We start from the raw sequence: 230,686 nt of genomic DNA, 5'->3' as shown, positions 1-230,686 counted from the left end.
TCCCCATCCCTTGTTTTGACCATAATCATCGGTAAAATTAAGGGTTCACCGTAGATATCCCGCAGATCTGTGGCTCGTTTAGAATAAAGCAGGGAAATGGGGACGGTGTAAATTAGATGACAGTCTAAGGCTTGGAGTTGTTCGCTACGGTCTAAAAAAACTTCATCGTAATTGGTGCGTTCTTCGTTTTTAACTAACACCATGCGGTCTAAATTATCGACAATTACCGCCAATTTAGTGTAGCCGTTGGGAAGTTTATTTCTGGCTTCTGTGAGAAATTCATTTAAGGCTTGAATTAAAGTGACGGTGTGGGGGTTAATTTTTTGGCGAATTTGTTGACGTACTTGGGGAACGGCTTTGACATTTGTGGTGAGTTTGGCAAATTGCGAAAGCTGCAGTTCTATAGCCATGCTTTCAAAGTTTATCTCAGTTTGTACTAAGTCTTTAACATCTTGCCAGCGTTCTTGTAACCAGTTTAATATTGGACGAGGATTAGCAATTGAGCGTAAATCTTTAATTAAGCGGCGAGTACAAGCGAGGAGTATATCTGTATATTGAGCGTCTTCGGAATCAATATCCTCTTCATCAGCCGCAAAATAGACTACATAAAATTGGCGATTTTCTAAATATTTTTTTAACCTGAGTAATTCTGTAGATTTCCCCCCGCCCCGATGACCAGAGTACAATTGGCAAGTATTTGTATTGGTCAGTTGCATTTTATTTCCCAACTCTGTCAAAATATCCGCGTCTCCCCGCACATCCTGACAGTCTACATACCTGATATCGCCTGCGGGTAAGGGTTCAAAGGGGTTAAAGGCGTTGTATAGCTGGCTGAGTAATTCAATACTGGTACGCATAGGTAAAAATATATCGGCATGTTACGTATATAGTGTAATTGATTGAGATTGGGAGTAGGGGGGAGAGAAGTAGAATTTAACAGGGGAAGGTGGATGTTTGTCGCGTTGACCTAATTTTGAGGCTGACGGAGTTCTGATACTCGTTAACGGAGCAAAAAGCCTCGTCGTCGGAGCAAAAAGCCTCGTCGTCGGAGTTCAAAGCTGCGTTCACGGAGCAAAAAGCTGCGTTCACGGAGCAAAAAGCTGCGTTCACGGAGCAAAAAGCTGCGTTCACGGAGCAAAAAGCTGCGTCGTCGGAGCAAAAAGCTGCGTCGTCGGAGAAAAAAGCTGCGTTCACGGAGCAAAAAGCTGCGTTGACGGAGTTCAAAGCTGCGTTAATGGAGAAAAAAGCTGCGTTGACGGAGTTCAAAGCTGCGTTGACGGAGCAAAAAGCTGCGTCGTTTCAGAAAAAAGCTGCGTTAATGGAGCAAAAAGCTGCGTTATAGCGGTTCCCATTCAGATGAGGTAAAACATTATATCGCAAGGTGTAAGGGCACGGCAGTGCCGTGCCCCTACGGGTATACCTTACTAGGTTGGGAAACGCTATAGTGGACCTTGGTGTTATACCGTTTCACTTTAACTATGATACAAATACGTTGGTAGGGAACAATGCCGTGCCCCTATTCGCTTCTATATGTATCCGAGTTTATGATACAAATACCTTGGTAGGGGCACGGCATTGCCGTGCCCTCTTGTGTCCCCAGGGTGTGTAGGATTTCAAAAAAATACTTATCTGTCCACAGAACCCATAATCACGTCAATGCTTCCCAGAATGACCACAACATCTGCCACTTTCATTCCCCGCAATAAATGGGGGAGAATTTGTAGGTTGTTGAAATCTGCAGCGCGAATCTTCCAACGCGCAGGGAAAACATTATCATCGCCAACCAAATAAATTCCTAGTTCACCTTTACCGCTTTCGACACGGGCGTAAATTTCACCTTTGGGAATTTTAAAGGTAGGCGCAACTTTCTTACCAATGTATTGGTAATCAAAAGCATCCCATTCTGATTTTTTCCCAGCAGCTAAACGCTTGGCTTCGAGGTTTTCATAAGGTCCGCCAGGAAGTCCTTTAATTGCTTGGCGAATAATTTTCACAGATTCGCGCATTTCCCGCATCCGCACCACGTAACGGGCGAAGCAATCACCGGCGGTTTCCCACTGCACTTCCCAGTCGAAATCGTCGTAACATTCGTAATGGTCTACTTTCCGTAAATCCCACTTCACCCCAGACGCGCGTAACATCGGACCGGAAAGTCCCCAGTTAATGGCTTCGTCGCGACTAATTGTACCAATACCTTCAATACGACGCCGGAAAATGGGGTTATTGGTAACTAACTTTTCGTACTCGTCAATTTTGGGGAGTAAGTAGTCGCAGAATTCTGAGCATTTATCTACCCAACCGTAGGGTAAATCAGCAGCTACACCACCGACGCGGAAGTAGTTATTATTGACCATGCGATAACCAGTCGCTGCTTCCCACAAATCATAAATCATCTCCCGTTCGCGGAACTGGTAGAAGAAGGGAGTTTGAGCGCCCACGTCAGCAAGGAATGGCCCAAACCATAGCAAGTGGTTGGCGATGCGGTTTAATTCCAGCATGATGACGCGAATGTAGCTGGCGCGTTTGGGGACAGCAATACCTGCGAGTTTTTCTGGCGCGTTAACGGTGACTGCTTCGTTAAACATCCCCGCTGCGTAGTCCCACCGACTCACGTAGGGGACGTACATCACAGTGGTACGGTTTTCGGCGATTTTTTCCATTCCCCGGTGCAGGTAGCCAATTACTGGTTCACAATCAATGACATCCTCGCCATCCAGGGTGACAATTAGCCGCAGAACTCCGTGCATTGAGGGATGGTGCGGTCCCATATTTAGCACCATCGGTTCGGTGCGGGTTTCTATTCTTGCCATAGATTCAGTGTTCTCCCGTTCATGAAAAATGTGAATTGGACCGCGTAGATGCCAACCAGACCCGATTTCTTTTGTCTGCCACATACTGATTGTAGGGGCAATATTAAGAGTTATCCGCTTCAGGGGTATCTTGGAGAGAAGACCGTAGCAGAGGGGTTTTGGTTGATGTTTAATTGTGTTGCACTTATTCAATTATTATATGGAGGTGGAGTGCAAGGCGTTGAAGTGCAGGAATTTTTTCACAAGAGTCGAGACTCAAGGGTCAAGGGGAAAACTCAAAGCCCCTCAAAAGCAGGACTATGGACTTTTGACCCTAGACTTGGTTCAAACTTTACCGCCATAGCGTTTTAGCAGTTGAATTATCCTACTATCGCCTTTTGCTAAAGCTAGCTTTAATGGAGTTTTGCCTTCTTGATCTCGGACATTGACATTAGCTTTTTTCATCAGCAAAAATTCGATAAAATCCAGGCGAGAGTAGGCGATGACGGCGGTATGCAAAGGAGTTTTACCAGAATTGTCTCTAGCGTTAATATTTGCACCTTTAGCTAGCAAAAGGGTTCCTGATTTTCTGATTGCGTAGTGTAGGGGTGTTCTCCCTAAGTTATCCTTGGCGTTGATATTTGCCCCTTTAGCGATGAGGATTTTCATCAACTCTGGATTGGCAATATAGTAGTGCAGTGGTGTTTTCCCATCGGCGCTTTTAAAATTCACATTTACGCCCTTAGCCAGGAGTAATTGTAATGTTTCTTGACTCAAATTTGGGTTATGGATTACCCCTAGACCTCTATCGTTAAGAATATCTAACTTAGCACCACGGTCAATTAGTAATTTAGCCAAATCTGGGCGAGCGATCGCATAATGTAGCGCTGTAAAATTTTGATTGGTTCTGGCGTTAATATCTGCACCCTTATCGAGCAAAAGTTGCGCTAAGTCTAACTTACCGGCAGCCTCAATTAAAGGTGTAGAGTTTTCATTGGTTCTAGCATTAACATCTGCACCTTTAGCAATTAATAATTCTGCAACTTCCTTGGTCAATCTACCATAGTAACCGTGCAAAGGCGTCATATTATAATTATTCTTAGCATTAACATCCAAACCCAGATCAATAAATAGCTTGGCTAATTCTAATGAACCACCCGCAAAGTGTAATGCTGTGTTCCCCCTCGAGTCTTTGGCTTTAATGTCAGCACCTTTAGCAATCAATGACTTTACTAAACTGACATCACCTTGTTCAATCACAGAATGCAGCACAAAAAATACATAATCTCCCACATCACACGATTCATTAGGATTAGTGCTAGTTTCTAGAAGTTTTTTAACGTCAGCCCACTGTCCGAACGCCAATGCTTGACATATAGGTGAGACATTTGATTGAGATAAAGCAATTTTAGGTGTAGATAAAATTGCCAAAGCTGAGAGAGATGACAAAAGACCAACCGAGAAAATTTTCATCATAAAATTCAACATATAATTTTAAGTACTAGGGACTGTGAAAAATTATCAGATGTTCCATCCACATTTAAATTGCATAACTAGGGTTCCCACAAGAGTTTGATTAAATTTAAATATGTAAACTAGATACGGAACAGCTTACCCAATCCCCAATCCCCAATTAACGATGAAATCAGATTCGCAAACACCGCTGGATTTAGAAGAACTCACGTTTTCCCATATTCCTGTGCTGAGTCGGGAGGTAATTGAGGGTTTGGCGGTGCGTCCTGGCGGCCATTATTTGGATACGACGGTAGGCGGTGGTGGTCACAGTCGCCTGATTTTAGACGCTGCTTTTGATGTGCGCTTAACAGCCATTGACCAAGATGAGGATGCTTTGATGGCGGCGCGGAAGTCTTTAGCTGATTATGGCGATCGCATACAATTTATCCACACCAATTTTGCCAGCTACGAGTTTCCACGGAATACTTTTGACGGAATTTTGGCTGATTTAGGGGTGAGTTCTTACCATCTGGATAGGCCAGAACGGGGTTTTAGCTTTCGCCATGAAGCTCTGCTGGATATGCGAATGAACCAGCAACAAGCGCTGACGGCGGCTGATGTGATTAATGAGTGGGAGGAAGCGGAATTAGCCGATATTTTCTTTAAATACGGTGAGGAACGACTTTCACGGCGGATTGCTAGGCGGATTGTCGAAAGACGCCCGCTACATACAACTGTGGAATTAGCACAGGCGATCGCCTCTTCTGTTCCTCCTAAATACCGTTATGGTAGAATCCACCCGGCTACCCGTGTGTTTCAAGCTTTGCGAATTGTCGTCAATGACGAATTAAAATCCCTAGAAACCTTTATAGATAAAGCCCCGAATGCGCTTGTCCCTGGTGGAAAAATTGCGATTATCAGTTTTCATAGTCTAGAAGACCGCATAGCAAAACACGGGTTAAGAAATTCGCCTTTGTTGCGGGTATTGACCAAAAAGCCAATTACTGCACAAGAAGAGGAAATTATCAATAACCCGCGATCGCGCTCCGCCAAATTGAGGATAGCAGAGCGGAAGGATTGAATCAATTTTAGATTTTGGATTTCGGATTTTGGATTTTGGATTTTGGATTTTTCTTTTGATACCTTACAGACCCCTTGTGGGTGAAACAAATCTAATACCAATAGGACCTACTCTCCGGGCACATTAATAATCGTAGGGTGCGTGACGCAGCGATAAATATTGTACGTAGTTACAAGACTTGTGGCGTCACGCACCATTCTTTAAATGTGACACTAGTACTGTGTGAAGATAAAAATGATGGACTGTAGTGCGGGCATCTTGCCCGCGTGAGCGAGACGCTCTACTGTGTCAAGATAAAAATGATGGACTGTAGTGCGGGCATCTTGCCCGCGTGAGCGAGACGCTCTACTGTGTCAAGATAAAAATGATGGACTGTAGTGCGGGCATCTTGCCCGCGTGAGCGAGACGCTCTACTGTGTCAAGATAAAAATGATCGACTGTAGTGCGGGCATCTTGCCCGCGTGAGCGAGACGCTCTACTGTGTCAAGATAAAAATGATCGACTGTAGTGCGGGCATCTTGCCCGCGTGAGCGAGACGCTCACACTACCAAAAATCCCTCAAAACAAAATTGACAGACTACTAGCGTAAGTCCTGACCAATTCAAAAAATCTTTGCAACACATCGATAAGCTGTAGGGGCGCAAGGCCTTGCGCCCCTACCCTATCTGTCCCATTCTGTTTTCAAATTGGTATAAAAGGATGTTTGAAACAACCTCTAAAAAACGCTCTCTTAGATTTTCAATTTTGAATCTTCAATTCCATTCCATTAAATCTTTGCAACACATCGATAAGCTGTAGGGGCGCAAGGCCTTGCGCCCCTACCCTATCTGTAAAATCCTTAAGATTGTTCTAATAATTTTATCTGCTGCCACCAACGATTTAGGGGATAATAAACCACAGGTGCCCACAGACTACTGAGAATAGCAGAAGCCAGAGCCACACGCTGATAATATGTCCAGATATCTTCAAATTTGCGTATGCTTTGCCCGCCGTAGCCATCGCCAGTGAAAGTCAATTGCAACCCAAAAATAGTTTCTGATAAAATTGCCATCACAAAGACAATTAAGGCAATAGAAATAAAATCTTCTTGGATAAACCGCTGCTTCTGAATCACACTAGTTAACATTCCCACTATCCCTAGACTCACGGCATGAGTAGGGTCAGGTGAAGTCATGGCATCTTGAAGTAGCCCCAGAACTATACCAGCAAATGCGCCGGCAAAGACGCTACGTTTCACACTCCAAGAAACCACCCAAATTAACAGCCAGTTGGGTCCAATTCCCAATAATTCCATACCTGGCAAGCGCGATGGTAACAACAGCAAACATAACAATACAGACCCAACTGTTATTGTCCAATTTAGCAGCTGACGTGTGCGCGGATGCCAACGAGCCAAAGGCTTAATTGGAAGTTGGGATTTGCGCCCTGGCGATTTTGGCTTTTTTTGCCTTTTGCCACCAAATGCCGGAATTTTCATCGTTTTCAGCAATTTTCTGGAATCTAACTAATTCAATTTTTTAGGCTCTTGTTTTGCTGGCTGTGGATTTGCCGGCGTTGGAATTTCTGTCTCTGGGTTTTCTGGTTTGGGGTATACACTTACCCAATCTAGGGACCGAATCGGCGGGAATAGTTCAACTTTGGCTACAGATGCTGGGAGTTTCTTTAAATCCAAAGATTTGATTCTTCCTACCGCCAAACCTGAAGGAAACTTCATACTGTAAGTGGATGTGGAAACTAAATCTCCCACCTTCACATTAGGAACTTTTTCATAAAACTCCAGTACAGCTTCGGCTGAAGAATCTCCCCGCAAAACACCCTTTGCAGCTGTGCGACTAATTGTTACACCCACCTGACTCTTGAGGTCACTAATGAGTAACACACGACTAGTATTAGGAGTTACACTTTGTACCAGACCCACCAAACCGCCTTCAGCTTTGACTATGTAGCCTTCCTGAATACCTGAGTTTGCACCACGATTGAGGGTAATTTGCTGCCACCAATTGTCAGCGCTGCGTCCCACCACCCGCGATTGAATTGGGCGTGATGCGATTGGTTCTTTTTCTATGTAGCCTAATAAATTTTGTAACTTTTTATTTTGACTTTCTAGATCTTGGATGCGCGTTTGCAATTCTAATAATCGGGCATCCCGGAGACGCTCTTCGGGACTTGTTCCAGTTTGCAACATTTGCAATGGACGGGTTATCGCTTGATATGCCTCCAGCAGCAGCGCCCCTTGAGTCTGTCTCAATATCCAGGTACTACCTATGACTAGCGCTAGTAACCCAATTTGTAAGCCTCTGCGATCCCACCTGCGACGTGTGGTAAACATTTACACCTCTTCCCTCTGGCTAAAACTTCAGTAAATATGAGGTTGAAAATCCTAGGAAATATTGGGTTTGATAGAGTATATAAACCAATATTTCCTAAAATATTTTGGTTACATATGACGAGAACGTCCGCTAAATACCCGTTCCAATTGTTTGAAGTTTTCTAACACACGACCAGTTCCCAATACCACACAGCTTAAAGGATCAGCCGCAATGTGTGTGACAATGCCCGTTTCATGGCTAATTAAGGTATCTATACCTTTGAGTAAAGCCCCACCACCAGCCAGCATAATGCCCCTGTCAATAATATCTGCTGCCAATTCCGGAGGTGTGCGTTCCAGTGTCCGCTTCACTGCTTCGATAATTACTGATAGCGGTTCCAACATACTTTCACGAATTTCAGGTCCTTTGATGGTGACAGTCCGTGGTAAACCAGAAAGCAAATGTAAGCCTCTGACTTCCATCATGGCATCACTATCCTCATTAGTCGGATAGGCAGAGCCAATCTTGATCTTGATGTCCTCAGCAGTCCTTTCCCCAATCACCAAGTTATGAACCTTCTTCATATACTGGATGATCGCTTCAGTCAGTTCATCGCCGGCAATACGTACCGACTCACTGATAACCGTACCTTGGAGACTCAATACAGCCACTTCAGTTGTACCGCCACCAATATCAATAATCATGTTACCAGTCGGTTCAGCCACTGGTAGACCCGCACCAATTGCCGCCGCGACTGGTTCATCAATCAAGAAAACTTCTCTAGCCCCTGCTTGAGAAGCCGCATCCATCACAGCCCGTCTTTCTACTCCTGTGACACCACTGGGAATCCCAATAACAATTCGCGGTGAAATTACAGTTCTGCCTTCGTTGACACGCTGGATAAAGTGTTTCAGCATGAGTTCGGCGGTATCAAAATCAGCGATTACACCATCGCGCAAGGGGCGGAGGGCAACAACATTGCCTGGTGTGCGTCCGAGCATTTTTTTGGCATCTTCTCCTACTGCCAAAGCAATTTTTTCATTTTGATCTATGGCAACTACCGAAGGTTCTTGGAGTACAATACCTTTACCAGATACGTAAACGAGAGTGTTAGCGGTACCAAGGTCGATACCCATATCCCACGATGAGCGAAAATTCCATTTACTGAAAAGACCCACGCTTCTCTACCCCCCCTATTTGCGACACTTTCTGAATACAACACTAAAAGTCAATCGTGCTGGATTCTATTACGTTTTTTATCCTGAGTCCAGTAAAGCACGCTATTTTTTAGATAACTTTTCGCAATCTTTACTACAATTCAGGACTCTCGTTTTTGTTATTCTTTGAGTATCCCAGTACATCCGTAGAGTTTTGTCAGGATGTCCTGAGTAATTTGTATCATTATTTCAATAAAATATATTGTTAAAGATTTAACATATTTTCAGAAGTTTCACAATTGGCTATGATATAAGTCGGAAATAAATGAGTACGCCTGTACTGGAAGGTAGCGCAGATGAGTATCAATGTTGTCACCCTCGTTGGTCGTGTAGGCAGCGACCCTGATATTAAATATTTTGAATCTGGTAGTGTGAAATGTCGGTTAACATTAGCAGTCAACCGCCGATCGCGTAATCGAGATGAACCTGATTGGTTCACTTTGGAACTATGGGACAAAACAGCGGAGGTAGCAGGTAATTATGTCCGTAAAGGAAGCTTAATTGGCATCAAAGGTTCTTTAAAGTTTGACACATGGAGCGATCGCACCACTGGCGCAAACCGTTCTACACCCATTATCCGTGTAGACCAACTAGAATTATTAGGTTCCAAACGCGATGGTGATGGCGCAGGAGCAGATTATTCCTCAGAACATTTCTAATTTCAAAGGTCAAGGGTCAACCAATTTTGGATTTTGGATTTTGGATTTTGGATTGACCCTTGACTTTGAACTCTTGACTAATAACTAATTTGCAGCGTCACCGATGCTTCTACCTGCTGTTCACCGCCTATTACAGGGGTGGTAGCATTATCGCTTCTTACCTTGGCTACTTCAGCACGCAACAACATTGGTGGTGGTGGGGGAGCAGTAGCACCATTAACTTGAATACTCACCACTTCTTTGGGCTTGAGACTTAAGGCGCCGAACACAGCATCAGCTTGCTGTTGGGCTTCTTGGGTAGCTTTTTTTAATGCTTGTTTTTGGGCGCTGGCGATCGCCTCATCACTAGCGACAAAACTAATACCGTTAATTTGTGATGCACCAGCTTTCACAGCATCATCTAACAATGTACCGGCTTTATCTGTGGTAATCCGAAAGTTCACCGTATTACTTGCAGCATATCCAGTAATTCTTTGTACATTATTGGTGTAGCTATAAATCGGATTGAGACTAATACCACTGGTTTGTAATTTTTCCACATTTCGGCTCTTGAGTAGAGCCACCACAGCCGATGACCTGCGAGCGGCTTCTTGCTGTACTTCCTGCGCTGTTTTACCCTGAACCTCCACCCCTAAGTTTACCACAGATAGGGTTGTGGGAATTGTTTCCACACCGCGACCACTAACAGTCAGAGTTCGCCAAAATTTTTCTTTTTCTTCTGCTAATCCAGGTTGGATTAAGGTAACACATACTAGCAGAGCTAAAGGCAGTGTTTTCCAGAAATTAACAACACCAAATCGAGAAGGGGATAAAGCAGTTCTAAGCATACCATTTACACTCCTCTGAAAATTATTTACAGTTACTGGTAAGCTGTTACGCAAATAAACCTGTATATTTCGCGCCGTGGTTGTCCAAAGTCAACAGTCGAGGCTCAAAGAATAGCGTGGACTTTTGACTCGTAAAGAAAGGACAGCCTAATCGCGAGAATATTTAATCTAGGCGTGCATCAGCTTAATACAAATATCTAATCAATCCGTTGCAAATCAAAAATATTCAATCGCAACAGTCAACAGTTAATAGTTAACCGTCAAAAACGTTACCAAAGGTACCTCGCTTAAGATTGATTAGATAAAATTTGTATATTCCTACTTTGACACTGCTAAAGTCAAAATCTACAGTGGTTACATTTTTTGAAACTTAAGTCAGTAGTCATGATTGGGGGTGACATAATCCACACAGTCCTATCGAGGGTGAGTATGGGGCTTCTTTTTGTTCCAGCCATTTTATCGGCTATGTGAGGAGGATTGTTGGTTCTCTTCGCAAGGCCTTGCGCCCCTACAGATTATGCAACGACGCCAAAAACTCTTATTTTTCCGTGCAGTGAGGGGTTAAACCTACTATTCGCCATTGGTATCATAAAAGGATGGGGGTAGGGGGATGAGGTTTCTGAGGTTTTGGTGTTAGCAATAATACTTTTCAAACACCCTCTTAGGGCAATGCTTACCTAGTCATCAGTTTGCCTTGATTTGTAGCTGCGGTGATCGCTCCTGGATTAGCAGTAAATACCTGAATTCCTGGCACTGTCACATAATCGCCATCATCAGTAATAATCTTGTTGACTGACTCCTGTTTCATAGATTCCAAAATGAACAGGTCATAGCCATCCAAACACTGAGTACTGAACTGAGTTAGAGCATTATCTATAGTGTCTTCATCAAGTTGAACACTAATTTGAAGAGCAAAGGTGTTCTTGACTTGATTCCAAGCAGCTTTTACTTGAGAAACAACTTTAGCTCTTTCTGAAGGGTAGTTATGGCGGTATTCTTTATTGTTAATTCTGCTATAACTGTAAGATGATAACTTTTTTTCTTCTCTTTCAATAATATGAGCTAATTCAGCCAGCGATAAACCAGAGCAGCAAAGAGTAGCACCTTCTGTAAAAGTATCTGTAATGTAGTTTGAATAGGTGCTTTGATCCGTAGTTAAAGACAAACTTGCTGGAGGATATGTCAGCCAGTACCAGACATTTGTATCTACTAAAAAAATATCCCCTTTTTGGGGGGAATCTGTTGTGATGTCAATGACATCTGCTTTTACGGTGTAGTTAACTGACATGACTAACAGGCAGATTGTTCAAGAACCATTTCATCTACGGCTCCACGATACTGCTCATCTGAGTAATAACGCTTTGCATTTTCAATCACATTATCGTAGGTTTGTTGTCCAAGAGGGCTAAGGTTAGATACAACTAGCAGCCGATCTAGGTCTTCAGCTTTGATATCGCGTAATAACTGACCAATGGCAATGTTGAAAAACACAGACAAGAATCTTCTTACACCACTAAAATCTAGCTCTACTGCCTTTCCTGCTTGCAGTTGAGGATAAATTAAATCATAGATTTGCTGCCCATACTTTTGGCTTATGGAGTTTTCGCCAATCAGTTCGTAGACTTTGTATTTCATGGCTCTAAAACCTCTATTAGAACCTTTGTAATAAGTTCAATCTCCCCTGTCTAAAGGCCTTCGCGCACCTTGTCCCACACAGCGGATTCTTAAGAAAGAATTACACTCGGCGTTGAACACTTTCTACATTAGAGCAGAGCGTGGGGATTTGATATTGTGGTTAAAAATGCGGATGAAAGGACTTGAACCTTCACTCCTTTCGGAACTAGAACCTAAATCTAGCGCGTCTGCCAATTCCGCCACATCCGCATCAGTTATTTATAATAACACAACAAATGATTTATGGCAATAGATAGAGAATTGATTTGGGGATTGGAGATTCAAACCCAGCCAAAGAGTGAAAAAATCGTCCTAATCCCCCATACATCAACTCCAGTTCTAGCACCAGGCTACATCACAGCGACACGAGGGAGGCGATGTTTGAAGCCACAGAGAATTTCCCAAGAGATAGTATTTAATTGTTCTGCCCAATCGTCGGCAGAAATTTCTTCTTGTCCTTGGGAGCCAAGTAAAGTGACTACTTCCCCTGCTTGTAAATCAGGTATAGCACTCACATCCAGCATCAACTGGTCCATTGTAATTGACCCAATTTGGGGCACGCGCTGACCGCGTATTAATACGTGCATTTTGTGAGTAAGATTGCGGGGTACACCATCGGCATAGCCAATACCCACGACAGCAAGGCGCATTTCCTGGGGGGCAATAAATTTATGACCGTAGCTGACGCCAGTACCTGCGGCGATTGTTTTGACCTGGGTGACTCGCGCCTTCAATTGTAACACGGGTTTGAGGTCAATGGTATTTTGTAGATGAGGAGATGGATAGAGTCCGTAAACAGCTAAACCCACTCGCACAATGTCGTAGTGTAATGCTGAATCAGCCAGGGTGCCCGCTGAGTTTGCTAAGTGTAAGCAAGGTGGTTCGATTCCCACTGCTTTAATTTGAGCGATCGCCTCCTCAAATCGTCTATGCTGTTCTTTCATCACCGTGGGGTCAGGACTATCTGCTGTTGCCAAGTGGGAATAGACACTCGCTATCGAAAGATTTGGCAAACGCTCAACTAACTGCACAAACTCACTTGCTTCTTGCCAGTTAGTACCCAACCTGGACATTCCTGTGTCTAATTTAATGTGTACGGGTATGGGAGTAGTAGACTTAATGAGTTCTAGGGTATTGGAAAATACTAGAGCTTGTTTGGGGTTACACAGTGTTGGTTGCAGTTTCCATTGGGCGATCGCCTGAATTTGCTCTTGTGTATGGGTAGCCCCTAAAATCAAAATGGGAGCCTGAATCCCCGCTTCTCGCAATTGTATTCCCTCTGGAACTGTTGCCACTCCCAGCCAACTCGCTCCCGATTCTACTGCTGTTTGGGCGACTGTAACCGCACCATGTCCATAGGCATCAGCTTTCACCACTGCCATCAGCGCAGTCCTAGGCGATAATAACCTCACCAGGTTCCGTACATTGTGCGACAACGCTGCTAAATCAATTTCCACCCAAGCACGTTGGGAGAACCAGGCATAAGTGTCGCATTCTTCACCAGACGCCACACCAGAAATTTGCTTACTACTCAACATATTTACTTAGTGCTATTACACCAATACTAGGCTTGCGGATTATATATATTATTCATACTCTTAGAAGCTAGTTGAAAGTAATCTGTAAAATTACTGCTTCATTTTAATACACTATTGACTTCCGACTGCCAACTTTTCCGGCGGTATTTTTGGGATGGTCAGGGATATTATCCCTGTTTCGAGACTCTGCACCCTCCGCCCAGAAGTATAATTTATTGTCATATTCCAAGGAGGGCAGATATGTGTTAGTATATGTAAAACTAATACCTTGAGCGCTAATCAATGGGGAAGGTTTTAGTCCTAAATGCCTCTTACGAACCGCTCAATATCACGAGCTGGCGTCGCGCTGCGGTTTTGTTAATCAAAGGCAAGGCAGAACGAGTTGAACACAACGGTAAATTTCTTTACTCCGATTTTCCGCTGCCAACCGTAATTAGGTTGCGGCACTATGTTCGCGTTCCCTATAAAGAAATTCCTCTCACTCGTCGAAATATCTTGCACCGTGACGGACACACTTGTCAATACTGCGGTTACACCGGCGATGAATTGACGTTAGATCACGTTATGCCGCGATCGCGTGGGGGTGGCGACACCTGGGAGAACATTGTTACGGCTTGCGTCCGCTGCAATGTCAAAAAAGGTAGTCGTACACCCCACGAAGCTCATATGGTTCTGCGTCAACCTCCCCGCCAACCTTATAGCAGCCTCTATTTTGAGGTCGGTAAACATCTCAAGAATGGACTCCATCAAGAGTGGCAAAAATATGTTATAGGACTTTGACATGATCACAAATCTTAATGGTTGACGGTTGACTCATGGCGGTTGACAGTTTCGTGTTGGCTATTTTATTTTTTTGGGAGTTGGCTTTCCTAGTAGAAGAATAAAGCACAAACCAACATTATACATCATGAACTAAAACCAGACAAGGTAATTGTGGAAAAATGCTTGTAGTTGCGCTTTAACGTTTTAGATGTGGACAGCCATCGGACCACGAGTCACCCCCAACTGATTTTGCAGCTTCAACTCGCGCCAGAGTTGAGAACCTGTAATCTCGCCTTGGAGTAATTGACTGTAGCGATGTATCGTTTTAGTCACTTGTTCTGGTGTCTCATTGACAAACTCAATACGGAAGTGCCGCAATCCCAAATCTAGGAGGTGTTGTACGTACTCGGCTCCGGTTTGGGCTGTGCCGTTAAATACCGTATTGCGGCAGCCTACATCAGCCTTGAGGACATGTTCACTACCAACACGGTCACGCAATTTCACTTCCTGCTGTTCACAAGGTCGTCCGCAGTTGGTGTAGTCTGTTCCTTGAGAAAGAAACGCACAAAAAACACAATGTTCCATGTGGAACATCGGCATATGTTGATGGATAGTCACCTCAAACCACTGGGGGGGACAACTAGTCAGCAGGTCTTGCAGTTGGGTAATATTTAAGTCGTAGGATGCTGTCACCCGTTCCCAACCAAAACGCTGCTGAAAGTATTCTGCTGTTAAGGGGTTAGCAACATTCAGCGAAAAATCGCCAATACAACGCTCTTCGGCAAAAAATTGCAGTTGATCATAGTTCCGCACCAAATAACCATCCGCCTCACTGGCGCGTACTTGCTGTAGAATCCAGTTTTCTCCCGGCTTGGTAATTCGGGGAGGGGCGACGTAGATGGTCGGAACTGGGGAATTGGGCTTGTCGCGTCCCCACTGGTGGACGATTTGTACAGCTTGGCGATAGGCGCGGGGGTCTTCTAATTCACAGTAAAGGGTGTGGATACCTGCTTGGAGTGCGGCTGGGATTTGCTTGAGGTTGCGGACTAGGACGATGAGGGAGGGAGAGAGGGAGACAGAATCAGAGGGGAGGGAGGGGAGTAGGTTTTGTAATGAGGCTGTAGAATTAAGTTGCCAGCGTTTGGGTTGAGTGCGTAATTCTTCTAACTCGGTGACAATTTGTCGCCGCATTCGGTTTAACTCACTCACAGGTAGCATGATAGCACCACTGATGTGATTGGTTAACTTACCCAAAGAGAAGGGGGTATTACCAAGACGCCCCAACTGTTCTTGCAAACGTTCTGGAGTGAGGGGTTTGGTGTGGGCTTCTACCAGTAAGATCTCAGATTCTACTTGGACAATATTACCAACTTCATCACGGGCGATCGCCACCAGTGGCTGATTAATTTCTCCATATACCTCTAGGTCTATAGGTCGCTGAAATTGGGGATTCTCACCCGCAAAGCTTTGGCGTAATTGCTTATCCAGTTCGGGGTCGCTGGTTTTCCACACTTTATCACCCACATGTAACCGCCGGAGGTTGAGGTCATCTCGACCAAAGGTCAGCAGAGTTTCCTTACCTTTGGGTATCACCGCATAAACTCGACCCCCTTGTTCTTTCGCTTCTGGATGACCGCAATCAAAAACCACACCATCCCCCGGCTTAACAGGCGCTTCTAGGATGACTGTTACCTGTTCATTACGAATGCGGATGACTTCCCCCAGGTAAACCCCGCGCTTTTTCCCGAAATGGGCGTGAACCAGTTCTTGATTGTTAATTCCACCAAACCAACCCGTGTAAATACCGCGAGAAAATGCCATTTCCAGGTTGTAGCGTTCTTGGGGAGAGGGGGAATTTTGTTTGTCTTTTGGTAATTCCCCCATTACCCGGTCTAGGGCTTGGCGATAAACGCGGGTGACATTAGCAACATACTCTGGGGTTTTCAGGCGACCTTCAATTTTGAGAGAAGTTACCCCAACTTTCACCAAATCTGGCAGAACTTCCAATCCTGCAAGGTCTTGGGGACTGAGTAAATATTTGCGGTTCCCTAAATTTACCACTTCCCCATCTGCGATTAACTCGTAGGGCATTCGGCAAGCTTGGGCACATTCCCCCCGGTTCGCAGACCGCCCGCCTAAAGCTTCACTAGTCAAACATTGACCGGAATAAGCGACGCACAAAGCACCGTGTACAAAGACTTCCAAGGGTAGGGACGTATTTTGCTGTGCTATTTGCTGCTGAATTTTATTGATTTCCTTGAGGGAACATTCCCGCGCCAGCACCACCAACTGACAACCGAGAGATTTCGCAAATTCTACCCCAGCTGCACTGGTGATAGTCATCTGAGTGGAAGCATGGATAGGGAAATCGGGGGAAATGTGACGAATCAGACGACAGATACCCACATCCTGGACAATCACCGCATCCACACCAGCCGCAATAATTGACCGTAGATATTGCTCTGCTTCTCTTAGTTCCTGGGGAAATATTAATGTATTGAGAGTGACATAACCTTTCACACCGCGACGGTGAAGGAACGCCATTAATTGCGGTAAATCAGCCTCAGTAAAATTTTCTGCCCGCATTCTGGCATTAAAGCGCTCCAAGCCGAAGTATATCGCATCTGCCCCGTTTTCTACCGCCGCTTTGGCACAGTCCCAGTGACCGGCGGGAGCGAGGAGTTCAGGACGTTGGAAGGTGGTTTGAGCAGAGATATCGCTTTTCATCAGGCTGGGAGGTTAACTAGCACCATTGTGATTTTATCGAAGTTGGTGAGGGATGGGGGGCGATTTGCTCAACACCAAACTTCAATTAAGATAATTTTATTTGACCTAAATTTTACTGAGGGACTTTCAAATAAAAAAAACATACAATCTGTAGGGTGCGTCAGAGCGAGAAACTTTTGACATAGCTAGAAATTATTTGTACTGACGCACCCTACTGTGGATAATTTAATTTCTGGAAGTACCTGACTTTACATTGCTACCAAAAATCAAGTAAATTTTCGGAAAAATTCTAGAAACCCTTCAGGTTTAACTTCCTCAACGTTTGCTCCAATGCGTTGATAATATCTGTTGTCATACATAACAGGGCTTTGTCCTGCTTTTATACAGAAGACAACTACATCTTTGCCATAATAATTAACAATTTTTATATTTCTGCCAATATTATCTTTGACAGATTGATCAATAGGTTGAGACTGAACTTTCTGTATCAGTAATCTAAAGAAACTATCTAGATTTCCTGTAAGTCTCGTAGCTTCATGACCTATTCCCGTAATGTGGAAGCTTTGATAGTTTTTGGTGCTAATTTTATACAAATTTTCTATTCTATTTGCATCTACTTCATTATCAGCAACTCCAATACATACATATCCTATTGCAGAAGGAGAATGATTTGCCATAGCAGTAAGAGTCTTTATTATCTTGTTAAAGTTATTTTCATCCAACTCACCTCTTCCATCTAATCTTGTAAAACCTTGCTTAAAATCAAAAAGGGTTTGCTCTGTTCTAGACTGCGTAAGTAAAGTTTCAAACTCGGTCAACCAACTATCTGTAGCCGGGTCTACTTGTTCTTTAATTTTAAAATTATATCTAATAATACCCTTCACTGCATTTATATTAGTGCTTTTATTTTTTATACTCCAATTTCCCCCTGTAGTTATTTTAATATGTTCCCCAATGTTCTTTAATTTATCAGCTAACTCTTGATGATTTTTTATTTCCATATTTTCTTTAAACATTAGGTCATAAATACTTAGAAAAATTATTTGAAAGTAACGAGGTATAATTTGAAGAGGCTCTGAAAATATTAATTCACTAAACGTACATTGAGATATTTCTAATACTTGACGTATTTGGTCGTAAACTTTTAAAAATCTCTTTCTAAGAATATCAGGATTAACTTTTTGAAGGGCTGTTTCTATTTCCTTCTGTCTTGGGCTTTCTTTTAATCCATAAAATTGATCTAGTACGTCTGAACTACTCCTTGGGACTTCTGGTAATGCCATGTAGGCCACCAGATCTGCAACTATTTCTTCATCTTTTGACTCTCTCACCATTTCCTTAGTTAAAACACCGTTTTTCACCCAAAAAATATCATCAACTTTAATTCCGTAATCGAGATTTTTATTGGTTATACTTATCAATTTCATATCATTTAAAAGTAAAATATCTGAAGCGGAAGTATCAGTTCTAATTTCACTAGAGATTTTTCGTATGAGGTCAGGAAAGAATTCTGTTGCTCCAGATGCTCTTATCTCTTGTCTAGATAAATATTTACCATTAGAATTAATTCTTCAAAAAATTTCATCTATTCTTTCTTCATCATTGAATGAGTAAATCGAGAGAGGCATGACATAACTTGCTATTACTTCACATAAACTTCTTTCTAATATGGGGTTTTTCTGATGCACTAAATCCTGATCAAGACGAGATTTTGATTCTACCATTGTAGCTAAATCAAAAAATTTACCGTGAACATCAAATTCACCTTCAATAAAAGAATTGATCGCATTTAGCCTTTGCATTCCATCGATTATTTCATAAGTAGATATATTTTCTTTAACTTGAGCCAATAATATTATAGGTACTGGAAACCCGGTTAAAATTGAATCTATAAATGCTCTTTTTTCTTCAATCGTCCAAACAAGTTTTCTCTGATATTTCCGATTTACATAAAACTGATTATTGATATAAAAATTATATATCCTTTGGATAGGTTCGCTTCTGATAGCAAGTTCCTTTTGTAGCGGAGATACTGGAGGTTTATTTGGTAAATTAGACATAATACAGGTTTTATGGATGTTTTTTATATATAGGCCTAGTATTTGATTTTTGAAAAAAATTAGGTATCGTAGGGTGCGTTAGGATGAAATCCGTAACGCACCATCATCAAGGATTTGGTGCGTTACGCTGTCGCTAACGCACCCTACGTATCTACGTATCTTGTCAAAAATCCAGCCGGATTGCCATAGTATATCTTAGCTAAAGAAAACACCTTGTTGTGATAAAAATTAATTCATATTTTTTGTATAGGCTATACCTTGCTCAATCAAATCAGGTGATTGCCTTTTGTGGTAGATTTATCATTAGGCAAGTTTTATTGACATAACTAGACCTATCTTTTCTTATCATAAATCGCTATACTCTTGGATAAGTAAGCTTTGTTGGCTGTTTTCTCGCCCCACCAGGAAAATTGCTCTAAACTGCGGAATGTGGATCGTATCAAAAAGGCTCAAGCAAGAATGCTTGAGCCACTACTAAATAAAATTAATACCCTAGATTAATTGATTGATTCACTCAAAGAGCTAAATCTTTGGAGCTTAGTAACGGTTACGTCCGCCGTAATTTCCCCGATTACCACCACCACCACCACCAAAGGAACCTCTATCTTCCTTCGGTTTAGCTTTATTCACTTTGAGGTCACGGCCCATCCACTCGGCACCATCAAGAGCTTCAATAGCAGCAGTTTCTTCTGCATCTGTACCCATTTCCACGAAACCAAAGCCGCGTAAACGACCTGTTTCACGATCTGTAGGTAGCTGAACCCGCTTTACAGTACCATATTCTGCAAAAACCTGATTCAGGCTCTCTTCTGTAACCTCGTAAGAAAGATTTCCTACATAAACTGACATAGATTTTCTCCGAAACCATAGATGTGTAGAGATTTAAATTTCGGAGAAAAGTCTGTAAATACCAAAAACAAAAAACCTGTCAAGACTAAAAACAAACGAAGCCACCGAATTAACTCTCACTTACGATGATAACACAGCAAATAATATTTTGAGGGGGAAGTTAGAAAAATTTTTTTTACCGAAAAACTGGGTTTAGAGTCGGCGTCCTTCTGGGACGGCTTTATGGTAGACTGGATATCGGGGCGCGAGATATAAAAATCCGGTTTCGACAAAAAAAATCTAGTTGGGGCATCAACTATTGTTGCTTGGTGATATAAGACGGGTTATGCCTGGGATGGAAGACTTGATTACTACCCATTGTGTGACAGGCGCCATTGCTTTCCACCCTAAAAATTTACCAATCGGTTCGGCACGTTGAATGGCTATGCGGGTGAAGTGACCACCTAGTTGTTCATACCATTTAAATAATGTTTGTTCTCCCTCTAGAGTGACGACATTTGCAACTAAACGTCCCCCGATTTTCAGTGCTGTCCAACATGTATCAAATAATCCTTCTGCTGTGACTCCTCCGCCAATGAATATTGCATCAGGTGTGGGTAAATCTTTCAAGGCATTTGGCGCCTTTCCTTCGATGATTTGTAAGTTTGGCGTTCCTAATGCGGCGGCGTTGTCAGCAATGTAACGTAGTCTAGTGGGGTTTTGTTCAATGGCGATCGCCTGACATCTCGGATGTGTCCGCAGCCATTCTATCGATATTGAACCACAACCGGCGCCGATATCCCACAACAATTCTCCTGGTATTGGCGCTAGGGTCGCGAGTGTTATCGCCCTGACTTCGCGTTTGGTTAGCTGTCCATCATGGTGGTAGGCGTTGTCTGGTAGTCCCGGTAATCGGGGTAATGGCATAACTCCAGCATCGGCTGTACAATGAACGGCAATTGTATTTAATGCGGCGAGTTCTGTTTCTTTCCAAGATTTGGCGGTACCTATGATAATTCTTTCCTGAATACCGCCCATCCGTTCCAAAACGGTTATTTGACTATCACCATAACCACGATTTGTCAAGATTTCGGCGACGATTGCTGGTGTTTCTTTACCTGCGCTCAAAATCAGTAGTTTAGCTCCCGGATAAATGTAAGATTGGAGTAGGGAAGCTGGACGACCGCATAAACTCAAGGTTTCTACTTCAGTCAAAGACCATCCCAGTCGGGAACAAGCGAGGCTGAAGGCTGAAGGTGCGGGGATAATCGTCATTTCGGCGATGGAGATTAACCCCATGAGGGTGACACCAATTCCGTAACACATGGGATCACCGCTAGCGAGGATGCAGATAGGTTCGCCGCGACGCTGGATAATTGCTGCTACTGAGGCGCTAAAGGGGGATTTCCAGGGGATTTTCTCCCGGTGGTCATCCCTGGGGAGCATTGCCAAATGGCGATCGCCTCCCACTATAATAGCAGCTTGCTCCACTAGGGAACGGGCGATCGCGCTTAACCCCTGTAACCCGTCTTCACCAATTCCGATAATAGAGAGCCATTTTTTTGTCATAAGGCTTGGTGTTAACGGATGTTAAGCAAAGCTGGAAAAATCTAGATTGGGTGGAATATCCTGAATACGTCCAGGACCGATCGCACGCACTGCTTCTGTGAGGAGAATATCGCCAGTATACAGAGCGCGACCCACGATTACACCTGTGACGCCTTGTGGTTCCAAGGCTAAAAGACTTAACAAATCTGTGATAGAACTTACGCCACCAGATGCAATTATTGGTATAGAAATTGCAGCGGCGAGTTCTCGTAAAGCTTCTAAATTCGGACCCGATAGAGTACCATCACGGTGGATATCAGTGTAAATTATGGCTACTGCTCCCAGTTCTTGCATTTGTATCGCTAGTTGGGTTGCTAAAACTTCGGAGGTTTCTAGCCAACCGCGAGTTGCTACTAGTCCATTACGAGCATCAATGCCGATAATAATCTGTTGGGGAAATTCTTGGCAGAGTTCTTGTACTAACTGGGGTTGTTCTACGGCGATAGTGCCGAGAATTGCTCGCTTTACCCCTAAATTAAACAATTGTTGTATGCTGGTGCGATCGCGCAATCCGCCACCAACTTGAATTGGTACTGATACTGTTTGGGCGATCGCTTCAATTGCTGCGAGATTGACAATTTTACCCTTTTTCGCACCATCTAGATCAACTACGTGTAACTTAGCGGCACCTTGATCAACCCACTGTTTGGCAACATCAGCAGGGTTTTCGCTAAAAACTTGCGATTGATCGTAGTCTCCCTGATATAGTCGCACACAGCGACCTTCTAGTAAATCAATTGCTGGAATTACATCCATTACTCGAACCTCAATGTAGATACAACACTGGTGGACTGTAGAGTGCGTCAATATCTATGACTGACGCACCCTACGAACTACGAACTTTTTACTGTTTACTGTTGACGGAATTTAATTGCTTGATCGCTTGCCAGAAACCCAGCACAACCAATATATTAGAAAGTGTCAAAAACACTTCAGCACCGCCGTGTAGCCAATCTACATTTGCCAAGGACTGTCCATAATGCAATTTGGCATAGATACCGGCGGGAATAGTGACGGCGACAAATACCAGCGTGCCGTAAAATCCATACAGCGCTAGACGCGGGATTTGCTGACTGCGGCTGATAAACCACAAGAAACCCAAATAGGGAAACAAGGAAAGCGCAAACAGGGTTTCTTTAGACATCATCGCTCTGATTTAATAGATTTTGGTTCAAGAGAATTAGTTACGGTTTTCACAGTCTTGGTAGAACGCCAAATCCACACCGCAGCTGCCAACATCGTACAATTGCCAACTAAGGTCATGGTAGCTTGAAGCGTGACCAACCATTCGAGGGATTCGGGATTGTCGAAATAGTGCCAAGTGCAAGCACACATGGCGCTAACTAAAGCTGGTAACATACCAAAGGACAATCCCCACCAACTACGGTTGTCAGTGAGTTCGCCGTAAGTCCAGATTAACCAAATGGCGACTATCCACTCAATGACGCTAGAAACGTGAATTATCCAGGTGGGAATTGAAAGTACATGCATAAGTTGTCAAAAGTCAAGGATCAAAAGTCAAAAGTCAAAAGTCAAGTTAATTCTTCCACTGCTACATAAAATCTGGACAAATCCAGACATTACTTGACGTTTCAACGGGAGCATGGGAGCGACTATCCCTTAACGTCCAGACACGCTTTAGCCTGACGTGCATATTTTTCGAGATTTTTAGACGCATTTAAATCTCGGTCTGAAGTATGCTGACATTTTTTACACTCGTAAACGCGCTGTGATAGACTAATTTCTTGAATTTCTCCACAATTTGCACAAGTTTTACTAGATGGGTAAAATCTATCCACAAATACGACAGTTCCACCATATCTAATTACTTTATATTCTATTTGTCTGCGGAATTCATAAAAATTGGCATCGCTGACAGCACCGGCTAACTTATGATTTTTCAACATCCCCGAAGTATTCAAATCTTCTAAAGCAACAACTGCGTGGTTTTTGCAGATAAATGTAGTTGCTTTATGAGTCGCATCTTTGCGTATATTAGTAATACGTCGATGCAGTTTAGATATTCTCAATTTTTGTTTTTTATAACGATTACTCCCTTTGATTTTCCTTGTGAGTTGACGTTGTAATCTTGTTAATTTCCTCCGGGCACTTTTTAAAGCTTTCGGATTGACAAAAATTACTCCTGTTGATAAGGTAGCTAAATTTTTTATCCCTAAATCAACCCCGACATAATCATGTTCTTTTTTGGTAATTTCGGGGGAGATTTCATAAGCACAAGAAATGTACCAATCTCCCGCAGATTGAGATATAGTAAACTTTGTGGTCGTGGTGTGAGGTAAAGATTCATAAGTTGCAACCCAGCCAATCGTTGGTAATTTAATCCGTTTACCACCGATATTTATTGGTTTACCACCCGCATTAATTGTAAAACTCTCATTTCTCCCTTTTCTTTTAAACTTGGGATAGTCTGCACGTTTACAAAAGAAGTTCTTAAAAGCTTTCCCTAAATTATCAAAAGCAAATTCTGTGATTTTTTGACAAATACCTGGTTCTTTAATCCAAGTCAAAACTGGCTTCACTTCATTATTAAAGAACTTTTTCAAAATCAAGTGATTGGGTTGATATCCAGATTGATACAATGCTTGCCATGTGGCGAGTCCCCAATTGTATGTAAATCGGGATATGCCGGCATGTTTTGACATCAGAATTTTCTGGTCGGCAGTCAATTTTAACTTGGTTTTGATAGAAGTCAGTAACACAAATTTACTTGTAAGGCAAGCTTTTCAAATCATCACATAAATAGTACAGGTGGGTCTAGAAGGTTTATGTAAATTTTCTTGAAATATTTGCTGACAGAAGCCCCCAGAGCGCGTAGGGTCTGCACCATACGCGAGCAAGGTTTTTGGTGCGGTTTGTTAATAAATGTCCATGTAAGTCTGGCAAATAGTTGACTAGGACATTACTCTCCTACTCCCTCATCTTCCCACAAGGGAATTATGATTTTTTGGGCATTATGACAGCGATTTCACTTGATATCTGTATCAGTGGTAGATATTCAGTTGTCAAAAAACTTGTTAATCTGAAATAGGACTTACGCACTGTACAAATTTGGCATGGTATGCTTTTACCAAAATACGTTGTTTCAGGCTTTGATTAATTATTACTTTGATGGTAAACAGACCCGCGTTTTCGGGGTTTAGCAATGCTAAACCCCTACGAAATCTCCGGTTTTTTGCAGCCCATATTTTGTGTTTTTTGTCAATGGGTAAGTCCTATGAAATTTAAAATTCAACATGAAACCAATGCGGGCGTTATTGTCTGGGTATTACGGTAAGGGTAATGGTGGTGATGAAGCTTTGTTGGCAACGCTTTTGCAGATGCTACCACCTTATGTGACGCCGGTGGTTCTTTCGGGTAATCCAGAGCAAACGAGCGATCGCTATGGTGTGGAATCCTACAATCGTATGGCTTTTTTACCTGTCCTGCAAGCAATGCGATCAAGTGATGCTTTCATCTGGGGTGGTGGGAGTTTAATTCAAGATGTTACTAGCACCATCAGCCCTTTTTATTATGGGGGACTGATGACACTGGCTCAGAAAATGGGTTTGAAAACTGTTGCTTGGGCGCAGGGTATTGGTCCTGTGAAGCATTCTGTGACTCGTTGGTTAGCGCGGCAAAATTTTGCTGGTTGTACTAAAGTTAGTGTACGCGATCGCGCTAGTGCTGGTTTGTTATCCGATTGGCAAATTCCTTGTATTCTTGCGCCTGACCCGGTTTGGGCTTTAGCATCTAGTCCAGTACCGCAACTTGAGGATTTACCTACGCCTAGAGTGGCTGTGACTTTGCGATCGCATCCCCAATTAACGGAAACTCGTTTAGCAAATCTCACCCGTGCTTTGGTAGATTTTCAAGCAAGCACCCAATCTTTCATTATACTATTACCTTTTCAAAAAAGCGAAGATTTAAATATTGCCCAAGCAATTCAACCACATTTAGCCGGTGTCAGTCAAATTATTTGTTTGGAAGATCCGCAAGTTTTAAAAGGTGTGTATCGTGGCGTTACAATGGCAATTGGGATGCGGTTACACAGCTTGATTATGGCAGCGGCTGAAGGTTGTCGTTGTTTTGCTCTCAGTTATGATCCCAAGGTAAATCGCCTGATGGAAGATTTGCAAATACCTGGGTGGGATTTAGCGAGTTTACCAGATGACCCTAATTTAATTAGTCAAGCTTGGATTGAGTATTATGTCAATGGTGCCCCGCTGGCGTCTGAGAAAATACAATCTTTGGTGAATGGTGCCCTGATGCATCGTGAAGTTTTGTATGCAGCGTTAACTGAGTAGTAATTATAGGCGAAAACTTGTCGCTCTTCTAAAATTTGTTGATAATGAATATCTTCGACAACTAAAATGAGGTCAAGGTCAGAATATTTTAGGACTTATACCGTTTCACTTTAAGTATGATACAAATACGTTGGTAGGGGCACGGCAATGCCCTGCCCCTACTGGCTTCTATATGTATCAGAGTTTTGGTGAAATGGTATTACGCATTGACAAAAACACAACATATGGGCTGCAAAAAACCGGAGATGTCGTAGGGGTTTAGCAATGCTAAACCCCTACAACAGAAACTCTTGTTGGGGTTCAGGAATGGACATACGCAAATAGGGGGTAGGGGCTAGGGCGTGTTTTCTCTCATTACCGAACCTGAATTTGGGCGGGGCGCAACGGTTCTGAGAGGATATTAGTATCTAGAAGGAAGCGCATAAAATCAAAAAATCACCTCACGGCCGGATGATTTATCCCGCACAAGAGCAAAAATTTCATCAGGGTTAATCTCTGCGGACTCGACATTATATTCTTGGCGAAATCGTTCTATACATTCCCAAAAACTCATGTTTTGATTCAATAATTTTTCATATTCAGCGCTGGAAATAATTACGGCAATCTGTCTACCTTGCTGGGTAATTTCGATTTGTTCACCTTGTGCAATTTTCTGAATAATTTTGTTTAAGTTGACAGGAATTTGTTCGATAGAGTATTGCTCAGACATAACTCTTTCCCTAATTCTATAATTCTATTTTCAGCTAAAACTTACAAGCTATAATTAGGGGGCATCAGATTTGAAAAGTTGGAGATGAACAACAAATTTTTGACATCTGACGCACCCTACAAAATGATTGCTGTCCCCAGTCCCTAATCCCTACTGACAATTCCAGACCATTGGACTTTTTTCTCTTGCTCGCGACGGTAAGAAAAGAAATGCTCAGGGGTTTGGTAGGTACAATAAGGAGCGATCGCCACTTGTTCGGCGTGAATACCGAGACTTTCTATCTGTAAAGCATTTACCCGCCTAACATCCACCCGCACTTTTTCGGGGTTGGGGTCTTGATGCAATGGGGAATTGGGTAAATCATGCAATGTGGCTACTATCTTTTGTGGGTCTTCATGTGATATAATACTAGACCCGATTTCGGCTGCCACTTCGACAGAAACTTGGTAAACAACACCTGCGATCGCCGGACCCATTGCAATTCGCAAATCTTCTAGTTTGCTCCCTTGTGCTTGCAGTCGGGCGATCGCCAAGGGGACAATCTTTTTGGCAGTACCGCGCCACCCTGCATGAATTGCTGATACCTGTCCGGTTTTGACATCTCCAATCAGTACAGGTGTACAATCAGCACTGGCGACCCACACAGCTTGCAATGGTTGCTCGGTAATTAAACCATCTGCTGATGCTAGCTCAACCTCATCCCCAAGATTGCTTAACTGTGTGTCAATTTCTTGTGGGGTGAGAACAGTATTGCCATGAACCTGTTTCAAGCGATAAACTAATGCGTCTGGTTGCAGCACTTTTGTTAAGTCTGTCGGTAAACGCGGCCAAAACTGCTGGGTAAAGAAACCATGTTCCCAGCCGTCGAGGATACTACAAGTCAGATAAGGCAGTTCTTCCCAATTGCGCCAGTTCCAGGTGTGCATCTTGAACCAAACCTAAACAGAAAATCAAAATCAGCCAATTAATGCTAACTTGAACAACGGGATTTTAGGTTAACTGCGTGGGATTTGATCAGCAAAAATTAGCAGTAGCCCTGAACCCAGGGCGAGAGTATACATATTTACCATTTTCTCTACACATTTTTGACAGTGTAGCCTCTACTAGCCAAACCCTGTGGAGCTTGCTAGACCAAGGGGCAGAAACAGGAAGTGTAGTCATCGCTACTCAGCAGACTGCTGGGCGGGGACAATGGGGACGACAATGGATTTCGGCTACTGGCGGATTATATCTTTCTGTAGCAATTGCACCCAAACTAGAGGCTAACAACAGTTATCAGCTAACATTCGCCAGTGCTTGGGGAATTGCTGCCCAATTGCAAAAATGTGGCGTAAGTGTTGGAATTAAATGGCCGAATGATTTAGTCTTGAATGGTCGCAAGCTTGGCGGCATTTTGACGGAAACTAAAGTCCACAAAGGACAAATCACCCAAGCAGTAATTGGAGTTGGGATTAACTGGGCTAACCCAGTCCCCGAAACCGGAATCAATCTGGAATCTTGGCAAGCTTCCCAGGATACAAGACCGATTTCTTGCCTGGAAATGCTAACCTCCGCCGTTTTACTGGGGATAGAATCCGGTATTGAGTGCCTTTTTCAAACAGGAGTCAGCACACTCTTGTCCCGATATGCAAATTTACTGACGAACATGGGTGATACAGTAGAGGTCAATAATCTTTCAGGGACGATAGTTGGCGTCACTTCTGAAGGTAATTTACGAGTTAGTAGCAAACATTATGATGCAACAGCACTAAAAACACAAGAATTTTACGTAGAACCCGGTACAATCAGTTTGGGATATCGTCGATCTTCTGTTGAACTTTGAGGTTTATATAAGTAGGCATCATTCCCAGCTTACACCAGGAAGGATGAAAAAGGGACTGAGGACTGGAGACTGAGGACTGGAGACTTTGACTCAGCACTCAGGATTCAGCACTCAGCACTCACAACTTGTTTAACGTTTAATAATTACACAAAACTGAGAGAACAATGACGCAGCCGAATAACTCTGCCCATAATCCTTTGCCAAGAATGAAGACAAAACGCTTTGCGCGATCGCTCCCAGCACAGAGTATCTGTTGGTTGAGTAGCTTGAGCCTCCTCGGTAGTGGCTTCGTGGTTGCTCAAACGGAAACATCTATAGACAACATTGTTCCTACTATTGAAAATTCTCAGCCAACCCAGCCAGCAGTTATTACAAATCCAGTTAAAAAAGAGACTGCAGAACCGGAAGTAACTAGAATAGAACCAGAATTTATCGAACGGCGCGTCAGACTCAGAAAGAGACTACGCCCAGAAGCTGTAGCTGAATCAACAGAGCCGGTGAGACAGTCTAGACGCAAAACCCAGGATTCTGAGCTAATTAGGTCTATCAGACGCTCAAGACCCCAGGTAGAAGTAGAAACGGCTAGAGAGGAAAAACCCAAACCAGAAGTTTCCCAGCCTAGAGCCAGCCGCAGAGAGGAAAAAGCCGAACCAGAAGTAACCACATCTACTCCTGTTCGCGCTTTACCAGAAAAATTACCAGAAGTTGCCCAACCTGCAAACAACTCGAACACTGCGAACAGCGCCACGGAAGAAAAAACCAAGGATTACAATAACGCCTATATTGACCCTACAGATTACAATGCTGCTGCCACAGGTAGCTATCAAGCACCAAATTCTGTGGTAGTCACAGAACGCTCTAGTGGTTGTCGTACCATTTTAGGGGCTGGACAAGGTGTATCAACCGGTTTTTGTGCCAAAACACCCGAAACCCCCTCTCGCAATCAGCGTGTAGCTGATGGCGACAATAAACCAGCACCTAATTGGCTCAGAAGAAGTCAAAATGCTGATTTAGCAATCGTTCCACGAGTCCGACACCAAGCAAGTGGTGAAAACAACAGACACTGGCGTAATCCCCTACCTGTTGCTAGTAGTGACACCCCAACTAGTCAAAACAATAGACACTGGCGTAGACCCCTAGCGGCTGCTAGCAATAACACCAACCAGAGATGGCGTCCCAGTCGCGTTGCTTCTAGTGATGTCCCCAGCAGCGGATTTCGCTCGAATCGGTTTATCCCTCACCCCAGCGAATTCTCCCCCACGAGAATTAGTGCCACACCAATTCCGTCTATTGGTGGTACTTTACCCGCACCAATGGCTGATGGTAACGTCGCACCCCGCCCCAGCACAGTAGCTTACGACTTCCCACTGGCGTCAACATTGCCGCAAATCCCCTATAGTGGGACGGTGGCTTATGCTGGCAACGGAATGATGTTCCCCTTGTCAATCCCCGCACCAATTACTTCCTTATTCGGTTGGCGGATTCATCCCATCACAGGCGATCGCCGCTTCCACTCCGGTACAGATTTGGGTGCGCCGATGGGGACACCAGTTTTAGCCGCCGCTAAAGGTCAAGTAGAAATTGCTGATTGGGTAGGAGGCTATGGTTTAACTGTCATCATCAACCACACCGGAGCGCAACAAACTCTCTACGGTCACATGTCAGAACTGTTTGTGCAACCCGGTCAGTGGGTAAATCCAGGAACTGTCATCGGGCGAGTTGGTAGCACCGGTAATTCCACAGGACCACACCTGCACTTTGAAGTCCGCAACCTGACACAAAATGGATGGGTGGCTACTGACCCAGGTACCCAATTACAGGCGTCCATGAGTCAGTTGGTTCAAGTCTTACGCACCGCCCAAGTCCCCCAACAACCAGGTAGCTAAGATTGGGGATTGGGGCATGGGGCATGGGGCATGGGGCATGGGGCATGGGGCATGGTAATATTACTTCCTCATCCCCCTTATGCCCCTTATCCCCCTCATCCCCAATACCCAATACCCAATACCCAATCCCCAATCCCCATTCACAAAAACATCACGGGTCGTGTGGAAGCCACTTGGCTTTAGACAGTGGAGGAAACACGCCACGGGTGGTTAAAACCACCCGTGGAAAATGATATAATCAAATTGTGAGTAGGAATAACCATCTACGTGTTGAAGTGTTTTGTAAGGAGAGACCCCTAATTTACCTCGCAAGAGCACAAGTTGCGACTCTGGGTAAACAAGTAATGGGAAAACATGGAGCGTACCTAACTGGCGTTGTGATGGACTCGGAAAACAAAAAAAAGAAAATTTTGCGCAATTGCAATACCTGTGTTATTGGTAATTGTTTTGAGCGTCTAGGGGGATATTTGACTATCCCTTTTAAGCAAGTCTTAAAGAATCTGCGTGTCTTCTCACTCGGGGAGACGCCAAGGGCGAACAGACCGCAGAGTGTCAAAAATACCCGTGTTCTATTAAGAAAGTGGGTGTAATATCATCAGAATAGATGTCATCGCCATTTTTGTGGTTGCGGTTGCCAGGAGAGAGGAATTTTTCGACATATTTGCCGAGAATATCTCCTTCTAGATTTACCCAGTTACCAGAGACTAAATAGTTGAGATTTGTCTCGGCATAGGTGAGGGGAATTACCGCTACGGTAAACTGGCAGTTATCAGGCTGATATGCAGCCACTGTGAGACTTATGCCGTTGACGGCAATGCTACCTTTAGGGACAATGTACCGGGCGATCGCTTCAGATGCTGTAAAGGTCATTTCCCAAGAAGTAGCCGTTTGTTCTGCACTTAGCATTCGCCCAAGGCCGTCTACATGTCCCATGACAAAATGACCGCCTACTTTGCCACCCACCCGCAATGACGTTTCTAGGTTGACATATTTTTGTTGGTTTTCCTCTCTTGAGAGGGTGGTACGGCGCAGGGTTTCTGGTGATGCAGTGGCAATAAATCCGTCTTTTAAAATTTCTTCCACTGTGAGGCAAACGCCATCTACTGCAACACTATCGCCATAAGCCAGATCGTGCATAATTGCCTCTGGTGACTGACCTACACAAGTAATTTGCCAAGAATCTCCCCCTAGGGGTCTGATTGTTCCTAAGCCTTGGATTAGTCCTGTAAACACAGCTTTTTTGCCAAAGTAACTCTATTTATTATCTCATTTTGCCTAAAATCCACTCAGATGATCACAAGAATCTAACAAAATATGAGTATAATTCCCGATTGATTTTAGTATAAGGTTATCAACACATTTACATCCTTCACAAGGCATACTTGGGTAAGAAGGTTGTTGTCGAACTAGACCAATTTGACGTACTCTGGTGTTCACATCAAGTTCGGAGTTTAATAGAAGCAATTATAGAGAACAAATGCCTATGTTTATTCTTTTCCCCTACCTTACCGCCAAGAGTATTATTTGTTACTTCACACCCAATTGCCCACAGGATTATAGAGGCTTCGCCAATGATTGAAATGAGAGTCGCTGGCATAGCATTAGATGCCATAACCCGCAGTCCGATTGTACTTTTAAAAGATGCTTCAGATCGTCGCGCTTTGCCAATTTATATCGGTCAAGAACAGGCCAGGGCAATTGCGGGAGCATTGGAAAATCAGAAGCCGCCCAGACCCTTAACTCACGACCTGATTGTGAATATTCTGGAGACTTGGAACTTAACTCTGGAGAAAGTTGTGATTCATTCCTTGCAAAAAGATACATTTTATGCAGCTTTGATTGTCCAGCAGGGTGAAGTGAAAAAAGAAATTGACGCACGTCCTAGCGATGCGATCGCTGTGGCACTACGTACAAATACCCCTATTTGGGTAATGGAAGAAGTAATTGCTGATGCTTCGATCCCCGTTGATCGCGACGCTGATGAAGCAGAACAGGAAGCCTTCCGCGAATTTCTTTCTAATATCCGTCCCGAGGATTTAATCAAGCGCTTTGGTAATGGCGAAAGTTAGAAAAGTTATAAATTATGAGTTATGAGTTAGGAGTTATTTGTTTTAACTTATAACTCCTAACTATTGACTTTTAACTCTGTTGAAGATGCAATACCGACGTTTTGGGAAAACTAATTTACGCCTTTCTGTTTTTTCTTTGGGAACAATGCGTTACTTAGCCGATGCAAAAAATGCTTCCAAAACTATCGAAACAGCTTTGGCGCTAGGAATTAATCACATAGAAACTGCGCGAGGTTACGGTAAAAGTGAGGAGTATTTTGGTGAAGCGCTAAAAGCTGGTTTATCAGTACCTCGAACCAGGCTTCACATTACTACAAAAATCCCTCCCACGCAGGATGCTGACACCATGCGCCGCTACATTGATGAATCCCTGGTAAGATTAAAGCTAGATTATTTAGATTGCTTGGGAATTCATGGCTTGAACACGTGGGAACACCTCGACTGGGTACAAGCTCAAGGTGGTTGTATGCAAGCTGTGCAAGAAGCTGTTACTGATGGCCGGGTGCGACATGTAGGTTTTTCCACCCACGGCTCATTAGAACTAATTCAGGCGGCTATCAATACAGATTTATTTGAATTTGTCAATCTGCATTATTACTATTTTTTCCAACGCCATGCACCAGCGATTCAGCTAGCAGTCGAGAAAGATATGGGCGTTTTCATCATTTCTCCTGCTGATAAGGGAGGAAAGCTGTACACCCCACCCGAAACATTAAAAGAGTTGTGTGAGCCATTTTCACCTTTAGAGTTAAATTATCGATTTTTGCTGAGTGATAGCCGCATTACTACCTTAAGTGTTGGACCTGCAAAGCCAGATGAATTAATCGCACCTCTGCGGGTTGCTGATAGTGATGGTGAATTAACTTTAGAGGAGATTGCGGCTTTTCAACGTTTAGAAAATCAGCAAAAAATAGCGTTAAAAACTGATAAATGTAGCCAGTGTTATGCTTGTTTACCTTGTCCAGAAAACATCAATATTCCAGAGGTATTGCGGTTACGTAATCTGGCAATAGCTTATGATATGACTGATTATGGACAATATCGTTACGGCATGTTTGAAAATGCTGGTCATTGGTTTGGTGGTATGAAGGGTAATCGGTGTACAGAATGCGGCGAATGTTTACCCAGGTGTCCAGAGAAATTAGAAATTCCCGCTTTATTGCAAGATACCCATGAGAGATTGAATGGGAAAGCTGGGAGGAGATTGTGGGGGTAATTTGTAAGTAGTGATTTCCCAAAAATAAATTAGGACAACGGTGAGGGCTTCAAGCAGGTTTATCTATTCATATAGGAATCCGGCTTGATTTTTGACAGATACGTAGGGTGCGTGATCGCCGAGAGTACGGCACCATATCCTTGATGATGGTGCGTTACGGATTTCATCCTAACGCACCCTACGATACTAAACAGTGGACATTCAGGCGTTGCTTAATCAGTATAAGTACCCCGGATTTCTCACAAGACTATTAAGGTTTTTAGAAGGTCGGATTGATTTGTACGAGAAAAAAGAGAGAATCGAGAATAGCTCCAATAAGCATTCGCGTAGAAAATTCGCGAATTAGCTGTTTTAACTGTCACTTCCCTATCCGGTACATCTAAATCCTTCAAACTCTTGTGTCATAAATGTTTTGGCTTATCTTAGTGCAATTCACTCCAGAGATAATCTCCTAACTAAATTCTTTCTTGATATTATCAATAGCTTCATTTAAATTTTTGTTATGAATCCAACCTACATAGCCTCCAAATATCATTTTGTTGTTAGAATCTGCTAAAAATATGTGTTTTACTTGTGCTGGATTTATAAAAATTTTAACTACTGTACCATCTTTCAGTTGTAAAAAAGGTGTCGCTCTTTTGAAATCTCTACTATGAGCCATAGTCATACCAGGTACATTGACCAATATTTCAACAACTTGTTGTGTTGTTTGAGAAATACTAGAAGCAATTTCAGCTTCAGTATTCCATTCTACTAAATAATCAATTGCTTTTTGAGATAATCGGAAACCCTCTTCAAAAGCTCCTAATGGATTTAACATTTTATCTCCTTATTATATGAAGGTATTTAACAATTCCATCTTGCTCATCACTAAAATAGGTTCTTTGGTAGCCAAGTATCCTTGGCAGCAAAATTTAGTCCCTCACTCCTTAATTTATTCGCCTTATCATATTGACCTCTCAATTCGTAAAACATCACTAAATTATTTAAACTTTTCACCAAAGAATGATGATGTGGATCAAGTTCTTTTTGTTTTATTCGTAGAACTTCTTTATAGCACATCTCTGCTAAATCATAATGTTCCATTATAACCAAAATGTTTGCTAAATTACCAGCAACTATTGCAACTTCTAAACTGTCATTTCCTAACCAACTACTATTGATTATTAATGCTTCCCAATGCATTTGTGCTGCTCTTTTATAAATAGGCTCCATATTGAAAATATGTCCATATTTTGCTGCATTATTGGAGAAAAAGACCGCTGAATTATAATTTATTGTTGCTAAATTACTCAACGAGTTTGACACTAACAGTGGTTCACCAATCAATCTGGCTAATTCTAGTGCAGATTCTGCAATTGGTCTAGCCTGATCTTCATATCCAGATTGTTTCATAAATTCAACGACTTGCTCATTTAATTTTGTCCACAACTGTCTCCTTTCTTGCGTGCTGAAAAGTTTCCTAAGAGTCTTAACTAGCAAAGATTTAACTGAAAATGTTTTATTCCGAACAAAAGCCCCTTTTAGTAATGAAAGCAATAGTTTCTTTAGGTATTTTCTGATTTTAATCATTACTCAATACTCCTTGTAAAATAATTAATTATTTTAAGTTATCAATTTCTTTTTTTTGGCAATTTGGAGAGCAGGTTTAAAGTTTAAATGAGTATCTCTTCTGTTTAAAGAACTATATATTAATTTTATTTTTTCAAATTGAAAATTTTCAATATTAACCCTGGATATTTTTTTAATGTATTTATTACATCATCTATTGATTTATTTAATGATGTCTGCTCTCTAAATCCTATATCTGTCCGCTGGAATTCCTCTACGCTATTAATTTCTGCTTTTATTGGCGCACCATTACTATTAGCCCACTGGGTAGTATAAATCCAGGGTAGCGATGGAACTCTTCCTGAAAAATCTTCAACTACAGCTTTGGCGTAGTTGGCATATTTTATAATGCTATTAGGATGCCAAACAACTTGATCTGGTTGTTCCTCAGGGTAATTTTTTTCCAGTATGTTCATAGCTACTTTTGAGCCATACTTATGTAATAAAGCCAGTTTATACATTTTAAACAATTCCCATTTGCATAAAATTATGATATCTTCTTTGTCATTATTTATATTGTATTTACAATACAAACTCTTGAGTTTTTCATATCTGGCTTGAGCATAATGTTCATTGTCATAATTTAGCCAGTAAGTATTTCCTTGAGGATTACCAAAAATATCAATTAGATACGGAAAAATTGCTGTATTTGTAAACATTGCGACTTGATGACAACAATTATTGTAAACCAAATGATAGGGTTTTCCACCCATCCCTCTGTATGAAAATCGGCCAGTAATTGTGTTTGACGGATTATATTGATCGAGAATATAAGGATGAAAAATTTTATCTACATCTATTTCTATAATGTGATCTGCCGATCTTTTGTGAGATTTTTCATCTTCATACAGAGTGTTCCATTTGTTGAATGAATTATTAGCATAATTTATGCTAAAACTAAAGTATTGATTTCCTATAGAAATGGCTGCATGTCCTGGATCTAAAGATAATGGACGAGGAGTCCATATGTAAACTTTCATGACTAGATATAATATTCTTGTAAAGAGTATATTGATCAGTATGTTACCAATGACGCTCATAATTATGCCCACAGTTCTCGCAAGTATTATCCCTGCCTTCATAAGCTCGACAATTACAGCCGCTAACAGAACAAGCACCATAACCACATCGTGTTTTTTTCTGAGTTTTATTTTGGTTGAAAACTAATTTAGCAATCTTAGTTTCTAGTAATAAAGACTTAATCTTCATGGTGATATCTACCAGTTAAAAAATAGTGATTTTCAGCAGACTACTCAACACAATTTTTCTTAAGCGCAGCTTCCAACTCCGCCACCCTTTCTTCAACCTCAAGCATCTTGCAACTTAATGACATATTCTTAACACACCCCAGAACTATACTAATGTATTTTATATTACACTAAATTTTTCCTTTTGTGTGCTTAAAATTTTGTCATTTACTTACGTACTAGTCATAATTCAACGATAGAAACTCATCCTGGCTCAGGCAGATCACCTTAGCTCAGGAAAGTGAGCTACGATTGATATTGACAAAAAATCGGCTTAAGTATACATGGATTTGCGTAAGGCTTCTCAGGATAGCAAGCTCATAATTGAAGTAGCCGTAAGTAAAATTGCTGGGAGCAAGGGTTGGAAACTAGATAGCCCTAGATGGCTTGAGCAAGCTAGTAAGGCTATAGATCCAGACTGGGAAAAAGAACCTTATCCTCAAGGGATCTCAAAAGCAACCTGGAAACGGTTTAGATCTGCAAGGGAGTCCATTTCCGCTCATGCTTTTAATGCTTTCTGCCAGATTTTAGAACTCAACCCAGAGGAAATTGTCGTACCCACACCAAACCCTTACGGTTTAACTCGGCCAGCACAAGAAAGATTTGTATTTAATGATTATTCAGGTGACAGGATTATTGATGAATTATGGGCAGATCCTTTAGCCATTAAGCATGGGGGAACTACCGATAGTTATATAAAGGCAAGTGTTATATCTAATGAGCAAACATTTATAAAAATATCTTTTGTCAGACAAGGATGGGGAACTAATGTAACAATCCGTCCCATGAATGATGCACCAGTTAATGCATTAAATTTTCAACATCTTAAATTCAAAATAAGAACACCTAAAAATGAAGAAGTAGGTCTGAGAGTAAGGATAACTGATGCTAATCAAGTTTGTTGGGCATACGGAAGTGATGATTTAGTTTATGAGTCGAAAAACCTTTCAACTTCATCTAGTATTTGGTCAAAAGATATTTTAATATCTCTAGACTTAAGTAAATGGTTTCATTTTCGTTATGATGGCTGTCAAATTAACTTAGGACAAAGACCAAATTTATCTAAAATATATTTGATTGCCTTTGAAGTCGGTTTTGAGCCTAAAATTAATGAACCAAAATGCGGCTTAACATTATTTTCTGCAACCAGGAAGGAAGAAGGAGAAATTCATATCAGCCCAATCATCTTTGAATAGCCTTCTTGTTTCATTGTCGCTCTCTTGAAAAAATGCATCGCAGTATGTATAGCACTTCCCATTCAATGATGGTACTTAATTGTATCACGCGGTGTAGGGGCACGGCACTGCCGTGCCCCTACGGGTGTACCTCACGCTTGGCGAGAAACGCTATAGCATTTTCATTTAAAATAAAATAGCCCTAATTAATAGACATTGCGTCCATACAAAAACTATGCAAGTAACAGAACAGCGATACTACACCCCAGAGGAATATCTGGAACTAGAGGAGGCTGCTGACTACAAAAGCGAATATATTGACGGACAAATAATTCCTATGGCGCATGAGTCTGCTAATCACAATTTGATTGGTGGGAATTTTGCTACTGCGCTAAATTTTGCGTTTAAAAAACTCAACTATGAAGTCTTTCTTTTTCAGTTACGTTTATGGATACCCCAAAAGCGTACCTACACATATCCAGATGTGATGATTCTGGCAGATAAACCAGAATTTTTCAACAACCGTCAAGATATAATTCTGAATCCACAGGTCATTATTGAGGTTTTATCTAAATCAACTAAAGGCTATGACCGCGAAGATAAATTTGCAAATTACCGGACAATTCCCAGCTTTCAAGAATATTTATTAATTGACCAAAATCGGATTCATGTAGAGCAATTTTCTAAGACTGGTAAGAAGCAATGGACGCTGCAGGAGTATGACGAAGAAGATGAGAAAATCTCTTTAGTTACAGTTCCATTTGAAATGAATTTTTTGGATTTATATAACAAGGTGACGTTTGAGCCTGTGGAGTCAGAAGGCGAAGGTGCTGGTGTTGAGGAGTTGGGGTAAGGAGTGCGTAGGCGTAGCCCATCGGAGATATCGCCTTTTTTGCTAGAGTAAAAGGTATCAGCATTGCTTATACTAATACCAGTCATCACTTCTGTATTGTCTCCGGCTAGCAAAATTATGTTGAAGACGATAAAAATCAATAATTTCCGTAGTTTCCAATCTTTCGAGCTTCAACAGCTTGGTAGAGTAAATCTTTTAGTGGGTAAAAACAATACCGGTAAAACATCAATACTAGAAGCTATTCAACTTTTATGCTCACGAAATAATCTTGAGCCACTACGTCAGATGATGACTAACCGAAGTGAATATTTTTTTGATGAGCGGAAGAGAGATCAAGAGCTTGATGTTCGTCACCTTTTCTACGGCCATGAGATTGAATTAGGGAGCCAATTTTTAATCACAGGTGATGATGGCAGTAATCACGATGAACTTATTGTATCAATACAATTACGTAAAAATTCTTCAAAAGCACAACTTAACCTGTGGAATGAGTTTCCAGTTGATGAAGTACCAGATGCATTAAGAGAACGTGATTTTAGTGTAAAGTGGACTTCTGTAAGGGAAGAAGAGTCTTGGAAACTACCCCTATCTCCTAATGGAGGACTTCCTATAGATTATGTTCGGCGATTTCGTAGAGATGTTAAAAATCCAATAACAAAAACACAATTTGTCACATCATCTTCTCTAGAAACTGAGAAAATGATTGAGTTATTTGACCAGATAGTATTAACACCTGAAGAAAAACTTGTAGAGCAGGCACTTCATAGAATAGACTCGAAAATTCAACGAATTGCTCCAGTTAGTTCTCAAAAATTAAGGTATTCCTTAGATTCGCGGGGCGGTTTTTTTGTGCTGCTTTCTGATAGTAACCAGCGTGTACCAATTGGCAGTATGGGTGATGGTATTTGGCGGATATTAGGACTTGCACTAGCTACAGTTTGTGCTAAAGACGGATATTTATTTGTTGATGAGATTGATACCGGACTCCATTTTACAGCTATGTCTGATATGTGGAAACTGATTTGGGATACGGCAAAAAGGCTAAATGTGCAAGTTTTTGCCACTACCCACAATAGTGATTGTTGGACTAGTTTAGCCAGTATAGCCCAGCAGGAAGATGCCACTGAAGATGGTATTAGAATTCACAGAATTGAAAGAGGTAAAGACAAAAGTATAGTTTTTAACGAATCTCAAATTGTCATCGCTGCTGAAAGAGAAATTGAGGTGCGTTAGCAATGGTAAAAGGTTATATCCCCAAGAAGCTTTTGGTGGAAGGACAGGATGATAAGCGCGTAATACCAGAATTAATTGAAAAGAACGGAATTCGTTTTACAGCAGTTTTCAGGTATTTAGACCACACCCCGACATCTGTATTTCTTTCTTCCTTTGCGCCTTCTCTGCGAGACGCTCCGCGAATGCGCCTTCTCTGCGAGACGCTACGCGAATGCGTGAGATATAAAAATGTGGTTCATTTACCTGAAAATCGCTGTAACCTAACCGTATTGTCATAGCCCCCTCCTCGCTTGCGGGGAGGGGGTTGGGGGAGGGGTTCTTATACCTAATTCAACTGATAACTAACCCAGGTTATTTATTTTTTACCTGACTTTTTGCTTGTTCTAAAGCTATTTCCTTGATAGCCTGATATGAATTTACATTAGCAGTACCTTCAATCGCTTTCACAGCCAAATCTTGAACTTGTTTTAGCGCCGATTCAAGTTGTTTAGAAAGATTTTGAATTCGCGTTTCTTGATTGGTAATCGTCTGTTCTAGAGACTGTAATCTTTGTTCGTAGAAACGCTTTTGACCTTCCACTTCTTTACCATACAAATCAGATTTGATTTTAGCTTGATAGTGGGCGATACCTTTTCCTTCTTCTGTGGCTTTTTTGATAGCGGCTTCTTTATCTTTAGGAAATGTCTCTACTTTTGTTTTATATTCCTCAAATTGTTTTTCTCGTTCAGCAATTATTTTTTCTCTTTCACTCCACTGTTTTTCGGTTTCTTGCTGAAATTCTTCCAGTTGTTTATTTAAAGCTTTTTGTTGTTGTTCATATTCATCTCTTTGCAGTTTCCGCTGGAGTTCTAAATTATATTTATATTCAGCCTCATCCCGTTGTCTATTTTTATTAATATTTGCATCTCGTTCTTTGATTTCTCGATTCTTTTCTTCTTGCTCTTTCGCCCAAGTTTTCCTTTGCTCATCTATTTCTTGCAATAATATTTCCTGACGCTGGCTAAACTCTTCTTGATAAGCTTTAGAATTATCCTCATAGGATTTAATTAGCGTATCCAAAATATCCTCGGATATTTCTAAGTTATGTAATCGCGCTAATTGATCAACTTCATTTTCTACAGCTTCTCGGATTTGTTCTAACTTAGAAGCTTGTGTAGTTAACTGTTCCGACAATTCATTAGCAGCACTACCAAAGCCTAACTGAATTTTAGCCAAACTTTCTATGGTTGAATTCATCTTTTGCTGAATAGTAGATGGCTTATTCATAGTTGGTTTTAATTCTTCTTTAGGTTTATCTTGCGTTACAGTCGTTACAGATTGATTCTCTTTCAGCGCTTGGTTAAGTTGCGATTTTACTGCTGTTGCTTCTTTGGCTAACTCCTCATACGCCTGCAAAATTTCGGCTTTCGTACTTTTATCTGTTAGCTTTTTTGTTCCCATAATCACCCTCAATTTCAGAAATTAAAATTCAACTCTTCCCCAAGTCCAGATATCAACTCTTCACCCTTAACCCTTGACAAATAACTAATGACTACTATCAAATGCTCTCATAGCCAAATCTTGTGCTTGTTTCAACGCAGTTTGTAATTGAGCAGAAATTCCTTCTATCTGCTGATTTTGTTTATTAATAGTCTCTTCTAAAGACTGAATTCTTAATTCATAATTCTGTTTACCAGATTCCCATTCTTTTTCAAATAGGTCAGATTCCACTTTAGCCTTTTGACTGGTTTCTTTAATTGCTTCCTCTCTCGCTTTCTTAATTGCTTCTTCTAATTCAGTAGGAAACGCTGCTATTTTTTGTTGATATTCTGTAAATAACGGTTGACGTTCGGTTAAAATTTTCTCGCGTTCACCCCAGTCTTTATCTTTTTGTTGACTGGCTTCTGTGATATCTCTTTCTAAGTTACGCTTTTTGGCTTCGTAAGCATCCGTAGTTAATTTCCGCGTAGTTTCTAACTTATATTGATATTCTTCTGTTTCTAAGGTGCGTTGTTTAGCTAATAAATCGTTGTAAGCTTGTACTGCTTCTTCAAACTCCGCTTGCTCTTTTTGCCATTCTTTACGCCTGATTGTAATTTCTTTCTCCAATGCTTCGCGCTTGTCGGTAATATCTTGTTCTAGATTTTTTAACTTTTCTTGGTGTTCTTGAGTTAAGATATCCAAAATATCGGCGACAATTCTGATTTGCTGAAGCTCTTGTAGACGCTGAGTTTCTATTTCTATGGCTCGGTTAAGTTCATCTAACTTGGCATTTTCTTGAGCTAATTTTTCTGATAGCGCATTGACAATGCTCCCAAATTCCAATTGCAAATCAGCTAAACCTTTGACAATGCTATCCACAGTGTATGTAGAAGCAATAGCCAAAAGTTCTTGGTTTTTTGCTTTTTCTGCTTCCTCCTGTTTAGTTGCAATTTTAGATTCTAGTTTTTTTCTATCTGTAATTATTTGTTGAAATGCTTGCATTAGTTGTGGTTTACTGTCCTTGGTTGCAACTGTAGTCATATTTCAACTCCGTAAAAGACGCAAGAATTTATTGAGTAGGAAGCCATGCAAAAGCTGACCTATGCAGACATCACATTAGCCTTGAAATCAAGGTTATTAGCGCAGTGTAATTACTGAAACTTGAAAGCAGACAAACCTAGGTTGTGGACAGAATTTTCCACAGCAATACCCTCTAGTTTGCGAGGTCAGTTTTCCTTTGTCGGGCTTATTAGTATATTTGTACTAAATAAATATACTCAACTTCATCTGCTCTTGTCAACCTACTACAGGTCAGCACAAATAAACCCCTGTTCTCACCTATTTGAGGACGGTAGGGGCGCAAGGCCTTGCGCCCCATCATCCTTCGTCGCCAAAAACCTTGATTTTCCCCTACGGTGAGCAGTCCGACCTACCATTGACGACTCTGCATCCCACCAAAATATGTAACAAAATGTAAATCTACCTAAAACCGTCAATTCTTGTAAAGTAGCCTAAAAACTATTACCGTGTTGTGGACTCAGTGATTTATAATATTCTGGGTGCTGTTAAATATATTACATTTAACGAAAATCGACACCAGAGTAAAAGCGTGGATGCACTGAGACTAAATATTATATCTAGACTCAATCATCATCTTAGTATCAGCACTGAACCCAAAACCTATGATATCCATGTATACCAGTGAAGCTCCTAAGTATTCTGCCAGAGCGGATATCGGACAAACCAACCGCGTTCTAGTAGTAGAAGATGAAGAACTCATCCGAGAAATGCTAGTTGTAGCATTAGAGGAGGAAGGTTATGAGGTGATAACTAACTCTGATGGGCGCTCGGCTGTAGAATCACTCAAGAATGGTGAAGCCAACTCACTAGAAATGTCCTTTGACTTGGTGATTCTTGATTTGATGTTGCCACAAATCAATGGGCTTGATATTTGCCGTTTGCTGCGTCATCAAGGCAACCCAGTACCGATTTTGATGATTAGTGCTAAGGGTAGTGAAACTGACCGCGTACTGGGCTTAGAAGTGGGAGCTGATGACTATTTAACCAAACCTTTCAGTATGCGAGAATTAGTCGCTCGCTGTCGCGCTTTACTCCGTCGCCAACGTTTACTGACTTTACCTCAACTACCAGTATTAAAATATAAAGATGTCACATTGAATGCCCAAGAGTGTAGGGTGCTGGTGCGTGGTCAAGAGGTGAATCTGTCGCCGAAAGAATTCCGCCTTTTGGAACTGTTTATGAGTTATGCCCGTCGGGTATGGTCACGGGAGCAATTACTAGATCAGGTTTGGGGTCCCGATTTTGTTGGGGATAGTAAAACTGTAGACGTTCACATCCGCTGGCTACGAGAAAAATTAGAACAAGACCCTAGTCGTCCAGAATATATTGTGACTGTCAGAGGTTTTGGCTATCGATTTGGATAATTCGTGGCGATAGTTGTTAGTTTTTAGTAGTCATGAAGCAACTAACAACTATAATGCTCTTATTGGGATTTTGTCTGGGTTTAGCGGTAGGTATTGGGTTTTGGATTTGGCAACAAGTCCAACTCAACCGCTATTTAGGGCGAGTACTTAAACCTTTAAATTCCCACTCTTCCCAGGTCGCTTTACCCCTAATTCCGCGCTTGCGCCAAGAGATTATCATGGTAACGCGACATCGGCAAGATTTGCAGCAATCCCTGGAAACTTACGAAGAACTACTGGATTTTGCACCAGTGGGATATTTACAGGTAGACGAAGAAAATCAATTACTCTGGTGTAATCAACAGGCTAGAGAAATATTGCAACTGGAACGCTGGCAACCAGGACAGGTCCGCTTACTGCTAGAGTTGGTACGGTCTTATGAACTTGACCAGTTAATAGAACAAACTCGTGACCGACAAACACGACAAATCAAGGAGTGGGTGTTTCACCCCTCTTGTGATAATGCCGCTGCAATGTTAGAAGTTAAGTCTCTGGCTTTGCGGGCGTCCAGCTTGCCATTACCCAATGGACAAGTGGGAGTATTTCTCGAAAATCGCCAACCGCTGCTGGATATGAATCAAGCACGCGATCGCTCTTTTTCCGATTTGGCTCATGAACTCAGAACGCCCCTGACTTCAATTCGTCTGGTTGTGGAAACCTTGCAAAACCGCTTGGAACCACCGTTAGATCGTTGGGTCAACCGCCTAATGCAGGAAGTTGACCGACTGATTAATTTGGTGCAAAGTTGGTTGGAATTAACCCAAATGGAAACAAATCCAACCATGCAATTGCAATTAGAATCGGTGGAAGTGCGATCGCTAATTGCATCTGTATGGGAAACTTTGGAACCTTTGGCAGTGCGACAGCGTCTGACTATTAAATATTCTGGCGCAGAAACTCTCTGGATTAAGGCAGACCGCTCTCGGATTTACCAGGTGTTTCTCAATCTGTTGGATAACAGCATCAAATACAGCCCACCTTGTACAACCATTAACGTCGAAGCTAAAATAATATTAGCATCGGCAAAAGATGCTCCAAAGGGCAATCCTGCTTCCCAGCACCTGGAAATCAATATCATTGACTCCGGCGTTGGTTTTGAGCCAAGCGATTTACCCCATGTTTTTGAGCGCTTTTACCGAGGAGATAAAGCACGATATCGTTACCCAGTACAAGAGAATAATTCGACAACAGGAATTATTGGTAGTGGCTTGGGTTTGGCTATAGTCCGTCAAATTGTTCTCGCTCATGGTGGTGCAATCAAAGCAATGAATCATCCAGAAACTGGTGGTGCTTGGTTACAAATCCAACTCCCCGAAATTATGGCAAACACCCCAAGTTAAGACTATAGTTAAAACAATATCTTCACGTTTGAGACTACAAGTGTGAAAGCTGTCCTTTATAGTCCCAATCCTGACGGAATCGATGTGGCCCGTGCCATTATGCGCCTAGAGCGGGATGTCTTACGTATGGGAGCTTTGGTGGAACAATCATTTCGCCTGAGTCACCAAGCGTTATTTACCCGTAATTTAACTGCTGCTGCGGATATTCCTATATTAGATAAAAAAATTGATCGTTTTTATAGACAAATTGAGTCAGATTGTACTTCCATCATGACGCTGCAAGCACCCACGGCTCAAGATTTGCGCTGCTTGAGTGCTTTTATGCAGTTAGTGCGAGATTTAGAACGAATTGGGGATTATGCTAAGGATATAGCTGAAATTGCCGTGAAAATCTTTCCTTATCCACCTCACGCTTCTTTGCCAGAAATTGCCATCATGTCCCACCATGCTCAGGCCATGCTCGCAACTAGCTTAGTCGCTTTGGCTGATTTGGATGCTGTCGGTGGACGTGGGTTACAGCACTTAGATGACGCTGTGGACAACGCCTACGAACGCGTTTATCAGACTTTGGCTTTCCAACGGGATGTTAAAGGCGTAGTCGAGCCAATTGTCCTGCTAGCTTTAGCAATTCGTTGTTTGGAACGCATGGCAGATCATGCCACTAATATCGGTCAAAGGGTAGCATATATTGTCACCGGTCAACGCTCTTAGTACAGTGTTTGATAAATTCGTGGCGTTTTGGTTCGTAGTAGCGCTACTACAAACAAATCAATTCGCCTAAATCAGACTTTAGATAGATGCGTGGCTATGTCATTTAATATATCACGAACGAGAAAATTCTCACCTATTCGCTGCAAAGTATATTTCTACGCTTAGTTTTAAATCAGGGTATTATTCTTTAGTAAAAAGTATTACTTGATTAATGCCTGGTAATCTAGTAGTCTGTCAATTTTGTTTTGAGGGATTTTTGGTAGTGTGAGCGTCTCGCTCACGCGGGCAAGATGCCCGCACTACAGTCCATCATTTTTATCTTGACAGAGTACTAGGGAGATTAGATCAGGATCAGCAATTACTCCCTTCCCGCTGGAAGATTACCGAAATAATTTTTATCTCACGCAAAGGCGCAAAGGCGCAAAGAAGGAAAATTATAGGTAATCTTAGACCGAGAAGGGAGTAGTTGTGCTTGTTAAGTCACAGCCCTTATTTTTTCAAATCTATTTACAGCAATTTTCACGCAATAACCACAGATCTTCGTAGGGGCGCAAGGCCTTGCGCCCCAAAAGCGTGGTCTATTTACCTGAAAATGGCTGTAAGGCAAAGATTTTCTCCCGAAATATTAAATTCAAAATCCCCAATTAGCACATGATTGACATGTAGACTTTGTATACTTTGACTAAAGAATTTTCTCTATACAAAGTATACAATAATATTAATTGTTAAGTATAGTTGACAAAAGTGGCAATGTTGTTTCTAATACCGTATTATTAAAAATAAGTTAACTAACATACATTTCACTAAATGCTTACCTGTTCTTAAACTTCTAGGATTACAGTAACCAAAGACAACCTAAAAAGTGTTTTGTATCTAGCTCAGTGATAAGGTCAATGTAATCAAACAAACAGATGAGTAGGCACAAGTCGGTATCGCTGACTGTTTATGGAAAGTATTCCGGGTGCATAGGCACTGAATTGTGTGGCAGGGTGCAGTAGAAATGTTACAACTAGTGGGGTAACTTTTTTATCAGTCGTGAAGGCATTATTCTCGTTTCAACCCACCTCAGTGCTGACTTCCAAAGAAACAGTAGTACTCTGTCAAGATAAAAATGATGGACTGTAGTGCGGGCATCTTGCCCGCGTGGGCGAGACGCTCTCTGTCAAGATAAAAATGATGGACTGTAGTGCGGGCATCTTGCCCGCGTGAGCGAGACGCTCACACTACCAAAAATCCCTCAAAACAAAATTGACAGACTAGTAGGCTGAAAACCAGAACAGCAAAATGAACAATCGACCATCTACACGGTAGTAGACCCCTTGACAATTGCAAAAGATTGTCGATATAGTCTATACAAATTAATTGCCACTTGTAGTGATTTTCACCTTAATTACAATCGCGCAACTTACCTAGATCGTCCAGAAGACATATAACTTGCCTTGAATAACGATCTGTAAATTGCCTTTACATCAGCCTCATTTACACTTAAAGGTGTCTATGTTATCATGGTAGTAAATTCGCTGAGGGGTTAAACCCCCTACAACGACTTCCCGGTGATGTATTTGACAAAATATGTCAACATTCATCAGGCGGCTAATTGCCCCGGACAAGGCTAATCCGAGAATATGAGGTAACAAGATCTATGATAAATTTTGCCTACTTAGATAAAGTAATACACTTATATTTATTACTATTTAGGCAAAAAAATGTATGGATGACGACAGACTTTTCACCTATAAAGGACAAGAATACTGTAAAAAGTCGCACCAATAAATAGGACAAATTACTGAGGCTATCGACTACCAATGCTGCCTACAAACCTGCAGTGATTGGGCTTAACAAATATTGTAACTTGGGTGCTAATTTCTCCTCTCGATAAGTAAAATACCAGCCAAATCCAACCATAGAGAAAATCTGATACATGGCTCGTAAAAATCATGATGGAGCTATATATCGAAATTTGCGGACAATAACGGCTATAGTATTGACATGCTCGAATTTTCTCTTAGGGCTAATTTTTCCTTTACTCTTGCACTTTTATCCAGATAACCAAACGAAAACGCTCATCTCGTGCATCTGCGTTTAAACCACGAGATAAAATATCCTGACGCCTTCACCTCGGAAGCGCCAAATAGTCAACTTACTTAAAAACTATCAGCGGCAACTTTGTTCTAGCATCTATCTTTTGGGTTAATTTGTGCAGCTTAAAAGCGCCACTATTACATAATCCTGAGCAATTCGGGTAAGAGATGGCACCTCAAACACGAATTGCCGGGAGCATTTGACCACTTTTAAATCAAGCAAACATTTCTACTCTAACAAACCCTCCCATGATGTATTCCACAAGTCGTACCCCCAATTCTTCTGCTGGCTCAAACAATTCCGCTGTAAGTGGACAGTTACCCCAACGGCTATTTACCCGCAGAGAAGTCATTCCACCACGCAATGACGTTCTGTGGCGGATTGAGCGCGGAGCAGTGCGTACCTTAACCTGGAGTGAAGACGGAACATTCATCACCCTGGGCTATTGGGGAGCAGGAGATATTATTGGTTATCCCTTGTCCAGAGTCAAGCCTTACCAAATTGAATGCTTAACAAGCGTAGAAGTGAGCATCGTACCACCTCATCTTTGGCATCAGGATATCAACGGCTTGTTATCCCACATTCAACAAGCAGAGGAGCTTTTAAGTATAGTACATCGGAAACCAATTTCGCTACGTTTATGGCAATTTTTGGTGTGGTTAAGTGAAAAATTTGGTCGTGACGTAGAACAAGGTCAACTAATTGACCTGAACGTTACCCATCAGGAAATGGCAGAAGTGTTAAATACAACTAGAGTAACCGTAACACGACTGCTACAGCAATTTGAAGAGGAAGGAACACTCATCCGCCTCAAGCGGCGGATTATTCTATGTTCACCAAATAAATTCACCAAAAAATAGTTGACAAAAGAGGTGGTTAATTAGTAAAAACCACCTCTTCTTTTAGCTTTCCCGACAGAAGCCCCACGCTCACTCGAATGAGCGTGGGATGAATGGCGCGTGAGTGACGAATTGACCAACGAGCGAAATTGAGCATAGCGAAATCAGCAATGTTGGTCGGTGAGGAATGAACACTTTCTTGTTTTTTTTTCAAAATATTTGATATAATTTTAACCAGTAGGTGTAATCCAATTAAATGCTGAAAAGCAGCCTATTAAAATAAAAGCTAATTGTTTGGCTTAACCAAAGAACCGTGGTTAGCACAGTCTTAAAGCTCAGTCAATGTCTTCATGGAAGAGTCGCTGAGAAGCCCACACTCACCTGAAAGGGAGTGTGTGGAGTACGTCACTATGATGAGTCAAGAGGTCATGAGTAAAATTTCCCAGTTTCAAAAAAAATCGGGAAATTTTATAATTGAGAATAGGTGTGAGTGAGAGTAAAATGATGACAAAAGCATTCTGGAATCTTGTAAAGGTCAGTCCACTTGTTGTAGCTGCGACATTTGTAGCTGCTAACAGCGCTTTGGCTGGTGAAGTTAACGAAAAAACAACAACTGTTGCCCAACTGTCTCAAGAGTCTAACAGCATGGCTCAAATTACATCCGTTTCCCAGTTTTCGGATGTACAGCCTACAGATTGGGCATTCCAAGCTTTGCAATCCTTAGTTGAGCGCTATGGCTGTATTGCAGGTTATCCCAACGCCACTTTCCGTGGGAATCGTGCCTTAACCCGTTATGAATTTGCCGCCGGTTTGAATGCGTGTTTAGATCGGGTTAATGAACTAATTGCCACAGCTAGCGCTGATTTGGTTAACAAACAAGACCTAACCACTTTACAGCGTTTACAAGAAGAATTTGCTGCGGAGTTGGGAACCCTGCGCGGTCAAGTTGATGCTCTAGAAGCCCGCACCGCCCAACTGGAAGCGAATCAGTTCTCCACTACAACCAAGTTGTCTGGGGAAGCAATTTTTAGCGTATCTCAGGCTTTTGGCGATAAACAAGCGGTTCGTTCTGGTACTCCAACTAATAACTTGGATTCTAACCTCACTTTCTCTAACCGCGTTCGTTTGAGCTTCAACACCAGCTTCACTGGTAAAGACCAGTTGCAAACTCGTTTGCAAGCTCGGAATATCGTCAGCAACAATGGTACAACTGGTACTAACATGACCCGTTTGGGTTATGACGGTGGTAGTAGTAACAGCGTTGAAGTTGACAAACTCAACTACGCTTTCAACCTGAGCGACTCAATACGTGTCAAGATTGACGCCACTGGTGCTGAGTTGAATGAGAACGTTAACGTTTTCAACCCTGACTTTAGAAGCAGCGGTTCAGGCGCTCTCTCCCGCTACGGACGCTTTAGCCCCATTTATCGCCAAGCAGGTGACGGTGCCGGTATAACCGTTAACTTTACTCCTCAAGGGCCGTTGACATTTAGCGCTGCTTATATGGCTCCCGCAACAAACAACGGTGCTAATGGTGCTAATAATCCTGCAATTGATAATGGCCTTTTCAACGGTGATAGCACCATCTTCGGTCAGGTAGCTTTCAAACCAAACCAAGCTTTAAGCGTTGCTTTTAGCTATGCACGCACTTATCTAATTGACCCAAGTAGAAGTGGTTCTGGCTTGTTTAAAAGCACAGGTAGTAGCTTTGCCAATAATCCCTTTATAACAGGTGGTGTTTCTCCTACAACTGAAGCCAACAACTACGGTCTGGAAGCTAGCTTCCAAGCTAGTGAGAAGTTGACTGTTAGCGGTTGGGCTGGATACACGACTGCTAATGCTTTGAACGGTACCAATAAGGGTAAGGATGCAGATATTTGGTACTGGGCTGCTTCCGTTGGTTTGAAAGATTTTGGTAGAGAAGGTAACGTGTTGGGCTTGGTATTCGGTCAACCACCCAAAGTTACTGGTGGTAGCATAGATAAAGCAGGTAGAGATGGTAGCACTTCTTATCACCTAGAAGGTCTGTATAAGGTGAAGTTATCCGACAATATCCTGGTTACTCCTGGTGTGTTGGTAATCTTCAATCCTGAGAACAACGATAAGAACGACACAGTTTACGTTGGTACTTTGCGTACAACCTTTACTTTCTAACACTGAGTAGACTGTAATTGGTCGCGACCCCAGCCCTAACCCCTCCTCGCTTGCGAGGAGGGGAACTGGAAGTTAACGGCGGTAATCTTGATCTGCGGGGTCGCCGTAGGGGTCTTCGCTCGCTGGGCGGACGTTACGGAAATTTTGATCTGCGGGGTCGCCGTAGGGGTCTTCGCTGGCTGGACGAACATCGCCGTAGGAAGCTGGATCTGCGGGGTCGCCGTAGGGGTCTTCGCTGGCTGGGCGAACATCGCCGTAGGAAGCTGGATCTGCGGGGTCGCCGTAGGGGTCTTCGCTGGCTGGACGTACTTGGCGATCGCGATATTCGGGTTCTCGCTGATCTTGAGTGTCATTTGAGCCTAAGAGAAAATCCTTCGCCTTTTGCAAAAAGTCATTTACCATGATATAATTGGCTGTGATTTAATTTGGTGTGTCCGACCTGTGCTGATCTAAAAAGCTGGTGCTGAGGTGGAAGTTATCCCACTTAGATCCCGACCTGTAGAACGCCCGTTATAGCCTTGGAAGTCTCGGTACTTTTGCGCTTCAGATTCAGGTACTCGGATTCCTTCTGATGGTGGCGTTACCCAGTGGGCGCGATGTTCGGCATCGCGGTAATATACACGTCCGTTCTTGGAAAGGTAGTACTTACCTTGAACACCTTCTTGTTGAGCATTTTTATGCTGATTGTAGAGGTAGTAAAGTCCCGCGGCGCCTGCCAAAATTGCTACTTTCTGTCCTGTACTCAATCCCTTGTTAGCTTGGGGTTGATTTTCTAAATTACGTTCACTGACTGTTCTGCCAACGGTGTCATCAACAGGTGGCGGTGTCGAAGCAGTTCGGGAACCACCGCCACAGCTTGTCAACAATGGCACTGTTAGCAATGTCGAAAGCACCACTGCTAGCAAACGCGAAAGGATTTTACGCTCTCCGTATATTATGTTCATTGTATTTTGTTATGTCCTACATTTGTTAAAAGCTCAAGCTGCCTCTTGTTCAAAAGCACTACAGCCGTTAATTAACCCTTCAAGTCATAGTGTCATAGTGAGCCAATTTCTCAGGTATTCCATCTAGCCTTTGAGAGAAACGGCTTTCATCCGCTGGAAATATATATAGCAATACAGTTCAGTTAAGGAAAATTGTCGTAGGGGCACGGCACGAATAAAATTGTCATTAGAAGAAAAAATTTTGGATGCCGTGCCCCTACAGTGTATATCATTCGAGCCTAACTGAACTGTATTGATATATATAGGACTTACGCATGAGTAACGAAAAATCAAGGGTTTGGGTTGGGCATAGATCTCCACGAATAGCCTAGTGCGTAAGTCCTGCCCTACTTGACGATGATTATTCGCTTGAAAATTGTATCATGGATAACACACATTTAGGGTATAAGCGAGTTACAGTGATTTTATATACCTATTTTTTAATAAGTAGCAAGGAGGGAATAAACAAAAAATCTGTCAGCCAAGGTAAATTTAGTTCAAGCCTTTACCAATGAAGCCACTTGCTTTGAGCCGCCTAACCCTATTCGAGCAGGGCTGCATAAATGAGTAATGAGGATAAGATCCTCATCAGTTAACGTTATTGACCAAGCCAATTTTAGATTTTAGATTGTTTCGGCACCTTGCAGGCTCCGCAGAATTTTAGATTTTAGATTTAATCCAAAATTCAAAATCCAAAATCTAAAATTGTTGGACCCTTGTGGTCGGGGTCAATCCAAAATCCAAAACTTGTACTGAGCGTTCGCGCAGCGTCCCGCAGGGAAGTCGTTGGCGTAGCCTCTGTCTACGACACGCTACGCGAACGTAGAGAAGTATCCAAAATCCTTTGACCCCAACATATTTCCTAAATTCAAGTGCAAGCTGTAGCGCAGAATTTCTCACAGCAGCAGTGATTGGATATTGATTTTTTTTTCAGCAGCATTTACAGAAGTTAGAAAAGCATTAGGAAAAGCATTAGATAACAGATGTCGTCGATACTTTTTCTGAATTCGTAAACATCATCCAGAAAAGGATTACATCTGAGACAAATGAAGGGTTAGTGACGCGCTTACCAAATCAACAAACAGCAGCTACTAAGACAAATACTCACATCAAAAAGTCCTTGACGTTTCACTGTTGAGGGTTGACTGTTGCAATTGAATATTTTTTGGTTGGGAATTGACTGAGAGTTATAGCCCACAGTTTGCAATGACTGAAATTCGTTACCCCACATAAGGAAGCCTACATTTCATGAGTAATATCCTCAATCCGATCTACAACCAACTCAGCGATTTTTCTGGTTTAGAAAACTTTTGGAATCTGTTCGAGACTGCTTTTGGTACGCAATACAATCATACCGTCGCCGCTAATCTCCGTTCTCAATGGCAAGCGGGGGATTTTAGTCAATTTCCCAAAGTTGAAGTTATTCTCAGTGACAGTCTTGACAATGCTAATGGTACTTATGACAGTAGCACTAACAAGATTTATCTATCTGCTAGTTTTGTCACAACTGCAAAACCAGAAACAGTTAATGCGTTTCTGTTAAAGGAAATTGGCAATTTTGTTGATGCTCAGGTTAATCAGAGCAACACGTCTGGGAATAAAGGGGCGAATTTTGCTGGCGTTGTTCTAGGAAATAGTTTAACGGAAGAAGTCCAATCTGTACAGCCTTCAAGCGATATACACAATACAGGGTGTAGTTGCTCATCCTGTGCGCTTCCTCCAGTCGATCCAAAGTTATTCAATAATCAACAGGAACAGTTAGTAGAGGCTGTATCAGCTACTTTAGATTTATCTCAAACTTTCTTCCTCAACAGTTTAGCAGGAGCTAACCACACAATTTATTTAGATTTCAACGGACATACCACCACTGGTACTAGCTGGAACACAAGCAAAGGTCTGACTAACATCTTCACTCCTGCTTACGACTTCGACGGGAATACAGCTTCTTTTAGCTCAGCTGAACTTGAACGAATCCAGTATATCTGGCAGCGCGTTGTTGAGGATTTCAGCCCGTTTAATGTTAATGTCACAACTCAGGCGCCAACAGATATTAATGATTTGATTAAGAGTGGGACTGGTGATACTCGCTGGGGTGTGCGAGTCGCTATCGGCGGTAGCAGTTCCGATTGGTATGGTTCTGGAGCTGGAGGAGTCGCTTATCTTAATTCTTTCAACTGGAATAGTGATACTCCCACCTACGTCTTTAGTGACAGCTTGTATGACGGCGAAAAATCTACGGCTGAAGCTATCTCTCATGAAGTAGGACATACTCTGGGACTCAGACATGACGGACTCCCTACACAGGGATATTACGGAGGACATGGTAGTGGGGATACTGGCTGGGCACCGATTATGGGAGTAGGGTACTCCCAGAACCTATCCCAGTGGAGTAAAGGCCAGTATAGTTCCGCTAACAATACTGAAGATGATTTGCAAATTATTACGACCCAAAATGGGTTTGGCTACCGAGTCGATGATACTGGTAATACAATTGCCACAGCAAAATCACTGACTCTTTCTGGTACGTCTTGGAGTGGTAGTGGCATTATCGAGCGCAATACAGATATTGATTTCTATAGCTTTTCGACGGGTGCTGGTGCGCTTAACTTGACAGTGAATCCCTTCAGTCGCGGACCAAATCTAGACATTTTGGCACAGCTATATAATTCTGCTGGTACCTTAATTGCATCGTCTAATCCCACAGATTTACTCTCTGCAAGTATCACAACAAATGTCGTTGCTGGAACGTATTATTTAGCTATTGATGGGGTGGGAAAAGGAGATCCTCTTTCTACTGGCTACACAGATTACGGCAGTTTGGGGCAGTACTTTATCAATGGTAAAATTGATGCACTTACTTACGCCAGTTTTAGTAACTCCGGTGCTATCTCTATCCCGATTTCCGGAGCCAGCAATCCCTACCCCTCAACCATCAATGTCTCTGGTGTGAGTGGGAATATTGCCAACCTCAAAGTCACCCTCACCAACCTCAACCATACTTGGGCGGATGACATTGATATTCTACTCGTAGGACCGACTGGAGCCAAAATCATCTTAATGTCAGATGTAGGTGGCTCAAGCGACCTCAACAATGTTACTTTCACCTTCGATGCATCAGCAACTGCAGCCTTGTCAGATGAAGGACAACTAACGAGTGGCACCTATCTCCCAACAGATTTTGAATCTGGAGATACTTTTAACTCTCCAGCGCCGGGAGGTACTTACGGGACAGATTTATCCGTATTCAACAATACCAATCCCAATGGTGTTTGGAGTCTCTACGTCGTCGATGATGACGGTGGTGGTGATAGTGGGACAATTACCGGAGGTTGGTCACTTAGCATTGGCACCGACTCAAGTTTACCCTTCATCACGCTGGCCTTATCTCCAGCCAGTGTCCTAGAAAATGGCACAACCAACCTAGTTTACACCTTCACCCGCTCAGGCGCGACAACCAACGCCCTCACCGTCAACTATGGCATCACTGGGACTGCCGATAGTAGCGATTATACAGGTGCAACACCCGGAACAGGCAAAACCATTACCTTTGCTGCAGGTAGTAGCACTGCAACTCTCACCATTGACCCGACAGCAGATACCACCATTGAAAGTGATGAAACCGTTGCTTTAACTTTAGCAACCGGCACTGGTTACACCATTGGGACGACAACCGCTGTCACTGGAACCATTCTCAATGATGATACGAGCGTTACTTTAGCAGTCGCGCCTAGCAGTGTAGCTGAAGACGGCACAACCAACCTAGTTTACACCTTCACCAGAAGCGGTTTCATCGCCAATGCCCTCACCGTAAACTATAATGTAGGCGGAACTGCGACCTTCAACAACGACTACACCCAAATTGGTGCTGCCAGTTTCACAGCCACAACTGGTACAATTACCTTTGCTGCAGGTTCTAGCACTGCAACGCTCACCATTGACCCGACAGCAGACACCACAGTTGAAACTGATGAAACCGTTGCTTTAACTTTAGCAACCGGAACAGGTTACAACATTGGGACGACAACCGCTGTCACTGGAACCATTCTCAATGATGATACGAGCGTTACTTTAGCAGTCACGCCCAGTAGTGTAAATGAAGATGGCACAACCAATCTAGTTTACACCTTCACCCGGACTGGTTTCATCGCCAATGCCCTCACCGTCAACTATAATGTCGGCGGAACTGCGACCTTCAACAACGACTACACCCAAATTGGTGCTGCAAGTTTCACAGCCACAACTGGTACAATTACCTTTGCTGCAGGTGCAACTACAGCCACTTTAACTATTGACCCGACAGCAGACACCACAGTTGAAACTGATGAAACCGTTGCTTTAACTTTAGCAACCGGAACAGGTTACAACATTGGGACGACAACCGCTGTCACTGGAACCATTCTCAATGATGATACGAGCGTTACTTTAGCAGTCACGCCCAGTAGTGTAGCTGAAGACGGCACAACCAACCTAGTTTACACCTTCACCAGAAGCGGTTTCATCGCCAATGCCCTCACCGTAAACTATAATGTAGGCGGAACTGCGACCTTCAACAACGACTACACCCAAATTGGTGCTGCCAGTTTCACAGCCACAACTGGTACAATTACCTTTGCTGCAGGTTCTAGCACTGCAACGCTCACCATTGACCCGACAGCAGACACCACAGTTGAAACTGATGAAACCGTTGCTTTAACTTTAGCAACCGGAACAGGTTACAACATTGGGACGACAACCGCTGTCACTGGAACCATTCTCAATGATGATACGAGCGTTACTTTAGCAGTCACGCCCAGTAGTGTAGCTGAAAATGGCACAACCAACCTAGTTTACACCTTCACCCGGACTGGTTTCATCGCCAATGCTCTCACCGTCAACTATAATGTAGGCGGAACTGCGACCTTCAACAACGACTACAGCCAAATTGGTGCTGCAAGTTTCACAGCCACAACTGGTACAATTACCTTTGCTGCAGGTGCAACTACAGCCACTTTAACTATTGACCCGACAGCAGACACCACAGTTGAAACTGATGAAACCGTTGCTTTAACTTTAGCAACCGGAACAGGTTACAACATTGGGACGACAACCGCTGTCACTGGAACCATTCTCAATGATGATACGAGCGTTACTTTAGCAGTCACGCCCAGTAGTGTAGCTGAAGACGGCACAACCAACCTAGTTTACACCTTCACCAGAAGCGGTTTCATCGCCAATGCCCTCACCGTAAACTATAATGTAGGCGGAACTGCGACCTTCAACAACGACTACACCCAAATTGGTGCTGCCAGTTTCACAGCCACAACTGGTACAATTACCTTTGCTGCAGGTGCAACTACAGCCACTTTAACTATTGACCCGACAGCAGACACCACAGTTGAAACTGATGAAACCGTTGCTTTAACTTTAGCAACCGGAACAGGTTACAACATTGGGACGACAACCGCTGTCACTGGAACCATTCTCAATGATGATACGAGCGTTACTTTAGCAGTCACGCCCAGTAGTGTAGCTGAAGACGGCACAACCAACCTAGTTTACACCTTCACCAGAAGCGGTTTCATCGCCAATGCCCTCACCGTAAACTATAATGTAGGCGGAACTGCGACCTTCAACAACGACTACACCCAAATTGGTGCTGCCAGTTTCACAGCCACAACTGGTACAATTACCTTTGCTGCAGGTTCTAGCACTGCAACGCTCACCATTGACCCGACAGCAGACACCACAGTTGAAACTGATGAAACCGTTGCTTTAACTCTAGCAACTGGAACAGGTTACAACATTGGGACGACAACCGCTGTCACTGGAAGCATTCTCAATGATGATACCAGCGTTACTTTAGCAGTCACGCCCAGTAGTGTAACTGAAAATGGCACAACCAATCTAGTTTACACCTTCACCCGGACTGGTGTCACAACCAATGCTCTGACCGTCAACTATAATGTGGGCGGAACTGCGACCTTCAACAACGACTACACCCAAATTGGTGCTGCAAGTTTCACAGCCACAACTGGTACAATTACCTTTGCTGCAGGTGCAACTACAGCCACTTTAACTATTGACCCGACAGCAGACACCACAGTTGAAACTGATGAAACCGTTGCTTTAACTTTAGCAACCGGAACAGGTTACAACATTGGGACGACAACCGCTGTCACTGGAACCATTCTCAATGATGATACGAGCGTTACTTTAGCAGTCACGCCCAGTAGTGTAGCTGAAGACGGCACAACAAACCTAGTTTACACCTTCACCCGGACTGGTGTCACAACCAATGCCTTAACCGTCAACTATAATGTGGGCGGAACTGCGACCTTCAACAACGACTACACCCAAATTGGTGCTGCAAGTTTCACCACCACAACTGGTACAATTACCTTTGCTGCAGGTTCTAGCACTGCAACGCTCACCATTGACCCGACAGCAGACACCACAGTTGAAACTGATGAAACCGTTGCTTTAACTCTAGCAACTGGAACAGGTTACAACATTGGGACGACAACCGCTGTCACTGGAAGCATTCTCAATGATGATACCAGCGTTACTTTAGCAGTCACGCCTAGCAGTGTAACTGAAAATGGCACAACCAATCTAGTTTACACCTTCACCCGGACTGGTGTCACAACCAATGCTCTGACCGTAAACTATAATGTAGGCGGAACTGCGACCTTCAACAACGACTACACCCAAATTGGTGCTGCCAGTTTCACAGCCACAACTGGTACAATTACCTTTGCTGCAGGTTCTAGCACTGCAACGCTCACCATTGACCCGACAGCAGACACCACAGTTGAAACTGATGAAACCGTTGCTTTAACTCTAGCAACTGGAACAGGTTACAACATTGGGACGACAACCGCTGTCACTGGAAGCATTCTCAATGATGATACCAGCGTTACTTTAGCAGTCGCGCCTAGCAGTGTAAATGAAGATGGCACAACCAATCTAGTTTACACCTTCACCCGGACTGGTTTCATCGCCAATGCCCTCACCGTCAACTATAATGTCGGCGGAACTGCGACCTTCAACAACGACTACACCCAAATTGGTGCTGCAAGTTTCACAGCCACAACTGGTACAATTACCTTTGCTGCAGGTGCAACTACAGCCACTTTAACTATTGACCCGACAGCAGACACCACAGTTGAAACTGATGAAACCGTTGCTTTAACTTTAGCAACCGGAACAGGTTACAACATTGGGACGACAACCGCTGTCACTGGAACCATTCTCAATGATGATACGAGCGTTACTTTAGCAGTCACGCCCAGTAGTGTAGCTGAAGACGGCACAACAAACCTAGTTTACACCTTCACCCGGACTGGTGTCACAACCAATGCCTTAACCGTCAACTATAATGTGGGCGGAACTGCGACCTTCAACAACGACTACACCCAAATTGGTGCTGCAAGTTTCACCACCACAACTGGTACAATTACCTTTGCTGCAGGTTCTAGCACTGCAACGCTCACCATTGACCCGACAGCAGACACCACAGTTGAAACTGATGAAACCGTTGCTTTAACTCTAGCAACTGGAACAGGTTACAACATTGGGACGACAACCGCTGTCACTGGAAGCATTCTCAATGATGATACCAGCGTTACTTTAGCAGTCACGCCTAGCAGTGTAACTGAAGATGGCACAACCAACCTAGTTTACACCTTCACCAGAAGCGGTTTCATCGCCAATGCTCTGACCGTCAACTATAATGTGGGCGGAACTGCGACCTTCAACAGCGACTACACCCAAATTGGTGCTGCCAGTTTCACAGCCACAACTGGTACAATTACCTTTGCTGCAGGTTCTAGCACTGCAACGCTCACCATTGACCCGACAGCAGACACCACAGTTGAAACTGATGAAACCGTTGCTTTAACTCTAGCAACTGGAACAGGTTACAACATTGGGACGACAACCGCTGTCACTGGAAGCATTCTCAATGATGATGTCACAGTTACTTTAGCGATCGCGCCCAGTAGTGTAGCTGAAGACGGCACAACCAACCTAGTTTACACCTTCACCAGAAGCGGTTTCATCGCCAATGCCCTCACCGTAAACTATAATGTAGGCGGAACTGCGACCTTCAACAACGACTACACCCAAATTGGTGCTGCCAGTTTCACAGCCACAACTGGTACAATTACCTTTGCTGCAGGTTCTAGCACTGCAACGCTCACAATTGACCCGACACCAGACACCACATATGAAAGTGATGAAACCGTTGCTTTAACTTTAGCAACCGGAACAGGTTACAACATTGGGACGACAACCGCTGTCACTGGAACCATTCTGAATAATGACTTCCAGCCCACAATTAACCTCAGCGCTAGCCAGACTCTAGTTGAAGGTAACACCAGTCCTCAAAACGCAAGTTATACCGTTACTCTTTCAAACGCAAGTAGCCAAACTATTACCGTTAACTATGCTACTGCTAACGGTTCAGCTACAGCGGGTTTAGACTACACCAGCACAACGGGAACTTTGACTTTCAACCCTGGTGTTACCAGTCAAGTCATCAATATTCCCATTCTCAATGATTCGATTAATGAAGCCAATGAAACCTTTACCCTGACGCTGACATCTCCCACAAATGCTAGCCTGGGAACAACCACAACTGTTACCACAACTCTCACCGATACCCTCACAGCCTCCGTTACCACCACCCTACCCGCCAACGTCGAAAACCTCACGTTAACAGGAACAGCAGCCATTAACGGTACAGGGAATGCAGGAGATAACATCCTCAAAGGTAATAGTGGCAATAACATTCTCTCAGGTGGGGATGGAAATGATACCTATGTTTTCGTAGCTACTAGTGCCTTGGGAACGGATACAATTACAGAAACCACCACAGGTGGTACTGATACTCTTAACTTTACTGGTACTACTGCTGCTGTGAATGTCAATTTGGGTGTGACTACATCACAAACAGTTAACAGTAATCTCAAACTCATTTTCTCTGCCAACAACGTGATCGAAAACGTCACAGGTGGCACAGGCAATGACCGTATCACCGGTAATACCTTGAATAATACCCTAATTGGCGGTGACGGTAATGACCAACTGCAAGGGTTAGGAGGTGATGACGTTCTGTGGGGAGGTAATGGTAATGATATTCTCACAGGTGGCACCGGGAACGATACATATCTGTTCCAAAGTAATGGTGTGTTTACCAGCAGTTTAGGTGTTGATTACATCACCCAGTTTGATGTGGGACTTGACAATATTGTCTTGAGTAAAACCACCTTCAATGCTGTGACTAATACTGTGGGTCAGGCTTTGACTGACTTTGCAGTTGTTAGTGATGATGAATTCGTCAACGCCAGCGATGCGCGGATTGTGTTTAGTCAAAGTAGTGGTAGTTTATTCTATAATCAGGATGGCAATGTTCTGGGTACAGGAACGGTATTTGAGTTCGCCCGTTTAGGCAATCCTGATATTACCCTCGCTGCTAGTAATTTCAGTCTGATTGCCTAGTAAACTAGGATTGTCGTTAGGGGCGCAAGTAGGGGCGCAAGGCCTTGCGCCCCTACAACGACGGTAAAAACTAGTATTTTACCCGGCGATGAGGGGGATGAGGAGGAGGAATTTTTCACTACTCCCTCATCTCCCTACTATTTAATCGGACTGGATTTGAGACCATATTTCCCATTTGTACATATTTATATGAAAAAAGCAATTATTGCCAAAACACTAATTACATCACTAGGTTTATTAGCTTTATTCGCCCCAAATCAAGCATCCGCTCAACTTTTACCACAACCTTGGGTCTCCGTGGGTGGGAACGATGGTGATACAACCTATGCTGTGGGGGCTAGGGCTTTGAATTTGGGTGTAGAGTTAGGTAGAGGGCCTAAGGATTTGACGGGTGTAGATGTTCTCAAATTTCTGAGTTTACCACTGATTTCTCCTTATGTAGGAGTAGGACTATATTCAAACGATAAAGGTGTGGCGTTTTCTGGTGGTGTTCAGATAGGTGCTACGGATCATATTTTTGTGGGTGCTGGTTATAATTCTATTCGTGGATTTAATGGGCAATTGGGAATTAAATTCTAATTTAGGGACTTCCAATAATTGGTTACTCAATTTGCGGTACAATCAAAAGTCTGCCAATTAATGAGAATGCTTGCTGACAGGAGATGCTTCTATGGCCAGGATGTATTATGACACAGATGCAAATTTAGACCTTTTTACAGGAAAAACCGTGGCGATTATCGGTTACGGTTCGCAAGGTCATGCCCACGCCCTGAATTTGAAAGATAGTGGTGTAAATGTCATTGTCGGGCTATATCCTGGCAGTAAGTCAGTAGCCAAAGCGGAAGCTGCAGGTTTAACGGTGAAAAATGTTGCCGATGCTGCTAATGCTGCTGACGTGATTATGATTTTATTGCCTGATGAAGTGCAAAAGGCAGTTTACAAAAACGAAATTGAACCAAATTTAGAAGAAGGTAATGTTCTAGCTTTTGCTCACGGCTTTAATATTCACTTTGGTCAAGTTGTACCACCCGCAAACATAGATGTGGTGATGGTAGCACCCAAAGGGCCAGGACATTTGGTACGCCGGACTTATGAACAAGGGGAAGGTGTACCTGCGCTATTTGCAGTTTATCAAGATGCTAGTGGTAAGGCACGCGATCGCGCCTTGGCTTATGCTAAAGGTATTGGTGGTACTCGTGCCGGTGTTCTGGAAACTTCTTTCCGGGAAGAAACTGAAACAGATTTGTTTGGCGAACAAGCAGTATTATGCGGTGGTTTAAGTGCTTTAATCAAGGCTGGATTTGAGACTTTAGTCGCAGCAGGTTATCAACCAGAATTGGCTTATTTTGAATGTCTACACGAAGTCAAATTGATTGTTGACTTAGTTGTGGAAGGCGGTTTAGCCAAAATGCGCGATAGCATTTCTAACACGGCTGAGTATGGCGATTATACCCGTGGTCCGCGGATTGTGACTGAGCAAACCAAAGCCGAAATGCGGAAGATTCTCAGCGAAATTCAATCAGGACAATTTGCACGGGAATTTGTTCTGGAAAACCAAGCTGGTAAACCAGGATTTACTGCTTTACGTCGTCAAGAAGCTGAACATCCCATTGAGGAAGTAGGTAAAGATTTACGCGCTATGTTTAGCTGGTTGAAAAAGGCTTAATAATTACCAATTTTAACCTTTGAAAATCGTTCCTTAGTTTGATTAGGGAACGATTTTTTATTACAGCCATTTTCAGGTAAATAGACCACGCTTTTGGGGCGCAAGGCCTTGCGCCCCTACGAAGCTCTGTGGTTCAAATGAGTGAAAATTGCTGTAAAAGCTGTACATTTTGATAGCATTGAAGTACACGTCAGCAATGGAGCGCGGGTGATGTACGCAAGCGTCACACAACCACTGACTTTTGAAGAGTTTCTTACCTGGGACGATGGTTCAGGTAGAGAGTTTGAGCTATTAGATGGAATTCCTGTGCCATTATCAAAAATCTGGGTCTAAAACCCCGTCGTTCTACGACGGCTTTTGGTATAATGGGCTTTGTGGAAGGGTAATCAACCACATAAAAAACCCATTTGCTACCTAACAAGTAGACGCTGCACCTTCTCCCAAAGGGAGAGGCTACGCCAAGACAACTAAATCTATGGGGTTCTACTTCGTAGTTCTAGTATCGCCTGGAAGTAGGTAAAAGATTTACAGGTACTAGACTAACAGCATTAAACTGCAAACAAATTTTGCACTATGTGCAACTATGGTCGGGCAGACCAAAAGTTAACGCTAGGGGAGAGAACCACCTCTGGCTTAGATACCGCAAGGGGTCTAGGCTAAGTGGACTCGTTGAACCAAGAATCCTTAGCCTAAAGGCTAAGGAGTGTCAACAGAACCAAATGCAAATCATGAGGATTTGATCCACCGGCTGTGTACCTACCTCGAAAATCACTGCCAAGAAAATGACCTACCTTACGTGTCGCGACAGTCTAAGCAGGTTCGGCTGAAGTCAACACCACCAGAAAAGGAAAAAAGTCGCAAAGCAGATATTATCATATTTGCTAGGGAAGAATGGCAGCGGATGAAAACTATTTCTAGTTCTGCTGCTGCATATATTCCACCACCGGGAATCATTGAGGTCGTTAGCAACAACTGGAAGGACGACTATCTGACCAAACTTGCTGAATATGTTCGCGTAGCGTCTCGTTGGCGCAGCCTCTCGGAGAGAAGAGAGGAGTTGGGCGTTTTAGAGTACATCATTGTGGACTATGCTGCTTTTGGTGGTATTCGCTTCATTGGCTCTCCCAAGCAGCCGACGATTACAATCTACCACCTTGAAGATGGAGAGTATTTAGCCCCAAAGGTGTTTCGCGGACAGGATCGCATTGATTCTAGATTATTTCTGAACATTCCCCTCACGGCTGAACAGATTTTTGCTATGAGTCGCTGATTAGCAACGAAGGAATTTATCGGTCTTCCTAACTTTTGACTTCATTCGCTCAACGTGAGAAAATTAGCAAAAACCAGAGAAAAAAACAGATAATAATTAATTATTTCTGGAGTGCTGAAAAATGTCGTCACTACTTTCAACTTTCACCCAACACGTAGATTATTCCCAGACTGAACTAGAAACTATCCTCTCAAAACCACTCAATGAGTTGCTGAATTCCCCACAACTTAAGCAAGAACTAGAGAGCTTAAACATAAATTTGTTGAAAGAAACCTTACCCACAGCAGGAGCAGTTTTAGCTAAAGAACTACCACCTTTTTACAACTGGCTTAAAAATGAGTTAGGCGTCAAACGGGTTCCTGATAGTCCAGACCATACAACAAAATGGGTGGTTGGTTTTCTCCATCATCAAGAAAGTTTAACTCGCCTCGTAGAATTACACCGTCCCGTACCTCGTCCAGCTTTAGAAGCTTCTATTCCCCGCTTGGTGGGACTGTTTGATGGTGTCGAAGATATCAAGGTAAGGGACGAATGGGAAAAAGCGATCGCTATTCTTTGTTTAGTTCTCGTTGTCGCAGCTCGTGAACAAGATACCATAGTTGCTAGATAAATTACAGCGATTTTCATTCATTTGAACCACAGATATTCGTAGGGGCGCAAGGCCTTGCGCCCCAAAAGCCAAGGCCTTGCGCCCCAAAAGCCAAGGCCTTGCGCCCCAAAAGCCAAGGCCTTGCGCCCCAAAAGCCAAGGCCTTGCGCCCCAAAAGCCAAGGCCTTGCGCCCCAAAAGCCAAGGCCTTGCGCCCCAAAAGCGTGGTCTATTTACCTGAAAATGGTTGTAAAATAGGTTATATTTTATAGTCAAGGCAAAATCTAGATAAACTAACAGTAAAACAGATGGATATTCAATCTGCTACTAAATTTTACATTGCTAACAAGCCAGTACAACATAAATTTCTAGGTTTAATTTTTATCGTCGATTTATATCCAAACAGGTTGAATAGCGTCAGTGTAAAGCTTCCCAGTGGTGCAGTAATGGATTGCGAACTGACATTTTTGGAAGAACCAAATAATACTATTTGATGAGAGATGGTTGATAAATTATCCCTTATCCCAAATTCCCTTAGTACAGGGTGCGTCAGTACCAATAATTAATTTCTGGCGATGTCCAGGATTTTTTGCTGCTGACGCACCCTACAGATGGGATATTTTTTTAATGATTTTTGCAACCAGCCGATTAAACTTTGGTGCGATCGGTTAAAATCTCATAGCCAGTCTCTGTCACCAATACAGTATGCTCAAACTGAGCCGATAGAGAATTATCCACAGTAACTGCTGTCCAACGGTCAGATAATGTCCGTGTGTGTCTAGAGCCAGCATTCAAAATTGGCTCAATAGCCAAGGTCATCCCCGGACGTAGTTTGACATTTGGCATTTCATGAGTGCGAAAATTAAATACTGAAGGTTCTTCGTGGAGGTTACGACCTACGCCATGTCCGGTAAATTCTTGAACTACAGTAAAGCCATTGGCTTTTACATGGTCTTCTATTGCACCAGCTAGGTCAAGTAGGTATACACCCGCTTTCACTTGTTCAATGCCTTTATACAGAGCTTCTTCAGCTACGCGAATTAATTTAGCAGCTTCTGGCGTCACTTCACCTACAGCAATTGTAATGCAAGAATCGCCATGAAAGCCTTGGTAATAAGCACCTGTATCTACTTTTAATACATCCCCAGTCCGAATCACTTTTTTGGCACTAGGGATACCATGTACAACTTCATTATTAATACTAGAGCAAATAGAACCCGGAAAACCGTGATATCCCTTAAAGCTTGGTGTTGCATCCATTTCGCGGATGCGTTTTTCCGCATAAGCATCTATGTCAGCTGTGGTCATTCCTGGCTTTACTAGTTCGGAAATTTCTTTAAGCACAGTTGCCACTATTTTAGCTGATTGCCGCATAATTTCAATTTCACGCGGCGATTTAATTTCAATACCTCGGCGTTGTTTTTTTGCAGGAGTCTGCGGAGTTGTTTGAGCAAGCAAGTGAGAGAAAATGTTCATGGTAAATTATGATTTATAGAATGTCCGGGTTAAGTGTCTATGTTTTTCTAGGTTAGTTGACAAATAATATCTATATTTAAGTTAGCTCATTTTTTGTCTCAGTGTTGTACTATCTAGCCTACCAATAGACAACCGAAAAAAGGCGATCGCTCATATTTGTAGGACTTACGCACTCGTGAGAAACAATCAAGCTTTGCGATTACTACCTTACGGGAACGCTGCGCGAACGCTTCGCTCATAATGACATAAAATCGTAGTCCGTGCGTAAGTCCTGATTTGGACAAAATGCGATCGCCTTTTTTAATTACGGATGGCAATCTCTCCCCTCATCCCTGCTTCTGTGTGTCCTGCTATTGTACATCTTAAGCCATATTTTCCTGTCTTGAGTGGCACAAATACCCATTCTGCTTCACTACCAGGCTTCAATTCCAGTTCGTGGATGGCTCCTTTAATTTCTACTTTGCCAGCATCAACTTTTTGTGTCCAGATGCCATCGGCAAAATCTTTGGCAGTAAAATAGTGTTTCAGTTGGCTGGGATTTTTGAGATGCAGTGCATAGCGTTTACCAGCCAAAAATTCTAGGCTATTGGGTTCAAACTTAAGTTCGTTAGCTGCATTACCTAAGCTAACTGTAATTTGTATAGCTGGTTGCTTGAGCAAATCACCAGACAAATTCTCTGCTACCGCAGAAGTGACATATACGACATTAATGGTAAGTATTAACGCTAGGGTTAAGTAAATACGCCTGACTGCTAGCAGCCATTTAGTGGGATTGGTTGCGGTGGAGAAAGTCAGAGTTTTAATGACAAATTGGTATAAATCTTGGGAAATTTCTCTAATTAACCTGAGCATTTTTATCGGTATTCCTCAAAATATCATGGTAGAAATCAGGAAGCGATCGCACAACAGCACTGTATTCCCCATTATCCATTACCTAGCGGCAAAATAGCGACTGGGAACTGGGGACTGGGGTGGGGACACTTCGGCAAGCTCAGTGCATCGCTGGGGACTGGGGACTGGGGACACTTCGGCAAGCTCAGTGCATCGCTGGGGACTGGGGACTGGGAAAGAGATTTTATGATATAAATCTGAAGAAAATTTAAATAGATTCTTACCTTAAATTAATTTAGTTAAGGTTGCGAGGGTGTAAATTTTCCTTAAACCTGAATTTGAGGACGCTAAAGCTATGAAGTTGAAGCATCTAGTATCTGTTGCAATCATTCCTTTTGTCATGTTAGGCTGTGCCCAACAAGCAGCTTCCAATAAGATAGAGACTCAGACGCCATCTGCAACAACCATCGCTAGTTCTGTTGTAGAATCTGGAAAATTTCAAGCTGGAGAACAACCGACTCAAGGAAAAGTCAATGTTATCACCAAAAACGGTAAACGTTACCTAGAGTTTGATCAAGGCTTCAAAACTAATGAAGGTCCCGATTTATTTGTAATTCTCTATCGTTCTGAGAAACCACCAATATCTGGGATTAAAGATCAAGATTATGTCAGTATTGCTCGTTTACAAAAAACAAGCGGTACTCAAAGCTATGTTCTAGCTAAGAATATCAAGCTAGAGGAATTTAAATCTGTGGCGATTTGGTGCCGAAAATTTAATGCTACTTTTGGCTATGCTGCTTTGAGCATCTAAGTCATTTGTCATTGGTCATTGGTCATTGGTCATTGGTCATTGGTCATTGGTCATTGGTCATTGGTCATTGGTCATTGGTCATTGGTCATTGGTCATTGGTCATTTGTCATTGGTCATTGGTCATTGGTCATTGGTCATTTGTCATTTGTCATTGGTCATTGGTCATTGGTCATTGGTCATTGGTCATTGGTCATTGGTCATTTGTCATTTGTCATTGGTCATTGGTCATTGGTCATTTGTCATTTGTCATTTGTCATTTGTCCCCAATCCCCAATCCCCAATCCCCAATCCCTGGTCACTGAGCGGAGCCGTTCGCGTAGCGTCTCGCAGAGAAGTGCAATCCCCAATCCAGCAGCATCTGCTTAGGGGTGGGGTTTTTTATTATTGGTAATTTACCAAACATGATATAATTGTTAATTCGTAATTCCGTTATGGATGGCGTAACACCACCTATAACGGAATGACCTGTAGAGGTCGCGAACTCTCACCCTAAGTTTAATTACTTAGACCCAAAGCAGCAAAGTGCAGGCTATTACCAATTGGTAATGTCAACGCCGCTTGGGAGTGGTGGTGCGAGTCATGCGTTTTTCTTCTTCTCGACGACGGCGATCGCGCCAATCTGCTAGTGTCAAATAGCCAATACCACCGGTGGCTGCTAAGAGCAGCACAAGGGCTACTAAAGCCAAAATACTCAGGAATGGACTTTCCACGATTCTTCTATAGTCCGTTACGACCCCAAACTACCATTGCAATTGACCAAGTGAACACAACCAGCAATGATACCCAACCCAATGTCAAAATCTCCATAGTCCCTACTTTTATGTGAATTTACAAAACGTTTCTAATATTTATCATACTGGGAAAGGGCAGTTGATTCCTCCGCAGGGTTAGTTAAGGTGTTGCAAAAGGTGAAAGTAATTTCTGATACTCAATTAATGGCAGAACGCTTTGAATCGCTCAAGGCTGGCATAATTGGGGGTTTTTCTTTGAGTTTAGCCTTTTTTATCACCAGTTTGTTGAATAATTTAGTGCTAAAATTGTATTTTTCAACACTCCCAACGCTGGAAATTTACCCAGTTAACTTACAGTTTTTGCTGAGTGCAGCGATCGCTGGCTTTTCTGGCTTGCTGTTTGGCGTCACCTACCGCTATATCATGCGGACTGATAAAAATCCGCAGTTGAAAGCTGGTGCTGTACTAGCTTTTGGCTTGGTGCGGGGTTTAACCCAAATTCAACTTGGCTTAGATTATCGAGAACCAATTGTACCTTATTTTGTGCTAGCTGTTGAAAGTATATTATGGTTTGTGATAGCTGCGATCGCCCTAGATATCGCTTTACAACTTTCCTGGCTCAAACCTTTTAAATCGCTTGACAAATGACAAACTATTTTCTCGTAGTCGATTTAGAAGCCACCTGCTGTGATGATAACAGTATTGCTCGGCACGAAATGGAAATCATTGAAATTGGTGCAGTAATGCTCAATCGAGAAACCTGGGAAATTGATTCGGAGTTTCAACAGTTCATCAAACCGACAAGACACCCAAACTTGACAGAATTTTGTACAAAATTAACGACAATTACTCAAAAAGATGTAGAAAACGCTCCTCAATTCTCTGAGACAATAGCTAAGTTTAAAAAATGGATAGATTTATTTCCTAACAATATTTTCTGTTCTTGGGGAGACTACGATAAAAACCAATTTAAGCAAGATTGTAAGTTTCATAATATATCATTACCTTTTGGAGCAGAACACAGAAATATCAAAAAAGAATTTTCGGAGTATTTAGGCACATCTCACAGATTTGGTATGGCACAAGCGCTGCAACATTTGGGTATAGAATTGCTCGGTACACACCATCGGGGGATTGATGATGCGCGGAACATAGCAGCTATTTACAGACATATTCAGACTCGATAAATAAGTTAAATAAATTGTATAATCAAGCTATTAAATAGTTATGATAGATATGAGTTGAATTCGCAATTAAAAATCAAATGAAATTACCCAATCTTCTGACCAAGCCTTCTTTCCTGCAGCAATTCCAGTGGGTTGTTGACCCTATAGGATATATGGAAAGTTCTGCCAAACAATATCCTGACATTTTCACTACTAAAGTGATTCCTTCGGGACATCCTTTAGTATTCGTGAACCATCCCCAAGGACTTCAAGAACTTTTAACCAACGATAGAAAGAAGTTTGCAGCCCTTGGTCAAGAAAATAAAATTTTGCAACCCTTAATAGGGAACTATTCTATTGTTATGCTAGAAGGCGAGCGCCACAGACAGCGCCGACAATTGGTCATGCCTTCGTTTCATGGCGATAGAATGCGAGCTTATGGTGAGTTAATTTGTGATTTGACAGCAAAAGTTTTGAGTCAATTACCAACAGACAAGGCATTTTCGGCTCGTACTGCAATGCAAGGGATTTCCCTACAAGTTATATTACAGACTGTTTTTGGCTTGTATGAAGGGGAACGTAGCGAAAAACTAAAGCGTCAATTAGTATTGATGTTAGATTTATTTAACTCACCTTTGAGTTCTAGCTTCCTGTTTTTCCGCTTCTTACAAACAGATTTAGGTCCTTGGAGTCCTTGGGGAAAATTTGTCCGAGATAGACAGAAAATCGATGAATTGATCTACGCAGAAATTGCGGAACGCCGGGAACAAACCGATCAAGATCGCATTGATATCCTCTCATTGCTGATGTCAGCCAAAGATGAAGCGGGAAATCCGATGACAGATCAAGAATTGCGCGATGAGTTGATGACTCTATTGTTTGCTGGACATGAAACCACCGCCACAGCAATGGCTTGGGGTTTGTATTGGACTCAGCAAAAGCCAGAAATTCGAGAAAAATTGCTCCAAGAAATAGATAAACTTGGTGATGCACCAGACCCGATGAGCATTTTTCGACTACCTTATCTCACAGCTTTTTGCAATGAAACTTTGCGAATTTACCCCGTGGGAATGTTGACCTTTGCTAGGGTTGTCCAGGAACCTGTCGAACTACTAGGACATTCCTTAGAGCCTGGGACATCAGTAGTTGGCTGTATGTATCTTACACATCAGCGTGAAGATTTATATCCCAATCCAACGCAATTTAAACCAGAACGCTTTCTCGAACGCCAATTTTCTCCCTATGAATTTATACCCTTCGGTGGTGGTGCGCGTCGCTGTTTGGGCGAGGCTTTGGCTGTATTTGAAATGAAGCTAGTCTTAGCAACAATTCTGTCACGCTATGAATTAGCACTAGCGGATAATCAACCAGAAGTACCTAGGCGACGAGGTGTTACCCTCGCACCAGCCCGTGGCGTCAAAATGGTAATCACAGGAAAACGTCAGTCTCCACTTAGTAAGTAGGTCGGCGCAAATAAACCGTACGGTCGAGGGTCGTCATTTGTCCTTTGTCATTGGTCATTGGTCATTGGTAAGAGTTTCAGGCTTGTTTACTTTTCTTAACATAGTTTGGTTTATTTCTGCCTACTTACTTATGGCAATTAATTGAAACTGAAACGGTCATTGGTGATAGGATTTTAGTTGTGTTATTTATAGAACCAAAATCCAAGTTAGGAGTTAGGAGTTAGGAGTTAGGAGTTAGGAGTTAGGAGTTAGGAGTTAGGAGTTAGGAGTTAAATACAAATAACCAATGACCAATGACCAATGACAAATGACCAATGACAAATGACCAATGACAAATGACCAATGACAAATGACCAATGACAAATAACCAATGACAAATGACAAATGACCAATGACAAATGACCAATGACTAATAACAAATGACAAACTTATCTTCTCGGATGCAGGCGGTTCAATCGCCGATTATTCCTGTGGTTGGTGAACTGATTAAAAATTCTCCTGGTACTATTTCTCTAGGTCAGGGTGTTGTTTCTTACAACCCACCGCCAGAAGCTATCGAATTATTACCTAAATTTCTAGCTGAACCTGCTAATAATCTGTACAAAGCTGTAGAGGGAATCCCCCCATTGTTGACAGCAATAGCCAAAAAATTGTCAGACTTTAATGGGATTGAAATCAATGAAGACAACTGCATTGTTGTCACAGCGGGAAGCAATATGGGGTTTATGAATGCCATTTTAGCTATTACTAAACCTGGCGATGAAATCATTTTGAATAAGCCCTATTATTTCAACCACGAAATGGCGATCGCAATGGCTGGTTGTTGTGCAGTATTGGTAGAGACTGATGAAAATTACCAACTGCGTCCAGAGGCTATTACTCAAGCAATTACACCAAAAACACGGGCAATAGTCACAATTTCACCCAATAATCCTACAGGAGTCGTCTATTCTGCAACAGCATTACACCAAGTAAATCAAATTTGTGGCACTCGCGGTATTTACCATATTAACGATGAAGCCTACGAATACTTTACCTATAACGGCGTAAAACACGTTTCTCCTGGGGCTTTTCCTGGAAGTAGCGAGTACACAATTTCCCTGTATAGCCTTTCCAAAGCCTACGGTTTTGCTAGTTGGCGCATTGGCTATATGGTGATTCCCAAACATCTACTGATCGCCGTCAAAAAGGTACAGGATACAATTTTGATTTGTCCGCCAGTAATATCCCAGTATGCGGCTTTAGGCGCTTTACAGGCAAAAGCGGAGTATTTAAAGGAAAATATTGGTGCGATCGCCGTTGTTAGGCAAATTGTACTTAACTCCCTCAATCGTCTACAAGGCTTGTGTAGCATTACCCCCGGTGATGGTGCTTTCTATTTTTTCCTCAAAGTCCATACTCAGATAGATGCTTTTGAATTAGTTAAAAAACTCATCCAAGAACATCAAGTAGCCGTAATTCCAGCTACAACCTTTGGTATGGAAGATGGATGTTATCTGCGCGTTGCTTATGGTGCCCTGGAAAAAGATACAGCACAAGAAGGTATAAGCAGATTAATTAAAGGTCTACAAAATATAATATCCTGATTTTAACATCAACAGCAAAAATTTTCACCCCTGATAAACTCCCATCAAGATATGTCGATTATACATAAGTTAATTGAAATCGAAACTCAAGCCGGAATTAATATTCATAATATAACACCCCAAATTCAAGATTTTATCAACTCAATATCAATTAGAAACGGTCAAGCTTTAATATTTTCTCGACACACCACAACCGCCTTAGCCATCAACGAAAACGAAGAAAGATTATTAGCAGATATCAAAGTATTTTTGCAGAAATTAGCACCAGAATCAGACAAATACTTACATAATGACTTGCATTTAAGAGATGTTCCCGAAGATGAACCGATAAATGCTCACTCGCATTTGATGGCAATGATACTGAATACAAGTGAGGTAATTCCCATTGTCGATGGAAAATTAGCTTTGGGAACTTGGCAATCTGTGTTATTTTTTGAATTAGATGGACCGCGCAAAAGAACTCTATTTATGCAGATAGTTGGAGAATAAGGAATTAGGAGCGAGGATTGAGGCGTGATAAATCTAATTGTTGATTTGTATTTAACTCTAAACTCCTAACTGGGCGCCTCCTGTACGGGCGGGTTTATGAAGAATGTAGTCTACCCACAGATTTACTCGTTAAACCCGCCCCTACACAGTCCCAACTCCCAACTTCTAACTAATCCAAACTAAATTCTGGAAACTCTGCTTGACCAAAGAGCAGATTTTTGTCTAGCGCTGATAAGACTTTATTATTAGCGCGGTCAGAATTTAAAGCACGAACCACCAACTGAGCGACATCTGCACGATGGATGCTGCCAACAATACGCGGATCTTCGGTTAAAATTCCATTATTAGTTGCAGGTTCTGACTTGAGTCCACCAGGACGAATAATGGTGTAAGTTAGTCCACTGCTAATTAAGTATTGTTCGGCTTTATCTTTTTCGACTAAAACACGTCCAAGTGTTTCTAAAGCTTGAGGAGGTAAAGCCACAGCACTATTTCCAGTACCAATAGAAGACACAAGAATAAATTTTTGTGCCCCGATTTTCACTGCAGCATCAATGAGATTTCTATTACCCAAATAATCTGCTTTGTCTTCATCTTGGGGTAAGCCGCCAATAGTGCTAATAACGGCGTGGATAGGTTCATCTCCAAGTATTGCACGTTCTACATCACCCACATTCAAGGCATTTCCTAGAACTACCTGAATACCTATTGCTTCTAGTTCAGCCTTAGCAGCTTCGGTTCTCAGGAGTGCTTTAACTTTTAGCTGTTGTGCTGTAAGGTATTTGGCGATTTCTCGACCAACACCGCGACTTCCCCCAGCGAGAAAAATGTAAGATGCACTTGTCATATTTATTGTTCGAGCGTAAAACCCCATCCATTGGTGGGGACGTAAGCGAGCCAAAGACTATCGTACAATACAACAACCTATCTGAGACATCACATGACAGCTTCGTGTTCACAAACACCCAGACAAATAGAATTACCTCTCCAATTAGTTACCTATCCTACTAAATTCACGTTCATTGATTTATTTGCAGGTATTGGCGGGTTTAGACTAGGTTTAGAAAAACTTGGTGGTCAATGTTTAGGATATTCGGAAATAGACAAACAAGCGATTAAAGTCTATAAACAAAATTATATCAGCTACCTAAATAAAGATGAGCTTGAGTTAGGGGATATTACAAAAATTAGTGAACTCCCGCCTGATTTTGATGTAATTGTTGGTGGTGTACCTTGTCAGCCTTGGTCAGTTGCAGGTTGTTTAAGGGGATTTGAAGACCCTAGAGGTAAATTATGGTTTGATGTGATTAGATTAGTGAATAATAATCGACCATTAGGTTTTATATTTGAAAATGTTAGTGGATTAGCAAGTCCGAAAAATAGAGCTAACTTAGAACTGATTTTACAGGAATTTACGCAAATTGGATATTGTGTTAAATGGAAAGTTCTGAATGCTTACGATTTTGGCTTACCTCAAAATAGAGATAGAGTTTTTATTGTAGGAATTAGAAATGATTTAGATAAATGTGAAAATTATAAATTCCCTGAGTCCTTAAATGTGCATCCAAAAGTATTAGATATTTTGGATGATTTTAAAGAAACCCAACCTGTGGAAAAAGCTAAATTAGATCCACATACTTTATTTAAAGGCGTGATACCACCATCGAGAACTAGATTTCAAAAAAATGATGAATTAAATGATTTTTTCATTTTCTCTGATTTAAGAAATGGACATACAACAATTCATTCTTGGGATATTATCAAGACAAGTGAGCGAGAAAAATTAATTTGTTTAACTCTTCTCAAACATAGAAGAAGTAAAAAATATGGTGAAAAAGATGGCAATCCTTTATCTTTACAAAATTTTAAAGAAATAATATGTGATATGGAAGTTAATGAATTAAATAAATTAGTACAAAAAGGAATATTGCGTTTGACTGTCGATCATAAGTATGAATTTGTCAACTCCAAGAATATGACAGGTATTAATGATATCTATAGAATTATATTACCTACTGCTGATATTATTCCAACGTTAACTGCTACTGGTGCAAAAGACTATATAGCGACAGTATCAATTAATGCTACTCATCCAGAAGAGTATAAAAGTCTTTTCTTGGAAAAGATTTACAAAAATAAAAAATATATAGCAATCACGGACAAACACGCCTGTAGATTACAAGGATTTCCTGCAGATTTTCAATGTCATGAAAAAGATGATATTGCCAGAAAACAATTTGGTAATGCTGTTCCTGTTCCAGTTGTTGAGTATGTTGCGAAAGAATTACTAAATATTATTAGAATACAAGTAAGTGGGCAAAAATAAAGTGTACAGATGTTGTTTTTCATTGGTCATTAGTCATTAGTCAATAAATGAAACTGATATTTGCTTTCTGATATTCAAGCTGAGATTGCGATCGCACAACAAGAAATAACCAGATTACAGACTGAGCTAGACGCTCTCCGCGAAGGTCTACCCGCAGGAACCTACTATTGCGAATCTTTCTGGCTTGTTGAGAAACACCCCCCCTAACTGAACACTTATTTTTAGAGGGGGGTGTCCCGAAGATTTATACATTCTTTGGCTTTTTGTACTTAGATGACCCTGATACCCCCATTTGGGTTGTAGTATGCACAGTATCTACCCCTCTCCAAAATGCCCTAGAATTCCTCTGCTACCGTCCGGTGATGGAATCATCATTTACAAGGGTAGGGGCTGCTTAATGCCCAAAATAAAACCGCCAGTGGCGGCGATGGGGTGATTGGGTTGGGTGATGGGGGCGATCGCTGAAATTTAATTACGGTTAAGTGTGATACATTCTAAATCTATGTCTAAAGTGTTATAAGCTATTTATGCCTGAATATTGTTTTGAGTGGGACGAAAATAAAAACACAACTAACATAGGGAAATACGGTATTGATTTTAGGGAAGCATCAAAAATATTTTATGATAATTGTAGGCTAACTTTTCCAGACACAAGGCAAGATTACGGTGAATTAAGAGAAATTAGTATTGGAGAAATTAATTTATCACTTGATAATTCAATTATTATTTTAGTAGTTGTTCATACAGATAGGGATGGATCAATTCGGATAATTTCTGCAAGGAAAGCCAACAAGAAGGAGAGGACGATATATGCACAAAGAAAAAATATTTTCGGCTGATATGCCAGTGGAACAAAGGCATAAAATACTACTAAGTATGTCTGATGCAGAAATTGATTATTCTGATATACCTCCATTGGATGAGCTTTTTTCCGAAGACTACATCAATCAAAGAATTAGGGCAAAACAACAAAGGTTCTACATAAGTGGGGTTGTAAAAACTGTCAAAGTTGTCAAAATAATCAATGAAAATAGTAGAAGATACATTTTTGTATATCCTACAAAGAGAAGAAAGAATGACCGCTTATGGTTAAAACGTTTTTTTAGAAAGTAAGGCGGTTAAATGAATCGTTTCATATTAAAAGCCGTCTCTTAACATAGACGGCTTTTGTAATATCATGTCTAATCGATCGCACCACGCTTTTCAATTACGCCAATCTCGCCAAATCCTGAAACTTCGTCAAATCTCGCAATCTCGCCACAGTTTTGTTTGACACTCCCACACCTAGAAGGTGTGGGATTCTTGAAGACTAAGCCAAGCCTCCAATATCCCATAGACTCAATTGAGTTGGCGGGTTCCCCGGCACATCGCGTTTGCTATTTTTAGCGCGATGTTGTTTCCTTTTAGATGATCTGTAGGGGCGCAAGGCCTTGCGCCCCTACCCACTTTTGCAAAAGGTGTATTACTCATTGGTCTTATCCGTCAAGCCCTGAATTAAAAAATCTGCTCCAAACGCTGAAAATCGTGCTGCACCTGATTCCACAAAGTTTTATTATGAGGGTCGGTTTTGATAGCTTTTTTGAGATAAATTCTGGCTTTAAGCAGCTGGTTTTGACTAATTAGCGCCCGTCCCCAAATTTGATAGGCGATCGCTAGCCATTGGCGTACTTCAGCATCTTCTGGTAAACGTTCAGCTAAAGCTTCCGCTAGGGCGATCGCTTGGGGAAACCGTTTTTCTTTCAAAAAGCGCTGTAACTGCTCATAAGTTTTCCACTTGAGCCGCAATTCTATTTCCACCAAATGAGGCGGTTTTGGTGTGGACTGTTTTGGAGTTTTTACCGTGGTTGTTTGTACCTTCTCCTGAGGCTTGGCTGTGGTGTCATCACTCTGTGGCGTTGGCGGTTGACTTGACGCCACGGGAATTTCCTCCTGCGGTACAACCGTCAAGAGGACTTTGTAAGCCTCAGTCAAGGCAATAAATTTGTCTTTGGCTTTATTGTCATCTGGGTTAATATCGGGATGATATTGCTGCGCCAATCGTCGGTAAGACGCTTTGATGTCGGCAAAAGAAGCTCCTGACCTTAAACCCAATAAACGGTAGCAATCTCCAAGATCCATGTTGATCTATCAGCTATCAAATATGCACTGGGGGGGTTGGGGGTTGGGGGTTGGGGATTGAGGTTTGGGGATTGAGGTTTGGGGATTGAGGTTTGGGGTTTGGGGATTGGGGATTGGGGATTGGGGATTGGTGAAAATTACTTCCTTATCTCCCTCATCCCCCTCATCTCCCTCATCTCCCCATACCCTCAGTCCCTAGTCCCCAGCGATGCACTGAGCTTGCCGAAGTGTCCCTAGTCCCCAGCGATGCACTGAGCTTGCCGAAGTGTCCCTAGTCCCCAGCGATGCACTGAGCTTGCCGAAGTGTCCCCAATCCCCAGCGATGCACTGAGCTTGCCGAAGTGTCCCCCTCCTCTTCTACGGACGTTCTTCAATTACACGGTCAATCAAACCGTAATCTTTTGCTTCTGCAGCAGACATGAAAAAGTCGCGATCCATGTCTTTTTCGATCTTGGCTATGGTCTGACCCGTTTTGTCAGCATAAATCCCATTGAGCTGGTGACGAATCCGCAGAATCTCTCTAGCTTCAATTTCGATATCGGTTGCTTGTCCACGGGTACCACCAGAGGGTTGGTGAATCATAATCCGGGAGTGAGGTAAAGCCATCCGTTTACCCTTGGTGCCAGCAGCCAGCAGGAATGAACCCATTGACGCCGCTAAACCCACACAAATTGTCACCACATCTGATTTGATGTGTTGCATGGTGTCAAAAATTGCCAAGCCAGATGTTACCATTCCACCGGGGGAATTGATGTATAAATATATATCCTTGCCTGGATCTTCTGAATCCAGATAGAGCATGACAGCGATAATTTGGTTAGCAATTTCATCATCAATGTCTCGCCCCAGGAAAATAATCCGTTCCCGATAAAGGCGATCGTAGATGCTAATCCAGTCTGTAAACTGACCTCCCGGCATCCGGTAAGGAACTTTAGGAACACCTATAGGCATTTTCGCTACTCCGGTTGTAATTAGTTATTAGTCATTTGTCTAAGACAAAGGACAAATGACACAGGACAAATGGCAAATTAAAGGACACTAGCTGGTAGTGGGGGATTGGCGAGTTCTTCTTTTTCAAAAACCCGGTCAATTAAACCGTATTCTTTCGCTTGCTTAGGTGTCATATATAACAAGCGATCCATATCTTTGGTAATTTTTTCGAGTGGCTGTCCGGTGGTGCGAGAGAGGATATCAACCATTGAGGCCTTGTTTGCCAGAACTTCTCGCGCGCGAATTTGAATATCCGTTGCTTGACCTTGGGCGTAGCTCTTGGGCTGGTGCAGGATAATCGAGGCGTGGGGCAAACTAGCGCGACAACCAGGGGTGCCAGCACTGAGTAACATAGCTGCCATACCCATTGCTGAACCGATGCAGATGGTGTGGATGGGCGGCTTGATGTATTTCATGGTGTCAAAGATGGCGAAGGCCTCGGTTTCAAAGCCGATAGGTTCGCCACTATAGCCGGAGGTGCCTGTGGAGTTGATATAGATTTTAATCGGTTTTTCGGGGTCATCGGACTGCAAAAACAACAGTTCGGCGACGATTAATTCGGTGACAGCAGGCACCAGTGGCATCCCAAGATAGACAATTCGCTCCTTCAACAATAAGGAAGGTAAATCTGGCGGTGGTGTCCGGTAGGAGTTATCACCGTAGTAGGGGGCTTGAACAGCCTTGATGGGGGAAATGTCCATAGCAACTGATCGCCTGAAATTATGCCGTTAACTGTAATACATCCTAGCGCGATGCTAAGGGGATTCAAGGTGTGGATTTCTCCCTATGGAAGCAAAAATACTAGTTCTTGAATTCGTTGAAGAAAATTCACGGGTTGCCTCGCCGCAGAAATCCTGGTGTTGGATACATTTTCCGTAGCACTAATGTTGCGGTTTGAAGTTATTTATAAATATAGCAATCTTAAATGAGTGAGTTGGTAAACTGCATACAGTTGACAGTCAATAGCCACCGCTGATATTTTTCACAACCTGATTGGGATTGCTATTGCTATATCTATATCATCAATAGGAATTTTGGTTTATGAAAGTTAACTTGCAGCCGTCCCTGAATGATGCTAATTTAGACGCGAATCAACTCAACTCTCAGCGTCAGCTGTCCGTGGCAATTTCTGCGATCGCCGAAGATTTGGATCGGAATGTGCCCCTAAATTTATGCCTAATTCTCGACCATAGTGGGTCAATGAGTGGGCGTTCGCTAGAAAATGTCAAGGAAGCGGCGAACCGTTTGGTTGACAGACTTAATCCTGATGATCGCCTCAGTGTTGTAGTTTTTAATCACCGTGCTAAAGTTTTGGTATCCAATCAAACTGTCGAAGACCCTGAAGAGATCAAACGGCAAATTAACCGCCTAGCTGCTGATGGTGGAACGGCGATTGATGAAGGTCTGCGTCTGGGGATTGAGGAGTTGGCTAAGGGGAAAAAAGAAACTGTTTCCCAAGCGTTTTTGTTAACTGATGGCGAAAATGAACATGGTGATAATAAACGCTGTTTGAAATTTGCTCAATTGGCTGCTAGCTATAATTTGACATTAAATACGTTGGGATTTGGTGACAATTGGAATCAGGATGTTTTAGAGAAAATTGCTGATGCGGCTGCGGGTACTTTGTCTTACATTCAACAACCCAATCAGGCTATAGAAGAGTTTGGGCGGCTATTTGGGCGGATTCAAACTGTGGGCTTGACTAATGCTTATCTATTATTTTCCCTGGCGCCGAATGTCCGACTGGCGGAACTCAAACCCATAGCCCAAGTTTCCCCAGATACGATTGAGTTACCACTGCAACCAGAAGCAGATGGACGCTTTGCGGTGCGTTTGGGAGATTTGATGAAAGATGCGAAACGGGTGATTTTAGCTAATATTTATCTAGGACAGTTACCCGAAGGTAAACAGGCGATCGCCAATGTTCAAATCCGCTATGATGACCCCTCCAAAAACCAAACCGGGTTATTTTCCCCGAATATCCCTGTTTATGGCAATGTGAGTGGGGTTTACCAACCCGATGCCAATCCAGAGGTGCAACAATCTATTTTAGCATTGGCTAAGTATCGCCAAACCCAGTTAGCCGAGGCGAAATTGCAACAGGGCGATCGCGCTGGTGCGGCGACGATGCTGCAAACTGCTGCTAAAACTGCTCTGCAAATGGGAGATACCAGTGCGGCGACGGTGCTGCAAACGAACGCTACCCGCCTCCAAGCTGGTCAAGAACTTTCGGAAGCAGACCGCAAGAAAACCAGGATTGTTTCCAAAACTGTGTTGCAGGATACCCCTCATCAATGAAAGTTAAATTACTGTCGGCGTTAAATGATAGTAATCTGGATGCAGCTCAATTGACGAGCCAGCGTCAATTGGGCATTTCAATTTCGGCGATTGCCGCTGAGTTTGACCAAAATCTACCGCTGAATTTATGCTTGATTCTGGATAAAAGTGGTTCCATGTCTGGACAACCAATTAAGACTGTTATCCAGGCTGTAGAGGCATTATTGGATCAACTCCAGCCAGGCGATCGCCTTTCGGTTGTCGCCTTCGCTAGTGCAGCGGAAGTAATTCTCCCCAATCAGGTAATCGAAGATACCCAAGCTATCAAATCTCAAATTAGAAATAAACTCCATGCTGATGGCGGTACTGTAATTGCTGAGGGTTTACAACTGGGAATTACAGAACTGTTGAAGGGGACAAAAGGAACGGTTTCCCAAGCATTTCTACTGACAGATGGTCATGGTGATAATGGTTTACGGATTTGGAAGTGGGAAATTACGCCAGATGACAACAAACGCTGTCTGGAACTGGCTTACAGGGCTACCAGGGTAAATCTAACTATCAATACTCTGGGTTTTGGCAATGGCTGGAATCAGGATTTACTGGAAAAAATTGCCGATGTTGGTGGTGGCAGTTTAGCCCATATTGAGCATCCAGAACAAGCTGTAGAGCAATTTAGCCGTCTGTTTACACGCATTCAGTCTGTGGGGCTAACCAATGCTTACTTGCTAGTATCTCTGGCGCCCAATGTCCGGCTAGCGGAACTCAAACCCATTGCCCAAGTTTCTCCTGATACGATTGAGTTACCAGTGCAACCAGAAGCCGATGGTAGCTTTGTCGTACGTTTGGGAGACTTGATGCAGGATGTCAAACGGGTGGTTTTAGCCAATATTTATATCGGGAAGTTACCAGAAGGTGAACAAGTGATCGCCCATCTGCAAATCCGTTATGATGACCCAGCCAAAAACCAACAAGGTTTACTGTCTGAGATTTTCACCGTACTTGTCAACGTAGTCAAGACTTACCAACCCTTAATGGACGCCGAAGTACAACATTCAATTTTGACATTAGCTAAGTATCGCCAAACCCAGTTAGCAGAGGTGAAATTATTACAGGGCGATTGCACTGGTGCGGCGACAATGCTGCAAACTGCAGCTAAAACCGCCCTGCAAATCGGAGATACCAAGGCGGCGACAGTGTTGCAAACTTCAGCCACACGCCTACAAGCAGGGGAAGAACTTTCCGAGAGCGATCTGAAAAAAACGCGGATTGTCTCCAAGACAGTTTTACAGGATTCATCAAGTTGATTCTAAGACCTCTGTCCAAACTTCTCCCCTTTAAGTTCATTGAACCACATATATTGTAGGGGCACGGCAGTGCCGTGCCCTTACCGGGTGGTCTATTTACCTGAAAACTTAGAAAAGAATGGAGTTGAGGGCGGATTCTGCCTGTCTTTGAACAATCTCCCACGTTTCTCCCGATATATTTGTAACAGTCTTTTGAGAACTGCGATGAGGATCTTGATTAATCTGTGCCGCCTGAACGTCCCATTCAATGCTCCCTTCAGGTCCTAGGATAATAATTGGAACAACTGGACTCAGAATAGCAGCATAATGGGTGGCGTTACTTCTATTTGTGAGGACTAAGAATTTTCCTTCCCTCTCCTCAGCGATTTCGTTAAGAGCGGTATACCAACAGGGAATTTTAATTAGGTCTCCTTGATTATGATCAATTTCGGCAATGTGAAGGCAATCGTATGGTAATAGAGAGTCTACTTGTGAGTAAACCAAACTCATTTCCTCTTCAATAATAGAACGATCCCGGTAATCAACGCTGACAAAATGAGAGGTATACTCAGAACCTACACTAGTGAGGATACTTGCGATTAGCGATAACGGGACGCTTTCCCTCTGTCCAAGCTGCTGACGTGCTATTTCGTCAATTTTTTTCAAGGTGGTTATCTTTCCGTAAGCACCACATGCGAACAGTGGTTTTTTCGGAAGATTCCAATTCCTCATAATTATGCTTTTTATCTCATCAACTAAATTACGCGGAGGAGTAAAATACGCATTCTGCCCGTGAAGTGCTATAGCTAATCCGCCTTCAATCTCACATGCAACCTGATTACATTGTTGTGGAACTTGATGTTCTAGATTGACAATTTCATTACTACTCAGTCCGATTTCTTGCAGGTAATTCTCGATAATTTCAACGCTCTCTTCAAACCTTCTGCCTCTTGTCATACCAGCTGGGTAACCTAGTAAACGAAAATAAATTGAGGAATTTAATTGCTCAATACAAGTACGAAAAATAGTGAGATGTCGTTCATCCACGAGTATCGTTGCTTCACTCTTTGAGCGCAGATTAAGAAATCTCTGGATGAGCCACAATGCAGACAAATCCCAACCCAAAGAATAAGACCAAAGAATCATAGTGGAAAACCTTTGAGAAGAAGAATTATTGATGTGTTTAAATATTACGCTATGGCGTTTTCCAAGGCAGGTATCGTGTCCCTCAAAATTGTGTTTTCTACCCGAATTTTAGCAAAATTTTAAGCATTATTGCTTATTGGACAATAAATCATAGCCTTGCTTTAACATCCTGAGAGGAGGCACTAAATAAACAAAAAACGAGCAACTCTTACGCTTCTTGGGCTAGACCAACCAGATTTGGCCTTAAGGTTGTCCAAAAGCGCGGTATAGTTGCGAAAATTTTCAATAATCTTGTTCTAAACCTGTGCTTTTTGACAAGGGTTGCTCGTTTTTTGTAGGTTTCATTCCACAGGATGATATGCGGGCTACAACCCTTACAGAACAAACCATATAAGCTATAGTGACATAAAAAGATACAAGTCAAATTTTATTGTTATCGCCTCTATTCTCAATAAGAGGATAGTGGAAACCATATTTTAGATTTCTGTAAATGTATAATAAGTAGCTATTTTTTTTGAGCTACTAATACTACAATCCTTGTTAAGTAGACTTTACAGCGTGCTTGTCACCCCATCAGGGTATCAAAAATGCCATCAGACATGTGTTGCTCAAGATCTTTTTGAACTTACCTTAATTTTTATGACTCCTTTAGTTTCTTGCAATTAATTTAACATACTTATGCAAAAACAGTAATATAAATGACCATTTTGTATCTAGTTGAACTTATAGGTAGGTCCTATGGCTGGAGAAAACGGCTCTTGCGTGTATAGCGTGCTTAATTATTAATGAAAGTCGATTAAATTGCTTTAATAACAAGGCTTATAGGCGTTTATAATTTGATTTTTAGTAACAGTAGCTCAAATACAAAAAATAATGGCTTTTATCGGAGCCAGGCAAGGGTTTCAAACTTATTTTTTAACAAATTCAGCACGCTAAGTACGGAAGAGCCGAAATTCAAGAATATGCATTAGAGGCTGCTATAAAAGCTGAAGATAATTTGGCATATCCTCGCATACTTAATCAATTGGGTGAGATAGATCGCTTACGAGGACGTGCAGGAAATGGCATAAATAAATGTGAGGAAAGTAGACGTATTTTTCAGTCTTTAAATGATGAAGATGGTGAAGCTAAAGCTCTATACAATTTAGGATATCTTAACCGTTCATTGGGAAATCTGGCTGAATCTGCCGAATCTTTTGAGGCAGCATTGAAACTATTTAGAAGCATAAGGCACAGTCAGAATATGGATGAAGATATAGCAGAAGCCCTCGATGGTTTGGGTCAAGTTTACACCAGACAAGGAAAATTAGAACAGGCTAAAAAAGTTCTACTTGAGAGCCTGGGTATTAAGCAAGAGCTTGACAATAGATTCTCAACAAGTAAAACATACAACAATTTGGGCAAGGTTTATATTGAGTTTTATAACAAACAAAAGCAACTGGAATATTTGGAAGAAGCAAAAAAACTTTTTGAAAAGAGTCTGGAAATAAAGCGCGAACTGGGAGATCGCCAGGGAGAAGGTACTTCGTTAAATGAATTAGGTAAAGTTCACCGTTTAATGAATGAATGTGAGAAAGCAATAGATTATTACAACAAAAGTCTAGAGGTTAAGAGTAAAGTTTCTGCTACTGAAGGGGGCGTTCCTGATAGGCACGGTCAAGGACTCACCTATATGGAGATGGGTCTTTTATATGAAGAGCAAAGAGAAGAAGAAAAAGCTACAAATTACTTTCAATTGGCGCTCGACTACTTGAACAATTACTCACCTGAATTTAAGCAGATATCTAAAAGGATTCAAAAGACTTAAGAGCAAATAGAGAAAAAATATAGGAAAATGTAATGTTTTTTTTCAGCGTTGCTGAATAAGATCTACGCACGGATAACAGTGATAGAACGTTGATTTTTTGTGGTCAAAATTTGGGTTGATAGACGTTCTGCAATTGGTGGTGCTTTTTTGCGTTGATCGAAAATGAATAACCAGCCAGATTCTAATCCCAAGCGAGCTAAATAAGAGTCTAATTGTTCCAGACCTGACGTAAGTGGATCGGCTCTTTTATCGCGCCAAACTTTTAATTCGATTCCCAAGGTTAGTGAACCATATCTTAAACATAAATCCATGCGATCGCTCCCAATCGCATATTCGCGTTCGAGTGTTCCACCTCCATTGACGACACGATGTAAGAACGCCATTAACACTAGATGTGGTGCTATTTCATGGTATGCTGCACTACCTAATAACGGTTCACCATGCTGTCGCCAAAATTTCAAAAATGCATCTAGTAAAGCATCGGTGTTTAGTTCGCTTTTTTTGGTTAACCAAGTAGGGCTAATGTTAGGTAAACTGTCTTGAGTACCTTGGACTAAAACACGGGGAATCACCTCGCGGTAAATAGGGTTTGCTATCGTTAATCCTCCTGCTGGGTCACGTCGCAATAACCCCAAATCAATCAAATATTGTCGGTCATCTGCGGGAGTATCGCCCAATGTAAGTCCAGCTAATATTGGCTCAATAATTTGTTGGATTCGCTTTTCTCGCAGTTTTTGGGCTAGGGAATCAAGATGGGTGTCTTGGCGAGCGATTAATATTTCCTTGGCTTTGAAAATATGTTTATCTGTAATCGCGACATTTCTATCTAATACTATGTTCTCTACAACTTCTTTCGCTAGTGCATTGACTAACCAAGGTTGTCCTTGAGTCAAATCGAACGCCATTGCTGTTGCTTCGATTGTGAAAACTTGTCCCGTATCGGAGGTATGTTGCTGGTAAAGTTCTTGTACCTCAGCAGGTAAAAAATCTCTCAATGTTAAAGAGCTAACTTTAATATTAAAAGGACTGGAAGTATTTAATCTATCACTGCCACCCGATGCTATTTTATAATCGCGGACATCTCGCAAACCAATCAAACCCACAGACAAGGGAAAATTTTCGGGACGAGAGGGATAACCATCACGCAACTGTCGCAAAATTGAAATTAACGCTTCATTTTGTAGAGAGTCAATTTCATCAATAAATACTACCAAAGGTCGTGGTGAAGCTTGTGACCAAGCCTGTAAACTTGCTTGAATTCTTTGTCCAGGTTCCAGATAAACCCAAGTCGGAGGTTGCAAAGAAGGAGGTAAACGCACGGAAATCATATTCCGCCAAGCGCCGAGAATTGCTAATTCGGCGGCGCCAGGGTCATGGCTGTAGGGGCTTCCCACTTCTGCTGATACCATGACCGCTGTGTAGCGTCCACTTTCTGTGAGTTGTTTCGCCAATGCTAACATCGCAGTGGTTTTACCTGTTTGGCGAGGTGCATGAATGACAAAATAACTTTCTTGTTCAATTAGCTGCTCTAAGTTGGGTAGCCGACTGGTGGGCGACAGCATGTAGTGTTTGTCAGCTTTACATGGACCTGCGATGTTGAACCAACGAGACATGCAATATTTTTGGTGTAAAGGCGTCCTGATAAATTATAGAATAACGATTACCCCCGAATCATTGCTCGATTTATTTTTAACGTAAGATGAAACTGGTAGCACAATGCGAGATTTCATGGCGATAAAGTTTATTCTCAGCGACTATGTTGACCGAGCGATCGCCCAGGCAATTTATGACAAGTTAGAAGATGGTACATTTACAGGTAGAATTCCTGTTTGCAAAGGAGTGATCGCCTTTGCATCGACTTTGCGCGACTGTGAGGATGAATTACGCTCGACACTAGAAGACTGGATTTTGCTTGGGTTAAAGCTGGGACATTCTCTACCAGTAATGGATAATATTGATCTCAACAATGTTCTCACTTGAAACAGGAACATTCTCACTTGAAACAGGTAGCTAAATGCCAGGATATCATAACTAGCCATGACCAGATAGCCAAAAGCTGTTAAGCAAATTGCCCAACTTAAGTGTCGTTTAGGAATAGCCGTCAAAGCGTTGAGGACATCATGGTAATTATACCCGCGCAATTCCTGCGCGATCGCCCACAAAGACAGCAGCAGCAGTAGCAAGCCTAGCAGAGAATTAAAGTTGATGCGAAACTTTTTGGGCATAATTAGGTGGATACAGATTATTGATTGTAAGCAATGTTGGCAGTTCAAACCCCCATCAGCAGGTGTATCAGGGTGTCGCTATGCTGCTACATGATGACCAGAATATGAAATAATTAAATAAAATTGCCATTTTATGATTAATTATGAAGACCAATAAAACTCGTAACTTTGTGATTAAAATTACTTTGATTTTTGCACTGATAACGATAATTTTTTGGCCTTTTGTAATTGTCAACGCTGGAGAGCGGGGTGTATTAATGAAGTTTGGTCAAGTCCAATCTACAATACTAGAAGAAGGAATTCACCTAATTATACCCCTAGTTAATGCGGTAAAAAATTTGAGTATTCGAGTGCAAAAGCAGGAAATTTCTGCTGAAGCATCCTCTAAAGATTTACAAGATGTTTTTACGGATGTAGCCCTCAATTGGCATATCATACCAGAACAAGTAAATTTAATTTTTCAACAAATTGGAGATGAACAAGAGGTAATAAATAAGATTATCAACCCAGCAGTTGAAGAAGTATTAAAAGCTGTTATGTCCAAATATACGGCGGAAGAAATTATTATCAAACGTCCAGAAGTGAAAACAGGGGTAGATGGTTTATTAACTTCCAGATTGGCTAACTATCATGTTGCTGTCGATGATATTTCCCTAGTTCACATTCACTTTTCACGACGGTTTAGCGATGCGGTAGAAGCAAAACAGATTGCTGAACAGGAAGCAAAAATGACTGAGTTTGTAGCTCTCAAAGCAATCAAAGAAGCAGAAGCAAAGGTTAATTTAGCGAAAGGGGAAGCAGAAGCACAAAAATTAATTCGTGAAACATTAACGCCAGAACTTTTGCAAAAACAAGCGATAGAAAAGTGGAATGGAAATTTACCAAAAATTGTGACTGAAGGTGGACTTAAATTTGATGTAGACAACTTATTTAAGTAGTCGTTATTTCTTATATATCCGCACTTTCGGGGTTTAGCAATGCTAAACCCCTACGACAGATCCGGCTTTTTCCATCACACATATTTGGGATTTTCTGGCGTAAGTCCTAGAATCGTAGGTTGAGTTGAAGAAGGTAGCTTGCTTACCTTATGCTTACCAAAACTACGCTATATGCCAATACAGTTCAGTTAGGCTCGAATGATATACACTGTAGGGGCACGGCATCCACAATTTTTTCTTCTAACGACAATTTTATTCGTGCCGTGCCCCTACGACAATTTTCCTTAACTGAACTGTATTGCCCTATATGCAACTTACAGCAGTTTTCATTCATTTGAACCACAGATCTTCGTAGGGGCGCAAGGCCTTGCGCCCCAAAAGCGTGGTCTATTTACCTGAAAATGGCTGTAAAAGCGTAACAGCTTATTAGCACTGATGCACCCGACAATATCTGGATTTATACCGCAATTAATTAAGCAAAGCCATTATTTTAATAATAAGCGCCTACAAAGCTGTACGTTATAGCAGCTAATACTAACAAAGTGACAATCACGTAAGTGAAGTCTCGCTGTAGCAAGAAAGCTAATAGAGAAATTAACACGCGAATAATAGGAGTAGAAATTAATAGCAATAGACCAAATTGGATAATACCGCGACTACTACCTGATAAAATTGCTGTGATCACTCCAGATGGGGAACTAAACTCAGATGGTTCTCCTTGAAAAAACTGATATTGAGCAGGTTCAAAACCGTGGCTATACAAGTACAATATTCCTCCACATAAGACTACAGTGCTAGCAATAATAACCCCATATTTTAGTAGGTTACTGAGCCAATTTTCTAGCTGTTTTGTATCTGCTATTTTTGTAGAGTCTTGTTTGTCTAGTGCTGTAATCTCCGAATCTGGATGTTGCTGTTGAAAGGGTATTGCAACTACTTTACTTTCTGGCTGTCCTGAAGAACCCAACCGCGAACCAAAATTCAATTTATACATTTTATACCCCCCCCATGAGATTATTGTAGACCATCTTTAAAGCCATTGTTCCCAATACCAGACTAAAGATGATTCTCAATATCTGGGTTTGAGTTTCTACCAGAATTTTAGCACCTAAAAAAGCACCAGGTAATACCCCTAACATTACAGGCATTGCCAATCCTGGGTCTATATAACCTCTTGCTAGATAAACTCCTGCTGATGCTGCTGCTGTGACACCAATCATGAAATTACTGGTGGTTGTGGAAACTTTAAATGGTAGACGCATGGCTTGATCCATTGCTAATACTTTAAAAGCTCCCGATCCAATACCCAGTAATCCAGAAAGCACGCCAGCGATTAACATAATGGTAAATCCAGCCGGTACAGCTTGAACTTGATAAGAGATGATTCCCTCAGGGGTTGGGTAATTGTTATTAAGTTTGAGATAGTTTGCTATTGGATCTGTTGACTCGCTTTGTTCATGTTCAGTTCTGGGTTGTTGTGAAAGATAGGCTGAATAAAGTAGAACGAGCGCCAAGACAATAGTCAAATGTTTTACAGAAATCACAGTGGAAATCAACGCCCCAAAAATTGCGCCGATTGTTGTGGCTACTTCTAAAAACATTCCCAATCGTAAATTGGTATAGCCTTTCTTAATATAACTAGACGCAGCACCAGAGGAAGTAGCAATTACAGATACTAATGATGCACCGACAGCATAGCGGATATCAACACCAAATACTGAAGTTAATAAGGGAACAATTACGACACCACCACCTAACCCAGTTAGTGCGCCAACTAAGCCAGCGGTAAATGAACCAATCCAGACTAATAAAGAAAATTCCCAAATATTCAAATTTCATTCTCCTATATTTTTAGGTGTATAAAAAAGACGATAGAGTTTTTGTATTCTGGAAATCTAATGTGATTTTTTTACATTTTTGACATAATTGCTGTGATTAATGCATATCCATTTTTGATTTTAAATTTTCTATATTTAAAGAATATTTTCTTCTCCAGAAATCAATAAAGTTTCATTAATTATTGTAGTCAAATGCGGTCTGATAATCAAATTCACCCCGAACGCCCAAGCTAATGCAAGCATCCATCCGGCTAAGATGTCACTAGGAAAGTGAACTCCTAGGTATAACCGTGTCCAAGCAATAGCCAAGACAAATAAGCCACCAAGAATCATCACTAGCGATCGCCAAGATGTCTTGGGAGCTAAAATTACTAACACTACTACCAGCGTCATACTAGTCATAGCATGACCGCTAGGAAATGCGTAACCATAATGATGATAGCTAGACTCCCACAGGTGAGGACGCATTCGATGGATTAATTCCTTTGCTGTGAGGTTGATGATAGCGTTTCCCACTCCGGCTGTGATGACATAGACAAAATTTCGCCACTGTCTAGTAAGTAATAATATAAGTGCGATCGCTCCAAAAATTGGCAACGCAATATAAACCGATCCCAGCTTAGTCAGCGCTAATGCAAATATATCTAATGGCGGGTGTGCCGTCTCGTGAATTGCTAACAATACAGGTACATCCCACGTAAAACTACCTTTATTCTGCCACACTTTAACTGCTAATATTTCAAATATTTGTAAAGGTATATAAACTCCCATAAACAACACAATTAGAGAGTACCAATGAGTAATCAATAATTGTTTAAAAAATCTCTGGAATGACTCCAAACGTTTGCAAATATTAGATTTAAAAAAATCAGATTCAACCATTGTTAATTACCTAGCTGCAAATAAAGTTAAATCGTTAAATCGGCATTTTCCATTTTAAAGCTTACAGGTATTTTCAGGTAAATAGACCACACTGTAGGGGTTTAGCATTGCTAAACCCCTACACATTGTTAAACCCCTACAAAGAATGTGGTTCAAATCGGAGAATATATATCTTTCTCCTTATTCTCTATTTCCTAATCTTCAATTGGGGCGTTGGGAACTTGTGCTTCGATTTGCGCTATTGAGTAATCAGGGATTAACAAATTACCTTCACCTGTTTTGATAATTTGAGCGGGGGGTACATTGAATTCAATTGCACCAGTTGTGGGATTTGTTGTAGCTACTAATTGAGTTCCGGGGACGATTTTGATTGCTAGGGATGCGGTTAATTCTTGTCCTTGGGTGTCACCAGGGGTTAACCCAGCAACTTTGGCACCAGTCGGTAAATAAATAGCATCACAATTCCATTCGTTTTCTGTAATTTCACCATTTCCTAAAAAGTAGAGGCTACCGACTTGGAAAGGAGCAGATTTTTTGGGTTTATGGGTGTAAACAGCCAGTGTTTTACCAGTTTCATTTCGACACTGTGCCCAGGTACGAGCAGATTCTATGATATATTTTTGCAGTTGTAATTGTCCCAACTTCCGCTCAATTTCTTCTGCTGTATAACCTGATGTTTCTGGTGCTTTCTTTGCTTCCAAGAGGTCATTGTATGCTTGAGTAATTTCGGTATATTCAGGAGCTAAAGTCAGTTTTGGTCTGTCCGCCCATGAGGGTTCAGCAATTACGAAGTTTACCAAAAGTGCTAGAACTACTAAAGCAATTTTGAAGACTTTCATGATTTTTTTCCTTTGTCAGAATGAGAATTTTGAGAATTGTTTATTCAATTTTTATGTTACTTCCACAAAGTATTTAAGGTATTGAGGATGAGCAACATATCTGGAAAGCTACAGTCGGCGATTTATTGGAACTGCGGGATTAGGCGATAAGTACCGCTTTCTATTAAAATGAAAATTCCTAAACCAATTAATACAAAAGGAACAATCCCATGACCGTAGCGAGTTAAAATTTGGGCAATTGTGGGATGGAGAGTTAATTGGTAAGCGATGTAGCACCAAACCCCAATCAATATCAAGAAAACGCTGAGAATTACTCCTAAACTTACTAGGTTGCTACTTGCGAATAGTGGCACATAAATCCCAATATTATCTCCTCCATTAGCAAGAGTTACGGCTGCAACTTTATAAGTTTGGGGAGAAAGAACACTAGCAAGTATTGACACCATAGATGTATTCCCTGTTGTTGAGTTTAATTCATCAGATACTGTCTGAATTTCGTTTTCTTTACTGTCACGATTGACTAGGCGGTTGATACCTATAGCGATGGGGACTAAACCGAGTATCCCAATCCAAGCTTTTGGTATGATTAAGCCACCAAAGAAACCCGGTAGACTAGCGATGAGAATGACGCTAAAGCCTAGATATTGACCAATAATGATGTGTCGGCGACGAAAGTGAGGATTTACTTGTGCGAAGAATATCATTAAGATGATAATGTCATCTAGATTGGTGGCTGCAAAGGATGCGATCGCTGCAATTATGACTTCGACAAGCTTAACCATGACGCCATCTATCGCCTATTTCAATTATTTTCCACTTCTTTTGAGGGTCTATATTTCTTGACTATTCCCATCAAACATAAACAACTCGCTATTAAAGCCAGGGGAGTCATAGCTTGACTGTCCAAGATAATAAACGTACCCAATCCCACTAAAACAAAGGGAACCAGACTATTACCATAGCGAGTCAAGAAATTAGCGATCGCACTTTGGCGGGTTAATTGGTAACTCGCATAGCACCAAACCCCAACGAGGGTAAAGAATACACTGAGCATCACCACCAGTTCCCCTAAGTTATTGCTGGCAAACAAGGGTACATAGATACCTATATTATCACTCCCGTTGGCGATGGTAATTGCTGCGACGCTATAAGTTTGAGGAGAAAGAAAATTGGCTAGACCAGAGGTTGGGGATAGATTCGCATTTTGATTGACTTCCTCTGATGAATCACTTTCTTGATTCAGCCAACGACCCAAACCGATAGCTATGGGTATGAGTCCCAGCAGTCCAATCCAATGTGGTGGAAAAATTAAACCCCCAAAAAAGCCGGGAATGCTAGCTAGCACAAGTGCCGCAAAGCCTATATACTGACCAACAACAATATGCCAACGATGGAAAGTTGCATTTATTTGTGAGAACAAAAGTGTCAAAATCACCAAATCATCAAGGTTGGTAGCTGTAAAGGCTGTAATTGCTGTGGTTATTGCTGTGATTATGTTCATTGTCATTTGTCATTTGTCATTTGTCATTGGTCAAAAGTCAAAAGTCAAAAGTCAAAAGTCAAAAGTCAAAAGTCAAAAGTCAAAAGTCAAAAGTCAAAAGTCAAAAGTCAAAAGTCAAAAGTCATTTGTCCTTGAAACTCCCAACTCCTCACTCCTAACTCCTCACTCATAACTCCTAACTCCTCACTCATAACTCCTAACTCCTCACTCATAACTCCCAACTCATAACTCCCAACTCCCAGTTCCTAGTCCCTACTCCCTACTTCATTAAATCTGACGTGAATAGCTTCAATCGCGCGCTCCATTTTCTTGACCATTTTTGGATAACGTTGCTTTTGGATGATGAACCATCCATAACCTGCACTCAGGTAGAGCAAGAATAGATAAGGAAAGGCGTTGTAAGGTGCTTCTGGTACAGGGAAGAGGCTACTACCAGGAATCCCCACGGTCCCTACTATGGGGATCATCATAAAAGCTACGCCTAAGGCAGAGAATACTATGTCTAGCGATCGCAACTTTCCTATCCTATATAGATATACTGGCGCTGCGAGGCAAACTAGAATGTACACCAGCAAGAATCCATAGGTACAAATGGTTCCCAGATAACCCATGCTCTCAAAGGGTTTGAGTCCGAATAGGTTCATGGAAGCTGGGATGAAAAATGTAATTAAGGATGATAAAGCGATCGCTGTATGGGGTGTCAGGTTATCATCATGGGCTTTACCCAGTGAAGCGTGAATTAAACCGTGACGCGCCATCATAAAGAAGATTCTGGCCGCTGGATTGATACAAGCGAGGATACAGGCGAAGAATGATAGCAGTGCGCCTAAAGCAATTAGTTCTCCCAAAAAGCCTACACCTGCTTGATTTGCTAAAAATGATAGCGGTTCTTCGGTTTTCGCTAAGTCAACGGAACTATTACCGAAACCCAGAACTTCAATGTAAGCCATGAGGATGAAGAACAAACCAGCTTGTAGAGCGCTTTGAATCACTGCTTTGGGAATGTTTTTCAAGGGCTTTTGCGCTTCATCACCTAAAGAAGTTGCACTTTCAAAGCCGGAAAAACCAAACACCACCAAGACAATCCCCATTGCTACACCACTAGGAGTTGCACCTTTTAGGGTGAGTTGGGACATGTCAATTGCAAAGCCATTGTGTATCCAAACAATCAATCCTAAAATCGCAATCAATCCTACAGAGATTCCCTCTAACCACAGCATGGCTTTTGCTGATAGCTGAATGTCCTTATATGCAGCGTACCAGGCGATCGCAGTTCCCAACCCCAACAGCGTCAGAATATGGGTTTGAATCCCAATATGACTCAACAAGGTTTGACCAAAGTTAGCAAACCCACATAAGACCGACATCCCTGTAAACAAATACGCCAATATCAACCCCCAGCCACATATCACACCTGCTGTGGAACCGAGACCCTTGGCGATGTAGGTATACAGCGAACCCGGAGAAGCCGTACGACTGGCGAATTGGTTGATGTTGAAACTGACAAACACCAGTCCAATCAAACCGATTAAGAAACTTAACCATGTACCATTTCCTGAAGAGGCAAATATCAACCCTAAATTTGCAGCCGGTGTAGTAGTTGGTGCAATTACGGCGACTGATTGAGCCAGAATTTCCCCATATGAAAGACACTCTCTTTTTAAGCCGTGAATACTAGCATTTAGTTTTCCTTCACTTGTCATAGCCATCATTTCCTTCATTTTTGAGCGTTTGCTGCTCTAACGCTCGATTTTCATTTGCTTTTTTTACTTACTTACTTACTTACTTACTTACTTACTTACGATCGCTTCCTCCCAAAGGTTTAATTTCACTGTATCCTGTTTGCTTAATCGGAGCAAACACTATTTTTTTTTAAATAGATAAATTCAAGTGATTGAATCTACATTACATGGTTTTTACTAATTAGAAAACTCCCTAATTCCTTGAGGGATTAGAGCCTTTAAGTAATGCGAAAAACTAAAAATTAGTGGAATGACAGAACAGTGTCAATGAACTCAAATCATGCTAAAAGTGTGAGTTTTTCGTCTCAAAGCCTTATCCAATAAGGATTGTACAAGAGTTCGTTGAAAACTATCACCAGGACAAAGCATCTTAAACTGGCACAATCGTGGCACAGTTAAAGTTGATTATGGAATCAATATATGCGTTTATAATCCTGAGTCTATTGGTGATATTTCATTACTAGAAAATGGCTGTTTTTCGATGCTGGGTCATACCCCCTAATTGATTCGCTCACAGCATAATTCAACATTGACGATTTCCCAGGGTTCGACTCAAGCGCAACGACCAAGCAGTCCTGTTTTAGATGTCGTTTAAATTCAACTACCTGACTAATTATAAATTATCAATTGGCGCGGCATTTTGGGTAAAACATCCATCTAATGCAGGTGTAAATTAAACTCGTCCTCATCCTAAAATATTTTTACTCAGCGTCTCGCTTCTATAACGATTAATCTATTGTGAAGCAACAAACCATAGTTTTTCCAGCAGATAAAATCAAAATAGGAACCAAAATACCTAGGAATTTATCTCCAGTTCAGCTTGCATTATCAGGCTTTTGCTCAATCTACGACCGTAAATAACAGTAAATCTGTCGGAATTGTGTATTAACATATAGACATTTGGGGATCTTTAGGATTAAACTACGATAAGTTCATCGTATTGCAGGAGATTAATATGGATAACACGTATGCAAATAGCAGTAAATATAACTCAAAAGAGGAATTTTATACTGAACACCCACTACAGACAGTTCCAGAGGGATGGAATATAGGAATCATGCTCAAAAGACTCAGAGGCGGATTTTTTGTGGTAATTGGATTTTTGCTGTCACCCATGTCTTGGTGGAATGACCTGTTTTTCAATCTACCAATAGCTTATGGGTTTGGTTATCTCTGTAGTTTGTTCTCGCCAAATTTACTGATACCTTGTTCAATCCTCGGCTACTGGCTCTCTAACATAGCAGGGATTCTTTTGATGCAAGTAGGGCTTGTAGACGTTGTTCAAGGCCAACCTAAAGAACGCAACCTCAAAAAAGAGCTATTGATGGGTTTAGGCTCTTCAACGGTCTATACCATAGTGATTCTCATATTGATACATTTCAATATTCTTGATACTCCAGCACTATTCCCCGGTAGTTAGCCGGGGTTTTTTTATGGGGAATAAAACCCTAAAGTTCTGTAACAAGGACTTACTTAGTAGAGAAGCAAAAGCTTATTTTCAGTCAGAGATTCAGTAATTCCACATCCTATCTTATTAAGAGTAATATGGACTTTTTATTATTACCATTACTAAGCCTTTTCATCGGTATTATTGTTGGTTTGACAGGCGTTGGTGGAGCTTCTCTTATCACACCAATGTTAATTTTTGTATTTCAAGTACCGCCTGCTGTTGCAGTGAGTTCTGATGTAGTAGCTGCAACTTTAATGAAGGTTATCGGCGGATTTAAACATTGGGAACAGCAAACAATTGATGTACCAGTTGTCACATGGCTAGCCTTGGGAAGTGTTCCCGGTTCACTAACAGGAGTAGGAATTTTATACCTGTTAAAACATACAGAAAATTTCAATCTAGATGATATTCTCCTCCGATTAATTGGCGTGATGATTTTATTAGTTACCTGTTTAGGGGTGACACAACTACTTCTCAAGATATTTTTCCCTAATTTGGAATTACCCGAACCACCCAAATTTGACTTAAATACTAACTTAGGTAGAATCCAAACCCTAGCTTTGGGAGCCTTTTTAGGCTGTATGGTGGGGATAACTAGTGTCTCTTCTGGTTCAATGTTTGCGATAGTGCTGATTGCCTTTTTTCAGCTTGAGTCGCAGAAATTAGTAGGTACAGATTTAGCACAAGCAGCAATTTTGTTGTTATTCACCTCCATCGGACATATATTATTAGGAACAGTGAACTGGGGCTTAGTAATCCCAATTTGGATTGGTACAGTTCCCGGGGTGATGATTGGTGCAAAACTTTGCCAAATGATACCTCAAAATACACTCCGCATTGTGATTTACGCTATCTTAGGTATGGTGAGTTGGAAGTTAGTTTATTAACCTAAGTAGGTGGGCGCTAAAAAGCTTGTGATTGCGAAGATGAAACTGCTCAAACGCGGGGATGATCCCACTGATTTGGTAGTGCGAGCCTTGCAACCATCATTGTGGGTATTAATTTTCGGGCAAGTGTTCTTGCATACATATTAGATCAATTTTATCATACCTACAGGTGACTTACCTTGAGCAAACAGAAAAGAAACTTACCCAATAGTACGCCTGCACAACATGATCCTTTTGCCGCCTTACGGTTTCGAGATTATCGACTATTTATGATTGGGCGTGTACTTTTGTTCATCGGGTCACAAATGCAGACTGTAGCCATTGGTTGGGAGCTCTACGAGCGGACAAATTCAGCTTTAGCGTTAGGTGGTGTGGGGTTAGCCCAAGTCTTACCGATGATTGCTCTGACCTTAATTGCTGGCGATGTCGCCGATCGCCGTGATCGCAAACTCATAGTGTTATTATCAGTATTTTTATTAGTTTTATGTTCCCTAACTTTGGGTCTACTTTCATGGACTAAAGGCGCAGTCATTTTATTTTATGTTTGCTTAGTTTTTACAGGGATTGCTAAAGCGTTTTTGAAACCAGCCAGTGATGCCTTGATGTGGCAATTTATACCTGTTAGTGCTTTTACCAATGCAGCTACTTGGAATAGTAGTAGCTTTCAGTTAGCCTCAGTCATTGGCCCGGCTTTGGGAGGATTTGGTATTGCTTTGTTGGGAGGTGCCACAGGGGTCTATGTGTTGGCGGCGATCGCTAGTTTGATGTGTTTTATCTTAACTGCGGCGCTCTCAAAACAAGAAACCATTCAAGCCAAAGAACCAATCTCACTCAAAGCCTTGTCAGCCGGGGCTAAGTTCGTCTGGGAAAATCAATTGATTTTAGCAGCGATTACCTTGGATATGTTTGCAGTGTTGTTGGGGGGTGCGATCGCGCTACTACCGATCTTCGCCAGGGATATTTTACGAGTCGGTCCATTAGAGTTAGGCTACCTCCAAGCAGCCCCCTCGATAGGGGCCTTATTTATGGCAGTTTTACTAGCATATCTACCACCCTTACGCAAAGCTGGGCCTGCTTTACTCTGGTCAGTAGTTGGCTTTGGGGTGGTAACAATTATCTTTGGGTTGTCGCGATGGTTTTGGCTGTCACTCTTGATGCTAGTGCTGAGTGGCGCACTAGACACGATTAGCGTTGTGATTCGCCACACCTTAGTGCAGATTAGAACCCCAGATCATTTACGTGGTCGGGTTGCGGCAATTAATAGTGTATTTATTAGTGCCTCCAATGAGTTAGGAGGCTTTGAATCGGGCTTGACAGCAGCTTTATTCGGCCCAGTTATCTCTGTAGTTGGTGGTGGAATTGGCACAATTTTTGTAGTGATTGCTGTAGCTGTGATCTGGCCGGGTATTGCCAAGCTAGGAGCATTGCAAGAATATTAGGACAACTGCTAACTTCCTACTCTGCGCTTAAGATGGAATTTTAGGGCTTAATGAGAAAGGCGATCGCTCATGACTACTGAAAACCAAACAGCAGCGATATTGCAACCAACAGCCGTTGTGGACTGGGAACCCCCCATGCCACCTACAGATTTAATATTTGATGATGGTGAACCCTTGGAATCAAATCGTCACCGGATTGCGATGAATGTCCTCATTCGGTCATTGCAGCAAGCTTGGACTGAGCGCAATGATTATTTTACTGGGGGAAATATGTTTATTTATTACAGCAGTACCCAAGTTCGTAACCGTGACTTTCGCGGCCCGGATTTTTTTGCTGTGTTGAATGTTGACGGTAATAACCCAAGACAAGGTTGGGTAGTGTGGGAAGAAAATGGTCGTTATCCTGATGTGATTGTGGAATTAATGTCACCATCTACCGCAGTAATAGATAAAGGCATTAAGAAAAATCTTTACGAACAAACTTTCCATACCTCAGATTATTTTGTCTTGGACCCCTTTGACCCTAATTCTTTGCAGGGATGGCATTTAGATGATAATCAACAATACCAGCCTTTAATTCCAAATGAGCGCAATTGGCTATGGTGTAGACGTTTAAATTTCTGGTTGGGAACGTGGGAAGGAACTATAGATAGAGAAACTGCAATATGGTTGCGGTTTTATGATGTAGCTGGAAATTTGGTTTTGTTACCAGAAGAAGCAGCCAAAGCACAAGCAGAAGCCGCACTAGCAAGAGAGGAGGAAGCGAAAGCACGAGAGGAGGAAGCAAAAGCACGAGCCGACCGGTTAGCGGCTAAATTAAGAGAATTGGGTGAAAATCCCGATTTGTTCTAAATCTTCTCGACTGCTGGCTTTGACTTTGACTTTGAGCTTTTTCCCATTGGCCTCAACTTCTAACTCTATCGATTTGTTACCGAGGCGATCGCCCAAAAATCCCAGGGCTTTAATCCAGCTTTTTTGAAAAACTACGGTAAATCTATCAATAAACCGTAGTTTACCTATATAATTTTTCTCAACGTTCAAATACAGGACTTCTTTGCACGATGACCCTTAGCCACCACCCCGGTTCTCTCGTAGGCTGGGAACGCTTTGCGGCTCCCACAGACTTTGCTGATAGCCCCCTTTCTCTGGCGCTGAAACAGCCGATTCTGCTCGGTCTTTTCCTCCCAATCCAGGCAGGGGGTTGGAGCGCCTCCACCCTACCGCGTACTACCGACTGGAGCTTTGAATACAACAAAGCCCTGGTGTTACGTGCCGAGTCCCTGGGCTTTGATTTGGTGTTTGCGCTGTCGCAGTGGCTACCCAAGGGCGGCTATGGCGGCGTCCTCAACGGACAGGCACTAGACTCCTTTGTCACCACCGCCGCGCTGACAAGCCTAACGCAGAAGATACTACTGATTTCTACCATCCATGTACTATATGGACCACTGCATCCGCTGCACTTAGCCAAGTACGGCGCAACCCTAGACCATATATCCAGTAGCCGCTGGGGCATCAATGTAGTGACTGGTCACCGCGCAGTTGAACACGAGATGTTCGGCTGGAATCGGATTGAGCATGACCGCCGCTATGAACTCGCATCTGAGTTCATCGAAGTATTGCAGCGCTTGTGGAATGACGATGATAACTTCTCGTTTCAGGGCGAGTCATCGTGGAAGCTGAAGGATGCTTTCGTCACACCCAAGCCGAAATACGGCCGCCCGGTACTTGTTAACGCCACTGGTTCGGATGCCGGCATCTCTTTCGCGGCGCGATACTCTGACATCGTGTTCATCACTAGCCCTGGGGGATCTGACTTCAAAAGCGCCATTGAATTGCTACCAGCCCACACGGCGCGGATTAAGCAAGCAGCGAGTGATATCGGCCGCTCTGTACGTACTCTCCTCAACCCGATGGTGATCAGCCGCCAGACCGAGGCCGAGACTGGGGCTTATTACGATGCGATCGTCGCCCACGCCGACCCAGATACGCCTCTGGGCTTTGGACGCTTCGACAGCGACGCCCACGCTTGGAAGGGACGCCAAGACAAGGATGCACCCAAACGCCGTGCTATTGGCGGTAACATTGAGGTGATTGGCACGCCAGAGCAGGTGGTTGAGCAGTTCCTGTTGCTGAAGGAGGCTGGTGTTGACGGGTTGCAGTTGAGCTTTTTTGACTTCCAACCAGACCTGGAATTTTTCGGCGATCAGATCCTACCGCTAATGAAGCAGGCGGGACTCAGGCTTTGAGGAGACTTAATCTGGTTTCACAATCGCCTTGTTTGCCCTGTTGCGAGACCGAAGCAAATCATTAGGCTGTTGCTGGTATTCCCAGATATCGCATATTCCCTGTTCTTGATCAACTAACAACTGTAGACGCTCTGGTAATTTAGTCTTGTACGAGAGTGACCAAAATTCGTTATCCAAGCATTCTCTCTCAATTTGACCAAAAAACATCTGTTCAACTCCTTTTTTGTCAGTTGTTAGTTGTCATTTGTTATTACGTCCCTTCTCTCCCTTGTCCTATTTCTTTCGCATCTGCTGTGCCAGGCGATCGCCTACAAGCTGTATAATCTGTACCAGGACAATCAATGTCGCAATAGTAGAAAACATCACCCCAACATCAAACCGTTGGTAGCCATATTGAATTGCCAAATTACCTAATCCACCGCCACCGACCGCCCCAGCCATTGCCGAAGAATTAAGTAAACTCACGATGAGGATTGTGCCACCCAATACTAAAGATGGGAAGGCTTCGGGAATCAGGACTTTAAAGATGATTTGCCAATAGTTACAACCCATAGCCTGGGCTGCTTCTACAAGTCCCTTATCTACTTCTAAGAGGCTGGTTTCGGCAATTCGGGCAAAAAATGGGATGGCGGCGAGAGTCAGGGGTACTAACGCGGCAGTGCTACCGATGGATGTCCCAACAATTAATCGCGTTAATGGTGTTAAAACTAGTGAACTACCTACACCGATTTGGAGTACCAAATACGGTATAGGCTTCTGGTACATTTCGCAATGCTGCCAGAACTTCCTTAGAGGTACTATTAGTAGTAGAACCATCCACTACCGGATTCCCTTTACGGCGTTTTATCGTTGGGAACAGTCCCAGCCCAACGCGCTTTACGTTGATAGCGGCATTAATATCCCTATCAACCAAAAGCGATTCTTTTTCGTCCCAATAATTACGAATGTTGCAATCAGTGAAGATAAATTCATCACGATACGCAAGCAATTGAGATGTGTATGCAGGTTTGACTGCTATTGTCCTAGTTCCAGCTTTTCGGGCTATGTATTCTAGGATTGTGAAAAATTGTCCAAATGCAGCATCGTTCCAGGATTTATTTAATCCTGATTTAGCTGATTGACCGTTGGGTAAATATTTCCCATTTTCATCTTGTTTGGCTTTATTTTTCTTTGATAAAGCTCTTAAATTTAAATCTTCATATACAAAAACTTTCTTCCCAGTTTTGAGCAAGGTATGGGCAGTTTTAAAAGCATGGTCAATTCTAGCTCTGGCAATACGTTGATGTTCTTTTGCTTCTTTTTTAGCTAATTTACGGCGTGATTTACTGCCCTTTTTCTTGGTGGATTTACGTTTGGATATATCTGCTAGTCTCTTTTCGGACTTAGAGAAAGATTTTAGCGATGGTAGCTTGGTATTCTCTGAAGTTGCCAAATAATCATCTTCATGTAATACTGCATCCAATCCAAGACTGTTTTCCCAAGTTGGAGCAATTTCATCAGGTGTAAAGGTAGGAATATTTGGGTCTGACAAACAAATGGTTACGTACCACCCATCCGCCTTTTTTGTCAAAAGAGCATTTTTTAAAATAAATCCATTAGGTAATGGGCGATGTAAACGCACCTTTACCCAGCCTTTTAATTTTGAAAATGACAAAAATAGCCATTCTTGCTCAACACGTTCGACAGTAATAGCTTGACCTTCAATTTTTATTGTGCGATAACGCGCAGCATTTTTAAAACGAGGTTTGCCACTACGATTTCCTTTGTAATCACCTTCAATAAAGCGAGAAAAAGCCAAGTCTACACGCTTGGATACATCCTGTAATGTCTGAGATGGAACACTTGTAAAGTCTAGTAGTTCACCAGAATGACTTACCTTTATCAAGTCGGACTTAATAACAGGAAGTTGTTTTTTTTGTGAGTAATAGTCGGGGTTGTCTCGTAATTTTGGTATTGAACAAATTAACGGACAAAAATTAATTGCAGTCCGATTATACTGATACCAGTCGAACCTGTCTCCTAACTGCCTGTTGTACCAGTATCGACAAATTCTTAACCAATTGTTTAGCTGGATTTTTTGCTTGGTGTCTGGATAAGCGCGGTACTGATAGTTAAGCAGTATAAGGAAATCACCTACTTGATTGCATTTAGTGTTGACGTTTATTACTATAAAGTATCGAGAAGGAAAAGTCAACTATGTTGAATCCCAAGACAAGCCAAAATAAAACAAAAGATTATTAATTACTCAACTGCCCCAATTACCGAATCAGCCTATGGCTAATATTGGTAATTGGGGCGTTTCGTAATTAATCGCCTTATATCCCGACACCAAACTGAGTACAGTTATGGTGCCAGGCTAAGGCGCGAAAGCTAACAAAATAATAAACGGAAATGAGCGCCCAGTATTAACAACAGCACTTAATCCTTTGTGCAATTTGGGATAATCTAGTAAGTTACCAGGGCCAGTCATCACCAACAATAAACCCAAAGGCAAACCTAAAAGCACAGCGATTAAGGCTGATGTCAAGACCATGTAAAAAGTTTCACCAGTAGCTAGCCAAAGACTAAACAGCAATTCCTGTCCTTGCATTAATGAACCTCCACTGCAAACTCTGACTCGTGTAAATATTCCAAAGCTTGGGCGATATTTTCCCCATCTAGTTCGATATGAAACTGACCAACACGTTGATTACCGATGGTTTCCACACTACCGCTGAGGATATTAATATCCACATCAAAACGACGTGCTAAAGTGGCGAATATCGGCTGATTGGCTTGTTCTCCCGCAAAGGCGATGGTTGCTAACACAGCACCAGCACGCGGTGTATATCCATTGCGACGGGGAAAAACTTCTTGGGACAGAAACGAGTCTGGCTTGGCTATCAAATCACTGACTTGTCCCTGTTCGACAATTTTGCCAGCATGGAGTACCGCTACACTGTCGCAAATTTGTTTGACTACCCCCATTTCATGGGTAATTAACAAAATTGTTAACCCCATACGCTTGTTAAGGTCGCGCAGTAGTTCTAAAATTGATCGCGTAGTTTGCGGATCGAGTGCGGAAGTTGCTTCATCGGAAAGTAACACTTTCGGTTCCCCAGCTAAAGCTCTCGCAATACCCACCCGCTGTTTTTGACCCCCCGAAAGCTGCGCTGGATAAGCGTTAGCCCTACCTGATAAGCCAACGAGTGAGATTAATTCTTCAACTTTCGCCCGTCGTTTCAGTTTGCTGTAACCAATCACTTCCAAGGGTAAGGCGATGTTTTCGGCCACAGTTCTGGAACTTAGTAAGTTGAAGTGTTGGAAAATCATACCTATGTGCTGACGGCTTTGGCGTAACTTGGCGCCAGAAAGTTTGGTTATCTCTTGTCCGTCTACGGTGACTGAACCGGATGTAGGCTTTTCTAATTGATTCACACAGCGAATTAAGGTGCTTTTTCCTGCTCCACTTTGTCCTAAAACACCAAAAATCTCACCTGCTTTGACGTGAAGGCTGACGCCATCTAGGGCTACTACTTTTTGTTCCCCTTGGTGATAGATTTTGCGGACATCAGTAAATGTAATCATTTCAGAATTTCGGCTCTTGCGTGCGTAGCGTGCTTAATTATTAATTAAAGTCGATTAAATTGCTTTAACAATAAGGCTTACGGGCGTTTATAATTTAATTTTTAGTAACACTAGCTCAAATACAAAAAATAATGGCTTTTATCTGAGCCAGTCAAGGGTTTTAAACTTATTTTTTCACAAATTCAGCACGCTAAGTACGGAAGAGCCAGAAAGCTGGGGATTGGGGATATCAAGCAGGTAAGAAATCACCTGTTTTCGCCAAGCATCGTATACTGGTTCAATACCCTTGGTGTTAGCACCATTAAAGTTTTCCGCATCAAGCCAGCGCTGTTTAATGTAAGGCGCACGCCGTTGTTGAATTTCTTCATCAAGTTCTAACAATTGTGCAGCAAGTTCCGATTGTTCGCTAGGTGAAGCTTGCTCAAACTTTTTGCGCCACCAATTAGCGATTGTTATGCGGTGAATCGCTTCATCATCGTTAAATTGCTCCTGACTTCTGTGGGCTAATTCTTCATCACCGATAAGCGATGTGAGTTTATTAAACCAAACTTGGGGTAAAATATGGTGTTCGTAGTGCAGTTCCCAAGCGATGAACCCAAGCCAGTTGCGATAGGGTACATCTTCTAAAAAATCCCAATGGCGTTGGGCTTCCCGTTGGATATCTTTAATGGGATCACGTCCAGTCAGAGCAATAATTCTCTCGCGAAAGGCGATCGCATGGGCGCCATCATCACCAATTTGTCTGCTCAAAATTAAATGCAAATCTGGGTCAGGAATCAACCAAATGGCCTTACTAGCAGCTTGCACAATAAATAAATCGTGACCACCTGTAGCAGCCCAATATTCATAGAAATTGGCTTTTTCTGCTTCTGTTTGTGGCGGACGACTAGCCTGTTGACGAATTAAGGGTATATGAGGAGCGTGCTGGTTAAACAGTTGCTCCAGATTTTGTTTTTCAAACTCTACATTCCAACTACGGGTTAAGCTTGCAGTCATAAATTCTCCTTGGTGAATGGGAGAGAGAGAGGGGGAGATGGGGAGAGGGGGGGAGGGGGGGATGGGGGGATGGGGTGAGAGATTGTGCCCTATGCCCCATGCCCCATGCCCTATGCCCCATACCCAGTTAATCGTTAACGCTCACAAGTTTGGGGAGTTTAGAAACAGGAATATCCAGAAAGTAAGATAGGACTTCCTGACGCCATGCATCATAAATGACAGGTAAAGTCGCAATTTCACTACCAATAGCGCGATGGGTAAGTTGCCAATGCTCCTTCAGGTAGGGATTCCGTCGCCTTTGACCTTCTTCATCCACGAATAGGACTTGTGCTATTAAATCCTCTTTTTCTGCGGTTGAGGCTTGGTCAAATTTGCGTTGCCACCAAGCGACAACTCCTAAACGATGAACAGCTTCATCTGGTAAAATTCTCTCGGCGGCAAACTTTCCTGATAGGGGGTCGTTGATGTTGGTGGTACGGCTATTCAGCAATAACAAAGCCACAATATGAAGTTCGTAGTGCAGCTCAAAGGACAAGAAACCTTGCCAATTACGAATCGGCAAATCTCCCATATATTCCCAATGCTTGTCCACTTGCTTTTGGATATCATCAATGGGGTCCCGTCCCGATAAGGCTTGGACACGCCGCCGAGTATTTTCAGCATGGGCGCCATCATCCCCCAATTGTCGGCTTAAAAATAGCTGCAATTCGGGATCAGGAATTTGGTCAATTACCTTGGCGCAGACTTGAACAATAAACAAGTCATGAGCTGCACCGCCAATGCGGAAGTGGTAGAAATTTTCGATTTCTTCTTCAGTTACTGGGGGTCTTGGCTCTTGTTGGCGAGTTTTCGGCAAATGCGGGGCGTGCTGATCAAGCAGTCTGTCAAAGATTTCAATTTCTAAATCAGTTGTCCAAGCAGGGCGTGTGAGGATTGCAGTCATAAAGTTTCCTTTAGGTATTGGGTATTGGGTATTAGGTAATGGGGTGATGGGGGGACAATGAATGACCTTTGACCCCAGTCGCCATTACCTACTTAGATACTGTTCTCTGCTGACGGTTAACTCCCGGACTCGCGGTATGATTTCCTGTGCAAAACGCCTCATTTCTGTGGGAAATGGTTGAAATTGCAGCATAAAAGTACCGATTCCTGCTCTGGTAAATTCGGCAATTCGAGTAGCTACGGTGTCATAACTACCAACTAAACCAGCGGCTGTACCGCCGTTACTCCCCACACCTGGGTATTTCGCCATGTTTTTGAACATGACGACTTCCGAATCAACGCCTTTAAGCAGTTCGGAGCGATCGTCTTGCGCTACTAGTGCTTGCAATCGTTGAAATTCTTCCTGCGCTTCTTGGTTTGTCGATCGCGCAATTACAAAGGCTGACATGGCAAAGCCTAAAGGTTTGGGGCGAGAATACCCCTGTGACAAAACCTGGGCAATTGTCTGTTGTATTATTTCTAAAGGACGACCATTGAGGAAAAATACATCGGCTTCTTGTGCGGCTAAAGCCTGGGCTGGTTCTGACTCACCCCCTAAATACACGCGGGGATGGGGTCTGGCTACGGGAGGTGGATTGAATCTCAAATCAGAAATTTGAAAATAATCTCCTTTGAAGTTAACCTTCTCTCCACTCCATAGGGCTTTGACTACTTTGATCCACTCTTGGGAATAGCGGTAGCGTTCATCATGGGGGAGAAAGGATATACCGGCTTTCTCCATTTCTGGCTTAAACCAAGCACTAACTAAGTTGATTGCAAAACGTCCGCCACTGATAGCATCAATTCCTAGTGCCATCTTCGCTAAAACTGCTGGATGGAAAAGTAAGGGCTTAACAGCGGCGATAATTTCAATAGAATTGGTGGCTTCGGCTAACGCCGCTGCTGTTGTCCAGGTTTCGAGCTGGTCTAATTCTTGGTTTCTCGGATTAATAATGTGTTCTGCAATCAAAGTGGTAGTAAAACCAGACTGTTCAGCCAGATCGAGCAAATCTTTCGCCCGTGAGTAGCTGGCATCACGAGGTTCAAGAGGGTGGTTCATCGCGCCACAATTGCCGTAAACTGGAATCCAAATCCCATAGCGTGGCTCAGACATAGCTTTTAACAACCGTTGTACTAAATGCTATTAATTGACAAAAGAGAACTAAATTTTGAGTCTATCAGGCAACCCACGTATTTACTCCTAATACTACGGTAACTCTATCAAGTTACAGTAGTATATGTTTATAAGGTTTACACAGATTGGGTTAAAAAACAAGAGGCAATTAAGATTTATTGATATTAATAATTACAAAGCTTCTAGAGTACCTAAATCTTACCAAAAAAGAAAACAGAGGATAGATTTATACCTATCCTCCACAGCTTAAATTAGAGATTTTTTACCTAATAGTTCAGATAAAATTAATTACCTGAGGAAGTATCAGAGTAAAATTGTAGGCGACCAGTGCCGAGATATTGACCTACAGTTTTTTGTCCAACGGGGAATGCTGTCACACCAAATAAATAGACGCCTTCACCAGTTGGATTGCGGAAAGTTCGCAATCCAATAGTGACCGTTTTACCTGGTGTAACAGGAGAATCAAACTTGACTGTAACAGTTTGTTGTTTTTGGTCAATTGTGACATTGTTGAGTGCTAGTTTTGTTCCCTGGCGATCGCGTGTTCCCTCAAAAGCAAAGGTATCTTGATGATTAAATTGAATTTGTTCAATCCCCTGTATTTGATTAAAAGTAACCTGTTGCAGTGGTTCCCCAGCCGTCGCAGGCACTTCTAGGGTGAAATAGTATGTGGTATCCCACGTGTTTGTATCATTGTATGGTGTTGTCGCACTCACTAAACGCGGTGGTTCGGTAAAGGCGATCGTCCCATCTCTTAAAGTAACTGCATTACCTACCGTTTGAGGTAGTAACCACAGTCCAGCACTAACAGCAAACACAGTGCTAAAGAAACTAGTAACGTACTTCATGATGATATTTGCACATTGATTGATGAGTTTGTTCTATGTTGAAATAATTGGTTTTTTGTGGGAAATTATCATAGATAAAGCAGGGCAAATTAAATATTGCTAGGCTATTTAGCTACTGTAATCTTATTTGCTAGCTAGATTTTTAGACAATTTTGTTGTGATTGTAGCATGACATTTATTTTCTCTAAATTAGAAAAAATAGATATTTTGTTTTAAATTCAAACAATAACTTTCGCTACATTGTAAATTTTTAAAGTCCTAAAACACGATGGTTTTATGTGACTTTTAATAGTCAATTGCTGCTCAAATCATCAACCTTGATCAAAGACCTTGCACCTCATACACTTTTCAAGTGTTGCTTATACCAATTCTCGATGAAGATGCACATAATTAGCCTGGGTCGGCAGGCTTTGTTCTGGTAGCCCCAGACTTCTAGCCTGAGGGCGTTAATGTGCAGCCTCACATAGAATTGCTATTAACCTCAAAACGCCAAAAAATCATCTGTCTAAAGACTTGCTTTTTATAGCTATTCGTGTAATATTTTGTTTAGTTTTCATAAACTACGGTAATTCGACCGAATATGAGGTGATTATAAGGCTGACAAGAAGTCATTAGGACTTACGCAACTGGCACATTAATAATCCTAGGGTGCGTGACGGGTTCTTGCGTACTTAACGTGCTAAAATATTAGCATATCTATTTATATTTCAGTAAAGTTAATTATGAAAAGAGTCCTTACTCAACTCTTAAACTTACCAGGCGTAACGGTGGAATCCAGTATACAAGAAGGTTTGGTATTAATTTTATCAGTAAGTAAAAAGGAAAAAAGTGCAGTATGTCCACACTGTGGTACAAAGTCAAGACATCTACACCAGAATCAAAGCCATTTAGTCAAAGATTTACCGATGGGGGATAAAGAAGTAATACTAAATTTAAATAGACGAAGATTTAAGTGTAAAAAATGTCGAAAAACTTTTAGCGAGCAGCTTGATTTTGTTGGAACAAAAAAGAGTTTTACGCATCGATACGCAGAAAATATTGTTAAACAAGTTATTAGTAGTAGTGTAAGTAATGTTGCGGAAAATAATGGATTAAGTGATGAAGAGGTTAATTCAATGATTGAAGACGTAGCTCAAAAATTTCTGCCAATAGATTTAAGCAATTTAAGAAGGTTGGGAATCGATGAAATTAGTTTGGTTAAAGGTCAAGGAAAGTTTATTGTTGTACTTGTAGATATAGATACGGGAAAATTAATAGGGTTAGTAAAAGAAAGAAAACAAGTTGTCATAGAAAATTTTCTGAAAACCTGGGGAGAAGAAGTTTTAGAAAAAATAGAAGTGCTGGAGTATGGATCTGACCGGAAATTATAAAAGTTTAGTCGATAAAGTTTGCTCAAAAGCTGTTGTGACGGTGGATAGGTTCCATGTTACCAAAGTGATACATCAGTAGCTCAATCAAGCTAGAGTAGACGAAAAGAAAACAGCTTTAGAATTAAATATTGAGTCAAGAGAAAAAGTATTTGATAGTTTGAAAGGTAACAAATTTACGCTCTTAAAAGCTGAAGATAAACTTACGGATAAACAAAAAAATAAATTAGATAAAATCAGGGAGGCGTCACCTTTATTAAGAATAATGCATTCATTGAAAGAGGAATTCCATAATATTTTTGATAACAGTGAAGATTTAGGAGAAGGAATTTCAGGTCTACTAGATTGGTTAGAGAAAGCTGAACCTTATTACCAAAAAAGTGTTAAGACAATTAAACGATGGTTTGGAGAGATAATAGGATATTTTGAAAGAAAAACTACTAATGGAGTAGTAGAAGGAATAAATAATAAATTAAAATTGATAAAAAGAAGTGGATTTGGTTTGAGAAATTTTCGCAATTTTGAAATTAGAGCTTTACTTTCTTGGCATTATAATATTAATTTAGCACGCTAAGTACGCAAGAACCCGTCGTGGTCAATTAGCACGGGTTTACCTGCGGCTTCTGCTAGCAATTGGGACTGAGCATGTTCTTCTAGCTTGATGTACCACCATGCGGCCTCATCTACACTGCCGTCCTACGGTTAATAATCCGTGGTTGCGTAGGATGGCTCTTGCGTACTTAGCGTGCTAAATTGATAGGATAATGCCAAGAAAGTAAAGCTCTAATCTCAAAATTACGAAAGTTTCTAAATCCAAATCCACTTCGCTTTATTAACTTCAGTTTATTATTTATTCCTTCTACTACTCCACTGGTAGTCCTTCGTTCAAAATATCCGACTATTTCTCCAAACCACCGTTTAATTGTCTGCACACTTCTTTGATAATATGGTTCAGCTTTTTTTAACCAATTGATTAATTCTAGCGTTCCCGTTACCACATTTTTATTGTCTTCAAATAAATTGTGAAAATCTTCTTTTAATGAATGCATTCTAGCTATTAAAGGAGAAGCTTGTTTAATTCTATTTAATTTATCTTTTTGCTTTTCGGTGAGCTTATTCTCGGCTTTTAGAATTGTAAATTTATTTCCTTTTAAACTTTCAAATACTTTTTTTCTTTCCGGGGCATTTAACTCAGATGCTATTTTCTTTTCTGCTATCCTAGCTCGATTTAATTCTTCATGTACTAATTTAGTAACATGGAACCTATCTACCGTTACAAGGGCGTTTGGACAAATCTTCTCAATTAAAGATTTATAATTGCCTGTCATATCAATACTTACTTCTTCTATTTGTGACAAAACTTTTTCTCCCCACATTCTCATGGTTTTTTTGATTTCAATTTGTTTTCTTTCTTTTACTAAACCTATCAATTTACCTGAATCTATATCTACTAGCACGACAATAAATTTTCCTTGTCCTTTGACCAAACTAATTTCATCTATTCCTAATCTTCTTAAATCTTTGACATCTATTGGCATCACATTTTTAGCTACATCTTCAAGCATTGATATGACTTCTTCATTAGTTAGTCCATTATTTCTTGCCACATTACTTACATTACTATTAATCACTTGTTTGATAATATATTCCGCATATCGGTATGTATACCTCTTTCTTGCTCCTAGAAAATCTAGCTTTTCATTAAATGTTTTTCGGCATTTTTTACACTTGAATCTTCGTCTATTGACATTCAGTATTACTTCAAAATCCCCCATCGGTAAATCTTTCACTAAACATTTTTGATTTTGATGTAAATGTCTTGAGTTTTGACCACAGTGTGGGCACGATGCACTTTTCGCTTTTTTACCTACTGATAGAATTAGGACTTGACCCTCTTGTAGGCTTGATTCTACTAATACTTCAGGCAAATTTAGGAGTTGAGTCATTATTCGTTTCATAATTTATTTTATTAAACATTATTAAAAAATATCTTAACATTTTAGCACGCTAAGTACCCAAGAACCATTATTGGCCGTGACGCCCAGCTTGATATACCTACGTTGGAAAAAATAGTCAAGCGGTGGCGTTTTACCTTAAGACCGATTACTGACAATATTTTGACTGGACAGCAGGAGATAGCTGATTTATTCTACCAGCAAAAATTCATCTCCAAGAAGATCAATGTGAAGGATGCGGCTCTTTCTCCTGAAGAATATGCAGCCTTGACTCCACCAGATATCAAGCCTTAAGTCTCCCCCTGTTGTGTCACTCTCGGAAAACAAAAATCAAAGCTAAAGACTGTAACTTTAATTCAACTTGGGTTATTAGCGATCGCCTCTGGGTCAACCGATTTTGGATTTTGGATTTTGGATTTTGGATTGACCCCGACCACAAGGGACAAACAATTTTAGATTTGGGATTTGGGATTTTGGATTAAATCTAAAATCTAAAATCTAAAATCTAAAATCTAAAATTCTGCGGGGACTGCAAGGTACCGAAACAATCTAAAATCTAAAATCTAAAATCTAAAATCTAAAATTGGCTTGGTCAAACGGTCATTCCAGGTTAAATAAATGTGTAATTAATTTTGCATGACTACTTAAATAGACCACGCTTTAGGGGCGCAAGGCCTTGCGCCACTAAAAGGATCTGTGGTTCAAAGAAATGAAAATTGCTGTAAAAATGTGGTTCATTTACCTGAAAATTGCTGTAACTTCAACAGAGGATAATTGATAACTAGTTTCTTCTTTCTCTTGTGTTAAAGCTGCGAGTTGGATTTCTAGCGAAGCCTTGACTTCATGGCGGAATGTAAAGAAGTGTTCGCCTAAACTTAATGCCACAAAGTAATCATAAAGTAGTTGGGGTTTTTGGAAGGCGATCGCTAATAATTGCCACCAGAATAATAACCTAGTTGAGCGCCATACACCTTGTCGCCAGCAAATTACTGTTAATAAGCGTAGTTCATGCCAAGTTAGCCGGCGGTTGATTTGGGGACGGGCACCATTTATCATGGAAAAGTGGCGAAAAGTCCGCTTAAGGTATGGTAGCGGTTCGTATAGGTTCCAGAAAGCGGTGATAAATTCGTTGACGATTTCTGCCATTGGACGTGTGGGTTCAAAATTCATCAAGGTTTTTTGAGAGGTAAAGTATTTACTTAAGCCTTCGAGTAAACGTCCTTCTTGTTGTAAGCGTGTCCACATCGCGGTATTGGGTAAGGCTTGCAATAATCCCAGATGAGCCTGGGGAATAGCAGTATCTTCAACAAATTGCTGAATGCGATCGCCTGCGCCAGAATGTTCACCGTCAAATCCGATAATAAAGCCAGCCATGATTTGCAACCCGGCTCGTGTAATTTTATGGCATGATTCAATTAGAGAAAGTCGGGTATTTTGTTCTTTGTAAATTCCGACTAAGCTGTCTATATCTGGCGTTTCAATGCCCATGAATACCATCGCGAAGCCAGCTTTGACCATTAGTTCGATTAATTCGTCGTCTTCTGCTAGATTTAATGACGCTTCTGTGAGTAATGGGAAGGGATATTTGCGTTTTTCCATCCAGGGAATGAGCGATCGCAAAAATACTTTAGCATTGCGTTTGTTGCCGATAAAATTGTCATCGACGATAAACACATATCGTGACCAGCCCATTTGATATAATACTTCTAATTCAGCCAGCATCTGCTCTGGTGTTTTTGTGCGCGGTTTGCGACCAAACAAGGTGATGATATCGCAAAACTCACACTGGAACGGACACCCCCGTGAGAATTGCACGGTGATAGCCATGTAAGCATCTAAATCTAACAAGTCGAAACGCGGTATCGGCGTCTGGGTGACATCCGGCTTTTCTGTAGCACGGAAAATTCCTTGTTGTTCTCCCCGTGCTAGCGCTGCTAAAAACATGGGGATGGTGCATTCCCCTTCATCTAAAATTAGATAGTTGGCTCCTGCTGCTTGAGCAAATTCCGGTACTGAAGTCGGGAATGGTCCGCCTACAGCCACTTTTTTACCTAAAGCTACCCCTTTTTGAATTAATTCCCCAAAATCTTGTTTTTGGATAATCATTGCAGAGATAATTACTAAATCACACCATTCCCAGTCTGCATCTGTCTCCAGACCGACATTGCGATCGCACAATTTGATTTCCCAATCACTCGGTAGCATTGCTGCTACGGTAATTAAACCCAATGGCGGATTGGTGGAGCGTAAAAGAGCCAAGTCAAGGGTCTCCTGGTATGACCAGAAAGAATTGGGCATTATCGGCCAGAGTAGTAAGACTTTCATGAAGCACACACCCCGGATGAGAAAAATTAATTACTTTCCACGTTAATGCTAGTTTTTCTCACGAGATATTAAGTTTTGTATGATAGTAATTTTCAGGTATATAGACCACGTGGTAGGGGCGCAAGGCCTTGCGCCCCTACGAGTATCTGTACTAGCACAGGTGAGTCTAGGAGGTGCATGTAAATTTTCTGGAGATATGGGTTTTTGGTACGGTTTGTCAATAAATGTCATGGTTTGTGGAAAAATTGTTGACTAGGAAATTGTTCTCGACAGCGAATCATCCTAGAAAATGTCAAAATTGAATGTGTTTTGTGAGTGCCACTTTACTAATGTGGATTTGGGATAAGTAACTTAAATTTATGGGTAAGCAGCGCGTTCTTTCGGGAGTTCAACCTACTGGAAATCTACATTTGGGCAACTATTTAGGGGCAATTCGCAACTGGGTAGAAATCCAAGACCAGTACGATAATTACTTTTGTGTGGTGGATTTACACGCTATCACTGTACCGCATAATCCGGCGACGTTGGCAGCAGATACTTACAACATCGCCGCTCTTTATCTAGCCTGTGGCATTGATTTAAACTATTCTAGTATCTTTGTGCAATCTCATGTTTCAGCACATAGCGAACTGACTTGGTTGCTCAACTGCATCACACCCTTAAACTGGTTGCAAGATATGATCCAGTTTAAGGAAAAGGCTGTGAAGCAGGGTGAAAATGTCAGCGTTGGCTTGTTAGACTACCCAGTGCTGATGGCGGCTGATATTTTGCTGTATCAAGCAGATCAAGTACCTGTGGGTGAAGACCAAAAGCAACACTTGGAATTGACGCGGGATATTGTCAATCGATTTAATCACCAATTTGCCAAACCAGACCAGCCAGTGCTGAAGTTACCCGCACCTTTAATCCGTAAGGAAGGCGCAAGGGTAATGAGTTTGACCGATGGTACTCGCAAAATGTCGAAGTCTGATCCATCGGAATTGAGCCGGATTAATTTGCTAGATACACCGGAGCAGATTACTAATAAAATAAAGCGCTGTAAAACTGATCCGGTTCGCGGTCTAACTTTCGACGATCCCGAACGTCCAGAGTGTCATAACTTGTTAACACTGTATACCCTACTTGCTGGTAAAACCAAAGAAGAAGTAGCAGCGGAATGTCAAGATATGGGCTGGGGACAATTCAAACCATTATTGACAGAAACAGCAATTCATGCATTGAAGCCGATGCAAGAAAAATATCAGGCGGTAATGGATGACAAAGGCTATTTAGAGTCTGTATTGCGGGATGGAAGAGAAAAAGCACAAGCGATCGCTAACCAAACTCTCGCACAAGTCAAAGCGGCTTTGGGTTATTCTGTACCTCTTTGACATTTGTCATTGGTCATTGGTCATTGGTCATTGGTCATTTGTCATTTGTCATTTGTCATTTGTCATTTGTCATTACTCCCCCATGCCCCATGCCCCATGCCCCAGATTTTAGCATTTAGGTGTCATTTGTTTTACGCTGTTAGATAAGCGAAAACCTGAATGTTATGCAAGATACCAATAGTCCTACAATCTTGAATACCTTTCAAAGAGCCGCACAAGCAGGGGAGTTTTTAATCACTGCTGAAGTAGCGCCTCCGAAAGGTGGAGATCCAATGCACATGATTGAAATGGCGGCGACCCTTAAGGGGAGGGTTCATGCTGTCAATATTACCGATGGTAGCCGCGCCGTATTGCGGATGTCTTCGTTGGTAGCGTCGGTGATTTTATTGCAAAATGGCATTGAGCCGATTTGTCAGATAGCGTGCCGCGATCGCAATCGTATAGGTATACAAGCTGACCTGATGGGCGCCCATGCTTTAGGTATCCGCAATATTTTAGCACTGACAGGCGACCCAGTAAAAGCAGGGGATCATCCCGATGCCAAAGGCGTTTTTGATTTAGAAGCTGTGCGTTTGCTGCAACTAATTAGGAAAATGAATCAGGGTGTTGACTACAACGAAAAACCCCTGACCGATGGCGTCTTAGACTTATTTGCCGGTGCTGCAGTCGATCCGCAATCTGCGAGTTGGTCTGGTTTGCAGAGTCGATTTGAACGCAAAATTGAAGCGGGAGCGCAGTTTTTTCAAAGTCAATTAATTACCGATTTTGAAAGACTAGAAAAGTTTATGGACAAGATAGCTTCTGCCCATCAAAAACCAATTTTGGCGGGAATTTTTCTGTTAAAATCGGCAAAAAATGCTCAGTTTATTAATAAAGTTGTCCCTGGTGTAAATATTCCCCAGCACATTATTGATAGATTGGCGAAAGCCAAAGACCCGCTACAAGAAGGGGTAAAAATTGCAGCCGAGCAAGTACAGATAGCGCAGCAATTGTGTCAAGGTGTGCATATGATGGCGGTGAAGCGGGAAGATTTGATAGCCCCGATTTTGGAGTTGGCGGGGGTGGAAAGGGTAAACAAGTAATAGATTAGCTAGGTAGAGGCGCGAAATCCTGCGTCTCTATCATTTGGGGAGATAGTAAGATTGAAGTGCGCCAGTTTAAAGGCCCCATTTGCTGATTGATTTATTATTAGCAGCAGACTGCGTGAGTTTGAACACCAAGGAGTACCCATTATGACAGATTTAAATAACCATAACGTAGAATTACTTGATGAAGAAACTTTAGAGGAAGAAGACAATGATGAAGAGCAAGAGGAAAAAGTTAGTTTCCAGTATGATCCTGATGAAATTAACATTGTAACGAGGGAGCCAACCATTGAGCAATTACTTAGAAGAATTGGCGAAGAAGCGCTAGATTTAGCACCTGATTTTCAACGTCATGCGAATTTATGGAAAGAAGATGCTCAAAGTAGGCTCATAGAATCTATTATTATTCGCATCCCCATACCAGCATTGTATATAGATGCTACTAATGAGGATAAATGGTTAGTAGTCGATGGATTACAGCGTTTATTTGCCATAAAACGCTTTATGCTAGACAGAAAACTCAAACTATCTGGATTAGAATATCTTACAAATCTCGAAGGTAAAACATTCGAGCAGATTGAGCGTAGATACCAACGCCGCCTGGAAGAAACTCAACTAACAGTCTATTTGATAGATAAAGGGACACCTCCAGAAATTAAATATAATATTTTCAAACGCATTAATACAGGAGGACTAGCTTTATCTCCTCAAGAATTACGCCATGCTCTTAATCCTGGTAAGGGAACAAAGTTTTTAACTCAATTAGCCGCAGATCCAAAATTTAAACAGGTAGTTAACCTGGGAAACAACCGTAAAATGCGTATGGATGATCGGGAATTTATACTAGGTTTTATAGCCTTTACTCTAACGTCTTATCAAGATTATGCAGATAATAGAGATACTTTTTTGACCAAGGCATTATCTAAGACAAATAAACTTTCTGAGACAGAGTTAAATAAAATAGAAAATAATTTTAGAAGAACAATGGTGGCTGCTTGGAATATATTTGGTAAAAATGCATTTCGTAAAATATCTAATTCCCAAAAGAAGCAGTTTCCTATAAATAAAGCTTTATTTGAATCTTGGTCAGTGCTTTTAAGCAAATTAAGCGATGAAGAAATTCAACATTTGATAGATAGGAAAACAGAATTAATCAATAAATATAAGCAATATGTAGACAATGATAAATACTTTTTAGAATCTATATCTCAGGCATCAGAAAGAGTACAGTATAGATTTATGATTACCGAGAAAATTATTCAAGAGGTACTTGTATGATTAGTTCCCTAACGCTCACAAATTTTAAGCCTTTTCAAAATCAATCTCTTACATTCAGACCACTAACACTTTTATCAGGACTTAACAGTACTGGTAAATCTTCAGTTTTACAAGCTTTATTATTATTAAGGCAATCTTATCAAAAAGGATTGCTATTAGAAAGAGGCTTAGTCCTCAATGGTGATTTAGTTAACATTGGTACAGTTGGAGATGCTATTTTTGAAGGTGCATCGAAACAAGATGAATTAATATTTGAAATTCATTGGAATGATAGTACAAAAAGTACTTGGAAATTTAAAAATGAAGAAGATATAGGAGCTAATTTTTTACAACTTACTTCGGAACATGTAGATTCTCAAATCTATGAATCATCCAGTCTTTTTAATCAAAACTTTCATTACATTGAAGCAGAGCGGATAGGACCTAGAGTATTTAATCAAATGTCATATGATAAAGTTCAATTACTCGGAACAATGGGCGCTAGATGTGAATACACATTACATTTTTTGGCAGTTAATGAAAGTAAACTTATTTATCATCAAAAATTAAGTCATCCAAAAGTAAAAACTTCACAGCCACAATTTGGCGATCCAAAGGAAAAATCACTAACTTTAATAGATCAAGTCGAAGCATGGATGGGAGAAATTAGCCCAGGTACACGCATCAGGCTAAAATCAAATCCAGACATGGATTTGATCAATTTGCAATGTGCGTACGGAGATAGTAATCCTTATCGTGCAACTAATGTTGGCTTCGGAATTACCTACACTTTACCAATTATTGTAGCAGTACTCGCCTCAGAACCTGATACACTAATTCTAGTTGAAAATCCAGAAGCTCATCTTCATCCGAGAGGACAAGCAAAAATGGGTGAATTATTAGCACTTGCAGCTAGTTGTGGTATTCAAGTAGTAATAGAAACGCATAGTGACCATGTTTTAAATGGTATTCGTCTTGCCGTTCATGGAGGGAAAATAAAGCAAAATGACGTTCAACTACATTATTTTCAGCGACAAGAAAAACAAGGACAAGCTGTTATAGAAGTAGTATCACCGCGTATTGATAGAAACGGAAGAATTGATAAATGGCCGGATGGATTCTTTGATGAATGGGAAAAAAGTTTAGATGTTTTACTTGAGCCTGCGGAGGAATAGAAAGTGGATTTTGACTTAATATTAAATGAGCTATCTTTGCAAAATCCTGCTCCAAATGAAGAAGTAGCACAGCAAAGAATGTCTGAGCTAATTAAGACCATAAAAGCAGTTAAATCTCAGGGGGTGAAAGTAAGCCTTCGCACTAAAGACAATTTTCATACAATAATACTTGCACCTAATTATCCTCTACGTCGCTGGCTTAATGATGCAGATGAGGTAGAGCGAATTTTTATCAAAACTCTTGCAACTAAAGCACCTTTCTCAACTGATATTATAAGTTCTGAGATCCAAGATATTGAAAATAATACTAGCTTGTCTGAATTCCGTTACCAGGGAGAATTAGCTATTGGACTGGGTATTGCTTATGTACTTAATACGATCACAATTAATACGATTCCAATCAGTACAATCCCAGCATTCCTGAGAGAGCAAGCTGATTGGAATCGTATTAATTGTGATCGTATTAAGTACATAAGCAATACCCAGTCCAATAGCTAATTCTCCCTGGTAACGGAATTCAGACAAGCTAGTATTATTTTCAATATCTTGGATCTCAGAACTTATAATATCAGTTGAGAAAGGTGCTTTAGTTGCAAGAGTTTTGATAAAAATTCGCTCTACCTCATCTGCATCATTAAGCCAGCGACGTAGAGGATAATTAGGTGCAAGTATTATTGTATGAAAATTGTCTTTAGTGCGAAGGCTTACTTTCACCCCCTGAGATTTAACTGCTTTTATGGTCTTAATTAGCTCAGACATTCTTTTGCCTGTGCTACTTCTTCATTTGGAGCAGGAATTTTGCAAAGATAAGCTCATTTAATATTAAGTCAAAATCCACTTTCTATTCCTCCGCAGGCTCAAGTAAAAACATCTAAACTTTTTTCCCATTCATCAAAGAATCCATCCGGCCATTTATCAATTCTTCCGTTTCTATCAATACGCGGTGATACTACTTCTATAACAGCTTGTCCTTGTTTTTCTTGTCGCTGAAAATAATGTAGTTGAACGTCATTTTGCTTTATTTTTCCCTCCATGAACGGCAAGACGAATACCATTTAAAACATGGTCACTATGCGTTTCTATTACTACTTGAATACCACAACTAGCTGCAAGTGCTAATAATTCACCCATTTTTGCTTGTCCTCTCGGATGAAGATGAGCTTCTGGATTTTCAACTAGAATTAGTGTAATCAGGTTCTGAGGCGAGTACCTGCTACAATAATTGGTAAGTGTAGGTAATTCCGAAGCCAACATTAGTTGACACGATAAGGATTACTATCTCCGTACGCACATTGCAAATTGATCAAATCCATGTCTGGATCTGATTTTAGCCTGATGCGTGTACCTGGGCTAATCTTTCTCCCATCCATGCTTCGACTTGATCTATTAAAGTTAGTGATTTTTCCTTTGGATCGCCAAATTGTGGCTTGTGAAGTTTTTACTTTTGGATGACTAATTTTGATGATAAATAGTTTTACTTTCATTAACTGCCAAAAAATGTAATGTGTGATTCACATCTAGCCGCCCATTGTTCCGAGTAATTGACCTTTATCATATGACATTTGATTAAATACTCTAGGTCCTATCCGCTCTGCTTCAATGTAATGAAAGTTTTGATTAAAAAGACTGGATGATTCATAGATTTGAGAATCTACATGTTCCGAAGTAAGTTGTAAAAAATTAGCTCCTATATCTTCTTCATTTTTAAATTTCCAAGTACTTTTTGTACTATCATTCCAATGAATTTCAAATATTAATTCATCTTGTTTCGATGCACCTTCAAAAATAGCATCTCCAACTGTACCAATGTTAACTAAATCACCATTGAGGACTAAGCCTCTTTCTAATAGCAATCCTTTTTGATAAGATTGCCTTAATAATAATAAAGCTTGTAAAACTGAAGATTTACCAGTACTGTTAAGTCCTGATAAAAGTGTTAGTGGTCTGAATGTAAGAGATTGATTTTGAAAAAGGCTTAAAATTTGTGAGCGTTAGGGAACTAATCATACAAGTACCTCTTGAATAATTTTCTCGGTAATCATAAATCTATACTGTACTCTTTCTGATGCCTGAGATATAGATTCTAAAAAGTATTTATCATTGTCTACATATTGCTTATATTTATTGATTAATTCTGTTTTCCTATCTATCAAATGTTGAATTTCTTCATCGCTTAATTTGCTTAAAAGCACTGACCAAGATTCAAATAAAGCTTTATTTATAGGAAACTGCTTCTTTTGGGAATTAGATATTTTACGAAATGCATTTTTACCAAATATATTCCAAGCAGCCACCATTGTTCTTCTAAAATTATTTTCTATTTTATTTAACTCTGTCTCAGAAAGTTTATTTGTCTTAGATAATGCCTTGGTCAAAAAAGTATCTCTATTATCTGCATAATCTTGATAAGACGTTAGAGTAAAGGCTATAAAACCTAGTATAAATTCCCGATCATCCATACGCATTTTACGGTTGTTTCCCAGGTTAACTACCTGTTTAAATTTTGGATCTGCGGCTAATTGAGTTAAAAACTTTGTTCCCTTACCAGGATTAAGAGCATGGCGTAATTCTTGAGGAGATAAAGCTAGTCCTCCTGTATTAATGCGTTTGAAAATATTATATTTAATTTCTGGAGGTGTCCCTTTATCTATCAAATAGACTGTTAGTTGAGTTTCTTCCAGGCGGCGTTGGTATCTACGCTCAATCTGCTCGAATGTTTTACCTTCGAGATTTGTAAGATATTCTAATCCAGATAGTTTGAGTTTTCTGTCTAGCATAAAGCGTTTTATGGCAAATAAACGCTGTAATCCATCGACTACTAACCATTTATCCTCATTAGTAGCATCTATATACAATGCTGGTATGGGGATGCGAATAATAATAGATTCTATGAGCCTACTTTGAGCATCTTCTTTCCATAAATTCGCATGACGTTGAAAATCAGGTGCTAAATCTAGCGCTTCTTCGCCAATTCTTCTAAGTAATTGCTCAATGGTTGGCTCCCTCGTTACAATGTTAATTTCATCAGGATCATACTGGAAACTAACTTTTTCCTCTTGCTCTTCATCATTGTCTTCTTCCTCTAAAGTTTCTTCATCAAGTAATTCTACGTTATGGTTATTTAAATCTGTCATAATGGGTATCCTTGGTGTTCAAACTCACGCAGTCTGCTGCTAATAATAAATCAATCAGCAAATGGGGCCTTTAAACTGGCGCACTTCAATCTTACTATCTCCCCAAATGATAGAGACGCAGGATTTCGCGCCTCTACCTAGCTAATCTATTACTTGTTTACCCTTTCCACCCCCGCCAACTCCAAAATCGGGCTATCAAATCTTCCCGCTTCACCGCCATCATATGCACACCTTGACACAATTGCTGCGCTATCTGTACTTGCTCGGCTGCAATTTTTACCCCTTCTTGTAGCGGGTCTTTGGCTTTCGCCAATCTATCAATAATGTGCTGGGGAATATTTACACCAGGGACAACTTTATTAATAAACTGAGCATTTTTTGCCGATTTTAACAGAAAAATTCCCGCCAAAATTGGTTTTTGATGGGCAGAAGCTATCTTGTCCATAAACTTTTCTAGTCTTTCAAAATCGGTAATTAATTGACTTTGAAAAAACTGCGCTCCCGCTTCAATTTTTGCGTTCAAATCGACTCTGCAAACCAGACCAACTCGCAGATTGCGGATCGACTGCAGCACCGGCAAATAAGTCTAAGACGCCATCGGTCAGGGGTTTTTCGTTGTAGTCAACACCCTGATTCATTTTCCTAATTAGTTGCAGCAAACGCACAGCTTCTAAATCAAAAACGCCTTTGGCATCGGGATGATCCCCTGCTTTTACTGGGTCGCCTGTCAGTGCTAAAATATTGCGGATACCTAAAGCATGGGCGCCCATCAGGTCAGCTTGTATACCTATACGATTGCGATCGCGGCACGCTATCTGACAAATCGGCTCAATGCCATTTTGCAATAAAATCACCGACGCTACCAACGAAGACATCCGCAATACGGCGCGGCTACCATCGGTAATATTGACAGCATGAACCCTCCCCTTAAGGGTCGCCGCCATTTCAATCATGTGCATTGGATCTCCACCTTTCGGAGGCGCTACTTCAGCAGTGATTAAAAACTCCCCTGCTTGTGCGGCTCTTTGAAAGGTATTCAAGATTGTAGGACTATTGGTATCTTGCATAACATTCAGGTTTTCGCTTATCTAACAGCGTAAAACAAATGACACCTAAATGCTAAAATCTGGGGCATGGGGCATGGGGCATGGGGGAGTAATGACAAATGACAAATGACAAATGACAAATGACAAATGACCAATGACCAATGACCAATGACCAATGACAAATGTCAAAGAGGTACAGAATAACCCAAAGCCGCTTTGACTTGTGCGAGAGTTTGGTTAGCGATCGCTTGTGCTTTTTCTCTTCCATCCCGCAATACAGACTCTAAATAGCCTTTGTCATCCATTACCGCCTGATATTTTTCTTGCATCGGCTTCAATGCATGAATTGCTGTTTCTGTCAATAATGGTTTGAATTGTCCCCAGCCCATATCTTGACATTCCGCTGCTACTTCTTCTTTGGTTTTACCAGCAAGTAGGGTATACAGTGTTAACAAGTTATGACACTCTGGACGTTCGGGATCGTCGAAAGTTAGACCGCGAACCGGATCAGTTTACAGCGCTTTATTTTATTAGTAATCTGCTCCGGTGTATCTAGCAAATTAATCCGGCTCAATTCCGATGGATCAGACTTCGACATTTTGCGAGTACCATCGGTCAAACTCATTACCCTTGCGCCTTCCTTACGGATTAAAGGTGCGGGTAACTTCAGCACTGGCTGGTCTGGTTTGGCAAATTGGTGATTAAATCGATTGACAATATCCCGCGTCAATTCCAAGTGTTGCTTTTGGTCTTCACCCACAGGTACTTGATCTGCTTGATACAGCAAAATATCAGCCGCCATCAGCACTGGGTAGTCTAACAAGCCAACGCTGACATTTTCACCCTGCTTCACAGCCTTTTCCTTAAACTGGATCATATCTTGCAACCAGTTTAAGGGTGTGATGCAGTTGAGCAACCAAGTCAGTTCGCTATGTGCTGAAACATGAGATTGCACAAAGATACTAGAATAGTTTAAATCAATGCCACAGGCTAGATAAAGAGCGGCGATGTTGTAAGTATCTGCTGCAACGTCGCCGGATTATGCGGTACAGTGATAGCGTGTAAATCCACCACACAAAAGTAATTATCGTACTGGTCTTGGATTTCTACCCAGTTGCGAATTGCCCCTAAATAGTTGCCCAAATGTAGATTTCCAGTAGGTTGAACTCCCGAAAGAACGCGCTGCTTACCCATAAATTTAAGTTACTTATCCCAAATCCACATTAGTAAAGTGGCACTCACAAAACACATTCAATTTTGACATTTTCTAGGATGATTCGCTGTCGAGAACAATTTCCTAGTCAACAATTTTTCCACAAACCATGACATTTATTGACAAACCGTACCAAAAACCCATATTCTCCAGAAAATTTACATGCACCTCCTAGACTCACCTGTGCTAGTACAGATACTCGTAGGGGCGCAAGGCCTTGCGCCCCTACGAGTATCTGTACTAGCACAGGTGAGTCTAGGAGGTGCATGTAAATTTTCTGGAGATATGGGTTTTTGGTACGGTTTGTCAATAAATGTCATGGTTTGTGGAAAAATTGTTGACTAGGAAATTGTTCTCGACAGCGAATCATCCTAGAAAATGTCAAAATTGAATGTGTTTTGTGAGTGCCACTTTACTAATGTGGATTTGGGATAAGTAACTTAAATTTATGGGTAAGCAGCGCGTTCTTTCGGGAGTTCAACCTACTGGAAATCTACATTTGGGCAACTATTTAGGGGCAATTCGCAACTGGGTAGAAATCCAAGACCAGTACGATAATTACTTTTGTGTGGTGGATTTACACGCTATCACTGTACCGCATAATCCGGCGACGTTGGCAGCAGATACTTACAACATCGCCGCTCTTTATCTAGCCTGTGGCATTGATTTAAACTATTCTAGTATCTTTGTGCAATCTCATGTTTCAGCACATAGCGAACTGACTTGGTTGCTCAACTGCATCACACCCTTAAACTGGTTGCAAGATATGATCCAGTTTAAGGAAAAGGCTGTGAAGCAGGGTGAAAATGTCAGCGTTGGCTTGTTAGACTACCCAGTGCTGATGGCGGCTGATATTTTGCTGTATCAAGCAGATCAAGTACCTGTGGGTGAAGACCAAAAGCAACACTTGGAATTGACGCGGGATATTGTCAATCGATTTAATCACCAATTTGCCAAACCAGACCAGCCAGTGCTGAAGTTACCCGCACCTTTAATCCGTAAGGAAGGCGCAAGGGTAATGAGTTTGACCGATGGTACTCGCAAAATGTCGAAGTCTGATCCATCGGAATTGAGCCGGATTAATTTGCTAGATACACCGGAGCAGATTACTAATAAAATAAAGCGCTGTAAAACTGATCCGGTTCGCGGTCTAACTTTCGACGATCCCGAACGTCCAGAGTGTCATAACTTGTTAACACTGTATACCCTACTTGCTGGTAAAACCAAAGAAGAAGTAGCAGCGGAATGTCAAGATATGGGCTGGGGACAATTCAAACCATTATTGACAGAAACAGCAATTCATGCATTGAAGCCGATGCAAGAAAAATATCAGGCGGTAATGGATGACAAAGGCTATTTAGAGTCTGTATTGCGGGATGGAAGAGAAAAAGCACAAGCGATCGCTAACCAAACTCTCGCACAAGTCAAAGCGGCTTTGGGTTATTCTGTACCTCTTTGACATTTGTCATTGGTCATTGGTCATTGGTCATTGGTCATTTGTCATTTGTCATTTGTCATTTGTCATTTGTCATTACTCCCCCATGCCCCATGCCCCATGCCCCAGATTTTAGCATTTAGGTGTCATTTGTTTTACGCTGTTAGATAAGCGAAAACCTGAATGTTATGCAAGATACCAATAGTCCTACAATCTTGAATACCTTTCAAAGAGCCGCACAAGCAGGGGAGTTTTTAATCACTGCTGAAGTAGCGCCTCCGAAAGGTGGAGATCCAATGCACATGATTGAAATGGCGGCGACCCTTAAGGGGAGGGTTCATGCTGTCAATATTACCGATGGTAGCCGCGCCGTATTGCGGATGTCTTCGTTGGTAGCGTCGGTGATTTTATTGCAAAATGGCATTGAGCCGATTTGTCAGATAGCGTGCCGCGATCGCAATCGTATAGGTATACAAGCTGACCTGATGGGCGCCCATGCTTTAGGTATCCGCAATATTTTAGCACTGACAGGCGACCCAGTAAAAGCAGGGGATCATCCCGATGCCAAAGGCGTTTTTGATTTAGAAGCTGTGCGTTTGCTGCAACTAATTAGGAAAATGAATCAGGGTGTTGACTACAACGAAAAACCCCTGACCGATGGCGTCTTAGACTTATTTGCCGGTGCTGCAGTCGATCCGCAATCTGCGAGTTGGTCTGGTTTGCAGAGTCGATTTGAACGCAAAATTGAAGCGGGAGCGCAGTTTTTTCAAAGTCAATTAATTACCGATTTTGAAAGACTAGAAAAGTTTATGGACAAGATAGCTTCTGCCCATCAAAAACCAATTTTGGCGGGAATTTTTCTGTTAAAATCGGCAAAAAATGCTCAGTTTATTAATAAAGTTGTCCCTGGTGTAAATATTCCCCAGCACATTATTGATAGATTGGCGAAAGCCAAAGACCCGCTACAAGAAGGGGTAAAAATTGCAGCCGAGCAAGTACAGATAGCGCAGCAATTGTGTCAAGGTGTGCATATGATGGCGGTGAAGCGGGAAGATTTGATAGCCCCGATTTTGGAGTTGGCGGGGGTGGAAAGGGTAAACAAGTAATAGATTAGCTAGGTAGAGGCGCGAAATCCTGCGTCTCTATCATTTGGGGAGATAGTAAGATTGAAGTGCGCCAGTTTAAAGGCCCCATTTGCTGATTGATTTATTATTAGCAGCAGACTGCGTGAGTTTGAACACCAAGGAGTACCCATTATGACAGATTTAAATAACCATAACGTAGAATTACTTGATGAAGAAACTTTAGAGGAAGAAGACAATGATGAAGAGCAAGAGGAAAAAGTTAGTTTCCAGTATGATCCTGATGAAATTAACATTGTAACGAGGGAGCCAACCATTGAGCAATTACTTAGAAGAATTGGCGAAGAAGCGCTAGATTTAGCACCTGATTTTCAACGTCATGCGAATTTATGGAAAGAAGATGCTCAAAGTAGGCTCATAGAATCTATTATTATTCGCATCCCCATACCAGCATTGTATATAGATGCTACTAATGAGGATAAATGGTTAGTAGTCGATGGATTACAGCGTTTATTTGCCATAAAACGCTTTATGCTAGACAGAAAACTCAAACTATCTGGATTAGAATATCTTACAAATCTCGAAGGTAAAACATTCGAGCAGATTGAGCGTAGATACCAACGCCGCCTGGAAGAAACTCAACTAACAGTCTATTTGATAGATAAAGGGACACCTCCAGAAATTAAATATAATATTTTCAAACGCATTAATACAGGAGGACTAGCTTTATCTCCTCAAGAATTACGCCATGCTCTTAATCCTGGTAAGGGAACAAAGTTTTTAACTCAATTAGCCGCAGATCCAAAATTTAAACAGGTAGTTAACCTGGGAAACAACCGTAAAATGCGTATGGATGATCGGGAATTTATACTAGGTTTTATAGCCTTTACTCTAACGTCTTATCAAGATTATGCAGATAATAGAGATACTTTTTTGACCAAGGCATTATCTAAGACAAATAAACTTTCTGAGACAGAGTTAAATAAAATAGAAAATAATTTTAGAAGAACAATGGTGGCTGCTTGGAATATATTTGGTAAAAATGCATTTCGTAAAATATCTAATTCCCAAAAGAAGCAGTTTCCTATAAATAAAGCTTTATTTGAATCTTGGTCAGTGCTTTTAAGCAAATTAAGCGATGAAGAAATTCAACATTTGATAGATAGGAAAACAGAATTAATCAATAAATATAAGCAATATGTAGACAATGATAAATACTTTTTAGAATCTATATCTCAGGCATCAGAAAGAGTACAGTATAGATTTATGATTACCGAGAAAATTATTCAAGAGGTACTTGTATGATTAGTTCCCTAACGCTCACAAATTTTAAGCCTTTTCAAAATCAATCTCTTACATTCAGACCACTAACACTTTTATCAGGACTTAACAGTACTGGTAAATCTTCAGTTTTACAAGCTTTATTATTATTAAGGCAATCTTATCAAAAAGGATTGCTATTAGAAAGAGGCTTAGTCCTCAATGGTGATTTAGTTAACATTGGTACAGTTGGAGATGCTATTTTTGAAGGTGCATCGAAACAAGATGAATTAATATTTGAAATTCATTGGAATGATAGTACAAAAAGTACTTGGAAATTTAAAAATGAAGAAGATATAGGAGCTAATTTTTTACAACTTACTTCGGAACATGTAGATTCTCAAATCTATGAATCATCCAGTCTTTTTAATCAAAACTTTCATTACATTGAAGCAGAGCGGATAGGACCTAGAGTATTTAATCAAATGTCATATGATAAAGTTCAATTACTCGGAACAATGGGCGCTAGATGTGAATACACATTACATTTTTTGGCAGTTAATGAAAGTAAACTTATTTATCATCAAAAATTAAGTCATCCAAAAGTAAAAACTTCACAGCCACAATTTGGCGATCCAAAGGAAAAATCACTAACTTTAATAGATCAAGTCGAAGCATGGATGGGAGAAATTAGCCCAGGTACACGCATCAGGCTAAAATCAAATCCAGACATGGATTTGATCAATTTGCAATGTGCGTACGGAGATAGTAATCCTTATCGTGCAACTAATGTTGGCTTCGGAATTACCTACACTTTACCAATTATTGTAGCAGTACTCGCCTCAGAACCTGATACACTAATTCTAGTTGAAAATCCAGAAGCTCATCTTCATCCGAGAGGACAAGCAAAAATGGGTGAATTATTAGCACTTGCAGCTAGTTGTGGTATTCAAGTAGTAATAGAAACGCATAGTGACCATGTTTTAAATGGTATTCGTCTTGCCGTTCATGGAGGGAAAATAAAGCAAAATGACGTTCAACTACATTATTTTCAGCGACAAGAAAAACAAGGACAAGCTGTTATAGAAGTAGTATCACCGCGTATTGATAGAAACGGAAGAATTGATAAATGGCCGGATGGATTCTTTGATGAATGGGAAAAAAGTTTAGATGTTTTACTTGAGCCTGCGGAGGAATAGAAAGTGGATTTTGACTTAATATTAAATGAGCTATCTTTGCAAAATCCTGCTCCAAATGAAGAAGTAGCACAGCAAAGAATGTCTGAGCTAATTAAGACCATAAAAGCAGTTAAATCTCAGGGGGTGAAAGTAAGCCTTCGCACTAAAGACAATTTTCATACAATAATACTTGCACCTAATTATCCTCTACGTCGCTGGCTTAATGATGCAGATGAGGTAGAGCGAATTTTTATCAAAACTCTTGCAACTAAAGCACCTTTCTCAACTGATATTATAAGTTCTGAGATCCAAGATATTGAAAATAATACTAGCTTGTCTGAATTCCGTTACCAGGGAGAATTAGCTATTGGACTGGGTATTGCTTATGTACTTAATACGATCACAATTAATACGATTCCAATCAGCTTGCTCTCTCAGGAATGCTGGGATTGTAACTGTCTAGAACTGGAATTTCGATGCTTGGATGAGGATGGAGAGGTAATTAGCGAGATTGTAGAAATTATCCATGCTAGCCGTAGCAGCCATGTACAAGAACACACCAGCCTGATTCAAAAAAATCAAGAGCGCATTTATCAAGAAGTCAGCAACGGGGTAGAACTTTGGGAGCGAAGATGGGAATTATTTCCTAATTTAGAATTCTGCGATGCTGTTAGAAAACAGTTAGAAAATATTCTTACTAGACAGTTAGAATTACAACCTGTTATTAATATATTATTTGAGCTTCAGAAATGTTGTCAAAACTGGGATATCGGCTATTTTAATCTTGATGGGTACTCTATTGAGGAGTCTGGAGAGAGTACACCAACCCTTAATAAATATTCTCAAGAAAGAACTTTTCGTTGTCCTGATGGTGAAGAACGTCTATTTGAACGTCACGTTAAATTGAAATTTTGTAATTGGCGAATTCATTTCTTCCCGCTGAAACCAGGTACGCTAATAATTGGCTATATTGGTCGCCATCTTCCCACAGTAAAATATAAAACCTAAAACAATATTGTTGAGGTGTAGCTCAACCGAGGCATCGCCCCTCCTCCCTTTCATTGCTAAAATAAAAACAACTCTTACCTAGTGCAAAGGTAGCCTATGACCTGGCGGCTCAATTGCGTGCTTTGGGCGTTGAACCAGAAGCCTAATATTTTTGTACTTTGGCTGACAGCAGTTTTCAAATGTATACATAACACGGTAGGGGCACGGCATTGCCGTGCCCTTACGAGGATCTTTGAAGGAGTCAGACGATAATATTCAACGCGCCTATGGAGATAGTATTTTATTATTACCACAGTGAACAGTAGGGTGGAGACCACCCTACATATACTTGACTTTAACAGTCTACTAATTCAGGGGTTTGGTTGAGTATTTGACTACGAATCGAAACGAAATCTAGATATGCAGATGAATCCAGTTGGTCTGGGCGAAAAACAGCGACATTATGACAATTTTGAAAAGCCAATTTTATGCCAAAGTGACGCTCAACTGCACCACGAATCGCATCTCCACCCATCATCCGTAATAATTGAGCGCGTGCTTGTTCACTTGGTGGCGGAACTTGATGATTCGCCCATTCTTCACCTCTAATTACACGTTCTGCAAGACCTTCTACAACACCCCAAGCGTAAGGTAATGATTCTCTGATGGTGGCGACAAACTCTTTTTCATCAACCTTACCCGCTTTGGCTTGTTCGATGAGATGCACACTTACATTCAATGACATTTAGACTTTTCCTTTCTTGAATTTTAGAGTCAAGTTTGACCTGATAACCAAAAGTAATGATAATCATTCTTGTAAAATTACCGAGCAGATCGCAAACAAAATTAATATTCTCTAAATGCAAATAGATTATTCATGACATGTGTAATTTGTCAATGGCAATGCAAAAATTAACGAGTAAGTAGTCATCATGAACTGCTTACACCAACAACCTCTTATTCCCCTCTCTCTCGTGATGGAGGGGCTAGGGCGTGTTTTCAAAGTCTCATATAATACTACAAAAACGCTGATACATATAGATTTCGCGTAGGGGCACGGCATTGCCGTGCCCCTACAGCTGGTATCATATCGTGTGGATTTAGAGGTATCTAAAAATTTATCCGGCTAAACAAATAGTTTGAAATCGCGGGACTAGGGGTGGGGTCTTAAAATTGGAGAATTAAAAGCTAGATTTATATTTTTTCCCCTGACGCTGGCTTTGAAACCCCTTACTCCCAGCATAATAAACAGTCTTGAATTCCACTTTATTCGTACCAGGGTGGTAGAGAGTATAGATAGCTTGACCTTGAGTCCGTCCCACATTCCCCACCCCAATTACTTGACGCGGGGTAACGGTAACAGTTTGGGGAGACACTTGGTGATCAAGGGTGGTGAGTGCAGTGGTGATGGAACCAGCTTGCAGCTGATACTGAAAAGTTAAACCAGAACGACCGCAAAACAGGTTATTCGCTTCCATCCGCGACAGTCTATCCAGCATTTGAATTGGCGGAGTTTCTGGCGTCAGTTCGTCATCCACACCTACCGTGGAACCGTGAATCAACAAACAATCCAATTCAAAAAAACCAAAATCAAGGTTTCGTAACCATTGTACCGTCTTGCGGGAAACACAATCCCACAACATTTTGGCAGTATCCCCCCCATATTTTGCCATCAACTCAGGCGCGTCTCCAGTCGGCCCCAAAGCGTGCAAAATCAAACACTGTTCTTCCCACCATCCTTTACAAATCAGCGGTTCTAATTCTCCACGACGTGGGTTAAGCACTCGTTCTACCAACTTCTCGGCTTCTGGTCTAGGTCCGACCAAATCGCCTAATATATACAAAGCTTCTACCTGATTACCCTGACGCTTAATATCGGTCATCACCGCTTCATAAGCTGCTAAATTAGCTTCAATTCCGCTTAAAATCGCCCATTTATTCATATTTTTTTTTAACGCAGAGGAACGCAAAGGAAAGCGCAGAGGGGCGCAGAGGAGGAGAGAGATTACCTTGTGCAAACATGTGTTGGGTCATCAGCCCGTTCTGCATATTCCAACCCCTGGGCTAACCGCCAAGCAAAAATTGCTGGTAAACCTTTCTCGATAATTGCTGCACAGGTTTGCTGATAATTGTAAGCAACTTCCCGCAATTTAATTTCTTGATTTTCAGTATCATAAATCACGTATGTTGCATTTGGTCGCCCATGTCGCGGTTCTCCCACTGAACCTACATTCACAATCCGTTTGAGAGGCGTCTTAAAGCTGATTTCCTCTACTGCGTCTCCTCTACCAAAGCGGACATTTAGCTGACCACCGTCCAGAGTGCGGACATAAGGTACATGAGTATGTCCACAAAATAGAATATCTGCACCTGTGGAAATTACTCGCTCTAGTGCAACAAAAGCGTCTAGTTCAGGCAACAAATACTCATGGTTGCTGTGAGGGCTACCGTGAACAAAAGCCAAATTTCCTTCTTTGAGACTATGGGGTAATTTGGCTAAAAATTCGCGATTTTCTGGGGTAATTTGTTTATTAGTCCAGTCGTGAGCTTGCTGACCTCTTTTTTCTGCCAATAATGAGGGGTAACTGCAATCACAAGCGTTCAAACCTTCTACAATATCCTCATCCCAGCAGCCAGCGCAGGTGGGAATATCTAAAGAGCGAATTTGGGCGACAACTGCGTTAGGATCGGGGCCATATCCGACCAAATCACCAACACAAAAGATTTTGTCAGCTTTTTGCTGGTCGATATCTAATAATACAGCATCCAAAGCGGCAGAATTTCCATGAATACATGACATGACGGCTATTTTCACGCTTGTTGCTCCTGTAATAAAATCTCTTTTACCTGTTGTTGATATTGCAAAATTGCCACATCAGATAAACAGCAATCTGATAAAGTTTGTCTTAAAGCTGCTTCATTCAAATTTGTCCCTACCACTTCTAAACCCGAAAAACGCTGGGGTCTACCTTCTAAGTAGCGCGGTAGATCTAATTCCAGAAAATCTGTCTGGGGAACATCAGCGACAAAATCACCGTAAAGTGACCTACCATCGTTCACATCAAAAATTCCTTTGGCACGGGTGACAATACCATAAGCACCGTGGGTGATTTCGTACCAAAATTCCTCTACACTGTTTTGGTCAATCACTTGACCGCTGCTAGCCGCTCGCCATAAATTTTCTACAGTGTTAGTTAAGGCTGGTGCGCCCTGGATGATTTCTTGTGCCCAATTATGGTATTCAGAGTTTTGCAGGTGGGGTGGTAAAACTGCGATCGCACGGTAGGTGAGATTATCTAATACGAATGCTATGGCTCCTAATTGTAAGTAAAATCCTATCTCGATGTAAACTGCATCTGCTTGGGGTATTTGGTGAACAAATTCAATTTCCTGACCGTCACCAAAGATTTGTATACCTGGAAATTCAGCAGCTATACGGTTTTGATCAATGGGAACATTCCCCGTACCAGGGCTAAAATATATTACTTTTTCTACAGCGGCGATATCTCGGATTTGTTGGCAAATCCAGGTGGTTTTTCCAGATCCAGTTGGACCTGCAACGACGGTAATAATTGGTATAGTCATAATAAAATGATAATCATTTTTAAGTACGTCCGCACAAATTTTTTAGCGGATCAAGGCCTTGGACACAAATTTTGTAGGGGCGCAAGGCCTTGCGCCCGTAAGGCGTTCAGGATTTGTCCTAAGTCCGCCAACACAAACGAAAATCAGCTTACAGCAGTTTTCACGTAAATAGACCACGCCGTAGGGGCGCAAGGCCTTGCGCCCCTACAATGTATTGGGTTATGTGTGGTTCAATCAACTGAAAATTGCTGTAATTATCGGTACTGACCCACCCTACAAACTATTTAATGAAAATTGGCGTTGTGTCGGACTAAATTCATAAACTCCTCACGAGTGCGTCCATCTTCTGAAAATACACCGCGCATTGCACTAGTAACAGTCCAAGAACCAGGTTTTTGCACGCCGCGCATCACCATGCACATGTGGGTTGCTTCTATGACTACTGCAACCCCTTGAGGTTTGAGTAACCCTTGCAACGCATCAGCAATTTGTAAGGTGAGACGTTCTTGCACTTGCAAACGTCGAGCATACATTTCACAAATGCGGGCTATCTTCGATAATCCTATCACCTTGCCGTTAGGAATATAGGCAACATGAGCGCGACCAATAATTGGCAAGATATGATGCTCGCAGGAACTGAAAATATCGATATCCCGAATTAATACCATTTCGTTGGCATCTTCGGTAAATACTGCTCCATTTAGCAGTTCATCTAAAGATTCATGATATCCCTTTGTGAGAAACTGCAAGGCTTTGACAACTCGCTTGGGAGTATCTTTTAACCCTTCTCTGTCAGGATTTTCTCCTAATCCAATCAGCAAAGTCCGCACAGCTTGCATCATTTCCGCTTCTGTGACAGTCGCCACCTGCTGAGTAGATAAAGATGACATTATCTGAGCAGCAGAATTCATATCGGGACGAATCGATAAAGTCATTTTCTGTGTTTGATTGATAAGGATTACTTGTTGCCCAATACTTTACAGCAATTTTTATTTCTTTGAACCACAGATACTCGTAGGGGCGCAAGGCCTTGCACCCCTACCACCTGGTCTATTCAACTGAAAAACGCTGTAAGCGCTATGAGTCTATTTAGAAATAAATGGCTCATAACTATTAAGTAAATTATGTTTTACTTAACATTCCTTAATCATAGCAAACATTTGTTAAGTTGGGAATGAATTTCATTGGCATCTAACTTCCTACCAATAAAAACTACCTGATTTTTCGGTGGAGTATACCATTCATCGGCATGTAAGTTATAACGAGATCCACTCAGTTGAAAGATATGGCGTAAGCCACTATCGGTAAACCACAAAATCCCCTTCGCTCGAAATACATTTTGTGGCATTTCTTCCGTGAGAAAATTCTCAAATTTATGCACATCAAAGGGTCTATCTGTTTGAAAAGAGATGGACACAAATCCATCATTTTCTAAATGATGGGAGTGATGATGGTGATGGTCATGGTGATGATGATGATGATGGTGATGGTCATCGGCATCTTCCACATTATCAGCAGTATACTCATCTGTGGGAGTTAATCCCACATCTAAAATTAATGGTAACGCCACCTGCCCATGTTGAGTGCGAATAATTCTCGCGCCCACTTTCACATTACTGATGTAAGCTTCTAGTTCTTTAATTTTTCCTTCGTTAACTAAGTCGGTTTTATTCACAAGAATAATATCTCCATAGGTTAGCTGTTTTAAAGCAGCTTCACTATGGAAATGGTTAGCGTCAAATGTCTCAGCATCGACCAAAGTAATAATAGAGTCGAGGGTGGTTAAATCTCTGAGTTCTGTACCCAAAAATGTTAAAATAATCGGCAATGGGTCAGCAACACCTGTAGTTTCAATTACCAGATAATCAATCCGTTCTTCTCGTTCTAAAACGCGATAAACTGCATCAACTAAACCATCATTTATGGTGCAGCATATACAGCCATTGCTCAGTTCTACCATATCTTGGTCTACAGAAACTAGCAATTGGCTATCAATGTCAATATCGCCAAATTCGTTGACGAGGACGGCGACTTTTAAATCTTGTTTATTTTTGAGAATTTGATTGAGCAGTGTAGTTTTACCACTACCTAAAAACCCGGTAATAATGGTAACAGGCATTCCCCGTTTAGGAAGATCAATGAATTCACTCATAATTAAAACTAGATTTGGTTTTGAATTACTGTTTTGTTGTTTATCGCAGCTTGTAAAGCATTTACAAGTTGATTTAAATTTAGCTCCCCTAAATCCCCAGATTGTCTAGTTCTGACACTCAAGGTTTGGGTTTGCACCTCTTTTTTACCCACAACAGCCACAACTGGAATTTTTTCTAACTCCGCTGTGCGAATTTGTTTACCTAAACGTTCACCACTGCTATCTATTTCTACCCTAAATCCAGATTTTTGCAAAGAGTTGGCTACTGATCCTGCATACTCTCGAAAATCATCACTTACAGGTAATAATCGCAGTTGCACTGGTGCTAACCATAAGGGAAAATCACCAGCATAATTCTCGATGAGAATCCCAAAAAAACGTTCCAATGAGCCAAATATAGCTCGATGAATCATAATTGGTCGTTGGCGACTACTATCAGCGGCAATATATTCCATATTAAAACGTTCAGGTAAATTAAAATCTACCTGAATCGTGGAACATTGCCACAAACGACCAATTGCATCTTGGATTTTTATATCTATTTTGGGTCCATAGAAAGCACCACCCCCTTCATCCACAACATAATTCCAGCCTTTAGCATTTAAAGCTTGCTTTAACGCTACCGTTGCTAATTCCCAAACTTCATCAGTTCCCACTGATTTATCAGGACGAGTAGAAAGATTCACTTGATAATTGTTAAAGCCAAAATCTGACAAAATCTGCTCTGTGAGATTTAAAACTCCTAAAATCTCATCGGCGATTTGCTCAGGTAAACAGAAGATATGAGCATCATCTTGAGTAAATCCCCTCACCCTCATTAAACCATGTAGCGCCCCAGAACGTTCATAACGGTAAACAGTGCCTAATTCTGCCCATCTCAAAGGTAATTCTCGATAGGAATGTAGTTGATTTTTGTAAGTTAAAACATGAAATGGACAATTCATCGGCTTGATTTGATAAGCCTGATTTTCCACATCCATCGAGTCAAACATATTCTCTTGATAAAAATCAAAATGTCCCGATGTTTTCCATAAATCAAGATTTGCTACATGGGGTGTATAGAGTAATTCATAACCAGATTCTAGATGAGATTTACGCCAATAATCTTCAATAATATAGCGAATCCTTGCTCCTTTTGGATGCCAAAAAACTAAGCCACCACCAGCTTCTTCTTGAATACTAAACAAATTCAGTTCTTGACCTAACTTTCTGTGATCGCGGCGTAAGGCTTCTTCTTGTTGTTTGAGGTAAGCTTGTAGTTGTTCTTTGCTTTCCCAAGCTGTACCATAAACTCGTTGTAGCTGGGGTTTGCTTTCATCTCCTTGCCAATAAGCACCAGCAATATTCAACAATTTAAATCCATCAGCCGCGATTTCACCAGTAAAATTAATGTGTGGCCCTGCACACAAATCCCACCAATAGTTAGTTGGTGGTTGAATCTCTGTGACAAACAATGAAGATTCCGGTTTACCACTATCGGGACTACCAATAAAATAGCGGGTGATTGTCTCCCCTGGGGGAATGCGGTCTAATATTTCTAACTTATAAGGTTCATTCAATTCGGCAATTTCGGCGCGAATTTCCTCCCGTTCCACCTCTTCGCGGATAATCGGGAGGTTTGCTTTAATTATCCGCCGCATTTGTCCCTCAATTTTTTCCAAGTCATCGGGAGTGATGCTAACTGGACAATCGAAGTCGTAGTAAAACCCGATGTCTGTAACTGGGCCAGTTGCTACTTTAGTCCCTGGAAATAGCTTTTGCACTGCCATTGCCATTATATGAGCGCAGGTGTGACGAATCCGCGTCAGGTTCTCACCGTCGTGCTGGCTCAAGTTGTCCTGGGGTTGGGTTAAGGAGCTGACCATATCTTCAAATAATGAGAATCGTTATCATATTAACGCAAAAATAGTTTTTTGCAACAACCAGGTTTTGGGTTTGTTGTTTTTTTCAGTATGGGATTTTACAGCAATTTTCAGTTGATTGAACCACACATAACCCAATACATTTTAGGGGCGCAAGGCCTTGCGCCCCTACGGCGTGGTCTATTTACGCAAAGACTGGTGTAAGGTAAGATACATCACATATTTTTTGTCGATTCATGGTTTATGCGTAAAGGTGCAAGATCTGAGCTAGCCCGCTTGTATGCCAATATAAGAAAAAGCTAAACTTGGCTTGACAATAGCTGGCACGATTTTCTCACAAGCCATTCTTGCACCTGATAAATTCCGGGCTGTCGGTCCTACTTGTAAAGCAGCTAAACCACCCATAATGAATAATTCACACCCAGGCCAACGCAGAGAAGAATCTAAAACCGGCAAACCTTTAACCACAGGAATCGGGTAAGTCTGGAAAATGTCCTTTAATAAGGGTTCGCTGGTGACATCAAATTTAGTTCCTGTGGATAGCCAAATATAATCACACTCATGGTGAGTACCATCACTACATTCCACTTGCCAATTTTCACCCAACCATTCGGCTTTTACTACTTGACAATTTTCATCAATTCTGATTTTACCATTACGCACTTCTCGCCGTAATTGGGTAGCGATCGCAGGTGTCATAGAACCACCATTACGCGCTTGCTGAATCATCGCCGCCCTTTGCTCCCAATCAGATTCAGCAAAAAAGCCTTTGAGATACTTTGGCCCTAACCACCCTGGGTCAGCATCAAATAATTTTTCTGATAACTGACGCCGAATCATCAGCTGTACCTTTGCACCACGAGCGATCGCACCTACTGCTAAATGTCCACTGGTCAACCCACCACCGACAATCAACACTCTTTGATTCATCAGCTGGGAAGTACGTAAATCTACGGTTTGCGAATGGCGAAGTCTATCTTCAGGATACCCTGACTCAATCTCCTTGACCCAATCAGGTATCTGCACTTGACCGCTACCGGTTGCTAGCACCACCCGCCGAGCAATTATCGTTTGTTCATCTTCCAAGCTGAGGCGAAATTGCGATCGCATATGATTAGGTAAAGGTTCAATGCGCCGCACTGCTTTGGGGATAACTTGCTCGTGTAACTGACGCACGCGAATCACATCAAAGCAAAAATCCCCAAATAGTTGCGTTCCTGGTAAATCATAGGGGGGGAAAAGTTCCTGGGGACGATTTTGAGATTCAACAAATTTCCTGAAAGCAAACGGGTTGGGTTCGGGATGATGGACAACAGGCGATCGCAAATGGGGAATTTCTAACGCCGCAAATTGGTGTTCCCATCGACTCATCCACCTACCGCTGGGGTCAAATACGACAACTTTACTCCGTATACTCTCGCGTTTTTGCAGCAAATGGCTAGTTAAGGTCAGAGCATGAGGCCCAGCACCAATAATCGCCAGGTCGATTTTTGCAGGAATGGTGGTCGAAAATGGCATTGCAGTTTGATACTCTGGCTATTATGATAATCATTTTCATGGTAGCTTGCCAAGGGCAGACCAGCAACTTTGGATGGGGAGATGAGGTAGATGAGGAAGATAAGGAAGTAATCTTCACCAATGCCCAATGCCCAATGCCCAATGCCCAATCACATCAACATCAGGGCTACTTCTTTGGCAAAATAAGTTAAAATTAAATCAGCCCCAGCCCGTTTCATACTGGTTAAAGATTCCAAAATTAACTGTTTTTCATCAATCCAACCCATCTGGGCTGCAGCTTTAATCATGGCGTACTCGCCGCTAACGTTGTATGCTGCGACTGGTAAATTTGTCGCTTGTTTTACCTGACATATAATGTCTAGGTAGGCTAGGGCAGGTTTAACCATGACGATATCTGCACCTTCGGCAATATCCAAATCAACTTCTTTTAAAGCTTCTCTGGCATTAGCTGCATCCATTTGATAAGTCTTTTTGTCGCCAAATTTCGGTGCAGAATCTAACGCATCGCGAAATGGACCGTAATAGGCAGAGGCGTATTTTGCAGAGTACGCCAGAATCCCTACATTAATATAACCTTCTGCATCTAAAGCTTTGCGAATTGCCCCAACTCTACCATCCATCATGTCGGAAGGTGCGACAAAATCTGCCCCAGATGCAGCTTGAGAAACTGCCATTTTCACTAAAACTTCGACAGTTGGGTCATTTAATATTTTGCCCTTTTCATCTACTAAACCATCGTGACCATGAGTGGTAAAAGGATCAAGGGCAACATCAGTAATCACGACAATTTCCGGGACTGCTTGTTTAATGGCTTTGACTGTTTGCTGTACTAATCCCTCTGGGTTGTAACTTTCTGTACCTGTGTCATCTTTTTTATTTTCGGGGATAACCGGGAAAAGGGCGATCGCATTTATGCCCAACTGTGACACTTCGGCTATTTCTTTGAGTAGCAAATCTAACGAATATCGATAACACCCCGGCATAGAGGCGATTTCGACTTTTTGCCCCTCACCTTCGGTAACAAACATCGGATAGATCAGGTCATCCACACTCAGAGTAGTTTCCCGCACCATCCGCCGCAGCGTTGCAGTCCGACGTAGACGACGGGGACGTTGGAACAGGTTCACAGGCTTCTCATTATTTGAATTTACAGGTGACATACAGCTATATAAAAATGATAATCATTATTATATAGTGACAAGTATTTATCCGAACATGATATAATTGGAAAAAGGGCGTAGTTTACGGTCGTAGGCATCGCATTTATATCCAACTGTGACACTTCGGCTATTTCGACGAAATGAAAATCAAGTTTATCGTTCGTAGTTGCGCTTTAGCGCTATTCGCGCAGCGTGGCGTAAGCCAAGCGCAACTACGAACCAAAACGTCACGAATTTATGAAACACTGTACTAAGTAACCATCTTTAACATCAGTACATGTGTTACAAAAAGAAATACAAAATGTGGGATACATTCCACCCCACCTTGGAAGCAATATCCTAAAATCTTTTTGGCATTTCAGGGTATTGCTGGTCAGATCTGTGGTCTAATAATTCTAATTTCCTAGATGGATAACAAAAATAGGTAAAAAATCCAGCTATCATCTAGATAGTTGTAGCAATCCTATTTCAGATGTAAAAAATATCAGTGGTGGCTATTAGCTGTTAATGTTATTAATTTAATTGGTATGTCCTTATGGAGCAAGGGTTAAGATTACTGATTCAACTGGTAATAGAGTTTGCACCTGTAATTGCATCTCTCATCCAAAAGAGGACTGAAGTTAGTCTAAATACAACTACATACGAACTACCACAGACAATTATAAAAGGCATCGAATCTGTAAATAGTTTGGTGTCAAGACAAAGTTCCGTAGTTGAATTGGAACAAGAAAAACGCTTCCAGCAGAAATTGGTAGTTTATCAATATGAGACGCAATTAAAAATATCTGCACAAGAGCGAGAAACTGCGCTTAAGTTACCAGAAGTTCACAAAATCGCGGATAATTGGCCTTTGCGGTTATATCCTTCCCAAATTCTTGAATCTCATAGGACTAATGAACGCACACCGCTAAAAATTTTTCTGGCTCCTCCAGCAGTCAAGTTTGACAAATTTGACAGTCATAATGAAGAAATTCCCGAAATTGAGCTAATGTTAGCTGAAGGTTTACGAGAGTTTATCAATCAGCATTACTCTCTTCATAGTCCAGTTAGACCTACAGAATTTTTAGCAGGCGCATGGGATAGTAAACGGTTTCATAGTGAATCTAGCATCAAGGCTCTTTTTGGTACTCTAAAAACAGAGCCGATTTTAATTTTAGAGTCAGAGAATGAGGGAAATTATCTCAATTTTCGGATTGGTTATTGGGGTTTGGGACATGAAAAATATTACTATAAAACCATCTCCCGATTACCTTATAAAGAAATTCTGGAAGAATCTGCTAAAAGTCGGGCTTTGGAGTGGAAAAAAATTAGAGATGAACTTGTAGCCCTGGGAGAAAATTTAGAAGAAGTTAATAATTTAGGTAAAGACAATGTCAGAAATTTAGCAATTTTAGAAAAAGAAGAAAAATGGATAAGTCAGGGGATTGATATCAGTAAGTTATCGTTACGCTACCAAATTAATAATCAGGATTATGAAAAACTTTGTCAGGTTTTAATCACTTGTCATTGTTTGGTTGCTGGCTGGGTAGCGGATGTTTATCATTTAGTTCATCATAATTTACCGCCCTTACTACCAAAGTTACTGCCAAATTTGCTGGGAGATGTGATTGATTTACAATCAGTACAAGCAATAGTCACAGGCTACAAACAAGTTTACCAAGCTCTAGAAGCCGAGAGACGTTATTGGATTCCAGAGTTGGCTTTGCAATTAGCCCAGAGTCTATCCCATTTACCTGATCGCACTTGGGCAGAGGAACAAGCAAAATATTCTATCACAACATGGTTACAACTGCGCCAAGTATCATTACAGGAAATCAGTAATCCATTAGAGGCGATGCAATCAGCCTTGAAAATTGAAGATGAGGGATATGTCTGCAATTTAAAAGAATATTTTAGCGGCATTGGCGATCGCCAGAGTATTGTGGTTGTAGAGAGATTGTTGGAGGCGATCGCCAAGCTCAAATACAAATGCACTCTCGAATCTGCTACTCTTGCCTACACCCTGACTGGACATTCTGGTAAAATATCTTCTGTGGCGATTAGTCCCGATAGCGAGATTTTAGTTAGTGGCTGTGCAGATCAAACCATTAAAGTCTGGAATCTGACAACCGGTAAACTAATCCGCACTCTTTCAGAGAATTTAGGCGAAATTTCATCGATTGCGGTCAGTCCCGACGGAAATTTTCTCGCCGTTGGTAGCTGTGAACATCCCAAAAGTAATATTAAAGTATGGCATTTAAAAACGGGCAAATTACTGCATACACTTTCAGGACATCAAAAACCAGTTAATTTAGTCGTAATTAGTCCCGATGGGCAGATTCTCGCCAGTGGTAGTAATAAAATTAAGATATGGAATTTGCATACAGGCGATCGCATTTGCACTCTTTGGCATACATCCGCAGTACATGGCGCTGCCATCAGCCGCGATGGTACAATCTTAGCCAGTGGTAGTGCTGACAGCAAAATCAGGCTATGGAAACCACGCACAGGCGACCCATTATGCACACTCGCTGGTCATGGCGGTAGGGTAAAATCCATAGCTATGAGTCCTGATGGCGAAATTCTCTTGAGTGGTAGCGCTGATAAAACCATCAAAATTTGGCATTTAAGCACAGGTAAACTGCTACATACCCTCACTGGACATTTAGATGAGGTAAACTCCTTAGCCTTGAGTGCTGATGGACAAACCCTCTACAGTGGAAGTGCTGACAAAACCATCAAAATATGGCTTTTAAGCACAGGTAAACTTTTGCAAACCCTCACCGGACATTCAGGTACAGTTAATTCTGTCGCTTTGAGCGCTAATGGTAACTTTCTTGCCAGTGGAAGTTATGATAAAACAATTAAGATTTGGTTATTACAAGCGGTCTAGCCAGACTTGAAAATAGGGACTGGGGACACTTCGGCAAGCTCAGTGCATCGCTGGGGACTGGGGAATGAGATTTTCTCGTGATTAGCTGACTGGAAAATAAGACCCCACCCCTAACCCCTCCACGGTGAGAAAAATTAATAAGCCTGTTGCTTATGTAGTCGTTCAAGGAGCTACTCAACTTTCTTTATTATGATAGTATCACAGCGGATATGTTGATTTTAGAGGCGGCTTTTTATCAAACAAATAGGATAGGATGTGAGGAAGTATGACGACAGAAATACAACCAACAACTGAGACTTTATACGACCAAGATTATTACCTTTGGCTGAAAACTACTATCAACCAACTTCGCGCTGGACAGTTGGAGTCTGTGGATTTAGATAACTTGATTGAAGAATTGGAAAGTATGGACAGAAGTGAGAAGCGTGGAATAAAAAGTCTGTTGATTCGACTTTTTGAACATCTGCTGAAACTTACATACTGGGATGTGGAACGAGAGCGAAATGAAGGACATTGGAAAGGGGAAATTAGAACATTTCGCCGAGAGATTAAAGATGTACTTAAAGATAGTCCTAGCCTGAAGCCTTACATCTTAGAAATATTTGATGAATGTTATCAAGAAGGAAGAGCAGAAGCAAGCGATCGCTCTCAAATTCCCGTTGATAAATTCCCTGTTAAACTTATTGGCTCTTTACAAGAAATTTTAGACTATAACTGGTTTACTAAATATAGCTCAAACGATTAAGCTTAGGGAATTTTCAGCCTATTGTACCACAAACCCTGCCTGATGTAAGTATGTTAGAATAACAAGCAGAAGCAAAACCAAAAAACTAAGTGTATAACTGCTAATAACCTGTTAAACTCAAATGCCTGCTAAAGATATCTATCATAATATAGTTAAAACAGCTTTAGAAAAAGATGCTTGGACAATTACTAATGATCCACTAGTTATTCAGTATGGAGCAAAAGATTTATTTGTTGATTTAGGAGCAGAGAAGATTATAGCTGCGGAAAAAATTGGACGAAAAATAGCTGTTGAAATGAAAAGCTTTCTTGGTGCTTTCGAGAATATACAGAATATGCAGTTAATTAAGTTTAAATCTCCTCTCTGTCATCACATTATTGAGAATATCATTCAAAATAAGTCTATCTGAAAATTATTAGGAGCCTCTCAGTGCCCAATTCAGCAATTACCATTACAGTTAAACTGTTCGCCGCCTATCAAGAAGCCTATGGGGTGTCAGAATTGATGCTGGAATTTCCTTATGGTACACCAGTTAAAGCGGTGTGCGATCGCCTGATTGCCGAACATCCCGAACTCAACAAATGGCGGGATGTCACCCGCTTTGGTGTTAATCTGATCTTTGTCGAACCAGATACTATCCTACGAGATGCTGACGAAGTAGTCTTAATTCCCCCAGTTAGCGGTGGCTAATCAGGGACTGAGCAAAACAATTCAAAATTCAAAATTCAAAATTCAAAATTCAAAATTCAAAATTCAAATTATTTTACCTGAGCGCGGAAGCGAATAAAACCGTAGGAATTGCTGGGAGTACCAGCAGAAGTAGCATTTGGTAATATTTCATTAGGCTGGGGTGCATCTGTGGCGGGTGTTGTCTTGGTAACAATATTTACTACAACCGCTCCATTCGTATTAGGCGCTGAACATTTGAATGATGATGGAGGTGTTATCCCTGGTGGAAAATATTGACCGCGATCTGGTGGATCAGCAACATTAGTCAGATACTGTGTAGTAGAGCCAATGGTCAGAGCAATCCCAGAATCAGCACCAGGTAAACCTTTATCGGTAGGCGTATTACCAGTGAAAGAAGAGGGCAAAAAAGTGGTATTTTCCGGGACTAAATCACAGATATTCACGTTGGTAATCGGTTTATTTCCACTGGAAAGGAAATAAATAGTGTATTCTAATTGATCATTTGGTTTGACAGTACCGCCATTAATCACACCCCGCAAAAAGGTGCTGATCCCACTACTAGGATCTAAAGGAGCAGGCCAATTGGGGTTATTATCGTTGTTTTTTTCGCTAGAGGTAGTATCATCAACATATTGGTTAATCGCCGTACCATTGATGGCCGTGATGCGTTTAACAAGTAGCAGTTGAGGATTGGAAGGGACTGCATTTACTATTGAGAAGATTGTTGGGTCATCGTCTGCTGGATCATTGGGATTGTTACCTGCTTCGACATTATCATTAGCAGTTTGTAAGAAATAATTACCTACAGAAGGTGAATTGGTAGTAGCACCTGCAGAGTCTGCATCTGTTAACACAGTGCCAACTGTTTTAGTAGGATTTTCTGTAGTGTTGAAGGTAGCACTGGCCTGGTTGCTAATGGAAGTACCGCCATTAGCATTGTTGATTTTGGCAGTAATTTTAATAGTGATGGTATCGCCTACACGCAAAGTACCAGAGTTGGTAACAGCACCAGAGCCGTTATAATTGGGGTTGACTGTGATATTATTCCCAGCAGTAGCAGCAGTAATTGCCGCACTTACAAGAGTTAACTGTGAAGGCAACGAGTCATTAATCACAAAGTTAATGGCATTGGTGTTACCTGGATTTAAGTTAGAGTAGACAATTGTGTATTCGATGGTATCACCCACAGTCGCAGTCCCACTAACGTCATTGTCTGTCAAAAAGCGAACCGATTTAGTACCTTTGACATTTGCCTGCTGACTTGTGGTAATTACTATGTCAGCAAATACTGCTTTACTAGAGAAGTATGTCCAAGTATCTATCCCCTTAAAGTCACCATAATTGTTGTTAAATCTATGCGCTCCATTCGCACTGTTTATTCCTCTGGCTGCATTCCGGGGGTTAGTAGCTACTTGAATTCCCGTGGGATTTAAGTTAACTGTAGTTCCACTGGCTGTGGTGTAATTGCTGTCATTGTAGTAAACCGTGGTTGGTCCTAGGGGCTCCCCATTTTGATCCGCGAAGTCTCTAAAAGGCCCTGGAGCGTTTTCCATTGTAATTTTAAATCCTAGGGGATTATTTTCAGCATCCAACATCGGGAAGTGATATTCCCCTGCTCTGGCGGTAATCATGGCTTTGTAGGGTGCATTACCAGGCAGGGGTGCCAAATTTACCTTATTAGCATCTTTTCCATCCCAAAACACCACATTAGAGCCAACAGACGATATATTTTGCAATACCCGATCAGCACTAGGATCGTAAATGCCATCATTATTGGTGTCAATGATAATTTGATAGCTTCCAGGGGTAGCAGTATTGAAACTAAAATACCCCCCCACGCCAATGCGAGTTTGATTACCGCTACCTCCGGTCCCACCAGTGAATTTGAAAGAATTTGGCTCTACAGGCAAAATTGCTGTTGTGGGAATACTCAACGCATTTAGGGTGAGGGGGTCTGGTCGGTTGAAGAAAATTAGGTGAGTAAGATCTGTCGGTGTATCAGCAGCACTGGGATTTTGGATTTTAACATTACCAGCGAAGTTGAGGCTATTATCAGCACCCGCAGCAGAACGGTAAAGAGTACTCTTATTCGTTTGGTCAATATATCCTCGGCTATTCGCAAAAAAGATGAAACCAAAGGGATCGACTCCATTGAGATCAGTTTCGTACCGATACCCATCTTTAGTTTGAATATAAAACTTAGAGTTGAGAGAACGAGGATTTTCTCCCATATTTAGGGCGACGTATTTAGTAAATACCCGCCCTTTTTGGGTCGTCGTGTTGGTACTATCTCTGACTGTAATATCCCAGGCTGCTACCGCCATACCTTGGGTTGCGTCTGTAGGAAATTGGCTGGTTGTAGACATTGGCGGAGGATCGGCAGTGATACCATTCGTAAGGGGAGCATGAAACTCGACTGTGTAAATCCCCGTTTCTTTAGCAGTGAACTTACAGGGGGTATAGCCACCAGTATTGGGTAAAGGACCTGCTGTTTCCTTAGCAAGGGTATCAATAAAGCCAACGCCAGTACTAGCATTGACATCACAAGAACCATTTTGAGTACCAAAGGGACTAGTGTAAATAATATCCTTTGGGTTAGTAGAACTAGTTGCCACACTAGAGCCAAGATTGACAACTTCTCCCGCTTGGATGAAGACCTGGAGTCTTGTTTTTCGGGAAACGTTCGCTGTTGAACGATCTGACCATTCAAGATAGGGTCTGTCTCCGCCATCTGATACTAACTCTTTGCTTCCCTCAGCCCAACTAGGCGATATTCCCTGTCCCAAGATACACAAAAAAAAGGCAAGACTGCTGATTAATCTTCCTGGATAGCTGATTGTTAATAGAAATTTCATCATAGTGATTGGGAGTAATGAGTAAGGAGTAAGGAGTAAGGAGTAATGAGTAAGGAGTAAGGAGTAAGGAGTAAGGAGTAAGGAGTAAGGAGTAAGGAGTAAGGAGTAAGGAGTAAGGAGTAAGGAGTAAGGAGTAAGGAGTAAGGAGTCAAGAGTAAATTAATCCAGTCCCCAATCCCCAGCGATGCACTGAGCTTGCCGAAGTGTCCCCAATCCCCAGCGATGCATTGAGCTTGCCGAAGTGTCCCCAATCCCCAGCGATGCACTGAGCTTGCCGAAGTGTCCCCAATCCCCAGCGATGCACTGAGCTTGCCGAAGTGTCCCCAGTCCGATTTTAGGTTTCCCTATATCTACGAGAATCTACCACCCTCACTGAGTTTTTGCGCTAGATTCCTGTGGCTTTTGTGGAATAGGTTTTTGCTGTCCGAAGCCATCAAATAATTCGTTGAGCTTGAGGGTTAATCCCAAATAAACGCCACCAGCAGAACGTGTCCCAGAAAAATCTCGGTCATCGACTTTACCACATGCATATCCAGCGGAAAGACGCAAGTTAGAGGTCAGGTAATAGCCTGCTTCTATGACAAAGCCTGTCTCGGTATAGTTAGATTGACTAATGACACGACCTTCACCGACTAAATCCCAGCTATATCCCAGGCGATAGGTAGCGCGAAATTGTGCTAAATTTATTGTGCTGGTTCCTACCAAATCGCTGGCTAGGTAAGAGGTACTGTTACGTAAAGCATATTTACCATAAAATTCCCATTGCCAGTTAGGGGCGTAGATAGCTTCTAAGGCAAAGGTATGATCTTCAGACCCCGTACCACTACCTAAAAGGACGGTATCGGGTATGGTTGCGGGATTTTGGCGATATTCATAACGCAATAAGGCATTAAATTTATCATTGTTGGGGTCGCGGTAGGCTAAACCCAGTTTCATGTTAATTGTATCTCCTAATCCGGTCAGCTTTTGATTGGCAGCGTTTGCCTGTTGATAACGCACTAAGGCTGTAAGCGATGGTGATATTTTTCCTGTAGCGGCTGCAGAAATTACGGTATTGGAACCACCAGAAGAACTGCGATGTTCATAACGGGCGCTGGCTTGAAACTGTGGATTATCAGAGTATTCCAAACCAGCACTGTAGCTATCGCCACCATCAAAGCCTATCGCCGAGGCGCTTTGACCAGGAGCAAAGGGTTGAGCAAATTGCTGACCTGTCCCAGTGCGTGCGAAAAAGTTACCAAATACGTGTTCATAAGCTAGATTTAACCGTAATCCACGGGCAATAGTCCAGCGGTTATTTAAACCAATGGCGCCTTGGGTTGTCAGTTGGTTAGCACCACCTAAAATCGAGTAACGACCAGTTAAGGTGGTATCAGTGCCGAGTTTCTGTTCACCATTAATACTTAAGCTGGTGATAGAATTACCAGCAAGTTGACCGCTACTATAAAACTGTTGGGCAAGACTGATATTCACACCACGAATTGCCGCCCAATTTAGACCTAAAATAGTGCGGTCTGCGTAAACAGAATCTTTCTCGGATGAGAGGGTGAACTCATTTTGCGCCTGGAAAGTTAGCCGATTTGTCAGTGGAACAGCAAAACGCGATCGCAATTGGTTAGATGTGCTAGTTAAAGCATTATCAGGGATGCGGTCTTCCCGGTGACGATGAATCCAATCGACATCAAAAGTGGCTTTACCAAAACGTTGTTGAATCCCAGCGGTAATTGTTGTCAGTGAATTATCAACTTTACTCCCAGGAGTTGCTTCAGACCCTGGTGAAAATAGCGATTCAAAGGTATCCAAAGGTTGGGGCGCAACCCCGAAATTATCTTCGTGGTCATATTGCAACCGCAGATTTGTAGTTGCAGAAAGTTTGGTTGTGAGATCTGCTCCATAGCGGGTTTGACCAGGTACAAAGCTAATAGTAGCATTATTCGCAAAGCCTGTATCAGCAAAGCGATAATAAGCACGAGCTTGGATACCATTGAAAATCTGTCCTTCGACTTCTAAGCGATAAGCGTCACCTTTGACCCGTCCCATTAGTTCAGAATCATTAGTGGAATGAGCATATTCAGCGATCAATTTTCCTTGCTCACCCAGAGCAATCATCCCATCTGCACCGTAAAGTTCAAAGCCACGCACCCCTTGATTTTCTTTGACGTAAGTTGCGGCTAACCAACTTTCTTGGTTGAGGATATGGGAAAAGTTGTATTGTAACCGACCAGCATAGATATTGCTGTCAGAGTCTTTGCTATCATATTGATATGTAGCTACAATACGGCGGACTAAAACCTGTCCATTTTGATCAACATCGGTGCGAAGAAGGGGTTCGCGGAATAATAATGTCCCGCGATCATAATCGATTTCATAGTCTGGGCCTCGGTTAAGTTGTTTACGTTCGAGGACGGTACCAGGACGATTCAGTTCTTCTAACTCGACAAAGACATTTTCGCTACCAGGAACCAGTATGCGGCGAGAAAGGAAGTAATAGCCACTGGTGCCATCGGGAGCAATGGTATCTCGTTGAAATCCTTCTAAATTATTGCCGTAAAAACCCGTAACTTGGAAGTTCCCTAAGTTGTAATTAGCTTTAAAACCGTGGAGTTGACGAGTCATAGCGGTAAATTGCTGCGACGACCGGGAAAATTCTTCGGTATTGTAATCACCCCACATGGCATAATCGGGGGTAGTTCCGGGAATCCCCGTGGAACGCTCAAAACGCAGAAATACGCTATCAATCGAAGGCGTGACGACATCAACTTTGGAGCTATCACCGTAGACAGGATAGTTTTGCTCGCTAAATTGATAAGTCCTAAACAGCCGATTATTACAGTTACAATCTTCGTTGAGGGGACGAGAACTGTTATATGCACCTGTAAATAACCATTCGCCAATGGCTCCAGTCGCAAATACCGCTGAGTGAAAATTTAATTGTGTTTTGTGGTTTCTGTCGGCTGGGAGGAAATCACGGAAACTGCTGTAGTAATCTGTACCTCTCGCTCCCAAGCGCAGATCAATGACACCGCTGACGAGACTAGGACGCAGCGCCGTTTCAAATTGCAGTTGGGTAAAAGCTTCTAAATCATTAGCTGTCGCCCGAATTGTTACAGTTTGCGCTTTGAGAGGCGATCGCAAATTTGCTGTAAATTCTCCCTTCTTCACTTCTACCTGAAATCCCGGTTCATCGGGTTTGAAGTCTGCACCTACAAACTCCCCAGCGGTAGACTCCAGGGTAACTACACCATTATGGTCTGACCGATTGCCATGTTCATCAATCAATTGACCCCGAATCGTCGCCGTAGACTGTCCATCAGCGGGGATACGAGACTCCACTGTTTCCACAGTTAGCTGCTGTGGCGCTCCCCTGACCACTACCCCTGCGGTTACAGGTGCTTCTGTCCCACCCACTACCTGTGCAGAAATGGTATTTTTTCCCGCTTTTAAGGAGACACCATACCATGTCTGCGTTACTAAGTTGGTGGTGGCGTCACTTTCTGTCTTTCCCACTAAGGAAGCGTCTACCAATATGTCATTTACCCGCAATTCCACCTGACTACCTGCAGGAAATTGCACAACCACTGTCGTAGCGGCTACGTCTACAACACTGTCCACCGTTGGCGTGAGAATTTTGACGGTTGTTGAGGTGGAATCTGTATTCTCTTCGGCGACTCCGGCTAGCTTGCGTAAGTTTTTGGGCAACGTGGTATCAGTTGCTGGTTGAAATGGTTGGATTTGATTTGTCGATGATGGAGACTCTGTATTCTCTTCAGCTGCTTCTGCGGGCTTGGTATCAGTAGACTGAGTAGCTGGTTCTGTCTGCGAAATTTCTGGTGGGTTGCTGTTAGTTTCAGCCTGGACTATAGCTGGATATAAAACTGTGCTGATAGTTCCGACTATAGCTGTGATTAATCTGAGGTTGAAAGTATTTGGATGATGAAGTCTGGGTTTCATTTGTTGACTTCCTCCTCAACGGTGGGGGTAACTGCAAAGTTCATGCGTACTAACCCACCCGGCTCTAAACGTACTAGGCGAGATTGGCTATTGCGTTCTTTGAATTTATGGTTGGGAGCTAGGGTGTAACCAGGGACGCTGCTGAGATCTAGTACGCCTGTGTGGTTTCCTGGTAATGTGTTGGCGACGGAAAACAAACCATTTGAATCTGTGGTGATGCGATTCCCGTCCTCCAAGAAAATCACAGCATTCGGTATCCCCGGTTCACCAGGCTGTTGTTCACCGTCAAAGTTATGATCAACAAACACACGACCGATGATAGTTCCGCAGTCAGAGACGATTCCTGGACGAATTTTTAACTGATGGGTTGCTGGGCCATCCTTGGTAATAAAACGGTTATCAGCTCGTTGTGCTTTGACGCTCGCACTATTACGACCCGTTCCCCGCACTGCATCTGGCGTTAGTTGCACAGCGTAGGCAATATTTAGCACTTTCTGGCTGGGTATACTTGCATCTGTGCGAAATGTCACCGTCTTACCATTATTTTCTGAAGTGATAGATACCGACTGACTATCAATCTCTCCCCGCACAGATTTAGGTAAAAAATTGAATCCAAAAGGTAAGTTGTCAGTTACAACTACATTGTTCAAACTAATATCAGATAAATTTTTCACCGATAAGCGATAGATGACCGTATCTCCAGGTTCAGCCGCAGCGCGATCGCCTGTTTTTACCAGTTGAATCTGATTCGGTTGACACAAATTTGTGGTGAATTCAAAGGCTAATAAGTCCAGTCCCACTACTTCTGCATTCGGAACCAAGACAACTCTTTGGTCTATTTTTGTATCACCTGTAAGATTGATTGGCTCACCATCTAAGGATGTCGCAGTATATTGAATGATGTTATTATTAGTATTATCTGTGTTGGCAAGGATTTCAACCTTGATGCGTCGTTGTTTATAAATTGTAGAATTCGGTGGTGGATTGACTACAAAAATATAGGTTCTACCTGGATCTGTTTGACCCTTGTTCGGATCTAAGAGAAAGTTGTAGACACCCGCTGGGTTATTTGTAACAAAATAAGGGTTATTATTTTCACTATTTGGCGCTATTCCACGGGAAATTCCGTTGTTAGGAATATCAGGTAACTCTGTCCGCGTTAGATTAAGCAATTTTCCTAATTCTGTCCCTGTTGGCTCGTTAGGATCAGGTTCGTATACACCAACAGAAAAACCTGTATAATCAGGTAATAGTGTGCCGGCACAACCTAAAATTCGCCCTAGAGGGTCAATCAAATTTGCAGCGGAGTTAATAATATTTACATCGCTGGAAATTCCTTGATATTCATTATTAGTAATAGTATCTGAATAACTGGAAGTAGCTTGGTTTTTAATGACTGGTAACACCAATTGGTTATTAATAGGTTGTGCGCTCACCGGTAGATAGTGCAACCAACTGCCAAGCATCAGGGTTGCTGTTATACGTTTTAACCAATTACCGCAAATTATTTGCGTTCGTTTATGACGAGAATTCACGGAAAATCTCCTATTAAATGCCACATTATAAACATATAAAATATGTTGATTTTATATGCACATACCCGAAAAAACGATGCTAATTTAATTTATGAAGACAAATAATTTAATTCTGGAAATTTCTATTGACTTCAGTCAAAATTATCAGTTCATTAAACGCCACATTTTGTGTCATCAATTATTAATTGAATTTGCAATTATTAAAAATAAACTTCAGGTAGAGAGGTGAAATTATTCCCACCTCTCTTAGCCATATCAACGTACCTGAGTTTGATAAGTGGCTGTGAATGTTGTCTTTCCAGCGACTGAAGGAACATAAAAGCGGATATGGGTGTAAGCAGTTGCTGGTGCTGGTTGAGTCTCTACTTTTCCGTTAGCAAGAGTAACTTTAATTGTGGGATTGTCGCTAAAATTGCGACCGCCATTAATGCTATAGCTAATTTTAGCCTCGTTGAGCGCATTGGCAGATTTCAGCACATATACCATTCCTCGGGGAATTGGTTGATTCAAGGTGAGATTCTTAACCAGGCGATCGCTCTGATTTTCGCTATTTAAGGTATAACGCAACAGGTCTCCTGGTTGTACCACAGCTTGACCTTTTAGCGGTTGCCATGTTTTACTTTGTTTACCTTGCTGATTCTGGGCGATAACTTGTTTCTCAGCTTCTAAACGCAACTGTATTTGCCCTTGACGGTTCACATTTTGGGCTATTGCACTATCAGAATGCCAGATATTTGGCACTCCTGGTATTTGACTGACGAAGGGAACTGTAGCGATGAGAGCAAATGCACCTAAAGCTGATATCGAAAATCGTTTCATAATTACCTATGCAAACTTTCACAACTTAGTTATTTCTGGCTCCCCTCTACTACCTGATAGAGGGGTTGGGGATAAGATTCTAGTTCACCTTGCGTTGGAAGGTAAATGTTCTTTGCACACCAGGCGCAACTGTGCCTGTCACAGAATTGAGATATTTGGTAACATCAGTGTTTACCGTTGTGCCGGTTTGGTCAAGACCAGAAGTGTTAGCGGGATTACCATTGAAGAATTGAATGGTGGAAGCTCCCGAATCCTTGGCTGAACCAACGATGTTACTAGTGTCAATTTGAGTGTTGTTATCGTTGTCTAGGGACCAGTTGTTACCACCCGCAGTCCCATCTTCATTGATCACAACCTTGTTGGCATTCAAAATTATATTACCTGTTCCCGCTTGCGGATCGGAAATATTTTTGTACCGAATCTGGTACTCAATAATATTCCCCGGTCCAGGTACTCTTGCTACATCACCCTGATTGGGATTTGGATCAATCACGATTTTAGTCACGGGATTTGTGTAAGCTGGTGTGGTCTCAAAGTTATCTTGACCTGTACCAACAGCAGGACCAGTTCCTTGTAAGACTCTTGACACTTTCACCAGTTGTAAGAAGCCCGTGTAAACGCGGTCAATTGTAGTGTTTTGCGCTTCAGTAGTATCAACTGTACCGTTGCCATTGGTATCAATAAAAGTAGTCACAGGTACTGGGAAGCCTCGATTGATATCCGTTGACAGTTGTGTACCAGGAGGTAGGTCAACTTCCACACCATAGTTAGCTTTAGCATTTTGTGCCACTGCATCTATGCGTATTGGGTTGCTGCCACTAATTGGGTTCCCTCCAACAGTACCATTTCCTGACTGGAACACAAATTTTGTGCCATCGTATTTGTAGGTCGCCGATATGCTACCGTAGGTTATAGTCGCCAATGTATTTGTTGGTAAGTCATCTGCTTTCGTCGGTGCTACAGGTACGATATAGATGTTGACAGCAGTTCCGCTGCTACTAGTATTTTGAACCGTGTTGGTAAAGGCAACAACAGCCGGATCAATAGTTGATCCAGGAAGGGTATTGGCAGGAATTAATGCAGATTTATTAGTGAAATCATCATTATTATTTGTCGGTCCAATAGCCTCTGGTGTACTATTAGGTCCATTCAAGAGTGCGACGGTGTTAGGGGCTGAAAGATTATATATGTTGGCACTACCACCAGGAGTAGTACTACTGTTATTATTGCCTGGATCTGTGGCGATTGTAGTTGGGTCAACTGTACTGGGAACATAGCCAGAGTCTAGAGGATTAGATTGACCAGTGCTGGGGTTAACGTTATCTGGAAATTGGTCTCCAGAGTTGTCGTAAACTAGAGTTTTAGTTCCATCCCCAAGGGTTTGACCGAATGCTTGACCGATGTTGACGATGGTAGCAGTGGTTCCGGTGACGCCACTAGTCTTGATTTGCAAGCTAAAGCCTGTCAGAGTTGTTCCCGGAGATACTGTAGTTAGCACCGTCGGATCGTTAATGAAACCAATCCGTCTAACTGCACCAGTTACTTTAGTGATGTCAGTTTGCCATTGAGCTTGATCGGCAGTTTTACTGGTTGGATCATCACCAGAATAAACCACTTTCCACCCTGGTGGTGCAGTCGGTGTACCATTGATTACTGTCTGCGCTGGAATCGCATCAGATAATAAAATGCGGGTGACTGGGACTGGTGAGCCATCAAGATTAATATTTGTACCAGTTAAAGGTGCTGGAATTAATCCATTATTGGTTACGTCGTTAGACTCAACTTTTAAACTCAAGCCATAAGTTATGACATCATCAGCCAGTGTGCTGGGAGTAGCAGCATTGTCATAGCCTGTCCGAGTTTTGAGGATGGTCGCTAAAGCAACGTTTTTGGGAGTGCTACCTACTTTGATCTGTTGAGTGATACTGGCTTCTCTTGTACCGTTGACTGGTAGTCCATCTACCTCACCAACGCTACCATCAGGGTTATCTACAGTATAAACGTCACCACCATCAGGATTTCGTGGTTGGTTTTGAGCATCACCAGGGGTATTACCAAGGGTAACTTTAATTATGTCATTGGCTTGAGCGCCTGCTTGTACTGTAACAGGTACACGCACCAATACAGTACCACCAGGGGTGACTGAGGGTGTATTCACGCCACCATCACTAACATTTGTCCAGGTTGTACCACCGTCGGTGCTGTATTGCAGAGTACCGTTATTTGGTGTCTGATTATTCTTATCGGGGAGTAGTTGACCAGAAACTGTACCCGGCCCGGTTGTACTAGCTAAGTTAGGAATTCGGAATTGTGAGGGGTCGTTACCAACGTTTGTCAGGGTGTAGGTGTAGATGAGCAAATCTCCCACCTGAATAGCCCCACCATTGTTATCTACAACTCCAGAAGCTGTCACGGTGATACCAGCTACTTCTGCGACAGTTACAGTCACTGTGTTCGAGGTAGCATTTATCTGAGTCCCTGGACTGTTGGGATCTTCATAGGTCGCAGTCGCGGTATTACTGATTGATTGACCCGCTGCTGTACCTTCAGCTAGTACAGGTGCAACAAATTGGAAAATACCATTAGTTAATAGTGCTGTTGCAATTAAAGAACGGTAGATATGCGATGACTTTTTGAGACTTTTCTGTTTTTTTGACATGATGAATTATTTAGTAGAACACACCTAAGATGCGGAAATACCCGATGTTTTCCGTGCTAAGGCTTTTCAAATAAGTAAGTAAGTTATTTCTGCACAAATCCTGAGAAAAACTTAAATTATTTATGAATAGTATGACTGGTTGATTGCTGACTGTTGTAAAATCTGAAAAATTTAGGTTTCTATCTAACTGATCTATCTTCAATAACTTACAGATTAAAAATAACTTTTCAAGGAGATAAAATAAACCGTAATACCACTCATATTTAACTTTTTTACATCAAAATATCATATTAATTACTGATACTTATTAATACAAATTTTTATGGGATTTCACGGAAAATACTCGGAAAGATTAAGCAAAGATGAAAATAAGGCGATCGCACCGTTTATTCACGTCTAAATAACTGACATGCTGGGCGACAAGAAATGACCCCAATACTGCGTAGGTTTTGGAATTTCTTGGTTGAGGCAAGCAGGGGGAGCAGGGGGAGAAATGGAGGCAGGGGAAGAGTTTTGCCTCCCCTGCCTCCCCTGCTTCCCCTGCCTCCCCTGCCTCCCCTGCCTCCCCTGCCTCCCCTGCCTCCCCTGCCTCCCCTGCTTCCCCTGCCTCCCCTGCCTCCCCTGCCTCCCCTGCCTCCCCTGCTTCCCCTGCTTCCCCTGCCTCCCCTGCCTCCCCTGCTTATCCGAATCGACTGGGGATTTGGTGGTGGGACATACCCGATAAAAATTGTCGGGTATGTTTGACTGGTATTTTTACTCGTGGTACTATCAGGCCACAGTTGACGGATAAACAGGGAAAGTTAGTTTATGACTCAGGCAGCTATCACACTCAACCAAGCAAGCAATGCCATATTCAAAGCCTTGAAGTGTAAGGAATGTGGCGCGGAATATGAGCTAAAAGCCAGTAATGTTTGTGAGTTATGCTTCGGTCCGTTGGAAGTCAAGTACGACTACAATGCTCTGCGTCAAACTGTCAGCCGTGAAAAAATTCAAGCCGGTCCAAATTCAATTTGGCGGTATCGTCCCTTTTTACCCGTCGCCACTGACAATGTTATAGATGTGGGAACAGGTATGACTCCCCTAGTTCGTTCCCATCGTCTGGCACGCCGCCTGGGTTTAAATAAATTATTTATTAAAAATGATGCCGTCAATATGCCCACCCTCAGTTTTAAAGACCGGGTGGTTTCAGTCGCTCTCACTCGCGCCAGGGAGTTGGGTTTCACCACAGTTTCCTGTGCTAGCACCGGGAACTTGGCAAATTCTACCGCTGCGATCGCCGCCCACGCCGGTTTAGAATGCTATGTATTTATCCCCTCTGACTTAGAATCTGGCAAAGTTCTGGGTAGCTTGATCTACAGTCCTACCCTGATGGCTGTGAAAGGTAATTACGATCAAGTCAATCGTCTCTGTTCGGAAGTGGCGAATACACATGGATGGGGTTTTGTCAATATCAATTTGCGCCCCTACTACTCCGAAGGTTCCAAGACACTAGGCTTTGAAGTCGCTGAACAACTAGGTTGGGAACTACCAGACCATATTGTGGCGCCTCTAGCTTCTGGTTCCTTATTTACAAAAATTTATAAAGGTTTCCAAGAATTTGTCGAGGTCGGTTTGGTAGAAGGTAAGAATGTCCGGTTTAGCGGCGCCCAAGCCGAAGGTTGTTCCCCCATCGCCGAAGCCTTTAAGCAAAATAGAGACTTTATTAAACCAGTGAAACCGAATACAATTGCTAAATCAATTGCGATCGGCAATCCAGCAGATGGCATTTATGCAGTGGAGATAGCGAAGAAAACTGGCGGTAATATTGAAGCAGTCAATGATGCAGAAATTATTGAAGGCATCAAGTTGCTGGCTGAAACCGAAGGTATCTTCACCGAAACAGCAGGTGGTACAACCGTCGCCGTGCTGAAAAAGTTGGTAGAAGCTGGCAAAATAGATCCAGATGAAACTACCGTGGTTTACATCACTGGCAATGGTTTGAAAACCCAAGAAGCATTACAAGGCTACGTTGGCGAACCTTTGACAATTGATGCCAAACTCGATAGTTTTGAAAATGCCCTAGAGCGCTCGCGTACACTCGACCGCTTAGAATGGCAACAAGTCCTCGTTTAGTCATTAGTCATTAGCAACCTGATAACTGACAACTGACAACTGACAACCGACAACCGACAACCGACAACCGATAATTAACTATGGCTGTAAAAGTTTTAGTTCCTACCAATCTTCAGAATTTAACCAATAACCAAGCGACCCTAGAATCGAGTGGTAGCAGTATTTCTGAACTGTTAAACTCATTAGAAACAAGCTTTCCTGGTATCAAGTCACGTTTGTGTGATGAAGCAGGAAAACCACGGCGGTTTTTGAATTTGTACGTCAATAGCGAAGATATCCGCTTTTTGGACGGGACAGAAACAGCCCTGAAAGATGGCGATGAGGTAAGTATTGTCCCCGCTGTGGCTGGTGGTTGATATAGGGGAATTAATTCTCAATTTGGCAAAATATAACCCAAGACGTGCTGGAATGGCACGTCTTGTCTGTTTTGCTAATGATTTTAAAAGTAGAAATTATGAGTAGTATAGCAACCGCCAAAGTGCTTAGGACATTAACTGATGATAAAACCTAGACACAATCAGACTTGTAACCCAGTCACCAGCGATGCACTGAGCGGTCGTTGTGTCCCCAGTCCCCAGTCCCCTGCTATAATTTAGAACAGTTTGCTAGTGATAATTACTCTGGTATTTGTCCAGAAGCACTGGACTACACGATGAAAGCGAATCAAGGTAGTGCGCCTGCTTATGGAAATGATGAATGGACGCAAAAAGCAGCGGATTATTTTCGAGAACTTTTTGAAATTGATTGTGAGGTATTTTTTACTTTTAACGGTACAGCGGCAAATTCTTTGTCTTTAGCAGCACTTTGTCAATCTTATCATAGTGTGATTTGTCATGAGACATCACACATAGAAACTGATGAATGTGGCGCACCAGAATTTGCTTCTAATGGCTCCAAATTGCTACTTGCTAAAGGAGAGAATGGGAAATTAACGCCGCAGAGTATAGAATCAATTGTGACGAAACGGGCTGATATTCATTATCCTAAACCTAAAGTTATTAGTATTACCCAAGCAACTGAATTAGGAACTTTGTATTCTCTTGAAGATTTGGTGGGAATTAAAGAAGTTGCTCAAAAGTATAATTTAAAGATTCACATGGATGGTGCCCGCTTTGCCAATGCAGTAGCTGCTATGAATAAAAGTCCCGCTGAAATCACTTGGAAGAGTGGCGTAGATGTGTTATGTTTTTGTGGAACAAAGAATGGTATGGCTTTAGGTGAAGCGATTCTTTTCTTTAACAAAGCATTAGCAGAGGATTTTGATTATCGCTGTAAGCAAGCAGGTCAACTAGCTTCAAAAATGCGATTTATTTCTGCTCCTTGGTTGGGTTTATTAGAAACAGGCGCTTGGCTGAAAAATGCACAACATGCTAATCAATGCGCTGAGTACTTAGAAAATCAACTATTAAATATAGCAGGCGTTGAAATGATGTTTCCCAGAGAAGCCAACGCTGTTTTTGTTAAGTTACCGGAACAGGTAATTTCTAGCTTAAAAGCAAAAAACTGGCAGTTTTATACATTTATTGGCGTGGGTGGAGTGCGTTTGATGTGTTCTTGGAACACAACCCAATCGCGAATGGATGAATTGATCACAGATATTCAGGAAGCGATCGCGTAACACCGTCAGCCTAGAATACGGAGGTAATGAGGATCGCAAATAATTAAAATTGACCATTGAGTCTTGACCGAGTTATCCGCACCGAGCAAGCCCCTAAATTCTATTTATGGGGGCTAGGCGCGGGCGATTTTAATCTCTACGAGACGCTGCGCGTTAAGCGTAGCTATGCCGCAGGCTTTACGCCGTCCCCATTCCTCAACAAGTACTGGCACTAATCCCTCGGATTACAGCTTCATTTTTTATGTTATCCCAAGCTGTTGGAGTTAAAAAAACAGTCCTTTTACCTTTGATTTCATCGTGATAAACTGGTTGATTTTTCATCCTTTTTATCCCTTTTTTAGTTGTTATCATAATAACCAAATGCTATACTAGATAGAGATTAACAGATGCAAGGAGGTGATGCAAGAGTGTTGGTATTGGAATATAAAGCAGTTGTCAAAAGAGCCACATCAAAAGCCATAGATGAAGCTATTCTTACAAGTCAATTTGTCCGAAACAAAGTGCTTAGATATTGGATGGATAATAGAGGCGTTAAGCCTTCGGCATTAAAATGCGGCAAGAAAGAACTATATCAGTACAACACTCAATTAAGAGCAGAATTTAAATTTGTCAATGATTTAAACAGTCATGCTTGTCAAGCATCAGTAGAAAATGTAGAACGTGCTATCAATAGATTTTTTGATAACTGCAAGAAAAACAAACCTGGGAAAAAGGGTTATCCCCGGTTCAAAAAGCATAGCCGTTCAGTCGAATATAAGGTGTCTGGGTGGAAGTTGCACCCAACAAAGCGCCGTATAACTTTCACCGATAAAAAAGGTATTGGCGAACTCAAGCTATTAGGTAAATGGGATATTCATCAATACCCTGTTGAACTAATTAAACGAGTGAGGATTGTCCGTAGAGCGGATGGATACTATGTGCAATTTTGCGTCAAGGTTGATAACCAGCAAGAGGCATCACGAACTACATCAGAAATCGGAATTGATGTCGGACTGGAATATTTCTACTCTGATAGTAATGGCAACCATCTTCGCGTTCGCGCAGCGTCTCGCAGAGAAGCGTCTCGCAGAGAGGAGAATCCGCGATTTCTCCGCAAGGCAGAGAAAGATATTAAGCGGGTTCAACGTAACATTTACAAGAAGAAAAAAGGGTCATCTGGTAGAAGAAAAGCGCGTGGTGTTTATGCTCGTAAACATTTAAAAGTAACAAGACAAAGGAATGAACATGCGAAAAGACTCGCACGTAACTTAACCCTGGCTAACGCTAAGGTTGTCTTGGAAGATTTAAATATTTCCGGCTTGGTAAGAAACCACAAACTAGCCTTGAGCATTTCTGATGCTTCTTGGTACAACTTCCGTCAGTGGCTCGAATACTTTGGTGCAAAATTTGGACGGGAAATCATTGCGGTTCCTCCCCACTTCACAAGCATTGAATGTAGTAATTGTGGTGCTAGAGTGCAAAAATCTCTCAGCACCCGTACCCATTCTTGTCCACATTGCGGATATATTGAACAACGTGATGTGAATGCTGCCAAAGTAATTTTAAGTCGTGCAAACGGTAGGGGTGGGCAATCCCAAACTAACGCCAGTAGAGATGTTCCCTCTACTTCTGTTGGTCACATCGCCCTTGGCGTCTCCCCGAGTGAGAAGACCTGCAAAAGCAAGGAACGTCAGTGACGCTGGAATCCCCCGCATTTATGCGTGGGGAGTGTCAATATAGTCAGCAAACATAATTTGTTAGCTCTAGCCATGCTCTGCTATGTCAAAATGAAAATAACGAATACCCCAAGGTGAGCGATCGCTCTCAAAGCTAGATAAAGGATTGACCTGAGCAATGGCAGACCAAACCAATCACAATCAAGCAGATGCAGAGAAACCTGCAGCTACAGCTAAAGCAGCAAAAAAGGAAAAAGCTCCAACTGTTGAAGATAAGCCGTTTGTAGACTTCATCCAGCAAGACTACTTACCAGCTGTGCAAACAGCTATATCTCAAAAAGGTGTGCAAGATTTACATCTGTCTTTTGCGAAACAGAAGCTGGCGATCGCTGGCTTTGACTCAGATGAAGAATACTGGCAAATTATCGGTAGTTTGCAAAATGGTCAGCGTCAGTTTAACCTATATTTCCCCGATGAAGATATTCAAGGGAAAAAGGGATTTTCTTGTAATGAAGGTAAAAAACCCAGTACTCTTGAGTCCTTCTTAATCGACGAACGCAAAATTACCCTTGATTTGCTCGTATTTGGCTTAGTACAGCGCTTGAATGGTCAAAAATGGCTAGGTAGAAATTAAATGGTGTCATTTGTCATTTGTCCAGAGTAATATTCCTTGACTTTTGACCCAAGCGATACACTAGTAATTACAACTCATGAAAATGGTAGGTGACGGCTCCAGTGATGGGGTCGTTATCTATTTTAACATACCCTGATTTATACATCTCCTTGAGAACAGCTTCGACTTGAGCAAAATTTGCTCCCGTCCTTTTAACGCCTTGAGTGACAGTTAGAGTACCACCGTTTTTTTCTGCAGCTTCTATCAGTTTAACGAAGCGCGAAAGTCCCCACCTTCAGCGTACTCGCAAGGTGGGGATGAATAGCGGGCTGCGACGATTGCATCTATGACCAAAATCGACCGCAAGGTTGATAAGGGAATGGATGTATGAGGAGTAGCCATTCATTCATTTGGGGATTCTTGAGATTGTATATATTGCTTAATTTTTTCAATTGGTGCGCCGCCAGTAGAAGAGACATAATATGAACTAGACCAAAAAACAGGTTGACGATAAAAATTAGATAGATGTTCTGAGAATTCTTTCTGAATAATTCTGCTTGATGCTGATTTTAGACTACCTACAAGAACGGATAAGTTGTTATCTGGGTGGAAATCAACTAGCAAATGAACATGATCCACTTCGCCTGAAAACTCGATTAGTCTGCACTTGGTTTTTATACAGACATTTGCAAATATTTTTTGCAACCGTTCCAACATTGAAGCGGTTATTGTTTTGCGTCTGTACTTGGTTACAAACACAAAATGTAGGTGAATAGAGAAAACAGAATGAGAGCTTCTTCTGGGAACCACTTGACAAACCTATAGGTCAACTCTAATATAATAGAATAAATGTAAAAAGGAGGCAAATAAATCAGTGGCTACAAGACGGATGACTTTCAGGTTATACCCAAATAAGCAGATAGAGCAGTCTTTGCGGTATCACCGAAAGCTCCATAAAGACTTGTATAATGCTGCTATTTATAACAGATTCACTCAATATCAAAAGTTCAACCACAAGGTTGATTATTTTGAACAACAGAATTGTTTGCCAGAGTTCAAAGAAGTTTGGACAGAGTATAAAGAAATCAATTCTCAAGCTCTACAAGCAACTTTGAAACGTGTTGATTTTGCTTTCCAACGCTGGTTTGCAGGATTGGGTAAACGCCCTAAATACAAGTCAATTCGCCATTATTCTGGCTGGACATATCCAGCTAAAACTGGGTATTCTGTGGAATCTAACGGCGAAAACGGTTACTTGAATCTGTCTAAGATTGGACGCATTCAAATGCGAGGTCAGGCTAAGTATTGGGGAACACCTACTACTTGCACCATTGTTTTTAGAAATAACAAATGGTACGCATCTATTACCGTTGATGTTTTAGACCAAGTTCTCAAACCAGAAAATTTACCAACAGGTGCTATTGGTATAGACTTAGGTTGTATTTCAGCATTGTCAATTACTGATGGTCTAAATCATCAACAGATTGAAGCTCCCAAGTTTTTGAGAAATGCAGAACATCAAATCAAAAAAGCGTCTAAGGAGAAGAGGCGTAAACGCGCACCAAATAGAAAAAAGAAGATTAAGGCTTCTAGAAGATGGAAAAAAGCCCAAAATAAAGTTAGTAAACTAACTCGTAAAGTTGCTAACCAGCGTCAAAATTGGGTACATCAAGTTGCAGCAGAAATTGTCAGCGGTAATAGCTTCATTGCAACTGAGAAACTAGAAGTAAAGAACATGACAAGTTCGGCTAAGAAAGGTAAGCGTAAAAAGCAAAAAGCAGGTTTGAATAAGTCAATACTTGACGTAGGTTTTGGAATGCTACGCAGTGCCATCAAGTACAAAGTTGAGCAAATTGGTGGTGTATTTGTTGAAGTTCCAACCCTGAAGGTAAGGCCTAGTCAAACCTGCCCCAAATGCGGTCATCAGCACAAGAAAACACTCGATGTTAGAGTTCACGAGTGTAGTGTTTGTGGATATCGTCAAGACCGAGATATCGCCGCTGCCGAGGTAATGCTTTACTGGGCTAAAGGCACTCTACCGGAGTCAGGAACTGGCTTCGTAGGCGCAGAGCCATCTAGCTCTACTTCATGTACTCGTAAAAAAGCGGGAAGCATGAAGCAACTAGGGGCAAAGAAGCGTCAAAAATCTACAGAAAGCTTTGCTAGAAACGAACTGAGGGACGTAGAAACCCACAGTTCAGGCGAAGCCAACTGTGGGTAGTTCATTCATGAGTTCGTTACCGGTGGGGCGATAGACTTGGGAGGCTACCACAGCTTGATTGAGTGGTAAACCCAAGGGAGATAAACCAGCTTTAAGTCTCATCTGTTGTTCGTATTCCTCAACCATACCCGGTATGAGGAACACATCCACGAATTGACCTATATAGAAAATACCACAGGTCAAAAGCCACAACAAACCAGTTCCTATCTTACCATTGTATAAACGGTGCAATCCTCCGACTCCGAAAAATCCTGCTGCACAGAGGATATAGGAAACAACCAAACGGTCTTTATTTGTGTTGTTTTCAACCTTCATCTTTTTTTTGACCCCTTGGATTCGCTGTTGTGATTTAAGACGGTTTTTTAATACTATTTTGTTTTACTCTAGCAATTTTTTCCGTGTTTTCCACTTTCTAGCAATTAGAGTAGAATATATAGCCGTTCTTAATTGGATACAAGACAATATTATATCGTGGAGCCTAGGGTAAAGAGTCGTATACCTACTAGTCTCTTGGGTTCAAACGACGCTATATGTTTTAGGTAGTTGTACACATGACAGCAGCTTCCTGTAAAAATACCAAGGTTTTGGGGCGCAAGGCCTTGCGCCCCTACAAATTTCTGTGGTTCAATTAACAGATTTTAGATTTTTACAGACACATGGGGTCTGCAAGGTACTCCAAAAATCTAAAATCCAAAACTTGTACTGAGCGTTCGCGCAGCGTCCCGCAGGGAAGTCGTTGGCGTAGCCTCTCGTAGAGAAGTATCCAAAATCTAAAATTCGGAGGGTCAATCCAAAATCCAAAATCCAAAATCCAAAATCGGTTGACTCCCATCAAAGAAGATATATGTACCAGTTGAGTAAGTCCTGTAATTTTAACTTTTTTTGCCTCTATTTTCTTGAATTATATGAATTATTGATGGCAGCAAAGAAACAACTATAATTAATCCAATTATTGGTAATAGATACTTATCAACCTGTTCTGGTGGCAGTGATTTACCTAAGAAAAACCCTAACAGAGTGATGGCAAAAGTCCACAGAACTCCGCCGATTAAATTATAAGACATAAAAGTTCGATAATGCATAGCCCCCAAGCCTGCTATTATCGGCGCAAAAGTCCTAATAATTGGTGTAAACCTGGCTAAAATAATGGTTTTTTTACCATGCTTATCATAAAAATCTTGGGTTTTCACCAAATGTTTTTTTTGAAACAACCATGAATCTTCCTTTTGAAATAATTTCCGGCCAAATTTGTGCCCTGTAGCGTAGCCAACATTGTCACCCAGAACTGCACAAACAAAGGCACCAAAAATCAGCACCCAAATATTAAGCTCTGATTTAGGCACAGATGCTAAAAATCCAGCAGTAAACAGTAAACTATCCCCAGGGAGAAAAAAACCAATCAACAAGCCAGATTCTGCAAAGATAATTGCCCATACACCAAAGTAGCCTAATGATTTAATCAGCTGCGGTAAATCCTGCATAGAATCTCACACTATAAAGAATCTGCATAGAATATCTTAACGTTCAATAATTTCTGAAAATGAAAAATAATATTAAGTTTACGTAAATTTATGTACTCTTTGACAAAATATAATAGACATCTGGCGGTAGGTTGTGGGTTATTGGTGCAAGATGCAAAGATATTTGACAGTTCTAAAACTATTTTGGAGTACTGCTATTGCAGCAGAGATGGAGTATCGTGTCAACTTCCTTCTGGCTACCTTCAGCAGCTTGGGTAATCTGACGGGTAGTCTGTTTGGACTATTCTTATTTTACCGCACAGGCTACACTTTTAGTGGTTGGTCATGGGAAGCAGCTTTGGTTGTTGTGGGAATTTTTACCTTACTAGAAGGTTTTTCCTCGACATTTCTCGCCCCAAACCTAAATCGCATTGTTCGCCATGTCCAGGAAGGTACTTTAGATTTTGTACTCCTCAAACCTATCCGCAGTCAATTTTGGCTTTCTACTCATACCCTATCCCCTTGGGGACTCCCGGATTTAGTCTTTGGTTGTGTCATTATTGGCTACGCGGGTAGAAGCCTTGGTTTGGGTATCAGTAATTACTTAATTAGTGTGGTGCCATTGTGTTTTGGCTTAGTAATTCTTTACAGCTTGTGGTTTATACTAGGGGCGACTAGCATCTGGTTCGTGAAAATATACAACGTCACTGAAGTGCTAAAGGGTTTTATGGAAGCGGGGAGATATCCCATAGTAGCTTATCCTGTAGCTTATCGCTTTTTCTTTACCTTCGTTGTGCCGGTGGCTTTTTTAACTACGGTGCCCGCAGAGGCGATGTTGGGACGGGGTAATATCACCTGGTGGATAGGAGCCGGAGTTTTGGCGGTAGTGCTATTTTTGGTTTCTACTTGGTTTTGGGCGTTTGCGTTGCGATTTTATACCAGCGCTTCGAGTTAGGGAGTGCCACTTATTACAATACTGCTCGGTTAAGGAAATAAAGTAGGCTGAAACCCTTCAAATATCCTTGTCTATCATGTCCAAAAAAAGCTTAACCGAGCAGCATTGAGAGTTATTATTCTCCCATGCCCAATGCCCAATGCCCTATGCCCCATTTTGAAATGAACATCCCGAAGCTTTAACCAAGATTTACGGTAAAATCAACACAGGACAATGGATAGGGAGAAATAGGGGTGCCTACACTCGGCGTAAATATTGACCATATTGCCACGATTCGCCAAGCCCGGCGCACGGTGGAACCAGACCCCGTAGCAGCGGCGGTCCTAGCAGAATTAGCGGGTGCAGATGGAATTACGGTGCATCTGCGGGAAGATAGACGGCATATCCAAGACAGAGATGTGCGAATCTTAAGACAAACGGTGCGAACTCACTTAAATCTAGAAATGGCTGCTACAGATGAAATGGTAGCGATCGCCCTCGATATTAAACCCGATTATGTGACTTTAGTCCCCGAAAAACGCGAAGAAGTCACCACAGAAGGCGGTTTAGATATCCTTGGGCAAGTTACTAGAATCGGTGACATCGTTGATAAATTGCAGAATGCTGGCATTCCAGTTAGTCTGTTTATTGATGCCGATCCATCACAAATTGAGGCATCTGTCAAGGTGCAGGCCAAGTTTATTGAATTGCACACTGGACAATATGCTGAGGCTAAAGATGAAACAACTCGTAAGCGGGAATTAGCCGTCTTAGCTCAAGGATGTGAGCAAGCGATTAAAGCTGGATTGCGCGTCAATGCTGGACATGGACTCACATACTGGAATGTGTATCCTGTAGCTTGTTTTCCAGGGATGGAAGAACTCAACATTGGTCATACTATCATCAGTCGGGCTGCCTTGGTAGGTATAGAAAGAGCAGTCCGCGAGATGAAACAAGCCATAGTGGGGAATGGGGCATAGGGCATTTGTCATTGGTCATTTGTCATTGGTCATTGGTCATTGGTCATTGGTCATTGGTCATTGGTCATTGGTCATTGGTCATTTGTCATTTGTCATTTGTCATTTGTCATTACTCATTACTCATTACTCATTACTCATTACTCATTACTCATTACTCATTACTCAGGGGTTGTGGCTGCGTAATCTTGAAAGAAAGAAAAACTTAAACAAAAACTACTATGAGCGCAACAGAATCTAACAGCCTTCCGCTTTGGGTGCAAGATCGCGATCGCGTGATTGCTGAAAGCACTGATGCCCAATGGCGCTATCAGACACCACCAGATTATACCCGTTCCAAAGAAAATCTGGCTAAAGAAAGTACCCAAAATCACCTTGAAGGTACACTAGAAGCGATCGTGCAAAACTTGGTGAGAACCTTCGAGATGGAGGTATCTTTTAAAACTAACCCGCAGCAGTGGTTGTCGGTTGTCAATGACAAGTTTCGCGTCAGCACCAATGGCGGAGTAGAGTACACAGCCGCTGATGTATCCGCCCAAGGTACTTACAATTTATTCATGGCTGATTCCCAGCATTATAAAGCTTCTGAAGAAACCTTTGAAACATCAGCACAACTGTTTCAGACAACATTTCCCCAAGGATTTCCCTGGGAAGTGTTGGAAGTTTACTCCGGTCCACCAAATGTGACATTTAAATGGCGACACTGGGGACATTTTAACGGTGCGTACAAAAATTATGCACCCACTGGAGAGACTATAGAAATCATCGGTATGAGTGTTGCGAAAGTGACCGAGGATTTGAAGATTATTTCCTTGGAACACTACTTTGACAATACCCTGTTTCTCGATAAACTCACATCAAAGGGTGACAGTAAGGGAAGTGGTTGTCCCTTCGGTTCTTGGTTTAAAAAAGTCAAGAAGATTTAACCTAATTGCGTAATTTCCCGGACTCGTCCTTTGGCGATCCGGGGATATAAGCGAATAAATTAGAGGGTTGATTACTGTTGACACAATACCTAGGATTTCCTAAGATGTGGCTGATGTAAATCGCGTAAAACTATGGATAGGTACGTAACAATAAGCGAAGCCTCCCAAATAAAAGGAGTCAGTATAGATACTTTAAGGCTATGGGAAACAAAAGGCATACTTATACCTGAGAGAACTATTGGTGGTCATAGACGTTATAAGCTATCTGGCTCTTCCGTACTTAGCGTGCTGAATTTGTTAAAAAATAAGTTTGAAACCCTTGCGTGGCTCCGATAAAAGCCATTATTTTTTGTATTTGAGATCCTGTTACTAAAAATCAAATTATAAACGCCTGTAAGCCTTGTTATTAAAGCAATTTAATCGACTTTCATTAATAATTAAGCACGCTACACACGCAAGAGCCAATTATATCGACTATTAGAATCGATATTCTCAAACAGAGGTATAAGTCTTTACAAGACAAACCCAGCCTACACAAGTTTAATTGGGTTGGTAAAATACTTAAGAATGTATGGTCTCAGTAGTGACATTGCAGCAGCGTTAGTCATTGCCAGACGTGGTATGAACTTATCAGAAAGATTACCTGCATCCACGCAAGCTTATCTAGATGTGAGGTCTAGAAAACACATGTGGAGCAGTTGGTCAAAACTAAATAACGTAATTCGTCAAGGCGTTGATGTCAAGTCTAGACATGACTATTACAACGTTCCTAACTGGAGTGTTTTGGTTAAGACACACGTTGAGCAGGTATCTAGTAGTAATACAGGTGTTAGCCGAGCGTGTGTCAAGCATAAGCGTTAAAACATCTTGACGTAAAGTTACACCGTGGGCTTATGTCTAGGTTTTCCTAGATTTTTAGAAGCGGTAGGGATGCTGTTGGCTATAATCTCGCTTTTTCACAACAGCAATATCTGGTTCTGGCTCTGAGTCAGATAGGGTGATTGGTTTACCTTGACGCGCCCACCAACCCTCACCAAATAACCGCTCCAAGTAACGAGCAGATGTTTCACATCGGTGTGCGTGTCCTGGTCCTTCAGGTGCTATATCAATTATTTCTCCTCGGATTAATTCGCACCTGTGTTCTGCCAATATTCCCGATGCAATAATACAATGATAATCATCGACAGTCCAGCGATGGGGTAGCAGAGTCGTCATTGTACACTCATCAGAAAAATGGGTAGAAACCCCGTCCTTGTAGGACGGCTTTACAAGCCCCTTGCGGGGACTGGTTTTTAAAATGGCGATAAACCCAGGAAACCAGTAAAACCTGTGTGAAGTCCCTTCCCGCAACACAGATAAGATACCTTGCCTTTACGCAACGCCTAACCAATTAGGCTTGCAGATAGTCCAGACTAGGGAAGTATCTGGAAGTGCGTACCAACCTGTGTCTCAATGCGGTATTCACCTCTTGCGTTGTCCAAATTGGTTTAGACAATCCTCGCCCTTCAAGGGTGAGGTTGGTGAACCAATGGTTATTGATATCTTTAGGATACAAGATAGACTACTATTTTAGTTTGAAGTGACTAAGGTAGGGAATGAAGATTCAAATAGAAAACCTATACCAGTATAGGACTTTGTGGTAATAGTTTATTATTATTCTTGAGGAAGCAAAGGATAGAAAATGCAAACATACTATTACGTTTTAGCCAGTCAAAAATTTCTGTTACAAGAAGAACCAATAGATGAGGTTCTTAAAGAACGTACCCGTCACTACCACGAACAAGAAAAAGAAATTGATTTTTGGTTGATTAACCAACCAGCATTCTTGGAAGCACCTGAGTTAGCGCAGGTAAAACCGAAGATTCCCCAACCAGCAGTAGCGATTATTTCTACCAATCCCCAATTTATTACTTGGCTCAAACTACGATTAGAATACGTCAGCACCGGCGAATTTCAGGCTCCTTCTGACACAATTCCTAATCCTTTAGCATCCCTAGCCGCTGTCAGCTAAGTGCTGAGTGGGGGAAATGAGGGAGTACTCATGATTATTCCCCCTTATCCCCCCATCTCTCCATCCCAACTGGGGAACAAAAAGAATTTTGTTGAAATCTTTGGAGAAAATACAATTATTTATGTCTGAGACTGTTGTGCAAAGATTTCAAAATTTACCAAGTGTTTTGGTGTTAGCGATCGCTGGTTTGATGGGTGGTATAAGTTCTGTTACCGCTCAACAAGCTATTCCCATTTGTCAACCTCCCAATGGCGGAGAATATCTTTTATTGGTAATTAGTCCCACAGCAGAAAATCAAAGACAGCTGCGTAATGCTTTACCGTCAGAGATTAAGACCACAACCTGTCAATATCTCAAGGATACAGTGACGCGGATTGGTGGGTTTAATAAAATTGACGATGCTAATCGGTGGGCGAGATATATTAACAATATTGTGGGATTATCTGCCATCATCACCACCAGACCTGTAGAAGCGCCACGGGCTCCGACAATCAGCTATAACCCCCAGGCTTTGGGAGAGGGTTATGCTGTATTGGTCGATTATTTCAATCGCCCAGAACTAACAAATACTGTGCAACAAGTGGTGGGAGGTGATGTAGGTTTTGCTTCTTATGGACAACGCCCTTACTTGCTGGCAGTTTACACCACCAACCAAAAAGAAGCATATAACACATTGCAGAAATTGAACGAGCGGGGTTTTGTTGCCTATCTAGTAGATAGTCGTAAGGTGATGCTACTGCGGTCAGTTGTGCGTTTGTAGTCAGTCTAGGGACTAGGGATTAGGGTTAATATTAGGACTCTGGACTATGGATTAATTAATATCCTAGCCAACCAAGATGTGGTAATACCCAAAGCAGCCCCAGCTATTACCTGAACTGGTGTGTGTCCCAGCAATTCCTTGAGACGGTCTTGGCTAAAATCGTGCTTTTCATCAAATAATTCATCAATCATTTGATTGAGAATCCGAGCTTGTTTACCAGCGGCTTGGCGCACGCCAGCCGCATCATACATAACGATGATAGCAAAAACCGTAGCCAGCGCAAAGTCAGGAGATGCCCAACCGAGAGTTTGTCCTACACCAGCGGCTAGAGCGGTAACTAGGGCTGAATGGGCACTTGGCATACCTCCGGTTGTCACTAAAACACGCACATTTAACTTGCGGTTTTTGATTAGCTCGATCACGAGCTTCAAACCTTGAGCAATAAAACATGCTGCTAGCGCAACCATCAGCACCCGGTTGTCTATGATGTCGCCTATGTCCTGCATGGTATTTTGGTTAGGTTATTGACATAAATATTAGCAGCAGTTGTTTTGTTCACAAACATTTTCGATGCAACCCAAAATCCAAAATCCAAAATTCAGCTAGTACTCCACCACACAAACTTTGTCGGTTGGTAGTGAGGGATAAATCGCTCAAGACAGGACAGTTAGTGCTAACTATGTACTTCTGAAAGTTGCCCCCTCAGATTACTAGTACAGGTTGGCAAAAATCAAGTTACCATGTCACAAAGCTCAAAGGGCAACGGAATTCTGGAATTTTGAATTTTGCGTAGCGGTACTAGTGATTGCGACTGACGATAAAGTGAGCGATCGCCTTTAGGGGTTGCGATTTTTCTCCAAAATAGTCTAATTCTGCACAAGCGTCCACAATTAGCTGTTGGGCTTTGATGCGCGATTCCTCAATACCCCAAAGACTGGGATAAGTCACTTTCTGAGCTTTTAGGTCTTTACCTGCGGTTTTGCCTAACTGTTCTTGGGTCGCAGTGATATCTAGGATATCATCCACAATTTGAAATGCCAGACCAATATTTTGAGCATAGCGAGTCAGCCGTTGCAAATCTTCAGATGATACCCCTGTCAAAATTCCCCCACAAACAACACTAGCCTCTAATAGAGCCGCTGTCTTGTGGTTATGGATAAAATTCAGCGTCTCCAGGGTTGTATCCAACTTACCTTCTGATTCTAGATCAACTACTTGACCGCCCACCAAGCCAGCGGCGCCCATCGCCCGTCCCAGACGAGCAATTACCTGCAATACTTGATCACTGGGGACATTTTTGGGAGTGTGAATGGCGACAAACTCAAATGCATAAGCCAACAAACCATCCCCAGCCAAAATCGCGACATCTTCACCATATATCTTGTGATTTGTCAACTTACCGCGCCGATAATCATCATTATCCATCGCCGGTAGGTCATCGTGAATCAATGACATTGTGTGGATCATTTCCAAAGCACAGGCTGTTGGCATCGCCATTTCGATAGTACCACCAGTCATTTCACAGGTAGCAAGACAGAGAATAGGACGCACACGCTTACCACCAGCTAATAGGGAGTAGCGCATCGATTCGTAAATTTTTTCTGGATAAATGATGGGAAATGCCTTATCCAGAGCAATTTCACACAGCCGTTGTCGCTCTTTGAGATAAGCTGACAGGTTAAACGTGGCTACTTCTGGCGTCTTATTAAGTTTATCAGTTGCTACCATGCTGAAAAGTCCTAAAATTTTGGTTTATTTGTCATGTCATATAAGACACAATTTTAAGGTGCTTTGGATCTCAAAGAGTCAATTGTCAGTTGTCAATTGGAAATACTTTTAATTCCCAACTCCTCACTGATAACTCCTAACTCCTCACCCCTTGACGCCTTAAATAGCTGGTAAATGTATTTTCCAACAAAATGGCGACAGTCATCGGACCTACACCCCCAGGAACTGGAGTAATAAATTCTGCCACACCAGCAGTTGATTCAAATTCGACATCCCCAACTAAGCGGCTTTTACCACTAGCATCGGTAATGCGATTCATCCCCACATCTACCACAACAGCGCCTGGTTTCACCATGTCAGCAGTAATCAATCCAGGACGACCAACAGCGGGAATTAAAATATCGGCATTTTGGGTGATGGCTTTCAAGTCGTGCGATCGCGAGTGGGCAATGGTAACAGTAGCATCAGCTTCCAGTAGCATCAAGGCCATGGGCTTACCAACTAAAATACTACGTCCCACTACTACCGCCTGTTTTCCTTGCAAGGGAATATTATATTCCGCCAATAGCCGCATTACACCATAGGGGGTGCAGCTGCGTAATCCCGGTTCACCTCGTACCAGTCGCCCTAAATTAACTGGGTGGAGTCCGTCGGCGTCTTTATCGGGATCGATTTGATGTAATAGGCTAACAGCGTCCAAGTGTTGCGGTAGGGGTAACTGTACAAGAATCCCATCCACTCGTTCATCACGGTTGAGTTCCGCAATTACCGCTTCTAGTTCCCCTTGGGTGGTTTGGGTGGGAAAATGCTTACCAAAGGACACAATACCCACTTTTGTGCAGGCTTTTTCTTTATTGCGTACATAAGCCGCAGATGCTGGATTATCTCCTACCATCAGCACAGCTAAACCAGGGGGGCGTCCAATTTGTGTTTGTAATTCTGTAATCCTTTGAGCTAATTTTTGCTGAATTTTTTCAGCTAAAGCTTTACCATCAAGCAGTTTTGCAGTTTTGGTTTCCATGATAATTAACAGAAGATTGGTCTTAAGTCAAGGGTCTAGAGTCCATAGTCCATAGTCCAAATCTTGACCCTTGACGGTTGACCCTTAACCGGGGAATTGAGACATGGGGCGCAAGGCCTTGCGCCCCTACAACAAATGTGCTTCAAATAAATGAAAATTGCTGTAAACAAGTCAAGTACTAATGGAAAAAACGAAACTTTTTTATTTTCTCATGCCCTATCGTCTCGGATTTACCTTTGTGCTGGTATGGACACTTTGTGGTTGTGGTGCATTAAAACCCCTTGGCGTTAATGGCGATAACTTCAGATTTGGCAGCAATGTCACCCCAATTGGCGAAATTAAACCAAAACCAGACAATCAAGATACAGTTTACATCCAAGGTAAGGTGGAAAAGCAAGTTCCCTTGATCAAAAAATGGGCGTATCAAATCAATGACTCAACTGGCAAAATCTGGGTAGTCACCAATCAAAATAATGTGGGAGAGGGAAAACAAATTGTGATTAAGGGGAAAGTCCGCTACCAAAGTATTCCCTTAGCTGGTAAGGAATTTGGAGAAGTTTATGTAGAAGAATAGTCATAATTATAACGTCAACTAGTCAAAAATGATCAAAAATTAATTTATGAACAATCAAGAGGTGCATGTAGCGATCGCTATTCTCTACCAGAATGATCAGTTTCTCATGCAACTACGAGACAATATCCCCACAATTCCCTCCCCTGGTTGCTGGGCGCTATTTGGCGGACATCTTGAACAGGGTGAAACGCCAGAGATGGCCGTGCAGCGGGAAATCTTAGAAGAAATCGGCTATATTCTACCACATTTTTCTTTTTTTGGTTGTTATGCCGATGAAAAAGCTGTGCGTCATGTCTTCCATGCACCACTATTGGTGGAATTAAATCAACTGGTGCTGACTGAAGGCTGGGATATGGGTTTATTAACAGCCCAAGATATTCGTCAGGGTAGCTGTTATTCGCAAAACGCCGGGGAAGTGCGGCCTTTTGGTCTGATGCATCAGCGAATTATGCTAGATTTCATTGAGAAATACCCGAAATATTAACCAGTCCCCAGTCCCCAATACCCAGTCCTCAGACGCCACAATAAAGTTAGAGATGTTGTGAAGTCACCACTCATGCAAACAGCAAACAAACTACCGCGATGGTTAAGTATCGGATTGGCGTTTCCTGTCGCCATTCTCAATGGTTGGCTATTACTCCAGCTTGTGCAGTATTTTCAACCGTTGATAAGTATTTTTGCTGCCGCTGTGATCCTAGCTTTTGTGTTAAATTATCCAATACAATTTCTCAAGCAACGCGGGGTGCAACGTAACCTCGCTATTGGGGGAGTTTTATTATTGGCTGTAGTAATTTTAGTAGCTTTAGGCATCATCCTCATACCACTGATTATCGAACAGCTCAACGAATTGGCTAATATTTTACCGAGTTGGATTGATTCTGGTACTCAACAGCTGCAAGCCTTCCAAGATTGGGCTTTAAAACAACAAGAACTTCCCATTAATGTAAGTGGCTTAGTCACACAAATTTTAGACCGATTATCCAGTCAAATTCAATCATTTACTGGCAAAATTCTCACATTCGCTGTCGATACCATTGGCATTGTTCTCAACTTCCTGCTGGCGGTGGTGCTGACTGTATATATGGTAATGAATGGTGAAAGTCTCTGGGACGGAGTTTTTCAGTGGCTTCCTCCTCATATCGGTCCAAAAGTCCGACAATTACTGCGAGAGGATTTCCATAATTATTTCATCGGTCAAGCAACATTAGGTGCGGTGTTGGGAGTAACGATAATTTTAGCATTTTTAGCTCTGCAAGTTCCCTTATCACTACTTTTTGGCATCGGGATTGGCTTTTTCTCACTCTTTCCCTTTGGGACTGGTATAGGTATTGGGATAGTCAGTTTTTTAGTGGCGTTGCAAAACTTTTGGTTAGGCGTGGAAGTCGCAGGTATATCTGTAGCAATTGACCAAATAAATTCTAATTTTGTTGCACCGCGTATTTTGGGTAATTTGACTGGGTTAAATCCCGTTTGGGTGGTAATTTCCTTACTGATAGGAGCAAAATTAGGAGGCGTTTTAGGTTTATTAATTGCTATACCCATTGCCAGTTTTATTAAGGATATCGCAGATAGTTGGCGAGCAGGGGAGTTTAATCAAATAGTTGAAATTGAGACAGAGACTGCAAATGTGGTGAGTGAAACCACAGGATCTTACAGTTAATATTCAAACCCCAAAATGGCAGGAAAAAGATTCATTCAGAAAATTAGGTTACAAAACTTCCTTTCCTATGGAAGTGAGGGCGAAGAAATTGAATTGCAACCACTAAATGTGCTAATTGGTCCGAATGCGTCTGGTAAGTCAAATTTAATAGAAGCGCTGGGAATTTTACGGGCGACACCTACAGATTTACCAGCCCCATTTCGTCAAGGGGGAGGGGTTAAAGAGTTTCTCTGGAAAGGTTCACAAGAAAATCCAGTAGCTAAAATAGAAGTTACGTTAGATTACCCACAAAGAAACCAAAATTTACGTTATCAGGTTAGCTTGACATCAACTGGTCAAAGATTAGAGTTGGTGGATGAATCTGTAGAAAATGAACAACGATATCCAGGGGAAGAAGATGTCTATTTTTACTATCGTTATCAACGGGGTCGTCCGGTTTTAAATATCAACAAAATAGATAATGATGGGGAATCGATTAGACGTTCTCTTCGCCGGGAAGATTTGATTCCCGATCAATCTGTTCTATCTCAAATAAAAGACCCAGATTTGTATCCAGAACTATCTTATCTCAGCACAGAATTTTCTAATATCGGATTATATCGTAACTGGCAAATGGGGCGATATTCCGAACAAAGAAATGCTCAAAAAACCGACTTACCAGAACATCCTCTACTAGAAGACGGGAGTAATCTAGGTCTAGTTTTGAACAATTTACAACATCAAATAGGTACTAGGAAAATTCTGGATAAGCTGAACAAGTTTTATGATGCTGCGTCAGAACTGAGTGTAAGAGTATATGGCGGTACAGTACAGATATTTATTCGTGAAGAGGGTCTGATTCAACCAATTCCCGCAAATCGTTTATCCGATGGGACATTGCGTTATTTATTTTTAATGGCTTTGCTTCTTGACCCAACTCCACCGCCACTTATATGTATTGAAGAACCAGAAATAGGGCTACATCCAGATATTTTACCAACGATAGCAGAAATGCTAATTGAAGCATCTCAGAAAACCCAATTAATTCTGACAACTCACTCTGATACTTTGGTTTCTGCTTTGAGTGAATATCCTGAATCAGTCATAGTTTGTGAACGCGATGATACAGGTTCTCACCTGCGCCGTCTTGATTCCCAGAGACTTAAAAAATGGCTGGAAAACTACACTCTTGGTGAATTATGGCGAATGGGTGAAATTGGGGGGAATCGATGGTAAAGGAAATTCGCATCTATATAGAAGGCGGTGGTGATAAAAAAGACCAGAAAGGTTTTATCCGCAAAGGGTTTAGTAAATTTTTCAATCCTCTGGTTAAAATAGCATGTAGTCAGAAAATTAAATGGCAAATTATTATCTGTGGTACCCGTAATAACGCTTTACGTGATTTCAAAAATGCTTTAATATCTCATCCCGATGCTTTTAATGTATTGCTTGTTGATGCAGAAGCACCTGTGAAAGTACAATCACCTTGGGGACATTTGAAGTCTAGGGATAACTGGGATATACCATCAGGAGTGGATGATAGTCATTGCCATTTAATGGTACAAGCAATGGAAGCTTGGTTTATAGCTGACATTGAAACGCTCAAAAAATTTTATGGACAGGGATTTAAAGAAAATGCTATTCCCAAAAATTCTCATGTCGAGATGATTGATAAAGATAGTTTGGAGCCAAGTCTGAAAACTGCGACTCGTAACACTATCAAGGGTGAGTATCAAAAAATAAAACACGCCTCAAAGCTGTTAGAGTTGTTAGACGTGGCTGAGGTTCGCAAGGCTTCACCATACTGCGATCGCCTCTTCACTACACTAGAAAAAAAATGGCTGTCTCAACCAACAACCTCACCGACGAGTAAATCATTGGTCCGCGTCAGACTTCCTTCTTGTGCAAGATGAAACCCGACTTTTAGTCGCCACCGCAAGATACAATTATTAAATAACTAAAATCTTTTTGGAGTGGGTCATGCTGAAGCAACTCATCCTCGAAAATTGGAAAAGTTTCCGTTATGCAGAACTTCCACTTGACCCTTTGACTGTTTTAATTGGGACTAATGCAAGTGGTAAGTCTAATGTGGTTGAAGCTTTAGAATTTCTCAAAAGAATTGCACAAGGCGCGAATATTGACGCAGCTTTAGCAGGCGATAAAATCCTTCCTTCTATTCGCGGTGGTGTTGATTGGGCTGCGCTTAAGCCTGAAACTCAGTTTACATTAAAGGTACTATTTGCAAGTGAAGATGAGAAAAGAGAGTATTTGTATGTTGCTAAAATACAAACCTTACCTTTTATTCGAGTTTTAGAGGAATATATAACAGTTGACAAGTTATTTTTAGCAGTTCCAATTCTCGATAAATTGTCTATTAATAATTATCATAATCATAACAGAAGTGGGTTGGTTGAAGGTCTGATTACCGCCATTAATGATAAAGAACCAACCTGGAACCAATCGAATGATAAAGATCTTATAATATTGACAAGACTTTATAGAACTAAATATATTGATTCAATTGCGGCGACTTTAGAAAATATTTTAGTTCTCGATCCCATTCCTTCTAAAATGCGCGAATATTCACGACTCTCTGACACTCTAGAAAGCGACGCCTCAAATATCGCAGGTGTTTTAGCAGCATTACCCGATGACAAAAAAACTGAAATCGAATCAACACTATCCGCATACCTGAAAGAGTTACCAGAAGGCGATATCCAAAAAGTATGGGCAGAAAAAGTAGGGAGATGGGGCACTGATGCTATGCTTTACTGTGAAGAAGAATGGAAACCTGGGCAAATCACAGAAATTGATGCTAGAAGTATGTCAGATGGCACCCTCAGATTTCTAGCAATTATCACAGCATTACTCACGCGCCCAGAAGGTAGTCAAATTGTTATTGAAGAAATAGACAATGGTCTACATCCTTCCCGCGCACAATTACTTGTGAGAATCTTACGCGAAATTGGTACTAAAAGGAAAATTGATATTTTACTTACCACCCACAACCCAGCTTTACTTGATGCTTTAGGTCCTGAGATAGTCCCATTTGTAGTTGTCGCCCACCGCGATTCAGAAACGGGAGAAAGTAAGCTGACTTTATTAGAAGATATTGATAACTTTTCTAAACTATTTGCATCATATTCTTTGGGGGATATGACAACAAAGGGTGCAATTGAAAGAAGCCTTTCTCGTGGTGAATAGTCAGGTTTTAGCACTGATAAACCCCTACAAATAATCTTGAAGCCACTACTAATATGAGAAAAGTGCTACTCATCGATACATCGCTGCTATGCGTTTGGTTAAAAGTTCCAGGTAAGGAAACTGCTGGTAATAATAAGTGGGATTTTGAACGTGTAAATCAGAAAATTGAGTTGGAAGTTGGTCAAGGAACAACATTGGTACTTCCTTTAGCTACTGTGATCGAAACAGGTAATCACATTGCACAGGCTAAAACTACAAATTCAGACAACAAACGTATATAGCGTTTCTCGCCCTAGTGAGGTACATCGGTAAGGGCACGGCACTGCCGTGCCCCTACATCGCGTGATACAATTTTGTACCTCATCTGAATAGGAAGTGCTATAACAGCTCAAGAATTTGCTAAAATTATAACTTATGCAGCAGATGAAACATCACCTTGGGCTAAATTCCGTGAGCAAATTGTGCTTTGGGAGGAGGAAAAATTAAAAAATTTAGCTGCTCAATTCCCCAACCAAGCTGTAGAAAAAACTTCTATGGGTGATGCCAGTATTGTAATATTAGGTGGACACTATCACCAAAAAGGCTACCATGTAGAGTTTCTCACCGATGATGACAAGCTCAAATCTCAGGAACCACCCCCACCACAACCACCTACGCGCCGTAGCAGTCCCAGGAAATGATGGAAATGATGAAAAAAATTAGCGCGATCGCCCACCGACTACCCCACATCAAGTTATAATCAGATATTGTGGCTATTGCGTGCGTCCATCTTAAGCATCTATGACCGCTTCTCACTCCGCTTCTGTGCCAACGGAACCCAATAACCCTTCTACACCTCACGCTGATACGCGGTTGGTAGACCGCAGCAAGCTGAGTAAAATGTACCAGCATTATGTGGAAGTGAAGGATAAATATCCCCATGCTCTACTACTGTATCGAGTCGGGGATTTCTTTGAAACTTTTTTCCAAGATGCGGTAACTGTATCGCGGGAATTGGAACTCGTCCTCACTAGTAAACACGGGGGTGAAGTTGGTCGGGTAGCGATGACTGGTGTCCCCCACCACGCTTGGGAACGCTACACTACCCAACTGGTGGAAAAAGGCTACGCAGTGGTCATCTGCGACCAGGTGGAAGATTCTTCCGAATCTGTGGGTTTGGTTAAACGGGAAGTAACCCGCATCCTCACTCCAGGAACTTTGCTGGAAGAAGGAATGCTGAAATCTAGTCGCAACAATTACTTAGCTGCTGTGGTAATTGCGGTTCATCATTGGGGTCTAGCCTATGCAGATATTTCCACAGGGGAATTCCTCACGACTCAAGGTAGTAACTTAGAACACCTGAGTCAGGAATTAATGCGTTTGCAGCCTTCCGAGGTGCTGTTTCCCACGAATGCTCCCGATTTGGGTAGTTTACTACGTCCGGGGGAAACTTCGCCGTCGCTGCCCCAATGTTTACCGCCGTCGTTTTGTTATAGCCTGCGATCGCAACTCCCCTTCTCCCAAAACGAAGCTAGACCCAGATTATTGCAGAAATTTAAGGTGCGATCGCTCGAAGGTCTCGGTTGTGATCATCTCCCCCTCGCTGTCCGCGCTGCTGGCGGTTTGCTGGAATATCTGGAAGATACACAAAAGGAAAACCCAGTCTACCTGCAGACCTTACGCACATATACCGTCACCGACTACCTAATTGTTGACCACCAAACCCGGCGTAACCTCGAAATTACCCAAACTGTAAGGGATGGCACCTTTCACGGTTCCCTGCTGTGGGCGTTAGATAGAACTAGTACTGCAATGGGAGGACGGGCGTTACGGCGGTGGTTATTGCAACCATTAATCGATATTAAAGGTATTCGCTCCCGCCAAGATACCATCGCCGAATTGATCGAAAATACCTCCCTGTGTCAAGATTTGCGGCAATTGTTACGCCAAATCTATGATTTAGAACGGTTGACAGGCAGGGCAGGTTCTGGTACAGCCAATGCTAAAGATTTAGTCGCTTTGGCAGATTCTCTATCACGCCTACCACAATTATCTGACTTAGTGGTTGATGCGCGTTCCCCTTTCTTAAAAGCGTTGCAGAAGGTGCCCCCTGTCTTGGAAGAATTGGCGCAAAAATTACACGCTCACATAGTCGAGTCGCCACCCATACATATTAAGGAAGGGGGTTTGATTCGCGCTGGGATAAATCCCCAGTTGGATGCGCGCAAAGCCACGGTAGAATCGGACCAACAGTGGATTGCCAATTTAGAAGTTGATGAAAGGGCAAGGACGGGAATTCCCACATTGAAGGTGGGATTTAATAAAACCTTTGGTTACTATATTAGCATTTCTCGCGCCAAAGCTGACCAAGTTCCTACTAATTACATCCGCAAACAAACCCTGACGAATGAAGAACGTTATATTACCCCAGAGTTGAAAGAACGAGAAGCGCGGATTCTCACAGCGCGGGATGATTTAAATCAGTTGGAATATGAGATTTTTGTCGCCTTGCGGTCAGAAGTAGGCGAACAAGCGGAAATCATCCGCAATCTTTCCCGCGCTGTCGCAGCAGCAGATGTGTTGTGTGGGTTAGCCCAATTGGCGGTACATCAAGGTTACTGTCGTCCAGAAATGGTCGCGGGACGGGAAATTGGAATTGTCGATGGGCGCCATCCGGTGGTGGAACAGTCCTTACCTTCCGGGTTTTTTGTCCCGAATTCGACGCGGTTGGGTCAAGAGTCATTCGTCACAGAGCAAGGACAAATGACTAATGACAGCCCAGATTTAATCATCCTCACAGGGCCAAATGCGAGTGGTAAAAGTTGTTATTTGCGACAGGTGGGGTTGATTCAGTTAATGGCGCAAATTGGTAGTTTTGTGCCGGCGAAGTTTGCCAAGTTGGGCGTGTGCGATCGCATTTTTACGCGGGTGGGTGCGGTGGATGATCTAGCTACGGGTCAATCTACATTTATGGTCGAGATGAATGAAACGGCGAATATTCTCAACCATGCAACTTCGCGGTCTTTGGTGTTGTTAGATGAAATTGGTCGGGGAACGGCGACTTTTGACGGTCTTTCCATAGCTTGGGCGGTGGCTGAATATTTAGCCTCGGATATTCGCTCGCGGACCATTTTCGCTACACACTACCATGAATTAAATGAATTAGCAAGTATTTTACCCAATGTCGCTAATTATCAGGTGACGGTGAAGGAATTACCTGAGCAAATTATCTTTTTGCACCAAGTCCAACCGGGGGGCGCAGATAAATCCTATGGTATTGAAGCGGGAAGGTTGGCTGGTTTACCTGCGGTGGTGATTCAACGGGCAAAACAGGTCATGGGGCAAATTGAGAAGCATAGTAAAATTGCAATGGGACTGCGTGAAGGTCTTTAGGTTCATGATAACGTACCCACATCCCCCAACGCTGGTAGGGGCGCAAGGCCTTGCGCCCCTACAAATTATCGAACACAGCGACAATTTAATAATAACGTACCCGCACCCCCCAACCCTCGTAGGGGCGCAAGGCCTTGCGCCCCTACAAATTATTGAACACAGCGACAATTTAATAATAACGTACCCACATCCCCCAACGCTGGTAGGGGCGCAAGGCCTTGCGCCCCTACAAATTATCGAACACAGCGACAATTTAATAATAACGTACCCGCACCCCCCAACCCTGGTAGGGGCGCAAGGCCTTGCGCCCCTACAAATTATCGAACACAGCGACAATTTAATAATAACGTACCCGCACCCCCCAACCCTGGTAGGGGCGCAAGGCCTTGCGCCCCTACAAATTATTGAACACAGCGACAATTTAATAATAACGTACCCACATCCCCCCAACCCTGGTAGGGGCGCAAGGCCTTGCGCCCCTACAAATTATCGAACACAGCGACAATTTAATAATAACGTACCCGCACCCCCCAACCCTGGTAGGGGCGCAAGGCCTTGCGCCCCTACAAATTATCGAACACAGCGACAATACCCATGCAAATTATCGAACACAACGACAATTTGATCGTAATTTAATCGAATTTACGCCTTGAGAAATTAATCGCGGCTATCGGGGAACAATACAAATATATCCATACTAACGTTCATAAGCGATGAAATACGACCCCGATAAACATCACCGTCAATCGATTCGTCTCAAAGGATACGATTATTCGTCTGCTGGTGGTTATTTTATCACTATTTGCACCCACCAACGAGAATGTTTGTTTGGTGAGGTTGTTGATGGGGCTATGCAGTTGAATGAATTAGGGGAAATTGTCGCCTTTGAATGGGAGAATACACCTAATATACGACGAGAAATAAAATTGGATGCATGGATTGTCATGCCAAACCATTTTCATGGGATTGTGTTTATTCAACCAGTCTCACCCCTCGTAGGGGCGCAAGGCCTTGCGCCCCTACAAACCGATACACCCCTAGCAATGAATATACCCAACCGAAAACCGCGATCGCTGGGAACGTTGATTGCAGGGTTTAAAATGGCTGTAACCAAGCGGATTAATATATTGCGAGATACACCAAGGGTGCCGATATGGCAACGCAATTATTACGAACATATCATTCGCAATGAGACAGCATTAGACAAAATTCGTGAATACGTGCAGACAAATCCCCAATCTTGGAATTGCGATCAATTGCATCCCCATAATCCTTCAAAATGGTAACCTAGCGCCACCCCTGGTAGGGGCGCAAGGCCTTGCGCCCCTACAAATTATTGAACACAGCCACAATTTAATAGTAACCTAGCGCCACCCCTGGTAGGGGCGCAAGGCCTTGCGCCCCTACAAATTATTGAACACAGCGACAATTTCCCCTACAAGCGATCGCTAATTCCGCCATGATCAAAATGTACCACCACCCCAACCCCCGTAGGGGCGCAAGGCCTTGCGCCCCTACAAATTATCGAACACAACGACAATTTCCCCTACAAGCGATCGCTAATTCCGCCATGATCAAAATCTACCACCACCCCAACCCTCGTAGGGGCGCAAGGCCTTGCGCCCCTACAAATTATCGAACACAACGACAATTTCCCCTACAAGCGATCGCTAATTCCGCCATGATCAAAATCTACCACCACCCCAACCCTCGTAGGGGCGCAAGGCCTTGCGCCCCTACAAATTATCGAACACAACGACAATTTCCCCTACAAGCGATCGCTAATTCCGCCATGATCAAAATGTACCACCACCCCAACCCTCGTAGGGGCGCAAGGCCTTGCGCCCCTACAAATTATTGAACACAGCGACAATTTCCCCTACAAGCGATCGCTAATTCCGCCATGATCAAAATGTACCACCACCCCAACCCCCGTAGGGGCGCAAGGCCTTGCGCCCCTACAAATTATCGAACACAACGACAATTTCCCCTACAAGCGATCGCTAATTCCGCCATGATCAAAATCTACCACCACCCCAACCCCCGTAGGGGCGCAAGGCCTTGCGCCCCTACAAATTATCGAACACAACGACAATTTCCCCTACAAGCGATCGCTAATTCCGCCATGATCAAAATCTACCACCACCCCAACCCCCGTAGGGGCGCAAGGCCTTGCGCCCCTACAAATTATCGAACACAACGACAGAAAAATTGCAGATTATTTCTATCTTAATTTTTATAGAATAGATAGGCTGATGGAATATGTGTCCGAAACATGATGATATCATTAAGATTAGTGAAAGTAAAATTCCTATAGCAATATTTTGCTCAATAAAAACGCAACATCCCGAACTCTGCTCGGTTGTAGACAATGAACGCTCAGGAATCCTCTGATAAATCTCAATCCAATTCAGTTGACGAACCACAAGAAAACCTGCCAGAATTATTTCCTATTGTTGGTATAGGAGCCTCGGCGGGAGGATTAGAAGCCTTTACCGAATTGCTGAGTCATTTGCCTACTGATACTGGTATGGGATTTGTACTGATTCAGCATTTGAGTCCCCATCAAAAAAGTATGTTGTCGGAAATTCTGGCTAGAACCACCCAAATGCCTGTAACTGAGGTACAGGATGGGATGACTGTGGCACCGGATCATGTCTATATAATTCCGCCAAATTCCTTGATGACTATTTCCCAAGGTATACTGCAACTCCATCCGCGTGATGAGACCCGTGTGCGGATGACAATCGATACGTTCTTTTATTCCTTAGCCACGGATCGCTTAAACAAAGCCATCGGAGTTGTGCTGTCGGGGGCCGATGCTGATGGTACTAGGGGACTGGAAGCCATCAAAGAGGCTGGCGGTATTACCTTTGCTCAGTCTGAAAAATCGGCACAAGTAAGTACTATGCCGAATACGGCTGTGGCTTCTGGTCATGTAGACTTTATTCTCACCCCCCAACAAATTGCAGCGGAAATAGCAAATATTAGCCTTCATCCCTACCTCAGACAACCAACCCCAACCAAACTAACAGATGTGATACCAGAAAGCGGTGATGCTCTTTCGATTATCTTCCGATTGCTGCGGACTGCTACAGGTGTAGACTTTACCCAGTACAAGCAGAACACCCTAAACCGACGAATTTTCAGACGGATGATTTTGTACAAGCTCGAAAAGCTGGAAGATTACGCTGAATATCTCCAAAATAACCCTGCAGAAGTTATTGCATTATATCAGGATGTGCTGATCACTGTCACTAATTTTTTCCGCGACCCCGAAGCCTTTGAAGCCTTAAAAACCAGCGTATTTCCGATTATTACCCAGGAACGCCAGGGCGATTCACCTATCCGCGTCTGGATAGCAGGATGTTCTACCGGGGAAGAAGCCTACTCTATTGCTATTTGCTTGCTGGAGTTTTTGAGAGTTAGGGGAATCCATGTACCCATCCAAATCTTTGCTACGGATGTCAACGAGGTGGTAATTGACAAAGCCAGAATCGGTATCTACAAGCCAAGTGAGATAGCTGATGTCTCCGGTGAACGTTTAGCGAACTTCTTTGTGAAAGTGGAGGGAGGCTACCAAATTAGTAAGTCAGTGCGTGAAGTGTGTGTTTTTGCTCGGCACAACCTGATGAGTGATCCGCCATTTTCCCGCCTGGATCTGATTACCTGTCGCAATGTGCTAATTTACTTGGGAGCTTCTGTACAAAAGAAACTGCTGCCCATTTTCCACTATGCACTCAAACCAACAGGTTTTCTGATGTTAGGCACTTCTGAGACTGTGGGTGAGTTTTATAACTTATTTGACACCGTTGACAAAAAGTACAAAATCTATTGTCGCAAAATATCATCAGAGCGATTGGGGATTGAGCTAATCCCTAGCAACTATACCTCAGAGGCTTTTAACGCTATAGCAACAACCAGAGAAGATACCTGGAACGACCAGGAAATACAGAAAGAAGCTGACAGGATAGTCTTGAGTCAATACGCGCCAGTTGGTGTAATTATTAATAATGAACTGGAGATTGTCCAATTTCGCGGACAGACTAGCAGCTATTTGCAGCCTGCACCGGGGAGACCCAGCTTTAATCTGCTGAAGATGGCAAAAGAAGACCTACGGTTAGAGCTACGTACCGCCATTCACCAGTCAAAAAAGCATAATATCCCTGTTACCAAGGAAGGCGTAAAAATCAGGAAAGATGAGCAAGTTAGGGAGGTGAAAATTGATGTGATTCCCTTCCAATCTGTGGCTGAGACAGAAAATTATTTTTTAATCCTGTTTCAGGATACCATAAAACAGGTAATTAGCGATAGCCCAGATAGGACTACTACCAGAAATCGCAGCAACATCAAGTCACAGCAGGGAAAACAAGCAAGTTTAGAACTGGAAAATTCCCAGATCAAACATGAGCTAGCCACCACCAAAGAATATCTGCAATCGATCATTGAGGAGCAGCAATCCACCAATCAAGACCTGAGAGCCGCCAACGAAGAAATCCTCTCCAGCAACGAAGAGTTGCAAAGCACGAATGAGGAACTGGAAACTGCTAAGGAAGAAATTCAAGCAACTAATGAAGAACTGAACACAATTAACGACGAACTACAACGGCGCAATCTCGAATCTATTCAGATTAGTAACGATTTGCAAAATCTCCTCAGCAGTATCAATATTCCCATCCTCATGTTAGGTGGCGATCTGCGGATTCGTCGTTTTACTCCGGTAGCTGAGAAAATCTTCAACCTGATTTCTACTGATGTGGGGCGCAGATTTAGTGATATCAATCACAAGTTGAACATTAGCAACTTAGAGGAACAAATTTTCGAGGTAATTCGCACCCTCAACTATAAAACCCAGGAAGTTCAAGATGACCAGGGTCATTGGTACGATTTGCGAATCCGACCATATCGGACTATCGACAACAAAATTGATGGTGCTGTGGTAATTTTAGTAGATATTGATGTCCTCAAACACAGCGCCCTGCAGCTAAAAATATCCAGAGATTACGTCCAAGCAATTGTGCATACCATGCGGGAGTCTCTAGTGGTGCTGGATACAGATTTACGGGTGATCAGTGCCAATCAGTTTTTCTACGACACATTCGAGGTGGAAAAAGAACAAACAGAACAGCGCCGAATTTATGAAATCGGTAATGGACAGTGGAATATTCCCCAGTTGCGATCGCTCCTAGAAGACATTCTCCCCCATCAAACCCAGTTTCAAGGAATGGAGGTTGAGCATAACTTCGATAATATTGGGCAAAAAATCATGCGGGTAAATGCCCGAAAAATGACAATAGAAGATGATCGGCAAATGATTCTGTTAGTGATTGAGGATATCACCCAGCAGAAGCAATTGGAAGGAGAACGTATTCAACTGTTGGCACAAGAACAATTAGCCCGGAATGCAGCTGAAGCAGCCAACCGCGCCAAAGATGAGTTTTTATCCATTCTCTCCCACGAACTGCGAAACCCGCTCAATTCTTTGTTGGGTTGGGCGCAACTGTTGCAAAAGCAGGAAGTTGATCACGCTACCATTAATCAGGGGTTGGAAGCCATTAAGCGCAGCGCTGAAGCTCAAGCCCGTCTGATTAACGATCTGTTGGACACCTCCCGCATTAGTTCCGGTAGGCTGCGTTTAGATGCGGAAACCGTTGAACTTGCACCAATAATTCAGGCTGCAACTGACGTTGTCCGCCTCTCAGCAGAAGCCAAAAACATTGAAATTGTATCCACCTTAAATACTTCACCCAGAAGCATCATAGCCGATCCAACGCGGTTACAGCAAATCCTTTGGAATTTACTCTCTAATGCCATCAAATTCACCCCATCAGGCGGTAGAATTGATGTCAGACTAGATTATGTTGGCAATCAGGCGCAAATCCAAGTGAGTGATACTGGTATAGGTATCACTGCTGAATTTCTCCCCTTCATATTTGATCGCTTCCGTCAAGCTGATGGTAGTAGGACGCGCACCAATACTGGATTGGGGCTAGGGTTAGCGATTGTTCGCCATTTGGTAGAACTCCACGGCGGTACAATTGAAGCCCAAAGTGCAGGTGTTGATCAAGGGGCAACTTTTACAATTATCCTACCTCTGCGAACTGAGCAGCAACAGAGAGCAGTACCAATTTTACAAGAGTCAACCGTCACCACAGATGAGCCAGAATCGCCAACCGATGACATTCCATCCCTAGCAGGTGTGCGGGTACTCGTCGTAGATGATCAAGCAGATATCTGCCAGTTATTTAAAATCATACTGGAAGATGGCGGCGCACAAGTGACACAGGCTGCATCAGCAAGGGAGGCGCTATCATTGATGAATTCTCACCCAGGTGGGTACGATGTACTTTTAACAGACATTGGGCTACCACGGGAAGACGGTTATGCACTGATTCGTCAGGTCAGAGAGTTGAGTCCCCAAGTCGGGGGACAAATTCCCGCTGCAGCCCTTACAGCCTATGCTGGAGATGCAGAGAAACAAAAAGCTTTAGCCGCAGGATTCCAAATGCACTTCGCTAAACCCATCGAACCGTTGCAATTGTTATCTGTAGTTGCTACCTTGGCGGGAAGAATCTCCGGGACTGACAGTTAACAAAATCTCCAATAAGTAGGGTGCGTCAGGAGCGAGAAAACTTGTCAATCGCAAGAGATTGCTGGTACTGACGCACCCAACGGACTTACAGCCATTTTCAGGTAAATAGATCACGCTTTTGGGGCGCAAGGCCTTGCGCCCCTACGAATATCTGTGGTTATTGTGTGAAAATTGCTGTAACAGGACTTACGCTAGTCCCGCGATTTCAAACTATTTGTTTAGCCGGATAAATTTTGAGATACCCCTAAATCCACACGATATGATACCAGCTGTAGGGGCACGGCAATGCCGTGCCCCCACTCGCTCCTACATGTGTCAGCGTTTTAGTGGTATTGTATAAGACTTTGAAAACACGCCCTAGTGTCACATTTAAAGAATGGTGCGTGACGCTACAAGTCTTGTGACTACGTACAATATTTATCGCTGCGTCACGCACCCTACTATTATTAATGTGCCCTCAGCGCGATACTAAAATTGAGAAATATATTGCTGCTATCTGAACAGATAAATGAACACTAATATCGTCAGTTTACCTGCTACCCTCGAATTAAATATTGACTTAACAGACGAGCAATTTTTTCAGCTTTGTCAAAATAACCGTGACTTGAGATTCGAGCGTACAGGTACAGGGGAATTAATTATTATGCCACCTACGGGAAGTGAAACTGGACTCGGAAGCCTACACCACATTGCTTGCAATTGGTGTAGGAGTGTCACCCCAAATCTGGTGAATATTTTTTGGGCGTTGTTGAATTGAGATATGAATTTATCTGACCATCACCCCACCCCCAACTCCCTCCCCGCAAGCGAGGAGGGGGCTATATTTTCGGTAACTACGAACAAATCAAATTTTCATGCTGGGTACATCCTGCTCATCGCCATGATATTCGGGAAGATCATTCGGGGCGCCGCAAGCGGAAATATTCCCAGAGAAATCCACATCCGCTTTCATTTCTGGATGATGTTGTTTCAGTTCGGCGATTTGTTCGCGAGTCAGAATTTTGGACTCATCAAAACCTAATTCTACCTCAGCGTGTAGCCCTTTATATTTGACTCGTTTGAGATTGTAGAAGCGCTTATTCAGGGTTGTCTGAGCAAAAGCCTTTAAGCAGCCTAACAGATACTTACGCTTAAAGGGGTCTTTCACAAACCAATACTCAAAAGTCTTTCGTAAGTAAAAACGGGCGTAATTCCGCAGAACGCCTTTGAGAACATCCTCCCGTTCCATTGCGTCTGGCTTCATGATTGGGGTGACGAAGTTGTATTGAGAATAATCGCGAACCTCGACGCGATCGCCTAATTCTTCAAACAACTCGGAAAATGGCCAAGGTGTAAACATATTCCAGTTTACCATATCTGGTTTCCAGTCCAAAGCCATGTGATAGGTTTGTTCAATTGTTTCTGGGGTTTCGTTTTCCAAACCCATAATAAATTGCGCTTCCGCAATCATCCCATTTTGCTTTAACAGTTGAATCGCCCGTTTATTCTGTTCAATTGTCGTTTCTTTGCGGAACAAATTCAACTTTAATTGTGCGGCGGCTTCGGTTCCCAAGGAGACGTGAACTAATCCGGCTTTGCGGTAAAGGGGTAATTCTTGTTCATCTCGCAAAATATCTGTAACTCGCGTATTAATTCCCCAATGAACGCCCAAATTTCGCTCAATTAATTCGTTACACAAGGCGATAAATTTGGGTTTGTTGATTGTCGGTTCTTCATCGGCGAGAATGAAAAAGCCTACCTTATGTTTTTTCACCAAAATTTCAATTTCGTCAACAAAACGCTTCGCACTACCAGAGCGGTATTTGCGCCAGAATTTCCACTGGGAGCAAAAACGACAGGTGAAAGGACATCCTCTCGCATAATTAGGAACAGCAACCCGCACATTCAGCGGAGTGTAGATATATTTACTCCATTCCAACAAATCCCAATCTGGGGTGAGGGTATCGAGATCAGCTATCGGCGGATTCGCTGGTGTAGCGACAACTTTACCATCTTCCAGGTAGGCAATGCCTAAAATATTTTGGCGATCGCTCTTGACAGTACCATTAGCGATCGCTTTGAGCAAATTCACCGTAATCTCTTCACCTTCTCCCCGAATAATGTAATCTACCCAAGGTGCTTCGTTGAGAACTTCATTATACATATAGGTAGGGTGAACCCCACCCATAATTGTCGTCGCTTGCGGACAAACTTCTCTGACAATTTTCAGAGTTTTCTGAGATTGGTAAATCATCGGCGTAATCGCCGTAGCCAGTACTACATCTGGTTGATGTTTAGCAATAATATCCGCTAAAACATCATCGGGAATATAATCCGTCATCGCATCAACAAAACGGATATTATTAAAACCAGCCGTTTTTAACGCCCCACCAACATATGGTACCCAACTAGGCGGCCAATTACCAGCAATTTCCGCACCACCAGAATGATAGTTGGGTTGAATCATCAAGATACGCATAATCTGTTTCCTGCTTTTTTACAGATGACCGAACCAATTTTAGATTTTGCATTTTCGCTTAATTCCCCTCTATTTCGTTTCGTTTCCTTGGGTCAATAGTCCAGAGTCCAGAGTCCAGAGTCCAGAGTCCAGAGTCCAAATATTTTATTTACCCTTGACCCTTGACCATTGACCCTTGACCCTTGACCATTGACCCTTGACCCTTGACCCTTGACCCTTGACCCTTGACCTTGATTAAATGGCTTTAGAAAAAGCTGCGTGTTTTCGCACTCTGGTGTGAGCATCAAAAATTGACGCAATATTTCGCACCAGTAATCTGCCTGTTGGTGTCACCTCAATGCCATTTGGTAACAGTCGGATTAACCCATCTGATTCTAGCAATTGAAGCTCAGATAATTCTCTGCTAAAATATTCATGAAAATCTGTATCAAAAGCTATATGATATTTTTCTTCAACGTCATTAATTGACAGTTTAAATTGACACATTAATTCCATAATTACAGCCCGACGTAAAATGTCATCTCGCTTGAGACTGACACCTTTTTCAATCGGTATTATTCCTGTATCAATTGCTTGGTAGTAATCTTTTAGCCGTTTATTATTTTGTACATAGACATCATGCAGCATACTAATAGAAGTGATGCCAAAACCAAATAAATCAGATTCTGGTTTTGTTGTGTATCCCTGAAAGTTTCTGTAAGGTAGCCCATAGATTAAATCAACATTAACACTCTCAAATCCTGCATCCCTAATCCACTCCATAACATCAAAAAGCATAGATTCTGGTTGCACGCGATTAATTGCGGTTTGCACTTGGGGGTTAAAGTCTTGAATGCCAAAACTAATCCGGTTAAAACCTAAACTCTTTAAGAAAAAGATGTAATTTTTATCTACATATTTAGGGTTAATTTCAATGGAAACCTCTGCATCTTTAGCCAAACTAAAATGCCGATTAATCAGATTCCATAAAACTTCTACATAAAAAATTGCCAAAATCAATGATTTACCTAAATTACTCTGCTGCAACTATTTCTACTGAAGTGCTACGGTTGTGCGTTCGGTACTACCTGGGGTATCTTGGCGGGTAATCAAATCAAAAACATGATCACCAATTGCGGCTTTGACATCTCCCTCTAAATTATGGACAACATCGCGATTGAGTTGAAATGCATAATTTGCCTCAGCTACAATTTTTTCAGCCATCGCATCGTCAATTGGTAGCGAATTCAAAGCATCACGATACTTAGCTTTAAATGCTCTGATAGCTTCGACAGTAGGAAGTTGCTCAAATTCATGTAGTCCAGTTCCTTGATCTGGTGGTAAACTTAGTGCAGAACGCACAATTTTTTTCAAGCTTTGACCTCCAGAAAGGTCGCCCATATAGCGAACATAAGCATGGGCGATTAACAGCGTGGGTTCCGTCTTTGCTAATTCCTGAATCCGGGCTACATAGACCTTACCAGACTCTAACGGAAATATTTGCTCTCGCCAATTTTCACCGTAATAAAACGTGAGGTCTTTCTCTAGATTAGCCTGGCGATTCAGTTCAGCAAAATAAATCAAACCGATGACAGAATCAGCACTATGACGCTCTAATTCAGCTTCCAAAGCACTATAGACAAGATACAAGTTCGCTATCAGCTTGCGGAATGGCTCTCTTTCCACAATCCCTTTGAGGAAACACTTCATAAACGCTGTATTTTCAGCCATTGTATGGGATTGTTTCGTTCCTTCCCGCAACTTGCTAGCTAAATCGCTACTCATACTCTCAACCTTGTTCTTTAGTTCCTTCCATAACTCTATGGCTATATAGTTACTCAAAGAAGCAAAATTTTTCAAAACTTAACAGTTCACATGTTGTGACGGCGATTATAGCAATTTTCACGCAATAACCACAGATCTTGGTAGGGGCGCAAGGACTGGCGCCCCTGTAGAGTGGTCTATTTAGATCTGAGAAATGTGATCCATTCTGGTGATTTTCTTGGCATAATGTTACCAATTTAATTGGTAATGTTTCAGTAATCTTGGTACGATTATACCAAGCCTCAATTCATGAAAAAATTCCTCAAAGGGCAGTTTTCCTATGAACAGAAGACAAATTATTGCCTTGATTGGTTCAGCAGTTGCTAGTTTACTGATATCAATTGCATTACCAACGCTTACGCCATCCCCTGTAGTAGCACAGTCTAATACCAACCTCCTCGTGTCTGCTGCTGCTAGCTTGAAAGAGGCGCTGGAAGAAATTAAGCCTATCTACCAACAAACTAAACCAAATACCAACGTTAATTATAACTTTGGCGCGTCTGGTGCATTGCAACAACAGATTGAGCAGGGTGCGCCCGCAGATATATTTATTTCTGCAGCTAAAAAGCAAGTTGATGCGTTGCAACAAAAAGGGCTATTGGTTCCAGGAACTCGTACCATCATAGCCAAGAACCGCTTAGTTTTGGTTGTGCCCAAGAATGTTGTCGGCGTCACCAGTTTCTATAATTTGAAAGATGACAAAATTAAGAAAATTGCCATTGGCGAACCTCGGAGTGTACCTGCAGGACAATACGCCGAGCAAGTCCTCGATAAATTGAAGATTTTGCCACAGATAAAGTCAAAATTGGTCTATACTAATAATGTACGCCAAGTTCTAGCTTCGGTAGAAAGTGGTAACGCCGACGCAGGTTTAGTTTACGCTACTGATGCCAAAATCTCTGACAAAGTAAAAGTGGTAGTGGTGGCTGATGAAAAATACCACTCTCCAATTATCTATCCAGTAGCTGTGCTGAAAAACAGCAAAAATGTGGATGCTGCTAAGGAGTTTGTCCAGTTTTTATCTAGCTCTCAGGCTAAGGCTGTACTCAAAAAATACGGCTTTATTCTGCCTTAAATTTTTCATGAGCAGGACTGATGCAACTGGCTCATTAGATAGGGTGCGTCATATCGTCTTCAGTAAAAACTTGCAGCATTTTTCAGGAAAATGAGTAGGGGCACGGCAATGCCGTGCCCTTACGATTCAAATCACTTTTTCATCCGCAGAGTGAAGACATCACCACTACGAACAGAAAAATACTTGCTTGTAGGAGAATTTACCAAACATCAGAATATCAATCAATTATTAAATATCTGAAAATACTTAAAATTTCGGTAAATATTTGAATTTATACAGCTATAATATTGATTATAACATGAGTATAGCTTGATCATTGAGTTCTAGTCTAAACCTACTCTTCCTAACAGAATTTTGATTTTGAATTCAAAATTCTGTTAGGAAGATAGCGGGGGTAGCTCGTTCAAGAAGATAAATACTGTTCAATGTTGGGTTGTTGACGACGCAATGCAGTCATAGCCTGTTGCTGGATTTGACGCACTCGCTCTCGACTGACATTTAGCTTCTGCCCAATCTGGGCTAAACTTCGTTCTTGATTATCTAAAAGTCCAAAGCGCAAAATTAATACTTCACGCTGCATGGGTTTAAGTGATGCTAACAAATCGCTTAAGTCTTGTCGCAACATTTCTTGGGTGATCTGTTCATGGGGTGATATACCCTCATCCGCTAGAAGTTCACTCAGTTCTGTATCTTGGTTATCCCCCACTTTTAAATCTAAAGAAATTGTCCCACCAGCAATACTCAGATATTCTCGAATTTGGCTTGGTTCTAAGTCCAATTTCTGACCAATTTCTGCAACCGTGGCACGGCGTCCCAGGGTTTGAAACAATTCTCGCTGTGCTTTTTTAATTTGATTCAGTTTCTCGTTAATGTGAATCGGTAGCCTTACCGTGCGAGATTTTTCAGCAATTGCCCTGGTGATTGCTTGAGTTATCCACCAGTAGGCGTAGGTTGATAACTTATAACCTCGGTTAGGATCAAACTTTTCTATCCCCCTTTGTAAACCGATTGCCCCTTCTTGAACCAAATCCAGAAACTCCAAATTGCGATGTTGGTATTTTTTAGCTATTGAAACCACCAGTCGCAGGTTTGCTGTTACCATCTTTTGCTTGGCTCGTTGTCCAATCTCAAGTATTTGAGTTACTTCACTAGAACTCTTATTGACAAAATCCGCTAATTCTGCTAGTGTAGGTTCCTGCTCCAGTTTTTGACCAAGCTCCTGTTGATGTTGTTCAATGGCAATCATTTGTTGTACTTGTCTGCCATAAGTTATTTCTTGGTCTGAGGTTAATAAAGGGAACTGACCAATTTCTTGCAAATAAACACGTACCATGTCAGAACTTAGGCTGGACATACAACTTTAAAAATTCTCCACAATTAGACAGTCTTAAGATTATAAATCAAATAGCCCCATAAAAAATACCACCTGAGAAATGCAATGCACCCATAGAAATCTGTTTTGATTTTTGAACATCCCTAAGAGGATGTTTTATAAGTATTATTTATTACCAAATAAAATTATAAACTTACCCCCCCAGCCTCCCTTCCCTGCTAGGATACCAATGGCGAATGGTAGGTCTGACCCATCGCTGTACGGTAAAATCAGGGTTTTTGGCTTCGTTGAATGATCTTCCAGGGCGCAGGGACTTGCGCCCCTACCCATAATCTTCCTGACATAGGTGAGCGAAAATTTGGGTTGAAAACGCCGTCCTTCAGCGATTGCAGCTAGAATCAGTCTATAGCATGGTTTTTTTTAATCAACAGCAATCATCACATCTGATGATTTGATGACGGCATATACCTGTTTTCCTGGGGCTAGTCCAAGTGTTTCTGCTGAGGATTTGGTGATAATTGAAGTTATTTCCACACCAGGGTAAATTTCTAAAATTATCTCATCATTGACTGAGCCGGTGATAACTTGTTTCACAGTCGTCTTGATAGTATTACGGGCACTAATTTTCATAACCGAATTTTTCCTTAGTGATTTTAACTGCTACATAAAAGCTGGACAAATCCAGACATTACTTGACGTTTCAACGGGAGCATGGGAGCGGCTATCCCTTAACGTCCAGGCACGGTTTAGCCAACCGTGCATATTTTTCGAGATTTTTAGACGCATTTAAATCTCGATCTTCAGTATGCTGACAGTCCGTGGAAGTCCAGCAAATACTTAACTAGGAGATTACTCACTAATCGTACCAAATTTCTGTTTGGACGGTTAAATTCTTGGCAACTACAGCAATTTTCATTCATGTGAACCACAGATCTTCGTAGGGGCGCAAGGCCTTGCGCCCCAAAAGCGTGGTCTATTTACCTGAAAATGGCTGTAATGTCTAAATTTTTCGTACACAAGTGCGTAAGTCCTACGCAGCTATTTCCATAAACCGGTTTTTCTGAGCCGATGTCCCAAATTTCGATATAATGGCAATGCCCCTAGGGGGGATTCATAAGTGTGATATCTTAAATAAGATAAAGTTTAGTAACAAATATTAAAAACATTGATTAATAATACATTGCCCCCATACAGTGCTTCTACCGCCTCTTACAATACCGAATACCGTTCACTCGTCAAACCTGACATAGAGGACACCAGACAAATTTCCCCTCTTCCCACCCTCTGGTCCTCATATCGCCAAGCTTGGTTAGTCTTAACAGCAGCGGTGTTTCTGGTAACAGTACCAGTATTTATAGAAGCGCCACTAGTGCGATCGCTACCCAGTCTGTGTTTAGCGATGACAGGGTTTTGGGTGTGGCTGAGTTTTAGGTTAATGTCACGTCCCACAACTTATGTTTGGGGGGATTTACTCTTAGGGTTCAGTTGGAGTTGGTTAGCAGGCTCGATTTACTGGGGTTGGTTACGTTGGGAACCTGCATGGCATTTGCCTGTAGAATCGATAGGACTACCATTTGCTCTTTGGTGTCTGAGGCGAAATTGGGGCAAAGTTGGTAACTGGTTTTATTTAGGTTCTTTACTCGGTACAGTTTTAACTGACGTATATTTCTATCTAGTAGATTTAATGCCCTATTGGCGGCAAATCATGCACGTGGAATCAGATGGTGCAGCGGAAATTTTACACAATGCTTTAAAACAAGTAGACACCCCTTGGGGCGCCGCTTGGGCGGTAATTCTCGCCCTAGTGCTGTTAACAGTAGGGATTTTGCCTTTAGGTCGAAAGCAGCGTCAGTGGTATGCTTTTAGTGGCGCAGTTTTGAGTACAATTCTGGTAGACAGCCTATTTTTAGTAGCAGCGATCCTTGCTTAATTGTAGGGGATTGGGCATTGGGCATTGGTGATTCTTCCCCATTCCCCATCCCCCCAATTCTGGCGATGTTAGAGAATTTAGCCAAAAAATAGTATCAACTGTTACAAAAACCTAGCGTTTGTTGATAACGTCGCGACTTCGGAATATCTCAGAAGCCTACACCTACTCGAACAGAGGTGTAGGAGCTTCACCTAATGCACCCTAGTACTCTGTCAAGATAAAAATGATGGACTGTAGTGCGGGCATCTTGCCCGCGTGAGCGAGACGCTGTAGTGCGGGCATCTTGCCCGCGTGAGCGAGACGCTGTAGTGCGGGCATCTTGCCCGCGTGAGCGAGACGCTCACACTACCAAAAATCCCTCAAAACAAAATTGACAGACTACTATCTGACATCTTGCACCTTCTCATTAAGAGTAGGGTGGGCAGTGCCCACCCTACGAAAAAATAAGGGTTTCAGGCTACATTTTTCGCAATAAGACGGTGGTGCAAGATATGAGCTAGGAATGAATTTAAGCTGCGACTTTTTCCTCAAGAGGTTTAAAAGTTTTCTTGGTAGCACCGCAGATGGGACAAGACCAATCATCGGGAATGTCTTCAAAAGCTGTACCTGGTGCAATACCAGAATCGGGATCACCAGCAATGGGATCGTAAATCACACTGCATTGTCTGCAAATCCATTTGCGAGTGTTGGGGTCATCGCTAGCAACTCTGGTTACTGCTTGTCCACCATTTAAAACGTTATAAGCTTCGGCGTAGCGGTCGGCGTGGTAATTTTCGATGAATTTTAGTAGACCAAACCGGTGTGCTGCTTCGCGAAAAGTGTTAGCATGATCGGTGGATTCTTTTGCTTGTTTGAGGAATTCTTCTGCAGCGGGATTATCGCGATCGCGTTGAGCAGCTGCGGCAAATTCTGGATACATTATAGTGTATTCGTAAGTTTCACCTTCAATGGCCAAAGATAAGCAACGAGATACAATTTCGCGCTTTTGTTCTTCAGTTAAAGCCTCTGGATCTGCCACTACTAGTTCTGGATGTAACAAAACAAAATGTGCAAAAGCATGTTCGGTTTCTTGGTCTGCTGTTTCTTTAAACAGTTTTGCTACATCCTTAAACCCAAGTTTACGCGCCACCTCAGCAAAAAACAAATACTTCCGATTCGCCATCGATTCGCCGCCAAAGGCTGCTTCTAAGTTGTGGAGAGTAGTAAAGTTGGAAAGATCCATAATTTTTGAGTGCCGCCTGCGAAGTGATATTTTGAGCAGAAGATCAACGCTAAAATCGGGTAAATAAACTGATTGTTTTAGGTTTGAGAAACCTTTTATACAAGGCTTCTAATTTGATGTTTAGTTACCCGTCGCGTTAGCTGTTCTAGGATAATTATAAAACCGAAAACTTGTGCAACTAACAAATTTGCATTTTCCAGATATTTTGAGCGAATAACCACAGATACTCGTAGGGGCGCAAGGCCTTGCGCCCCTGATGCGTGGTCTATTTACCTGAAAAACGCACCAAGGTTAAATCTATCAGCCTTGTTGAAGCAGTTTCTCAAAAGCTTTTGACAAAGCTGTTTGAAATCGCTGGCGATGTTTGAGTTTAAAAAAGGGTCGAACAATTTCCGCAGTCACCGTCGATTCCTCTCTGTTATCGATAACTTGTATGGTTCGCAAAGTTCCAAGTTGCAGTTCTTTTGTGACCATCAACTCAGAAATACCAGTCGCACCCACACCGCTTTCTACAGCAGCTTTGCTCATCTCCCCACTGTTGAAAACTAAAATTACATTGAGTTGACAGAGATTAATCCCCCAATTGAGCAAGGCTTCCTCAAACCTTTGCTGGGTTCCAGAACCGGGTTCGCGCATCACCCAAGGGGTTTTAGTCAGTTCTGTTAAGTAAATTTCGCCCCGCTCAAACCAAGGGTGAGTTTTGCCAACTACAATTTTTAGGCGATCGCTCCCGACAATTTCATAGTCAATAGTATTTTGCAGTGCTGGTTTCACATCTCCTTCTACCAAACCCAAATCAAACTGTCCCATCGCCGTACCGACACAAATAGTTTCTGCATTGGCGAGAGTACAGTTAATCTGGATACGGGGATATCTGCTTTTAAATTCACTAATCTTACTTGGTAGCCAGTAGTTACCAATTGTCAAGCTTGATCCTAATTTTAATTCACCCCGTTGCAGATTATTCAATTCCCGCAATCCCCTTTCTGTCAAGGTTACTTGGTCGAGAATTTTTTGCGCTTCCACTTGTAGTAACTTACCAGCCTCAGCCATCTCAATATGGCGCCCTATTCGATGGAACAGCTTGACTCCGTATTCTTGCTCTAAACTCTGGATCGCTGCACTGACCGCCGGTTGAGTAATATAAAGCTCTTCCGCTGCGCGAGTGAAGTGTAAATGTTCCGCCACAGCGACAAAGATTTTTAGCTGATCCAGCGTCATCCCTGCCATTTAAGATATCCCTAAAATTCCGTATGAATTTTTTAATCAATTTTATTTATTATACTGACAAATAATAATATTTGATTCTATTTGTCGATTTGTTTACAGTATAAATCACAGCTTTTCGCACCTGTGATCAGCGAAAATCCCGGTTTCTGCAAGAAACTGAACTCTCAGACCCAAGCCAAAATCAGGCTTGTTTTATGGAAATATCTGCATTAAAATAGATCTTGAATAAAAATGTACAAGCTAATCAAATATATTTTCGGAGTACAATTATCCCACCAAATGCAAATCCTTTGGCAGGAGATTTGCTTTTATCTTGGCATTTTTTGTAGACGAGTCTTATTGGGGATAAGGGTGTTATTGATGCAGTTAAAGTTTAAACCCACAGCACAAACAGAAGACCAAAAAAAGCTAGCACGACTGAATCCGTCGCGAGTGCGGGATCATTTGGCGAATGAACGCACCTACCTGGCCTGGATGCGAATAGCGATCGCCCTTTTGGGTTTTGGTGTCCTCATCGTCCGTCTGCGTGCATTTCAAGTACCCCTATTAACCCATCCTGGTAACGGCTGGAAGTTGGGTTTAGTCTTCTCTCTGGTCGGTTTGATCACGGTGTGGTTGTCAACGACGCACTATTTCGCCGTGCGTCGTGATATTGAGGAAGATACCTATGAACCATCAGACCGTTGGGTGATCCTCTTTAGTATGGCGATCATGATTCTGGGTGCTGGGGTTGTCTATTTTGTGTTTACAACCCCTTTAAGCCCATTGAGTCCAGTCATACCTGAGTGAATGAGTAATGAGTAATGAGTAATGAGTAATGAGGAATGAGTAATGAGTGATGACTTATACGGTTTTAGTTTAAATATGATACAAATACCTTGGTAGGGGCACGGCAATGCCGTGCCCTACTGGCTTCTATATGTATGAGAGTTTTGGTAAAATGGTATTAGTCCCCAGTCCCTAGTCCCTAGTCCCGCGATTTCAAAGTCTTATACAATACCACTAAAACGCTGACACATGTAGGAGCGAGTGGGGGCACGGCAATGCCGTGCCCCTACAGCTGGTATCATATCGTGTGGATTGAGTTGAGGCAGAGCCTCATGATAGGCATTTCCAGCCGGAGGCTGGAAACGAGACTGCCCAAGGTTTTTAGCTTAAGTTGACACCTATGGGCATTGCCGTGCCCCTACAGCTGGTATCATATCGTGTGGATTTAGGGGTATCTAAAAATTTATCCGGCTAAACAAATAGTTTGAAATCGCGGGACTAGTCCCCAGCGATGCACTGAGCTTGCCGAAGTGTCCCCAGCGATGCACTGAGCTTGCCGAAGTGTCCCCCCCTGCTCATCGCCACTCGCCTTGTAAGGTGAAAGCAGCCCAATACAATGGACTGCGCCAATCTTTTTGTTCCCATAATTTCAGCTGTGCGGCTCTGAGGGCAGCAATGGGAGATTTGCCTTGCTTCAACATTTGCTGATAAAATTCGCTCATCAATAATGATGTCCCCTCATCGCTGACATCCCATAAAGAGACAAGGACTCGTTGAGAACCTGCATACATTAATCCCCTTGTCAAGCCGACCAATCCTTCCCCTTGGACGTTTTTACCAACTCCGGTTTCACAGGCACTCAAAACCACTAAGTCTGCGGGAAAATCTAGATTGAAGATATCGTTTAACCGCAGAAAACCTCTGATGGGCTGTCCTTGTTGATTGACTAACGATAGTACAATCCCTGATAATTCTGGGTTGATGCCATCAGCAAAGCCGTGGGTCGCAAAATGAATGACTCGATATTGACTCAGTTGGGGGCTAGTTATCCAGCCGTAGTTTGCATCAAAATTTAAGGCTTGGAGGCTATCTTTGGGCGATACAAGTTTGAGAATCGCCTCGGCTTCTTGGCGAGTACCATCTAGTCGGTTCCAACCGTCGCGGTTGAGATTTTTGGCTGACCTTGCTAAGTCAGAATTTTGTCGGTCGAGTTCTGGTTCCAATTCATTTTCAGGTTTACCAGTCACTCGTGGATCTTTAGCACTGAATACAGGGTCAGCGAGGATGGCTAAGGCTTTGGGTGGGACTTTGCGTCCTTTGGCTTCTTGTCTGAGAATGGCTATAGTTGAGGCGGAAGGGAGATTGACGATTTCATGATTGACTAACAGGGGTTGGTAATTGACCTCTGGCTTAACCTTTTTGCTAGGAGAAGGGAGTTGGGAATTTAAATCAGCCAAGGCTGCAAAAGGAATGTTTTGTAAAGCACCATCGGCGACAATTACTAAGCGTTTTTTCCCTAATTTGTTGGCGACAGGTCCAAGAATCTGTTGACTCAGTTCTGTTGCGAATTCAGGGAATTGATTAGCGGCTATTTTCGCTGCTAAAATTTTGCGGAAACCATTAGACAAGTTTTCTATTTTTTCCCGTCCAGGGAGTTCATAACTATCAAAAGAATTGGGAGTGACAGCCCAAAGATAACTGCGTTCCTCCCCTAGAGAATATTGCAATAACAGGGTATCTTTATCTAGTTGCTGTTGAATTTCGGGTAACTTTAAAGGTTCGGGATATTGCAATGCAGCATATTTAGGGCTACTGGTGCGGATTTTTGTTTGTAGTTCTTTTTGTTGATTGAGCAGAGTTGCAATTTCTTTTTGTAGGGCGGGTCTTTGGTTTTCTTGATTACTGGGTAATTCTTGAAGTCGTTTTGCTAGAGCATCAAGTTTCCAAAGTAAACGGCGTTCTTCTGCTAACAGTTTTGGGTCAACGCCTTGACGAATATCCGCCCGTGCTTCGGTTAACAGTTCTATTAAACCCCTAGCGCGGGAGCGTTCGCTGGCGTTGAGAGCGAGGGCGTCGTATCCTTTTGAAGGGTCTTTTTTGTGCAGTTCCATCAACAAATCGATGTAGAACTGATAGTAACCCTGGACGGTGGCGAAATAGGAAGTACGCAAATTTTGGTTGAGTATTTTGGTGCGTAATTCTTCAATGATTTTAATTGCAGCTTCAATTTGGGTGAGGGCTTGGGGTAGGTTTCCTCTGTTGCGTTCTAGGAAAGCTATGTTGCTGACAGTGGTGGCTTCCCCAGACCTGTCACCCACTGCACGCAATATGGGTAGAGCAAGATTTAAGAATGTCAGCGCCTGCTGCTTTTCTCCTAATGAGTGGTAGACTAAGCCAATATTGTTGAGAGTGCCGGCTTCCCCAGACCTGTCGCCCACTGCACGCCTTAAGGGTAGGGCTTGATTGTAGTATGTCAGCGCCTGCTGCTTTTCTCCTAATGAGTCGTAGACTAAGCCAATATTGTTGAGAGTGTTGGCTTCCCCAGACCTGTCGCCCACTGCACGCAATATGGGTAGGGCAAGATTTAAGAATGTCAGCGCCTGCTGCTTTTCTCCTAAATCGGAGTAGACAGCGCCAATATTGTTGAGAGTGTTGGCTTCCCCAGACCTGTTGCCCACTGCACGCGATATGGGTAGGGCTTGATTGTAGAATGTCAGCGCCTGCTGCTTTTCTCCTAATGAGTTGTAGACAGAGCCAATATTGTTGAGAGTGGTGGCTTCCATTCTCCTGTCGCCCACTGCACGCAATATGGGTAGGGCTTGATTGTAGTATGTCAGCGCCTGCTGCTTTTCTCCTAAATCGGAGTAGACAGCGCCAATATTGTTGAGAGTGGTGGCTTCCCCAGACCTGTTGCCCACTGCACGCAATATGGGTAGGGCTTGATTGTAGAATGTCAGCGCCTGCTGCTTTTCTCCTAATGAGGAGTAGACAGAGCCAATATTGTTGAGAGTGGTGGCTTCCCACTTTTTATCATCGACTTGTCGCCACAGCTTCAGCGCTTCTTCCAATTTTTTAATCGCCTGTCGCTGAGATTCTGCTGTCCCTTGTTTGAAAAGTTCCAACCCCTCTTGAGACAATTTTTCAGCCGCAGCGCGATTTGCATCTTGTGGCGTCCCTGACTGCTGCGCTATTTGTAATTGTGTATTTCTCGGTGTCGCACCCACAGACTCAGCAAGCATTACCAAACTCAGCAAAACTGTTAAACTGTAACGGGTCAAATTCGGTAGCCAGCACCAAACAATTGAGCGAGATTTTGCACTCCCCATTATTCACCTCAATGAGTAATTTTTATACCGTTCTTTCTGCCTGCGCTGTCTGTGAATAGGTATTTTTGAAATTGTCAATAGGTCAATAGAGATATTATTTATATTTCGCTTTGATTATATAACGTATTTTTAGTAGGGTAAATTGCGGTTACGATTTTAGTAACAAATTGGCGATGGTGTTCAAGGTTTGGATTTTGGATTTTGGATTAAATCTAAAATCTAAAATCTAAAATCTAAAATTCTGCGGGGCCTGCAAGGAACCGAAACAATCTAAAATCTAAAATCTAAAATCTAAAATTGGCTTGGTGAACCGACAGAAATAGACCATGCGCTAGGGGCGCAAGGCCTTGCGCCCCTACAGATTATCGATGTGTTGCAAATATTTGCAGAAATAGACCATGCGCTGGGGGCGCAAGGCCTTGCGCCCCTACAGATTATCGATGTGTTGCAAATATTTTTTGAATTGGTACAATATAGCGCAACACATTCAGATTCGGTACAATATCATATCGCGATGTGTAGGGGCACGGCAATGCCGTGCCCCTACGAGTGTACCTAACTAGGGCGAGAAACGCTATATCAACCCAAATCAAATAGCAAGATTTCTGCGCCGATATCACTGCTAATTTCCAGGTGTTCTTCCTCGCTGATTTGCACGCCATCACCTGCTCTGAGTTCTTCACCATTCAAGGTGACAACACCTTGAGCTATTTGTAACCAGGCATAACGACCAGGTTTAACATGATAATTGACAACATCACCACTTTCTAAAATAGATGCATATAAATCAACATCTTGGTGAATTGTCACAGCGCCATCACGCCCATCTTTAGCGGCAATTAAACGGAGTTTACCACGCTTTTCTTCTACGGGAAAAGCTTTTTGTTCATACCTGGGTGTCAATCCTTGTTCATCAGGAAGAATCCAAATTTGCAGTAAATGGAGTGGCTCCGTGGGTGAGGGATTAAATTCGCTGTGGCTGATACCAGTACCAGCACTCATGATTTGTGCGTCACCGGGACGAATTACCGAACCTGTACCCAAGCTGTCTTTATGCTCTACCGCACCTGACAGCACATAGGTAAGAATTTCCATATCGCGATGACTGTGGGTAGGGAATCCAGCACCAGGAGCAATGCGATCATCGTTGATTACTCGGAGGGTGCGAAATCCCATGCGGTTGGGATCGTAAAAACTACCGAAGGAAAATGTGTGGTAACTATCGAGCCAACCAATCTGAGCGTGACCGCGTAAGTTGCGATCGTGAATTAGGTGAAGTTTTGTGTTTTGCGACATAAATTTACCTCTGGTTTGATGGTGGTTATACAGCAGTTTTCAGGTATTTAGACCACACCTCGATATCTGTATTTCTTTCTTCCTTTGCGCCTTTGCGCCTTTGCGTGAGATATAAAAATGTGGTTCATTTACCTGAAAATCGCTGTAAATGTGGCTTCTAGTTAAGGAAATTACTTCGCTTACGAGACTTGTAACTCGATTAATGAAGCTAAAAGCTCCGTCCACGAGGCTAAAAGCTCCGCTCACGAGGCTAAAAGCTCCGTCCACGAGGCTAAAAGCTCCGTCCACGAGGCTAAAAGCTCCGTCCACGAGGCTAAAAGCTCCGTCCACGAGGCTAAAAGCTCCGTCCACGAGGCTAAAAGCTCCGTCCACGAGGCTAAAAGCTCCGTCCACGAGGCTAAAAGCTCCGTCCACGAGGCTAAAAGCTCCGTCCACGAGGCTAAAAGCTCCGTTTCGGATAAATATAGCAGGGGACTGACGAAATCAAAGGTAAAAGGACTGTTTTTTAAACTCAAACAACTTGGTATAACATAAAAAATGAAGCTGTAACCCGAGGGATTAGTGCCAGTACTTGTTGAGGAATGGGGACGGCGATTGAAATCGCCCGTGCCTAGTCCCGCGATTTCAAAGTCTTATACAATACCACTAAAACGCTGACACATGTAGATTTCGCGTAGGGGCACGGCAATGCCGTGCCCCTACAGCTGGTATCATATCGTGTGGATTTAGGGGTATCTAAAAATTTATCTGGCTAAACAAATAGTTTGAAATCGCCCGCGCCTAGCCCCCATAAATAGAATTTAGGGGCTTGCTCGGCGCGGATAACTCGGTCATCGCTAGCGTTGCGTTCGCATGGTGGGTGACGCCACAAGTCTTGTGACTGGGTACAATATTTATCGCGGCGTCACGCACCCTAGGATTATTAATGTGCCGGGAGAGTAGGTGCCATGATAGAAGAAACACTTATTCCCTATCATCATTCTGTTGATTGAACACCTCTAAAATATGGCGACAAATCTGTTTTAGCTTATCCCCAACTTCATCAGAAGGTACAGAATTGCCGACAAAACTCCAGTTTTCTACCGTAGACAGTCGCCAAGCTTCGCCGCGATGATCAAATCCAGCCACCTCGACGCCAATAGCGCGACGTAAGTTGTTGACGGGATCTTGATAAAATCGAATTTGAATCAAGATACTGCGACTGCGCCAGGATTTGCTGATTCCTGGAAAGTGAAAGCCGATGTCTATCGAGTCGGGATCAACTAACTCCCTGGTTTCTCGGTCGTTTTTCCAAGGTTTGAGATCCGATTTAGCATCAGGAAACTCGAATTTGAATAAGTTAACTACCGTCGCAATCTTGCTGGCGAGTTCAAGGTTGGTTGCTTGTTCAGCTGCATTCACGAAACAATACTCCTGGATTGCGTCTGCTTAAGAAAAATCTGAGCTATTAATCGCCACAAGGTTTATATTATCAGTGTTTTAGGTTATCAATATTATTTGTGTTTAGCAACTATAAATTATGCTTTTGTGACATGATTTTGACCAAAAGCTACCAAAATGTGCTGTTTGAAAATTTGTAGGGTGCGTCAGGAGCGAGAAAACTTGGGGCTAAGAACTGTAACCTAAAAGCTATTCAAGCCTCATCAAAGCTCGTCAATTTTGAGTAGGTATCACGAAAAGATGGTAGGATAATCAATAATAATTAACGGTTAACAACTGTGCCGTCAGAGGATAAACCTTCCAGCATAGACTGGCGTTTGATAAACGTGCCATAGGCGAAGTGCAGGCGACCTAGACAGAGGGTCGTTAGTAGCGCCTCAAACAGAAGTTATTCTGTAACTTCGACACATATAGCGATCAGTTAGATCGTGTTAGCCTGTGGACTGGTTAACGCCGACGTTGCCAGAATGAAGCAGGAAGTAAGCATCAAACTACACATGAGTAGATTTGTCTATTTGTGAGTAGTTATGAATAGGTCTTATGTAACGGATACTGACGCACCCTACGGACTGAGGTCTTGAGGGACAAGAGAACGCCAGGAGACGAAATTTTTCGGTAAAATCCTTTCCACGGAGGAACGATAAATTACCCTATCGATCTAAAATTACACTTGTTAGTGGGCAAACAAAAAACCAATTACTTGACTGTATGGCGCGTCAACGCTCTGTTTTTTCCTTGATTTTAGTATTATTGGCAACGTTCCTCATTAGTTGTAGCGGTGCTAGTGTCGCAGTTGCACCTCCAACTTACACAGCACAACAAGTGGCTAAAATTCAGGAATACGTTACACCAATTGAGGCTGTGCGCGATCGCTCGCCAGAACTTCAACAGCTGATCGAAACAAAAGATTGGATAAATGTGGGTAATTTTATACATGGCCCCATAACAGAAGCCAAGCTGGCGATCTCTTATATCACTCCCAATCTCCTACCCAAAGACCAACCCGCAGCTCGTGAGATTTCGCGAGATTTTCTCAAACATTTGGTGAAAATCGATCAAGGTGCTACCCAGGCTAACTCTCAACTAGCCTTGAGTAACTACCAAGCTGCTTTCGCCGATCTTGACAAATTCCTCGAATTGCTTCCCAAGACAAGCAGTCAATCAGAAGCAAGTTAGGCGCTAGGGGGGAAAATGAGATAAGGGGACAAGGTGATAGGGAAAATTCTCCCTCCCCCCCCTATCCCCTCCTCTCAAAAAAAAGTTATGAATGTAGTTATTATCGGTTGTGGTGTGGTTGGGGCGGCGATCGCCTATGAACTGAGTTTAGTTAAAGGTCTGAAAATCATGGTTTTTGACCCTCAACCACCAGCACAAGCTTCTACAGGTGCTGCACTCGGCGTTTTAGTAGGCGTGATTAGCCAAAAAATCAAGGGTAAGGCTTGGCAAATGCGACAAACTAGCATCCAACGCTATGAAACCTTGATTGTGGAATTAGAAGCTTTAACAGGTCGTAAAATCCCTTTTAACCGTCAGGGAATTCTCAGTCTTTGTCTGGAAGAGGAGAATAATTTAGCAGAGTGGGAAAACTTGCTGGCTATTCGTCACTCTCAAGGCTGGCAATTGGAAGTATGGGACGTTGCTAAACTTAAGCGCATCTGTCCACAGGTAGATAATGAAAAAATTATTGGCGCTGTCTATTCTCCCCAAGACCGCCAACTTGATCCTACAGCCCTGACTTTAGCTTTGGTTGAGGCTGCTCAGGGTAACGGTGTTATTTTCAAATTTGGCGTGACTGTGTTGGGAACGAATACACCGCTTGCGAGGAGGGGGGAAGAAGAAGGAATAAGATGTGATTTAGTTGAAACTACAGAAGGTAAAATTGCTGCAGATTGGGTTGTGGTGGCTGCGGGACTGGGTTCGACACCATTAACGGCGCAATTAAACGAAATGGTTGATATCCGTCCTGTTTTGGGGCAAGCTTTACAAGTGCGCTTAGGACATCCATTAGGAAATCCTGAGTTTCAACCGGCAATTACGGGTAATGATGTGCATATTGTACCTGTGACAGATGGAGATTATTGGGTGGGTGCAACGGTGGAGTTTCCTAGCAATGGGAATGAGATTCCACCCAATCTTGAACTGCTGGAATCTGTCAAACAACAGGCGATCGCCTTCTGTCCCGAATTAGCACAAGCAAGCATTGTCCGCACTTGGTCAGGTTTACGTCCCCGTCCCGAAGGACGCCCCGCACCAGTTATTGGTAAGCTACCTGGGTATAGTAATGTCCTCCTGGCTACTGGACACTATCGCAACGGCGTTTTGTTAGCACCTGCAACAGCTTATGCAATTCGTGAGATGATTATTTCTTAGGGAGTGGGCATGGGGCATGGGGCATGGGGCATGGGAAGATGGGGAGATGGGGAAAACTCCTTACTCCTTACTCCTTGAATGAGTAATAAGTAATGAGTAATAAGTAATGAGTAATAAGTAATGAGTAATAAGTAATGAGTAATGAGTAATGAAAGAATTATTAAGATATTAACAACTTCAATCAACAAGTTGAAAGAAAAATAAAAAATAATCCACTCCTTACTCCTTACTCCTTACTCCTTACTCCTTGCTCCTTACTCCTTGCTCCTTACTCCTTGAATGAGTAATAAGTAATGAGTAATAAGTAATGAGTAATAAGTAATAAGTAATGAGTAATAAGTAATGAGTAATGAGTAATGAAAGAATTATTAAGATATTAACAACTTCAATCAACAAGTTGAAAGAAAAATAAAAAATAATCCACTCCTTACTCCTTACTCCTTACTCCTTACTCCTTACTCCTTACTCCTTACTCCTTACTCCTTACTCCTTACTCCTTACTCCTTACTCCTTGAATGAGTAATAAGTAATGAGTAATAAGTAATGAGTAATAAGTAATAAGTAATGAGTAATAAGTAATGAGTAATGAGTAATGAAAGAATTATTAAGATATTAACAACTTCAATCAACAAGTTGAAAGAAAAATAAAAAATAATCCACTCCTTACTCCTTACTCCTTACTCCTTACTCCTTACTCCTTACTCCTTACTCCTTACTCCTTACTCCTTACTCCTTACTCCTTGCTCCTTACTCCTTACTCCTTACTCCTTACTCCTTACTCCCAATTTCCAATCTATAAGAAAATAGCGTGTCATTAACAGAAAATAAAATAAAAGTAGATTCTCTAGAATGGTTTTATCGCGAATCTTCACCAATTGGTAGAACTGATTTGCTACCTGTGGTGTTATTGCACGGCGTAGTTTCTCAAAGTTACAGCTGGCGCAATATCTTACCTGCTTTGGGGAACCAGGGAACAAGAGCGATCGCCCCTGATTGGATTGGTTATGGCTTTTCTGCAACCCCAGAAAAACGCGATTTTGCTTACACGCCAGATGCATTTATTACAGCTTTGTCAGGCTTTGTTAAAGCCCTAGAACTAGAGCGTTTTTCTTTAGTCGTGCAAGGATTTTTAGGTTCTGTGGGATTACAATATGCTTTGCGTCATCCAGAACAAATAGCCAACATTGCGATTTTAAATACACCAATTTCAACGGCTGCTAAATTACCCTGGAAAATTAAACAAATGGGTTTACCTTTAGCAGGGGAAATGATGACCCAAGACCCTCTTTTAGTTGATAGAACCCTAGAAGGTGGTAGCCGTTATCGCATAGAAGATAAAGATTTAGATGTTTATCGCCGACCTTTTTTGAAAAGTTCTGCACCTGGGCGGGCTTTATTAGCAACAATTCGCAATTTGCAATTAGACTCAGCCACGACAGAAATTGAATCTGGCTTTAAACAATGGCAAGAACCAATGTTAATTCAATGGGGTATGATTGACCCTTGGTTATCTGTAGACATCGCTGAAAATTTCGCTAATTCTGTACCCAATGCCGAATTAATAAAACTTAATAATGTTGGGCATTATCCCCAAGAACACTACCACGAGACGATTTTACAAGACCTTTTGTCCTTTGTGCGGCGGGCATAACCTTGATGATAATCCAATACGGTTCAGTTAGAGCCAAAAACCTCAACCCAACCTACAATTTTCCTTAACTGAACCGTATTGGATCATATTAGAATCCCCCGCGCTTCTAGCCGGGGGAGATGTCAAAATCAAAAGATGAGGCAAAAGTGGAGGTAGTTATGACTGTACAATTACTAAGACGGAAATTCACAGTTGAGCAATACCACAAAATGGTTGATTCGGGAATTCTCACAGCGGATGACCGGATAGAACTGATAGGAGGAGAAATTATTGAGATGTCACCTATTGGAACAAAACATGCTGCTTGTGTAAATCGATTAGTTAATCTGTTGGCTCAGTTATCGAGAAAACGCATTATTCTGGCTTCTCAAAATCCAATTGCTTTGAACGAGAACTCAGAACCTCAGCCAGATGTAGCATTACTTAAACCCCGGGATGATTTTTATGAAACCGCGCACCCCCAACCTTCAGATATATTTTTGCTGATTGAAGTCGCAGATTCAACGGTGAAATATGACAGAAAAGTGAAAATTCCTTTATATGCACAAGCAAATATTATCGAAGTTTGGTTAGTGGATATTTATGGGCAAGTTATCGAAGTTTATCAACAACCAATAGCTGCAGGATATCAGCATATTCAGAAGTTCGCTAGGGGTCAAAGTTTATCAATTCAAGCCTTCCCTGATGTGAATATTAGCGTTGATGAAATATTCGGCAGATAAGCAATAGTGGAGGTAGTTATGACTGTACAATTACTAAGACGGAAATTCACAGTTGAGCAATACCACAAAATGGTTGATTCGGGAATTCTCACAGCGGATGACCGGATAGAACTGATAGGAGGAGAAATTATTGAGATGTCACCTATTGGAACAAAACATGCTGCTTGTGTAAATCGATTAGTTAATCTGTTGGCTCAGTTATTGAGAAAACGCATTATTCTGGCTTCTCAAAATCCAATTGCTTTGAACGAGAACTCAGAACCTCAGCCAGATGTAGCATTACTTAAACCCCGTGATGATTTTTATGAAACCGCGCACCCCCAACCTTCAGATATATTTTTGCTGATTGAGGTCGCAGATTCAACGGTGAAATATGACAGAGAAGTGAAAATTCCTTTATATGCACAAGCAAATATTATCGAAGTTTGGTTGGTGGATATTTATGAGCAAGTTATCGAAGTTTATCAACAACCAATATCCGCAGGATATCAGCATATTCAGAAGTTCGCTAGGGGTCAAACTTTATCAATTCAAGCCTTCCATGATGTGAATATTAGTGTTAATGAAATATTCGGCAGATAAATTGATTTTTTAGCATTTTTTAGTATTCAGGGTTGAGTCAAACAGGCTGATAAATATGGCAGGTTTCAATTTAAATTATATCAATTCTCAGTTAAGTTGACAATTTAAGGTGCGTTACGCCTAACGCACCCTACTGGTTTTTATGAGTAAATTTAGATTTATAATTTTATCAAAAGCTGCAATGGTGATTTTTTTAAACTGAAAAGGCATCACAAGCACACTGATGGAGGTTACAATTCATGGCTTATTTGTGGTTTAAAGCGTTTCATATTATCGGCTTTGTAGTTTGGTTTGCTGGATTATTCTACCTAGTACGCCTGTTTATCTATCACGCTGAAGCTAATCTAGAACCGGAACCTGCGAGGACGATACTGAAAAATCAGTATCAGATTATGGAAAAACGCCTGTACAATATTATCACCACTCCAGGAATGTTGGTGACAGTAGCGATGGCTATCGGTTTAGTAAGCACCGAACCGGACGTATTAAAAGAAGGTTGGCTACATTTTAAACTACTATTTGTCTCCCTGTTAATTGGTTATCATCACTACTGTTCTCGTCTGATGAAAAAGTTAGCAGTCGATGAATGTAACTGGACCAGTCAGCAGTTACGTGCTTTAAATGAAGCACCTACAGTCATGTTATTAGTGATTGTATTGTTGGCTGTGTTCAAGAATAGTCTACCGACTGATATCACTGTCTGGGTTATTTTTGCCACAATTATTTTGATGGCTGTTTCTATTCAACTTTACGCTAAAAAACGTAGGCTTGATAAAGAAAAGCTCACAGCACAAATAGGACAGGTTCCACAAGAACAAAGTTAGCTACATCAATAATAGCAGTTTGTAGGTTGGGCATTGCCTTACCTACTAATTACTTACCTATTGATTTGGCTGTAATTTTCAATGAGGTTAAATAGCGATGCAAAATCAGCGACTATTTAGTAATCGCGTGGCTATACTAGCTACAATGCACCAAAAAGAAAGGGTGATAGCCCCAATTATTGAGCAAGAATTAGGCATTAAAGTTATAGTACCGCCTGATTTTAATACTGATATTTTTGGTACATTTACTAGAGAAATAAAACGTCCTGGAACTCAGATTGCGGCTGCTAAATTGAAAGCACAAAAAGCCCTGGATTTAACAGGAGAAACACTGGCGATCGCCAGCGAAGGCAGCTTTACACCTCATCCGATTCTGCCTTACATTTATTCTAATAGAGAAATTGTCATTTTATTAGATAAAAAAAATGATCTAGAAATTATTGGCGAAGAATTTTCTACTGAAACTAATTTTAATCATCGTGTGGTAGAAAATCTTGACGAAGCATATAATTTTGCTCAAAAAGTCGGCTTTCCTGAACATGGACTAGTTGTTAGTTTTCAGCCATCAGCTAAAGATAATAGCGAGATAATTAAAGGGATTACTACAGAAGCAAAGCTTGTAGAATCTGTTAATTTTGCCATCAGTAATTCCTGGGATGGCAAAGTTTATCTTGACACCGATATGCGGGCACTTTATAATCCCACACGAATGAAAAATATCGCAAAAGCTACCCATGACTTGTTAAAAAAGATTAATAGTCAATGTCCAAAATGTTCTGCGCCTGGATTTGATATAACTGACACAATCCAGGGATTACCCTGTGAAATGTGTAATATGCCAACCAGCTTGATTTTAGCTGTAACTTATCAATGTCAAAAATGCGGTTTTAGTCAAGAAAAATTATTTCCTCATGGTCGAAAGTTTGCCGAGCCAGGGCAATGTATGTACTGTAATCCATAGTACATATGTACGTAATTTGTAATTCGTTACGACTTAGGCACGGACTAGGATTTTACAAAGGCTGATTTTTACCTTTACAATATTTTATCACCATTTTTGGTGGATTCAGTTGTGAAAAAAAAATCCCCCGCTGCCAGATAGCAACATGGAGATGTAATGTTAAAGTTCGTCAGGTGATCGGAATATATAAATATTAAATATCTATCCGAGTTGACTAAATTCCTCCATTAGATAGAGAAAAACTTCAATAGTAGATTTATAAATGTATCAGCCAACACTGGATGGCGAATTTTGCTTAAATATAGATAAATAACTGAAGATTTAAACTATAAAAAAAGCCCTGTCGCTTTTGAACAACAACAGGGCAGTGGTATGGTGTGAGGAGCAAACATTTTGTTTGCTTCATATTAGCTTACCAACTAAATGTGGCAGTTGTGTAACAATCATGTGAAAATCATGTGATTATTTGATGGGGCTGCAAAAATTTAGCGCGAATTTTATGGCTTCTAATTTATGGCAGAATACGAGGACTAAAGTCTTCACTAGCAACCCCTATCCAGAGAAAGAATTAGCTGAAATCTAGGGCGTGATTGCAAGAGGAGGATGGGACGGTAATAAGTGCAAACAGGATTTAAATTGACAAAATCGCACTACAATGCTTCGTATTCAAGCGATCGCAAAGGTAATGGTAGTATGATTAAATCTTGGATAGTGATTGCTGGTGTAGCTTTTGTCGTCGCCTTGGCGGCTAACTGGATTACACCAAGCGATATCCAGTGGTTCAAGCGCTTACAAAGACCGAGATGGCTAACTTTTGAGTCCGCAATTCCAGTCATCTGGACTGTAATCTTTATTTGTGGTGGTTGGTCGGCTTATATTGCTTGGGAACACAACCCTGGAACCACCGCAACCTGGTTACTGATGGGTTTATATCTGATTTTGGAAGTTTTTACCATTGCCTATACACCTGTGATGTTCAGGCTTCGCAGTCTCAAAGCGGGTACAATTATCGGTGGTACAGGTTTCATTATTTGTGCTTTATTGATGTTGGCATTGTTACCTATTTCTGGTTGGGCTGCACTGTTACTAGTTCCTTATTTGCTTTGGAGTCCCATCGGTACTTATACCACGTGGCAGATGATTAGCCTCAATCCTCAAGATTCCTAGTACAGCTTTGGGTAAAATCGTGGCGCATTGAGGGTGAAAATTTAAACGCAGAGGAGCGCAGAGGAGCGCAGAGAATTCGCTACGAATTAATGAAATATTGTACTTAGTATTCTGTCTCATTCATGATGATGCTTAGGTAGTGATATCATCATGAATTAGACAAATTGCTATACCAGACGCCCATAGCGTGCGGTAAAAGCATTATTTGAATGAGATTGATTATTCAACCAAGCCCACATTTGATCACCAAAGCAAAAATGCCACCATTCCCTGGGATTGCGTTGAAATCCAGCTTTTAGCATAACATCGTTTAACAACTGGCGATAGGCATGATACTGTTGTGCCTGTGGATGTTCACTATTGCCATAGTAATCGGGAAGCGATCGCTGTGACATTTCATCTATTGGTGAACCCATATTCACAATTTGTCCTAGATCATCCACTAGGGTAACATCTACCGCCGCACCGGTACTATGGGGCGGGGGAGTTTTTTCATCTAAACTCGGTACAGCCCAAATTTGATAAACCGCTTCCCAAACCTCTTGACGTTGGTTTGGTGATAACTCTTCCTCAGTCAGCCCCCGTTGCTGCAAAGCTTCTGCAAAACTATAATCAACCATAAACTGCTGCACAGCTACTGGTCGATAGGCATCAAAAATTTGAATGTGCCAGTTAGGACACTCTAATTGTAAATAATTTTGGGCTTGGATCAGGTTCTCAATTACACTTTGGCGCAAATAATAGGGAGAATGTCCCCCATAGTCAGCACCAAGCTTTTCATAAGGATGGGGCGATTCCACCGCAAACAGTTCCAACGGAATGGCTACCAGTGGCTCACTACACTCAATAATCGGGATATTGTGATAGGGTCTCATTTGTCAGTTATCAGTTGTCATTTGTCATTTGTCAGTTGTCAGTTGTCATTACTCATTACTCATTACTCATTACTCATTACTCATTACTCATTACTGATTACTCATTACTCATTACTCATTACTCATTACTGATTACTCATTACTCATTACTCATTACTCATTACTCATTACTCATTACTGATTACTCATTACTCATTACTCATTACTCATTACTCATTACTCATTACTGATTACTCATTACTCATTACTCATTACTCATTACTGATTACTCATTACTCATTACTCATTACTCATTACTCATTACTCATTACTGATTACTCATTACTCATTACTCATTACTCATTACTGATTACTCATTACTCATTACTCATTACTCATTACTCATTACTCATTACTGATTACTCATTACTCATTACTGATTACTCATTACTCATTACTCATTACTCATTACTCATTACTCATTACTCATTACTGATTACTCATTACTCATTACTCATTACTCATTACTCATTACTCATTACTCATTACTCATTACTCATTACTCATTACTCATTACTCATTACTCATTACTCATTTGTCCCCCCTCTTTTCCCCTTTCCTCTGGGACTGGATCATAACCACCGGGATGAAATGGATGACAGCGGAAGATGCGCCGCAAACCCATCCAGCTACCGCGCCAGGGGCCAAATCGTTCAATGGCTTGAATGGCGTACATTGAACAAGTGGGTTGAAAGCGACAAGTCGGAGGAAACAGTGGGGAAATAAACATCCGGTAGCCCCGAATCAGGGAAATAAATAATAGTTTCATAGGCGTCACCTAAATCTTATAGAGTAGTAACAAAGGTAAAAATTTTCCAGCAGCATCTTGAGTTGAGTACATTTCCCGGTTTCGAGTCAATTTCCCCCATATGGCTGCAAATTGCGATCGTTGCAGCTTGGGTGTTACTCATCCTCATCATCTCATGGGGAGTAAAACGCTTTGTCAATGACGATCCAGAAATTATACGCAAAATAGTTCATATTGGTACTGGGAATGTAATTTTACTCGCTTGGTGGCTAGATATCCCGGCAATTGTCGGTATTACCGCTTCAATTGTAGCGAGTGTAGTTACTTTATTATCTTACCGATTTCCCATTCTCCCTGGTATTAATAGCGTTGGACGCCAAAGTTTGGGGACATTTTTTTACTCTGTCAGTTTCGGTATTTTAGTTGCTTACTTCTGGTATTTGCAACAACCACAATACGCAGCCCTAGGAATTTTGGTGATGACCTGGGGAGATGGACTAGCAGCCTTAATTGGGCAGCGTTTTGGTAAGCATAAGTATAAGGTCTTTGGGGGGCAAAAAAGCTGGGAAGGTTCTTTGACTATGACGCTGGTTAGTTATATCGTTAGTAATTTAATTTTCCTGGGTGTGCAAGGTAATATCTGGCAGACTTGGGTGATATCGTTAATAGTGGCTGTAGTCGCTACTGCCTTAGAAGCTGTTTCGTTTTTAGGGATTGACAATTTGACAGTTCCTTTAGGTAGTGCAGCCCTTGCGTTCTTTTTACATCAATTATTGCAGTAGAACGGCTATTTAACGGCTGGATGTCCACCCCACAAGATAGGATAATTTATTTGTGGGAAATCCCTTAATTTACCTCAAACAAACTGCGGGGTAATCCAGACTGGCGAATAATAGACCGCAAAGTGCCCACGCGAAGTTCGTCATAATCAGGGACAGGAACAGTAATTGTTGAGTCTTCTGTTCTTTGCTGCATAATAATATGGCTACCGCGCTGACGCACTTGCACAAACCTATGCTGCTCTAGAATTTGGCACACTTCCCGACCCGAAAGCACCCGCAACTTACCCAACACTCACCTCTAAGCGCGTGATAAAGACTTCTGTTTTTAGCCGTTCCTGAACTTCCGAGGGATCAGCCGTCTCAAAAAAGAGTTCTAATGCTTCAAGCAGATTATTTCGTGCTTCTTCAATAGTATCGCCTTGGCTGGCAATATCGAGTTCTGGACAAAGGGATACATATCCATCTCCCTCACGCTCAATAATCGCAGTGAGTTGTCTTGTTTGCCTCATCTTCAGCCTCTAGTTGAATAGTGGTCATAGCATTTGACCAACTGCTTGTAAAGAGGTCATTATAGCTCCTACACACTCTATAATAACCTTTCTTTTACGCTTTAGAATTAAGGCGACGCCTGCTGGGTGATGAACATCCTGATGTTGCAACTAGCCTCAACAATTTGGCGTATCTCTACGACTCCCAAGGAAGATACAGGGAAGCTGAACCTTTCTACCTCCAAGCTCTGGCAATTTGTGAGCAACGCTTAGAGGGAATTATCCCAATAGTATTACAGTGCGTGAAAATTTGGCAGCTTGTCAAGCGAGTTTAACAAAAATTAGCGAAGAACCGGAATCGGAATAATTCAATAGACATGATAATTATTTCGTTTGGTGTTCGGAACTCGAAGTTTGGTGTTCCAAGTGAGAATGTTCTCGTTTCAAGTGAGAATGTTCTCGTTTCAAGTGAGAATGTTCTCGTTTCAAGTGAGAATGTTCTCGTTTCAAGTGAGAATGTTCTCGTTTCAAGTGAGAATGTTCTCGTTTCAAGTGAGAATGTTCTCGTTTCAAGTGAGAATGTTCTCGTTTCAAGTGAGAATGTTCTCGTTTTGAGGGTGAATGATGGCGTTATGCGGTAGGATGGAGAGCGATATTGCCTTTTAAATCTTCTGTCAATGAGATATTTTGCGTGATTTTATCTAGTGGGTTGGGGCACAGCGGTGCTGATGCCCCTACGATTATTTATATAATGATGGTGTTTGGCGGTGGGATGGAGAGGGATATCACAGAAGGGCTACGCCTAAGTCTGCGATGGTTGAGAGATGGGTGGAATTGCGATACCTACGGTAAGCTACGAATATCGCATTTGTAGAGAAAAAAATGAAAATTAAAGTGATTAATGAACAAGAAAATATTCAAGAGGTAATGCAGGTTTTATTTACTCACTTAGAACCATCGAAGGTAATGAAATTTTGGGCGACGTGTAAACTAAGTGAAGGCGACTATTTGCAAGTTAAAGAAAAACTGTTTGCTCAAGAAACCGTTGCCAGTTTATATGCCAAAATCAAAGCATATCAAGATGAGGATAGTAAACAATCGCCAGAATAACGCCTATAGACCTTGATGAAATGTTCTGTAAGTCAGAGATTTTGCGTGATTTTATCTAGTGGGTTGGGGCACAGCGGTGCTGATGCCCCTACGATTATATGCCGAATGCGTGAGACAAAAATATAAATAAAAAAATCCCCACCCAAGCAAATGCTTAGATGGGTAATATGAGATAAGGATGGGATGCCTAAAAAGTCCTGCAGCATCCCCAAACAGGAAATTATTTGGTTTCAGTGAAATCAGCGTCAATCACATCATCACCGCCACCAGAGGGGGGAGTCGGTCCACCATCGCCAGGGCTAGGGCCACCAGGAGCAGCACCACCAGCTTGTTGATAGATGTTGCTACCAACAGCGAATAGCGCTTGTTGTAGTTCTGGTGTCAGCTTCTTGATTTGCTCGTCGTCTTCCTTGGCTACAGCTTCCCGGATATCTTTGACCAAACCTTCAACTTTGGTTTTGTCAGCAGCGGGAACTTTATCGCCCAATTCTTGCAGCTGCTTCTCGGCTTGGTATGCTAAGGAGTCGGCTTGGTTTTTGCGTTCAATTTTCTCGCGACGTTCTTTGTCACTAGAAGCGTTTTGTTCAGCTTCTCTGACCATCCGGTCAACGTCAGATTTATCTAAGGTCGAAGCCCCAGTAATGCTGATGGACTGTTCTTTACCAGTACCTTTGTCCTTAGCGGTGACGTTGAGGATACCGTTGGCGTCGATGTCAAAGGTAACTTCAATTTGGGGGACGCCGCGTGGTGCTGGGGGAATGCCATCTAAGCGGAAGGTTCCCAAGCTCTTGTTATCATTAGAGAATTCCCGTTCACCTTGAAGGACGTGAATTTCTACGTTGGTTTGACCATCCACAGCGGTGGAGAAGACTTCCGATTTCTTGGTCGGAATTGTGGTATTACGGGGGATAATTTTGGTCATCACACCACCCAAGGTTTCTACACCCAAGGATAGTGGTGTTACATCTAACAATAAGATGCCCGTAACATCACCCGCTAAAACACCCGCTTGAATAGCAGCACCAACTGCTACCACTTCATCGGGGTTAACGCTTTGGTTTGGATCTTTACCCAAAATCCGCTTAACTAACTCTTGGACTGCGGGAATCCGGGTAGAACCACCCACCAATACCACTTCATCAATATCGTTTTTGGTTAACTTTGCATCTCTGAGGGCGTTTTCTACAGGGATACGTGAACGGTCGATTAAGTCTGAGGCGAGTTCTTCAAACTTGGCGCGAGTTAGAATGGTATCCAGGTGCTTGGGTCCATCCTGGGTAGCGGTGATAAATGGTAGGTTAATTTCGGCTTGGGTAACGCTAGAAAGCTCAATTTTGGCTTTTTCTGCAGCTTCAGTCAACCTTTGTAAGGCTTGTCTGTCTTTGCGGAGGTCAATGCCTTCATCTTTTTTAAACTGTTCTGCCAAGAAATCTACAATTTTCTTATCAAAGTCGTCACCACCGAGGTGAGTATCACCAGATGTGGCTAATACTTCAAATACGCCGTCGCCCACTTCTAGCACGGAAACGTCGAATGTACCACCACCAAGGTCAAATACCAGGATGGTTTCATTGCTCTTTTTATCAAACCCATAAGCCAGAGAAGCGGCGGTAGGCTCGTTGATAATCCGCAATACTTCTACACCAGCAATTTTACCAGCATCTTTGGTAGCTTGGCGTTGAGAGTCGTTGAAGTAGGCTGGAACAGTAATTACTGCTTGTGTGACAGTTTCGCCTAGATATTTGCTAGCGTCTTCAACTAGTTTGCGGAGAACCTTAGCAGCAATTTCTTCAGGAGCAAATTGTTTACCAGCACCGGGAGAGTCTACCTTGACGTTACCACCACTGCTCAGTACTTTATAAGAAACTTCTGTAGCTTCGTTTGTAACTTCATCATAGCGCCGTCCTATAAAGCGCTTAACTGAATAGAAGGTGTTTTCTGGGTTCATCACCGCTTGGCGCTTGGCAATTTGCCCTACCAAAGTATCGCCGTTTTTCGCAAATGCCACAACTGACGGTGTTGTGCGGAAACCTTCTGCATTAGCAATAACCGTGGGTTTACCACCTTCCATCACTGCTACGCAGGAATTCGTTGTTCCTAAGTCTATTCCAACTACTTTTGCCATTTTAGGTGCTGGCTCCGTATAACTACAAATGAATGAATGGGACTATAAAGGACTAAATTTTGAACCAACTGGTTAAAAACAGCAGCCAGTCCAGCATAAATACCTTGTGATTTGGCTTTTCTGGGGTTAGAACCCCATATGCTGATATATATACTGAAGCTCAGTTGTAGCCGGTCCATGAAGGAGGGTTTCCCGAACCTTGTTTGGGACGGTCAAACTTGAGTATGTCTCTAATCGGTTCATCGATGATTTACTTACACTTTGTCTAATGTATGAGAATTAATACTTTCAGCAATTGGGGTGAACCGTAACATCAAAGTCGTGTTTGCCGTCTTTTAGTCCACCACAAAGCACGCACAGGTTACATAGAGCGGTACAATCACAAGAGCGCCAATCATTTAAGCCCTGTTCTGCTTCACCGCGCTAAAACATCTGCGAGTTTTTCACTCTGAATATTATTGAAGAGTGGGAGGAATTTTTATGAAAAACGCAGTCAAAGTAACTCAACTTGAATTAGTACTTCTGGAATTAGTCGCCAAAGGCGAGGGAAATTGGAGTTGGTATGAAATAGCTAATCATCTTTCTCGCCTAGACGTGCCTAGAGAACCTGACATGATGGTGGTGTTAAAGAATTTAGCTGCGAAGGGTTTACTGACAAGATATGTGCAGCCAGGATCGCCCCGAGATCGCTGGGATTTGACGCCAACAGGTACTAAAATCTTGATGGAAAGTCTAACATATCAAAGTGTTGGGTCTCAAACCTAAATTCTCCGATTGTATGCTAACCCTCTCCCCCGCTCTCCAAGCTAGACTCTCCCAACCTCTGAAAATCGGCACGTTTGAAGTCAAAAGCCGAGTTTTGCAGTCGCCTTTATCTGGGGTGACAGATATGGTGTTTCGCCGTCTGGTGCGTCGCTATGCGCCAGAGTCGATGCTGTACACCGAAATGGTCAATGCCACGGGGTTGCATTATGTCAAGCAGTTGCCTAAAATAATGGAGGTAGACCCTAACGAACGTCCGATTAGTATTCAGCTGTTTGACTGTCGTCCCGATTTTTTAGCCCAAGCTGCAGTTAAGGCGGTAGCAGAAGGCGCTGATACTGTGGATATTAATATGGGATGCCCGGTAAATAAAATTACCAAAAATGGTGGTGGTTCTTCCCTGTTGCGACAACCAGAAGTAGCTGAGGCGATTGTGCGGGAAGTAGTAAAGGCTGTGAATGTCCCTGTAACAGTCAAAACCCGTATTGGCTGGAACGATCAAGAAATTACGATTCTCGATTTTGCCAAGCGGATGGAAGATGCTGGGGCGAAAATGATTACGGTGCATGGACGCACCCGCGCCCAAGGTTATAATGGCAATGCCCGCTGGGAATGGATAGCCCGTGTAAAGGAAGTGCTTTCGATTCCAGTTATTGGGAATGGAGATATTTTTTCAGTTGCAGCTGCGGTGAAATGTTTAGAGGAAACTGGCGCTGATGGGGTAATGTGTTCCCGTGGGACTTTGGGTTATCCGTTTTTGGTGGGAGAAGTTGATTATTTCCTCAAAACCGGGGAACTGTTACCTGCGCCAACCCCAATTCAACTGCTGGAATGCGCTAGAGAACATTTGCAAGCTTTATGGGAATATAAGGGCGATCGCGGTGTGCGTCAAGCCCGTAAGCACATGACTTGGTATGCTAAAGGTTTCGTGGGTGCGGCTGATTTGCGGGGTAAATTAAGTTTAGTTGACAATGTGCATCAGGGTTTAGATTTAATTGATCGCGCAATTGATAAACTTAGCAAGGGTTATGAACCGGATATGGATACAGAATCTGATTTTTCTTTGGTATAGATAAAAGGAAAATTTGCTCGTAGTCACCGCTTTAGGGCTAAAGTGTTGATTACAAACTTATTATTAATGAACTGGTAAATATCGGTAGCATCCCAAATGTTTTGTATTTTTCAACGCAAAGGATCGCAGAGTTTCACGCGGAGGGACGCGGAGGTTTAAGGAAAGCTTTGTATTTCGTGTTAAAAGAAATTGTGATGCTGCCTAAATCTTCTTCTGCTACCAATTTTTTTATAGAATTGGCATTAGGCTTTCCAATTAACAAACTGGGCATAAATATACGCTATAATTTCATTAATCACTGACCGTACACCTTGGCTGGAAACCCACCATTTGTTTGGGTTGTAATCTTGCGTTTTCGCAGCAATCACACCAACTTTTATTTTGGGAGCAAGTACTTTTTTGAATAATAGCCAACTCCTGCGAGTATGAACGTCCCCGGAAAACAGATTAATTGATTCTATCTGGAAATTTGCCTTGGATAGCCACCGCCCAAATTCGGCTGCAGATTCATAACTACGATCTTTAATTACAAAAGGTGTGGGAACAGCTATCACCTTGTCTGTTTCTAGTCCTAGTTTTTTGAAGGTGAGTGCTGAGACTTCGGCAAAATTTTTGTATGGAATCAGATAACTTCCTTTGTCTATGGTGCCTCCTGTAGTAATTATTTGCCGATAAGCACCACTTTTAAATTCAGTCAAGGCTTGTTGGATTGCATAGTCTGGTAGCCATCCTTCTACAACCAATAATTCTGCTGATTTTATGGGGGAAGTTACTGCTAGAAATGGTTGTACATGAGTAATAATAAAAAATATTAAAGATGCGACTAAAATGCTCGCAATTCCCCATCCCCAAAGTGTAAGTGTCCAGATTTCTCGGCGTTTTATCAGCCGAATTTTGGGAATTTTTGGCCGCTGGCGACTCTTTTTTAACATTAAACCTTTGCTAAACGCTGTTTTTTCAAATAAGTAAATACAGACTTATCGCCTATATCCGCCGGCATTTCTTGTATTGTTTTCCGCAAAGCAAACACCAAAAACAAAATCGCCCAAATTGCTAATAAAATCTGTTCCCACTGAGTTGGTAAAATCCCCACCAAATGACCCAGCAATAATAGCGGCACGGTGACGGTTAATACCTTGGTTTCCAGACGATTGAAGCAGAAAGCTTCTTTGAAATAAATGCCTGTTAAAGCCACAAAGGTAAAACCAATGCCGAATAATGTCAGAGGTTGATTGTAAACAGTGACAGCTAAAGGTGTACTGCTAGTCAGTGCCAGTACCAGTGATGTAATGCTTCCAATCGCCCAAAAAACTTGCAATGCTCGCTGCAATAATACCATATATATATGGATAGTAAATAAACTGACACCGAGAGCCAGGCTAAAACAAGCATATAAAGGCGTCAGTGTGGTGAAAACATTTGGGTTATTTTCTAGCAATACCAAAGCGCTACCTATCCCAAAGGTCAGTGCGGCTACCATTAAGCCAGTGCGGTAGATAATCACACCCAGGCGATCGCTCTGAGTAATTGTAAATTCCCCAAACTGACCTTGATATACTTCTGATGGAGATAGTGTTTGTGTAGTCATAGTCAACCAGTGAGGAGTTAGGAGTTGGGAGTTGGGAGTTGGGAGTTAGGGGTAGTCCCTAGTAACTAGTTTACAGCCATTTTCAAGTAAATAGACCACGCGGTAGGGGCACGGCAATGCCGTGCCCCTAGCAATGTATTGGTATCATGATTAAAGTGAAACTGTATAAGCTCTTGACTCTTGACTCTTGACTACTGACTAATGACTTCCAGTCTATCTTGCAAGTTTATATGCAACTGCAGGTGTGCATTCCGGCTATTGATGGCTATTTCTACCCAACCGTGGCTACCAATTAAAGCGATCGCCTCTCCTGCTCTAACATTACTGTAAGTTTCACACCCTGGTATAGTTAATCCAGCTACTTTCACACTCCAAGCTTTATCTTGGACGTAACTGGCGGGAATGTTGCTGACTAAGTTACCAAAGTGGTCAATATATTGAATGTAACCCACTACACCGGTTGTTGTCTGGGTGCAGTCGCCTAAATCCATCTGTACCAAAGTGCTGGGATCAATTTCTCTTCCTAGCTGTTGGAGGGGGAGACCACTGGCGAGATTTGCCCCTACTGGTGCAAAGATATCTCTACCGTGGAATGTCCTGCTTGGTTGAGGAGTTCTCCAATAATTAAGATTTGTCAATTCGACGGCGGTAATTACTGAAGTTTGACTGAGTACCCCACTAAATATGCCATTATCTGGCCCCACCAAAAACCCCTGAGCAAATTCTACGGCGATCGCCCTTCGCGTACTTCCCACTCCCGGATCTACTACCGCCACATGGACTGTCCCCATCGGGAAATAGGGGTAAGCGTTCATCAGGCAAAATCTGGCTGCGGCGATGTTTTGGGGGGAAATTTGGTGGGTTAAGTCTACTATTCTTAGCCTGGGGTTGATTTGGGCGATTACTCCTTTGATTACGCCTACATACACATCGCGATCGCCAAAATCACTGAGTAACGTCAGCATTCCTTGTTGACCGATTTAGTTGTCTAACATGAATAGATTATTAAAATGTATTAAATCCAGATTTTCTGTAACAAAAGCTACGAAATATGTGTTATGTTAAGAATACAAGACAATAAGACGAAAATTTAAAAGGTAATCACTATGGGCAACAATAGACTACAGGCGGCGACAAAAGCACAAGAGGCGCATAGACAGAATATTCAAAGAAGCCTAAAGCATCGCCTGGAAGTAGCCAGAGCGAATGGCGACGAGAAGTTAATACATCAATTGGAAGCTGAAATGAAGCATTTCAGCTAAATCGAGTTTTCATAGTTCATAGTTTTGTTGTGTTACCCCGCTACAGCGGGTTTTTTTGTTTTAGTCCTTGCTGCCTGAGAGGCACAGTTATATTACCAGGATTTACGCAAAACAGCACGAAAGTAGCGGTAATTCATGAATTACCGCTACGTAAGAATGAGGGTTTCAGTCACATCTTGCGTAAGTCCTAATTACAACTTTTGCTTCTACAAACAGGACATATGTGAGTCATGTTAATTCTACATACCAGATGTTAACTAAAATGGCAACATTTCAGTAAAAGGTTATCTTTGGAAATTTTAGGAGATTTAGAAACGTTACATACATGTAATATCTCCGCATCTCCCCCTTCTGAGAAGATGCGGAGCTAAGTATTAGTACGCGCCTGACTTTTGCAGGACAACACCCACAGTTTTCACCAAAATTTCCAGATCTAGCCAGAACGACCAATTCTCAATGTAGGAGATATCTAATTTCACCCCATCTTCAAAGTTATCGATATCCGAGCGACCAGAAACCTGCCACAATCCTGTGATACCTGGTAGAACTTCTTGTCGGATAAAATGCTTTGTTTTGAACTTCTCTACATCTCGGATAGGGAGGGGACGCGGACCGACTAGACTCATCTCACCAAGTAAAACATTAAACAATTGTGGCAATTCGTCTAGACTATAAAGACGCAGGAATTTACCAATTCGTGTGATGCGAGGGTCGTCTTTGAGTTTAAACAAAACACCATCTTTAATTTCATTCTTGGCTTCTAGGGATGCTTGTACCTTCTCTGCATTTACAATCATTGTCCGGAACTTCCAGATCTTGAATTGCTGACCATGTAGACCAATTCGGTTTTGCTTGAAAAATACTGGTCCGGGAGAATCTAGCTTAATTAGGACAGCAACTACGAGATAAACAGGTGATAGCACTAATAACAATATCGCCGCACAAATTAGGTCGAAATACCGCTTTAACCAAAAATCGCTACCTGCGAGAATTGGTGCTGGAATTGTCAGACATGGTACTTGTCCAATCATCCACAATATAGTTTTAGGCGGTAGGACTTCCCTCTCTGTTGGCAGAATTCGTAGGGTAATTCCAGCACTCAGGAAATGCCAAGAAATAAATAGACGGTTTTTAATGGCATTCCAAGAGACAAAAACCTCTACAATACCTTCTTTACGAAGAAATTCTAAAGTAGCTTCGCGGTTATCTCTATCCAACGAGCTAGCTTCAGACACTCCCAGAAGAGTGTAGCAGTTCTCTTGGTTGATTAATCTGATGCTACTCTCTTGGTCTTCTGCATCCGTGATCAGAAAAATAGGATAACGAACTCCTCCAGCTTCACGAACCCCTTTAGTCGCCACATCAAATATAAAGCGACCAGTACATATGAAGGCTATAGATAACATCCAAAACAGTAGAAAAGTTGCTCGTAGTAAATAGTGATTAGGTTCGTAAACGAAGGCAATCAATAATAGGAAAAATGCCGCCATTGAGATGGTTTTTATCACCTGGGTATATTGACGACGATTAATTCCCGCATTATAAAGGCTTTTGTCTGCCATCATACCTATTGCCACGGCAATTATTAGCGCTAAAAATGGCGATTTTTCTGTCCAAGTCGAGTCTAAGGGATTGCCATAAAATATCGCCAATTTCCAAGCTAATGCCAGAGAAATAGCATCTATTAAAATTAGTGTTACTATGCGGATTATCCTAATGGCTAATCCTCTCTGAATCTTATTCCCTTGAGATGCTCTTAAGTCCGGTCTAGGATTAATTAACGGCAGAGATTTTGTTGTCATTAGTTCTATCCTTTCTGTGTTGTAGATATTTGGTATACCCAGGTTTTTTGTGATTTTATCAACATTTCGTGCCCTCACGCACCCCTTACCTACAAGGGAATCGGTGAAATTTCCAGATTCTCCCCAATAAAAAGAGAAGGTTGGATAGAGGTTTTACTGAGTGATGTGAAAAATCAGGGGACGGTGGGGGTAGGGAAGTTTTTTTATGCTTCTTACTGGTGTAAGTAGCTCATCAGGGCTACTTCACCTTGGATTACAAATAACAGGAAATTTCCACATCAGTATTGGTTTTTATTATACAGATTATTATTAAGCATATAGCAAAAGTGAGCAAACTTTGCCAGAACTTTAAATTCAGATTTTGTACGTAACATTATAACCTGTTACAATGTAAAAATTGTGTAGAGAATATACTTATATGTCTTGACTTTTATCGCTAAATCAAAGTTTTTTGTTTAATACGGAGTCATAAAAATACATCAACTTTTATTGATGCATGATATAAGATAGCAAAGATTGGGAATTTTATCTTTCGTAGGTTGGGTTGACTTATATATTGCACAGCCATGTCATCCACAACCAAAATAACCAAGTATTTATAGATTTACACAGTACGAACAGATACGCCAGGGGCTGTAAGTCCCTGTGTCATAGCTTATAGGGATTGTCAGGTAAATAGACAAGACGGTAGGGGGGCCTGCGGTAATGTACCAGCATGAAAATCAAAGGCACTTAGCTCTCTTGTTTCACTTTCCGAGAGAGCGATCACTAGAAGCCTCATCAGGCAATTAATACAAGCTATCTTACTAGAAAAAAATGGGTGTTGTATTTGTTATTAGAAAAAATCTGGCGAACGCTTCGTATGCAAAAGCTCTAGAACTCAGAAATGGCAAATGTTTTCGGAGACTGACAGAAGCTGTTTACGGACGCGCTGGCTTCCGTTATGGATGGAAGAAACAAAATTAAGATGCAGGGAAAAAAATTACACTTTTATTGTGTCTTGACAGTTAAGACAGATCCCCCAATGGTGCTTTGTCGCCCGTACAGAAGCTTGGTTCTGGGTTGAGACGGTTATGACATTGGTGAAATGGTTGCTACCATTATTCCGTTTAGGAGACTGTATTCATCCGTCAACCAAGGTCAGGGCACACCTCCAATTGCTAGTATGACTCCGTATTCGCGAGTAAGCCTTTGATGATGAAAACACCAAAGTCCAAATCCCCTTCCCATAAACCAAGTGCGAATGAAACATCCTCTAAGACCAATCAACCCAAATGCAGCGGGTATTGATATCGGTTAGGAGAGGGTTAGACCCAAAAATACAACATTTGCACCTGAAGCCTTGATCCGTTCCGATAACTCGCAACTTGGGTTAGTAACTATGAATTTGTTTTAAATAACTTAATACTAAATATACTTGCTATCCATTGTAGTACAAGGAACAGGATGAATCT

The 230,686-nt window shown here is 42.0% G+C and carries 216 protein-coding genes, 1 tRNA gene and 9 pseudogenes (2 of these 226 only partly in view); 111 read left to right on the top strand and 115 right to left on the bottom strand.

The genetic code is table 11. From position 1 onward, the window contains the following. Together HEQ19_29995 and HEQ19_29990 are read right to left on the bottom strand one after the other, a co-directional pair. Nucleotides 1-857, bottom strand: partial view of an ATP-binding protein gene (locus HEQ19_29995; protein WYM03078.1) — the 5' portion only. Its footprint begins 469 nt before the window's first position; 857 of the gene's 1,326 nt are visible here — the first part of the coding sequence; it begins with the start codon at nucleotides 855-857; its stop codon lies beyond the left edge, outside the window. A gap of 143 nt (nucleotides 858-1,000) precedes the next feature. Further along, nucleotides 1,001-1,201 (bottom strand): hypothetical protein, encoded by a 201-nt coding sequence (locus HEQ19_29990; protein WYM03077.1) that lies wholly within the window; start codon nucleotides 1,199-1,201, stop codon nucleotides 1,001-1,003. A 9-nt stretch (nucleotides 1,202-1,210) separates the two neighbouring features. Here HEQ19_29990 and HEQ19_31525 point away from each other — a divergent pair, with 9 nt between their 5' ends. Continuing rightward, on the top strand, nucleotides 1,211-1,342 hold the full coding sequence (locus tag HEQ19_31525) for a hypothetical protein (GenBank protein ID WZI67069.1): 132 nt from the start codon (nucleotides 1,211-1,213) through the stop codon (nucleotides 1,340-1,342). A gap of 283 nt (nucleotides 1,343-1,625) precedes the next feature. Here the strand turns inward: HEQ19_31525 and HEQ19_29980 are convergent, their stop codons facing one another. Both HEQ19_29980 and HEQ19_29975 read right to left on the bottom strand, forming a co-directional pair. Continuing rightward, entirely contained in the window at nucleotides 1,626-2,810 is a 1,185-nt protein-coding gene (locus HEQ19_29980; GenBank protein WYM03698.1) for an NAD(P)H-quinone oxidoreductase subunit H, read from the bottom strand. 324 nt (nucleotides 2,811-3,134) lie between these two features. Continuing rightward, complete coding sequence (locus HEQ19_29975; protein ID WYM03076.1) at nucleotides 3,135-4,265, bottom strand: ankyrin repeat domain-containing protein; 1,131 nt, start codon at nucleotides 4,263-4,265, stop codon at nucleotides 3,135-3,137. A 163-nt stretch (nucleotides 4,266-4,428) separates the two neighbouring features. Between HEQ19_29975 and rsmH the strand changes: the two genes are divergently transcribed. Further along, entirely contained in the window at nucleotides 4,429-5,325 is an 897-nt protein-coding gene (gene rsmH, locus HEQ19_29970; GenBank protein WYM03075.1) for a 16S rRNA (cytosine(1402)-N(4))-methyltransferase RsmH, read from the top strand. An 838-nt stretch (nucleotides 5,326-6,163) separates the two neighbouring features. Here the strand turns inward: rsmH and mreD are convergent. The 3 genes from mreD to HEQ19_29955 all read right to left on the bottom strand — a co-directional run bounded on the left by mreD (nucleotide 6,164) and on the right by HEQ19_29955 (nucleotide 8,770). Then, on the bottom strand, nucleotides 6,164-6,802 hold the full coding sequence (mreD, locus tag HEQ19_29965) for a rod shape-determining protein MreD (protein ID WYM03074.1): 639 nt from the start codon (nucleotides 6,800-6,802) through the stop codon (nucleotides 6,164-6,166). 27 nt (nucleotides 6,803-6,829) lie between these two features. Next, nucleotides 6,830-7,654 (bottom strand): rod shape-determining protein MreC, encoded by an 825-nt coding sequence (gene mreC, locus HEQ19_29960; GenBank protein WYM03073.1) that lies wholly within the window; start codon nucleotides 7,652-7,654, stop codon nucleotides 6,830-6,832. A 108-nt stretch (nucleotides 7,655-7,762) separates the two neighbouring features. Next, nucleotides 7,763-8,770 (bottom strand): rod shape-determining protein, encoded by a 1,008-nt coding sequence (locus tag HEQ19_29955; protein ID WYM03697.1) that lies wholly within the window; start codon nucleotides 8,768-8,770, stop codon nucleotides 7,763-7,765. Between the two features lie 377 nt (nucleotides 8,771-9,147). On the opposite strand from HEQ19_29955, the gene HEQ19_29950 reads away from it, so the two are divergent. Further along, nucleotides 9,148-9,510: a single-stranded DNA-binding protein gene (locus HEQ19_29950; protein WYM03072.1), complete on the top strand. Its 363-nt coding sequence runs from the start codon at nucleotides 9,148-9,150 to the stop codon at nucleotides 9,508-9,510. A 77-nt stretch (nucleotides 9,511-9,587) separates the two neighbouring features. On the opposite strand, the gene HEQ19_29945 is transcribed toward HEQ19_29950, so the two are convergent. The 5 genes from HEQ19_29945 to alr all read right to left on the bottom strand — a co-directional run bounded on the left by HEQ19_29945 (nucleotide 9,588) and on the right by alr (nucleotide 13,549). Further along, nucleotides 9,588-10,337 (bottom strand): SIMPL domain-containing protein, encoded by a 750-nt coding sequence (locus HEQ19_29945; protein WYM03071.1) that lies wholly within the window; start codon nucleotides 10,335-10,337, stop codon nucleotides 9,588-9,590. Nucleotides 10,338-11,010: 673 nt separating this feature from the next. Continuing rightward, nucleotides 11,011-11,625, bottom strand: a complete 615-nt coding sequence (locus tag HEQ19_29940) for a hypothetical protein (protein ID WYM03070.1) — start codon at nucleotides 11,623-11,625, stop codon at nucleotides 11,011-11,013. 2 nt (nucleotides 11,626-11,627) lie between these two features. Continuing rightward, nucleotides 11,628-11,972 carry an STAS-like domain-containing protein gene (locus HEQ19_29935; GenBank protein WYM03069.1) on the bottom strand — a complete coding sequence of 115 codons (345 nt, stop codon included), beginning with the start codon at nucleotides 11,970-11,972 and terminating at the stop codon, nucleotides 11,628-11,630. 167 nt (nucleotides 11,973-12,139) lie between these two features. Next, nucleotides 12,140-12,221 (bottom strand) — tRNA-Leu (locus HEQ19_29930). Between the two features lie 140 nt (nucleotides 12,222-12,361). Continuing rightward, nucleotides 12,362-13,549: an alanine racemase gene (gene alr, locus HEQ19_29925; protein WYM03068.1), complete on the bottom strand. Its 1,188-nt coding sequence runs from the start codon at nucleotides 13,547-13,549 to the stop codon at nucleotides 12,362-12,364. A 282-nt stretch (nucleotides 13,550-13,831) separates the two neighbouring features. On the opposite strand from alr, the gene HEQ19_29920 reads away from it, so the two are divergent. Beyond that, on the top strand, nucleotides 13,832-14,329 hold the full coding sequence (locus HEQ19_29920; protein ID WYM03067.1) for an HNH endonuclease: 498 nt from the start codon (nucleotides 13,832-13,834) through the stop codon (nucleotides 14,327-14,329). Between the two features lie 186 nt (nucleotides 14,330-14,515). Here the strand turns inward: HEQ19_29920 and HEQ19_29915 are convergent, their stop codons facing one another. The 9 genes from HEQ19_29915 to HEQ19_29880 form a co-directional block, all read right to left on the bottom strand. Continuing rightward, complete coding sequence (locus tag HEQ19_29915; protein ID WYM03066.1) at nucleotides 14,516-17,038, bottom strand: DUF3656 domain-containing protein; 2,523 nt, start codon at nucleotides 17,036-17,038, stop codon at nucleotides 14,516-14,518. Between the two features lie 266 nt (nucleotides 17,039-17,304). Beyond that, nucleotides 17,305-18,399: an RNA-binding domain-containing protein gene (locus HEQ19_31520; protein WZI67068.1), complete on the bottom strand. Its 1,095-nt coding sequence runs from the start codon at nucleotides 18,397-18,399 to the stop codon at nucleotides 17,305-17,307. 210 nt (nucleotides 18,400-18,609) lie between these two features. Further along, the gene (locus HEQ19_31515) at nucleotides 18,610-19,098 is read right to left on the bottom strand and encodes a DUF262 domain-containing protein (protein WZI67067.1); all 489 of its coding nucleotides are present in this window, start codon (nucleotides 19,096-19,098) and stop codon (nucleotides 18,610-18,612) included. A gap of 537 nt (nucleotides 19,099-19,635) precedes the next feature. Continuing rightward, nucleotides 19,636-19,947, bottom strand: coding sequence for an RNA-binding protein (locus HEQ19_29905; GenBank protein WYM03065.1), 312 nt, complete (start codon nucleotides 19,945-19,947; stop codon nucleotides 19,636-19,638). Between the two features lie 291 nt (nucleotides 19,948-20,238). Then, nucleotides 20,239-21,495: a precorrin-6y C5,15-methyltransferase (decarboxylating) subunit CbiE gene (gene cbiE / locus HEQ19_29900; protein WYM03064.1), complete on the bottom strand. Its 1,257-nt coding sequence runs from the start codon at nucleotides 21,493-21,495 to the stop codon at nucleotides 20,239-20,241. A gap of 21 nt (nucleotides 21,496-21,516) precedes the next feature. Continuing rightward, complete coding sequence (gene hisA / locus HEQ19_29895; GenBank protein ID WYM03063.1) at nucleotides 21,517-22,290, bottom strand: 1-(5-phosphoribosyl)-5-[(5-phosphoribosylamino)methylideneamino]imidazole-4-carboxamide isomerase; 774 nt, start codon at nucleotides 22,288-22,290, stop codon at nucleotides 21,517-21,519. Nucleotides 22,291-22,378: 88 nt separating this feature from the next. Beyond that, nucleotides 22,379-22,681, bottom strand: a complete 303-nt coding sequence (locus HEQ19_29890; GenBank protein WYM03062.1) for a DUF3593 domain-containing protein — start codon at nucleotides 22,679-22,681, stop codon at nucleotides 22,379-22,381. After that, a complete protein-coding gene (locus HEQ19_29885) occupies nucleotides 22,678-23,025 on the bottom strand; it encodes a DUF2499 domain-containing protein (GenBank protein ID WYM03061.1) in 348 nt (115 codons plus the stop codon). Before HEQ19_29885 ends, HEQ19_29890 begins: the two co-directional genes overlap by 4 nt. 122 nt (nucleotides 23,026-23,147) lie before the next feature. Then, the gene (locus tag HEQ19_29880) at nucleotides 23,148-24,254 is read right to left on the bottom strand and encodes an RNA-guided endonuclease TnpB family protein (GenBank protein WYM03060.1); all 1,107 of its coding nucleotides are present in this window, start codon (nucleotides 24,252-24,254) and stop codon (nucleotides 23,148-23,150) included. Nucleotides 24,255-24,797: 543 nt separating this feature from the next. Between HEQ19_29880 and csaB the strand changes: the two genes are divergently transcribed. Next, a complete protein-coding gene (csaB, locus tag HEQ19_29875) occupies nucleotides 24,798-25,838 on the top strand; it encodes a polysaccharide pyruvyl transferase CsaB (GenBank protein ID WYM03696.1) in 1,041 nt (346 codons plus the stop codon). A gap of 427 nt (nucleotides 25,839-26,265) precedes the next feature. On the opposite strand, the gene HEQ19_29870 is transcribed toward csaB, so the two are convergent. Both HEQ19_29870 and pgeF read right to left on the bottom strand, forming a co-directional pair. Then, nucleotides 26,266-26,547 carry a type II toxin-antitoxin system prevent-host-death family antitoxin gene (locus HEQ19_29870; protein ID WYM03059.1) on the bottom strand — a complete coding sequence of 94 codons (282 nt, stop codon included), beginning with the start codon at nucleotides 26,545-26,547 and terminating at the stop codon, nucleotides 26,266-26,268. 143 nt (nucleotides 26,548-26,690) lie between these two features. Then, on the bottom strand, nucleotides 26,691-27,473 hold the full coding sequence (gene pgeF / locus HEQ19_29865; protein WYM03058.1) for a peptidoglycan editing factor PgeF: 783 nt from the start codon (nucleotides 27,471-27,473) through the stop codon (nucleotides 26,691-26,693). A gap of 77 nt (nucleotides 27,474-27,550) precedes the next feature. Here pgeF and HEQ19_29860 point away from each other — a divergent pair, with 77 nt between their 5' ends. Both HEQ19_29860 and HEQ19_29855 read left to right on the top strand, forming a co-directional pair. Next, the gene (locus HEQ19_29860) at nucleotides 27,551-28,369 is read left to right on the top strand and encodes a biotin--[acetyl-CoA-carboxylase] ligase (protein WYM03057.1); all 819 of its coding nucleotides are present in this window, start codon (nucleotides 27,551-27,553) and stop codon (nucleotides 28,367-28,369) included. A gap of 164 nt (nucleotides 28,370-28,533) precedes the next feature. Beyond that, a complete protein-coding gene (locus tag HEQ19_29855) occupies nucleotides 28,534-30,255 on the top strand; it encodes a peptidoglycan DD-metalloendopeptidase family protein (protein ID WYM03056.1) in 1,722 nt (573 codons plus the stop codon). 552 nt (nucleotides 30,256-30,807) lie between these two features. On the opposite strand, the gene HEQ19_29850 is transcribed toward HEQ19_29855, so the two are convergent. After that, entirely contained in the window at nucleotides 30,808-31,488 is a 681-nt protein-coding gene (locus HEQ19_29850) for a riboflavin synthase (GenBank protein ID WYM03055.1), read from the bottom strand. 338 nt (nucleotides 31,489-31,826) lie between these two features. On the opposite strand from HEQ19_29850, the gene HEQ19_29845 reads away from it, so the two are divergent. Together HEQ19_29845 and HEQ19_29840 are read left to right on the top strand one after the other, a co-directional pair. After that, nucleotides 31,827-32,324, top strand: coding sequence for a bifunctional nuclease family protein (locus HEQ19_29845; protein ID WYM03054.1), 498 nt, complete (start codon nucleotides 31,827-31,829; stop codon nucleotides 32,322-32,324). A gap of 85 nt (nucleotides 32,325-32,409) precedes the next feature. After that, the gene (locus tag HEQ19_29840) at nucleotides 32,410-33,540 is read left to right on the top strand and encodes an aldo/keto reductase (GenBank protein ID WYM03053.1); all 1,131 of its coding nucleotides are present in this window, start codon (nucleotides 32,410-32,412) and stop codon (nucleotides 33,538-33,540) included. 451 nt (nucleotides 33,541-33,991) lie between these two features. Here the strand turns inward: HEQ19_29840 and HEQ19_29835 are convergent, their stop codons facing one another. The 4 genes from HEQ19_29835 to HEQ19_29820 form a co-directional block, all read right to left on the bottom strand. Beyond that, entirely contained in the window at nucleotides 33,992-34,360 is a 369-nt protein-coding gene (locus HEQ19_29835) for a hypothetical protein (protein ID WYM03052.1), read from the bottom strand. Between the two features lie 50 nt (nucleotides 34,361-34,410). After that, complete coding sequence (locus HEQ19_29830) at nucleotides 34,411-35,112, bottom strand: tetratricopeptide repeat protein (GenBank protein ID WYM03051.1); 702 nt, start codon at nucleotides 35,110-35,112, stop codon at nucleotides 34,411-34,413. A 125-nt stretch (nucleotides 35,113-35,237) separates the two neighbouring features. Then, nucleotides 35,238-36,131 carry a hypothetical protein gene (locus HEQ19_29825; protein ID WYM03050.1) on the bottom strand — a complete coding sequence of 298 codons (894 nt, stop codon included), beginning with the start codon at nucleotides 36,129-36,131 and terminating at the stop codon, nucleotides 35,238-35,240. A 43-nt stretch (nucleotides 36,132-36,174) separates the two neighbouring features. Further along, entirely contained in the window at nucleotides 36,175-36,360 is a 186-nt protein-coding gene (locus HEQ19_29820; GenBank protein ID WYM03049.1) for a hypothetical protein, read from the bottom strand. Nucleotides 36,361-36,682: 322 nt separating this feature from the next. On the opposite strand from HEQ19_29820, the gene HEQ19_29815 reads away from it, so the two are divergent. The 4 genes from HEQ19_29815 (at nucleotide 36,683) to HEQ19_29800 (ending at nucleotide 39,937) form a co-directional block, all read left to right on the top strand. Further along, the gene (locus HEQ19_29815; GenBank protein WYM03048.1) at nucleotides 36,683-37,594 is read left to right on the top strand and encodes a hypothetical protein; all 912 of its coding nucleotides are present in this window, start codon (nucleotides 36,683-36,685) and stop codon (nucleotides 37,592-37,594) included. Nucleotides 37,595-37,808: 214 nt separating this feature from the next. Then, on the top strand, nucleotides 37,809-38,426 hold the full coding sequence (locus HEQ19_29810; GenBank protein WYM03047.1) for a Uma2 family endonuclease: 618 nt from the start codon (nucleotides 37,809-37,811) through the stop codon (nucleotides 38,424-38,426). 117 nt (nucleotides 38,427-38,543) lie between these two features. Continuing rightward, nucleotides 38,544-39,659: an AAA family ATPase gene (locus HEQ19_29805; protein ID WYM03046.1), complete on the top strand. Its 1,116-nt coding sequence runs from the start codon at nucleotides 38,544-38,546 to the stop codon at nucleotides 39,657-39,659. Between the two features lie 2 nt (nucleotides 39,660-39,661). Continuing rightward, nucleotides 39,662-39,937 (top strand): hypothetical protein, encoded by a 276-nt coding sequence (locus HEQ19_29800; protein ID WYL98143.1) that lies wholly within the window; start codon nucleotides 39,662-39,664, stop codon nucleotides 39,935-39,937. 73 nt (nucleotides 39,938-40,010) lie between these two features. On the opposite strand, the gene HEQ19_29795 is transcribed toward HEQ19_29800, so the two are convergent. Next, complete coding sequence (locus tag HEQ19_29795; GenBank protein ID WYM03045.1) at nucleotides 40,011-41,099, bottom strand: hypothetical protein; 1,089 nt, start codon at nucleotides 41,097-41,099, stop codon at nucleotides 40,011-40,013. Between the two features lie 84 nt (nucleotides 41,100-41,183). Then, the gene (locus tag HEQ19_29790) at nucleotides 41,184-42,161 is read right to left on the bottom strand and encodes a hypothetical protein (GenBank protein WYM03044.1); all 978 of its coding nucleotides are present in this window, start codon (nucleotides 42,159-42,161) and stop codon (nucleotides 41,184-41,186) included. Between the two features lie 650 nt (nucleotides 42,162-42,811). Here HEQ19_29790 and HEQ19_29785 point away from each other — a divergent pair. From HEQ19_29785 to HEQ19_29765, 5 genes are all read left to right on the top strand, one after another. Further along, the gene (locus tag HEQ19_29785; GenBank protein WYM03043.1) at nucleotides 42,812-43,564 is read left to right on the top strand and encodes a response regulator transcription factor; all 753 of its coding nucleotides are present in this window, start codon (nucleotides 42,812-42,814) and stop codon (nucleotides 43,562-43,564) included. 53 nt (nucleotides 43,565-43,617) lie between these two features. Beyond that, nucleotides 43,618-44,943 carry an ATP-binding protein gene (locus tag HEQ19_29780; protein ID WYM03695.1) on the top strand — a complete coding sequence of 442 codons (1,326 nt, stop codon included), beginning with the start codon at nucleotides 43,618-43,620 and terminating at the stop codon, nucleotides 44,941-44,943. A gap of 42 nt (nucleotides 44,944-44,985) precedes the next feature. Beyond that, nucleotides 44,986-45,654, top strand: a complete 669-nt coding sequence (phoU, locus tag HEQ19_29775) for a phosphate signaling complex protein PhoU (GenBank protein ID WYM03042.1) — start codon at nucleotides 44,986-44,988, stop codon at nucleotides 45,652-45,654. Between the two features lie 2,330 nt (nucleotides 45,655-47,984). Further along, the gene (locus tag HEQ19_29770) at nucleotides 47,985-48,596 is read left to right on the top strand and encodes a Crp/Fnr family transcriptional regulator (protein ID WYM03694.2); all 612 of its coding nucleotides are present in this window, start codon (nucleotides 47,985-47,987) and stop codon (nucleotides 48,594-48,596) included. Between the two features lie 483 nt (nucleotides 48,597-49,079). Then, complete coding sequence (locus HEQ19_29765; GenBank protein WYM03693.1) at nucleotides 49,080-50,729, top strand: iron uptake porin; 1,650 nt, start codon at nucleotides 49,080-49,082, stop codon at nucleotides 50,727-50,729. A 72-nt stretch (nucleotides 50,730-50,801) separates the two neighbouring features. Here HEQ19_29765 and HEQ19_29760 read toward each other — a convergent pair whose 3' ends face one another. Continuing rightward, nucleotides 50,802-51,131 (bottom strand): translation initiation factor, encoded by a 330-nt coding sequence (locus HEQ19_29760; protein WYM03041.1) that lies wholly within the window; start codon nucleotides 51,129-51,131, stop codon nucleotides 50,802-50,804. A 47-nt stretch (nucleotides 51,132-51,178) separates the two neighbouring features. Then, nucleotides 51,179-51,673: a hypothetical protein gene (locus HEQ19_29755; GenBank protein WYM03040.1), complete on the bottom strand. Its 495-nt coding sequence runs from the start codon at nucleotides 51,671-51,673 to the stop codon at nucleotides 51,179-51,181. Between the two features lie 1,287 nt (nucleotides 51,674-52,960). On the opposite strand from HEQ19_29755, the gene HEQ19_31510 reads away from it, so the two are divergent. The 7 genes from HEQ19_31510 (at nucleotide 52,961) to HEQ19_29705 (ending at nucleotide 65,209) form a co-directional block, all read left to right on the top strand. Continuing rightward, nucleotides 52,961-61,192, top strand: coding sequence for a Calx-beta domain-containing protein (locus HEQ19_31510; GenBank protein ID WZI67066.1), 8,232 nt, complete (start codon nucleotides 52,961-52,963; stop codon nucleotides 61,190-61,192). Nucleotides 61,193-61,381: 189 nt separating this feature from the next. Further along, on the top strand, nucleotides 61,382-61,771 hold the full coding sequence (locus HEQ19_29730; GenBank protein WYM03039.1) for a hypothetical protein: 390 nt from the start codon (nucleotides 61,382-61,384) through the stop codon (nucleotides 61,769-61,771). Between the two features lie 91 nt (nucleotides 61,772-61,862). After that, nucleotides 61,863-62,858, top strand: a complete 996-nt coding sequence (ilvC, locus tag HEQ19_29725; GenBank protein WYM03038.1) for a ketol-acid reductoisomerase — start codon at nucleotides 61,863-61,865, stop codon at nucleotides 62,856-62,858. A 141-nt stretch (nucleotides 62,859-62,999) separates the two neighbouring features. Next, nucleotides 63,000-63,191 carry a hypothetical protein gene (locus HEQ19_31505; GenBank protein ID WZI67065.1) on the top strand — a complete coding sequence of 64 codons (192 nt, stop codon included), beginning with the start codon at nucleotides 63,000-63,002 and terminating at the stop codon, nucleotides 63,189-63,191. A gap of 370 nt (nucleotides 63,192-63,561) precedes the next feature. After that, complete coding sequence (locus HEQ19_29715) at nucleotides 63,562-64,128, top strand: Uma2 family endonuclease (protein ID WZI67064.1); 567 nt, start codon at nucleotides 63,562-63,564, stop codon at nucleotides 64,126-64,128. A 121-nt stretch (nucleotides 64,129-64,249) separates the two neighbouring features. Then, on the top strand, nucleotides 64,250-64,738 hold the full coding sequence (locus HEQ19_29710) for a hypothetical protein (protein WYM03037.1): 489 nt from the start codon (nucleotides 64,250-64,252) through the stop codon (nucleotides 64,736-64,738). 285 nt (nucleotides 64,739-65,023) lie between these two features. Beyond that, nucleotides 65,024-65,209, top strand: coding sequence for a hypothetical protein (locus HEQ19_29705; protein WYM03036.1), 186 nt, complete (start codon nucleotides 65,024-65,026; stop codon nucleotides 65,207-65,209). Between the two features lie 154 nt (nucleotides 65,210-65,363). Here HEQ19_29705 and map read toward each other — a convergent pair whose 3' ends face one another. Together map and HEQ19_29695 are read right to left on the bottom strand one after the other, a co-directional pair. Next, nucleotides 65,364-66,191, bottom strand: coding sequence for a type I methionyl aminopeptidase (map, locus tag HEQ19_29700; GenBank protein WYM03035.1), 828 nt, complete (start codon nucleotides 66,189-66,191; stop codon nucleotides 65,364-65,366). A 300-nt stretch (nucleotides 66,192-66,491) separates the two neighbouring features. Next, entirely contained in the window at nucleotides 66,492-67,043 is a 552-nt protein-coding gene (locus tag HEQ19_29695; GenBank protein ID WYM03034.1) for a plastocyanin/azurin family copper-binding protein, read from the bottom strand. 119 nt (nucleotides 67,044-67,162) lie between these two features. On the opposite strand from HEQ19_29695, the gene HEQ19_31500 reads away from it, so the two are divergent. From HEQ19_31500 to HEQ19_29685, 3 genes are all read left to right on the top strand, one after another. Further along, nucleotides 67,163-67,294 carry a hypothetical protein gene (locus tag HEQ19_31500; protein ID WZI67063.1) on the top strand — a complete coding sequence of 44 codons (132 nt, stop codon included), beginning with the start codon at nucleotides 67,163-67,165 and terminating at the stop codon, nucleotides 67,292-67,294. 83 nt (nucleotides 67,295-67,377) lie between these two features. After that, the gene (locus tag HEQ19_29690; protein WYM03033.1) at nucleotides 67,378-67,833 is read left to right on the top strand and encodes a DM13 domain-containing protein; all 456 of its coding nucleotides are present in this window, start codon (nucleotides 67,378-67,380) and stop codon (nucleotides 67,831-67,833) included. A gap of 5 nt (nucleotides 67,834-67,838) precedes the next feature. Next, a complete protein-coding gene (locus tag HEQ19_29685) occupies nucleotides 67,839-68,135 on the top strand; it encodes a hypothetical protein (protein ID WYM03032.1) in 297 nt (98 codons plus the stop codon). A gap of 246 nt (nucleotides 68,136-68,381) precedes the next feature. Here the strand turns inward: HEQ19_29685 and HEQ19_29680 are convergent, their stop codons facing one another. After that, nucleotides 68,382-68,543 (bottom strand): hypothetical protein, encoded by a 162-nt coding sequence (locus HEQ19_29680; protein ID WYM03031.1) that lies wholly within the window; start codon nucleotides 68,541-68,543, stop codon nucleotides 68,382-68,384. A gap of 7 nt (nucleotides 68,544-68,550) precedes the next feature. Further along, nucleotides 68,551-68,640 carry a cytochrome b6-f complex subunit PetN gene (gene petN / locus HEQ19_29675; protein WYM03030.1) on the bottom strand — a complete coding sequence of 30 codons (90 nt, stop codon included), beginning with the start codon at nucleotides 68,638-68,640 and terminating at the stop codon, nucleotides 68,551-68,553. A 128-nt stretch (nucleotides 68,641-68,768) separates the two neighbouring features. Here petN and HEQ19_29670 point away from each other — a divergent pair, with 128 nt between their 5' ends. From HEQ19_29670 to HEQ19_29660, 3 genes are all read left to right on the top strand, one after another. Next, complete coding sequence (locus tag HEQ19_29670; protein WYM03692.1) at nucleotides 68,769-69,212, top strand: hypothetical protein; 444 nt, start codon at nucleotides 68,769-68,771, stop codon at nucleotides 69,210-69,212. Then, on the top strand, nucleotides 69,209-69,751 hold the full coding sequence (locus tag HEQ19_29665; GenBank protein WYM03029.1) for a 3'-5' exonuclease: 543 nt from the start codon (nucleotides 69,209-69,211) through the stop codon (nucleotides 69,749-69,751). The genes HEQ19_29670 and HEQ19_29665 overlap by 4 nt, the downstream gene beginning before the upstream one ends. Before the next feature lie 77 nt (nucleotides 69,752-69,828). Continuing rightward, on the top strand, nucleotides 69,829-71,193 hold the full coding sequence (locus HEQ19_29660) for a cytochrome P450 (protein ID WYM03028.1): 1,365 nt from the start codon (nucleotides 69,829-69,831) through the stop codon (nucleotides 71,191-71,193). A 255-nt stretch (nucleotides 71,194-71,448) separates the two neighbouring features. Here HEQ19_29660 and HEQ19_29655 read toward each other — a convergent pair whose 3' ends face one another. Further along, nucleotides 71,449-71,619 carry a hypothetical protein gene (locus tag HEQ19_29655; protein WYL98142.1) on the bottom strand — a complete coding sequence of 57 codons (171 nt, stop codon included), beginning with the start codon at nucleotides 71,617-71,619 and terminating at the stop codon, nucleotides 71,449-71,451. Between HEQ19_29655 and HEQ19_29650 the strand changes: the two genes are divergently transcribed. Together HEQ19_29650 and HEQ19_29645 are read left to right on the top strand one after the other, a co-directional pair. Beyond that, nucleotides 71,613-72,779 carry a pyridoxal phosphate-dependent aminotransferase gene (locus tag HEQ19_29650; protein WYM03027.1) on the top strand — a complete coding sequence of 389 codons (1,167 nt, stop codon included), beginning with the start codon at nucleotides 71,613-71,615 and terminating at the stop codon, nucleotides 72,777-72,779. The two genes, HEQ19_29655 and HEQ19_29650, sit on opposite strands and share 7 nt — an antisense overlap. Nucleotides 72,780-72,830: 51 nt before the next feature. After that, nucleotides 72,831-73,268 carry a secondary thiamine-phosphate synthase enzyme YjbQ gene (locus HEQ19_29645; GenBank protein WYM03026.1) on the top strand — a complete coding sequence of 146 codons (438 nt, stop codon included), beginning with the start codon at nucleotides 72,831-72,833 and terminating at the stop codon, nucleotides 73,266-73,268. A 169-nt stretch (nucleotides 73,269-73,437) separates the two neighbouring features. On the opposite strand, the gene HEQ19_29640 is transcribed toward HEQ19_29645, so the two are convergent. Then, nucleotides 73,438-74,115 carry an SDR family oxidoreductase gene (locus tag HEQ19_29640; protein WYM03025.1) on the bottom strand — a complete coding sequence of 226 codons (678 nt, stop codon included), beginning with the start codon at nucleotides 74,113-74,115 and terminating at the stop codon, nucleotides 73,438-73,440. Between the two features lie 93 nt (nucleotides 74,116-74,208). On the opposite strand from HEQ19_29640, the gene HEQ19_29635 reads away from it, so the two are divergent. From HEQ19_29635 to HEQ19_29625, 3 genes are all read left to right on the top strand, one after another. After that, complete coding sequence (locus HEQ19_29635) at nucleotides 74,209-75,594, top strand: DNA cytosine methyltransferase (GenBank protein WYM03024.1); 1,386 nt, start codon at nucleotides 74,209-74,211, stop codon at nucleotides 75,592-75,594. Nucleotides 75,595-76,121: 527 nt separating this feature from the next. Next, complete coding sequence (locus HEQ19_29630) at nucleotides 76,122-76,433, top strand: BrnT family toxin (protein WYM03023.1); 312 nt, start codon at nucleotides 76,122-76,124, stop codon at nucleotides 76,431-76,433. Further along, nucleotides 76,405-76,707: a hypothetical protein gene (locus tag HEQ19_29625; GenBank protein ID WYL98141.1), complete on the top strand. Its 303-nt coding sequence runs from the start codon at nucleotides 76,405-76,407 to the stop codon at nucleotides 76,705-76,707. The genes HEQ19_29630 and HEQ19_29625 overlap by 29 nt, the downstream gene beginning before the upstream one ends. A 381-nt stretch (nucleotides 76,708-77,088) precedes the next feature. Here HEQ19_29625 and HEQ19_29620 read toward each other — a convergent pair whose 3' ends face one another. After that, entirely contained in the window at nucleotides 77,089-77,712 is a 624-nt protein-coding gene (locus tag HEQ19_29620) for a J domain-containing protein (protein WYM03022.1), read from the bottom strand. Between the two features lie 64 nt (nucleotides 77,713-77,776). Here HEQ19_29620 and HEQ19_31495 point away from each other — a divergent pair, with 64 nt between their 5' ends. Continuing rightward, nucleotides 77,777-77,911, top strand: a complete 135-nt coding sequence (locus HEQ19_31495; protein ID WZI67062.1) for a hypothetical protein — start codon at nucleotides 77,777-77,779, stop codon at nucleotides 77,909-77,911. A 34-nt stretch (nucleotides 77,912-77,945) separates the two neighbouring features. On the opposite strand, the gene HEQ19_29615 is transcribed toward HEQ19_31495, so the two are convergent. The 3 genes from HEQ19_29615 to HEQ19_29605 all read right to left on the bottom strand — a co-directional run bounded on the left by HEQ19_29615 (nucleotide 77,946) and on the right by HEQ19_29605 (nucleotide 79,403). Beyond that, nucleotides 77,946-78,086, bottom strand: a complete 141-nt coding sequence (locus HEQ19_29615) for a hypothetical protein (GenBank protein WYM03021.1) — start codon at nucleotides 78,084-78,086, stop codon at nucleotides 77,946-77,948. Continuing rightward, nucleotides 78,070-78,663, bottom strand: coding sequence for an ATP-dependent Clp protease proteolytic subunit (locus HEQ19_29610; protein ID WYM03020.1), 594 nt, complete (start codon nucleotides 78,661-78,663; stop codon nucleotides 78,070-78,072). The genes HEQ19_29615 and HEQ19_29610 overlap by 17 nt, the downstream gene beginning before the upstream one ends. A gap of 77 nt (nucleotides 78,664-78,740) precedes the next feature. Further along, the gene (locus HEQ19_29605; protein ID WYM03019.1) at nucleotides 78,741-79,403 is read right to left on the bottom strand and encodes an ATP-dependent Clp protease proteolytic subunit; all 663 of its coding nucleotides are present in this window, start codon (nucleotides 79,401-79,403) and stop codon (nucleotides 78,741-78,743) included. A gap of 340 nt (nucleotides 79,404-79,743) precedes the next feature. Here HEQ19_29605 and HEQ19_29600 point away from each other — a divergent pair, with 340 nt between their 5' ends. Together HEQ19_29600 and HEQ19_29595 are read left to right on the top strand one after the other, a co-directional pair. After that, nucleotides 79,744-81,000, top strand: a complete 1,257-nt coding sequence (locus tag HEQ19_29600) for a VWA domain-containing protein (protein ID WYM03018.1) — start codon at nucleotides 79,744-79,746, stop codon at nucleotides 80,998-81,000. Then, nucleotides 80,997-82,286, top strand: a complete 1,290-nt coding sequence (locus tag HEQ19_29595; GenBank protein ID WYM03017.1) for a VWA domain-containing protein — start codon at nucleotides 80,997-80,999, stop codon at nucleotides 82,284-82,286. The genes HEQ19_29600 and HEQ19_29595 overlap by 4 nt, the downstream gene beginning before the upstream one ends. A gap of 108 nt (nucleotides 82,287-82,394) precedes the next feature. On the opposite strand, the gene HEQ19_29590 is transcribed toward HEQ19_29595, so the two are convergent. Continuing rightward, the gene (locus HEQ19_29590) at nucleotides 82,395-83,411 is read right to left on the bottom strand and encodes a hypothetical protein (GenBank protein WYM03016.1); all 1,017 of its coding nucleotides are present in this window, start codon (nucleotides 83,409-83,411) and stop codon (nucleotides 82,395-82,397) included. A gap of 997 nt (nucleotides 83,412-84,408) precedes the next feature. On the opposite strand from HEQ19_29590, the gene HEQ19_29585 reads away from it, so the two are divergent. Continuing rightward, entirely contained in the window at nucleotides 84,409-85,218 is an 810-nt protein-coding gene (locus HEQ19_29585; GenBank protein ID WYM03015.1) for a tetratricopeptide repeat protein, read from the top strand. A 62-nt stretch (nucleotides 85,219-85,280) separates the two neighbouring features. Here the strand turns inward: HEQ19_29585 and HEQ19_29580 are convergent, their stop codons facing one another. Continuing rightward, nucleotides 85,281-86,831, bottom strand: coding sequence for an AAA family ATPase (locus HEQ19_29580; protein WYM03014.1), 1,551 nt, complete (start codon nucleotides 86,829-86,831; stop codon nucleotides 85,281-85,283). A 115-nt stretch (nucleotides 86,832-86,946) separates the two neighbouring features. Between HEQ19_29580 and HEQ19_29575 the strand changes: the two genes are divergently transcribed. Further along, on the top strand, nucleotides 86,947-87,198 hold the full coding sequence (locus HEQ19_29575; GenBank protein WYM03691.2) for a type II toxin-antitoxin system HicB family antitoxin: 252 nt from the start codon (nucleotides 86,947-86,949) through the stop codon (nucleotides 87,196-87,198). A 388-nt stretch (nucleotides 87,199-87,586) separates the two neighbouring features. Continuing rightward, complete coding sequence (locus tag HEQ19_29570) at nucleotides 87,587-88,381, top strand: prohibitin family protein (protein WYM03013.1); 795 nt, start codon at nucleotides 87,587-87,589, stop codon at nucleotides 88,379-88,381. A 490-nt stretch (nucleotides 88,382-88,871) separates the two neighbouring features. Here HEQ19_29570 and HEQ19_29565 read toward each other — a convergent pair whose 3' ends face one another. The 7 genes from HEQ19_29565 to HEQ19_29535 all read right to left on the bottom strand — a co-directional run bounded on the left by HEQ19_29565 (nucleotide 88,872) and on the right by HEQ19_29535 (nucleotide 95,144). Next, nucleotides 88,872-89,375, bottom strand: a complete 504-nt coding sequence (locus HEQ19_29565; GenBank protein ID WYM03012.1) for a DUF1634 domain-containing protein — start codon at nucleotides 89,373-89,375, stop codon at nucleotides 88,872-88,874. A gap of 1 nt (nucleotide 89,376) precedes the next feature. After that, the gene (locus tag HEQ19_29560; GenBank protein ID WYM03011.1) at nucleotides 89,377-90,213 is read right to left on the bottom strand and encodes a sulfite exporter TauE/SafE family protein; all 837 of its coding nucleotides are present in this window, start codon (nucleotides 90,211-90,213) and stop codon (nucleotides 89,377-89,379) included. Nucleotides 90,214-90,354: 141 nt separating this feature from the next. Next, the gene (locus HEQ19_29555) at nucleotides 90,355-91,101 is read right to left on the bottom strand and encodes a phosphatase PAP2 family protein (protein WYM03010.1); all 747 of its coding nucleotides are present in this window, start codon (nucleotides 91,099-91,101) and stop codon (nucleotides 90,355-90,357) included. Nucleotides 91,102-91,295: 194 nt separating this feature from the next. Beyond that, entirely contained in the window at nucleotides 91,296-91,940 is a 645-nt protein-coding gene (locus HEQ19_29550; protein WYM03009.1) for a hypothetical protein, read from the bottom strand. A gap of 122 nt (nucleotides 91,941-92,062) precedes the next feature. After that, nucleotides 92,063-92,722 carry a cadmium resistance transporter gene (locus HEQ19_29545; GenBank protein WYM03008.1) on the bottom strand — a complete coding sequence of 220 codons (660 nt, stop codon included), beginning with the start codon at nucleotides 92,720-92,722 and terminating at the stop codon, nucleotides 92,063-92,065. Between the two features lie 20 nt (nucleotides 92,723-92,742). After that, nucleotides 92,743-93,441 (bottom strand): cadmium resistance transporter, encoded by a 699-nt coding sequence (locus tag HEQ19_29540; GenBank protein ID WYM03007.1) that lies wholly within the window; start codon nucleotides 93,439-93,441, stop codon nucleotides 92,743-92,745. 245 nt (nucleotides 93,442-93,686) lie between these two features. Further along, nucleotides 93,687-95,144, bottom strand: coding sequence for an APC family permease (locus HEQ19_29535; protein ID WYM03006.1), 1,458 nt, complete (start codon nucleotides 95,142-95,144; stop codon nucleotides 93,687-93,689). A gap of 994 nt (nucleotides 95,145-96,138) precedes the next feature. Here HEQ19_29535 and HEQ19_29530 point away from each other — a divergent pair. The 4 genes from HEQ19_29530 (at nucleotide 96,139) to HEQ19_29515 (ending at nucleotide 99,811) form a co-directional block, all read left to right on the top strand. Further along, a complete protein-coding gene (locus HEQ19_29530) occupies nucleotides 96,139-96,603 on the top strand; it encodes a hypothetical protein (GenBank protein ID WYM03690.2) in 465 nt (154 codons plus the stop codon). A 125-nt stretch (nucleotides 96,604-96,728) separates the two neighbouring features. Continuing rightward, a complete protein-coding gene (locus tag HEQ19_29525) occupies nucleotides 96,729-97,520 on the top strand; it encodes a sulfite exporter TauE/SafE family protein (GenBank protein ID WYM03005.1) in 792 nt (263 codons plus the stop codon). 269 nt (nucleotides 97,521-97,789) lie between these two features. Further along, complete coding sequence (locus HEQ19_29520; protein WYM03004.2) at nucleotides 97,790-98,959, top strand: MFS transporter; 1,170 nt, start codon at nucleotides 97,790-97,792, stop codon at nucleotides 98,957-98,959. Between the two features lie 69 nt (nucleotides 98,960-99,028). After that, nucleotides 99,029-99,811, top strand: coding sequence for a Uma2 family endonuclease (locus tag HEQ19_29515; GenBank protein ID WYM03003.1), 783 nt, complete (start codon nucleotides 99,029-99,031; stop codon nucleotides 99,809-99,811). On the opposite strand, the gene HEQ19_29510 is transcribed toward HEQ19_29515, so the two are convergent. Then, nucleotides 99,776-100,000 carry a hypothetical protein gene (locus HEQ19_29510; protein ID WYL98140.1) on the bottom strand — a complete coding sequence of 75 codons (225 nt, stop codon included), beginning with the start codon at nucleotides 99,998-100,000 and terminating at the stop codon, nucleotides 99,776-99,778. The two genes, HEQ19_29515 and HEQ19_29510, sit on opposite strands and share 36 nt — an antisense overlap. Nucleotides 100,001-100,020: 20 nt before the next feature. Between HEQ19_29510 and HEQ19_29505 the strand changes: the two genes are divergently transcribed. Beyond that, nucleotides 100,021-101,205, top strand: a complete 1,185-nt coding sequence (locus HEQ19_29505; GenBank protein WYM03002.1) for an LLM class flavin-dependent oxidoreductase — start codon at nucleotides 100,021-100,023, stop codon at nucleotides 101,203-101,205. 6 nt (nucleotides 101,206-101,211) lie between these two features. On the opposite strand, the gene HEQ19_29500 is transcribed toward HEQ19_29505, so the two are convergent. From HEQ19_29500 to HEQ19_29460, 9 genes are all read right to left on the bottom strand, one after another. After that, nucleotides 101,212-101,412 (bottom strand): hypothetical protein, encoded by a 201-nt coding sequence (locus HEQ19_29500; protein WYM03001.1) that lies wholly within the window; start codon nucleotides 101,410-101,412, stop codon nucleotides 101,212-101,214. A gap of 66 nt (nucleotides 101,413-101,478) precedes the next feature. After that, on the bottom strand, nucleotides 101,479-101,946 hold the full coding sequence (locus tag HEQ19_29495; GenBank protein ID WZI67061.1) for an ABC transporter permease subunit: 468 nt from the start codon (nucleotides 101,944-101,946) through the stop codon (nucleotides 101,479-101,481). Next, the gene (locus tag HEQ19_29490; protein WYM03689.2) at nucleotides 101,921-103,399 is read right to left on the bottom strand and encodes a transposase; all 1,479 of its coding nucleotides are present in this window, start codon (nucleotides 103,397-103,399) and stop codon (nucleotides 101,921-101,923) included. The genes HEQ19_29495 and HEQ19_29490 overlap by 26 nt, the downstream gene beginning before the upstream one ends. 162 nt (nucleotides 103,400-103,561) lie before the next feature. Then, nucleotides 103,562-103,795, bottom strand: coding sequence for a hypothetical protein (locus tag HEQ19_29485; GenBank protein WZI67060.1), 234 nt, complete (start codon nucleotides 103,793-103,795; stop codon nucleotides 103,562-103,564). Further along, nucleotides 103,795-104,772 carry an ATP-binding cassette domain-containing protein gene (locus HEQ19_29480; GenBank protein ID WYM03000.1) on the bottom strand — a complete coding sequence of 326 codons (978 nt, stop codon included), beginning with the start codon at nucleotides 104,770-104,772 and terminating at the stop codon, nucleotides 103,795-103,797. The genes HEQ19_29485 and HEQ19_29480 overlap by 1 nt, the downstream gene beginning before the upstream one ends. Nucleotides 104,773-104,946: 174 nt before the next feature. Then, on the bottom strand, nucleotides 104,947-105,768 hold the full coding sequence (locus tag HEQ19_29475; protein ID WYM02999.1) for a hypothetical protein: 822 nt from the start codon (nucleotides 105,766-105,768) through the stop codon (nucleotides 104,947-104,949). A 127-nt stretch (nucleotides 105,769-105,895) separates the two neighbouring features. Further along, entirely contained in the window at nucleotides 105,896-106,711 is an 816-nt protein-coding gene (locus tag HEQ19_29470) for a hypothetical protein (GenBank protein WYM02998.1), read from the bottom strand. Between the two features lie 84 nt (nucleotides 106,712-106,795). After that, complete coding sequence (locus HEQ19_29465) at nucleotides 106,796-107,863, bottom strand: LLM class flavin-dependent oxidoreductase (protein ID WYM02997.1); 1,068 nt, start codon at nucleotides 107,861-107,863, stop codon at nucleotides 106,796-106,798. A 305-nt stretch (nucleotides 107,864-108,168) separates the two neighbouring features. After that, nucleotides 108,169-108,732 (bottom strand): DUF2808 domain-containing protein, encoded by a 564-nt coding sequence (locus tag HEQ19_29460; GenBank protein ID WYM02996.1) that lies wholly within the window; start codon nucleotides 108,730-108,732, stop codon nucleotides 108,169-108,171. A gap of 722 nt (nucleotides 108,733-109,454) precedes the next feature. On the opposite strand from HEQ19_29460, the gene HEQ19_31490 reads away from it, so the two are divergent. Together HEQ19_31490 and HEQ19_31485 are read left to right on the top strand one after the other, a co-directional pair. Continuing rightward, nucleotides 109,455-110,102 (top strand): transposase family protein, encoded by a 648-nt coding sequence (locus tag HEQ19_31490; GenBank protein WZI67059.1) that lies wholly within the window; start codon nucleotides 109,455-109,457, stop codon nucleotides 110,100-110,102. A gap of 127 nt (nucleotides 110,103-110,229) precedes the next feature. Then, on the top strand, nucleotides 110,230-110,673 hold the full coding sequence (locus tag HEQ19_31485) for a transposase (protein ID WZI67242.1): 444 nt from the start codon (nucleotides 110,230-110,232) through the stop codon (nucleotides 110,671-110,673). Between the two features lie 14 nt (nucleotides 110,674-110,687). Here HEQ19_31485 and HEQ19_29450 read toward each other — a convergent pair. Continuing rightward, a pseudogene (locus HEQ19_29450) lies at nucleotides 110,688-110,826 on the bottom strand (class II aldolase/adducin family protein). A gap of 13 nt (nucleotides 110,827-110,839) precedes the next feature. Next, the gene (locus HEQ19_29445; protein WYM02995.1) at nucleotides 110,840-112,045 is read right to left on the bottom strand and encodes an ISL3 family transposase; all 1,206 of its coding nucleotides are present in this window, start codon (nucleotides 112,043-112,045) and stop codon (nucleotides 110,840-110,842) included. A 114-nt stretch (nucleotides 112,046-112,159) separates the two neighbouring features. Here HEQ19_29445 and HEQ19_29440 point away from each other — a divergent pair, with 114 nt between their 5' ends. Then, the gene (locus tag HEQ19_29440; protein ID WYM02994.1) at nucleotides 112,160-112,348 is read left to right on the top strand and encodes a hypothetical protein; all 189 of its coding nucleotides are present in this window, start codon (nucleotides 112,160-112,162) and stop codon (nucleotides 112,346-112,348) included. A 444-nt stretch (nucleotides 112,349-112,792) separates the two neighbouring features. On the opposite strand, the gene HEQ19_29435 is transcribed toward HEQ19_29440, so the two are convergent. Further along, nucleotides 112,793-114,379: a B12-binding domain-containing radical SAM protein gene (locus tag HEQ19_29435; GenBank protein ID WYM02993.1), complete on the bottom strand. Its 1,587-nt coding sequence runs from the start codon at nucleotides 114,377-114,379 to the stop codon at nucleotides 112,793-112,795. A gap of 359 nt (nucleotides 114,380-114,738) precedes the next feature. Between HEQ19_29435 and trpS (HEQ19_29430) the strand changes: the two genes are divergently transcribed. The 6 genes from trpS (HEQ19_29430) to HEQ19_29410 all read left to right on the top strand — a co-directional run bounded on the left by trpS (HEQ19_29430) (nucleotide 114,739) and on the right by HEQ19_29410 (nucleotide 119,764). Further along, nucleotides 114,739-115,749 (top strand): tryptophan--tRNA ligase, encoded by a 1,011-nt coding sequence (gene trpS / locus HEQ19_29430; GenBank protein ID WYM02992.1) that lies wholly within the window; start codon nucleotides 114,739-114,741, stop codon nucleotides 115,747-115,749. Next, nucleotides 115,746-115,868 carry a hypothetical protein gene (locus HEQ19_31480; GenBank protein ID WZI67058.1) on the top strand — a complete coding sequence of 41 codons (123 nt, stop codon included), beginning with the start codon at nucleotides 115,746-115,748 and terminating at the stop codon, nucleotides 115,866-115,868. Before trpS (HEQ19_29430) ends, HEQ19_31480 begins: the two co-directional genes overlap by 4 nt. 45 nt (nucleotides 115,869-115,913) lie before the next feature. Then, nucleotides 115,914-116,831: a methylenetetrahydrofolate reductase gene (locus HEQ19_29425; GenBank protein ID WYM02991.1), complete on the top strand. Its 918-nt coding sequence runs from the start codon at nucleotides 115,914-115,916 to the stop codon at nucleotides 116,829-116,831. A 150-nt stretch (nucleotides 116,832-116,981) separates the two neighbouring features. Next, entirely contained in the window at nucleotides 116,982-118,112 is a 1,131-nt protein-coding gene (locus tag HEQ19_29420; GenBank protein ID WYM02990.1) for a DUF262 domain-containing protein, read from the top strand. After that, nucleotides 118,109-119,266, top strand: coding sequence for a DUF3696 domain-containing protein (locus tag HEQ19_29415; GenBank protein ID WYM02989.1), 1,158 nt, complete (start codon nucleotides 118,109-118,111; stop codon nucleotides 119,264-119,266). Before HEQ19_29420 ends, HEQ19_29415 begins: the two co-directional genes overlap by 4 nt. 3 nt (nucleotides 119,267-119,269) lie before the next feature. Next, nucleotides 119,270-119,764 (top strand): hypothetical protein, encoded by a 495-nt coding sequence (locus HEQ19_29410; protein WYM02988.1) that lies wholly within the window; start codon nucleotides 119,270-119,272, stop codon nucleotides 119,762-119,764. 359 nt (nucleotides 119,765-120,123) lie between these two features. Here HEQ19_29410 and HEQ19_31475 read toward each other — a convergent pair whose 3' ends face one another. The 7 genes and pseudogenes from HEQ19_31475 to trpS (HEQ19_29390) all read right to left on the bottom strand — a co-directional run bounded on the left by HEQ19_31475 (nucleotide 120,124) and on the right by trpS (HEQ19_29390) (nucleotide 124,640). Beyond that, the gene (locus HEQ19_31475; GenBank protein ID WZI67057.1) at nucleotides 120,124-120,300 is read right to left on the bottom strand and encodes a DUF3696 domain-containing protein; all 177 of its coding nucleotides are present in this window, start codon (nucleotides 120,298-120,300) and stop codon (nucleotides 120,124-120,126) included. Next, complete coding sequence (locus HEQ19_31470) at nucleotides 120,275-120,520, bottom strand: AAA family ATPase (GenBank protein ID WZI67056.1); 246 nt, start codon at nucleotides 120,518-120,520, stop codon at nucleotides 120,275-120,277. Before HEQ19_31470 ends, HEQ19_31475 begins: the two co-directional genes overlap by 26 nt. Nucleotides 120,521-120,783: 263 nt before the next feature. Beyond that, entirely contained in the window at nucleotides 120,784-121,119 is a 336-nt protein-coding gene (locus tag HEQ19_31465) for a hypothetical protein (GenBank protein WZI67055.1), read from the bottom strand. A 150-nt stretch (nucleotides 121,120-121,269) separates the two neighbouring features. Further along, nucleotides 121,270-122,400, bottom strand: coding sequence for a DUF262 domain-containing protein (locus HEQ19_29400; GenBank protein WYM02987.1), 1,131 nt, complete (start codon nucleotides 122,398-122,400; stop codon nucleotides 121,270-121,272). A gap of 149 nt (nucleotides 122,401-122,549) precedes the next feature. Further along, nucleotides 122,550-123,467, bottom strand: a pseudogene (locus tag HEQ19_29395) (methylenetetrahydrofolate reductase). 45 nt (nucleotides 123,468-123,512) lie between these two features. Further along, a complete protein-coding gene (locus tag HEQ19_31460) occupies nucleotides 123,513-123,635 on the bottom strand; it encodes a hypothetical protein (protein ID WZI67054.1) in 123 nt (40 codons plus the stop codon). Then, nucleotides 123,632-124,640, bottom strand: a pseudogene (trpS, locus tag HEQ19_29390) (tryptophan--tRNA ligase). Before trpS (HEQ19_29390) ends, HEQ19_31460 begins: the two are co-directional and overlap by 4 nt. A 467-nt stretch (nucleotides 124,641-125,107) precedes the next feature. Here trpS (HEQ19_29390) and trpS (HEQ19_29385) point away from each other — a divergent pair. From trpS (HEQ19_29385) to HEQ19_29365, 6 genes are all read left to right on the top strand, one after another. Continuing rightward, a complete protein-coding gene (gene trpS, locus HEQ19_29385) occupies nucleotides 125,108-126,118 on the top strand; it encodes a tryptophan--tRNA ligase (protein ID WYM02986.1) in 1,011 nt (336 codons plus the stop codon). Then, nucleotides 126,115-126,237, top strand: coding sequence for a hypothetical protein (locus HEQ19_31455; protein WZI67053.1), 123 nt, complete (start codon nucleotides 126,115-126,117; stop codon nucleotides 126,235-126,237). The genes trpS (HEQ19_29385) and HEQ19_31455 overlap by 4 nt, the downstream gene beginning before the upstream one ends. A gap of 45 nt (nucleotides 126,238-126,282) precedes the next feature. After that, nucleotides 126,283-127,200, top strand: coding sequence for a methylenetetrahydrofolate reductase (locus HEQ19_29380; GenBank protein WYM02985.1), 918 nt, complete (start codon nucleotides 126,283-126,285; stop codon nucleotides 127,198-127,200). 150 nt (nucleotides 127,201-127,350) lie between these two features. Further along, nucleotides 127,351-128,481, top strand: a complete 1,131-nt coding sequence (locus HEQ19_29375) for a DUF262 domain-containing protein (GenBank protein ID WYM02984.1) — start codon at nucleotides 127,351-127,353, stop codon at nucleotides 128,479-128,481. After that, a complete protein-coding gene (locus HEQ19_29370; protein WYM02983.1) occupies nucleotides 128,478-129,635 on the top strand; it encodes a DUF3696 domain-containing protein in 1,158 nt (385 codons plus the stop codon). Before HEQ19_29375 ends, HEQ19_29370 begins: the two co-directional genes overlap by 4 nt. A gap of 3 nt (nucleotides 129,636-129,638) precedes the next feature. Next, on the top strand, nucleotides 129,639-130,622 hold the full coding sequence (locus HEQ19_29365) for a hypothetical protein (protein WYM02982.1): 984 nt from the start codon (nucleotides 129,639-129,641) through the stop codon (nucleotides 130,620-130,622). 334 nt (nucleotides 130,623-130,956) lie between these two features. Here the strand turns inward: HEQ19_29365 and HEQ19_29360 are convergent, their stop codons facing one another. The 9 genes from HEQ19_29360 to hemB form a co-directional block, all read right to left on the bottom strand. After that, nucleotides 130,957-131,346 carry an SCO5389 family protein gene (locus HEQ19_29360; GenBank protein ID WYM02981.1) on the bottom strand — a complete coding sequence of 130 codons (390 nt, stop codon included), beginning with the start codon at nucleotides 131,344-131,346 and terminating at the stop codon, nucleotides 130,957-130,959. Between the two features lie 436 nt (nucleotides 131,347-131,782). Further along, nucleotides 131,783-132,544, bottom strand: coding sequence for a metallophosphatase (locus HEQ19_29355; GenBank protein WYM02980.1), 762 nt, complete (start codon nucleotides 132,542-132,544; stop codon nucleotides 131,783-131,785). A 62-nt stretch (nucleotides 132,545-132,606) separates the two neighbouring features. Next, complete coding sequence (locus tag HEQ19_29350) at nucleotides 132,607-133,416, bottom strand: metallophosphoesterase family protein (protein WYM02979.1); 810 nt, start codon at nucleotides 133,414-133,416, stop codon at nucleotides 132,607-132,609. Beyond that, nucleotides 133,413-134,186 (bottom strand): GTP-binding protein, encoded by a 774-nt coding sequence (locus HEQ19_29345; GenBank protein ID WYM02978.1) that lies wholly within the window; start codon nucleotides 134,184-134,186, stop codon nucleotides 133,413-133,415. The genes HEQ19_29350 and HEQ19_29345 overlap by 4 nt, the downstream gene beginning before the upstream one ends. 284 nt (nucleotides 134,187-134,470) lie before the next feature. After that, the gene (gene folE / locus HEQ19_29340) at nucleotides 134,471-135,121 is read right to left on the bottom strand and encodes a GTP cyclohydrolase I FolE (protein ID WYM02977.1); all 651 of its coding nucleotides are present in this window, start codon (nucleotides 135,119-135,121) and stop codon (nucleotides 134,471-134,473) included. Between the two features lie 212 nt (nucleotides 135,122-135,333). Then, entirely contained in the window at nucleotides 135,334-136,338 is a 1,005-nt protein-coding gene (locus HEQ19_29335; protein ID WYM02976.1) for a GTP-binding protein, read from the bottom strand. Nucleotides 136,339-136,346: 8 nt separating this feature from the next. Continuing rightward, entirely contained in the window at nucleotides 136,347-138,203 is a 1,857-nt protein-coding gene (thrS, locus tag HEQ19_29330) for a threonine--tRNA ligase (protein WYM02975.1), read from the bottom strand. A gap of 264 nt (nucleotides 138,204-138,467) precedes the next feature. After that, complete coding sequence (locus tag HEQ19_29325; protein WYM02974.1) at nucleotides 138,468-139,718, bottom strand: FAD/NAD(P)-binding protein; 1,251 nt, start codon at nucleotides 139,716-139,718, stop codon at nucleotides 138,468-138,470. A 149-nt stretch (nucleotides 139,719-139,867) separates the two neighbouring features. After that, a complete protein-coding gene (gene hemB / locus HEQ19_29320) occupies nucleotides 139,868-140,878 on the bottom strand; it encodes a porphobilinogen synthase (protein WYM02973.1) in 1,011 nt (336 codons plus the stop codon). Nucleotides 140,879-141,413: 535 nt separating this feature from the next. Between hemB and HEQ19_29315 the strand changes: the two genes are divergently transcribed. The 4 genes and pseudogenes from HEQ19_29315 (at nucleotide 141,414) to HEQ19_29300 (ending at nucleotide 145,185) form a co-directional block, all read left to right on the top strand. Then, nucleotides 141,414-143,750 carry a WD40 repeat domain-containing protein gene (locus HEQ19_29315; GenBank protein WYM02972.1) on the top strand — a complete coding sequence of 779 codons (2,337 nt, stop codon included), beginning with the start codon at nucleotides 141,414-141,416 and terminating at the stop codon, nucleotides 143,748-143,750. Nucleotides 143,751-144,015: 265 nt separating this feature from the next. Then, the gene (locus tag HEQ19_29310) at nucleotides 144,016-144,495 is read left to right on the top strand and encodes a DUF29 domain-containing protein (GenBank protein ID WYM02971.1); all 480 of its coding nucleotides are present in this window, start codon (nucleotides 144,016-144,018) and stop codon (nucleotides 144,493-144,495) included. Between the two features lie 121 nt (nucleotides 144,496-144,616). Beyond that, nucleotides 144,617-144,805 (top strand): annotated as a pseudogene (locus tag HEQ19_29305) (element excision factor XisH family protein). A 119-nt stretch (nucleotides 144,806-144,924) separates the two neighbouring features. Then, nucleotides 144,925-145,185 carry a MoaD/ThiS family protein gene (locus HEQ19_29300; protein ID WYM02969.1) on the top strand — a complete coding sequence of 87 codons (261 nt, stop codon included), beginning with the start codon at nucleotides 144,925-144,927 and terminating at the stop codon, nucleotides 145,183-145,185. Nucleotides 145,186-145,253: 68 nt separating this feature from the next. Here the strand turns inward: HEQ19_29300 and HEQ19_29295 are convergent, their stop codons facing one another. The 6 genes from HEQ19_29295 to HEQ19_29270 all read right to left on the bottom strand — a co-directional run bounded on the left by HEQ19_29295 (nucleotide 145,254) and on the right by HEQ19_29270 (nucleotide 157,004). Further along, entirely contained in the window at nucleotides 145,254-148,043 is a 2,790-nt protein-coding gene (locus HEQ19_29295) for a hypothetical protein (GenBank protein WYM02968.1), read from the bottom strand. Nucleotides 148,044-148,188: 145 nt separating this feature from the next. Beyond that, nucleotides 148,189-148,344, bottom strand: a complete 156-nt coding sequence (locus HEQ19_29290; GenBank protein ID WYM02967.1) for a hypothetical protein — start codon at nucleotides 148,342-148,344, stop codon at nucleotides 148,189-148,191. 65 nt (nucleotides 148,345-148,409) lie between these two features. Further along, nucleotides 148,410-151,991 carry a TonB-dependent receptor gene (locus tag HEQ19_29285; GenBank protein WYM02966.1) on the bottom strand — a complete coding sequence of 1,194 codons (3,582 nt, stop codon included), beginning with the start codon at nucleotides 151,989-151,991 and terminating at the stop codon, nucleotides 148,410-148,412. After that, nucleotides 151,988-153,457, bottom strand: a complete 1,470-nt coding sequence (locus HEQ19_29280; protein ID WYM03688.1) for a hypothetical protein — start codon at nucleotides 153,455-153,457, stop codon at nucleotides 151,988-151,990. The genes HEQ19_29285 and HEQ19_29280 overlap by 4 nt, the downstream gene beginning before the upstream one ends. Before the next feature lie 324 nt (nucleotides 153,458-153,781). After that, nucleotides 153,782-154,345 (bottom strand): hypothetical protein, encoded by a 564-nt coding sequence (locus HEQ19_29275; GenBank protein ID WYM02965.1) that lies wholly within the window; start codon nucleotides 154,343-154,345, stop codon nucleotides 153,782-153,784. Between the two features lie 79 nt (nucleotides 154,346-154,424). Further along, nucleotides 154,425-157,004, bottom strand: coding sequence for a hypothetical protein (locus HEQ19_29270; GenBank protein WYM02964.1), 2,580 nt, complete (start codon nucleotides 157,002-157,004; stop codon nucleotides 154,425-154,427). 807 nt (nucleotides 157,005-157,811) lie between these two features. Between HEQ19_29270 and thrC the strand changes: the two genes are divergently transcribed. The 5 genes and pseudogenes from thrC to HEQ19_29240 all read left to right on the top strand — a co-directional run bounded on the left by thrC (nucleotide 157,812) and on the right by HEQ19_29240 (nucleotide 163,023). Beyond that, nucleotides 157,812-159,116 (top strand): threonine synthase, encoded by a 1,305-nt coding sequence (thrC, locus tag HEQ19_29260; GenBank protein ID WYM02963.1) that lies wholly within the window; start codon nucleotides 157,812-157,814, stop codon nucleotides 159,114-159,116. 80 nt (nucleotides 159,117-159,196) lie between these two features. Then, nucleotides 159,197-159,472: a MoaD/ThiS family protein gene (locus HEQ19_29255; GenBank protein WYM02962.1), complete on the top strand. Its 276-nt coding sequence runs from the start codon at nucleotides 159,197-159,199 to the stop codon at nucleotides 159,470-159,472. Between the two features lie 203 nt (nucleotides 159,473-159,675). Next, complete coding sequence (locus HEQ19_29250; protein WYM02961.1) at nucleotides 159,676-160,734, top strand: low specificity L-threonine aldolase; 1,059 nt, start codon at nucleotides 159,676-159,678, stop codon at nucleotides 160,732-160,734. A 386-nt stretch (nucleotides 160,735-161,120) separates the two neighbouring features. Further along, nucleotides 161,121-162,410 (top strand): transposase, encoded by a 1,290-nt coding sequence (locus tag HEQ19_29245; protein ID WYM03687.2) that lies wholly within the window; start codon nucleotides 161,121-161,123, stop codon nucleotides 162,408-162,410. 193 nt (nucleotides 162,411-162,603) lie between these two features. Continuing rightward, nucleotides 162,604-163,023 (top strand): annotated as a pseudogene (locus HEQ19_29240) (DUF2996 domain-containing protein). Between the two features lie 67 nt (nucleotides 163,024-163,090). Here the strand turns inward: HEQ19_29240 and HEQ19_29235 are convergent. Continuing rightward, nucleotides 163,091-163,276 (bottom strand): annotated as a pseudogene (locus tag HEQ19_29235) (hypothetical protein). 128 nt (nucleotides 163,277-163,404) lie between these two features. Beyond that, nucleotides 163,405-163,812, bottom strand: coding sequence for an IS200/IS605 family transposase (tnpA, locus tag HEQ19_29230; protein ID WYM02959.1), 408 nt, complete (start codon nucleotides 163,810-163,812; stop codon nucleotides 163,405-163,407). Nucleotides 163,813-163,891: 79 nt separating this feature from the next. Here tnpA and HEQ19_29225 point away from each other — a divergent pair, with 79 nt between their 5' ends. Continuing rightward, complete coding sequence (locus tag HEQ19_29225) at nucleotides 163,892-165,223, top strand: transposase (protein ID WYM02958.1); 1,332 nt, start codon at nucleotides 163,892-163,894, stop codon at nucleotides 165,221-165,223. On the opposite strand, the pseudogene HEQ19_29220 reads toward HEQ19_29225, so the two are convergent. Both HEQ19_29220 and HEQ19_29215 read right to left on the bottom strand, forming a co-directional pair. Next, nucleotides 165,221-165,538, bottom strand: a pseudogene (locus HEQ19_29220) (TM2 domain-containing protein). The gene HEQ19_29225 and the pseudogene HEQ19_29220 sit on opposite strands and share 3 nt — an antisense overlap. A gap of 557 nt (nucleotides 165,539-166,095) precedes the next feature. Next, nucleotides 166,096-166,704, bottom strand: coding sequence for a VTT domain-containing protein (locus HEQ19_29215; protein WYM02956.1), 609 nt, complete (start codon nucleotides 166,702-166,704; stop codon nucleotides 166,096-166,098). A 151-nt stretch (nucleotides 166,705-166,855) separates the two neighbouring features. Here HEQ19_29215 and HEQ19_29210 point away from each other — a divergent pair, with 151 nt between their 5' ends. The 6 genes from HEQ19_29210 (at nucleotide 166,856) to HEQ19_29185 (ending at nucleotide 170,381) form a co-directional block, all read left to right on the top strand. Next, nucleotides 166,856-167,638, top strand: coding sequence for an ABC transporter permease (locus tag HEQ19_29210; protein ID WYM02955.1), 783 nt, complete (start codon nucleotides 166,856-166,858; stop codon nucleotides 167,636-167,638). Between the two features lie 233 nt (nucleotides 167,639-167,871). Beyond that, the gene (locus tag HEQ19_29205; GenBank protein ID WYM02954.1) at nucleotides 167,872-168,597 is read left to right on the top strand and encodes a pyridoxine 5'-phosphate synthase; all 726 of its coding nucleotides are present in this window, start codon (nucleotides 167,872-167,874) and stop codon (nucleotides 168,595-168,597) included. After that, entirely contained in the window at nucleotides 168,587-168,835 is a 249-nt protein-coding gene (locus tag HEQ19_29200) for a hypothetical protein (GenBank protein ID WYM02953.1), read from the top strand. Before HEQ19_29205 ends, HEQ19_29200 begins: the two co-directional genes overlap by 11 nt. Next, a complete protein-coding gene (locus HEQ19_29195) occupies nucleotides 168,816-169,520 on the top strand; it encodes a SnoaL-like polyketide cyclase (protein ID WYM02952.1) in 705 nt (234 codons plus the stop codon). Before HEQ19_29200 ends, HEQ19_29195 begins: the two co-directional genes overlap by 20 nt. A 132-nt stretch (nucleotides 169,521-169,652) precedes the next feature. Continuing rightward, nucleotides 169,653-169,856 (top strand): MerR family DNA-binding transcriptional regulator, encoded by a 204-nt coding sequence (locus HEQ19_29190; GenBank protein WYM02951.1) that lies wholly within the window; start codon nucleotides 169,653-169,655, stop codon nucleotides 169,854-169,856. A 231-nt stretch (nucleotides 169,857-170,087) separates the two neighbouring features. Then, nucleotides 170,088-170,381: a hypothetical protein gene (locus tag HEQ19_29185; protein WZI67052.1), complete on the top strand. Its 294-nt coding sequence runs from the start codon at nucleotides 170,088-170,090 to the stop codon at nucleotides 170,379-170,381. A 54-nt stretch (nucleotides 170,382-170,435) separates the two neighbouring features. On the opposite strand, the gene HEQ19_29180 is transcribed toward HEQ19_29185, so the two are convergent. After that, entirely contained in the window at nucleotides 170,436-170,735 is a 300-nt protein-coding gene (locus HEQ19_29180; GenBank protein WYM02950.1) for a Uma2 family endonuclease, read from the bottom strand. A 466-nt stretch (nucleotides 170,736-171,201) separates the two neighbouring features. Between HEQ19_29180 and HEQ19_29175 the strand changes: the two genes are divergently transcribed. After that, a complete protein-coding gene (locus tag HEQ19_29175; protein WYM02949.1) occupies nucleotides 171,202-171,531 on the top strand; it encodes an MgPME-cyclase complex family protein in 330 nt (109 codons plus the stop codon). 121 nt (nucleotides 171,532-171,652) lie between these two features. After that, on the top strand, nucleotides 171,653-172,291 hold the full coding sequence (locus tag HEQ19_29170; protein WYM02948.1) for a hypothetical protein: 639 nt from the start codon (nucleotides 171,653-171,655) through the stop codon (nucleotides 172,289-172,291). 44 nt (nucleotides 172,292-172,335) lie between these two features. Here the strand turns inward: HEQ19_29170 and HEQ19_29165 are convergent, their stop codons facing one another. The 3 genes from HEQ19_29165 to folD form a co-directional block, all read right to left on the bottom strand. Further along, nucleotides 172,336-172,797 (bottom strand): divergent PAP2 family protein, encoded by a 462-nt coding sequence (locus HEQ19_29165; protein WYM02947.1) that lies wholly within the window; start codon nucleotides 172,795-172,797, stop codon nucleotides 172,336-172,338. Nucleotides 172,798-173,089: 292 nt separating this feature from the next. Then, entirely contained in the window at nucleotides 173,090-174,019 is a 930-nt protein-coding gene (gene crtE, locus HEQ19_29160) for a geranylgeranyl diphosphate synthase CrtE (GenBank protein WYM02946.1), read from the bottom strand. A 136-nt stretch (nucleotides 174,020-174,155) separates the two neighbouring features. Beyond that, complete coding sequence (gene folD / locus HEQ19_29155) at nucleotides 174,156-175,040, bottom strand: bifunctional methylenetetrahydrofolate dehydrogenase/methenyltetrahydrofolate cyclohydrolase FolD (protein ID WYM02945.1); 885 nt, start codon at nucleotides 175,038-175,040, stop codon at nucleotides 174,156-174,158. Between the two features lie 181 nt (nucleotides 175,041-175,221). Here folD and HEQ19_29150 point away from each other — a divergent pair, with 181 nt between their 5' ends. The 12 genes and pseudogenes from HEQ19_29150 to HEQ19_29095 all read left to right on the top strand — a co-directional run bounded on the left by HEQ19_29150 (nucleotide 175,222) and on the right by HEQ19_29095 (nucleotide 191,091). Continuing rightward, nucleotides 175,222-175,614, top strand: a complete 393-nt coding sequence (locus tag HEQ19_29150) for a hypothetical protein (GenBank protein ID WYM02944.1) — start codon at nucleotides 175,222-175,224, stop codon at nucleotides 175,612-175,614. A 46-nt stretch (nucleotides 175,615-175,660) separates the two neighbouring features. Continuing rightward, entirely contained in the window at nucleotides 175,661-176,098 is a 438-nt protein-coding gene (locus HEQ19_29145) for an NUDIX hydrolase (protein ID WYM02943.1), read from the top strand. Between the two features lie 72 nt (nucleotides 176,099-176,170). Next, nucleotides 176,171-177,274 carry an AI-2E family transporter gene (locus HEQ19_29140; GenBank protein WYM02942.1) on the top strand — a complete coding sequence of 368 codons (1,104 nt, stop codon included), beginning with the start codon at nucleotides 176,171-176,173 and terminating at the stop codon, nucleotides 177,272-177,274. A 15-nt stretch (nucleotides 177,275-177,289) separates the two neighbouring features. Then, nucleotides 177,290-178,489, top strand: coding sequence for an AAA family ATPase (locus HEQ19_29135; GenBank protein ID WYM02941.1), 1,200 nt, complete (start codon nucleotides 177,290-177,292; stop codon nucleotides 178,487-178,489). Beyond that, entirely contained in the window at nucleotides 178,483-179,166 is a 684-nt protein-coding gene (locus HEQ19_29130) for a DUF4276 family protein (protein WYM02940.1), read from the top strand. Before HEQ19_29135 ends, HEQ19_29130 begins: the two co-directional genes overlap by 7 nt. Nucleotides 179,167-179,233: 67 nt before the next feature. Then, a complete protein-coding gene (locus tag HEQ19_29125; protein ID WYM02939.1) occupies nucleotides 179,234-180,457 on the top strand; it encodes an AAA family ATPase in 1,224 nt (407 codons plus the stop codon). Nucleotides 180,458-180,510: 53 nt separating this feature from the next. Then, nucleotides 180,511-180,738, top strand: a complete 228-nt coding sequence (locus HEQ19_29120; GenBank protein ID WZI67051.1) for a hypothetical protein — start codon at nucleotides 180,511-180,513, stop codon at nucleotides 180,736-180,738. Nucleotides 180,739-180,918: 180 nt separating this feature from the next. After that, a complete protein-coding gene (locus HEQ19_29115) occupies nucleotides 180,919-181,137 on the top strand; it encodes a hypothetical protein (protein ID WZI67050.1) in 219 nt (72 codons plus the stop codon). A 100-nt stretch (nucleotides 181,138-181,237) separates the two neighbouring features. Then, nucleotides 181,238-183,829, top strand: a complete 2,592-nt coding sequence (gene mutS, locus HEQ19_29110) for a DNA mismatch repair protein MutS (GenBank protein ID WYM02938.1) — start codon at nucleotides 181,238-181,240, stop codon at nucleotides 183,827-183,829. Between the two features lie 713 nt (nucleotides 183,830-184,542). Then, on the top strand, nucleotides 184,543-185,115 hold the full coding sequence (locus tag HEQ19_29105; protein WYM02937.1) for a transposase: 573 nt from the start codon (nucleotides 184,543-184,545) through the stop codon (nucleotides 185,113-185,115). A gap of 1,085 nt (nucleotides 185,116-186,200) precedes the next feature. After that, complete coding sequence (locus HEQ19_29100; GenBank protein WYM02936.1) at nucleotides 186,201-190,421, top strand: chemotaxis protein CheB; 4,221 nt, start codon at nucleotides 186,201-186,203, stop codon at nucleotides 190,419-190,421. Nucleotides 190,422-190,929: 508 nt separating this feature from the next. Beyond that, nucleotides 190,930-191,091: pseudogene (locus HEQ19_29095) on the top strand (Uma2 family endonuclease). Nucleotides 191,092-191,265: 174 nt separating this feature from the next. Here HEQ19_29095 and bchE read toward each other — a convergent pair. From bchE to HEQ19_29080, 3 genes and pseudogenes are all read right to left on the bottom strand, one after another. After that, the gene (gene bchE, locus HEQ19_29090) at nucleotides 191,266-192,879 is read right to left on the bottom strand and encodes a magnesium-protoporphyrin IX monomethyl ester anaerobic oxidative cyclase (protein WYM02935.1); all 1,614 of its coding nucleotides are present in this window, start codon (nucleotides 192,877-192,879) and stop codon (nucleotides 191,266-191,268) included. Nucleotides 192,880-193,113: 234 nt separating this feature from the next. Then, nucleotides 193,114-193,857: pseudogene (locus HEQ19_29085) on the bottom strand (radical SAM protein). A gap of 54 nt (nucleotides 193,858-193,911) precedes the next feature. Then, nucleotides 193,912-194,643, bottom strand: a complete 732-nt coding sequence (locus tag HEQ19_29080; protein ID WYM02934.1) for a heme oxygenase (biliverdin-producing) — start codon at nucleotides 194,641-194,643, stop codon at nucleotides 193,912-193,914. Nucleotides 194,644-194,962: 319 nt separating this feature from the next. Here HEQ19_29080 and modA point away from each other — a divergent pair, with 319 nt between their 5' ends. Then, entirely contained in the window at nucleotides 194,963-195,757 is a 795-nt protein-coding gene (modA, locus tag HEQ19_29075) for a molybdate ABC transporter substrate-binding protein (GenBank protein ID WYM02933.1), read from the top strand. Nucleotides 195,758-196,160: 403 nt separating this feature from the next. Here modA and HEQ19_29070 read toward each other — a convergent pair whose 3' ends face one another. After that, nucleotides 196,161-197,111 (bottom strand): RpoD/SigA family RNA polymerase sigma factor, encoded by a 951-nt coding sequence (locus HEQ19_29070; protein ID WYM02932.1) that lies wholly within the window; start codon nucleotides 197,109-197,111, stop codon nucleotides 196,161-196,163. Nucleotides 197,112-197,510: 399 nt separating this feature from the next. Next, the gene (locus HEQ19_29065; GenBank protein ID WYM02931.1) at nucleotides 197,511-197,720 is read right to left on the bottom strand and encodes a molybdopterin-binding protein; all 210 of its coding nucleotides are present in this window, start codon (nucleotides 197,718-197,720) and stop codon (nucleotides 197,511-197,513) included. A 535-nt stretch (nucleotides 197,721-198,255) separates the two neighbouring features. On the opposite strand from HEQ19_29065, the gene HEQ19_29060 reads away from it, so the two are divergent. Beyond that, nucleotides 198,256-199,020, top strand: a complete 765-nt coding sequence (locus HEQ19_29060; GenBank protein WYM02930.1) for a DUF3120 domain-containing protein — start codon at nucleotides 198,256-198,258, stop codon at nucleotides 199,018-199,020. A gap of 508 nt (nucleotides 199,021-199,528) precedes the next feature. Here the strand turns inward: HEQ19_29060 and rd are convergent. Together rd and HEQ19_29050 are read right to left on the bottom strand one after the other, a co-directional pair. Continuing rightward, a complete protein-coding gene (gene rd / locus HEQ19_29055; GenBank protein ID WYM02929.1) occupies nucleotides 199,529-200,242 on the bottom strand; it encodes a rubredoxin in 714 nt (237 codons plus the stop codon). Nucleotides 200,243-200,542: 300 nt separating this feature from the next. Then, nucleotides 200,543-201,472, bottom strand: coding sequence for a LysR substrate-binding domain-containing protein (locus HEQ19_29050; protein ID WYM02928.1), 930 nt, complete (start codon nucleotides 201,470-201,472; stop codon nucleotides 200,543-200,545). Between the two features lie 360 nt (nucleotides 201,473-201,832). Here HEQ19_29050 and HEQ19_29045 point away from each other — a divergent pair, with 360 nt between their 5' ends. Further along, a complete protein-coding gene (locus HEQ19_29045) occupies nucleotides 201,833-202,261 on the top strand; it encodes a DUF202 domain-containing protein (protein WYM02927.1) in 429 nt (142 codons plus the stop codon). Nucleotides 202,262-202,815: 554 nt separating this feature from the next. Here the strand turns inward: HEQ19_29045 and HEQ19_29040 are convergent. The 3 genes from HEQ19_29040 to HEQ19_29030 form a co-directional block, all read right to left on the bottom strand. Next, on the bottom strand, nucleotides 202,816-205,566 hold the full coding sequence (locus tag HEQ19_29040; protein WYM02926.1) for a CHAT domain-containing tetratricopeptide repeat protein: 2,751 nt from the start codon (nucleotides 205,564-205,566) through the stop codon (nucleotides 202,816-202,818). A gap of 579 nt (nucleotides 205,567-206,145) precedes the next feature. After that, nucleotides 206,146-206,862 (bottom strand): pirin family protein, encoded by a 717-nt coding sequence (locus HEQ19_29035; GenBank protein ID WYM02925.1) that lies wholly within the window; start codon nucleotides 206,860-206,862, stop codon nucleotides 206,146-206,148. A 963-nt stretch (nucleotides 206,863-207,825) separates the two neighbouring features. Then, entirely contained in the window at nucleotides 207,826-208,263 is a 438-nt protein-coding gene (locus tag HEQ19_29030) for a hypothetical protein (GenBank protein WYM02924.1), read from the bottom strand. A gap of 747 nt (nucleotides 208,264-209,010) precedes the next feature. Here HEQ19_29030 and psbQ point away from each other — a divergent pair. From psbQ to HEQ19_28990, 8 genes are all read left to right on the top strand, one after another. Next, a complete protein-coding gene (gene psbQ / locus HEQ19_29025) occupies nucleotides 209,011-209,478 on the top strand; it encodes a photosystem II protein PsbQ (protein ID WYM02923.1) in 468 nt (155 codons plus the stop codon). Between the two features lie 87 nt (nucleotides 209,479-209,565). Further along, on the top strand, nucleotides 209,566-210,672 hold the full coding sequence (locus HEQ19_29020) for an FAD-dependent oxidoreductase (protein WYM02922.1): 1,107 nt from the start codon (nucleotides 209,566-209,568) through the stop codon (nucleotides 210,670-210,672). A gap of 808 nt (nucleotides 210,673-211,480) precedes the next feature. Beyond that, complete coding sequence (locus tag HEQ19_29015; GenBank protein WYM02921.1) at nucleotides 211,481-212,323, top strand: alpha/beta fold hydrolase; 843 nt, start codon at nucleotides 211,481-211,483, stop codon at nucleotides 212,321-212,323. A 158-nt stretch (nucleotides 212,324-212,481) separates the two neighbouring features. Then, nucleotides 212,482-213,045 (top strand): Uma2 family endonuclease, encoded by a 564-nt coding sequence (locus HEQ19_29010; GenBank protein WYM03686.1) that lies wholly within the window; start codon nucleotides 212,482-212,484, stop codon nucleotides 213,043-213,045. 18 nt (nucleotides 213,046-213,063) lie between these two features. After that, nucleotides 213,064-213,627 carry a Uma2 family endonuclease gene (locus HEQ19_29005; GenBank protein WYM02920.1) on the top strand — a complete coding sequence of 188 codons (564 nt, stop codon included), beginning with the start codon at nucleotides 213,064-213,066 and terminating at the stop codon, nucleotides 213,625-213,627. Between the two features lie 239 nt (nucleotides 213,628-213,866). Further along, nucleotides 213,867-214,451 (top strand): protoporphyrinogen oxidase HemJ, encoded by a 585-nt coding sequence (gene hemJ, locus HEQ19_29000; GenBank protein ID WYM02919.1) that lies wholly within the window; start codon nucleotides 213,867-213,869, stop codon nucleotides 214,449-214,451. Between the two features lie 97 nt (nucleotides 214,452-214,548). Further along, nucleotides 214,549-215,412 carry a DUF6671 family protein gene (locus HEQ19_28995; protein ID WYM02918.1) on the top strand — a complete coding sequence of 288 codons (864 nt, stop codon included), beginning with the start codon at nucleotides 214,549-214,551 and terminating at the stop codon, nucleotides 215,410-215,412. Between the two features lie 693 nt (nucleotides 215,413-216,105). Beyond that, nucleotides 216,106-216,579 carry a TspO/MBR family protein gene (locus tag HEQ19_28990; protein WYM03685.1) on the top strand — a complete coding sequence of 158 codons (474 nt, stop codon included), beginning with the start codon at nucleotides 216,106-216,108 and terminating at the stop codon, nucleotides 216,577-216,579. A 167-nt stretch (nucleotides 216,580-216,746) separates the two neighbouring features. Here the strand turns inward: HEQ19_28990 and HEQ19_28985 are convergent, their stop codons facing one another. After that, nucleotides 216,747-217,454 carry a M15 family metallopeptidase gene (locus HEQ19_28985; protein ID WYM02917.1) on the bottom strand — a complete coding sequence of 236 codons (708 nt, stop codon included), beginning with the start codon at nucleotides 217,452-217,454 and terminating at the stop codon, nucleotides 216,747-216,749. A 14-nt stretch (nucleotides 217,455-217,468) separates the two neighbouring features. Between HEQ19_28985 and HEQ19_28980 the strand changes: the two genes are divergently transcribed. Then, the gene (locus tag HEQ19_28980; GenBank protein ID WYM02916.1) at nucleotides 217,469-217,684 is read left to right on the top strand and encodes a hypothetical protein; all 216 of its coding nucleotides are present in this window, start codon (nucleotides 217,469-217,471) and stop codon (nucleotides 217,682-217,684) included. 329 nt (nucleotides 217,685-218,013) lie between these two features. Here HEQ19_28980 and yidD read toward each other — a convergent pair whose 3' ends face one another. Further along, on the bottom strand, nucleotides 218,014-218,262 hold the full coding sequence (yidD, locus tag HEQ19_28975; GenBank protein WYM02915.1) for a membrane protein insertion efficiency factor YidD: 249 nt from the start codon (nucleotides 218,260-218,262) through the stop codon (nucleotides 218,014-218,016). A 62-nt stretch (nucleotides 218,263-218,324) separates the two neighbouring features. On the opposite strand from yidD, the gene HEQ19_28970 reads away from it, so the two are divergent. After that, nucleotides 218,325-219,023: a diacylglycerol/polyprenol kinase family protein gene (locus HEQ19_28970; protein ID WYM02914.1), complete on the top strand. Its 699-nt coding sequence runs from the start codon at nucleotides 218,325-218,327 to the stop codon at nucleotides 219,021-219,023. Nucleotides 219,024-219,087: 64 nt separating this feature from the next. Here the strand turns inward: HEQ19_28970 and HEQ19_28965 are convergent, their stop codons facing one another. Further along, nucleotides 219,088-219,297, bottom strand: a complete 210-nt coding sequence (locus tag HEQ19_28965) for a type II toxin-antitoxin system HicA family toxin (GenBank protein WYM03684.2) — start codon at nucleotides 219,295-219,297, stop codon at nucleotides 219,088-219,090. A 7-nt stretch (nucleotides 219,298-219,304) separates the two neighbouring features. After that, complete coding sequence (locus HEQ19_28960; protein WYM02913.1) at nucleotides 219,305-219,532, bottom strand: type II toxin-antitoxin system HicB family antitoxin; 228 nt, start codon at nucleotides 219,530-219,532, stop codon at nucleotides 219,305-219,307. A 119-nt stretch (nucleotides 219,533-219,651) separates the two neighbouring features. On the opposite strand from HEQ19_28960, the gene HEQ19_28955 reads away from it, so the two are divergent. Next, entirely contained in the window at nucleotides 219,652-219,846 is a 195-nt protein-coding gene (locus HEQ19_28955) for a tetratricopeptide repeat protein (GenBank protein WYM03683.1), read from the top strand. 49 nt (nucleotides 219,847-219,895) lie between these two features. Here the strand turns inward: HEQ19_28955 and HEQ19_28950 are convergent, their stop codons facing one another. After that, nucleotides 219,896-220,105 carry a hypothetical protein gene (locus tag HEQ19_28950; protein WYM02912.1) on the bottom strand — a complete coding sequence of 70 codons (210 nt, stop codon included), beginning with the start codon at nucleotides 220,103-220,105 and terminating at the stop codon, nucleotides 219,896-219,898. Nucleotides 220,106-220,166: 61 nt separating this feature from the next. On the opposite strand from HEQ19_28950, the gene HEQ19_28945 reads away from it, so the two are divergent. Next, nucleotides 220,167-220,385, top strand: a complete 219-nt coding sequence (locus tag HEQ19_28945; protein ID WYM02911.1) for a hypothetical protein — start codon at nucleotides 220,167-220,169, stop codon at nucleotides 220,383-220,385. Nucleotides 220,386-220,393: 8 nt separating this feature from the next. Beyond that, nucleotides 220,394-220,621, top strand: a complete 228-nt coding sequence (locus HEQ19_28940) for a hypothetical protein (GenBank protein WYM02910.1) — start codon at nucleotides 220,394-220,396, stop codon at nucleotides 220,619-220,621. A gap of 220 nt (nucleotides 220,622-220,841) precedes the next feature. Here HEQ19_28940 and dnaK read toward each other — a convergent pair whose 3' ends face one another. Continuing rightward, the gene (gene dnaK / locus HEQ19_28935; protein WYM02909.1) at nucleotides 220,842-222,746 is read right to left on the bottom strand and encodes a molecular chaperone DnaK; all 1,905 of its coding nucleotides are present in this window, start codon (nucleotides 222,744-222,746) and stop codon (nucleotides 220,842-220,844) included. A gap of 480 nt (nucleotides 222,747-223,226) precedes the next feature. On the opposite strand from dnaK, the gene HEQ19_28930 reads away from it, so the two are divergent. Beyond that, nucleotides 223,227-223,511 carry a hypothetical protein gene (locus HEQ19_28930; GenBank protein ID WYM02908.1) on the top strand — a complete coding sequence of 95 codons (285 nt, stop codon included), beginning with the start codon at nucleotides 223,227-223,229 and terminating at the stop codon, nucleotides 223,509-223,511. Nucleotides 223,512-223,524: 13 nt separating this feature from the next. Continuing rightward, nucleotides 223,525-224,580, top strand: coding sequence for a tRNA dihydrouridine synthase DusB (gene dusB / locus HEQ19_28925; protein ID WYM02907.1), 1,056 nt, complete (start codon nucleotides 223,525-223,527; stop codon nucleotides 224,578-224,580). 242 nt (nucleotides 224,581-224,822) lie between these two features. On the opposite strand, the gene HEQ19_28920 is transcribed toward dusB, so the two are convergent. From HEQ19_28920 to HEQ19_28910, 3 genes are all read right to left on the bottom strand, one after another. After that, complete coding sequence (locus tag HEQ19_28920; GenBank protein ID WYM02906.1) at nucleotides 224,823-225,512, bottom strand: YdcF family protein; 690 nt, start codon at nucleotides 225,510-225,512, stop codon at nucleotides 224,823-224,825. Then, on the bottom strand, nucleotides 225,512-226,168 hold the full coding sequence (locus HEQ19_28915; protein WYM02905.1) for a DUF2301 domain-containing membrane protein: 657 nt from the start codon (nucleotides 226,166-226,168) through the stop codon (nucleotides 225,512-225,514). The genes HEQ19_28920 and HEQ19_28915 overlap by 1 nt, the downstream gene beginning before the upstream one ends. A 191-nt stretch (nucleotides 226,169-226,359) precedes the next feature. Beyond that, nucleotides 226,360-227,133, bottom strand: a complete 774-nt coding sequence (locus HEQ19_28910) for an S-adenosyl-l-methionine hydroxide adenosyltransferase family protein (protein ID WYM02904.1) — start codon at nucleotides 227,131-227,133, stop codon at nucleotides 226,360-226,362. A 141-nt stretch (nucleotides 227,134-227,274) separates the two neighbouring features. Between HEQ19_28910 and HEQ19_28905 the strand changes: the two genes are divergently transcribed. After that, on the top strand, nucleotides 227,275-227,430 hold the full coding sequence (locus HEQ19_28905) for a hypothetical protein (GenBank protein WYM02903.1): 156 nt from the start codon (nucleotides 227,275-227,277) through the stop codon (nucleotides 227,428-227,430). A 374-nt stretch (nucleotides 227,431-227,804) separates the two neighbouring features. On the opposite strand, the gene HEQ19_28900 is transcribed toward HEQ19_28905, so the two are convergent. Then, nucleotides 227,805-229,232 carry a sugar transferase gene (locus HEQ19_28900; protein ID WYM02902.1) on the bottom strand — a complete coding sequence of 476 codons (1,428 nt, stop codon included), beginning with the start codon at nucleotides 229,230-229,232 and terminating at the stop codon, nucleotides 227,805-227,807. Nucleotides 229,233-230,611: 1,379 nt separating this feature from the next. Further along, nucleotides 230,612-230,686 carry the end of a WecB/TagA/CpsF family glycosyltransferase gene (locus HEQ19_28895; protein ID WYM03682.2) on the bottom strand. 729 nt of this gene lie beyond the right edge of the window, so only the last 75 of its 804 coding nucleotides appear in the window; the start codon falls outside the window, past its right edge; it ends in the stop codon at nucleotides 230,612-230,614.

The organism is Gloeotrichia echinulata CP02 (genome assembly GCA_038087035.1).
GTDB lineage: Bacteria > Cyanobacteriota > Cyanobacteriia > Cyanobacteriales > Nostocaceae > Gloeotrichia > Gloeotrichia echinulata.
The sequence above is the reverse complement of the archived record's forward strand: the minus strand, read 5'-3'. Positions and strand labels throughout refer to the sequence as shown.

What these genes read in the sequence shown, in the direction of transcription:
- HEQ19_29845 (WYM03054.1), top strand. Translation starts at nt 31,827, where the DNA reads ATGATTGAAATGAGAGTCGCTGGCATAGCATTAGATGCCATAACCCGC.
- HEQ19_28985 (WYM02917.1), bottom strand. Translation starts at nt 217,454, where the DNA reads ATGAGACCCTATCACAATATCCCGATTATTGAGTGTAGTGAGCCACTG.
- HEQ19_29255 (WYM02962.1), top strand. Translation starts at nt 159,197, where the DNA reads ATGGCTGTAAAAGTTTTAGTTCCTACCAATCTTCAGAATTTAACCAAT.
- HEQ19_29890 (WYM03062.1), bottom strand. Translation starts at nt 22,681, where the DNA reads ATGATGTCTAAAGAAACCCTGTTTGCGCTTTCCTTGTTTCCCTATTTG.
- HEQ19_29100 (WYM02936.1), top strand. Translation starts at nt 186,201, where the DNA reads ATGAACGCTCAGGAATCCTCTGATAAATCTCAATCCAATTCAGTTGAC.
- HEQ19_29140 (WYM02942.1), top strand. Translation starts at nt 176,171, where the DNA reads ATGCAAACAGCAAACAAACTACCGCGATGGTTAAGTATCGGATTGGCG.
- HEQ19_28900 (WYM02902.1), bottom strand. Translation starts at nt 229,232, where the DNA reads ATGACAACAAAATCTCTGCCGTTAATTAATCCTAGACCGGACTTAAGA.
- HEQ19_29485 (WZI67060.1), bottom strand. Translation starts at nt 103,795, where the DNA reads ATGCAAGGACAGGAATTGCTGTTTAGTCTTTGGCTAGCTACTGGTGAA.
- modA (WYM02933.1), top strand. Translation starts at nt 194,963, where the DNA reads ATGAACAGAAGACAAATTATTGCCTTGATTGGTTCAGCAGTTGCTAGT.
- folD (WYM02945.1), bottom strand. Translation starts at nt 175,040, where the DNA reads ATGGAAACCAAAACTGCAAAACTGCTTGATGGTAAAGCTTTAGCTGAA.
- HEQ19_29710 (WYM03037.1), top strand. Translation starts at nt 64,250, where the DNA reads ATGTCGTCACTACTTTCAACTTTCACCCAACACGTAGATTATTCCCAG.
- HEQ19_29650 (WYM03027.1), top strand. Translation starts at nt 71,613, where the DNA reads ATGACAAACTTATCTTCTCGGATGCAGGCGGTTCAATCGCCGATTATT.
- HEQ19_29280 (WYM03688.1), bottom strand. Translation starts at nt 153,457, where the DNA reads ATGCTTGGCAGTTGGTTGCACTATCTACCGGTGAGCGCACAACCTATT.
- HEQ19_31510 (WZI67066.1), top strand. Translation starts at nt 52,961, where the DNA reads ATGAGTAATATCCTCAATCCGATCTACAACCAACTCAGCGATTTTTCT.
- HEQ19_29840 (WYM03053.1), top strand. Translation starts at nt 32,410, where the DNA reads ATGCAATACCGACGTTTTGGGAAAACTAATTTACGCCTTTCTGTTTTT.
- HEQ19_29295 (WYM02968.1), bottom strand. Translation starts at nt 148,043, where the DNA reads ATGATGAAATTTCTATTAACAATCAGCTATCCAGGAAGATTAATCAGC.
- HEQ19_29550 (WYM03009.1), bottom strand. Translation starts at nt 91,940, where the DNA reads ATGAAAGTCTTCAAAATTGCTTTAGTAGTTCTAGCACTTTTGGTAAAC.
- HEQ19_28920 (WYM02906.1), bottom strand. Translation starts at nt 225,512, where the DNA reads ATGTTAAAAAAGAGTCGCCAGCGGCCAAAAATTCCCAAAATTCGGCTG.
- HEQ19_29800 (WYL98143.1), top strand. Translation starts at nt 39,662, where the DNA reads ATGGTAAAAGGTTATATCCCCAAGAAGCTTTTGGTGGAAGGACAGGAT.
- mreC (WYM03073.1), bottom strand. Translation starts at nt 7,654, where the DNA reads ATGTTTACCACACGTCGCAGGTGGGATCGCAGAGGCTTACAAATTGGG.
- HEQ19_29185 (WZI67052.1), top strand. Translation starts at nt 170,088, where the DNA reads ATGTATGGTCTCAGTAGTGACATTGCAGCAGCGTTAGTCATTGCCAGA.
- hisA (WYM03063.1), bottom strand. Translation starts at nt 22,290, where the DNA reads ATGGATGTAATTCCAGCAATTGATTTACTAGAAGGTCGCTGTGTGCGA.
- HEQ19_29525 (WYM03005.1), top strand. Translation starts at nt 96,729, where the DNA reads ATGGACTTTTTATTATTACCATTACTAAGCCTTTTCATCGGTATTATT.
- HEQ19_29005 (WYM02920.1), top strand. Translation starts at nt 213,064, where the DNA reads ATGACTGTACAATTACTAAGACGGAAATTCACAGTTGAGCAATACCAC.
- HEQ19_28910 (WYM02904.1), bottom strand. Translation starts at nt 227,133, where the DNA reads ATGCTGACGTTACTCAGTGATTTTGGCGATCGCGATGTGTATGTAGGC.
- HEQ19_29500 (WYM03001.1), bottom strand. Translation starts at nt 101,412, where the DNA reads ATGTTTTTTGGTCAAATTGAGAGAGAATGCTTGGATAACGAATTTTGG.
- HEQ19_29345 (WYM02978.1), bottom strand. Translation starts at nt 134,186, where the DNA reads ATGACTATACCAATTATTACCGTCGTTGCAGGTCCAACTGGATCTGGA.
- HEQ19_29940 (WYM03070.1), bottom strand. Translation starts at nt 11,625, where the DNA reads ATGTCAGTTAACTACACCGTAAAAGCAGATGTCATTGACATCACAACA.
- HEQ19_29580 (WYM03014.1), bottom strand. Translation starts at nt 86,831, where the DNA reads ATGTCTCGTTGGTTCAACATCGCAGGTCCATGTAAAGCTGACAAACAC.
- trpS (WYM02986.1), top strand. Translation starts at nt 125,108, where the DNA reads ATGGGTAAGCAGCGCGTTCTTTCGGGAGTTCAACCTACTGGAAATCTA.
- mreD (WYM03074.1), bottom strand. Translation starts at nt 6,802, where the DNA reads ATGAAAATTCCGGCATTTGGTGGCAAAAGGCAAAAAAAGCCAAAATCG.
- HEQ19_29805 (WYM03046.1), top strand. Translation starts at nt 38,544, where the DNA reads ATGTTGAAGACGATAAAAATCAATAATTTCCGTAGTTTCCAATCTTTC.
- HEQ19_29935 (WYM03069.1), bottom strand. Translation starts at nt 11,972, where the DNA reads ATGAAATACAAAGTCTACGAACTGATTGGCGAAAACTCCATAAGCCAA.
- HEQ19_28940 (WYM02910.1), top strand. Translation starts at nt 220,394, where the DNA reads ATGAAAATTAAAGTGATTAATGAACAAGAAAATATTCAAGAGGTAATG.
- HEQ19_29520 (WYM03004.2), top strand. Translation starts at nt 97,790, where the DNA reads ATGATTGGGCGTGTACTTTTGTTCATCGGGTCACAAATGCAGACTGTA.
- HEQ19_29505 (WYM03002.1), top strand. Translation starts at nt 100,021, where the DNA reads ATGACCCTTAGCCACCACCCCGGTTCTCTCGTAGGCTGGGAACGCTTT.
- yidD (WYM02915.1), bottom strand. Translation starts at nt 218,262, where the DNA reads ATGAAACTATTATTTATTTCCCTGATTCGGGGCTACCGGATGTTTATT.
- HEQ19_29810 (WYM03047.1), top strand. Translation starts at nt 37,809, where the DNA reads ATGCAAGTAACAGAACAGCGATACTACACCCCAGAGGAATATCTGGAA.
- HEQ19_29470 (WYM02998.1), bottom strand. Translation starts at nt 106,711, where the DNA reads ATGACTGCAATCCTCACACGCCCTGCTTGGACAACTGATTTAGAAATT.
- HEQ19_28915 (WYM02905.1), bottom strand. Translation starts at nt 226,168, where the DNA reads ATGACTACACAAACACTATCTCCATCAGAAGTATATCAAGGTCAGTTT.
- HEQ19_29530 (WYM03690.2), top strand. Translation starts at nt 96,139, where the DNA reads ATGGATAACACGTATGCAAATAGCAGTAAATATAACTCAAAAGAGGAA.
- HEQ19_29480 (WYM03000.1), bottom strand. Translation starts at nt 104,772, where the DNA reads ATGATTACATTTACTGATGTCCGCAAAATCTATCACCAAGGGGAACAA.
- thrS (WYM02975.1), bottom strand. Translation starts at nt 138,203, where the DNA reads ATGGTCAGCTCCTTAACCCAACCCCAGGACAACTTGAGCCAGCACGAC.
- HEQ19_29885 (WYM03061.1), bottom strand. Translation starts at nt 23,025, where the DNA reads ATGCATGTACTTTCAATTCCCACCTGGATAATTCACGTTTCTAGCGTC.
- HEQ19_29515 (WYM03003.1), top strand. Translation starts at nt 99,029, where the DNA reads ATGACTACTGAAAACCAAACAGCAGCGATATTGCAACCAACAGCCGTT.
- HEQ19_29370 (WYM02983.1), top strand. Translation starts at nt 128,478, where the DNA reads ATGATTAGTTCCCTAACGCTCACAAATTTTAAGCCTTTTCAAAATCAA.
- HEQ19_29760 (WYM03041.1), bottom strand. Translation starts at nt 51,131, where the DNA reads ATGGTAAATGACTTTTTGCAAAAGGCGAAGGATTTTCTCTTAGGCTCA.
- HEQ19_29215 (WYM02956.1), bottom strand. Translation starts at nt 166,704, where the DNA reads ATGCAGGATTTACCGCAGCTGATTAAATCATTAGGCTACTTTGGTGTA.
- hemJ (WYM02919.1), top strand. Translation starts at nt 213,867, where the DNA reads ATGGCTTATTTGTGGTTTAAAGCGTTTCATATTATCGGCTTTGTAGTT.
- HEQ19_29375 (WYM02984.1), top strand. Translation starts at nt 127,351, where the DNA reads ATGACAGATTTAAATAACCATAACGTAGAATTACTTGATGAAGAAACT.
- HEQ19_29175 (WYM02949.1), top strand. Translation starts at nt 171,202, where the DNA reads ATGCAAACATACTATTACGTTTTAGCCAGTCAAAAATTTCTGTTACAA.
- HEQ19_28995 (WYM02918.1), top strand. Translation starts at nt 214,549, where the DNA reads ATGCAAAATCAGCGACTATTTAGTAATCGCGTGGCTATACTAGCTACA.
- HEQ19_29120 (WZI67051.1), top strand. Translation starts at nt 180,511, where the DNA reads ATGAGAAAAGTGCTACTCATCGATACATCGCTGCTATGCGTTTGGTTA.
- HEQ19_29780 (WYM03695.1), top strand. Translation starts at nt 43,618, where the DNA reads ATGCTCTTATTGGGATTTTGTCTGGGTTTAGCGGTAGGTATTGGGTTT.
- HEQ19_29575 (WYM03691.2), top strand. Translation starts at nt 86,947, where the DNA reads ATGGCGATAAAGTTTATTCTCAGCGACTATGTTGACCGAGCGATCGCC.
- HEQ19_29610 (WYM03020.1), bottom strand. Translation starts at nt 78,663, where the DNA reads ATGCCTATAGGTGTTCCTAAAGTTCCTTACCGGATGCCGGGAGGTCAG.
- HEQ19_29355 (WYM02980.1), bottom strand. Translation starts at nt 132,544, where the DNA reads ATGAATAAATGGGCGATTTTAAGCGGAATTGAAGCTAATTTAGCAGCT.
- HEQ19_29905 (WYM03065.1), bottom strand. Translation starts at nt 19,947, where the DNA reads ATGTCAGTTTATGTAGGAAATCTTTCTTACGAGGTTACAGAAGAGAGC.
- HEQ19_29820 (WYM03049.1), bottom strand. Translation starts at nt 36,360, where the DNA reads ATGAAGATTAAGTCTTTATTACTAGAAACTAAGATTGCTAAATTAGTT.
- HEQ19_29635 (WYM03024.1), top strand. Translation starts at nt 74,209, where the DNA reads ATGACAGCTTCGTGTTCACAAACACCCAGACAAATAGAATTACCTCTC.
- HEQ19_29200 (WYM02953.1), top strand. Translation starts at nt 168,587, where the DNA reads ATGGGGCATAGGGCATTTGTCATTGGTCATTTGTCATTGGTCATTGGT.
- HEQ19_31490 (WZI67059.1), top strand. Translation starts at nt 109,455, where the DNA reads ATGAAAAGAGTCCTTACTCAACTCTTAAACTTACCAGGCGTAACGGTG.
- HEQ19_29595 (WYM03017.1), top strand. Translation starts at nt 80,997, where the DNA reads ATGAAAGTTAAATTACTGTCGGCGTTAAATGATAGTAATCTGGATGCA.
- HEQ19_28960 (WYM02913.1), bottom strand. Translation starts at nt 219,532, where the DNA reads ATGAGGCAAACAAGACAACTCACTGCGATTATTGAGCGTGAGGGAGAT.
- HEQ19_29915 (WYM03066.1), bottom strand. Translation starts at nt 17,038, where the DNA reads ATGAAAAGCGATATCTCTGCTCAAACCACCTTCCAACGTCCTGAACTC.
- HEQ19_29020 (WYM02922.1), top strand. Translation starts at nt 209,566, where the DNA reads ATGAATGTAGTTATTATCGGTTGTGGTGTGGTTGGGGCGGCGATCGCC.
- dnaK (WYM02909.1), bottom strand. Translation starts at nt 222,746, where the DNA reads ATGGCAAAAGTAGTTGGAATAGACTTAGGAACAACGAATTCCTGCGTA.
- HEQ19_29705 (WYM03036.1), top strand. Translation starts at nt 65,024, where the DNA reads ATGGATATTCAATCTGCTACTAAATTTTACATTGCTAACAAGCCAGTA.
- HEQ19_29170 (WYM02948.1), top strand. Translation starts at nt 171,653, where the DNA reads ATGTCTGAGACTGTTGTGCAAAGATTTCAAAATTTACCAAGTGTTTTG.
- folE (WYM02977.1), bottom strand. Translation starts at nt 135,121, where the DNA reads ATGACTTTATCGATTCGTCCCGATATGAATTCTGCTGCTCAGATAATG.
- HEQ19_29600 (WYM03018.1), top strand. Translation starts at nt 79,744, where the DNA reads ATGAAAGTTAACTTGCAGCCGTCCCTGAATGATGCTAATTTAGACGCG.
- HEQ19_29035 (WYM02925.1), bottom strand. Translation starts at nt 206,862, where the DNA reads ATGTCGCAAAACACAAAACTTCACCTAATTCACGATCGCAACTTACGC.
- HEQ19_29870 (WYM03059.1), bottom strand. Translation starts at nt 26,547, where the DNA reads ATGTCTGAGCAATACTCTATCGAACAAATTCCTGTCAACTTAAACAAA.
- HEQ19_29770 (WYM03694.2), top strand. Translation starts at nt 47,985, where the DNA reads ATGATGTATTCCACAAGTCGTACCCCCAATTCTTCTGCTGGCTCAAAC.
- HEQ19_29630 (WYM03023.1), top strand. Translation starts at nt 76,122, where the DNA reads ATGCCTGAATATTGTTTTGAGTGGGACGAAAATAAAAACACAACTAAC.
- HEQ19_29065 (WYM02931.1), bottom strand. Translation starts at nt 197,720, where the DNA reads ATGAAAATTAGTGCCCGTAATACTATCAAGACGACTGTGAAACAAGTT.
- mutS (WYM02938.1), top strand. Translation starts at nt 181,238, where the DNA reads ATGACCGCTTCTCACTCCGCTTCTGTGCCAACGGAACCCAATAACCCT.
- HEQ19_29210 (WYM02955.1), top strand. Translation starts at nt 166,856, where the DNA reads ATGCAAAGATATTTGACAGTTCTAAAACTATTTTGGAGTACTGCTATT.
- HEQ19_29380 (WYM02985.1), top strand. Translation starts at nt 126,283, where the DNA reads ATGCAAGATACCAATAGTCCTACAATCTTGAATACCTTTCAAAGAGCC.
- HEQ19_29830 (WYM03051.1), bottom strand. Translation starts at nt 35,112, where the DNA reads ATGATTAAAATCAGAAAATACCTAAAGAAACTATTGCTTTCATTACTA.
- psbQ (WYM02923.1), top strand. Translation starts at nt 209,011, where the DNA reads ATGGCGCGTCAACGCTCTGTTTTTTCCTTGATTTTAGTATTATTGGCA.
- HEQ19_29245 (WYM03687.2), top strand. Translation starts at nt 161,121, where the DNA reads ATGCAAGGAGGTGATGCAAGAGTGTTGGTATTGGAATATAAAGCAGTT.
- HEQ19_29785 (WYM03043.1), top strand. Translation starts at nt 42,812, where the DNA reads ATGTATACCAGTGAAGCTCCTAAGTATTCTGCCAGAGCGGATATCGGA.
- HEQ19_29180 (WYM02950.1), bottom strand. Translation starts at nt 170,735, where the DNA reads ATGACGACTCTGCTACCCCATCGCTGGACTGTCGATGATTATCATTGT.
- HEQ19_29080 (WYM02934.1), bottom strand. Translation starts at nt 194,643, where the DNA reads ATGAGTAGCGATTTAGCTAGCAAGTTGCGGGAAGGAACGAAACAATCC.
- HEQ19_28990 (WYM03685.1), top strand. Translation starts at nt 216,106, where the DNA reads ATGATTAAATCTTGGATAGTGATTGCTGGTGTAGCTTTTGTCGTCGCC.
- HEQ19_29545 (WYM03008.1), bottom strand. Translation starts at nt 92,722, where the DNA reads ATGGTTAAGCTTGTCGAAGTCATAATTGCAGCGATCGCATCCTTTGCA.
- HEQ19_29975 (WYM03076.1), bottom strand. Translation starts at nt 4,265, where the DNA reads ATGATGAAAATTTTCTCGGTTGGTCTTTTGTCATCTCTCTCAGCTTTG.
- HEQ19_29285 (WYM02966.1), bottom strand. Translation starts at nt 151,991, where the DNA reads ATGAAACCCAGACTTCATCATCCAAATACTTTCAACCTCAGATTAATC.
- HEQ19_29190 (WYM02951.1), top strand. Translation starts at nt 169,653, where the DNA reads ATGGATAGGTACGTAACAATAAGCGAAGCCTCCCAAATAAAAGGAGTC.
- HEQ19_29045 (WYM02927.1), top strand. Translation starts at nt 201,833, where the DNA reads ATGCAGTTAAAGTTTAAACCCACAGCACAAACAGAAGACCAAAAAAAG.
- rd (WYM02929.1), bottom strand. Translation starts at nt 200,242, where the DNA reads ATGGATCTTTCCAACTTTACTACTCTCCACAACTTAGAAGCAGCCTTT.
- HEQ19_29570 (WYM03013.1), top strand. Translation starts at nt 87,587, where the DNA reads ATGAAGACCAATAAAACTCGTAACTTTGTGATTAAAATTACTTTGATT.
- HEQ19_31470 (WZI67056.1), bottom strand. Translation starts at nt 120,520, where the DNA reads ATGTTGGCTTCGGAATTACCTACACTTACCAATTATTGTAGCAGGTAC.
- HEQ19_29070 (WYM02932.1), bottom strand. Translation starts at nt 197,111, where the DNA reads ATGTCCAGCCTAAGTTCTGACATGGTACGTGTTTATTTGCAAGAAATT.
- HEQ19_29130 (WYM02940.1), top strand. Translation starts at nt 178,483, where the DNA reads ATGGTAAAGGAAATTCGCATCTATATAGAAGGCGGTGGTGATAAAAAA.
- HEQ19_29400 (WYM02987.1), bottom strand. Translation starts at nt 122,400, where the DNA reads ATGACAGATTTAAATAACCATAACGTAGAATTACTTGATGAAGAAACT.
- HEQ19_29475 (WYM02999.1), bottom strand. Translation starts at nt 105,768, where the DNA reads ATGACTGCAAGCTTAACCCGTAGTTGGAATGTAGAGTTTGAAAAACAA.
- HEQ19_29980 (WYM03698.1), bottom strand. Translation starts at nt 2,810, where the DNA reads ATGGCAAGAATAGAAACCCGCACCGAACCGATGGTGCTAAATATGGGA.
- HEQ19_29135 (WYM02941.1), top strand. Translation starts at nt 177,290, where the DNA reads ATGGCAGGAAAAAGATTCATTCAGAAAATTAGGTTACAAAACTTCCTT.
- HEQ19_29335 (WYM02976.1), bottom strand. Translation starts at nt 136,338, where the DNA reads ATGAGTGAATTCATTGATCTTCCTAAACGGGGAATGCCTGTTACCATT.
- HEQ19_29665 (WYM03029.1), top strand. Translation starts at nt 69,209, where the DNA reads ATGACAAACTATTTTCTCGTAGTCGATTTAGAAGCCACCTGCTGTGAT.
- HEQ19_29815 (WYM03048.1), top strand. Translation starts at nt 36,683, where the DNA reads ATGGATTTGCGTAAGGCTTCTCAGGATAGCAAGCTCATAATTGAAGTA.
- HEQ19_29920 (WYM03067.1), top strand. Translation starts at nt 13,832, where the DNA reads ATGGGGAAGGTTTTAGTCCTAAATGCCTCTTACGAACCGCTCAATATC.
- HEQ19_29695 (WYM03034.1), bottom strand. Translation starts at nt 67,043, where the DNA reads ATGCTCAGGTTAATTAGAGAAATTTCCCAAGATTTATACCAATTTGTC.
- HEQ19_29040 (WYM02926.1), bottom strand. Translation starts at nt 205,566, where the DNA reads ATGGGGAGTGCAAAATCTCGCTCAATTGTTTGGTGCTGGCTACCGAAT.
- cbiE (WYM03064.1), bottom strand. Translation starts at nt 21,495, where the DNA reads ATGACAAAAAAATGGCTCTCTATTATCGGAATTGGTGAAGACGGGTTA.
- HEQ19_29690 (WYM03033.1), top strand. Translation starts at nt 67,378, where the DNA reads ATGAAGTTGAAGCATCTAGTATCTGTTGCAATCATTCCTTTTGTCATG.
- HEQ19_31515 (WZI67067.1), bottom strand. Translation starts at nt 19,098, where the DNA reads ATGTCTAATTTACCAAATAAACCTCCAGTATCTCCGCTACAAAAGGAA.
- csaB (WYM03696.1), top strand. Translation starts at nt 24,798, where the DNA reads ATGCGGGCGTTATTGTCTGGGTATTACGGTAAGGGTAATGGTGGTGAT.
- petN (WYM03030.1), bottom strand. Translation starts at nt 68,640, where the DNA reads ATGGAGATTTTGACATTGGGTTGGGTATCATTGCTGGTTGTGTTCACT.
- ilvC (WYM03038.1), top strand. Translation starts at nt 61,863, where the DNA reads ATGGCCAGGATGTATTATGACACAGATGCAAATTTAGACCTTTTTACA.
- HEQ19_29145 (WYM02943.1), top strand. Translation starts at nt 175,661, where the DNA reads ATGAACAATCAAGAGGTGCATGTAGCGATCGCTATTCTCTACCAGAAT.
- hemB (WYM02973.1), bottom strand. Translation starts at nt 140,878, where the DNA reads ATGTCACCTGTAAATTCAAATAATGAGAAGCCTGTGAACCTGTTCCAA.
- HEQ19_29730 (WYM03039.1), top strand. Translation starts at nt 61,382, where the DNA reads ATGAAAAAAGCAATTATTGCCAAAACACTAATTACATCACTAGGTTTA.
- HEQ19_29625 (WYL98141.1), top strand. Translation starts at nt 76,405, where the DNA reads ATGCACAAAGAAAAAATATTTTCGGCTGATATGCCAGTGGAACAAAGG.
- dusB (WYM02907.1), top strand. Translation starts at nt 223,525, where the DNA reads ATGCTAACCCTCTCCCCCGCTCTCCAAGCTAGACTCTCCCAACCTCTG.
- HEQ19_29790 (WYM03044.1), bottom strand. Translation starts at nt 42,161, where the DNA reads ATGACTACAGTTGCAACCAAGGACAGTAAACCACAACTAATGCAAGCA.
- thrC (WYM02963.1), top strand. Translation starts at nt 157,812, where the DNA reads ATGACTCAGGCAGCTATCACACTCAACCAAGCAAGCAATGCCATATTC.
- HEQ19_29660 (WYM03028.1), top strand. Translation starts at nt 69,829, where the DNA reads ATGAAATTACCCAATCTTCTGACCAAGCCTTCTTTCCTGCAGCAATTC.
- HEQ19_29165 (WYM02947.1), bottom strand. Translation starts at nt 172,797, where the DNA reads ATGCAGGACATAGGCGACATCATAGACAACCGGGTGCTGATGGTTGCG.
- trpS (WYM02992.1), top strand. Translation starts at nt 114,739, where the DNA reads ATGGGTAAGCAGCGCGTTCTTTCGGGAGTTCAACCTACTGGAAATCTA.
- HEQ19_29460 (WYM02996.1), bottom strand. Translation starts at nt 108,732, where the DNA reads ATGAAGTACGTTACTAGTTTCTTTAGCACTGTGTTTGCTGTTAGTGCT.
- HEQ19_29535 (WYM03006.1), bottom strand. Translation starts at nt 95,144, where the DNA reads ATGACAAGTGAAGGAAAACTAAATGCTAGTATTCACGGCTTAAAAAGA.
- HEQ19_29855 (WYM03056.1), top strand. Translation starts at nt 28,534, where the DNA reads ATGACGCAGCCGAATAACTCTGCCCATAATCCTTTGCCAAGAATGAAG.
- HEQ19_29950 (WYM03072.1), top strand. Translation starts at nt 9,148, where the DNA reads ATGAGTATCAATGTTGTCACCCTCGTTGGTCGTGTAGGCAGCGACCCT.
- HEQ19_29225 (WYM02958.1), top strand. Translation starts at nt 163,892, where the DNA reads ATGACTTTCAGGTTATACCCAAATAAGCAGATAGAGCAGTCTTTGCGG.
- HEQ19_29565 (WYM03012.1), bottom strand. Translation starts at nt 89,375, where the DNA reads ATGTATAAATTGAATTTTGGTTCGCGGTTGGGTTCTTCAGGACAGCCA.
- HEQ19_29425 (WYM02991.1), top strand. Translation starts at nt 115,914, where the DNA reads ATGCAAGATACCAATAGTCCTACAATCTTGAATACCTTTCAAAGAGCC.
- bchE (WYM02935.1), bottom strand. Translation starts at nt 192,879, where the DNA reads ATGCGTATCTTGATGATTCAACCCAACTATCATTCTGGTGGTGCGGAA.
- HEQ19_29310 (WYM02971.1), top strand. Translation starts at nt 144,016, where the DNA reads ATGACGACAGAAATACAACCAACAACTGAGACTTTATACGACCAAGAT.
- HEQ19_29420 (WYM02990.1), top strand. Translation starts at nt 116,982, where the DNA reads ATGACAGATTTAAATAACCATAACGTAGAATTACTTGATGAAGAAACT.
- rsmH (WYM03075.1), top strand. Translation starts at nt 4,429, where the DNA reads ATGAAATCAGATTCGCAAACACCGCTGGATTTAGAAGAACTCACGTTT.
- HEQ19_29605 (WYM03019.1), bottom strand. Translation starts at nt 79,403, where the DNA reads ATGGACATTTCCCCCATCAAGGCTGTTCAAGCCCCCTACTACGGTGAT.
- HEQ19_29620 (WYM03022.1), bottom strand. Translation starts at nt 77,712, where the DNA reads ATGGATCTTGGAGATTGCTACCGTTTATTGGGTTTAAGGTCAGGAGCT.
- HEQ19_29195 (WYM02952.1), top strand. Translation starts at nt 168,816, where the DNA reads ATGAGCGCAACAGAATCTAACAGCCTTCCGCTTTGGGTGCAAGATCGC.
- HEQ19_31475 (WZI67057.1), bottom strand. Translation starts at nt 120,300, where the DNA reads ATGGAGGGAAAAATAAAGCAAAATGACGTTCAACTACATTATTTTCAG.
- HEQ19_29275 (WYM02965.1), bottom strand. Translation starts at nt 154,345, where the DNA reads ATGAAACGATTTTCGATATCAGCTTTAGGTGCATTTGCTCTCATCGCT.
- HEQ19_29445 (WYM02995.1), bottom strand. Translation starts at nt 112,045, where the DNA reads ATGACTCAACTCCTAAATTTGCCTGAAGTATTAGTAGAATCAAGCCTA.
- HEQ19_29765 (WYM03693.1), top strand. Translation starts at nt 49,080, where the DNA reads ATGACAAAAGCATTCTGGAATCTTGTAAAGGTCAGTCCACTTGTTGTA.
- HEQ19_29435 (WYM02993.1), bottom strand. Translation starts at nt 114,379, where the DNA reads ATGAAAGTCTTACTACTCTGGCCGATAATGCCCAATTCTTTCTGGTCA.
- HEQ19_29795 (WYM03045.1), bottom strand. Translation starts at nt 41,099, where the DNA reads ATGGGAACAAAAAAGCTAACAGATAAAAGTACGAAAGCCGAAATTTTG.
- HEQ19_29835 (WYM03052.1), bottom strand. Translation starts at nt 34,360, where the DNA reads ATGTTAAATCCATTAGGAGCTTTTGAAGAGGGTTTCCGATTATCTCAA.
- HEQ19_29010 (WYM03686.1), top strand. Translation starts at nt 212,482, where the DNA reads ATGACTGTACAATTACTAAGACGGAAATTCACAGTTGAGCAATACCAC.
- crtE (WYM02946.1), bottom strand. Translation starts at nt 174,019, where the DNA reads ATGGTAGCAACTGATAAACTTAATAAGACGCCAGAAGTAGCCACGTTT.
- HEQ19_29315 (WYM02972.1), top strand. Translation starts at nt 141,414, where the DNA reads ATGGAGCAAGGGTTAAGATTACTGATTCAACTGGTAATAGAGTTTGCA.
- map (WYM03035.1), bottom strand. Translation starts at nt 66,191, where the DNA reads ATGAACATTTTCTCTCACTTGCTTGCTCAAACAACTCCGCAGACTCCT.
- HEQ19_29670 (WYM03692.1), top strand. Translation starts at nt 68,769, where the DNA reads ATGGCAGAACGCTTTGAATCGCTCAAGGCTGGCATAATTGGGGGTTTT.
- HEQ19_29825 (WYM03050.1), bottom strand. Translation starts at nt 36,131, where the DNA reads ATGAAAGTTTACATATGGACTCCTCGTCCATTATCTTTAGATCCAGGA.
- HEQ19_29645 (WYM03026.1), top strand. Translation starts at nt 72,831, where the DNA reads ATGTCGATTATACATAAGTTAATTGAAATCGAAACTCAAGCCGGAATT.
- HEQ19_29540 (WYM03007.1), bottom strand. Translation starts at nt 93,441, where the DNA reads ATGAACATAATCACAGCAATAACCACAGCAATTACAGCCTTTACAGCT.
- HEQ19_29105 (WYM02937.1), top strand. Translation starts at nt 184,543, where the DNA reads ATGAAATACGACCCCGATAAACATCACCGTCAATCGATTCGTCTCAAA.
- HEQ19_29590 (WYM03016.1), bottom strand. Translation starts at nt 83,411, where the DNA reads ATGATTCTTTGGTCTTATTCTTTGGGTTGGGATTTGTCTGCATTGTGG.
- HEQ19_29415 (WYM02989.1), top strand. Translation starts at nt 118,109, where the DNA reads ATGATTAGTTCCCTAACGCTCACAAATTTTAAGCCTTTTCAAAATCAA.
- HEQ19_29360 (WYM02981.1), bottom strand. Translation starts at nt 131,346, where the DNA reads ATGTCATTGAATGTAAGTGTGCATCTCATCGAACAAGCCAAAGCGGGT.
- HEQ19_29955 (WYM03697.1), bottom strand. Translation starts at nt 8,770, where the DNA reads ATGGGTATCGACCTTGGTACCGCTAACACTCTCGTTTACGTATCTGGT.
- HEQ19_28905 (WYM02903.1), top strand. Translation starts at nt 227,275, where the DNA reads ATGGGCAACAATAGACTACAGGCGGCGACAAAAGCACAAGAGGCGCAT.
- alr (WYM03068.1), bottom strand. Translation starts at nt 13,549, where the DNA reads ATGTTGAGTAGTAAGCAAATTTCTGGTGTGGCGTCTGGTGAAGAATGC.
- HEQ19_29945 (WYM03071.1), bottom strand. Translation starts at nt 10,337, where the DNA reads ATGCTTAGAACTGCTTTATCCCCTTCTCGATTTGGTGTTGTTAATTTC.
- HEQ19_29325 (WYM02974.1), bottom strand. Translation starts at nt 139,718, where the DNA reads ATGCCATTTTCGACCACCATTCCTGCAAAAATCGACCTGGCGATTATT.
- HEQ19_29555 (WYM03010.1), bottom strand. Translation starts at nt 91,101, where the DNA reads ATGGTTGAATCTGATTTTTTTAAATCTAATATTTGCAAACGTTTGGAG.
- HEQ19_29125 (WYM02939.1), top strand. Translation starts at nt 179,234, where the DNA reads ATGCTGAAGCAACTCATCCTCGAAAATTGGAAAAGTTTCCGTTATGCA.
- HEQ19_29465 (WYM02997.1), bottom strand. Translation starts at nt 107,863, where the DNA reads ATGTCTGAGCCACGCTATGGGATTTGGATTCCAGTTTACGGCAATTGT.
- HEQ19_29150 (WYM02944.1), top strand. Translation starts at nt 175,222, where the DNA reads ATGGAAAAAACGAAACTTTTTTATTTTCTCATGCCCTATCGTCTCGGA.
- HEQ19_29640 (WYM03025.1), bottom strand. Translation starts at nt 74,115, where the DNA reads ATGACAAGTGCATCTTACATTTTTCTCGCTGGGGGAAGTCGCGGTGTT.
- HEQ19_29270 (WYM02964.1), bottom strand. Translation starts at nt 157,004, where the DNA reads ATGTCAAAAAAACAGAAAAGTCTCAAAAAGTCATCGCATATCTACCGT.
- HEQ19_29050 (WYM02928.1), bottom strand. Translation starts at nt 201,472, where the DNA reads ATGGCAGGGATGACGCTGGATCAGCTAAAAATCTTTGTCGCTGTGGCG.
- pgeF (WYM03058.1), bottom strand. Translation starts at nt 27,473, where the DNA reads ATGCACACCTGGAACTGGCGCAATTGGGAAGAACTGCCTTATCTGACT.
- HEQ19_28930 (WYM02908.1), top strand. Translation starts at nt 223,227, where the DNA reads ATGAAAAACGCAGTCAAAGTAACTCAACTTGAATTAGTACTTCTGGAA.
- HEQ19_29755 (WYM03040.1), bottom strand. Translation starts at nt 51,673, where the DNA reads ATGAACATAATATACGGAGAGCGTAAAATCCTTTCGCGTTTGCTAGCA.